We start from the raw sequence: 230,686 nt of genomic DNA on the forward strand, positions 1-230,686 counted from the left end.
ATAACGACAGCATAGCCGCACCGACGAATTTTTTCATTTTGTTAAGCCTTAATGAGATCTATTATCATACGCGTTCGCAATATAACGCTACTCTTTAATGCATTCAACAAAATTTAAGGTACTTTACATTAGTTACGTTTACTCAAGACTTAGATATATCAAAGACTTATAAAACTCATCAATTTCAATACCTGGGCGTATCATTCATGCGCTTCAATAAACGCTTTGAGTGCCAGCTCATCAATAATCTCCAAACCGTTGTCCGTTTTGGTAATCAATCCCTTTTCAATCAAGTCCTTAACTGCACGTCGATAGACTCGGCCTGAGGTACCAAACCGCTCAGCCTCTTGGTTCACTTTATCAAAGCCACCAAGCAGCTTATCCGTCTGATTACGGACGAGAAGATCATAGGCAATGTTGTAAGTAATGGGATGCAACAAACGATTAGTGTAGATATCCATGGAGTCTTGATAATCCTCAGCCAATGCTGAAGCGAAGAACACCATCATTTGGGGATGATTTTGCAGTGCTTCGGTTAGTTTTTGGATACAGATAACATCAACCTGCATATGTTCATCTGCTATCACATTCCATTGACAAGGAGTCTGAGTGAAGAACTCCATTTCACCATAAATATGATAGTCGCAGTTAGCTTCCCCTAATTGAAAACGTCGTCCATTTGCGGCCAATATGTTCATCGAGACTCGACCTACTGGCACAACATACAAGTACTGAAGTTGCTCACCTTGGCGGAGAATTGCTTCCCCAGCATCAAAGTAACGCGAATTTATTTGGCATTGATAAATCAAATCGCGAAAGGTGGCATTCTTTTCTTCAAGGTATGTTTTGAAGCGACCAGTCGGATAAGGGCTGATTTTCATTTTCTGCTCTCTCAGAAAAAGTTACGGACAACTATTTAAGGTGGATTGTACCCCGTAACTCCAAGTAAATTACCACCTTCTAAAGAAGGTGGCTTTGTGTGAGCCCCCTAAAAGGGGGCCTTTGTTTAGTCCAGCGCCAATTGCTGCTGCTCTACTCGCTCTTGCTTCTCTTGATGTCTTACATATCGGCGTATTATTTCTTCATTGATTCCAACACTATCGACAAAATAGCCTCTTTGCCAAAAGTGATTACCCCAAAGCCTGTTCTTCCTAAGGTGAGGAAACTTGCTAAATAGCTTTAAGGCTATTTTGCCTTTCAATACCCCCATCAACTTGGATATCGAAAGCTTTGGTGGGACCTTTACAACTAAATGTACGTGGTCAACTTGTACGTTTAGCTCTACGACTTCACATCCAAGTTGATTACAGTAAACATAAATACATCGATAAACTTCTTTACCTATATTGTTCTTCAAGATCCTAAATCGATACTTTGGCGTCCACACTATATGGTATTGACAACGCCAAAATACGTGGGAAGCTTGATTGTATCTACTCATGTTATTTGTCCTCTTTGACTTCTGGAAAAATCAAAGACGCATTTAGCATGAGTAGTTTTACAGGCAAAGCCGAAACGGATGATAACCACCTACTGAAGTAGGTGGTTTAGGGCTGAAAATAAAAAAGCGACAGTGACCTGTCGCTTTACATCTATTCTGTTTATGTGACTTACTGAGATAGAGACTGGCTAACGCTGAGCAACCAAGGCTTCTAATGCCGTAATCGCGGCACTCTTCTCACCTTGCATCATTACTTTGGCTTCATCAACGTACTGACCAACACCTTCTTTCACATCTTGTTGATACAGCACCACGTTGTTTAATATCGAAGCCACATGAAGGCCTCGTAGTCGACCGACCGTAAACAGCGCAGAGGTTTCCATATCGGCACCTAAGATGCCTTTCTTGTTCCAATGTTGGCATATTGCATCTTCGTCATCGGTATAGAAACTGTCGTGAGAACGCACCACACCAAAATGATAATGCACTTTTTGCATCGACAAGTAACGCTCAACTTCCTTTAACAGTGAAAAGCTTGCGTAGGCTGGATAAGACGAATCGACATACGCTTTAGAGCCGCCTTCATCTCTTACCGCGCCTTCGGCAATGATCAACTCGCCAAGGTGAATGCCTGATTGCATTGCCCCCGCCGATCCAACACGTACCACATGAGTCACACCGCACTGTTTTAGCTCTTCCACTGCGATGATCATCGATGGCGCACCTATACCTGTACTACACACTGAAACAGGCTTGCCTTTGTAGTTGCCGGTAAACACACGGTACTCGCGGTTTTCCGACACCATTTCTGCATCATCAAATAATGCCGCGATACGATTCGCTCGATCTGGCTCGCCGCATACAATAACGAGGGGAGCGATTTGTGTTTCATCCACTCCGATATGAGGTTGTTTGGCCATTTTTCGTTCCTTACGCAGCAGCGTGCGCTAAGGTTTTATCGCCATTGCGCTTAGCGCTACGAGCCCACTCACGCGTGCCATTGGCAGCGATGAACATAAGAATCGCGTACTGAACAGACATTGCGTAAACACCTTGCGTCGCGTAGATACCCACACTGATAATGTTAATCACGACCCATAGAATCCAGTTTTCGACGTATTTACGTGTCATCAGAATTTGTGCAACAACAGAAAGTACTGTCATGGTTGCATCCCAGAACGGAAACGCGTCAGGTTCAAGCACCGGTTCAGCCAAGCCTGCACCAAAGAGATTCAAGCTATCAACAGCAATGTTTGCTAGCGCAAAGAAAAATGGGTCGATATAGATCGTTAATAATGCGATACATGCAACGCTAATAGAGGCAGTAGTAACAAGTTTCTGTTTATTTAACCAGCGAACTTCCAGCGTTTCACCTTGTGCGTTTGGACGGGTCCACGCATACCAGCCGTAAATGTTCGCACAGAAGAAAAACAATTGAAGAAGCAATAATCCGTATAACTGAATTTGAAAAAAGATAACGGCAAAAAGCGTGACATTCAGCAAACCGAATAAGTAGTTGATGGTTTTTTCTTGGCTGGCAAACCAAATGCAAAGCAGTCCAAAAACGGTACCGAAAGCTTCGATCCAACTCATTGCGTAGCCGTCGCCGATCGGAATGTTAAAGAGAGTATTATTAATATCGAGTAAGGCAAAGAGGTCCATAACATGTCCTTTATTATTTTGTTTGGAATACGCCTATATTAGAACGTGATATCCAACAAAAAGGAGGACATTTGTCCTCCTCTTGATGCACTCGATCATAAATCAGATTCATTACTTACTTGAAAGTACCTATTTATCTCAATTATTCATTCCAAATGAACTAGGACTCGTGTCCTAGGTAGCGCTTTTTGAACGTCGATGCTGACGCGAACAGTAAAGTCGAAGCAAATGTAAACACCACGCCAGCCAAGTATACATACTCTTCATTCGCAAGTAGTTCATAAACACTCACGACAAACACCGTTAATACTAGTGAAATATTGAAACGGTGAAACCACGGCCTCTTTACTGAATACTGTGCATATCTCTTAACTAACATAAAGATTTTCCATTCATCTCAATAATTTATAAATCTAATTATAGGCTTTATTAATAATAAGCTTTTTAAGCACTATCGACACGAAATCTTTCGAGTTACTCGCAAAAAATCACACTTTTCAAATGTTGAGTTAATAAATTCGAACATCTGTTTTGCATGCTTATTTATTTTTTAGCCCATTTTTTTATAAATTATATGCACTAAATTTGTTAACCATGCGTTTGTTTTTAATTAAGAGAAATTCGTCACACTGTTGCGTACAACCAATGTTGGTTCCAGTTGAACGACTTGAGCGTCGTTAGATTTGTCGTCCAGTCTTCGGACAAGAGTCTCAACGGCAGCCTGCCCCAAACGGTACTTAGGCTGATGAATGGTAGTTAGCGATGGCGACATAAATTTCGCGATATGGATGTCATCGTAACCAATAATGGACAGGTCGTCCGGCACTTTAATATCGAGCTCATTTGCGGCGTTAATCACCCCCATCGCCATCATATCGTTAGAGACGAAAATCGAGCTAGGTAATGCGCCACGCTGAGCCATTTTTTTGAACGCTTGATACCCACCCTCACACTCGAAGTCCGATTCAATGATCCAATTGGCATTAAATTCCAAGCCAGCTTCGTTCATTGCTCGCTTATAACCTTCGTATCGCATTTGCGCTTGGTGTTTAATCAAAGGGCCAGTGATGCACCCAATTTCGGTATGGCCGCAATCAATTAAGTATTTCGCCGCTAAGTAACCGCCACGAAGTGAGTTGTCTTGGATTTTATCGCTTGTAAATAGCATCGGCCCCCAGTCCATTACCACAACTGGGATATCTGGGTAACGCTCAAATACATCGATACGCTCTCCTTCTAGCGACGAGCACATCAAGATCAAACCATCGACACGCTTTTGCAATAGCGTATTAATGGATTGACGCATACGTTCGTTATCACCCTCGGTGTTACATAAAATGAGGCTGTAGCCTTTTTGGTAACAGCTGCGTTCGACACCTTTTACGACTTCGCCAAAGAATGGGTTGGTTGAGGTTGTCACGAGCATACCAATGGTTTTGGTACGATTGACTTTGAGGCTACGCGCCAACGCAGAGGGCGCGTAGTAGTTAAGCTCTTTTGCGGCATTGTTAACGCGTTCAGAGATCTCTTCGCTCACAAAACGCGTCTTGTTAATAACATGGCTCACTGTTGAAGTGGAAACCCCTGCCAGTTTTGCGATGTCTTTCATCGTCGCCATGTTACTACTCCTATTTTAATGAGGCGTTGTGCGCCTTATTGTTCAGCGAGAAACGTGTCCACCTCTTCGCGGGTTGGAATCGACGTTTGCGCGCCAAAGCGGGTCACAGAAATTGCAGCCGCCGCATGTGCAAACTTAATCGCTGATTCTAAAGGTAAATCTTCTAGGAGACCAGTGACGAATGCCCCATTAAATGTATCGCCCGCAGCGGTAGTATCCGTCGCTTCAACGCGGAAACCCGAGATGATTTCGCCTCGACCGTTTTGGCTTAGCCAAACGCCTTTTGCACCGAGTGTGATCATGACAATTTCTATACCTTTACCATGTAGCACATTCGCCGCTTCTTGCGCGCTTTCGTTGTCTGTTACAGTAATACCTGTCAGAACTTCAGCTTCCGTTTCATTTGGCGTAATCACGTCAATGTAAGACAGTAATTCATCTGACAATTCACGAGCTGGCGCAGGATTCAAAATGACATTGGTTTTGGCATCTTTCGCTACACGCGCAGCTTTCTCAATGCCGCACATCGGCGTTTCCAATTGCATTAGCAAGTAATCTGCTTGGCGAATACGCTCTAAATCTGGCTCAATCGCTTCTGCTGTCAGTTTGGCGTTCGCTTCAGCTGAAATGCAAATGCTGTTCTCACCACTGTCCGACACTTGAATCATCGCGATACCTGTCGGGCAATTTGGCTGCATCTTCACACCAGTGATATCGATGCCGTCCATTTTGAAGTTTTCGCGAATGTTAATGCCGAATGAGTCGTCGCCCACACAAGCGATAAAACCGATGTCTGCATTTAATCGCGCCGCCGCGACGGCTTGGTTGGCACCTTTGCCACCTGGGATAACTTGATAGTTGCGACCATGCAGCGTCTCGCCTGGGCGAGGGAAAGAAGGCACTTGAAGAACATGGTCAGCGTTTACACTACCTAACACCACTAACTTATTCATACGGTTATCCTCGGTTCTGAATGAACCCTTTTTAAAAACTGTTTAGGAAAATACATTAGATGACTTTAACTTCTCTTCCTGACGAAGGAGTCTCGATAAAAAGCCAAAGGCATCTATACCCCACACTTTGCGGTATTTTGGGTAAATTTGCCCTCACCTCCTAAACGACAGATATAAACGGAGGAGAGAGCAAAAATTAGGATGATTTATTGGAACTTGAAACTTACTTAGTGACTACTTTTAGTGGTACTGGGATGTACTCTTCTACTTCTTCACCTTTCAAAACTTTGTCAGCCGTTTCAACACCTAAAGCACCGATAAGGTCTGGTTGCTGAGCAATAGTTGCCGCTAGTTTGCCACGGTTAACTGCTGCAATGCCGTCTTCCGTACCATCAAAACCAACGATAACGACATCTTTGCCAGAAGCTTGAACTGCGCGAAGTGCACCTAGCGCCATTTCATCATTCTGTGCAAATACCGCTTGTACATCCGGGTTAGCCGCTAGCAGGTTTTCCATTACGTTTAGACCTTTCGTGCGGTCAAAGTCAGCCGGTTGGCTAGCAAGAAGATCCATATCGCTGCCCTTCACGGCATTCATAAAGCCTTCACCGCGCTCACGCGCTGCCGATGTGCCCGCAATACCTTCAAGTTGAATGACTTTTGCTTTTTCGCCGACTTTTTCCATGATGTAGTGGCCTGCCATTTCACCACCAATTACGTTGTCCGACGCGATGTGACTCACGACTTCACCACGGCTTGCACCACGGTCTAATGTCAACACAGGGATCTTAGAACGGTTCGCCATACGAATTGCATTAGACACTGCATCAGAATCCGTTGGGTTGATAAGAATTGCTTTTACGCCGCGAATACTTAAATCCTCGATGTTCGACAGTTCTTTACTCGGGTCATTTTGCGAGTCCAGTACAATTAAGTCGTACCCCAATTCTTTCGCTTTTGCTTCCGCACCGTCTTTCATCGTTACGAAGAACGGGTTGTTTAGCGTCGAAACCACAATCGCCATGGTATCTTGAGCTTGCGCCGCTACCGATACGGTTGAAGAAAGAAGTGCAGCAGAGATAAGAGTTGCAAGTTTTTTCATCGTTCTAGTCCTTTGTGTAGGGTGAGCCAGTACACGTCCCCTGACTCGGTTTGTATTCACTGTTTTATATATACAGATTGTTATGAATTACTTGTTTTTGTTGTCTACCAATACCGCCAGCAAGATAACCACTGCTTTTGCAATCATTTGGTAGTAGGAAGAAACATCAAGTAGGTTAAGTGCATTGTTCAAGAAACCGATGATCAGCGCACCAATCAAGGTACCCATGATACGGCCTTTACCGCCCATCAAGCTGGTACCGCCAAGAACAACCGCTGCGATAGCGTCTAGCTCGTAGCCCATACCTGCTGTTGGCTGCGCCGAAGAAAGACGAGACGTTACGATAATACCTGCAAGCGCTGCTAGCATACCGCAGATGGCGTAGACACCAATCTTCACTCGGTCTACATTGATACCTGATAGGCGAGTCGCAGACTCGTTGCCGCCTAGTGCGTAAACATAGCGACCAAAGCGCGTGTGGTTAAGTAAATACCAAGCCGCTGCGAACACAACCACCATTAACCAAACAGGAACCGGAATGCCTAGCGCGTAGCCAGTACCAAACCATGCAAACGCATCTGCGGTGTCAGTAAAGCCTGTCGAGATTGGACGACCTTCGGTGTACACCATGGTCACACCACGTAGTAACGTCATGGTAACCAGCGTAGCGATAAATGCCTGCACCTTACCCTTCGCAATAATGATACCGCTGATCGCACCTAACGCTGCACCTGCGACTAAAGCAGTGGGAACCGCCACCAGCACCGGAACCTCAAGCGCGATCATGCTTGCCGCAAAGGCACCACACAACGCCAATACCGAACCAACACTTAAGTCGATACCTGCGGTTAAAATAACTAATGTCATACCCACTGCGATAATGGCATTCACGGAGGTTTGACGAAGAATGTTGAGAATGTTGTCGACCGTAAAGAAGTTCGGGTTCAAAAATGACACAACAACGATCAGAAAGATCAGAGCTATCAGTGATTTTTGTTCAATCAGCCACTCTTTTGTGAACAACTTCTTGTTGCTCGTTTCGGTTGGTTTGCTCATGGTATTCGTACTCATGCTGCTTCCTCATTGATCTCTTTGCCTACGGCACAGGCGAGTAATTTTTCTTGATCGGCGTCTTTCGCATCAAATTCGCCAGTGATACGACCTTCATGCATCACTAAAATACGGTCGCTCATGCCGAGCACTTCAGGCATCTCGGAAGAAACCAAGATGATGCTCATGCCTTCGGCCTTAAACTTGTTGATGAGCTGATAAATCTCTTTTTTTGCTCCGACATCAACACCACGTGTCGGCTCATCCAGAATCAGAACTTTAGGTTTCGTCATTAACCCTTTCGCTATCGCAACTTTTTGCTGGTTACCACCAGATAAGTTGCCGATGATTTGATCTCGCGTTGGGGTTTTAATGTTGAATAACTTAATAAAATCTTCCACAGCAATCACTTCGTCGCTGTGTTGAATCTGGAAGCCTTTGGTCAGCTGGTTTAGCGAACAAAGTGACATGTTCTCCTTAACCGAAAGACCTAAAACCAAACCATCGCCTTTGCGATCTTCAGAGATGTAAGCGATACCATTTGCCAAGCCATCTTGCGGGCTAACCGGGTTAATAGTTTTGTTATCAAGATTGATAACACCATGCTCACTAGGTAATGCGCCGTAAATGACTTTCATGAGTTCAGTGCGGCCTGCGCCCATCAAGCCAGAAATTCCAAGAATCTCACCACGCTTGAGAGTAAAGCTCACATCCTGAACGCCAGACCCAGTCAAACCAATGACTTCAAGACAAGTTTCGCCATGTTGGACATCAATACGTGGATATTGCTCTTCTAATTTTCGGCCAACCATCATTTCAATTAGGCCATCTTCATCAGTGTCGGACACCTTGCACTCACCGATAAACTTACCATCACGAAGCACGGTAATGCCGTCACAGATTTCAAAGATTTCTTTAAGACGATGCGAAATGTATACGATGCCGCATCCTTGCTCGCGAAGCTCATTAATCACTTTAAACAGTGATTCCGTTTCCGTATCGGTCAATGCGTCCGTTGGCTCATCCATAATGATGACTTTCGACTCAAACGAAAGTGCCTTTGCAATTTCCACCATTTGTTGTTCACCAAGGCTTAAATCGCCAAGCAATGTTTTTGATGAATGCTTTACATTGAGACGTTTTAAAAGCTTGTCAGCTTCGTCATACATTTTGCCCCACTGGATACTCCCTAAGGAGCCGGTGAACTCTCGTCCCAAGTAAATATTTTCGGCAATCGTCAGTTCAGGAATCAGGTTCAGCTCTTGGTGAATAATGCTAATACCAGCTTCCTGTGAATCGCGTGGACCTTTAAAGGCCGCCGGCTGACCTTGATATTGAATGCTCCCCGCATCCATGTGGTAAATGCCTGTCAACACCTTCATTAACGTTGACTTGCCTGCTCCATTTTCACCCATCAGCGCCATAACACGGCCTGGATAAACATTCAGGCTTGCTTTGTCGAGTGCTTTTACGCCCGGAAACGCCTTCTCAATTTCGCTTAGTTGTAGAATGGCTTGAGTCATAATCTGTCCTCAATATCTCTGGCTTAAAAAACCACGCCCGCTTGGAAAATAACGTTCGCATATGGCGAGCATTCGCCGGTTCTTACGATAGCGCGACTTTGGGCCGTGCGTGCTTTAAACGCTTCATGTGACACGTAGCTCACCTCAATAGATTTGCCCGTCTCTTCACTCTCTTTGCTCAGTTCGTTGAGCAACGCTTCATGCAAAACTGGGCTTGCATCAGAGAACTCTTCCGCAATGATGACCCCTTCGATTTGGGACTCAGATAGAATTACGCGAACAGTATCAAGAAAACTTGGTACCCCATGCGTTAGCGCCAAATCGATTCGCTGAACATGCTCTGGGATTGGTAGACCAGCATCACATATCGTGATCTCGTCGGTGTGGCCTAGCGTCGCCACCAAGTAAGAAATATCTGAGTTAATTAGGGTACTTTTTTTCATCTCATCGACCTTTCGGTTACACGTTCATACAACCATGAGCGCCTGTCTTAAAGTGTTTTCGTTATTAACAGAAAACTCATCGAAACGTTTCGATGAAATAATAATTCGTCATCGCAATTTGACCAGTGTGAGATCGATAAGGTGTGAGAATGATCTGTAATTCAATTGTCATTGAATAGGAAAAGTGCACTTGAGTCACACTTTACCATCGAAACGTTTCGATGATGGTATTTCCCTGTCATTACGGTTAGGTTTTATACAGGGAGGAAGGAAAAGAGACGTCCAACTACTGAGAAAACCTCTAGTTAATAAGCTCGAAACCTTTCACGTCATCACAATTCTTAGATAGCTGCCTGATTTTGGAGAACGCTCACCTTACAATCTGGTTACAATTTGCCAAAACACATCATCCGTTCAGTACCTTACCTGGTACGCGACGTTTGTAGGGACACAAACGGAAACTAAGAACCATAATGAAGTTAAGCAATAGAGTCATTTTGCTTGTCGCGCCAGTGATCTTATTAAGCGCGTTAGTATCTAGCTATATTATTTATAGCATTCAAAAAGTGACGCTCATCAAGCGGGAAGACAGCTATATTCAGTTGCAGATGGAAAAGCTGGCCGGGCAGTTTCGACAAGCGAATATTTTTCTTAATAGCTATGCCTATACGCTCAGTAAAAGTGATGTATTACAAGACTATTTGGTTAATCATAACAACCCCTATCGTGAGCGAGTCTTGTTTAATCGATTAGACGAGACCGCTGAAGTATTAAGCCATGGTTACAAAGGCGATGCGAGCATGGCGATCCTCGACGGCAAACAAAACCTTCTCTACTACACAGAAAACAAATATTACGAATCATCGGGCGTGGTCGACCCAAAGGTATTAGAGTACATATCACGAAGTTTCAATGAGAGAGAGGCTTTCAGTCACACTGGCTTTATTTATAACTCCAGTGGACAAAGCATTCTTCTTCAATATGAGGTCGTCGACAAAAGAACGGGGACTCACCCTTTGAGCTTTGACTCGAAAAATGTGTTTTTTGTGGTAGTTTCCGTATCACTTGAAGCCTTTAACGAGATTAAGCATGACATCGAGTTTGACACGCACAGCGTGATTACTTTCGCCGACAAACCCATTTATCTTGATATTCCTCTCGCTCAAACCATTGAGCTGCTGCCGCACTTTTATGCCGTGCTTTCTCCTGCCGAATATTTAATGTGGAATAAAGTCGATAAAGTGTGGCTAGAACTTGCTTTCTCCTTTGGCGTAGCGGCGTTTTTCACTATCACATTAATCATTTTGGTGTTGTACCGCTATGTGTTGCGCCCTGTTTCTCGCCTTGATAAGCAGCTGAACGAACTTGAATCTAATCAACGTGACAATATTGAAAAGCTAGAAACAAACGATGAAATAGGACGCCTCTCTGCACGCTTTTTTGATATGTATGAGGAACTTAATGTCATCTATAAAAAGACAAAACGCCTAGCTGAAACGGATCACCTGACGCAACTCGCCAATCGCCATCGTTTTCATGAGCTTGCCACTCGTGAACTTATCTCCCCTTCGCAGTTTCTGTGGGTTGTTTACGTCGATCTTGATAACTTTAAATACGTGAATGATAAATACGGGCATGAATTGGGAGATAACTTATTAAAAGTGTTCTCATCACACATCAAGAATGCCTGTCAAAAGTTCTCGCACGATTACAACAGCCCCTGCTTTGCCGCCAGGTTATCTGGTGACGAATTTGCAATTTTGCTGAGCTCAAATCAAGAGGTAAAACGCTTGCCTGATTTGCTTGCATCAGAGCTGCTAAAACCGATTAGTAATCTCAGTTCATCTTGGAGTAATTCATTTCCCGTTACGGCAAGCGTAGGTATTGCACAATATCCTCAAGACGGTACTGACATCGCGAAGTTACTCTCCAGTGCCGATGCGGCTATGTATCAAGCAAAACGGGCAGGGAAAAATCAATACGCCTATTATTCAGCCGCTCTCAATATTGAGTCTCAAAGACGAAGTCAACTTGAACGTGCGCTCCGAAAAAGCAATGTAGAGGAAGAATTCTACCTTGTTTTTCAACCCTATATGAACAATCGAAGCAACGAAATTGAGGGGTTAGAAGTCTTGTTGCGCTGGGAAGCCGAAGGTATCGGCCCTATCCCTCCAAAGGAGTTTATTCCAATTGCAGAGCAAGCCGGATTATTTGATAAAATTGACCGCTGGGTTTTCGCCAATGCAACGGCGGAATACCATCAATTAAGGAATATTTTCGGTAAGGACATTGTTCTTTCGGTCAATTTATCATCAGCGGAGCTAAACTCGATAGAAATGGCAAACTACATCCATGAACAAGCGACACTGCACCAGGTTAAACCAAAATGTATTGAGATAGAAATAACCGAAACCTTTGCCGCAGAACAACAAGGCACGGCCCTACTTGATGAGCTATCAAAACGTGGCTACCGTCTTGCAATTGATGACTTTGGTTCTGGTTACACATCGTTAACTCAGCTCGTTCAGTATCCGGTTCAAAAAATCAAATTTGATCGAGAGTTCCTCGTTACATTGATGAACACCAATAACGGCCATGTGATCAAACCTATTATTGAGCTATGCCATGCCCAAAATAAAACGGTTACAGCAGAAGGTATTGAACACAATATGATGCATGAATGGCTATCGGCATACCGCTGCGACTATATGCAAGGCTATTTATTTGGCAAACCAATGACTAAAGAACAATTGAGCTTGTGGTGGCAATCGGCAAATGACGACAGTCGATTTGATGCGTCCATGGTCAGCTCAATTAGGGTTTCAAGAACATAAGTTAAGGGGAGAAGTACAGCAGTCACAACTGTGGCGGCTGTATTTAGTTGTATATGAGCTTCATTGATAGATGCTCAGCTTTTGTTCCCCCATACCTATATCTATGACTTTAGTCGAGTAAATCACTATTTATTCGTTTTTAAACCAGCACTTCCTTGAAATCCAAACCGGTCAAATTCAGCGCTTTGACGCTATCGTACAAGCCACCTTTTTTGTCCGTGCAAAACGTTCTGAGCCCAGCACCTTTTACTCTGAACAAGTCAGATTCATTAACGGCTTCTCTATTCAAAACGAGTTTCTTAAACGGTCTAGCACGACTTAGCTTACCATGACGAAGATTATACTCGGTAGCAGAGGTATCAATGGCATCAATTTGAGTGACAATGTTTAATGCTCGCCAAGGCTTTCCTTGTAGATTTAATGGTAAAAATTCGACATTCTCGCTCAACACATCGAGCTTATCCGCAATAGAAGCGGATACAGCAAGAGTAAAAGATCCCCATGCTGCAATATCAGGCCTGGGTAATGGCTTTTCACCCTTAACGTCTAACCATTCAATATCAATACTTTTCCAACTGGCTTTAACAGACTCTCCATAGAGTTGGATAGGTTTGCTTGCCGTTACTTGAAGAGACATTTCCAATGGCGACTCTTGCAACATTGCAAAATCATTAACATTGGGAGTGACAATAAACACTTTATTAAATGCTGTCATAACCGTCCTTAAATAAATTTGAGCGCTTTTCTTAATGAGACGAGCGCTTTCACACCAAACCAAACCAAACCAAACATAATAGATAGAGTTTACTTTCATGTTCAAAAATTTAATGAATTAATATCTGGCGTTCTTATCTTTTAATTTCTAAGTTTTATTATTTATATATTTTAATCCACACGATAGAATTATTTTTTCAATTTTTACTATGTACCCTTCCTTATGTAATCGAATAAATTAGAGAATAAACAATAGCACGCATCACTTCACTTTTGTCGAGCTCATCACTCTCACTTAAACGATACATTCACAAGTTCAATTTTTGTACGACTTAGACTTAGCTTTGTCAATCGTGAATTAAAAACAACCGATTCACCGTTGTTTTACTGCCTTTTCTTACCACCCTGTTGTTTATTCATACATTATAAATGCATTTATACACATAACGATTCGGCGTTACGATTTGTTACGAGTTAAATCACAAACTTTTGAGGTATTGGATAAAGCGTAGAAAAAGAAAACACATTGAAATAAAAAGAGTTTCTAAAGTACGAAAAATAAAACGCCGTTTTTATAAATTAGCAACTTCACAAATATCCTTAAACACAGTTTTATTAATTACATATATCAGATATTATTTACGCCGAAGTTTATAGAAACCATCGTTAAACTTCATATTTTATATAAGTTTCAATTAGTTAGTTTTTAACTCGAAAACTTATCGTCAACCCAATATCAAGCACCTAAGCGTGCAATAAGAAACATTGGGAATAGAATTATATTGATGTGCATGTTGTTTTAACGAATGCATGAAGCAATCGGTAAATTTGTAACACCATAGAGTTTTATTTAGCCAAGATGAAAAAGTTAATTTTATTATTTACATGTGCGCTGTTGTCTGTCTCACCTTTTGCTTTTGCAAAACAATCAGATAACGAACCCAGGGATCATTTACGACCAAAGCAAGCTGAACATGTGTTTAAACAAGCCAAGCTAGATGGCATAGTAGACTTTAAGTTGTTCAGTGACGCTTACATCGCTTATCAGAAGACACCCGATAGAAAGAAGTCGGTACTAACGATCATCGACTATAGTAAACCATCAACTGAAAAGCGTTTTTATGTGGTTGATTTAGATAAAAAGAAGCTAATCTACAATACGTATGTTTCTCACGGCGTGAACAGCGGAAAGAAAACAGCGACACAGTTTTCAAATGTCGTGAACTCGCGAAAAACATCATTGGGCACTTTTTTGACTGATACCACTTACTACGGCTCAAATGGCTATTCACTTCGATTAGATGGGCTAAGCTCTGGATTAAACGACAAGGCTCGCGAGCGTTACATTGTCGTGCACGGCGCCGATTACGCAAACCCTTCCTTCATCAAGAAGAATGGATACCTCGGACGCAGTTGGGGTTGCCCTGCTTTGCCAGAGAAGTTGTCTCGCGAGATCATTGACACCATAAAAGGCGGCAGCGTTATTTACGCAAGCGCGTAATATCGATGCGACACATATGGGGAAGAAAAAGAAGATTCTATTTCTTCCCTAGTAATAATCCTGTTAGCTTAATCGTCCTGTGCAACGACTCTCTTTCCATTTTCGCTTACTCGAAAGCGAAAATTATTGTGTTATTCGCTGATATACCTAAGTGCGATCAGAAAACTCTGTTCATCCCCCTTCCATCTCGTTAGTATACGCTGAGTTGATCAGACACTGGCTTTCATCGTTATCATAGTGCCACTAAGATTCCTTAATCATGGTGGGTAACTGTGGCTTTATATGTTTAGGGTTACTTCTTGCGTTATCTACACCGTATATTATTGATGCTTTCTTTGTCCCTGCTCTCAGGGCTCATCACAGCTTCATATGCGCATGAGTGGCACCACACCAAACATTACACTTCCGAGCGCCTACTTAAACTCTCTCAACAAGACGATTTTGAGCTAGCACACACTGATTTTCATGCCTCAGCTTCTCTGAGCTCTTGGGGTTCAGAAAGTTACTACCTACATATAAAGCGCGAGTTGTTCGGGCTTGTCTCCTGTCGCCGAACATCAGCTACTGATGGCGTTTTATCATCAGATTTTACTCCTGATTATTTTTTACTTATTGCTTTCTCTTCTCCACCACTACTGGAGTTGGCAAAACAAGCATCTCGCTTACCTCTAGACAGTTATGGCGGACTCATGAGTCAACGCTCTCTTTATCGCCTCTCAGGAAGAAAGGAAGCGAACTTAATGTACGTCTTTACTCATGGTCGCAACGCCTTCTCTGTTGTTTAACTTTTTATGACATACAGAGAACACGAAAATGTAACGATAAGAGCCAATATGCTCATTGTTACTAGAACCAATTTGAGGTCCATATAATGACAAGAATCGCTACAACCATCGCACTAGCATTACTATTTTCAGCGGGCTCAACCTTTGCAAACACAGAAACTAAGCCAGAAGAAATGAGTAACGACACTCTGTTAGAGTGTGCCAACGTTTCTAACGCACGTATTGCAGTTCCGGAACACAGAGCGATGTTCAGACACTACTTAATGTCTGAGAGAGACTACAGCTTTGACCAGCTATCGTCTGCCGAACTTGAATTTAAAGCAGCAGATAAGAATGAGTCTGAAGTAGAGAACATCTACAAGTCTCAGTGCAAAGAAGTTGGCGAATACCTATATAGCATTGGCTATTAAATTCGAAACCCTAACGACACTCAAAAAGAAAGGCGCATACATTGCGCCTTTCTTTTTACTGACAAAAACCTGTCGATTAGATGTCTAATCTGCATACAAGCTTAAAAGTGCAAATCAAGTAAACTTACTGAGAAAACTCAGACACATCCTTGGGTTTACAGAACGCTCGACGTGCTTTAACAAACAAGAAACTAAGCACTCCAATCACAAGAGTAATTATTGGTGCCGCCATTAATAGCATTGTGATTGCTTTGCTCATATTTTCCGGTAGCAAAGGAAGTAATGAACCAAAACCGCATAATATCAGCGTCCATAAAATCGCACTCAGCCACGCAAAGTAATGGAATTTACTAATACGTTTCACTCGCAACCCCATCATTAATGGCAATAGGGAACGAACAACCGGAATAAACCGCGCGCACAAAAGCGCAATCAATCCATGTTTACTGAGTAACACGTCGACCTGTTCCAAACGCTTTTGAGGAACCGCACTCACCCAGCCTTGGACCTTAGGTAAGCGATTTAGCCACTTGCCTTGTAAATAAGCCGCCCAACTTCCCAACCCCGCACTAACAGCTATCACCAACATGATCATAATTGGGTCAAGGACGCCAACCGCCGCCAGCGTACCGGATAATACGACGACACTGTCGCATGGGAAAGGTGCAGCAGGAATAAAACCACTTTCCAAAAAGATAATCACTGCAACAACAAAATAAACCAAACCTGCACTGCCTGGCGCCATTAACGCCGTGAAATCTTGATGCCAAAAAGCACTCAAGACCTGAATGATCGAATCAAACATAAACCGCTCCTAAGCATAATTAACCAAAAAGTTGCAAAAACATGGAATGTGTTAGCGAGCATGTATAAAGCGGTATATGAAATTCGATTCTTTTCTCACGCCGATTCTGTATTTAGAGTGAGTAAAAATACTTTCAATACAACAACCTAAAGTCTCAATGCCGATGCGTTTTAGCCACTTCATCGAGTAAATTGCCGAACGATGTGCCCACCATGCTACATCAAGCATTTCAAACCATTCGGGTTCTACATCGTCGTTCGAGCTCATTTCCTTAGCATGGATAACCCTCAATATATTCCGGCTGTTTAAACTCGGATAGTCTTGTTGTATTGGATAGATAGGATGTTCTGAAAAGTGCTTCGACTTAGCGTCAACAGCGATATTCTGGTTATGAAAGGAAAGAAAATTTGGGTGTGAGTGCGCCAGGCTCATGCTCGGAGCCAACAAGCAGAAAAGTAGTCCGAGTAAAGCAATCAGAATCGTACGCACAAAGGTAACCAAAACCAAAATAATAAGTTCTTTTAACCCTGTGCGTAACTATTGGCAATTAGTATTCTTAATCGTTAAGAATACTAATTATTTTTCACCGTAAGGGTAGCTTTCAAACATCTTCGCGATTTCTTCTTGGATGAGAGATTCTCGTTTCTCAGAGCTCATTGACTCAGACAGTTTACGACTTGAAACGCCTTTCCAAACGACTTGATTAGCCTTTGCATCAACCAGTTCAACCACCAACTTCCCATACTTACGTTCTTTATATCTTTCTGGGCTTGAAGTGATCACACCAAAGCTATTCCAGCCATAGCCAAAGCTCACCGACGATCCTGAAGAAACAAGCTCGGATTCTTCTACGATATCATGATGTACGTAAAGGTCACCGCCACTATTTACCTTAATTAAACCCTTACCCTCAAGCTGTTCAGCAAGCCCTTGCTCAATACGTCGACCATCAATACTGGTAGGAGCTTCCGCCTGAGCACCGAAGTCAAACGTTCTGTAAGCTGAAAAGTCGGCTTGTTTATCTACATCGGTTGTAACGGTAGTACAAGCAGATACCAGCATCACCACCAGCCCTAATATCAAACCTTTCATCATGTTAAATCTCCTTTGGTTAAGCTGACTGTTTCAGCAGAATTACCCTGTGTTATACATACGCATCAACAGTAAAAAGTAATCATTTCAATATCTAGTCTTGACCATGAAACGTGACTGTTCAATAAACGAGATTAACCTTTACACAGAAAATCTTGAATATCATCAACATCTAAACACCTAAGAATTCGGTGTTTACGACCTAATTGGAAGCCCCTAGGCTTAGTAGCGGAATCGCGAGTGCCACAAAAAACCAGAGACAATGAACACTTTAACATCAGTCCGCTACTTTTTTAGGCAACTGACAAACATTTGATGAGAAAAGACTTTTCTTTTTCGTCCAGTGTGGCATATTAACTGAGTCCTATCGATGCGCGGGCATCGTATAATGGCTATTACCTCAGCCTTCCAAGCTGATGATGCGGGTTCGATTCCCGCTGCCCGCTCCAATCTCTTTATCTCAATTTACTCATAAAAATCCGATGGCGGAGCGAACAAACGGCGGCAGCGTTGTTTCCATGATAAGTTTGGTCGAGTTACGTCATAAAACATGTCTTTCCATTCTGCAAACGTCACGCGGATGGGATTAAAGCTGTTTACAGGTTTAGAAACCCCATACCGAACCGTTTCCACCTCTGGTTCAAACGTTCCGAACATTCGATCCCAAATAATTAATACACCCGCATAATTTTTGTCGATGTACTGACGGTTCACACCATGATGAACGCGATGATGAGACGGCGTGTTAAATACCCACTCTAGTGGCCCGAGCGAACGAATTGATTGGGTGTGAACAAAAAACTGTAAGCCCAGATTAAACAACACAACGAAGACAACCCATTTTGGCTCAAAACCAATAATCACCAAGGGCAACCAAAAAATCCACATCCCCGCTAGCGGATACATTAAACTTTGACGAAAGGCGGTACTGAAGTTCATTCTTTCCGAACTGTGATGAACAACGTGCGCGGCCCACATCCAACGAATACGATGGCTAGCCCGATGAAACCAGTAATAGAAAAAATCTTGCAGGACAACAAGTAAAAGAAAAGCTGAGACGCTCATTTCGATATCAAACAAACGCCAATCGAACCACCACAAATACAACTGAGCAATCAGTAAACCCGTGAGTATGTCTGTCGCTTGGTGTAAGCCCGCAAGAACAAAATTACACGCTACTTCAGGGAAGTAATACGTCGCGCTTTCAGGCAAGCGTCCCCTTCTTTGTCCGAACCAATATTCGGCAAGCATGCAGAAAAAGAAAACTGGAGCCAGAATCATCAGAAGTAATTCTGGGCGGTCCATCAACTGCGTCCAATCCATTGTGTTTCTACCATTTTGCATAGTGATCTTCAGTAAGACCCATAACTTCTTCTAACTGATGTTTGATGCCATTTCCATCGATAAGATAGCCAGAGAAATAACCGATATACTGACGAAAGTTACTTTTGAGAAGCCAAAAATTTTTCTTCTCTGAGCGTCGATTCAAAGGCGTGAACTGTAAGTTAACTCGTTTATCTTCAGACGTAATATGCCACTTTTGCCCTTCATCACTTCGTGAAAACTGAAACTGCACAGGTTGCAAAAAGTGACGCTGACCATTAATCCACAATACATTTTCGCAATAGCCAGTTTCATTAACGCCAGCTGCCAAGTTCAACCCCAGACGCCTGTCATCCTCAAAGCAATTGATACTCGCCCAGCGCCAACTTGTTTCTCGCCGCATGTACCCAGCGGAAAAATCGTAACCAGCAGCCACCTCTGAAAGATCTTGCTCTTTTCCTAATATGAACAAGTTACCGTCTACTGCTAACGCATTGTGCTTCTGAGTATATGTCCAACCCGCATAACCTGTTGGCGTACACAACATTAATGGCAAACTCATGTTTTCTGGACGTAAATAGAGATCCGCATTGACTGACTCTGTCACAAAGTGGACGTGCCAAATACCATCCTTAATAGAAAACTGAATTCTTTTGTTAGCAAGATGGGCAAGACTGCACCAACTGGAAGGCTGAGTTTGATAACCTATATTAAAAGGTTTCAACCATTGTTGCTCAATCAACTTATTCTTTTTAATATCAAACAGGTAGCAAAAGCCGGATGCTAAATACCGTATATCAGCAATCGCTACTCCAATGACGTAATCAGGTGTGACCAAATTGACGAACTGAAACTGCTTATAATCGCGGTAACGGCGCCACTTAGACACTGGCTTATCCATCTCATCGAGGTAAGTAAATTTATCTAGCTGTAACGATGTTGGAATTCTATCAAGGTGGCCAAACGCTGGTAGACCATTCTGCTGAATAAACGAGTTCAGAACCTTAAGCTCATCCATATAGTTGTCTTTTCACAAGTTATCACACACCAAAACTTTAACATGACGTTAACATAAACAATTTGCGTAACTGCACAACAACATCGACTAAAGTGATTTCTGCTTGTTATATGTGAAACTGATCACTCAACCACCCGCTTACTTAGCTCGCCCTACCTATCTCAACCAACACTGCCTGGGTTAGAAGCTGCACATTCTCATCCGCAGGAAAGACCACTACAACCATTGAATCTTGGTCAAAATCACTATTTAATGGAAATAAATTCATATAAACTGATTGCTTATTCACATCAAGGAAGAAATCTATGTCATACATACACGATACTATTGTTGCGTTGCAACACAGTAGCCCTGCGCAAAAAGAATTTTACCAAGCGGTAGAAGAAGTATTAACTTCTCTCGCGCCGGTAATAGAAGGCAATAATAAATATAAGGAACAAGCGATTATCCAGAGGATCGTCGAGCCAGAACGTCAAATCATGTTTCGAGTTCCTTGGGTTGATGATGCTGGAAATGTACAAGTAAACAAAGGTTATCGAGTTGAATTCAACTCTGCTTTGGGGCCGTACAAAGGAGGATTGAGATTCCATCACTCAGTCAATGCGAGCATCATAAAATTTCTCGGCTTTGAGCAAATCTTTAAAAACGCACTGACTGGCCTTCCTATCGGTGGCGGCAAAGGCGGTTCAAACTTCGATCCTAAAGGAAAATCCGACGGCGAGATCATGCGATTTTGCCAATCATTTATGAACGAGTTGTACCGTCACATCGGTCCTACCACCGATGTTCCCGCAGGCGATATCGGCGTCGGGGCGCGCGAAATTGGCTATATGTTTGGTCAATACAAACGATTGACGGGGCGCTACGAAGGTGTGCTTACAGGCAAGAGTCTTCTTTGGGGTGGATCACTCGCCAGAAAAGAAGCGACAGGATATGGCGCCGTCTATTTTGCAGAATGCATGCTCAACGACCGCAACGATTCATTGAAAGGGAAAACTTGCCTCGTTTCTGGTGCTGGCAACGTGGCTATCTACGCCATTAAAAAACTGTACCATATGGGAGCAACGCCGGTTACATGCAGCGACTCTCGAGGTACGATCTATCATGAGCACGGTATTGATCTTAAGCTCCTAAAACAACTGAAAGAAGTGAAAAGAGCAAGCTTAGAAGAATATTTAGAAACTTACCCTGAAGCAGAATACACACCAGAGGGCGACTATCCTAATGAAGGACATGCTGTTTGGCGATATCAGGCTGATGCTGCCTTCCCTTGTGCGACTCAAAATGAATTAACGTCAGACGACGCACTGGCTCTTATCGAAAACGGATGTATTTTGATTAGTGAAGGGGCGAACATGCCAACCACCCGTGATGCTGCCAATATTATCGTGGACTCGGACATAGCTTATGGGCCTGCCAAAGCAGCCAATGCAGGCGGCGTTGCAACCAGTCAACTTGAAATGGCGCAAAACGCCAGCATGCAAAACTGGACGTTTGAACAAGTGGATAGTCAGTTGCAAACCATCATGAAAAATATTTTCATCAATGCAAACGAAACCAGTAAAGAGTTTGGCCAACCTGGAAATTTAGTTTTAGGCGCCAACATTGCAGGCTTTAGAAAAGTCGCTGATGCAATGATTGAGCAAGGTGTCGTCTAGATGAACGAGCCAGCAGGATGACTGCTGGCTTAATATAACTCCGCAATAGGCCGCGCTTTTTGATAAAGAGCTCCACTTAATTCGCAATAAGCGTTGTCACTTCTGTTTTAACGGAGTTGGCGATAAAGCAATTCTCATGGGCCATGTGGTGCAGTTTTTCTAATTGAGATGGTGTCGGTTGTTTTTCACCTGAAAATGTTATCTTAGGGTTTAACGTTACCTTTGATACCCACTCTTTTCCGTTTTCGCCTTTTTCAAGCTCCCCTACCGCTTCATCTAAGTAACTGTCCACAACGTAACGCCGCTTTGCTGCAATAGACAAGAAAACGAGCATATGACAACTAGAAAGTGCCGCGACAAACGCTTCTTCTGGATCAACATTTTCTTCTACGGATAGTGGTAATGGTACTACGTGGGGAGATGGAGATGCTGGGACTTGCAACCCTCCATCAAATTGCCAAATGTGTGCCCTACTATACTTATTATCACTAAACTCTTCGCCAGCTTTACGATGCCATTTGATTAAAGCGGAATGCTTACTCATTCTAACTCCCTGATTTTCCGACGACGAATCAACACTATCCGTCCTTGCCACAGTAAACCACAACAAAATGAGTTAAGGAAAGCATCGCACTCACAGGGACTATAAAATCTGTTGAGGATCGGCATTGTTCTTCTGGATATCATCCAAAAGTCTATGAGACTGATGGATGTTGACCTGTAACCGATTGATCAGCATCTGCAACTGCTCAATCTCGGGACTTTGGTTGGCTTTAAGTTGAGTTTCCAGGGCCTCCGTTTGGCTCGCCAAAATAGGTAAACTTAGGTTCAGTGCCATCCCTTTCGTTTTGTGCAACGTCAGCTCTAATGAAGCAAAGTCTTCAGCCATAAAGTATTCAATAAGTTCATCAACAGAAGTCTCAAAATCGACAATAATGCTTTTTAGCAACTCGTCGAGCGCTGCTGGCTCATCTCGTAAAGAAGTAAACATGCCTGAACGGGAGAGTTCTTCCTCTGTTAACCTTAAGTTCTCGATTGGCTTACGTTGCAATTGAAGCACATTGCTGTCACTCGTTAGTGGCGGATTCTGTTTCGGTTCGAGTCTGGCGGCAAACTGTTTGAGAGCGTCTGAAAAGCTCTCATGCTGTAGCGGTTTCGTAAGCACATGGTCTGCTCCTGCTTCGATAAAGCTATCGTGAGCTTCACGAAATACGTCTGCCGTGTACGCAAAGAGTAATGTCTTGATACCTAACTCTTGTCGGATAACGCGTGTCGCCTCAACGCCATTCATCTCGGGCATATGGTTGTCCATCAAGATCAGGTCGTACTCGTTCTCTTTCGCCTTTTTAACCGCGATTAATCCATTTTCTGCAACATCCACTTCATGCCCAAGCTTTTCGCAAAACCCTTTTGCCACAATGGCATTCACACGGTTATCATCAGCAAGTAGTATCTTGAAATGGTGTGATTTTGCGCGAGGTTTCGGTGCTTCTTGCTGCTTTTTCGGAGCAGATTCTACCCAAGGAATCGGCAACTCAACGATAAATTGACTTCCAACGCCTTCTATACTCTTCAGAGTAATATGGCCACCCATCAAATCGGTTAGTTTTTTGACGATGGCTAACCCAAGCCCTGTTCCGCCGAACCTTCGAGTCGTTGATGAGTCTGCTTGCTCAAACGAGTTAAAAATATGCTCGTGCTTGTCTGGCGCAATACCAATACCGGTGTCGCTCACGCGCATGACCAACAACTGATTCGATTCATCTAACTCAGTTCTAACCAGCACATGCCCTTCATTGGTAAACTTCACCGCGTTACCGGCGAGATTAAACAAGATCTGTCGTAAACGCGCACAATCTCCAGTAAATTCAGTATATTCAGAAACCTCGTTTTCCAAGATTAACTCGATATTTTTTTCATCAACAAGTGGTTTTATTGCGCTACACACCGGAGAAAGCACTTGATCGAGCTTAAACTTAGCTTGCTCAAATTCCAGTTTGTTTTCTTCAACTTTAGAAAAATCCAAAATATCGTTGAGGATAGTCATCAGATGCTGGCCAGAATCAAGAATAACCCTAATATGCTCTTTCGTCGTCGGCTCTTTGGTCTCTTCTGCAATCATTTGAGAAAGCCCTAGTACACCATTCATCGGCGTCCTTAGTTCGTGACTCATTGCAGCGAGAAAATTTGATTTCGCTTTTGCCGCTCGCTCGGCTTTGTTTCTCGCCTCTTCAATTTCAAGATTCAACTGTTTTAAGTTATGCATTCGGTGATGTGACTGATAAACAAACGCGCTAACTAGAAACATCACCGCGATAAATACAAACAACCACGTAAAACGCGCCTCACTTTGAGCAATATTGAGTAACCGATGCTCTGAGCTTTCGACAAACTCAATATAAGTGTGATCAAGCAGTTCATTCGTCAGCAATTCAATTCTTTTATCACTCGTTTGAAGCCGTTTAAGGAAGTTCGCTTCTTTTTCACTCTCAACTTCAGTTTGTGTTAGAAGCAACTGGTTGAGAAATTCAAAATAACGACTGCCACCCAATGATTGACCGCTCTCGGTAGAAACCTCTTGCTGATATAAATTGAACAACATGAGTAATGCATACCGATTTTCTACCTGAACACCAATTAACATATCAAGCTTCAACGTTGTTTGAAGCACTCGCTCCTTAAACTGTTCAAGCGTATCCCTAACTTTTATACGATTGGGTGTCACGGGAAACCAAACTGATGCCTTTGATGATTCCAACAGTGCCTGTGCTGCGATTTCTATCTCTACTAAAGATGTTGTTAACTCATAGTTTTTCCTATCTTCAACGGCATATCGGTTCACGATAACATCACGCTCTTCAATCAACTCATGTCCGATATTCATTAGCCCTGCATGAAATTCTTGAGCGTTTTTTGAATTCATATACGACATATACGCCAGTGTGCAGCACGTCAGTATCCCAATAAAAAAGCAAAAGTTGATCAGTTTGAATTTATTCATTTTCCAACACCTCTAAAATTATGGGTCTAGGTGCTGTCAACGACTGCAAGAATGCTTCAATGTCCGCGACATTCTCATCGTTCATCGTTATACCGAGCTGGGTTTTAGCCATGATTTGTATCGCGTCGGATAACTTATCGACTTGCCCATTATGAAAATAAGGACTCGTTAGCGCGACATTGCGTAAACTGGCTACTCTAAAATAGAATCGCTCTTCATCTTCTATCGTAACGAGTTGCCGGCCCGAGTCCTCTACTACTGGCTTATCCTTGAAATAGGCGAACCTTTGGATCATCGCTCCGCCGATATTTTTGCCCTGATGACACTGCACACAACCTGAAGTCTGAAATGTTTTCCAACCTCTGATTTGCTGTTCACTCAGTACATGCGTGTAACCCAATAAGTAAGCATCGAATGGTGCGCCAGGCGTCTGCAGCCCTTCAACAAACTCCACAATAGCGGACTTGATATTATGAACGTTAATCGGCAATTCATCGTCACGACTAAATAGCGCTTGATAATGTTCACTCTCTTTTACATATTGCTCTATTGTTTGCCAGTTTGAGTCCATTTCCATTGGATTATGGATTGGACCATCAATCTGAGCCATCAAGGTGTTTTCCGTTCCATCCCATAAAAAACGATAATTTAACGCCGCATTAAACACTGTTATAGAATTTCTAATTCCATCACCTTTCACCCCCGTAGAGACTGGTGTATTTTCAGCGCCATTGGTTTGCAGATTGTGGCATGTCGCGCAGCTGACATTACCATTTGACGATAATTGAGGATCGCGGAAGAGATGCCAGCCAATTCTCGCTAGCTTAATATCCACATTAGGATCACCCTGTATGGGCTGAACTAGGGAGATATCACCTAACATCTTCGCGTTTCTTGCGGTTGTTGTTTGGCTCAAAATGAGTGTTACAACAGCTAGTGCGATTGCGCTGAATTGCCTCATCAACTACATACCTTAAACTTGTCATTGATATGAATTTAGTTGCATTTTGGCGTTTTTTCCACCGACAGGAAGTTGAAAAAACGAGTTAAGTATTGCTTTGTTTAAGGCTTTGGTTGAAGAGGGAGTAATAAGGCGAATAGGAAGAAATCGATCGCCTTATGAGTAGCTAACGTATTGAAATCTGAGTTTAGTGTAGAAAAGCCAAAAACCGTTGAAACCAAGTCACCTCTCCATACGAGATCAGATCGAAAATAGTAAAGAATACGGCACAGATAACGGCCAACTTAATCAAACGCTGAACAATAAACATAAACATCACAATTACCAATAATTTGCTTTAGTTTACTATCTCACACAGCGTTTATATATAAAAAAGTAGTCTCCTAATTAGCCTCGGCAACTTATTCATTAGAACCTATACTCAAGCATCTCTAAGTTATTTGGATATACTTGAATTAGGATTTCAAAAAGTCCCTGTGACCACACAAGGAGGACTGCATGAAACGACTATGGATATGGTTCTTACCTTTACTCTTGATGGCCAGTCAAGCACTGGCGAATACTGTTTGGATTGTTCCTGTCAAAGGCGCTATAGGGCCTGCTACTAGCGACTATTTATCTCGTGAAATAGAAGAAGCTCAACTAAACGGTGTCAGTTTAGTGATCTTAGAGATGGACACACCAGGCGGCTTAGATAGCGCAATGCGAGATATTATTCACGCGATTACCACCTCCTCCACTCCAATTGCGACTTGGGTTGGCCCGTCAGGATCTAGAGCGGCTAGCGCAGGGACATACATTTTACTCGCCAGCCACGTTGCCGCCATGGCTGAAGCCACCAACCTTGGCGCGGCAACGCCCGTCGCGTTAGGTGGTGCCCCTCAGCCCCCTTCATCGGATGATGGCAAAGATCAAAACGCGGAAGAAACGTCAGAAGGAACCAACGAAGGTTCAGAGAAAGTTCCCGCGAAAACCGCAATGGAGAAAAAGGTGATTAATGATGCTAGAGCCTATATTAAAGGCTTAGCAAAGCTTCATGGCCGAAATGCAGAGTGGGCAGAGAAAGCAGTGAGCGAAGCAGCGAGTTTGGACGCCACAGAGGCATTGGAATTAAACGTTATTGATTATATAGCCAACTCACCAGAGGATTTAGTCAAAGCCATTGATGGACAAACTGTTAAAGTTAACAATCGTGATGTGACATTGTCACTGGAAAATCCAGCATGGGTTGAAAGAACGCCAGATTGGCGAGCAGAAATGTTAGCCGTTATCACCAATCCAAACGTTGCCTACATTCTAATGCTCATCGGCATCTACGGTTTACTTCTTGAATTTTACAACCCAGGAATTGGCTTACCCGGTGTGCTAGGTGGGATTTGTCTGCTTCTTGCCATGTACGCACTACAAATGATGCCCGTCAACTACGCAGGTCTTGGTCTGCTGTTACTCGGTATTGCACTAATGATAGCGGAAGCATTCAGCCCGAGCTTTGGTATTTTGGGCTTAGGCGGCGTTGTCGCCTTTGTACTCGGTTCGATATTTCTCATGGACAGTGAGTTACCAGGATTCCAGATCGCCCTTCCTTTGATTTTTGGTATTGCCATATTTTCCGTGGCTCTAATCGTGCTGACCGTCGGCCTGCTGCTCAAAATTCGTCGCCGGCGTGTAACGACGGGTTTAGAGACTTACCCTGGGAAGGTCGCCGTGGTAAGCGATGACTTTATCGATGGCGAAGGACGCGTTCAACTCAACGGTGCGTTATGGCGAGCTAAAGCCAAAGACCATCAACAATTCAAACAAGGTGATCACGTCACCATTGTTAATGTTAAAGGGCTGACCTTAACTGTGATGCCTGATGACCGCCAAAATAAATAGGAGGCGCTTTATGATGCTCTATACCGTTGCGGTGATCGTGGTGCTGCTGTTCGCACTAGCGACCCAAATGTTCAAGGTTTTGAGAGAATACGAACGTGGGGTTGTGTTCTTTCTTGGTCGATTTCAAGAAGTCAAAGGACCTGGTTTGATCATCCTTATCCCATTTATTCAGCAAATGGTGAGGGTTGATTTACGTACTGTCGTTTTGGATGTGCCGACACAAGATTTAATTACCAAAGATAACGTTTCTGTGCGCGTCAACGCGGTCGTTTATTTTCGCGTAGTCGATCCTCAAATGGCGATTAACAATATTGAAAGCTACAGCGATGCCACCAGTCAGTTAGCACAAACCACGCTGCGCTCGGTATTGGGTCAGCATGAACTCGATGAATTGCTATCAGAGCGAGAACGCCTCAATAAGGATTTACAATCCATTCTCGATCAACAAACTGATGACTGGGGAATCAAGATTGCTACGGTTGAAGTCAAACATGTTGATTTAAATGACAGCATGGTCAGAGCCCTAGCCCGTCAGGCAGAAGCAGAACGTAACCGTAGGGCGAAGATCATTCACGCTACTGGTGAGTTAGAGGCTTCAAATAAATTAAAAGAAGCAGCGCAAATGCTCAACGAAGCACCGAATGCACTGCAATTACGTTACATGCAGACACTCACTGAAATCACTACAGACAAAACATCCACTATTATTTTTCCAATGCCGATCAATCTTGTCGAAGCTGTCAGTGATATCGCCGAAGCGGTGAAAAAGAATAAAGAGACACAAGATAAGTAAGGTTCTGACCCTAGGAAGTAACGACCACTCACGTTACTTCCTTATTTGGAACTCGCTTTAAGGATGTGCCCATCTTCTTTATCACACTCTTGTTTCATTACTTCTAAGCCCGTTTTAAAGCATGTTCGCCAAGCGGTTTCAACATCGGTATCGTACCCGGAATCACACTGTCGAACCGTTTCTAACAAACTCTCAAGCCAAACATCAAAATCCTGCGGCTCTATACCAATTTCGGCACTTGCATGCTTTTTCCCATACTTTTCCACCATTTTGTGCGCTTCGGTCGAGGTATCTGCCATCATAAAAAATACGATAGACCCTCTAAGCATTCTCACTTGTTGGTGCATGTCTATACCGTCAAACTTCTGTCTAAAGTTGGCGCTTTTCGACCATAAATTTTTGTAGAACAAGTCGAAAAACTCCTGATCTGAAGTACAACGTTCATAGCTATCATTAAAAACTTCAATCACGTTCATGTTGCTTTCCCCTACGCCTCAATATGAGTTTAATTTAATATCAAATAAAAGCTTCCAAATAAGGACTTTTAAGTTTCAAATCGATCAACTCACATCGATTTTCAACAAAAAGTAAAAAGTGATTTAAATAAACACCCTCTTATCAATGAAAAAATATCCATTATCATGAACCCATATTCGAGGTACGCATGGTTGTCGATGCTAGTGCATCCTCATCTGTCATCACATAAAGAGGATATAAACGTGTCCCATCAAATCATTACCGATCTAAATAACCGTTACACTGCAAAAAAATATGATGAAACCAAGCGCGTTTCTCAAGAAGACATGGCGATAATCAAAGAAGCACTGCGTTTGTCGGCGTCTTCTATCAACTCACAACCATGGAAATTCATCGTTATTGAAAGTGATGAAGCGAAGCAACGTTTCCACAATACGTTTGCAAATATGCACCAGTTTAACCAACCACACGCGAAAGCCGCATCACATACGATTCTATTTGCTTACGATCCTAAATTTACTAAAGAGAAATTTGCGAAACGTGTGGATGCAGAAGTAACATCTGGCCACTTGCCAGCGGAGATGTACAACAACTTTATGGGTGCTTACGCTTTTGCCGATGCAAATACGGACGAAAATGGCTTCAACGGAAACTGGACAAAAGCACAAGTCTATTTGGCACTAGGCAACCTACTACACACATTGGCACGACTAGGCATTGATTCAACACCGATGGAAGGTGTCGATCCGGCTCTGATTGGAGAAGAGTTTAAAGAAGAGCTCGAGGGCCATATTTGTGAAGTTGCGCTGGCGATTGGCTACCATAAAGATGGGGAAGATTACAATCATGGTCTTCCAAAAGCGCGCCTTGCAATGGATGACGTAATTACGACTCTATAATCGACCATTGTCTTAGCTTAGCGACTTAAATCATTGTTTAAACTAAAAAGAGCCGCACATTAATGCGGCTCTTTTTTACTTGGTTCTGCGTCAACTTTACGCAACTTGCTCTGACTTAAAATTACCAAGCAATGCATCGTAAAGCTCATTGTCGCTTAACACACCAACCAGCTTATTATCTTCAACCATAAGCAGAGGCTGATTGCTACGCTGTTTAAGTTCAATCGCTTCTCGCATACTGATTTCTGGACTAACCTGAACCAGAGAGTTTTCATTAACTTCGTCAAGGTTCGAAGAATCGCTCTTCCATTGAATCAACGATTTATCTTTATCCGCTAAACTTAACCCCTTGCTCTCTTGTATCACCCAAATATCTTTATCAGGGCAAATCAGAACACGCGTATCTTCGCGAACCAAATCGTCACGCATTAAGGAACGTCCCTTCAGCACATTTAATGGATTAGTGTGAGCAACAAAGTCCGCCACATAATCGTTTTCTGGAGCAAGAATGATCTGTTCTGGCTTGCCATGTTGAATCAGCTTTCCTGATTCCATAATGGCGATGTTGTTACCGATTTTAAGTGCTTCATCCAAGTCGTGACTCACAAAAAGAATGGTTTTGTTTAGCTTTTCCTGAAGCAGAATCAATTCATCTTGAAGCTGAGCACGAATCAATGGATCAAGTGCTGAAAACGGTTCATCCATTAACAAGATATCAGTGTCCATCGCGAACGCTCGCGCTAGGCCAACACGCTGCTGCATACCACCAGAAAGCTCGTGCGGGAATTTGGTTTCCCACTCAGATAAACCGACCATTTCGAGCTGTTCACGCGCCTTTTTACGACGCTCTGCTTTACCAATGCCTTGCATCTCTAGACCAAACGCTACATTGTCTAACACCGTTAACCAAGGCATCAATGCAAACTTCTGAAACACCATGGACACGCGGTGCGTACGAAGGTGGCGCAGTTTCTGTTCGTCACAGTTAGAGAGCTCAACCATATCGTCGCCATCTTTAATTTTCAGAGAGCCACGAGAAATATCGTTCAATCCGTTAACCGTTCGCAGCAAACTTGATTTACCCGAGCCTGAAAGCCCCATCAAGACACAGATCTCACCCTGTTTCACGTTCAGCGAAACATTATCAACCCCAACCACTTGGCCAGTTTCATCAATGATTTCTTGTCGAGATTTCCCTTGATCTAGTAGTGCTAGCGCCTGTGCTTGTTGCTGACCAAAAACGACATCAAGATTTTTAATAGTAATAGCGTCCATGATTATGCCTCCTTCTGGTTTGGTGCTTTACACAAGCGGTCAAGAATGATGGCAACGAGTACAATCGCTAAACCAGCTTCAAAACCTTGTGAAATGTTTACCGTATTCAGTGCACGTACGACTGGCTTACCAAGCCCATCAGCACCAACAAGCGCCGCAATGACCACCATAGAAAGAGACAACATAATGCACTGCGTAACGCCAGCCATAATACTTGGCAATGCCGCAGGTAACTCCACCTTAAACAGTAGCTTCATGCGGCTGGCACCAAATGCTTTACCCGCTTCAAGTAGCTCCTCCGGCACTTTAATAATGCCGAGGTACGTCAATCGAATTGGCGCAGCGATAGCGAAAATGATGGTCGAGATTAGACCAGGGACAATACCCAATCCAAACAGAACCAAGGTTGGAATTAGGTAAACGAATGTCGGGACGGTCTGCATTAAATCGAGTATTGGCCGCAACAAGGTGTATAACCAAGGACGGTGCGCCGCCATAATGCCCAACGGCACGCCAATTAATACGGAAATCGTTGTCGCTGCAAACACAAGGACAAAGGTTTCCAGCATTTCTTGCCAGTAACCAAGGTTGAGAATTGCGAGTAAGGCCAACACGATAAATACGACAAGAGGAATGCTGCGATGTAAGAACCAAGCAATTGCCGCCGTCATAATGATTGGCGCTGCAGGTGGCATCCATTTAAAAATGTCCACCACGAAAAGAATGATCGTTTCAAGTGTAATAGAGATTGCATCGAAAAAACCCGATGCATTGATGGTTAACCAATCGACGCCAGTTTCCATCCATTGGCCCAACGGTAGTTTGTTGTCCGTAATAAAATTCAAAATAAAACCTTTGTGTTAATGAAGCGGGCAAAACTGCCCACTTTCTTTTAAAAAAACGAGCTCAAATACTGCTTATTAAGCGTTTGTTTTTAAGTAGTTTGTAATAGCTGTTAGCGCATCTTGGCCATCCACCGTTTTCACGCCCTCTAGCCACGCTTCAATTTGCTCTTGGTTTGCATTCAACCATGCTTGCGCTGCTTTTGATGGCTTCTGTTTCTGGTTAAGAATCGCTTCCATCAGTTCATTTTCCATTTCTAGGTTAAACTCTAGATTTTTCACTAGCTGACCTACATTTGGACACTCAGCGAGGTAATTTTTACGTACGTTTGTGTAGACGTTCGCGCCGCCGTAGTTAGGACCGAAGAAGTCATCACCACCCGCTAGATATTCCATTTCAACGTTACTATTCATTGGGTGCGGCGCCCAACCTAGGTACACAATCCATTGATTGCGGCGTGCGGCACGTGATACTTGAGACACCATGCCAGCTTCACTGGACTCAACTAGGCTGAAATCTTTTAGGCCGAATGCGTTGCTATCAATCATTGACTGAATTAAGCGGTTGCCATCGTTTCCTGGTTCAATGCCGTAAATGCGGTCTTTAAATTTGTCGGCATGTTTTACTAGGTCAGCGAAATTGGTTACGCCTGCGTCATAAACGTATTTTGGAACCGCTAGCGTGTACTTTGCGCCAACGAGGTTCGCGCGTACGGTTTCAACAGTACCTGCATCACGGTATTTCGCGATATCACCTTCCATCGTTGGCATCCAGTTACCTAGGAAAATGTCGATATCGCCATTAGCCATAGAGGAGTAAGTTACAGGCACAGACAGAAGATCGGTCTTCGTTTTGTACCCCAACCCTTTAAGTAACTCTGATGTAACGGCAGTGGTCGCTGTGATGTCAGTCCAACCTACATCTGCGAAACGAACCGTTTCACATTGGTTGGCGTAAGCGCCTGTTGCTAAAGTACTTAGTGCAATTGTTGAGAAGATTTTTGTCATCTTAGACATGTTGAATTCCTTGTAATGATTACTGACTTTTTCATTTTATGAGATCGAATCGAGATCTCTTTTTGGCGGATGCATTCGTTGCATCTCTTGCCAGTCCGGTGCAATCCAAACTGGTACGTTGTTCGACGTTTCTAGGGCGTTATCCAAAATCATATCCGCGGCGCGTTCTGCCACCATAATCGTTGGCGCATTTAAATTACCGTTCGGAATGGTTGGGAAAATAGAAGAGTCCACCACACGCAAGCCTTGAATACCGCGTACTTGGCATCGCTCATTTAAGACGGCTAATGGGTCATTATCTGCGCCCATTTTGCAGGTACAAGATGGATGGTAAGCACTCTCGACGTTTTGCTTCACCCATTCATCAATCTGTTCATCCGTTGTGATGTTCAGACCGGGTTGGATCTCATCCCCACGAAACTCATCCATGGCTGGCTGATTGAGGATCTCGCGAGTAAGGCGAATACAATCACGCCAATCCTGCTTATCTTGTTCAGTGGAAATGTAGTTAAACTCAATCTTCGGCTTATCATTCGGATTCGCAGAGACAACTTCGACCGACCCGCGACTTTCTGGCTTGTTAGGTCCAACGTGCACTTGGAAACCATGACCATCAAAAGCAGCTTGCCCGTCATAGCGCATTGCCGCTGGCAAGAAGTGATATTGAATATTTGGCCACTTTAGTCCTTCACGAGAGCGGATAAACGCACACGATTCAAAGTGGTTAGTAGCCCCTAGGCCTTTGCGAGTTAATATCCACTCAGTGCCAATCAAGCCCTTGCTCACCAAGCCTAATTTGCTGTTGAGCGTGATAGGTTGTTTACAGTGATATTGGAAGTACACTTCTAAGTGATCTTGCAGGTTTTTACCTACTCCCTCCAACGAGTGTTTCACCTCAATGCCCGCTTTTTCTAATACTGCCTTAGGGCCAATGCCTGAAAGCTGCAACAGCTGAACGGAGCCAACCGAACCCGCACTCGAAATCACTTCATTATTCGCAAAACATTGCTGAATTGAACCTGACTTTTCAAATTCAACGCCTACCGCTTTCTTGCCTTCTGAATCAGTTTCTTCTAATAAAACTCGATGAACCGTCACCCTCTTCATTAGGGTGAAGTTTTTGCGTTTTTTAGCACGGCTTAAGTATGCATTAGAGGTTGAAGCGCGTACGCCTTTGTCGACGGTCATATGCATTGGGCCAAAGCCCTCTTGTTGATAACCGTTGTAATCTTTTGTTTCTGGGTAGCCCGCTTCTTTGCCTGCATCAATAAAAGCTTGGTACAGCGGGTTGAGCTTCATATCGTTGCCGTTACATGTGCCGACTGGACCGTGATCGCCCCGATATTCATCAGCACCACCAATCCAAGACTCTGCTTTACGGAAATAAGGCAAACACGACTGATAGTTCCAGCCTTTCGCGCCTTCCTCTTCCCACTGGTCAAAGTCACAAGCGTGTCCGCGAACGTAAACCATGCCGTTGATAGATGAGCTACCGCCCAGAACTTTTCCGCGAGGACAATGAAGTTGGCGACCATCCAACCCTTGCTCTTCAACCGTCTCAAACTGCCACGCGTATTTTTCAGTGTTCATCGGGTAAGAAAGCGCTGTTGGCATTTGGATAAAAATACTTTTATCCGACCCACCCGCTTCGAGTAATAGGACCGAATTTTGACCACTTTCACTTAAGCGATCCGCTAACACACAGCCGGCCGAACCCGCACCGACGATGATGTAATCGTAGTGTTGTTGCATTTTTATTCTCCTAGGAGTTAATACTCATCACCGTAGATAAGTGAGCGAAATTAGCGTAGGAAAAATGCTTGAGAACAAGGCGGAAATTTTGATAAGTAGTTAACCTACAATCAAAATTGACAACGTAGTTATCGAGCATTTTAACAAGCTAAAGTGGTCAGTTATCTACTATGAGTAGTATCATTTGTAAGGGCTTTCGAAGTCGCTTAGCTGAACCAGAACACTCTTCGTTTGTGTGTAATGTTTAAGGGTTTCGACTCCGTTTTCACGGCCAACACCTGATTGCTTGTAGCCGCCAACTGGCATTTCCGCAGGTGAGTCACCCCATGTGTTCACCCAACAAATACCCGCTTGAATTTGATGGATCACACGGTGCGCACGAGATAGGTTTTGAGTAAAGACACCTGCCGCTAAGCCATAATCGGTGCCATTTGCGCGCGCAATCACTTCCGACTCATCGCGGAATTTCAGAACTGACATTACCGGGCCAAAGATTTCTTGTTGAACGTGGCTCATGTCATCATCGCAATCAACAAATACGGTTGGAGCAACAAAGTTACCATTAGCTAGGCCATTGTCTGTTACTTTGTAGCCGCCAGTCAGTAACGTCGCGCCACTCGCTTTCGCGGCTTCAATCGCTCCTAAAACTTTCGATTCATGATCTTTAGAGATTAGCGCGCCAATCTGCGTGTTCTCATCAAGCGGATCGCCGACGACTAACAGCTCGGTTCGGGCTTTAAGTTGTGTGATAAAGTCGTCATAAATACCTTCATGGACAAATACGCGTGTACCGTGCGTACAAACTTCACCTTGGGTGTAGAAGTTCGCCACCATGGCCGCAGAAACGGCATCGTTTAACTTCGCATCATCAAAAATAATCAGTGGAGACTTACCACCAAGCTCCATCGTTACTTGTTTTAGTGTCTTAGCGCTGTCACTCATTACGACTTTACCGGTGCCTGACTCACCCGTGAATGACACTTTTGCGATATCAGGATGCGCCGTTAGCATCTGTCCTACTCGGTAATCCCCTTGCACGACATTAAATACGCCATCTGGCATGCCCGCTTCTGAATAAATTTCGGCGAGCTTAAGCGCCGTTAATGGTGTTTCTTCTGATGGCTTGAAGATCATTGCGTTGCCCGCAGCCAGTGCTGGCGCCGATTTCCACATCGCAATTTGAATTGGATAATTCCAAGCGCCAATACCCGCGCAAATGCCCAATGGCTCACGACGTGTATAGAAAAACTGATCGTCGCTGAGTGGCTGCTGTTCACCTTGTAGACTTGGAGCAAGGCCAGCGTAGTACTCAAGAACATCGGCACCTGTTGTGACATCAACCGCGATAGCTTCTTGAATGGGCTTACCAGTATCTGCCACTTCCAATGCAGCCAGCTCGTCATTACGCTCACGTAAAATGGCAACGGCTTTGTGTAAAATACGGCTGCGCTCAATCGCAGTCATCGCCGACCATGCAGCAAAACCTTTTTTTGCCGATTCAATCGCTGCTTGAAGATCGTCTTGGTTCGCTTGTTTAATGTTGGCCAATGGCTCACCATTCGCCGGATTGTAAGTGGTGAAGTGTTCATCTGAACACCCGTCGTACATCGCACCATTGATATAGTGTGCTTTCATTTCCATTTTGAAGACCTGTAACTTTTATATTTTTTCAGAATAAAACGTAAGTTGTTTTTCGAGATAATCGTTGATGATGATTCTCGCTCTTTCTGCATCAATGCCTTGCGGGTTGAGCGTTCCGCGCAGCCAAATTCCATCAATAAGTGATGCAATACCATGAGCAACCAATTCAGCCTGCTCTGCATTTAATAATGCTTTGAGTTCTTTTCTTAGGTGGGACAATAGACGTCGTTCGTTGACACGCTGTAAACGCTTGAGCTGCTCGTCATGCATTGAGTACGACCAAAACGCCAGCCAAGTCTTAGCAACTTGGTTTTCTGCCTGATAGCCGACAAAGTTACCGTCAATGATTGCATTAATTCTTTGGTGATGAGCATCACTTGGCAGCTCACGTAACTTCTGTGTGATAGTGGACGAAAGCTGACGCAAGATTTCTCGCATCGTTTCCTCCAGCAATCCGTGCTTACCACCGAAATAGTGGTTGATAATCCCCGTTGATACACCGGCTTCTTTGCTGATTAACGAAATACTCGCCGCGTGTAAACCGACTCTATCAATCACTGACATTGTCGCTTTCACAAGCTGCGGTTTTCTGATTTCAGGCATCCCCACCTTTGGCATTTTGCGTCCCTGTTATTTTTAATTGAACGGTTAGTTAAATATAAAATGCCTGAAAATTAATTCGAACTCAAATTATTTTTAAAGAAAAATGTTAGTAAAAAAGGATGAAAAGTTGAGGGTGTACGAAAAATCGCTCGGTAAGAACTTGTCGGGATAACTAGATTTTAGTTTAAGAACAAACAAACAAGAAAAACAAAATCAAATACTTAACTCTTACTCTATTTTTAAAACGATTATGAACGAGTTGATTTTTGAACAACAAAAATCTGTGCCACAAAAAATTTATATCGACCACTAATCATTTCACCTGTACACGGTTTATTTGTACAAAGAATAGACACACTAGTTTGTTATAGTTTTGTAGACACAAGTGGCATTCGCACTTTGAAGGTGAAGAAGGCAAAGAGAGAGGTTATATTGAACGCCATGAATATGCGATTCGATATCCTTAAGCCATTTTTAAGTAATATCGCCAAGTGACTTTAAGATGTTAGATTCAGCGTTTTATATTCGAAGCAAGGATCTCAAAGTCACTTGGCTATCAAAGTAAATGGGAGGGATAAGTTCAGATTCATCGTGCGATGAGCCTGAACTTTTGATTTCTGTTACGCTAGCGAGCGACCTTCCACACAGTTGCGTCCGTTCGCTTTCGCTTGATAAAGCAATTTATCGGCCTGATCGCAAAGTGATTTAAAACTCATCTCATTATCTTCAGTGGTAACGACTCCAAAACTACAGGTCACTCTCACTTCTTCTTTCTGTTCCGTAACAAAGCCATGTAGGGATAAAGCGCTACGTAAACGTTCTGCAGTAATAAGGGCGTTTTTATGGTCTGTATTGGGCATAACAACAACAAACTCTTCACCACCAAAGCGAGCAACAATGTCGTTCTCACGTACAGTTTCCTCCAACACTTTGGCAACGCCCGTTAGTACGGTATCTCCAAACACATGCCCATAGGTATCATTTACCTGCTTGAAATAATCCACATCGATTAACGCTAAAGTTACTGGCCCCGATTGTGGTTTATTTGGCACCATTTTCTGTTTATCGAGTTTGCTATCTACCCATTTATTTAAAGCTAGATAACCGTACTTAACTTGCTCGACTTGCTCAAAAACAAATTGTTGTATCTTTTCTTGCTTAGATTGAGGTACCGGTTTCTCTTTTCGCTCACGCCTCACTTCTACTGGCTTAGTGAACCAGTCCTCTAAAAAACGGCGATTGAACAACCCTGTCAATGTGTCTGTCTTTGCGAGGCGACGCATTCTCAAACGCGAGCGATTGACGACGAGAAATACTACCGCCATCAAAAATAGAACACCGATGAGCGCAAGTAGCGCTTCACCCAATAAGTAAAAAGTACGACGGTTATTTTCTAGCTCCATACGCTGCAACACATTGTTCCAGTTGAGATCTTCGTTCTCATATTCAAGTCGTTCCAACTCAAATAACGTCTGCTGGCGCTCAAGATTTTCAACTTCTCTTTGATTGCTAAATTGGATAAATTTATCGTGATAGTTACCGTAAGTTTCGAATGCTAGTTTAAAGTCATTGCTTCCCGCATAGGCCATAGCGGCGACTTTTAGTAGCTCCATTTGCTGTTGCTTGACGTATCGACTCTCTATAATCTCCGGCAGCATTGGTGCGATCATCGCTAAAAGTATTTCAAATTGCTGCTGCTCTAACATATATTCGGCTTGTAACAACTTAAATGTTGCCAAATACGCGCTAGACGTTTCTCTGTACTGTAAATTCTCCGCCAGCTTCAAGTGGTTAACCATCTTCTTTTCTTGATTCGTCTCGCGATATAAAGCTGCAAGTTCAAGGTTAACTCGAAATCTAAAGCGTCCATCACCGATAATTTGAGCCAGCTTTAACGCTCGCTGATATGACGCTATCGCCTCTTCGTATTGGAACTGTGCTTTATGAAGTTTCGCTATCGTCAAAACGCTCAACAACTCATTGAACGACATACGCCTATCCCTAAAATAGCGATATGCTTGTTCCAAAAGCGCCTCAGATCGGTCGTAACCCTGAATTTTGACAAGTACGTCACCTAGCTCTAGTGCTGCACGTTCTACCAGCCCGTGAACACCTGAAGATTCAGCCGCATCCATGGACGACATAAGTGCAGCATAGGATTTTTTAAACTCACCTTGCTCATCGTAATAGCGTCCTTTTAGCAACAGGATTTCTGATTCAAGTTGCTTATCACCATTCTCACGCGATGTTTCCAACAAGCTATCCAACGCAGAAAGCGCGGTATCGATATCGCTCTTTCCAACCATAGTTCGCATCTGAATCAACTTAAACAGGAGATACTCATGGCTCTGTGGACGCACAAGCTCCAATCCTTTTTGAACGACACTCTGACTCTCTTCTACGCGCCCTAGCAGCTCTAAAACCGTGGCCTTGGCAAGCCAGTAACGCACCAACAGCGCTGTTGGTTGGTTTTGTAGCAAAGACTCTTCTTCTAACGCTTCAATCAAAGCTAAAGAACTCTGAGGTAATGCGTAAATTTGATTTTCGATGCCTTCTAACGACTGTAAAAACTTACCTTCCTGTTCCACCTTTTCTGTGGAGGCCTGAACAGAAAAACACAGACACCCCAATAATAGCGGCATCGTCCTAATCGAATGAAATAGTGACATTATTGCTCTTCCCTAATGGGTAGTTACTTCAGTGTAATTGAGAATTCTGATTATTTATTATTAAGACAACTGAAGGTTATTCAGTCAGCCTCATATTCCCATGTATTTTGCGCTGAATAATAAATCACCATCTTTAGATGCCGAAATAGTTTTCGGTTGCAATATGACCAATAAGAGTATTTTTTACACACCAAGAATAATGATCTCGTTAGTGAGACAAAAGATCGTCTTAGTTGTGAGTTAATACATTTACATGACAAGCAATATAGAACTAGCCATTCACATTAGAAATAGAATAAATTTTTATACCGTTCGATGAGATAGCAGTCGACCATGCATCCAATACATTTTTCAGATAGAAGCAATAAAAGAAAGGAGAAAGTGGAAGGAAGCGGACAATCAAACTCGCTCCCCTTTTTTATGTTGCAGAGGGGGTTACATTCGCATTCCGCCATCGACTTCGAACACTCGTCCGGTCACGAATTCGTTGGTTAACACGTATTTTATGGTCGATGAAATTTCATCCGCCAAACCTAAACGTCCAACCGGAATCATTCCGATTAAACGTTCCATCGCTTCAGGTTTTATTTGGTCTGTCATGGCAGTTTTGATGACACCCGGAGCAATCGCCACTGAGCGAATTCCGAAACGCCCTAACTCTTTCGCCCACACCGTTGCCATGGTGGCTACCGCCGCTTTAGATGCTGAATAGTTGGTTTGACCAATATTCCCGGCACGCGCAACGCTGGATATGTTGATCAGAACCCCTTTGCTATCGGTGTTCAGCATTACCTTGCTCGCTTCACGGCCACACAGGAAAGTGCCTGTTACATTCACATCTAGAACAGACTGAAATTGTTCCAGCGACATCGTGTTAACCTGACCATCTTTGACTTTAATGAACATACCATCACGCATAATACCTGCGTTATTGATAACGCCATTGAGCTGCTTGAAATCTACCTCAATTTGCTCAAAAGCAGTGCATACCTGCTGTTCGTCAGTCACGTTCGTCACATAAAAACGAGCGGTAACGCCGAGAGATTCACATTCCGCTTTCGTTTCAGCCAGTTGCTCTGAATTGAGGTCGATAAGCGCAAGATGAACGCCATTTTCCGCCAGTGACAGTGCCATTTGTTTACCCAGCCCCTGCCCTGCCCCCGTGATCGCAATGACCTTATTTGCTAACTCCATAAGTGCTCCTTAGGCCTGATTTTGCTTTTGGTAGAACTCAAACAAGCTTGAGAAATCTTTTTGCCCGTTGCCCTGACCGTTGTGAAAATTAAACAGGTTACGAGCCAAGCTGCCCATTGGCGTTGATGTTTGACTGGCAACCGCCGCTTCCATCGCAAGACCCAGATCTTTAGCCATTAACTGGCTCATAAAGCCGCCTTGATAACCATTGCTTGCAGGCGTATTTTCCATCACACCTGGACAAGGGTTATAAAGCTCTAGCGCCCAGTTACGCCCTGAACTTTGCAACATGATGTCGGAAAGCACTTTGGGATCGAGTCCGTTTTCCATCCCTAAATTGAGTGCTTCACAGGTGCCGCTCATCAAAATGCCCAACATCATGTTATTGCAGATCTTCGCGACCTGACCAGCTCCAACATCGCCCGCATGGAAGATGTTTTTACCCATGTGGCTAAGCACCGCTTTGGCTTGAACAAAGTTCTCTTGTGAGCCGCCAACAATGAAAGTTAACGTACCTGCTGCTGCGCCCGCAACGCCACCAGATACTGGTGCATCAACAAAACTGATACCAAGTTGCGATGCTTTTTCGCCAACCAAACGAGCAGTCGCCGGATCGATGGTGGATGAATCAATCAGCAAGGTGCCTGATTCGACGCTATCTAAGATGCCATCTTGACCAAGATAAACGCTTTGAACGTGTTGGCTCGCTGGCAGCATAGTGACAACCACCTCCACACCTTGTACTGCCTGCTGAACGGAATCGGCACTTGAAGCGCCCAATGCGGTCAACTCCTCAACTGCGCTTGGGTTCAAATCAAATACTTCGACATTCAAGCCCGCTTTGAGTAGATTCTTAGCCATAGGCGCACCCATGTTACCAAGGCCAATAAATGCAATTTTGTCCATATCGTATTTCTTCCTTGTACTAAAGTGCCACTATAGCTACCGACGATGCGGTCAGTGGGTATTCTGCTGAGTCAATTGGCGAGAAGAAGCGCTCCAAAACTTGTGGCGTTACGTCAGAAACCGTGCGATGTTGCCAAGTCGGTTGATTGGTTTTATCAATAATCAGCGCACGAACCCCTTCTCTAAAATCACCTTCTAAGCCACAACGTAGTGTTAGGTTAAATTCCATATCAAAACACGCTTTCAAAGAGAGGTTTTGATACTGCGTTAACTGCTGATAAGTGATACTGAGCGACAACGGACTGCCATAGTTCAGTGACTTCTGCGCATTGACGAACCACTTGTTATCAACGTTAGCACGGCTGATTGCATCAACAATTGACGCTAAGTCACCCGAACATAACTGCTCAATCAATTCCGCATAGGGCATCAACATCCCTTCGGTTGGCTCGTCCACGTGTACCGAACGCAGCGTAGTGGCGATTTTTTCGTTGATGTTCGCTTCACCTTTCCAACTTACCGATGCAAGCAGATCCAGCAGCACTTGTTTGTTTTCTGGCTGTGCAATCCATTGGCTTAACCCCAACGCTTTCATATCTGTTGCGTTAATTTGACAAGCAGTCAAACTTAAGAACAGTGCCAAATGTTTTGGCAACTGGTTTAGGAAGTACGTCGCACCTACATCTGGGTAAAGGCCAATTTTAATCTCTGGCATTGCAAAGCGTGTGGTCGTTTCTGCAACGCGATGGCTAGCACCCATAAATAATCCCACACCGCCGCCCATCAAATAACCATGTCCCCACGCGATGATCGGTTTTGGATAAGTATGAATAAGATGATCACAGCGATATTCGAGGTCAAAGAAGGTTTCCATCGCTGAAAACGCAGAATCAAAATCTTGCTCTTTGTTTTCAAGTGCACGGTAGATCGCTTGAATATCGCCACCAGCACAAAACGCTTTTTCACCTTGAGCATGCAAGAATACCGCGACGACGCTGTCGTCCGTTTGCCATTCACTAAGCTGTTTGTACAACTTCTCAATCATCACGTAACTCAACGCGTTGAGAGCAGCTGGATTATCAAGCTCCAGCACACCAATAACAGAGCCATCAGCGCACTTAAGCTTTGAAACATTTACTGTACCTGTCATTTGGCCTCCGCTAGCTGTTTGTCCATTGTGGCTTGCGCTTTTGCAAAAACGCATTCACACCCTCAGTCTGATCGTGTGTATTGAACAGCTGTAAAAACAGTTCACGCTCTAAAACCAATCCAGCCGCGTGAGTTTGGCTGCGTCGACCTTGAATGAGCGTTTTGCACGCAGAAATGGATTTCGGTGATTGGCCCGCAACACGCTGTGCTAGCTCCATAGCCGCTTCGAGTGCTTGACCTTTCGCCACCACCTCTTCGACTAACCCAATTTTTTCCGCTCGCTCGGCCGTCACACGCTCGCCACACAGGATCATACGCTTCGCCCAACCTTCACCTACCAACGCGGTCAGGTTTTGCGTCCCTCCCGCACACGGCAACAAACCTACCGATGCTTCAGGAAGTGCCATTTGTACTTGTTCTTCTGCGATACGAATGTCACACGCCATCGCCACTTCCAGACCGCCGCCCATCGCATAGCCATTAATCGCTGCGATAGAAACCCCATCGAATGCAGAAAGCGCTTCAAACGCTTCACCAAATGCGAACGCCATGTCCGCTGCTTGTGATTTATCACCCGATGCAAAGTTATTAAGATCTGCTCCAGCAGAGAAGAACTTCTCGCCTTCGCCTGTTAAAACCAACGCATAAATAGAGCAATCATTGCTAAGTTCAATCGCCAACTCTTTTAGCTGATTCAAAGACTCAAGCGTCCAAGTGTTCGCTGGCGGATTACTAATCGTGAGCTTGGCAATATGCGCTTCGCGCTCTAATTTGATTTGTGCCGTCATAATCTTTCAGTCCTTTTTAATTTCTTTAGGTAAGGCTGTGTCTCGCTGACTAAAGCAGCTCAACGCCTTCCGTTAGTAATCGTCTTGCGACGATCAGACGCATGATTTCGTTGGTACCTTCAAGGATTTGGTGAACACGAACGTCTCGGAAATGGCGCTCGACTGGGTATTCTTTGATGTAGCCATAGCCACCGTGAATTTGCAGCGCCTGATCGCAGACTTTAAAGCCCACATCAGTAGCAAAGCGTTTTGCCATGGCACAGTACGCGCTTTTTTCTGCGTGCTGAGCATCGAGTTTAGCGGCAGCGAGTCGCACCATTTGACGCGCAGCGACCAGCTCAGTCGCCATATCAGCAAGCTTGAACTGCAACGCTTGAAATTGCGCCAGTGAACGGCCGAACTGTTTGCGTTCGTTCATGTATTGCTTGGCTTCGTTCAGTGCTTGTTGCGCAGTACCGACGGAACAAGTAGCGATATTGATTCGACCACCATCAAGGCCAAGCATGGCGAACTTAAAGCCTTCTCCCTCTTCACCCAACAGATAGTCAGCCGGAATGCGGACATTTTCGAAGGTAATCATGCGAGTTGGCTGGCAGTTCCAACCCATTTTGGCTTCTTTTTTACCGTAGCTAATGCCTTCGCAATCAGCAGGAACAACGAATGCAGAAACGCCACCCGCTCCTTCACCACACGAACGCGCCATCACGACCAATACATCTGTATCACCCGCGCCAGAGATAAACACTTTTGCGCCATTGAGGACAAACTCATCGCCATCACGCACTGCGCTAGTCGTTAGAGAAGCGGCGTCAGAGCCGGCATTAGGTTCGGTTAAACAGTAGGAAGCGAGCTTTTCACCCGAAATTAGATCCGCGCTAAATTGCTGCGCCACTTCGGCTTTGGCAAAACTGGTGATCATCCACGTCGCCATGTTGTGAATGGTCATAAACGCAGTAGTCGCGGTACAACCCATAGCCAACTGCTCGAAAATGATCGCCGCATCCAAACGAGATAACCCCAAGCCACCGTGCTCTGGTGGCGTGTAGATACTCAAAAAGCCCAGCTCACCCGCCTGACGCAGTACATCTTTAGGGAAGTGATGGTTTTCATCCCACTCGGCCGCGTGCGGCGCTAACATTTGGTCTGCAAACTGCTTTGCTACTTCGGCAAACGCGAGTTGATCTTCGTTTAATTCAAAATCCATCTTGAAGTCCTAAGGTCTAATTCGTTGCATTTGTATCCGAGCCAAGCCCTCTAAAAGGATGAAGGGCTTGGCTAGAGGTGTCGCTAATCCAGTAATTAGCTAAGTTGAATAGTCATGTTTGGACCGCTTGGAATGTCATCTTCAAACCAACGCGCGGTGACAGTTTTCGTCTCGGTGTAGAAGCGAACCGCTTGTTTACCGTAAGCATGCAGGTCGCCGTAGAAGCTGCCTTTCCACCCAGTAAACGAAAAGAACGGCAATGGCACCGGAATCGGTACGTTGATTCCTACGTTACCTACTTCGATATTGTGTTGATACTTTCTCGCGGCAGCGCCGTTCGCCGTGAAAATAGACGTACCATTACCAAAGCGGTTTGCATTGATCAGTTCAATCGCTTCATCTAGGTCATCCACTTCCATAGTTAACAGTACAGGCCCGAAAATTTCTTCCTGATAAATCGACATGTCTGTGGTCACGTTGGTAAACAATGTTGGCCCCACCCAGTTACCGTTCGGGAAGCCAGGTACTTGGCAATCTGTCCCGTCCAGAACACAATTCGCGCCTGACGCTTTGCCTTCATTAATCAGATTCACCACTCGCTGCTTCGCTTGAGGGCTAATCAGTGGACCATAACCGGCGGTTTCATCATCCCACGCGCCAGGCTGAACCTGAGCTAACGCCTCTTTAAGCTCAGGAATCCATTCTTTGGTTTCGCCGACAAATACGGCAACCGAAATCGCCATACAGCGTTGGCCTGCAGCACCAACTGACGCGCCAACTAGGTTATTGATGACTTGCTGTTTGTTTGCATCCGGCATGATGACCATGTGGTTCTTAGCACCTGCAAATGACTGCACGCGTTTCAGGTTGTCTGTACCTGTTTTGTAGATGTACTCACCAACGGGCACTGAGCCGACAAAAGAGATCGCACGAACGACGGGATCAGTCAGAATGCGATCGACTTGCTCTTTGGTGCCGTGAACAATTTGCAAAACACCTTTTGGTGCACCTGCTTGTTCAAACAGCTCCGCCAGTTTCATTGCCGTTAGTGGCACTTGCTCTGACGGCTTCAAAATAAAGGTGTTGCCACAAGCGATCGCCATTGGGAACATCCACAATGGAATCATCGCAGGAAAGTTAAACGGTGTGATGCCAGCACAAACACCGAGCGGTTGAATGTAAGAGTAACCATCAATATTGGTTGCGACATTCTCAACCGTTTCACCCATCATTGAGCTACAAATGTTCGCCGCTTGTTCTACGACTTCAATCCCGCGCCAAATGTCACCCTTTGCATCCGCAAGAGTTTTGCCTGTCTCACTTGAAAGCAGTATCGCCAACTCATCGTGTTGCTCTTTTAGCAAGTGTTGGTAGCGCAACATCAATCTAGCACGCTCCGGAGCGGCAACTTCTTTCCAACGCTTGAACGTTTCCGTTGCGCTAGCAATCGCCGCATTCATTTCCGATTCCGTGGCACAAGGTACTTGTGCAATCACTTCGTTGGTTGCCGGGTTGGTTACATCTAGCCATTGTTTTGAATCGGAGATGGCAAATTCACCACCGATATACTGCTTTACTTGTTCTGTCATGATGACATCCTTGTATTTTTCTGCTTGTTACTGACTACTGTTATGTAAGTGAAACTTTGTTGAGAGTGATTTAGCAGATTTCAATCGCGATAGCGGTAGCTTCGCCGCCGCCAATACAAAGCGATGCAACGCCACGCTTACCACCAGTTTGTTTTAGCGCATGAATCAAAGTGACAAGGATTCGATTGCCACTTGCGCCTATTGGATGCCCTAGCGCACAAGCGCCGCCACGTGGATTCACTTTGCTTGCATCCAACTCAAGCGCTTTCACTGCGTACTGCGTTACAACTGCAAACGCTTCATTGATTTCCCAAAGGTCCACGTCTGATTTGTCCCAGCCCGTTTTTTCCAGCAGCGATTCAATCGCGAAGACTGGTGCGATGGTGAACTCATCAGGCTGTCTTGCATGCGTGCTGTACGCGACAATTTTGGCTAGAGGCTGAAGGTTTTCCTGACGACCAAACTCACTATCGACTAAGATCATTGCCGACGCACCATCCGAAATGGAACTAGAGTTTGCTGCGGTTACGCCGCCATCTTTGGCAAACGCAGGGCGTAAGGTAGGAATTTTAGTGACGTCGAGTTTGCTCGGTTGCTCATCATCTACAACCAGGGTTTCGCCGCGTCGACTTTTTACGTTAACAGGCACGATCTCTTCTTTGAACAAACCTTGTTCGATTGCTTGCTGCGCACGAGTCACCGACTGTTGCGCCCAGGCATCCATACTTTCACGGCTGAACTGATACTTTTGCGCCGTCTGTTCTGCAAAGACACCCATCAGCTCGCCTTGGTAGGCATCCTGCAACCCGTCATAAAACATGTGATCAAGCACTTGCTCGTGACCTAAACGGAAACCATCACGCGCTTTCTTTAATAGATAAGGAGAAGACGACATGTTTTCCATGCCACCAGCGATGACAGCATGCGCATTACCAGATTGAATAAGGTCATATGCCAGCATGACGGTTTTCATACCCGATCCACAAACTTTGTTCAGTGTCGTACAACCAATCGATTGTGGCATTTCAGCTTTAAGACTTGCTTGTCTTGCAGGCGCTTGCCCCACACCGGCGGGTAAAACGCATCCCATCAACACTTCGTCTATTTTGTGCACATCGAGTTGGCTTTCGGCTAGCGCCCCTTGAATGGCTTTCGCACCGAGTTCCGTGACATCTGTTGAAGCTAATGCACCTTGAAAAGAGCCGATAGGCGTTCGCTTAGCGGCAACAATCCATGTTTCATTTTTCATTCCATTAACCTTTTATTGACGTTTACGTCATAACTATACTAACATTTACGTTAACGTCAAGTTTGAGGTTATTGTTTGTTCGAGTGATTCTTTGATTTCGAGTAAATGCGAGTGATATCAAGGCTCAAGAGTGGATGTTGTTTGTTTACTTTAACGTTAACGAATTGTATATTCATGTAAATGTTATACGAAAGTCGTAAGGTTAAGGAATGAACACATTTAAGATCAGCGAGCTCGCGAAAGAGTTCGACATTACTACTCGAAGCATTCGCTTCTACGAAGATTTAGGTCTCCTAACTCCGGAACGTAAAGGCAACACACGAATCTACAATGGTCGCGATCGAATTCGACTAAAACTGATTTTGCGAGGTAAGCGATTGGGCTTTTCTCTTGCAGATATCAAAGAGTTATTTGAACTCTACGATACCGATCAAAGTACTGAGCAGTTGAACTATATGATTCGGTTGATCGAAGAGAAGAAGGCAGCATTGCAACAGCAAGCAAACGACATTCAAGCGGTAATGATGGAGTTAAATGCTGCGCAGTTGCGATGCCAAAACACACTGAGATCCATGAAAGGCGAAAAAGTCACCTAACACCTCAACTCTGGGATGTAGGTGACGTAAAGGCAAGGACACGCAATGAAATCTACCTACTCTTCCCTGAACTTTGTTTATGACGAAAATACCGATTTGCTTCGCGAGCAAATCAATAGTTTTGCTGCAAGAGAAATTGCGCCGCTAGCGCAATCTATCGACCAAACTAACGACTTTCCAAACCATCTTTGGTCCAAATTAGGTGACATGGGTCTTTTAGGTGTAACCACCAGCGAAGAGTTTGGTGGTGCAGGCATGGGCTATCTCGCCCACGTTATCGCTATGGAAGAAATCAGCCGAGCATCCGCTTCGGTTGCGTTAAGTTACGGCGCTCACTCCAACCTTTGCGTCAACCAAATCCACCGTAACGGCACACAAGCGCAAAAAGAGAAATACCTACCTAAGCTCATCTCCGGTGAACATATCGGCGCCCTTGCTATGAGTGAACCCGGCGCCGGCTCTGATGTGGTCTCTATGCAGCTTAAAGCCGAACGTAAAGGCGATATTTTCCTATTAAATGGCAACAAAATGTGGATCACCAACGGCCCTGATGCACACACCTATGTTGTCTACGCAAAAACCGACCCAAGCCAGCACTCCAAAGGCATCACGGCGTTTATTGTGGAACGCGGATTCCCTGGATTTACTCAAGCACAAAAACTCGACAAGTTGGGCATGCGCGGCTCGAATACGTGTGAGCTGGTCTTCCAAAACTGCGAAGTCCCTGCGGAGAATATTCTCGGCGAAGAAAACCAAGGCGTGAAAGTATTGATGAGCGGCCTCGACTACGAACGTGTGGTGCTTGCAGGCGGCCCACTTGGCATCATGCAGGCGTGTATGGATATCGTTGTGCCTTACATTCACGACCGTAAACAGTTCGGTAAATCCATCGGTGAATTCCAGCTAGTTCAAGCAAAAATCGCGGATATGTACACACAAATGAATGCCGCTAAAGCGTATGTTTACGCCGTCGCTGCCGCTTGTGATCGCGGTGAAACCACACGTAAAGATTCTGCTGGCGCGATCCTCTACAGCGCAGAGCTGGCAACCAAGATGGCACTGGATGCGATTCAACTACTTGGCGGTAACGGCTACATCAACGAGTTTGATACGGGCCGTTTGTTGCGAGATGCCAAGCTGTATGAAATCGGTGCGGGCACTTCAGAAATTCGCCGCATGCTTATTGGTCGCGAATTGTTTAACGAAAGCGCCTAATCATCATACCTAGGCGGTTCGAACTCGAAACAACTTCCTTATTCAATCTAAATCTTATTCAACCTAAATAAAGACGGGTGGTGACACCCGTCTACCGAATGGAGATCGGCTATTTATGGCTTGTTTGACGACCAATATTAATACCCATTCAGAGCAGTATCAGGAAAACTACCGCTCTATGGCGTCACTTGTAGATCAACTTTATACCGTGACTGCCCAAATAGAAGATGGTGGCGGTGAGAAAGCCCGCGAGCATCAGCAGAAGAAAGGCAAACTTCCGGTACGTGAGCGCATTCTTGCCCTACTCGACCCTGGTTCGTCCTTTCTAGAAATTGGTCAATTTGCTGGCTGGGATGTGTATCCAGATTACGTTCCATGTGCTGGAGTGGTTGCCGGTGTGGGTGTAATTGACGGCACCGAGTGTATGATCGTTGCCAACGACGTGACGGTAAAAGGCGGCAGTTACTACCCACTCACCGTGAAAAAGCACTTAAGAGCACAAGAAATTGCAGAAAAATGCCAACTGCCGTGTGTTTACTTAGTCGACTCTGGCGGCGCTAACCTACCCCGCCAAGATGAGGTATTCCCAGATAAAGACCATTTTGGCCGTATTTTCTACAACCAAGCCCGTATGTCGGCCAAAGGCATTCCACAAATTGCGGTGGTCATGGGGCTATGTACCGCTGGCGGCGCTTATGTTCCTGCCATGTGCGACGTATCCATCATAGTCAAAGAACAAGGCACGATTTTTTTGGCAGGTCCACCTCTTGTAAAAGCAGCGACAGGTGAAGAAGTCAGCGCGGAAGATCTTGGTGGCGCAGACGTTCATTGTCGCACCTCTGGTGTGGCGGACTATTACGCAGAAAATGATCACCACGCGTTAGAGTTGGCAAGACAAGCCGTTTCTCAAATTAACCACTTGAAACCCGTTCAACTCAAGCAAAAAGCACCACAGGAACCACGTTTTCCTGCCCAAGAGCTGTACGGCATCGTCGGAACCGATCTCAAAAAGCCGTTTGATGTTAAAGAGGTCATTGCCCGAATTGTTGATGATTCCCAGTTCGATGAATTTAAAGCCCTGTTCGGCGAAACCTTGGTCTGTGGCTTTGCCCATATTCACGGTATGCCGATTGGCATTGTCGCTAACAACGGCATTCTATTTTCAGAATCAGCACAAAAAGGCGCGCATTTTATTGAGCTGTGCGCACAACGCAAAATTCCTCTGCTTTTCTTGCAGAATATAACGGGCTTTATGGTCGGTCAGAAGTACGAAGCCGAAGGCATCGCCAAACATGGTGCGAAAATGGTAACTGCTGTTGCGTGTGCAGACGTGCCGAAGTTTACCGTGGTTATTGGTGGATCGTATGGCGCAGGAAACTACGGCATGTGTGGCCGCGCTTATGATCCAACCATGATGTGGATGTGGCCAAACGCGCGCATCTCCGTCATGGGTGGAGAGCAAGCGGCTGGCGTGATGGCGCAAGTGACCCGCGATATCAAAACTCGCAAAGGTGAAAGCTGGAGCGCGGAGGAAGAAGAAGCGTTCAAACGTCCAATTGCGGAGCAATATCAGACTCAAAGTCACGCTTATTACGCCAGTGCTCGTTTGTGGGACGACGGCATTATTGACCCTGCGAAAACCCGTGATGTTGTCGGCATTGCTCTGTCTGCTGCGCTTAATGCGCCAATACCAGACAGCAAATTTGGCATCTTCCGTATGTAGCCGGATGCAAGGCAAACCTTAACTCCTCGCGAATACCGATGTTTATACAAGTAACGGTTAGCGAGCATTGGAATAGAGACTGAAATGTCAGACAAAGGAAGTCACATGACCGGACTACTGCTTGAAAAAGACAGCAATGGCGTTGCTTGGTTGAGCCTCAATCGACCAGAGAAACACAACGCGTTTAATGATGAATTAATTGCTTCACTTATCGAAACCTTGGAAAAACTTGAGAGAGACGACTCTCTACGTGCATTGGTACTAACGGCGCAAGGGAAACACTTTTCTGCGGGTGCGGATCTTGGCTGGATGCAGTCAATGGCCACCAAAACCGAGAGTGAAAACCTGCAAGATGCACAGCAACTAGCAAAACTTTTGCATACGCTGGATACCTTTAGCAAACCGACTATTGCTATGGTGCATGGCGCTGCATTTGGCGGCGCACTTGGGCTTATCTGCTGCTGCGATATCGCTATTGGTACACCTGAAAGCCGCTTCTGTTTGAGTGAAGTGAAGCTCGGTTTGTTACCCGCCACCATCGGACCTTACGTAATCCGAGCGATTGGACAACGACAAAGCCGACGCTACTTTTTAACCGCGGAACTGATTGATGCCGAAACCGCGCTATCGATGAGTATTCTTCATCAGATAGACGCTCAACCACGTGAAGCCGTCAATCGCACCATTGATCACCTGCTCAACAACGGTCCACAAGCCATGCAGGCTGCAAAAGCACTTTGTTTACGCTGTGATAACCAACCTATCGATCATTCATTAATTGAATACACCAGCCAAGCTATTGCAACCGCTCGCGTGTCCAGTGAAGGACAAGAAGGACTAGCTGCATTTTTTGAAAAGCGCGCCGCCAATTGGAGGAATCATGTTTAAAAGAATACTGATCGCAAACCGCGGTGAAATTGCCTGCCGAATCATTAAAACCGCAAAAAGCATGGCTATCGAGACGGTAGCCGTCTATTCCGAAGCGGATCGCAGCAGCTTACATGTTAAACAAGCGGATTTCGCTGAATTCATTGGCCCCGCTCCTGCGAGTGAATCGTATCTCGATATCGATGCGATTATCGGCGCTGCGAAAAAATGGCAAGCCGATGCTATCCACCCTGGGTATGGCTTTCTTTCCGAGAACCCGAAACTGGCGAAAGCGTGCAGCGAAAATGGCATTGTTTTTATTGGCCCTTCCACCAGCGCAATTGAAGCAATGGGTTCGAAGTCGCAAGCCAAAGCCATCATGTCAGAGGCGAACGTACCATTGGTTCCGGGCTATCACGGCACAGACAACAGCGTAGAGCATTTATTAGCAGAAGCTGAAAAAATCGGTTACCCAGTGATGCTTAAAGCAACCCAAGGGGGTGGCGGTAAAGGCATGCGAGTAGTCAATAGCGCAGCCGAAATGCCGCTGGCCATCGACGGTGCGCAGCGTGAAGCACTTTCAAGCTTTGGCGACAAGCAGCTTCTAATCGAAAAATGCATATTGCAGCCTCGCCACGTTGAAGTTCAGGTATTTGCTGACCAACATGGCAACTGTGTCTATCTTTCTGATCGCGATTGCTCCATTCAACGCCGTCACCAAAAAGTTGTGGAAGAAGCACCAGCTCCCGGTCTTAGTGATGAACTGCGTAAACAAATGGGTGAAGCTGCGGTTCAGGCCGCTCAAGCGATCGACTATGTTGGCGCGGGCACGGTGGAGTTCTTACTCGATAGCCGAGGTCAATTCTACTTCATGGAGATGAATACCCGTCTGCAAGTTGAACACCCTGTCACTGAATTGATCACCAGCGTTGATTTGGTGGAGTGGCAATTCAAAGTTGCAGCTGGCGAGCATTTACCTATTTCGCAATCTGAAATCACCCACAACGGCCATTCAATTGAGCTGCGAATTTACGCAGAAGATACAGACAATGACTTTATGCCGTCGACTGGCCGCATTGACTACTTAAAAGAACCCGTATCAGACAGTAATGTGCGCCTAGCGTGCGTACGCGTTGATAGTGGTGTTACCCAAGGCGATAGCATCAGCGAATATTACGATCCAATGATCAGCAAACTGATCGTCTGGGGGCAAACTCGTGATATCGCGCTCAAGCAGCTTAAGCAGGCGTTAAGTCAATATCACGTACGTGGCGTAACGACAAACATTGGTTATCTGCACAGCATTATTTCTCAGCCAGCCTTTGCCGAGGTTGAGCTTGATACAGGTTTCCTCGTCACACATCAACAAGGCATAAATGAGCAGCAAGACGTGCCGGATTCTATTTGGCTAACGTTGGCGGCTGTTGCTCACTGGAATGATCTCATTTCAAAATCAGTCAACTCAACGTTACCCGCGCCAACCAAACGAGGTTTTAGACTGTCAGTTGACAACGTATATCGATTTAACTTCACGGATGCCAATGCCAACCATCAGATACGTTTGCAACAATCATCGCAAGATACAGGTTCTCACGTCACTGTCCGATGCGGCGAGGAATTGCATCAAGTCATCCTGCTTGAAAGTGGCAACCAGTTTATCGTCGATATTGATAATGTGCGTTACACCTTTAATGCACTTAGCGATGAGCAACAGACAACACTGTTTTATCTTGGCCAGCAACGCACGTTTGCTCATCAACCTAACTTTGACTCTGCAAAAGATATTGACGATGAACTAAGTCCAACCGCACCACTCAACGGCATAATTTCAGCAGTTATGGTGGCTAAAGGTGACGAAGTGGCGGCGGGCGATCCGCTTTTGGTACTCGAAGCAATGAAAATGGAATACACCATCACGGCTCCGGTAGCAGCAAAAGTCGACGAATTGTTTTATCAGCACGGGGACCAAGTACAGCACGGTTCCATCCTGCTGAATTTGGCTTTGATATCGGATAACGTCAGTGAAGATAAGGAGCGCGAATATGCTACCAGCGAAGGTTAATATCGTCGAAGTCGGCGCTCGTGATGGTCTGCAAAATGAAACGTCAGTGACGCTGGTTGATAAAATCCGTTTGATTAACCAACTAAGCAGCAGTGGCTTAAAGCATATTGAGGCGGGATCTTTCGTCTCTCCAAGGTGGGTGCCTCAAATGGCCGATTCCGATCAGGTGTTTGCTGGTATCTCAAAAAAGCCTGACGTGGTTTATAGCGCTCTCACACCAAATCTCGCAGGGTTAGAACGTGCGCTGGAAAGCGGTGTAAAGCAAATTGCGGTATTTGGCTCCGCTTCAGAAACGTTCAGCCAGAAGAACATCAACTGCAGCATTACCGAAAGTCTCGCTCGATTTGAGCCCGTTATCGAATTGGCGAACCAACATAACATTCCTGTACGCGGGTACTTGTCTTGTACCATGGTGTGCCCATATGAGGGAGTAATCAAGCCAGAGCAAACTACCAAGGTCGCCAATACGTTGTTTGATATGGGATGTTATGAGATTTCGCTCGGTGATACTGTCGGTAAAGCAACGCCTAATCGCGTTATCGCCATGCTGGATTCGTTGTTAACGCTACTGCCAAAAGACGCGCTCGCAGTACATTTTCATGACACTTATGGGCAAGCATTAGCCAATATCTATCAAGCCTTGTTAATGGGCATCAACACCATTGATAGCGCAGTAGCGGGGCTCGGCGGCTGCCCTTACGCGAAAGGAGCTAGTGGCAATGTTGCAACGGAAGATGTACTTTATCTGTGTGAGCAACTTGGGATTGAAACAGGCGTTGACCTTAGCGTCATCAATGAAGCGGGTTGGCAAATTTGCCGTGCGTTAGGAAAGTCTCCTGCTTCTAGGGTCGCATTAGCTCTGGGCGATCCGTATAGCTTGTAAATCATCAACAACCAATCAGGTAATGTATTTCAACGGGCATGCAGACGTACGTGCCCGTTTTTTGTTGTTACTCATAAAAACCTTAACGCTCAACGGTCTTCATCACATTAATTAGTGTCTGATTTCAGCTACAATTTAGTTTCAAAGCGAACATATAAAACAGGATCAGGTAAATGCTCATAACATTTCGTTGTCGAAGCCACTCAAACGTCACAATGTTTGGTGATATTGCATTAGATATGCTCAAAATGATGGGGCACAGCGGCACTGTGCCGGGATCAATTTCCGCTCAAGATGTTCCTGACGCGCTATCAAAATTAACTTCTGCTCTATCTGCGAAAAATGCAGCTGAAGAAAACCTCCCTACTGATGTAGACGAAGAGGAAGAACAAGCAGAGCCCGCGGTAAGCCTAGGACGCAGAGCGTTTCCACTGATTGAGTTGCTAAAATCAGCAATCAAAGAAGAATGCGAAGTCATGTGGGACAACCAATAACGCCTTCAAACTGGTTTCTAGCGAGGTGAATCCGTGTTGTGACCGCCTCGCTATGGTTACTCGACACCAAGATAAGAACACCAATACCGCTTATCGCCCTATCCGTTTCTCTCCCTAGACAACTTGATTTGCCCATCAATGTGCACATCTCGTTGTGGAAACGCGATTTCAATGCCGTGCTTTTCGAAAGCTTCGTAGATTTCAAAACGCATGGCACTTGCGACCGAGCGAATACCGCCCTCAACCGTTGAGTTAATCCAAAAATAAGATTCGAAGATCAAAGCATTGTCACCAAAGTCTTGAAAAAACACATCTGGCGCTGGCGAACTCAGAACTTGCGCTTGCTGCGAAGTCACTTCCGCCATTAAGGCAGCAACCTGTTTGACATCGCTCCCATACGCGACACCGACGACGACAGAGCCACGAACTAATCTGTCGCATAACGTCCAGTTGATCACCACGTTCTCAATCAACTGACTGTTGGGTATGAGCATATGAACACCATCGGTTCGCCTGATTCTCGTTGAGCGTGTATTTATTTGCTCGACAATGCCTTTGGCGCCCTCAACCTCTAAAAAGTCCCCAATTCGGATTGGCTTTTCACCAATCAAAATCCAGCCACTTATGAAGTTGTTAATGATGTTTTGCGCACCAAAACCGAAGCCGATAGCGATGGCACCAGACAGAAAGGCGAACGCGGTGATTGGCACATTGATCATCGAAAGTGTGGTCATAAAAATAATGGCTAGAGCGATGACAAATAATATCCGTTTAACCAAATGAATAACGTTTGGATCTTTCCCCGATGAGGACATTCTTGACGTAACGGTTTTGATTAAAATTTTGGACAACCATAAAGCGACAATCACCCATGTCGGCACCATCAATATCGCCCACAACGTGATAGGTTGTTCGTTAAAGGTAAACAGTGTTGTTTCTAAAAATGAAATGACCCGTTCGAACATAAAGTGCTCACTCTTGATTCATCGTTGCCAGCAAGCCAGAGCGCATAAGTCATAAATTTTTGGATCAATCGATAGCGCAGCGGCTCAATTAAGTTCTTCTTATTAACTATATTGTAATCTACGTAAAACGCTTCGAGTGGTTTCCCACTTTGGCTTCAACCGATTAAGCCATTTAGGGAATACGTCTTTGTGAACTAAACGAGCCAATCAACCAACTGGATACGCAAGGCAAATCAGTGATAACTTTCTGATTTTTAAGCATCAAATTTTCACTTCGAATCACTCTCACCTATTATGCACCTTATTGCAAATAACATTGATGGAATGATTGTTATGTCAGAACTGACTCGGATGCGCTCTGGAGAAACCTATAATTGTCTGGATGAAGAACTAAAGCTAATGCGCGCCAAAACTGCGCAGCTTGTCTTCCAATTTAACCACGAGCCAAACCCAGATATCCGTAGACAACTATTGGCGGAAATGGGCGTCCAATTAAAAAATAGCGCCTGTATAGAGCCACCGCTACAACTTACCTACGGTTGTCACTTGTCCATCGGAGAAAACACCTACATCAACTGGGATGCCATTATTCTGGACAATGGGCAGGTTGAGGTTGGCGCGAACGTCATGATTGGGCCTAGAGTGCAAATTTACACAGCCGCTCATTCACTCGATACACAAAGACGCTTAGCCGGAGATGAGATCGCCAAACCGGTAACAATTGGCAATAACGTTTGGATTGGTGGGGGCGCAATCATACTGCCGGGCGTGACCATTGGCGATGAGGCCGTCGTCGGCGCTGGCTCTGTCGTAACCAAAGACGTTGCGCCGGGCGATCGAGTTGTTGGAAATCCGGCGCGCTCCATTAAACCAAAAAACTGAAGAAAGTCGCTATTTCGCCAAATGCTCGCGAATAATATTAGCGAGCAGATTGAGAGCATGAACATATTTGTCATTGAGCTCAAAAGAAGCGTTAAGACGAATACAGTGATCGTATTGTTCTGTCAGGCTGAACATCTTTCCCGGTGCGATGCTGATATTACCTTTTAGCGCTTCTCGATATATCTGCAAGGCATCAATATGCTTGGGAAGCTCTAACCAAATAAAGTACCCACCGCTTTGGCTTAACACTTTGACTGCTTCAGGTAACAGCTCACTAAGCAGAACCGTCATCTTACTTTTACGTTCAAACAGCTTTTTCTGTAACTGCTTCAAATGAGATTCATAATTGCGGCTTGTTAAATAGTGTACCAATGTCATTTGCACTGGTGCACTCGTCGCTAATGTACTCATTAACTGTAACTTTTGTACCTCTAGCGCCCGCTTTCCCGCCGCAACCCAACCAATACGTAGCCCTGCGATTAATGATTTTGAAAACGAGGAGCACAACATGGTATTGCCCGTGTCATCAAACATTCTTAGTGGATAAACCGAGTCATTCCCTGCATGCAGTTCGCTGTACACGTCATCTTCAATCACTGGCACGTTATATCGCTGTGTCAGTTCAATCAGCTTTTGTTTTTTCTCGTTGGAAAGCGTAAAACCCAGAGGATTCTGGAAGTTCGACATCAGCCAGCACGCTTTCACATCGTGTGTTTGCAGCGCTCGTTCCAATGAGTCTAGGTCAATGCCCGTGACTGGGTCTGTTCTTACTGAGAGCGCTTTCAAACCTAACCGCTCTAAGGATTGCAATGCACCATAAAATGCAGGCGACTCCACAACCACCCAATCTCCCGGTCTTGTGCTGGCTTGCAAACTGAGCGTTAACGCCTCCAGCGCGCCTGCCGTAATGACAATTTCATCGGGTGAAATTTCAATGCCTTTCGCAGCATAACGCTTCGCGATGATGGTGCGTAATTGTTCGTTTCCCGGCGGTAAGTTATCAAAGGTGGTGGAAATCGGCATATTGCGAGCGGCTGCGCTCATCGCCCGATTCACGTGATAGCGTGGATACAAACTTGGGTCTGGATAGGCAAAGCCAAAATTGATCATGGATGGATTTTTACTCGCCTGCAGAACATCAAAGATAAACTCATTGATGTCTACCTGCTCTGTCCACGAAACCGCGGCTGGCGCTTGGGGTTCATTTGAACTCTTAATATTGGGAGCGACTCGATAACCAGAGCGCGGCTGTGACGTTACCCAGCCTTGAGATTCCAGAATTTGATAGGCATGCAACACCGTCATCAAGCTTAAACCCGAGTGTTCAGATTGGCGACGCAGAGAAGGCAGCTTGTCACCCGGATGCCATATCCCCGATTTTATCTGCCTTTTAAGCTGTTCCACTAACTCTTGATACTTCGCCAAACGCAAATCCCCTTCCCTAAAGCCGAATTCAAAATAATAACACTTCAATATTTAATCTGTTATAGGTTTATAGTCACTGTCTGTACCTACTTCCCTCATTCCGCTCCTCTTAAAATAGCTCTCTCATAAAACTTAAAAGATCAAAGGAAGTTTAATGTTTGGCCTCGACGCATTTATGCTTGCACGGATACAGTTCGCCTTTACGGTATCCTTTCATATTATTTTCCCCGCTATCACCATAGGTTTGGCCACCTATCTCGCCGTGCTGGAAGGCTTATGGCTAAAAACACGCAATCCCGATTACCAAAAGCTCTATCATTTCTGGTCGAAAATTTTTGCGGTTAACTTTGGGATGGGCGTTGTATCTGGCCTTGTCATGGCCTATCAATTCGGCACCAACTGGAGTGGTTTCTCCGACTTCGCTGGTTCTATCACTGGCCCATTACTGACTTATGAAGTGTTAACGGCATTCTTTCTCGAAGCCGGATTTCTTGGCGTAATGCTGTTTGGTTGGCGTCGCGTCGGCGAAAAGCTGCACTTTTTTGCAACCTCGATGGTGGCGTTAGGAACGATCATTTCGACGTTCTGGATTCTCGCCTCCAACAGTTGGATGCAAACGCCACAAGGCTATGAAATTGTCGACGGACGTGTGGTGCCAACCGACTGGTTTGCTATCGTTTTCAATCCTTCATTTCCTTATCGTTTGGCGCACATGAGCGTCGCGGCTTTCGTCAGTTCAGCACTCTTTGTAGGCGCGTCAGCCGCTTGGCATTTATTGAGAGGCAATCAATCGACTGCGGTAAAAACCATGTTTTCGATGTCGCTCGGGATCTTAGTGTTCCTTGCGCCACTCCAAACCGTGATTGGCGATGTGCACGGGCTAAACACTCTGGAACACCAGCCCGCCAAAATCGCTGCCATCGAAGGACATTGGGATAACAGTGATGGCAAACCAACCCCATTGATATTGTTCGGCATGCCAAACATGGAACAAGAACGCACAGACTATGCCTTAGAAATTCCTGTTTTAGGAAGTTTGATCCTACGCCACAGTTTAACTGAGCCAATCCCGGCACTGAAAGACTTCCCGAAAGAGGAACGACCGAACTCACCTATCGTCTTTTGGTCATTTCGAATCATGGTCGGGCTAGGACTTCTGATGATTTTTCAGAGCTTCTACAGCATATGGTTACGAAAAAAGAACACGCTTTATACCTCGCGTTGGTTCCTCAAGTTTTCATTGTTTATGGGGCCATCTGGTCTTATCGCAATACTCGCTGGCTGGTTTACGACAGAGGTTGGTCGGCAACCTTGGGTCGTGTATGGCGTACAAAAAACGCGTGATGCGGTTTCTGCACACGGAGACCTACAAATGAGCATCAGCCTGCTGTGTTTCCTTGTTGTATACAGCTTGGTATTTGGTTTTGGTTATTACTACATGATCCACCAAATCAAGAAAGGCCCCGATGCAATCGAACACGATGAGCACGACATGACGACCGTTTCAGGTCGCATTTAGAATTTGTCACAAAGTGAAGGTAGAAAATATGCATTTTGATTTATCCGTGATTTGGTTCACGATCATCGTTTTTGCCACTTTGATGTACATCATCATGGACGGCTTCGATTTGGGTATTGGAGTACTGATGCCCTTCATCAAGGATGAAAAGCAAAAAGACGTCATGGTCAACAGTGTCGCACCTGTTTGGGACGGTAACGAAACTTGGATTGTACTTGGAGGCGCATCTCTATTTGGCGCTTTTCCGATGGCTTACGCGGTGATTATTGAAGCGCTAACCATCCCTTTAACGTTGATGTTGATTGCTTTGATCTTTCGTGGCGTCGCGTTTGAGTTTCGCTTTAAAGCATTGGAAAGCCACTTAAAGTTCTGGGATCGCTCTTTTATGGTCGGCTCGATTTTAACCACGTTTTTCCAAGGCATCGTTGTTGGCGCGGTAATTCAAGGCTTTGCGGTGGAAAACCGCGTCTTCGTAGGTAGCCAACTCGACTGGCTCAGCCCTTTTCCCATCTTTTGTGGTTTGGGTTTAGTCGCAACGTACGCGCTGCTTGGTAGCACATGGCTCATCATGAAGACGGAAGGTGAACTGCAAAACACGATGTACCGCTTCACTAACAAAACACTACTGGCGATGATCTCCGCATTAGTCATTGTGAGCGCTTGGACTCCACTTGCTTACCCTACCATTGCGGAAAGATGGTTTTCTCTGCCGAATTTGTTCTACTTACTGCCCGTACCAGTCATTACTGGACTGGTATGTTTGAAGATTGCTGACTCCGTTAAAAAGCGTAAAGAGCGCAGCCCTTTCGTGATGGCGCTAGTGATCGTGATTCTCGGGTTCGCTGGGCTTGGCATCAGTATCTGGCCAAATATCATTCCTCCTAGCATATCAATATGGGAAGCAGCGGCTCCTGCAAGCAGTCAGCGCTTTATGCTCGTTGGAGCAGTGATCATCATCCCGATCATTCTGGCTTACACCTTTTGGAGTTATTACGTCTTCTCTGGAAAAGTGAAAGAAGACGAAGCGTACCATTAACGAGTTGATAAGGAGTGAGTATGAAAATCAAAAATTGGTGCCGACAATGGGCTTGGATGGTTGGAATTTGGGTCGTTAGCGTCGCTGCATTAGGGTTAGTGTCTATGTTATTTCGCGTCATGATGACCGCTGCAGGGTTAAAATCTTAGCGCGGCATTTTTAAGTCAATAAAAAATGGATGCCTCTAGATCTTGTGTAAGAGCTAGAGGCGTTGAACCTAATACTCAATCTTAATGAAAAAGCCAAGCGTTAAGAATCTACTCAAAACATTCTTTCATAAGTCTACATTGCCTGAAGTCGTTCATGCATGCTTACGAGATCAAAAGGTTCAAGCTTTTTCGCAATGCTCAGTAATGCTTCCTTTTTATCTTGCGGTAAACTTTGAAACTTCGACTCTAAACGTAAATCCACTTTGCTAAAAAGTAGCTTTCTAATTTGACTAGCTTTTGCCTTTGATAATTGCAATCCATCATTATCGGAGGTTTCAATTATCATGATAATTCTTGCTAAATCACTGAATTCATCATCAGAGCATAAATAAAGTGATTGTTTGTATAAATAGCCAACCGAAATTTCAAAATCAATATTAAGCGCTTGAATCTGACTGACAATGTTTTAACTCATATCACTTTGAGAAGCAGAGTTGATACAATCATCAAATCGCCTTTCAAATGTAACAAATCGATTATTGAGCTCGTCCAACATAGTCGTATCTTTTGCGAATGATTCTATAGGTAAAACCAATAAGAACATTGGCAGTAGGTATTTTTTCAGCGACCGGCTATTCACAATCAAGTCCTTCTTCTAAAAAACTTTCATGCGGTGTTGGTGCAATTGTTTCTTTCAAATTCAAGTCCATTAAACTCGCCAAATGGCTTTCATTAAACTCTGATAGCTTTTGCAGCTTTAGACTGGCTTCATTAAACTCTTGGTAGAACTTATCAGGTTGAGGTATCACGACTGTTTTTATGTTTGCTCGTGTTGCCGCAAGCATACCCGAATAAGAGTCTTCAAAGGCAATACAGTTACTTGAATCTACACCTAGTTTATTGATTGTTAAAAGGTAGACATCTGGCTCTGGCTTACCCTGCTCTACATCGTCTGACGATGATATCGCGTCAAAGTAACTGGCAATACCGAGTTTGTTCAAAATGATGGGAATGAGTTGATAAGGTGAATTAGTAGACAACCCTATCTTAAACCCTTTTTCCTTAAGCAATTTGAGTGTTTCTGTAACACCCTCTAATTCGCATCCTTTTTCAATTATTAATGCCTCCACTTTATCCACAACAGCATTCTCTACTTCCTCTAGGCTCTTTTCTTGTCAAGGATTACGTTCATACCAAAACCTTGTTACTTCACCTGTCGTCATAGTTGCAGTCTGCTTTGACAGCACTTCGGTCACTTGGACACCAACTGATGAAAACACCTGCTTTTCCGCTTCCTTCCACAAAGGTTCTGAATCAATCAGCAACCCGTCCATATCAAAGACCGCAGCGTATATCATTGGTACATCCTCAGTAAGTTCTATTCGTTGAGTAAGATTTGTCTATTCAACCAAAGCATAGCTTTGCATATAACGAGTGAGAGTATCACATTTGCCTGTGGCTATCAGAGCCAGTTCGATGACTCATCTTTAAGCCTCTACATGACCGATGTGCATGGCTACTTTTAACGCTTGTTTATTGAGATTAGATGCCTCCCAAGCAACAACAACACGACTAGTGAGAGGGATATCATCAATCTCGGCGACTGTCGCGGAATCATCGAGATGTTCAGCCAGTGAGCGCGGTACGAGAGCGATACCTAACCCGGCCTGCGCCATGGCAATCGTCGTACGAAGTTGCGGTGCTGCGAACTGTGGTTCGAGCCTTACTCCTGCGTCGGCAAAAAGTGTGCTCATGCCATCAAACAATGCGGGTCCAGTCTCTCGTGGAAACAGTAAAATTTTATGGCCTCTCAACTGTTTCATCTGGATACAGGGATATTTTGCCAGTTCGTGGCCCGCCGGAATCACTGCGACAAACGGGTCGTTAAACAACACCTTATGCTCAAAAGGCTCACTGGCGTAACAGGGTAGCCGCATGATTGCGAGATCAAGTTGTTTGCTTTTTAACTGAGTGGCAAGCTCTGGCATTGACAGTTCCGCCGTCTGTAAATGAACCCCATTCTCTTGAATACGCCCAATCCTCTCCAATACCTTAATGCAGGTTGATGTTGACGTCGCGAACCCAATTTTAACCTGCGTATTTTCACCACGGGCAATCTGTCGGGCTTTTGCTTTAGCGCGTTCCACATCAGCAAGAATATTTACCGCATCCGTATAAAAGACTTGCCCTGCATGGGTCAGTTCTACTCCTCTAGACAAGCGCTTAAATAAGTCCACGCCAAGCTCGTGCTCTAGCTTTTTGATTTGTTGACTCAAAGGAGGTTGCGCAATCCCTAACTGTTCAGCTGCTCGGGTAAAGTGACGAGTCTCGGCGACCGCGACAAAATACTTCAGGTAGCGAAATTCCATATATTTTCCATATCAAAATAAATCTTTTTTATATTGGATTTAGCACCGTGTAGAAGTCAATCTAAATATACTCTTCATTGCATAACTGGTCTTACTCATGCGTGGATTTTATAACCCTCTATGTGCTTGTTCGCTTGAAGTAGCGAAAGAATTTTCTGAATACCATCACGTTACCGGAGATGGTGAGATTTATCAGACTTCGTTAATGAGTGCTTTGATCGCTGGTGTTTACGAAGGCTCAACAACCATAGAAGAACTACTGAAACATGGGGATTTTGGTTTAGGTACGTTCAATGAATTGGATGGTGAGTTGATTGCGTTTGATAAGGAAGTTTTTCAACTCAAGTCGGATGGCTCCGCAAACCCGGCAGACCTGGCGCAAAAAACGCCCTTTGCTGTCATGACTTTTTTTAAGCCTGATATCGAGCTGCCACTGACATCGCGCATGTCACGTCATGAAGTCCATAGCCTCATAGACGACATGGTTCCAAGCGATAACCTATTTTGCGCAGTGCGCATTGATGGCGTTTTCGATTCAGTTCGTACTCGCACCGTACCTAAACAAACACGCCCTTATCGGCCAATGCTTGAAGTGGTCAAAGAACAACCAACGTTCCGCTTCACGCATAAGCAAGGCGTGGTCGCCGGCTTTCGCAGTCCTAAATATACGACTGGCATCAATGTGCCCGGCTATCACGAACACTTTATTACCGATGACCGCCAAGGAGGTGGTCATATTCAGGATTACAGCATTTCGTCAGGGTTCCTCCAGATTGGCAAAGTCTCTCGGCTAGTGATTGATACCCCGGTATCGACAGACTTCCTCAACGCCAATTTGGCTCCGGAAGATATAAATACCGCCATAGAAAAGGCGGAAAAGTAACAAAGTCAGGCAAATAATAAGGACAACAAATGCAATCCAAACCTTCAAATAAAAATGGAGCTCAGTTGATCGCTCAACAGCTAGAGTCTCTCGGCATTAAGTACATTTTCGGTATTCCCGGTGCAAAAATCGATCGACTGTTCGATGCGATTGAAGACACTAACATCCAAATGATTCCGGTACGCCACGAAGCTAACGGCGCATTTATGGCGGGCGTTATGGGAAGACTAACCGGCAAAGCAGGCGTCACCATGGTTACGTCAGGCCCTGGCTGTGGAAATCTAGTTACGGGGGTGGCAACAGCAAACTCCGAAGGCGATCCGCTGATTGCTATCGGTGGTGCGGTGAAACGAACTGACCAGCAAAAACAAACACACCAGAGCATGGATACCGTCAGTATTTTTCGCTCTATTACTAAGTTCAGTGCTGAAGTGCAGCATGTGGACGCCGCAAGCGAGATCATGGCGAACGCATTTCGTATCGCAGAGTCAGGTCGTCCTGGGGCTTGCTTTTTGAGTCTCCCCCAAGATGTTTTATCCGAGCAAACCCAAACGGACATTATTGTCCCCTCGCCTTACACACAGCCTGGTTGCGCTGACATCGCAGCAATCGAAGATGCGGTCAGTCGAATCAGTAAAGCAAAGCGCTGTGTGGTTTTACTTGGCCTTCACGCGAGCCGCAGTCAAAACGCTGCTGCTATCGCCCGATTTCTTCAAAATACGCAGCTACCCGTTGTCGGCACTTACCAGGCCGCCGGCACGGTAGATATCAATTACTATCATCACTTTGCTGGGCGTGTCGGTTTATTTAACAACCAACCCGGCGATGTTTTACTGCGTGATGCCGATTTAATTCTCACCATCGGCTTTAGCCCAATAGAGTATGACCCTGAGCTTTGGAACAGCCACCGCAACCCAGTGATTCACCTCGATATTGAACCGGCAGAATACCAACTTAATTATCAACCTTGTGTTGAAATCGTCGGAAACATTGCGCAGTCATTAGACAAGATGGGCAGCTATATCTCTGAATATGCTCGCCTTTCCCCAACGGCACTTTCAGTACTGGAAGAGGTAGCACTGCAACGGCAAGTGATCAAGACCTATCCCAATGTCTATCACAAGCAAGGGTTTCATCCACTGGCGCTAATTAAAGCCATGCAATCTATCATCACACCAGATACCACGCTATGCCTTGATATGGGGAGCTTCCACATCTGGATCGCTCGTTACTTAAGCTGTTTTCGAGCTCGCCAAATGCTGGTGTCTAACGGCCAACAAACGATGGGCGTTGCACTGCCATGGGCCATTGGTGCCAGCCTACTAAAACCTGGTAGCAAAGTGGTATCGATATCAGGAGACGGCGGTTTTATGCAATCGAGCATGGAGTTAGAAACCGCGGTTAGACTGAACTGCAATATCGTCCATATTGTGTGGGTTGATAACGCCTACAACATGGTAGAAATGCAAGAGATCAACAAATATCAGCGCTGCTCTGGTGTGAAATTTGGACCAATTGATTTCAAGGCGTACGCCGAATCATTTGGCGCGAAAGGCTTCGCAGTGACTAGTCAACACGAATTGCTACCGACATTGAATAAAGCCATGGACGTTGAAGGACCAGCAGTGGTGGCTATCCCCGTAGATTACAGCGACAACGACAAACTGATGTTGCCGCGCACAGAGAAAAATCAAGATCCCGTTTTTGTAAGTTTCGAAGGAGAAATCGCATGAGAGGATTAAAAAATAAAGTCGCACTCGTCACTGGTTCTGCCAATGGTATTGGTTTGGCCATCGCAAAACGTTTGTATGAAGAAGGCGCAAACGTCGCTCTTGCCGATTGGAATGAAGAGCAATTGGCAAACGCCGTTGAGGGCTTTGATAAACAGCGTGTGTCTGCGCATTCTATTGATGTTTCTGACCCAGAAAAAGTCGCAGCACTGATTTCTGATGTTGTTACCCGTTTCGGTAAACTGGATATTTTAGTAAACAATGCTGGCGTACATGTCCCTGGTTCCGTGATTGAAGGTAGTGTGGAAGACTGGAAGAAGATCTCTGGTGTAAACATTGATGGTGTTGTTTATTGCGCGAAGTTTGCTTTGCCTGAACTCTTAAAAACGAAAGGTTGTATGGTAAATACCGCGTCCGTTTCCGGTTTGGGTGGTGACTGGGGTGCCGCATTCTATTGCGCGAGTAAAGGCGCAGTGGTGAACCTTACCCGAGCGATGGCATTGGACCATGGTGCGGATGGGGTAAGAATTAACGCCGTATGCCCAAGTTTAGTAAAAACCAACATGACAAACGGCTGGCCGCAGGACATCCGCGATAAATTCAATGAGCGCATTGCGCTTGGCCGAGCAGCCGAACCTGAAGAAATTGCGTCTGTCGTGACTTTCTTGGCAAGTGATGACGCATCTTTCATTAATGGCGTAAACCTACCTGTAGACGGCGGTGCCACCGCATCAGATGGTCAACCTAAAATAGTATAAGCATGAAATAGACAGATCAGTGAGAGACGTTCTACTACCTTTCGGATCGATGCTGATCTGTCGCTTTACGCTCTGAGCACACAACCCGTGCCGGCAATAAACTCAACCACTCGACCGCTGTTAGAGATATCTCAACAACTTAAACCAGCAACGAGAAATTAATGTTTCACACAAACCGACAAACTATGTGAGCATTCCATCAGGCATAGAGTGAAGACTTATGTATCAGCGATTCACAAAGAACCAGACAGTTTCCGCGAATACTTTCTAAAGAAGTCTCAGTGACGACTAACGTTTCTGCCACACCATCCATTGCTCTCTGCCTTTAAAAACCTCAACACTGTTTGCCACCACTGAGGACTTCACAAGTTCAAACGTGGGCTCTAGAAAAGATGCCAACTCCCCACTTCGCAAACAAAATGGAGGAAAGCGTGATAGGTAATTATCATCAATGACGAAAAAACCAATTAGAAAACCTCCGCTTGGCAACAATTTATCCACCATAGAGAAATATTCTGACCACATGTCTCTCGGTAGTGCTGCGAGAAAGGCCCGCTCGTAAATGACATCAAACGAGTGAGAAAAATCGGCATTAAATACATCGCCCAATACGACTTTATCTTTGTAGTTACCTAACGCTGATTGCGCCATTTTTACCGCTTCTTGGCTGTAATCCATCGCGATCACGTCATGCCCATATTGAATAAAAGTGCTCAGTTCATAAGCGGCACCACACCCAGGAATAAACACTGACTGGCCTACATGAAGTGAATTGTCGAGATAGTCCTTGAGTTCTTGAGGTGTCGATTGGGCATCCCAAGGCATAGTGCCTCGGATAAACAAATCATCCCAGAATTGTGTGTTAATCATTGGTGCCTGTTTCATTTACCCGCTCCCTGATTGCGGTAGTAAAAAATAAAGGGATACGCAGCGCAATGTGGTATCCCTTTTCTAGCCTTTTGTCTGACGTTGTTAGTTTTTTATGACAACCACTTTCTACTGCACTTATGCCACCAATGAGTTAACTGCGAAGATCATTGATTAACGGCTGCTCCGCTTGGTTCGGTACAAACTGGACATTGCCTTTCAGTTTAGTGACAGACTGGAGTGTTGCTTGAATGTCCTCTGCTGATACATGCACATCATGACAACAGAAAGTAATGGCATCGTTGAAGCCATCGCGCTCAATTTTCAAGGAGCCTTTAATATCGTGGCGACGACAGACTTCTTGGATTTGATGCGGATAAACAAACAGCCCTTTTACTTTCACCGCGGAGTCTGCTCGTCCCATCCAGCCCTTAATTCGTGCATTCGTGCGTAGCGAATCCGAGCCCGTTTCTAGGTATGCCGATAAATCTCCCGTTGCGTAGCGAATCAGCGGGAACTTCTCATCGAGCGACGTTACAACGACTTCACCGACTTCTCCCGGTTGTACAGGAACACCATCAGGATCAACGATTTCAACAATAATATCTTCGGCAATCACTAATCCTTGTTCACCAGACACTTGATAAGCAATCAAACCAAGCTCTGCACTTGCGTAGGCTTGAAAGACTGCAATGCCTTTTTCCTCAAACATCTGTTCCATGTCTGCTGTAACCGCTTCACCAGAGACCAGAGCTTTCTCAAAGCTAGGCAGCTCATTGTATTTCTCTTGATACTTTTGTAGCAACGTCAGCAAATACGAAGGTGTACCAGTGTAACCATTAGGTTGAAGCTGTTTAATTGCCTCTATTTGCGCTTCGGTATTGCCTACTCCAGCCGGAAATACCGTACAGCCACAAGCCCTTGCGCCACCATCCATAATAAATCCGCCAGGAGAGAAATGGTAAGAGAGCGTGTTATGCACTAAATCACCCGCACAGAACCCAGCAGCGTGAAACGCGCGCCCCATACGCCAGAAATCGGCCTCATCCGTTTGAGCCTCATACAACGGCCCAGGAGATTGGAATACGCGCGCCATTTGACCAATGGCAACGCTATTTAAGCCACCAAACGGCGGTTTAAGTTGCTGCTGATTAGGTACATTGAACTTACGTGTAATCGGGAGCTGAGCAAGCCCTTCACGATTGTTTGCCAATATAGGATCAAACTCAGAAAAATGCGCTGCGTAATGTTCGCTATTGGCTTTCGAATTTTCAATCAGCGCTGGCAGACGTTGAAACAGCGACTCTTCTCGCGCCTGTAGAGACAACGATTCTTTCGCATCAAATAGTTCGTTCATCCTTGCTCCTTACAACCAACGCTTACGACGTTTGTAAGATTTCAGATTCTTAAAGCTCTTGCGATCTTCATCGCCGCCGCCAAGGTAGAATTCTTTTACGTCTTCATTGTTTAGCAATTCGTGCTTGCTGCCATCTAGTACGATTTTGCCTGATTCCATGATGTAACCGTAATCGGCCGCTTGAAGAGCGAAGTTGGCATTCTGTTCAACCAAAAGCATGGTAATACCTTGCTCTTTGTTGATCTTGTTAATAATGCTGAATACTTCTTTAACTAGCAGTGGAGAAAGCCCCATAGACGGTTCGTCCAACAAAATCATCTTCGGTCGAGCCATTAACGCTCGGCCAATCGCTAACATTTGTTGCTCACCGCCAGACAAATAGCCCGCCAGGCCAGTGCGCTCTTTGAGTCGCGGGAAATAGTCAAACACCATTTCGATGTCTTGTTCAACTTCGTTGTCAGTGCGTGTATAAGCGCCTAAGCGAAGATTTTCTATCACCGTCATATCTTCAACAATTCGGCGCCCTTCCATAACTTGGAAGATGCCCGAACGGACGATCTCTTCCGGGCTTTTGTTGTCTATACGCTCGCCCATGAAGTTGATTTCGCCGCGCGTCACTTCACCATCTTCGGTTTTCAATAAACCAGAAATGGCTTTCAACGTTGTGGATTTACCCGCACCGTTGGCGCCCAGTAAGGTCACAATCTGCCCTTTTGGAACTTCTAAACTCACACCGCGAAGTACTAGTATTACTTCGTCGTAGACGACTTCAACGTTGTTCACTGAAAGCAGTATTTCTGCCGGTTCGATATTCGTTGCTAATTCAGCCATCAAGCTACTCCTTGCTAGGGTGAGAGTGTTCTCTCACCCATCCTTATTTTCAGTAAGCTTTGTTATTAATAAGTCGTAGATTAGTAACCTAGCCAATCGTCACGACGTGACAATGTCACCTGAGATACTTTCTTAATATCAACTGCGCCGCCATCGTTGTTGCCCATAAAGACGTTCACGGTTGTTGTGCCTCGGTGATCTTCCGGTTTCCAGTTCGCAGGGACACAAACACCTTCTAAGCCTTGTGGTACCCAGTTGTCATGGACATACATGCCCTTCTTGATGTTTTCACCTGTGATGCCACCGTTGTCTTTCGCCCACTCCATTGCTTCTTTCATATAGAACGCAGAACAAATACCGCGAATGTAATGGTGAGTTCTGAATTCGCCCGGCTCTGATTCAGACTGCTTAGAAATCTCACGGACCAGTTTCATGCCTTCATTATCATCTCCCCAAAACGCAGTCATACCTGGGAAAACGTAATCTTTAAGGCCATCGCCTGCTGCTTCAAGCACTGGCTTATCGCCGCCCCAAATGTTTGCCATGTACTGGAACTCTGTCCCAACCGTGTTACAAGACTTCACTAGTGAGATAACCGAGCTACCGATATTAGCAATGTAACCGTAGTTGGTGCCTGACTCTTTCAGCGACAAACATTGCGCTTTGAAGTCCCCTGGTTTTAGTGACACAACGACTGGGTTTTGCACATCAAAACCAAGTTCTTTGGCGTACTCTGCACACGCTTCTTTTGGCGCATTCGGGAATGGATGGTTATCGCCAATGTGCGTAAATTTCGGCGCACCTTGATTGCCCTTAGATTCCCAATCTTCTTTCGCCCACTTAACTAGCGCACGGCACGCATCTGAGTACGACGCACCATAAAAGAAGTTATAAGGCGCTGGTTTCGCGGTTTTTGGGTTTTTACCGGTTGGGTCAGTTAAGTGACCAGAGTAAGAAGCAGAGAACACCGGCACTTTGTCTTTGGTAACAAACGAAATAAGTGCTTCGGTATCCGCCGTACCCCAACCTTGCAGCGCAACCATGTCTTTACGCGCCACCCAACGTTTATAGTTGGAAATCGCCACTGGTACTTTGTACGCCATGTCTACTGTTTCAAATTCGAGCTCGGTACCGTTAATGCCACCGTTTTGGTTAATCCAACGCAATGCGTCTCGCACGCCAGAACCATAGGGCTTGCTCACATAGGCAGTTGGTCCAGAAAAGTCGACTAATTGCCCGACAAACACAGAATCTTTTGCCCAAGTTGTGGTAGTAAACAGTGCAGATGACAGCACCAACGTTGTCGCTAAATGTCCTTTGTTCATAACTCGTTGTCCTTGTTATTGAGGTATATTCCACTTAATTCCACGTTAATATGAGAACGGATAGTGTTTCCAATATGCTCGAATCTGTTGCCAGCGATGCGATAATCCTTGAGGTTCGAAAATAAGGAACAGCATGATGACTAAACCAATCGCCATCTCTTTGAAGTAAGCCAGACCATCAGTGAAAGCGGTGGTATCACCAAACGCTGAAAGCCCCGTTACGCCAAACTCTAAAACTTCAGGCAGCAGTACGATAAATATCGTCCCCATCAGCGTACCTTTAACTGAGCCTAAGCCACCAATGATGATCATGGCCAAAAACTGGATAGACATCATGATGGTGAAGCCTTCTGCTGATACAAACCCTAGATAATGTCCGTAGAGTGCGCCCCCGATGCCCGCATAGAATGCACACACTCCAAATGAGAGCAGACGATACTTGGTTAGGTTGATTCCCATGATCTCTGCTGACAGATAGTGATCTCGTACTGAGACAAACGCGCGACCGTCACGAGAACGGATTAAGTTTGATGCCCACATATACATGAAGATCAGCGCAAACAGGGCGATGTAGAAGAAGCTTTCGTCAGTCGTAAACTCAAAGCCAAACAAATTAATTGGGTTCGCGCTTGCACCGTATGAGCCGCCACTGAACCAATCTGCGCGAGCAAAGAAGTCCTCTAAAATAAACTGCGCCGCCAACGTTGCGATAGCTAGATATAAACCTTTAATTCGAGCCGCTGGCAGACCAAACAGCATCCCTACAATCATGGTTAAGTAACCCGCAAGCGGAATCGCAAACACAACTGGAATATTAAACTGGTTATTTAGCCAAGCCGATGCAAAGGCGCCAAAGCCAAAGAACGCACCGTGACCTAGAGAGATTTGTCCGGTAAAACCAACCAGAATGTTTAAGCCCAATGCCGCGATACCAAGGTATGCAATCTGAATAAACAGGTTTAGGAAGTAAATATCCAAGACCAGCGGTGCTGCCAGCATGGCGATGACACCTGCAATCGCAAGGCTTCTGATGATTTTGGTTTCAAAAATTGGCGTATCGCTTTTGTATGTGGTTCGAAAATCCCCACATGGGCGCATGCTAAGTTGAGCCATGTTATTTCTCCTTAAATACGCTCAATATCTTTGGTACCAAACAGGCCATATGGCTTGAAGGCAAGAATGATTAACAGCACATAGAATGGTGCGATGTTGTACAGGTTACCCACTTGCAGGTATTGGCTATCAAAAAACTCAGCCAAGTTTTCTAGCACCCCGATGGTGATACCACCGACAATTGCGCCGACTACCGAATCTAAGCCACCTAAAATAACGGCTGGGAAAACTTTGATACCAATAATGGATAGCGCGTCAGATACGCCGTTAACGATACCGATAACAATCCCTGCTGTTGCAGATACCATTGCCGAAATGGCCCAACTGATGGCGAACACTTTCTTGATGGAAATGCCAAGACTCTGGGCTACTTGCTGGTTAAATGCCGTTGCGCGCATTGCCAGACCCATTTTGCTGAATTTGAAGAACCAATAGAACGCGCCCATGATGAGCATTGAGAAGATCAAGCTCAGAATGTAAGCAAACTCAACATTCAAACCTCCGATATTCACCACGTTGGTTTCGAACACTTGCGGGTACGACACAGCAGAGACGCCGAATATCCACTTCATCAGTGCTTGGAAAAACATCGATAGACCGATGGTCACCATGATCACAGAGATAATCGGTTCACCAATCAACGGTCTGAGCACAATGGTTTGCACGGCGATACCAAAAATCATCATGAACGCAAGCGTGAGTAAAAAGCCAATAAAAAACGGTAACTGTAGGTGCACCAATGCCGCCCAACATACCCACGCGCCAATCAACAAGAACTCACCCTGAGCAAAATTGACCACCTGGGTCGATTTGTAAATCAATACAAAGCACATGGCGACAACACCATACAACATGCCAACGATCACGCCATTAATGACGAGTTGCAGTAATAAATCCGTATTCACTATGCGATCCTCCGTTGTTCGCTATCCACTAGTGTTGGCTCATGCTCAATAAGCGTTTCAATAACTAGCGACGTTTGAATGCGTGTTTTAGTGCCATCTTGATAAGTAATCACTGTATCGACATCGACTTTTGGATCGTCGCTGTAGATGGTTTCGATGATGTCTCCGTATTTCTCTGCAACCACACCACGACGCACTTTACGCGTACGAGTTAACTCGCCATCGTCGGCATCCAGCTCTTTGTAAAGTAGAATGAATTTGCTGATCTTCTGTGCATCCGGTAGGGATTCGTTCACTTTTTGAACTTCTTCACGAATCGCTTGGTACACTTCTGGTTGAGCAGATAAGTTGGTGTAGTTGGTAAATGCCAAGCCGCGTTGCTCTGCCCACTTCGCGACGATCGCATAGCGAATACAGATGATGGCAGACAGCCAAGGTCGACCTTTACCTACCACCACGGCTTCTGCAATAAACGGCGAGAACTTGAGTTTGTTTTCAATGAACTGCGGAGAGTAGCGGTCGCCGTGGCTGGTTTCCGACATATCTTTCAGACGATCAATCACCACCAAGTGACCGGAATCTTTAAAATAGCCCGCATCGCCTGTGTGCATCCAACCATCTTGAACATCTTCATCATATGCTGCTTGGTTGTTTAAGTAGCCAGTAAACATGCCTGTACTTTTCGCGATGATTTCACCAACGCCATTGCTGTCTGGGTTGATGACTTTCACTTCTGCATTATCAAACGCAACGCCAACCGAATCATAGTCCACGTCATCGGCTTGGTGGACGGTGTACGCACCACACATTTCGGTTTGACCGTAAAGCTGCTTGAGTGGTACACCGATCGCTTGCAAGTAACGGAAAGTGTCAGGCCCCATCGCCGCGCCGCCCGTTGCAGCAGATGTTAGGTTCGAAAAGCCTAAACGGTCTCGCAAAGCACGCAAAAGAATCCATTCGGCGAGTTTAGAACGTTTGCCCTGCTCTAACGCTTTGTTGGCTAAGCTCATGCCCAGTTTGTACATCTTTTGCTTAAACGGTGTCGAATCCATCATTCGTGCAGACACGTCTGCCACAATGTTTTCCCACACTCGCGGCGCTAACAGCACAAAGTTTGGACCGATTTCACGCAAGTCGGACATCATGGTTTCTTGTTCTTCCACAAAGTTAACGATTTGACGAGAAATCAACGCCTGACCAACCACGTAAACCTGCTCCATAATCCAAGGCAAAGGCAGAACAGAAACGTAGTTGTCGCCTGGGGAACGAGGGTCTGCACGCAAGTAAGCCGCACAGTGATCCAAGAACGTGCCACTGTGTAGCTGAGCCAATTTTGGTTTAGAAGTCGTACCCGACGTTGTACAAAGAATTGAAAGATCGCTGCCTTTGGTTTCAACAACCATATTGAGATATTTGTCTGGGTCCGCTTTATCAATCAGCTGACCTTTTTTGTAGACCTGTTCAACATCAATCAATCTTGGATCATCGTATTTACGCATTCCACGAGGATCGCAGTAAATAATGTATTCAACGCTAGGAATTTCATCACCAAGCTCAAGCAGCTTGTCGCATTGCTCTTCATCTTCGGCAATCACGACTTTTGCTTTGGCATAGTTGATAAGGTACGCCACCTCTTCGTGCATAGAATCTTGATAGATGCCCAGCGAGAAACCTTTGATCGCATGTGCCGCTAACTCGCCCCATACCCATTCCGGGCGGTTATCACCTAGCAAACCAACGACATCTTGCTCACCAATACCCAAATCTCGTAGTGCCAGTGCCATCCACTTGACGCGGTTTTCATAATCTTTCCAAGTGAACTCTCGCCATATACCAAACTCCTTTTCACGCATTGCGACTTGTTCGGGCCAGTTCTTGGCATTGTGTTGCAACACTTTTGGAAAGGTATCTAAGCGGGTTATATCTGCCCAATCATTATGTTGCTGTGCCATTATGCACTCTCCTCTAATGTCGGTAACTCTTCGCCTAAGTACGCTTGTTTCACATGTGGGTTGGCCATCACTTCTTCAGGCTCACCCGTAGCAATGTGTTTACCGAAATCCAAAACCAAAACGCGATTAGAGATGTCCATGACCACGCCCATGTCGTGCTCAATCATGATGATCGTGATATCTAATTCTTCATTCAGATCCATGATGTAACGTGCCATGTCTTCCTTTTCTTCCAAGTTCATACCTGCCATTGGTTCATCAAGCAGCAGTAACTTAGGTTTTAAGGCAATGGCACGAGCAAGCTCTACACGCTTACGTAAGCCGTAAGATAGCGTGCCTGCAGTCGCTTTTCGGATGTGCTGGATTTCTAGAAAATCGATCACGTCTTCCACATATTTGCGGTGCGCCATCTCTTCTTTCTGCGCATTGGAGAACCAATAGAGTGGCCCCGTGACGAAGTTATTTTTCAGTAGGTGGTGTCGGCCAACCATGATGTTGTCCAGTACCGACATATGAGAAAAGAGCGCTAAGTTTTGGAAGGTTCTTCCCAGCCCTAACTCAGCTCGTTGGCTTGGTGTACGTTTAGTTACGTCATCTCCAGCGAAGATTACAGAGCCTTTGTTTGGTGTGTATCGACCAGAGATGCAATTGAGCATTGAGGTTTTACCTGCACCGTTTGGACCAATGATTGAAAAAATTTCCTTTTCATTCACATGGAAGCTCACGTCAGTTAAAGCTTTCACCCCACCAAAAGCCAATGAAATATCGTTTACCTGCAACAGAGGCGATTCCGATACCATAGTTGATCTCCCTTTCGTTATTTAAGTGCGTTCCATTGAGCACTATTTGATCAAACCTAACTTTGATACTGGTAACCGCTTTTACACCTATGCATCAACTTTATATTCAGTTTACGTAAACGTCAATTTAAAATCAGAATAGTGCCTGAAAGATTAAGTTGCAATCGAGTTCATCGAGAAAGATTTGAACTAACGCAAACTTTAAGTAAATAAATTGTTAATAAAAATTATTCTCAAACGCTTACATATTTGGATAGTTAGGACCACCACCACCTTCTGGCGGAGTCCAGGTAATATTTTGACTTGGATCTTTGATGTCGCACGTCTTACAGTGGATACAGTTGGCCGCATTTATTTGCAGCTCTGGCTGCTGCTCCCCCTGTACGATTTCATACACGCCAGCCGGACAATAGCGCTGTGCTGGCTCTGCATATAATTCAAGGTTCTGCTCAATAGGGATCCGCTGGTTCTCCAGTCGTAAGTGGCATGGTTGATCTTCCTCATGGAAGATATTGGATAGATAAACGGAAGAGAGGCGATCGAAACTTAACACGTCATCAGGCTTCGGATAGACAATTTCATTGCTGTTTTCCGCCAATAACAGAGACTGATGATCAGGCTTATCACAGCGGATATGCCACTTAGCTTTACCTTTTAACACGTTATGTTCCAGCAGCGCTAAACCACCGCCCAGCCACGATCCAAAGCGGTGGATTCCACTTGAGAAGTTACGTGCTTGATAAAGCTCTTCATACAGCCAAGACTGTTTGAAATGCTTTTGATAATCAGCAGTAACTGACTGACTCTCAAGGGCTTCACATACTGCTTCAGCGGCAAGCATTCCAGATTTTATTGCGGTGTGTGTGCCTTTGATTTTAGCGCCGTTAAGTGTTCCTGCATCACAGCCAATTAACAAGCCACCAGCAAACTGCTGCGTGGGAAGCGAATGAAAGCCGCCCTTGGTAATCGCTCTCGCGCCATAGCTAATACGCTTCCCATTTTTGAGGTATTGCTCAATCAACGGGTGGTGTTTAAAACGTTGAAACTCATCAAATGGACTCAAGTGCGGATTCTTATAATTCAAGTCAACAATCAACCCGACGGCAACTTGGTTTCCCTCTAAATGGTAGAGATAACTGCCACCTGTAGCTTCATTTGATAACGGCCAACCTAATCCGTGCACTACTAAACCTTGCTGATGCTGCTCTGATGGGATTTCCCACAGCTCTTTAAAACCGATAGCGTAGTGTTGAGGCGTTTTCTCTTCAGCAAGATTAAATCGGTTAATCAACTGCTTACCAATATGCCCCCGTGCGCCTTCAGCAAATAAAGTAAACTTCGCTCGCAGTTCAATACCAGGTTCGAAATTTTCTTTTTGTTCACCATTTTTATCTAATCCCATATCGCCCGTGATCACGCCACAAACACGACTATCTTCATCGATGATCGCTTGACTGGCGGTAAAACCTGGGTAGACCTCCACCCCCAAGTTCTCAGCCTGCAACGCCATCCATCGGCATAGACTGCCCAAACTTATGATGTAATTACCTTTGTTATGTAACGTATTAGGCACCGCCCAAGAAGGCAGTTCATGACCATTGATGTCATTGCCTAGATAGTAGGTTTTATCTTGGTTTACTTTGGTATTGAGCGGAGCGCCTTTCTCTTCCCAGTCGGGAAAAAGCTCATCCAAACTCCGCGTTTCAAACACCGCACCCGATAAAATATGCGCTCCAACTTCAGAACCTTTTTCTACCACGCAAACAGAGAGGTCTTGTTTTTTTTCTGCTGCTAATTGTTTGATTCGGCATGCCGCAGACAAACCTGCGGGACCAGCGCCTACAATCAGAACATCAAATTCCATGCAGTCTCTTTCCATGATTGCATTCCTTTTTCTTTGCATGTTGCCAACTTGTTAATCAACAATATATTTAAAGTTGACGCAAACGTAAAGGTAAATTAACATCATTTTAAAGACGTCATCACATCGTCTTCACTGTAAACACATAGTCTTCACTGTAAAAGGAATCTAACGTGAAAATACTAGTGCCAATCAAAAGGGTCATTGATCCCTACGTTAAAGTTCGCGTGAAAGCGGACCATAGCGATGTTGAAACCAATAACGTCAAGATGACGATTAATCCATTTTGCGAAATAGCCGTTGAAGAAGCCGTACGACTAAAGGAGCAAGGTATTGCAGATGAAGTCATCGTTGTCAGTGCTGGCGGTAGCCAGTGTCAGGAGCAACTACGTACCGCGCTTGCATTAGGCGCCGATCGCGCTATTCATGTCGATACTGAAGACAAAATAGAGCCATTAGTTGTTGCTAAGCTGCTCAAAGCTCTAGTTGAGCAAGAACAAGCACAGCTTGTGATTACGGGTAAACAATCCATTGATACGGACAACAACCAAGTGGCTCAGATGCTGGCCGCCCTACTTGACTGGCCTCAAGCAACTTTCGCTTCCGACGTGAAGATTGAAGATCAAAAAGTTCAGGTCGTGAGAGAAGTGGACGGCGGCTTGATGACGGTCGCGATGAACTTACCTGCGGTGATCAGTACTGACTTACGCCTGAATGAACCGCGTTTTGCCTCTTTGCCTAATATCATGAAAGCTAAGCGCAAGCCGTTAGATACCATCACACCTGACAGTCTGGGTGTTGAAGTGGTATTTAGCCAAACCATTCAAGAAATCACACCGCCAGCGCAAAGAAAAGGTGGCATCAAGGTTGAATCTGTCTCAGAGCTTCTCGATAAGCTGCGTAACGAAGCGAAGGTGATTTCATGAAGAACTTAATCATAGCAGAGCATGACAATAACCAATTGCATGCGGACACACTCAAAGTGGTTAATGCAGCAAAACAAGTCAGCCAAGACAATGTTTTGATCGTAGTGGGCCACCAGTGTGAAGAAGTCGCTCAGCAAGCTTGTCGCGTTGATGGTATATCAAACGTAATTTGTGTCGATGATGAGCAACTTAAGCATCAATTTGCCGAGAGTATCGCACCTATTGTAGTGAGTATTGCTGAAGGTTTTGACGCAATCTGGGCTAGCTCATCATCAAAAGGGAAAGACCTTGCACCTCGAGTAGCAGCGAAGTTCGGCGTTGGGCAAATTTCCGATATTGTCCAAGTTATCGATGAAAACACTTTTATCCGCCCTATTTACGCAGGAAACGCATTTGCCAAAGTGACCACCAGCGACAAGGTTCGCGTCATCACCGTGCGCGCGTCTGCGTTTGAGCCGGTTACTTGTCGCAACCAAGCTGATATTAAGCATCAGCAGGTCACTATCTCAGCTCCAATGGTTGAATTGGTTTCTGTCGATAAAACCGTGTCAGAACGTCCTGAATTAAGCGCGGCAGAGGTGGTTGTGTCAGGTGGACGCGGGGTCGGTAGCAAAGAGAACTTCGCGTTGATCGAACAAGTGGCCGATAAACTAGGTGCTGCCATTGGCGCTTCTCGCGCGGCGGTTGATGCCGGGTTTGTTGCCAACGACTTACAAGTGGGTCAAACCGGTAAAATCGTTGCACCTAAGCTTTATATAGCGGTTGGGATTTCCGGTGCCATCCAGCATCTTGCAGGAATGAAGGAATCCAAAGTGATTGTCGCGATCAACAAAGATCCAGAATCTCCTATCTTTGAAGTTGCCGACTATGGATTGGTTGGTGATTTATTTGAGGTACTACCTCAGCTTGCCGAACAACTTTAAACGATCAGATAAGGGGCGAACACTGCTATGTTCGCCCCTTTATTTTGTTTTTGGTCATATTCAAAAGAATTGAAATTAGAGGGACCTATGCCAAATTCTGCACCTATTTGGTCACCATCTGCTGAGCGCGTCAGCAATAGCAACTTATTACGGTTCATCGAAAAGGTTAATAAAGACAAAGCCGAAGGTACCGTAATCAACAATTACACGTCTCTACACCAGTGGTCCATTGAGCACAATGATGAATTTTGGCGACATACTTGGCAGTTTTGCAACGTAATCGGAGATATAGGTTCGCAAGTCAAGAGCCTTGGCAGTCCCAAATGGACACCAACAGGTTCTAATCATCATCATGTAAATAGAGACACAGTATGGTTTGCTGACGCCACGCTGAACTACGCAGAGAACCTCCTATCTCAGGCTGAACAATCACCAGAGCGTGAGTTTATTGTTTTTAGCAATGAAAGCGGTGAACACCGACAACTCACCGGTAAACAGTTGCTTGAACAAGTTTCTGCCATTCAACAATGGCTACTCAATTGTGGTGTCGGTAAAGGCGATGTCGTTGCGGGTTATTTGCCCTACCTTCCTGAAACCGTTATTGCCATGCTGGCCACCACCAGTCTTGGTGCCATTTGGACTTCAACCTCTCCTGATTTTGGTATCGATAGCGTCGTAGAGCGTTTTGGTCAGGTCAAACCGAAAGTTCTTTTTTGCTGTGATGGCTACCAGTTCGGAGGCAAAGCTTTCGATATGACGAACAAGAACACCACTCTTAGTAGTAAGTTAAGCAGTGCCTCCGAAGAGACTACTATTAGCGTATGCCAAATCGAATATTTACAAAACGCTGAGAGTGCTAGCACTTCTGAGTTTGTTTCTTGGTCCGATATTACTCACCACTTTTCTCCACAATCAATTCAATATCAACCAACGCTGTTTAATGACCCGTTATTCATTTTGTATTCTTCTGGTACAACAGGTCAACCTAAGTGTATTGTCCATTCCGCAGGCGGTACCTTGCTCAATCACCTCAAAGAACATCAACTGCATTGCGACATCAAATCGCAAGACAAGGTTTTCTACTACACAACATGTGGTTGGATGATGTGGAACTGGCATGTTTCCGCTCTTGCGAGTGGTGCTGCCTTAGTGATTTACGACGGTAGTCCGGTTTACCCTGATCACTCCGTCTTATGGCAATTAGCAGAAGAACATAGCGTGTCGCTGTTTGGTACTTCAGCGAAATACTTAGAGGCACTGGAGCAGGCGAACTGCTCTCCAAAACTAGAACATAACCTGAAGTCACTCAAAACTCTGTGCTCAACTGGTTCGGTGCTTTACCCAGAACAATTTAATTATGTCTATCAGCACATCAAGCAGGACTTGCATCTCGCTTCTATCGCTGGCGGCACGGATATTTGCGGATGCTTTGTACTTGGAAACCCTATTTCACCAGTTTACAAAGGTGAATGCCAAGGCGCAGGGCTGGGAATCGACGCACGTGTTCTAGAGGATGGTGGACATACTATTACGCAAAAACGCGGCGAACTGACTTGCAATAACTCGCTACCTAACTTCCCTATTGGCTTCTGGAACGACAACGGCGAACGTTATCACAACGCTTATTGGAGCAAGTTTACCGATATCTGGCACCATGGCGACGATGTGATGCAAACCGAACATGGCGGCTTTATTTTTTATGGCCGTAGTGACGCAACCTTAAATCCAGGCGGCGTACGAATCGGTACCGCTGAAATCTACCAACAAGTGAACGTGCTACCCGAGGTTGAAGACTCCATCGCTGTCGGCAAGTTAAACCAGCAGTCTGAAGAAATCTGGTTACTAGTAAAACTCGCTCACAACGTCGAGTTAACCCAACAACTCACCGATTCAATTCGCCAAACATTGAAAACAAAATGTTCACCACGCCATGTCCCACGACAAATTTTTGCTATCAGTGATATTCCTAAAACGCGCTCAGGCAAATTGGTTGAGCTAGCAGTGAAACAATTGGTAAACGGACAAGCTGTAAAAAACATTGGTGCTATTGCTAACCCAGAAGTGCTGGAAGAAATTAAAACGCTTTTCAACATAGAAGGCGCCACCGTCACTTAGAGACCCAACAAGTCTTCCCACAATACAGACGGGTATAACCTAACTATATTTTAGCTCGCTCGATAACTCCTCCCCACTTTCGTGGAAACTGAGCGAAATATGCTTCATGTACACAAAAAAGGTGAGATAATTCTATCTCACCTTTGAGCCATATGAGCTGGAGCATTAGTTTGGGGGTTAAGCTTTTATCAGTTGGCTCATATCTTCGCGAACTTGTGGCACCGTTAAACCAACGATGATTTGAAGGCTCTCTTGATTTCTAACAATATTCACCGCTCCGTGCTGTGTGAAAAATGCGTTCTCCTTTACTAGAGAGACATCTTTAACTTTAACACGCAGACGCGTCGCGCAATTAGTTAACAAGTCAATGTTTTCTTTTCCACCCAAACCTTCAATAAAGGCACTAGCTTGTGACGGACTTGCGCTACTGTTATGGACCTCTTTCGCTTCTTTGTAGTCAGCTTTGGAATACAACTTACTATCTGCACCTTCACGTCCCGGAGTAAGTATGTTGTATTTTAAAATAAGCGCGCGAAACGTAACAAAGTAAACACCAGTAAACATGAGACCAATAATAATCTGAATCACGTATGTTCCTGCATGGTTACCAGCCAAAGGCAACCAGTTTTGGAAAATGAAGTCTATCAAGCCAGTCTGAAAGTTACCGGAAACACCAAACATAAAGGCGATCGTTGCCATTGTCGCAGATAACAACGCATGCAAAGCAAACAGCGCAGGTGCGATAAATAAGAATGTAAACTCTATTGGTTCGGTGATCCCTGTAAGAATTGCTGTGATTGCGGCTCCGAGCACTAACCCCATCACCATCTTTTTATTTTCTTTTTTCGCAACTGAATAGAGTGCTAGTGCGATACCCGTACAACCAAACACTTTACCCATTCCCGTCAACATCAAACCACCCTGAGGAAATTGTGTCGTTAAACTTTCCGAGCTCTGGGCGAATGTCTGTATATTTTGAATCCAATAGGCAACCGTCCCGCCATCGACTGCAACTGGCCCATAAAAAACGGGACCATATACGAAATGATGCAATCCCGTTGGTATCATGATTCGCTCTAAAAACGTAAATAGCCATACCCCTAACGATCCAGCAGAAACCAAAAATGATTGCAGATTGTTAATACCATGCTGAATACTTGGCCAAGTCAAACAAGTTAGAATTGCCATCACGACCATAATGGGGAAACTAATGAGCACAACCAATGGCGTTCCGCCAAATACAGCCGCCCAATCCGGTAGCTTTTTATCAAAGAATCGGTTGTGAACCCAAACAGAGAGACTTGCAATTAAAATGGCACCTAGCAAGTTGGTATCAAGCGTTAGAATGCCACCAACTTCAGTCAAACCTCGCTCACCTTCCGTATAGTTAACGCCCAGTTCTGGCCCCCAAAATTGAAGGATTCCACCAATAACGTAGTTATACGTAATGTAGGAAACAAGTGTTGCAAGTACAGCGCGACCAGATGCTTTTTTAGCTAAAGCGATAGGTAACCCAACGGCAAAAATAAGTGCCATATTTTTAAATACAGCGAGAGATGCCTGTAACATGATCGTCGAGACTTTAACCCAAGCACTCCCCTCTAGTGCCCAAGGGAACACTTCTTGATTTAACAGCACAACAGAGAAACCCAATAACATGCCCGCTGCTGGAAATAATAGAACGGGTACAAACATCGCGGCCCCGAACCTTTGAATAATGTCTTTCATATAAACCTCTTGTTTCATTCACGGAGCCTACAAGTAGGCCCCGAACGTCCAGTTGTTATTGAAAAAATTGAGGAAGGTAGGCTTTATTTTCTTCTAGTAATTGTTTTGTTATTTCTTTAGCTTTTGGCACATTAACCACGGTACGGTTAAGTGTGAGTGCATTAATCAGCTTTTGCTGACTTCCTTCGTACCAAGCATCCACGACTAATTTCTCGTAACCAAGTTGGCTCTCAATCATGGCTTTTTGGAAGGTTGGGATTTTTCCTACAGTAAAAGCTTTCGGTCCATCACTAGTTAGCGCAGCTGGAACTTCTACCATGGCGTCATTTTGTAAATTTGTAATAGCACCATTATTCGGTACGATGACGAGATACACATCGCTCAAGTTGTAGGCTAGCGAAGCCGCGACTCTCACCATGTATCGACCATGGATATCGGCATGCAGTGTTTCGTGCTTCGTGGTGCCCGCTTCAATTATTCTTGCGTTCAATTCAAACACTCGTTTCTCACGGCCGTTAATTACCTGCCTTGCGCGAGTATTATTGATATCCTCTTTCGCTACCATTTTTTCAGGGTACAAATAGTATTGAAGATACGTATTCGGCAAAAACTCTGGATTATCAGCAAGCATTGTTCTCATGTTTTTGAATGTGGCTTGCCACGATGGGTCATCCGCTATTTCCGCATCAACCGCACTGATCCCTTCTTTTAGGATGATATTTTTAATTTTATCCGTTAAGTCTTCACCCTGTTTATTACGAATTTTGGTAAACCAGCCATAGTGATTAAGCCCAAAATATTCAGGAACAAAGTCCCAAATTTCACACCCTAACAATTGCGCATAGCTGACCATAATCGCTGCTGGCATATCACAAATATTTAGAATTCGCTTATCATGCGGAAATTCACGATTTAAAGCTTCAGCGACAATTGCCGCCGGGTTGGTGTAATTAAGAATCCACGCATCTGGACACGTTTGTCGGATCTCGTTCACTAGCTGGATCATATCGCCGATAGAGCGAAGTCCATATGCCATTCCTCCCGCGCCACATGTCTCTTGCCCAACACAAGAGTTGGATAGCGGGATTTGTTCATCGCGCTCGCGCATGGCCAACCCACCAGTGCGGATCTGGATAAAGAAAAAGTCCGAATCTGCGAATGCGACAGATTTATCCGTTGTATAAACAAACTCTTCAACTTCTGGATAGTGTTCTCGCAATAGAATTTCAGTAGCTAATGCATTCGATTCTTGGCGTTTCTCATCTATGTCGTAAAACACGACTTTTGCGAGTGGAAAGTTATCTTTTTCGGCAATAAGGCTGTTCATCATACCAAGTGTGTATGTACTGCCAGCACCAACAATCGTTAATTTTTGACGTTTCATTTCGCTACCTCAAATGTTTATCCTGAAAATGTATAAAATAAGTATTAATACTTTTATGATACATTTAAAGTATAAGCACATAGATACGAGATAAAAATCACACAAAGATCCTAAGGAAAAGTATTAACTACATCTCAGATCACATTCTTGCTATCATGATCCAAGACTTAGCGAGGTATTATGAAACCCAAATACATAGACATTGCGGAACGATTAGAAAAAAAGATCAAAGATGGGGAACTACAACCTAAATCGATGCTTCCAAAAGAGAGTGATTTGCAAGAAGAGTTTTCCGTAAGCCGCGTAACCATCAGAAAAAGCTTACAAATTCTGGTCGACAATAATTTAATTAGCCGGACAAGAGGTAGTGGAACTTATGTAAACGATCTAAAAGCCCAACATGATGCCTTACATTTGCTGGGTTTTATCGAGGAAGTCAGTAAACAAGGGAAAACACCTAGCTCTCAAGTCATAAAGTTCGAACTTAAAAAGCCGAATGAGCAGGTTGCTAAGCAGTTAAATCTCTCGCCCAATGATGATACATATGAAATACATAGACTCAGATGTATTAATGATGAGCCTGAAATTTACGAAGTCACTCATATGCCAGCAATGTTATTTCCAGACTTGAGCATAGCCATAATGAATGGTTCTAAATATGAGTACATTGAAAATAGCAAAGGATTGAAAATTGCGAAAAGCTGTCAGTCTGTCAAACCGTATTTGTTAGATGCAGAGACGGCCTCATACCTGAATGAATCAGAAGCTTCCCCTATTCTAAAAGTTGAGTCCACTGGTTACCTAGAAGATGGTCGTGCATTTGAATATACCGTCAATTACTTCCGACTTCATCAATACAGCTTCGAGTTTATTTCGACTAGGGCGTAGTACTATTCGACGCTAATGGTTAATCATTGCGCCAAATCTTATATCCGACCTCTCGCATTGCTCTGCCGAGCAGGTGGGAGGCGACTGGCGCAGTGAGAACGATAAACAACATCGTACCGATAACCCGAGAGATCACGGTAACTTCAGGGAGTGAGAAAGCGACCGCTAATAACAAGCAGCTCACTCCGACAGTTCCAGCTTTGGTAGCTGCATGCATTCGGGTATACAAATCAGGAAGCCTCAGGACACCTAGACTTGCAACCAAGGTCAACAATGTTCCTAAGCATAAAAATAGTCCAATCAACACGTCCATTATTCTTTCTCCTTTCTTTTAACGATCAAACGTGCAAATGCGATCGTGCCGAGAAATGCAACCAAACCTAATGTAATGGCGATATCTAACAGAGCGTCCTCACCGCTGTCTAAGGTGTAAACCGTAATAAATCCGATAGTGATAAATGAAATCAGATCTAACGCCACCACTCGATCAGCTAGCGTTGGTCCTAGAATTAAACGAGCAAAAGCCATAACAAAGCTGAGTAGTAGCCCAGAATAGGCAAAAGTGACCGTTATTTGCAGCCAACTATCCACGCGTCACCTCCAAAATTCGATGCTCTAACCCATCTTTAATTCCGCGAATAACCTCTTCATGTTCAGGTGCAAACATGGCATGAACGATAAGATACTTTTTATCAGCCGTAACATCCAAACTAAGCGTGCCCGGTGTTAAAGAAACCATGTTCGCCAGTAATGTGATTTCTAGATCAGAATCGACCTCCAGAGGGACATAAACGATATCAGGCTGACTCAAATGAGTAGGTGTCACGACGTCCCACACCACTTTCGCAACCGATATAACCATTTCATAAGCGAAGTACACCAATAACTTCAATGCAGATGCAAAACGTTGAAAATAGCTCGTTTTCAATCCAAATGGTTGACTCAACCTTAAAGCAAAAAAGCCGACCGTAAATCCGACAACAAAATTCAGACTCGAATAGCTGCCATTAAGCATCATCCACGCTAACGCTAAGAAAAAATTGAGGAATAGATAGATCATGCATTTCCTCCTAACACCACTCTGATGTATTCAGTCGGATTTAACAGTTGTTCTGCAGCTTGAACGGAAAATTGATAAAAAGGCTCCGCCACTAAGCCAATGATTAGCGTCAACGTTGTCAATACAATAATTGGAACGCAGTACAACCAATGTACTTTGGCCTGCAGAGTCTGTTCTGGCTTCTCTCTAAATGGCTTTTTCCAAAATGCCTCACTCCAAATTTTCGTCATCGAGTAGACAGTAAGCAACCCCACCAATAACGCGGTACCTGCTAACCAGTAATACTCAGCCTGTATGCTCGACTTGATGACCAATAGCTTTCCCCAGAAACCCGATAGCGGTGGGAAACCGGCCAGAGAAAACGCAGGGACAAGAAACAAGAACGCTAACCAAGGCATAGCTTTGTATACCCCACCCAAATGTTCAAGTTGACTAGAGCCATATTTGCGCTCGATGAATCCACCTATTAAGAACAAATTCGCTTTTACAATGATGTGATGAACAATGTAGAAAATGGCACCGGCTAAAGCTAAGGGAGTGTAAATAGCCAACCCCATGATCATATAGCCTATTTGGCTAATAATATGAAAAGAAAGAATTTTCTTAATGTCGAATTGGCTAGCCGCTCCTAAAACGCCCGTTAACATGGTTAGCCCTGCGACCCAAATTAACGTCGGTTGCCAACCACTCTCGGCGAGCGGAAATACCAAGGTAAAGACTCTTATCAACGCGTATACACCGACTTTAGTAAGCAACGCGGCAAACAGTGCCACCACACCGCTTGGTAACGTGTGATAAGAAGCTGGCAACCAAGCAAATAAAGGAAAGAGTGCCGCTTTAATAGAAAAGGCAAACAAAAATAGCGCGGACAGCATCATGTTGATGCTCAATTCATTTTCCCCTACTTTGGTGTAGAGATCGGCCAAGTTCAAGGTGCCCGTTGCGCCATACAATAAACCGATAGCAAGCAAAAATACCAGCGTCGAAATCAGGTTCAACATCACGTACTTTACTGCACCATCAACTTGAGTTTTCGTTGCATCTAACACCATTAAACCAAATGATGAAATGAGCATGACCTCAAACCAAACATACAGATTAAAAATATCTCCAGTCAGGAAAGCACCATAAACGCCAGCAAGCAACACGTGCATTAACGCATGGTAATTGCTATAGGAGGGCTTTCGGTGAAGGTCCGCCATCGCGTAGAAAACACATATCGCACCAATCACCGCCGTTATCATCACCATAGCAACGCTGAGGTAATCTGCGACAAACACGATACCAAATGGCGCACTCCACTGACCAAAAGCAACGGCTTGAATACCATTACTTATGATGTTTTCTGTGAGAAAGCCCGCAACGAAAAGGTTCGAAATCGCACTTACACCGCTCAACCACTCAACACTTTTTGTTGAGCGACGGACGAAGAAGATAGTCAACGCCGTACTCAGCGAGAGAACAACCGGTAACGTAAGCAAAATCGAACTCATTGACCCTCCTCAGAACGTTGCATTTCATCGACGTTTGCAGTTCCAGTGTCTTTATAAGCTCGATAGAACAGCATTAAAGCAAAAATAAGTAGTCCAAAACCGATGACTATCGCAGTTAAGATAAGCGCTTGAGGTAAAGGATTTGCCGCGCTATCTGGTGGTAAAAGAGCATTATCGCCAATCAATGGCGGCTCTCCGGGCGTCAGCCTTCCAGCGGTAAAAATAGCAAGGTTAACCGCACTACTGAGTAACATGATGCCGAACAAAAGGCGCAAGATATGCTTTTCAAGCATTAAATAAACACCTGCTGCGACAAATACTCCAACGACAACACTCCAGACTATTTCCATCACTCTAGCTCCTCATTAATACGAAGCAGCATACCCATCACGCCACCTATAACGGCAAGGTAAACACCAACATCAAAAACCAATGGCGTCCCTAGTGGTATCACGTCTTTCCACCACAGTCCGGTCAAAAACGGTTTATCAAACGCAAAGCTCAAAGCACCAGAAACTAAGCTCAATGCGATGCCAGATAACGCAATGAGAAACGGTTTGAAATACAACCTAGAACGAACGTATTTCGGTGATTCCGCGAACATGAGAAGTGATAAACCAATAACGGCAATCAACGCACCAATAAAGCCACCACCCGGTTCGTTATGACCACGTAACAACAGATACACTGAAAATACGAGCATGAGTGCCGAAACAATGTGTGCCGTGGTTGCAAAAATTAATGATTGGATACGATTTTGCTTTTTCGCTCTTGTCTTAAGCAAACTCACTGCAGCAATCCCTGCAATAACAACGACAACAACTTCTCCCAATGTATCAAATGCGCGAAAGTCGACCAGAATAACGTTAACAATGTTTCGCCCATGTCCACCCGGGACACTGTTTTCTGCAAAGAAATCTGACACCGAAGAGTCCATCGGCTGAGACGTGATTCCTAACAAAAGTAAAGTAACCGAAACACCTATCACACCTGCTATGCAAATATTCGCTACTTTACGTTTTATTGAATGCTTAGGCACGGTGGTTAGACGTGGCATATGACGCATTAACAATGCAAGAAAGACCACCATTAATGTTTCCACTAACAGTAAAGTCTTCGCAACGTCCGGGGCGCTATAAATCATAAAAACAAGCGTGGTCATGAAGCCAATCATACCAAGCGCAGAAATCGCAAGAAGTCTTGCGTGGGACAACGTACATACGAGCGCAGCACCAATCAACAATAAGGCAATACCAATCTCATAGAAAGTGACACTTGAAAGTTCGCCAACCAAAGGCAGAGGAATAAGCGCTACCTGACTCAGTAACGCAACGGCAAGTACCGTGAAAAATAATAGGACATAGCGACTCAATTTCTTTTGCTGTAACCGCGCCGTTTGCCACTTCGCCACTGTCATCATGCCATCTAATAGTCGTTCAAAAATATTCTCCGCTTTGGGGACGAATAGATGTAGCCGCTGAAAAAATGCAGACACAGTAGGATAAACACGGTACACCACATACCCCAACGCTAGCGTAATAACGCTTAACACTAACGGTACATTCACGCCATGCCATAGTGATGTCTCTTTAAGAGTTGCTGTGGGCAGAATGTCAGCAGAGCCCGGAAAAATAATATTGCGATCTAACCAATTCAAACCGAATAACGGAACTAGGAGGCTGCCAACTGCCAAGAGCAAAGGCGAGATCCACATGGCTTTTTTTGTCTCAACTGGCTTAGTTTCAATCGGCGCGAGATCACGGCGAGCAAAGAATGGTCTCGCAATAAGCATAATGGTTAGCGCGACCATCAGTATATTCACGATTAAAAGTACAAAGGCGATCCAGTTATTGAGCTCTACTGCGGACTTGTACATGTATTCTTTGCTCAAAAAGCCTAACAACGGCGGGAACCCCGCTTTAGACAATGCAGCCAAACTCCCCGCAACCATGCTGATGACGAGAACTGACTTCAGGCCGTACAATTGATCAATATCTCGTGTTCCTGTCGCTTTGTCGATATTACCCACCACCATAAACAGCGCAGCTTTATAGAAAGAGTGAGCGAGAATAAACATCAATACTGCACTAACGGCCAAATCTGTGCCCATACCTAGTAATAATGTTAATTTACCCAAAGCAACATTCGTGCTGTAGGCTAGCATCAGCTTCAAGTCAGTTTGTTTTAATGCGACAAATGTGCACCAAATGGCCGTGATACTCCCAGTGATGACTAAAGCATAAAACCAGATCTCGCTGTGGGCATAAACTGGCGATAAACGTGCTAATAGGTAAATGCCTGCCTTTACCATTGTTGCCGAGTGTAAATACGCACTGACCGGAGTGGGAGCTGCCATCGCGTTAGGTAGCCAAAAATGAAACGGGAATTGCGCAGATTTAGTAAATGCACCGAGTAGTATGAGCACTAGAGATGGGATAAACCATTCATGCTGCGCAATAGTGTCTGCCTGCTCGATAATGGTATTTAGCTCATAACTCCCTGCCATTGCTCCCAGCAAGATAAGACCAGCTAGCAACGCTAGTCCACCAGCACCAGTAACAATCAGCGACTGCAAGGCGTTTTTCCGAGACGTTTTATTTTCGTGATTAAACCCGATCAGTAAATAAGAAGTGATGGTGGTGAGTTCCCAGAAAACAAATAACAACAGAATGTTATCGCTCATCACAATCCCTAGCATGGCAAGCATGAATAGGGTTAGATACAAATGAAAGGAAAACCGGCTATCACTTTCTCGTAAATAAGCCAAAGCGTAGATTTGAATCAGTGCGCCAATCCCACTGATCAGTCCCGCAAAAAGAAATGAAAGACCATCTAATCTAAAGCTAAGGTTGATATCGAGGCTTGGTATCCATTCCGCATTCCAGCTCACGCCTGCAGGAGTATAGATATAGAAGAGAAAAGAGAAGATTAAAACTGGCAGCGCAGGGAAAATCAGTAAGACCAACTGATTATCTAGGTTTTTCGGCAGGTTTTCTTTACCCGTTATGTTATTCAACATCGCAGCCCATTCGTTATTATAAGAAGGTACGCGCTATTCGGCGCAAATGACAAACTCCACTGTATTGTTTTAGCCCAAGCGCTTCAAAAACGATCATGAAACCAAGGGAAAAGTAGCAAACAGTAATCACTGAGTGCTACTTAGAGGAACGCCGATACAAACCGCTATTTGCTGTCTGCTACGGCATAAGAACGTAGGTCACTACTTACGTGTTCTTGGCTGAATGTATATGGATTATCGTCATCAGCTAACTCGAATGCATCGTAGGTGCAGTCACCGATATCATTTCTCGGACAAACATAAACATTCGAACGTTCTATCATTTCTGTGTGGCATTTCGGGCATAGGTTTTTCATGTCACTCTCCTCTGATAACTTATTGATACATTGATAATTCCATGTTCTAGAGATCCATCTCCCTCCTTTACCTAAAACATCACTTAAACCCAACTTTGTTACACCCCAATTACTGAATCGGTGAGACAAAACCATCGGGCTTAAGAGCGACCAAACTACAGTTAATCGATTGCAAAATATTTTCAGCCGTATTACCAATGACATAACCAGATATACCAGTCCTCGCTAAGGTACCCATGACCAACACGTCTACCTCAATACTTTCTACGTAATCTGGAATCTTTTCGTCGGGTTTTCCATGAAGGTGGTGAATCACAATTTCACCTGTAATCCCAGACTCCTCCAACAGCTGTTGCAGAGCTTGTTTATGATCGGCTTTTGCCTTATCGAGTTCATGTTTCAACTCAGCATCATCGACTTGAATCCAAGCGTTACCATTAAGGTAGTTTTCTAAGTAATACTCCCAGCAAGAAATCACGTGTAAACGACTATCGCAGGTGTCGGCTATCGAACGCGATAATTCGAGTAAGCGCACGGCTAATGAGTGCTGTTCATCGCTTGCCGTTAATGGGTCGATAGCCACAGCAACACGGCGTTTATCTCTTGGCTTATCAATTGGTCGGTGCAACCAAAGCGGACAAGGGCATTTTCGTAACAGAGTCATATCAATAGCTTTGAAACCCTCAGCACCTTCACCGAGCGGTTCAGCTTCTTTGATGATGAGATCTTTGTTATCAGCTAATGCTTCTTGAATAATACAGACAGCGGGCTTTTCACTGCTTTTCACAGTAAGAGGAAATGCGAGATCCTCTTCAGAGAGTCCCAGCTTCTGTCTATATTCGTGAATACTTTGTTTGAGGGAGTCTTGCAGCGATTGCTCATAACTTTGCTGATACTGGATCATGTCTGTTGGGAAATCAGGACACGCTATTAGCCCTGAGACAGGCACTTTGTTGCTAGATGCAATCCTCATCGCTTGTTCGAGGGCGTCACTATGGCCTGGCAATCCTTGTGTTGCAAAAAGTATGTTTGCGAATCGTTTCATACACACCTCCTTGTTTGGTTAAATATTAACCACCCACAAAGTATAATACCTAACGGATAATTGTAACGGCTTGTGACGTTGATGAAATCAATTCTCATTAAGAGACGGATATTGCTTCATTTTGTTTTACGTCACACTCTCCTTTCTTCACAACTATCGCCTTCGACCTAAATAAATTCCGCTACCTAAAGTTGAGACCAAATAAAAACCCAAATTACTCAAAGTTTTTTCTCACCTTGAGTAACTTGGGTATAAGCAATAACACACTTAGTGTCCGGATTTAAATGGATGACCTAAATTTTCACGCAACTTAGTTTAAAGATGCCATCTCAATCACGAATCGATATGCAAAGTTTTACGGCTTTAGTGACCTAAAATCGCCGTAACTCAATGTTAAGGTTGTTGTTTTGTCGGTGCCAAAGCAATTTCACGAACACATACACCTTGCGGTTGCTGATAAGCAAACAGCACTGCGCGTGCGATGTCATCTGCGGCCAACACACCGCCCATATCCACCTTCCAGGCGTCATAACCATCTTTAATATCTTGAGACGTTGTATGTGAAAGTAATTCCGTTTCCACTGCACCAGGTGCAATCGTGGTAACGCGAACATTTGATGACGCAACTTCTTCACGTACGTTTTCAGAAATAGCATGAACCGCAAATTTGGTACCGCAATAAGCAGCATGATCAGGGAATGTTTTCTTGCCCGCAATAGAGCTGATGTTAATGATCGTACCACTGTTACGTGCTTTCATCGGTGCTAGGACGGACTGCATGCCATTGAGCAAGCCAATTACGTTCACATCAAACATGCGCTTCCACTCCGATGCTTCCTGAGTATCTATCTGACCGAGAAGCATAACGCCTGCGTTATTTACAAGTGCATCTACCGGACCATACAACGCTTCAGCTTTCTCTATTGCAGCCTCGAAAGAAGCTTTGTCGGTCACATCTACCTTTTCACAAAGCGTATTTGGTAAGTTTAATGCTTCCAAACGTTCTACACGTCTTGCTAACAAAAGAAGAGCATGGCCCTGGTCACTGAAGTGACGTGCAATCGCTTCACCAATGCCTGAACTAGCGCCTGTAATAACAATTAACTTTTTCATTTTGAATCCTTAATCGAACGGTTTACATCAGTGGCGGTAAGTTTAAGAAAACTTTGTTTGTTGATATATGCCGCCCTAGTTGAAACACTGTTGTTATACTGCAACAATACTTTTTTGAATTATGAAGAAGTCATCATGCAAACACACATCAACCTTGCGGATATTCGCTCTTTCGTCCTAATCGCTCAACTAGGAAACTTCACGAAAGCAGCAGAGCAACTTGGCGTTTCTCGCTCACACGTTTCACGTCAAATAACAAATCTGGAACAACAGATTGGTGTCACTTTGCTACAAAGGACCACTCGAACACTGAACCTCACCGAAGCAGGCAAGGTTCTGTATAAACAGTGTGAAACTGCCCTTCACAATATTGATCAAGCTGTTATGGCAGTGGTTGATGATGTAGAAGACTTAAGAGGTGACATTCGTATCAACTGTGTGGGGGGCTATTTAGGAGAAGACGTTGTCGCAGATATCGTTGCTCAGTTTCTAATCCAACACCCACAAGTGAGCATTAACTTAGATTTTAGCAGCCATCGTGTCGATTTAATCGCGGATGAATTCGATATCGCTTTTCGAATGGGAAAGTTAGACGACTCCAACTTTATCGCTCGCAAACTGATCGATGTGGAAATGGGGACATACGCAAGCCCAAACTATTTAGAAACATATGGCTATCCTTCACATCCAAAGGACTTAGAAAAACACGTTTGTTTGACAGGTAGTGTGACACGGTGGGCATTTGAGAACACGAATACGAAGCAGTCAACGGAACACCAGATACGTGGACAGTTACGATGTAAGAGTGGCAGAGTAATGATAAAAGCAGCCTTGGCGGGAAATGGCATCATCCGTGTGCCAGCACTTTATTGTCAACAAGAACTCCAGACAGGCAAGCTAAAAGAAGTGTTTACCAATTGGAGCATTCCGAGTGTGGAATTTTCACTCCTTTATCATCACGACCGACATCAACCAAAACGCATCCGAGCCTTTGTTGATTTTACTACGCAATACTTTCGCAAACTGCAGAGTAAAGACAAGTAACCTGCACGTTGGTACCTGTCTATGTATGCTTTATAGGCTGAGCCTGTGAACCTGGGGTTTGTTCTAGAAAGAGTGTGAGCATTTTGACGCTTAAGGCTTGGTTTTCATAAACGTCAGAGGTGTTTGTCCAGTTTGCTTTTTGAAAAATGCAATAAAAGCACTGTCTGACGAAAACTCCAGCCAATCGGCAACTGCGCTGACTGGCATGCCCGTTGATAACAATTCAACTGCTTTTAAAAGCCTCCACTGTTGCCGCCAATCTTGATAGTTCATTCCCGTTTCCGACTTAAATAATCGTGTTACCGTCTTGGTGCTTGCCCCAACTTTGCTTGCAAGAGTAGTAAGCGAAGGAGCTAGAAATGAAGGTTCAACCAACTCTCGACGAAACGTTGTTAAGCGCCGATGTGATGGCAAAGGCAACTGAAACGAATAACGTTTCGCAGCATAAAACTCCTCCCAAAAAAGCGCCGTCGTATTTACCATCTCGCTGCTAGGCTTATCCCACTCCCAAAATGACATTTTATCAATAAGAGCTTGGAGTAAATTATTCACTTCTATCATCGTGATCTTACTCGGACAGGCAAACTCCTCACAATCAAAATACAAAGATCGATACGCCACCACATTCGTCAGTAGTGCGCGATGCGGCGTATTAGGTGGGATCCAAACCGCCTTTGTCGGTGGCAAAATACAAATCGAGTCTTCCAGAGCAAAACTCATACAACCTTGAGGTGCGTACAATAACTGCCCTTTCTTGTGCATATGTATACCTGAGTCGTGCTTGCCAATATCCGCAGCAATTCCCACTACACAATTAGAAATTTTGTCTGCATCAAATTGTGTTTTTTCGTTAATAAGCGCCATTTTGTCCGAATGTTGATGTATTTGGTTTTTATGTTGTTATTAGATCAATCATAGCCTCATTTATACTGCCCGCCAACTTCATTAACGATGGGTAACAATATGAATACTAAGCCCTCCTTATGGCTCATGCTGGTTATGTTGATGTTTCCGCAAATTGTAGAAACTATTTATAGCCCAGCGCTGAGCTCAATCGCTCTTTCATTTGATGTAAACCACGCACAAGCAGCCCAAACATTGTCGATTTACTTCCTAGCTTTTGCCATTGGCGTTGTAGTTTGGGGAGTTCTCGCAGATAAACTGGGAAGAAGGCCCACCATGCTTATTGGGCTCTTTATCTATGGTTGCGCATCTTTACTCGCAACTCAAACCGAAAGCTTTGCTGTTGTCATGACCGCGCGAGCCCTAAGCGCATTTGGTATCGCGGTAGGATCCGTTGTCACACAGACCATGCTTCGTGACGCGTTTGACGGTCAAGAACTGAGTAAAGTCTTTAGCTTAATGGGGATGGGTATATCAATCAGCCCGGTAGTTGGCATGCTATTAGGCGGGCAGCTTACAGCGCTTGGTGGATACCGTTATGTGTTTTTTGCCTTGTTTTTAATCGCGTTAGTATTGCTCTCTTTTAACGTTATTAAGCTTCCTGAAACACAGAAGGAACAGACACCAGTACGGTTGCATCAACTTAGCTGGAAAATGGTAAGAGACGCGCGAATTTGGCGCTCAGGATTACTGGTTGCTTTGTATAACATTGCTCTATTTTCTTATTACCAGCTTGGCGCATTTACTTTCTCAGCACTTGGGTATAACTCCGAACAATTTGGATACAGTGGCATGGTACTGGGGTTAGGCACTCTGCTTGGAAGTTATTTAAACAAATCCCTAGTGTCCAAAAATGTTCGAAAAAGCCAGCTACTTTGGTTCTCAGCAATATTGATTAGCGTTGGATCAGTCGGTGTGTTGATTCTGAACCAATCAATCTGGTTTGTTGCTCCAATGGTGTTAGTCGTCATGTCTTATGGGATTGCGATACCCAACATACTCAGTGATGCACTCGTTAATTATAAACAACAGGTTGGCAGCGCAGGCGCTTTATTTGGGCTCATGTACTACATCATGATCGGGACGGGATTAGCGATGGCTGGAACAGTACAAAACTTAGGTGTCGTTCTATTATCATGTAGCTGTTTAGCGATTTTATTAGCGTTTTCTAAAAGGCAAGTTCATACCAACTTGTGACCAGATACTACGCATTGCTTGCCTAATCTTCCGAAGATTGGTCTACATCTTTTCTAACGGTTAACTAAAACGTAAGTAAATTACCACCTTCTAAAGAAGGTGGCTTTGTGTGAGCCCCCTAAAAGGGGGCCTTTGTTTAGTCCAGCGCCAATTGCTGCTGCTCTACTCGCTCTTGCTTCTCTTGATGTCTTACATATCGGCGTATTATTTCTTCATTGATTCCAACACTATCGACAAAATAGCCTCTTTGCCAAAAGTGATTACCCCAAAGCCTGTTCTTCCTAAGGTGAGGAAACTTGCTAAATAGCTTTAAGGCTATTTTGCCTTTCAATACCCCCATCAACTTGGATATCGAAAGCTTTGGTGGGACCTTTACAACTAAATGTACGTGGTCAACTTGTACGTTTAGCTCTACGACTTCACATCCAAGTTGATTACAGTAAACATAAATACATCGATAAACTTCTTTACCTATATTGTTCTTCAAGATCCTAAATCGATACTTTGGCGTCCACACTATATGGTATTGACAACGCCAAAATACGTGGGAAGCTTGATTGTATCTACTCATGTTATTTGTCCTCTTTGACTTCTGGAAAAATCAAAGACGCATTTAGCATGAGTAGTTTTACAGGCAAAGCCGAAACGGATGATAACCACCTACTGAAGTAGGTGGTTTAGGGCTGAAAATAAAAAGCGCCTGTCGGCGCTTTAATTATCCATAGATCTTATTGCCATGTTGGCTCGCCAAACTCTTCACAACGTTGCTTGTCGTAATTTTCAATGCGCCCGCGTTTACCTACAAACTGAACCTGAACAACCATTCCAGCTTCAACATATTCACTGAAATAATCGCAAGAAACACGAAAACTAGTATCGCGTATCACAATTGGTACCCATTCATAGCCGCCGCTGCGTGGTAAGTAAGACTTGAAGGTAATGACCCCGTCATCTGAAACGTTGATTTCTTCATCATATTCATTCAACTTATAAAAACGTTGTCCATCAAACTCTGCCTTTGCTTTTTCAATTATTTCCTTCGTTGCTGTCGATTGCATCGGCGTATTTGACACCAGTTGACACCCAACAATAGATGTCAATACGGACAAAGCCAAAGCGAGTTTAGTTATTTTATTCATTTACCTAACCACTGTTGAATTATTCAACACTTACCATTTTAAAAGGAGGGAGACCATACTTTATTTTAAAGAAAATAAAAAGCGCCTTTCGGCGCTTTTTATCTGAACATTTCTTATCCAAACGTCTCGAGTAGATTTTCTAGAAAAGCTAACTTTTTATTACAATGAATTTTATTTAGGCTCTCACCGGAATCTATTGCTATTTAACCCCAAGCTTCAAACTCATTAGGCTTTACGTGTTTTATTTTTAATCTAACGTTGGGATCCAGAGCTGTTTCAGTTCCCAATTCACAGTAGTACTCAACAGCATTTTCATCTTCAATCATGTCAACGAAGCTAGCAACGACACTCAACCGTCCACCACCTCTAGTCAATGAAAAGTACGCATTCTTGTTTTCATTTACTTCAAATTTCAAAGGAATGAATTCAGGTTCTTCAAGAGAAATATCTATCCATTTATAGTTATCTAAACTCTTCCCCTTTCGTGGGGCATAAACTGTTTTCAACCCATTTTCGTCAACAACGAAGTACATCGAATTCTCAGCTTGATTAAAGCAAGCTTTCAAACTGCCACCTTTATTTTCTAAATCACACGTAAATATGACAGAATTTTGGTTGCAGCTTGCACTTACAAAATTTGAAAACGACACAATAAATGAAAACCCGACCATCACAATTGATTTATAAATTTCATTGAATTTAAGCATTTCAACTACATTAAAAATAAAAACAATATATTCACTTTATATTAAAATAGTCTTCATCAGGGAATTTTTCGTTGGTTTTGTTAGTACTATACTTTCCATTATATGGATTAATCGTCAGTTCTTCACCATTATTATCAAACTTAAACTGCCTTCCATCAAACTCTCCCTTTATCCTTAAACTTACTCTACCTTCAATAATCTCAACATATTCATATCTTGATGAAAAACTATTCCAGCAAACATCTCGCCTATGTTCGTCATAATTAGCAGAAAAAACTATTGTAGAAGAACAATAATTCTCTTCTCCATTTCTATTCCAATACAAAATCCTATCTTTAGGTATGTTCATATTAAAATTATCTCTCTGGAAAATGTAAGACAACACGCCAGTATAATTATTATTAGCGTTTTTTATTATTTTACCATTATCTCTGTCCAATAATGTATGATCGATAATATCAAAACCATAATCGTAAATGTCATAACTAAGGTTCAAACTACCAATCTCTTTTGGAACTTCTTTTTTTTCTGTGTCAAAAATAAAGTATGCTTCGCTATTTATATTACCATTAGTCAAGTCAACCAAATAAAGCTCTTCATTCAATTTAATTAAATCGCTTGTGCCACATGAGTCAAAAAAGCTAAAATCATATGAAGTTCCATTTGCTTTTAGAGAATATTGACAAAAAGGCCCCTCAGCCTCTGTGAATTTTTGCTCTTGCGTAATACTGCTTTCCGCAAAAGAATATGTTGATAAAAAGATTAAACTAAATGTAATCATTTTATTCATTTATCATTAACTCCAGCTTGTGATGTACACTCTTACTTCTTTTATAGTAATTTTTATTGATCATTGAACTATCCTTAAGATAAAACTTACTAAAGTCATAGTTATCGGATATTGAATTACAATTAATCAACTTTGAAAGTTTTAATAAGTTATTTTTTCTCTCTAACAAATGATTGTAACCACCATTTACTGAGATCGTTACACGAAATAGATCATTCTTGGTAGCGAATGGACGAATATCTCCCCAAGCACTACCTTTTACCCAAAACCACCCTGAAGAATCTACTGCCGTGTGTAAATCTTTAGCAACGCTTTCTATCATTTCTTTTGTAAGATCTTTAGTATTCACACCAAAGTATTTAGCATAGTTTTCTATATGTGTTATCTGTAATAAACCACGTCCATGATAGAATGCACCACCTCTGTACTTATTCCATTTCTCTGGATATTTCCCGTTATAATAGTACTCTTCCGTCGTTTTGAAAAAATCACTTTCTTGAAATGCTTGAGACAGAAAGTGGATTTTATTCAAACAATCATCGATTTCATACGTCCTAAACATGTCATTCAAGCTATTTAATAACTCATCTAAAGAAACATTTCTCATACTGTCATAATGAGAGTTCTCAAAAATAGTTTCTTTTCCACCTAAGACTTCAAGTAAAAAACTCTTGGAAATATCACGATTACAGAAACATTTACTTTGGGTGTGATTTCCTACAAAAGGCCAATAATGCCAAAGGCTCTTATCATCGCTTAGTTGCAAATCACCTTGTAAATCTTGCATCCATGAGAACTTATCTGCTCTTTCCAGTTCGAATTGCGAGAAAAGATCAAAGCTATCCATCACTTGATCGCGCCATGGGGAGTTACGGTAGTCCTCTATAGTCACAAAACCAGCGGAGCACTTAATATCTAGAGCTTCCTTTGCGGTCTGATGGATTGATTCATAAAGACTTTGTGACGACTCTGTATGCCAATCTGTAGGATGTTTCACAATAAATCGCTCAAAGTGTTTACGCTTACCGTCTAAGTATACTTTGGCATCGCGAGCAGTGAACGAGGAGAAGTCCGTTACTTGATCTTCTGTCACAGATTCAAGTAATTGCTGAATAAACGAATTACTCATATCAACGGCACCGCTACTATCGGCCCCATCGAGAACAACAAGTGGATTTTCTTCCGCATTTTTGGGAGAAATCTGTTTTTTGAAAAATTCGGGCGGCTCCTCAAAAGAGAACATCTCGATATGCACACGATTATCTTCTTTCTTAGTTCCAATTGCATCGTTACTGTACTCATGCAGTCCCATGTAACCGATATCTTCCCCAGCTGAAACCTTTATCCCCTCTCTAAATAGGAGTGGGAGTAAAGAAACCACACTACCGTCCCTAATCATTGCCGCCTTGTCCGACATCCATTTAGGTTCTGAAACTGGTTCTGATAGGACAGCAGAGGAATCTTCTAAAATGTCAAAGTCACTATTGAGACCCGAAGCAAACCAAACAATCTTGTTTAACAGTGCTTTTTCGCTACCACTTGCCGATTTACCATTCTCTACCACACGGCACTTTATCATTTTGTAGGTATTTTTGTCGATCTGGTATGGATGGGTCTCCTTCTCTTCTGCATACAGGTATTCAAGTAATGTTCCTTTAGACATCGACTGTTTTTTTTCACCAGAATTAGTAGGCACATCACTATGTTTGAAAGTGCGTACATTTCTCGCTTCTTGTAAACGGTAACGCGTGGTTATAGATGAATTGGCGCCAATATCTGAAGGTGGCGCAAGGTGCATATAAAGTGTATAGAACTTAAATACATCTTCATTATCTTCGGGGTTTACAGCCTCATGCTCGATAAGCACAAAGTTATTACTATACTTAAACTCTTGCTCTTGGTACGTTGATGTTAGGTAATCAGGATTTATGCGAAATGCCACTATTTTTCCATCAAGCATCGCTTGAATAGGTCTGAGCCCTTTCCCCCACGGTAACATTTTTGATGTTAAGTGAATGCCACTATGCCAACCGTACCCTTGTCCTATTAAATAACGACCGCTCTTAGCTTGATCAAACAATTTCGTAAAATCACTGAGCGTGTAGTAAGCGTCACCTTCTCGTTGCGCTATCGGAAAAACTGCATCCATGATTTAAATGTCCTAGTCAGAAAAGTTATCGTCAAAAGTGACAAATGATGGGCGGTTCAAGTTGTTTGACTTCGTGTACACCACCGCATTAACCCTACCTAAATTAGTAGCAAAGCTAGATTGGCTCGCTATGTTAACGGTACTCCCAAGGGCCATTGCCGATATAGAAATTAGGGTGTCATTTTTGGTTTCGAAAATTTGGCTAATGACGTCAGGAAGTGCTTGTTTGAAGTGGTTAAGTGCTTTTTTATAACCGTTTATACCCTCTTCAACAGAACTCAACGATCTTGCAGAAGCTTGGCTTTGTATGAAATCTAAACGACCGATGATTTCACTGTTTAGCTCATCGATGTATGAACAGATTTGATTGTTTATCAACGTCCATAAAACAAACTGCAAATACTTCACAGTATTCCCAGTCCCTAAAAAGCGAAGCTTCGCTAATAATTCATAGGGAGGCTCAAACACATCAGCTTGATATAAGACTCTCAATATATCGCCATTTTCGTGCACTTGCTCCAAGAGCAGTTCAACTAAAGGTTCATATTTCTCTAGCGCAGTAGTATCAGTTTGGATGTGATAAAGTGCCGAAACATAAGCATCAGAAAAGTCTTTAGAGTGATTTTGACTAATCGCATAAGGAGACGATATACGGCTTTGCTCTAACACAATGTCTTTAAAGTCATCATCACTGAAGGATGGGGACATCAATATCCCCCAGTCATTAGCAACCCCAACACGATCTTCCCAAAATGGTGAGCGGCGACCTGCGACAAACGTACAAAAATCATTCGGATCAGGGTAAGTTTCCGTCACAATATTTTCAGCTAAAGATTGGTTCGGGGTGTAAGAGTCTTGAGTTTCACTGAGCACTAACTTGCATTCTTTTAGAGCGAGACCATTAACAGATGCTTTTCCGCTAGAATCCAGCACTCCACTCCCAATGACAGCACCTGAAGGTTCGACTAAAGAAAATTGTGCATTAGAGTAAGGGAGCCCATTTGGATATTTGCATTCTATATCCAGCGTATACGTCCCTTCCTGCTCTTCAGTCACAGAAACCGATGGGTTTTGTGCGCCACCCAAACACATAGTGTTAGCTTTGTTCATGGTCATTTGATCGGACAGACGACATACGCCCTTACCTTCAAATTTAACCGTTGGTGAGGCTGAAATGAATTTTGCTTCGGCTTCTATCGTGCCTGAGGAAACGCCTTTTCTATCACCGCCCGCATCGCCGGTACTTTTTGAGAACGTACTGCCCTTGATAGCGACACTGTTACCGCCATCCATAGAGACTGTCGTAGTCCCACCAGCAAGGTCTGCTGATTTAGCATTGTTGCCATAAGGGATAGGGACGACTGGCTTGCCGACCTTAGTTAAACAAACATCTGGGAGCGTTGCATTCGCTTCACCACCTGAGCCTTTATGAACTATCGAAAGTCCATTCGCACCAACTGTTACGCCCATAACCAATCCATTTGAATTTTATTGATTGAATGATAAAAGAGATCGCAAACTGCAATCTCTCTAAATAACTAGTGAATTTCACTAAAAGACCAGTGATATTCACAATAAACCCTAAAACTGGCAGAAGATCTCATTTTAGATCTCTGGTTATCTATACATTTCAAGCAGTTGCTGAAATTTTAAGTCTATGACGATGTAGGTTGCCGCATACATAAGCGCAAACGTCATCGCACTAAGACTTAAGATCAGCTTGGGTGAAATTACCCTTTTTAACGGCTTCTTTAGATATTTAGCTTTAAGGTTGATTAAAGAAACTTTTTCTTGTTCTGCTAGGCGGTCATCTCGCACTAATCGATAAATGGTGCTGCCAATTTCCGCTAGCTTTTCGTTGCCACGCTCTTCACGGCCGTACTTGCCTTGGAAACCAAGTTGAAGCAATAAATAGAGAAACTCTATAACGTGACGGTATTTGCGAGGGTCGGCTTTTAAGCGGTCGAGAATAACGAAAAACTTGTCACCACCAGATGTCTCGTTGTGGAATTCAGACAGTAAGCTGTTCTGGCTCCAGTGACTATTTGCCCCCCACTCTTGTCGACAAACAGATTCATCAATCGCCGCACACAAGCAGTAACGAATAACAAGAACCGAAGCACGATCGAGCTCCATTTCATTAAGTTTTCGTTCACCTTTTCGAATCTCACGTGCCACTTGTTCACGAAATGGCATCGGGTCATCAAGCCAAGGGATCGAAGACATACAAGACAGACTGGCGATCAACCATGAGAACTGGTCCACTAGCGGGTTAATACCCATGTTGTCGATAGATAGATCTTGTACTGCGATGTTTCTCGACAAGTCAGGCGCTGGCATTACCTCCATTGGTTTGCCAGGCTCTGGTTGGAATAAGACTACGGTGACGTCGGTTTCTGCGTAACTCATAGACGAACGGCCCAAAGTTGCAATGATAAGTTAGCGAAATCGCCCGCAACGTGAATCGCAATCGCAGCAGTGTTCTTCAACGCCATCCACTCTTCGCCCGTTTTATCGAGCTCGAAATAGGTGTAGCCAGCATGATACGGCAGCGCGCGTGGCACAACTGGCATTGGTTTGATCTCAATCCCAGGCAGTTGAAGGTTAATCAAGTCACGTATGTTATCGATAGAACCGATCTTCGTTTGGCTGACAAACTGGGTATGCAGAACATCCAAGGTCACGTCGGCTTTAACTGCGAGGATAAAGGTTGTCGTATCAATGATCTTATTGTCAGGGATTGCTGCCGTTCTGATGCCATAGTTCTGATCTTTTAAGGTCAGTGGAATTGCTCTTTGCTCAGACATCACGCTCAATGTCATTTTCGCACTGTCTAGGACGCGAGAAAGACAGCTAGTAAGATCACCATGATTGTACTTCGTAAACTCAATAGGTCGGCGTGTCGTTGAGCACAGCGTCGAAAGCTCACCTTCTGCCTGAAGAAGAATTCGATACAAAGACTCAGGATGCACAGCTTCTGTGCTTGCGAAATGCCAAAACAAGGGTTCGTATCGGTTGAGCGCTTGCAATAGCATAAAGTCAGAAACCGATGATACGCCTTGTTGATCCACCACCCCTAATCGCTGGACTATCGATTCCGCGCGATGCTTCAACATAGAAGCAAACTCGGTCGCAAATTTACTCAGTACTGTCGACGCATGAATATCGATACAGGTAGGAATGAAACTATCATCTAAGATCACGCTGCCATCAGGCTTCACTTCTGAGATCTTTAAGATCGGAATAGACGTGTAAGCACTCTTATCTTCATGATCGTACATTAAGCAAAAGTTAAGCTTACCGACGACGATATTTGCCATGTCTTCCGAATCATAACAAGCGTCAACCGCTTCTTGAGATTCCATCGTATAGCGCGCACCGTCTTTTTTGGTACCAAATAACTCAGAACGTTCCGATGGTAACGGACAGCACAAATAAACGACTTTATCGGCAATCGAAGGATCTACATCTTTCACTTCAGGCAGCTCAGCAAGCAACGGAAGCTCAAATGGTGTCCGGTCTTGTAAAATACCTTCAGCACGAGTAATACCGATTTTACCCAGTGCTAGTAACTGAGAGTTGATTTCTAAACGTTTAATTCCCCAATGCAAAGGCGATGCATTGGCACTCAGTAGGCTCGATAGTTTACTTTGCGAACGATCGAGTTGTTGAAAATGCTGCGGCTTCATGAACATTCCATCTTGCCAAACAACTGGATTGTATAAAGACATGTTTCTATCCCTTAAAAGTAAACCTGTTCAATGCCGCGAGTGTTATCAGAAATTAACTCACTGCCCTCTAACTTGAGCTTGATGTAGTACTCGCTCTTCTCTTCAATAACTTCCACTTTTCGCCATGACGAACCATCAATATCACGAAAAGCCACTGAAAAACCGACGGCACGAGTGTCAGGGTCTAGCGTTAGCATTTCATGAACTTTTCCACCTGGCTGTATTTGATATTCGTAACGTTTGATGTACTCATCACCCAACGACGCTTTATCGCTCTCAAACAAGGCAAAGAAATCTAAGCTTCGGAACAATACTGGCGAACTTAATTCGTGAAGACGGAGAATAACTGGAGATGACTGGCCCCCATTTCTCACATTGAGTACAGGTGATGCCTCAATAACCAATTCAATCGACGAAGTTTCTGGTGTGATACCCGTGGACTCTTTAAATTGATCCCACATGGAACAACCGGACAACATGGCAAATCCGAGTAATACGGCGATACTACGCATGGTTTCCCTTAATCACTTTGTTATAGTTTTTCTTAATCAGCCCTTTTAAGGATGTTTCATTAAGCAGGCGACGATTATTAGTGTAGAAATCTAGGTATTCGGCCCACAGCTTTGACTTAGTTGAGAACAAAGACTGGCTAGCGACCCTGTTAGCAAATGCTACGGGATCGTTCGTTTCTGACTGTTCTAAAACGAGCTCATTCAGTGCTTTGTTAAACATAACTTGGTGATCGTTCAGCTCATCGAGCATTTGTTCAACCAGTTCATTTGGAGCCAGTAATTGCTGACTATTCAAAGTGAGCATTAGCTCTGCAATGTTCGAGTTAGCCTCACTCGCACTCTGCTCATCTTTTAACGATTCCACTTCGTGCAACTCTTTCTGTAGGTTATCAATACATAAACGCAAGCAAGTGCCCATTTGCTTGAATAACTGCGCCTCGTTTGTCATCAACTCTGGATTTCGAATACCCAAACCATCAAAAAACGCTTGCGCTATATCTTGAGAGCAAACGGCCGCATCAGTATCGACTTGTGCTTTCGTCGTACTGTTTATCGCGTGCTCTGCCGTAGGTATTTGAAGTTGCTGATTAGTGTTAGGAGAAGGCGTAAAAGATTGGGTCATCTCTTCCCATTTTGACCCTGTGTTAGCCTGCTCTACGACCATCTCAGTAACATTAGGCGTACGATGTTGTCTTTGAATCGTGCTATCTGGGGCTACCGTGCCAGGTTGCATCACCTCAGCTGAGGCAATATCGGCTCTATGTGCCTTACCGCTTTCTGGCGCTAATGCATCATTGACCGATGCGTTACTCTTGGTTTCCGCAGCCATCCAGTCTTCAGGGATTAGGCTTGGCTGATCGAATTCGGAATATATACTGAAACTGTCATCGACCACCTGACGCGTGCTTTCCACGGTTCTAGGTTGTTCAGATTCTGTACGCTCATTATCACGAATTAAGTAATCGTCATCTCGCTGCATCGAAAAGTTAAGGTGAGCAACAGGATCATGACAATCAATGTCATCCTGTTTAGTCTCCATAAACAAATCTTCTAAGGCACCGACTTTTTCTTCCTCTTCGACAACCGCATCTCCTAGACTAACCAGAGGATCGCTAGATACTCGCTCAGGAGCAATATCAGCGGCGATGTCTAGTGTTGAGGTAACGTGCTCAAGAGAAACACCAATCTCATATTGCCCTAAAGAAATGATGTCGCCATCAACTATCGCAACGGGTTGATTTTTTAGTATTTTATTCCCATTTACCATTGTGCCATTAGTTGATACGTCACTTATATAGTAGGTATCTCCATACACGCTGAGCAAACAATGAGTGCCCGATATAAAGCGGTTGTGATCGGCTAAAGACACGCTACAGCTTGGGGAACGACCTATCGAACCACCACTTTCAGGCATTTCAATATGCTTTGCACCGGTGTATTCCTCTGGACACTTTGAGATAAATAAAACTAGCTGATTTGAGTACATTTACGAACCTCAAAAGAGCAAAGAAACTGATAGTTCAAGCCCACCAATTCCATCATTTACAACCGGAAGGATATAAGAGGCCTGCGGGATAATTTGTATATGGGCGTCAGGATTACTGCCTAACTTTATAGCAGTACCAAGGGTCACAACCGCACCTAACTCAAACTGGTCGATGTCTTCAACACTCTCATAACGATAGCCCTCTTGGTCTACTTGCCAGCGATTAGAATATTGCGAGTAACCGACAGACAAGCCCGCACCAACGTATGGCGTGAAAACACTCCAAGAAGTCAACGCATATTGAGGAACAACACGAAGTTCATAGTTCGTCGCTTCTTCATATAAGCCGTTTGCTGGCGCTTCAATATCTTCTGCTAGATAGTTTAGCCCTAACCACCAACGCCAACGGTTATTGTTTTCATCAATAGGACGAGTATGAACCAAGCCGAACCTAAGCGTATCCTGCTCACCACTTTTACCTTCATCGTATTTAATGCTATCGATAGTCAACATACTGGTAGAGAGTCCATATCGCTCCCCTTTTGCCATTGCAACAGAAGAAAATAGACACATGGCTGAAATCAGCCCAACTTGACTTGGTTTTAGCATTTCGTCCCTCTAGGAAAACCGATATTCTACTTAGAGGCGAAAGATATCAATTATATTCTCTTTTTCAATAAGCCTAAAAAAACACCTATAATTTAATACATTTCAACTATCAGGTTGGTTGTTTTACCTACAAACAAAAACTAAAGAACCGACTACAGATTAAGTGACGAGACAGTAAATCTTTCTATTTAAATAGAAGTAACAGAATTTGATTGCTAATTGAACAAAGCGTAATCTTCGATAACAATTTAGTTACTTTTTAATCAACGTTCTCATCTTCATATATAAGTTTCTTCTTATAAATAGACTTAACTATTGATATTAATATTATGAACAAAGATCACACTAAAAGTAATTTAATTTCTTTTAATGAATTTTTATTATCTAATCCGCTTATTTTGTCTATAGAATTGCGACAGATGTGCACTGCTTATAATTTAATATAACAGTAGTGAAATCCTATATAACTTAATACTTCTATATGATCAGTTGGAACTTTCCTTATGTTTTTTACCGACTTCGCTCGAAGACCAATCGATGAAAATAACCCAAGCGGCTCTAATCCTAATGGTTCTGAGGATTTTGACGAAATTAAACGTCAAATAAACAACCTGAATAAAGTCACAGGGAGAGTCTCGTGGAAAACGGTTCAAACACTCTCAAAAAAGATCTTGAGTACCCAAGCGAAAGACCTACGTTGTTGCTGTTACTTTACCGTTGCGTCAACCTATAACGACGGCTTAAGAGGCCTTGTTGAAGGGTTAAACTCAATACTTGATGTGTGTGTCGTATATTGGTTCAACGCGTATCCAGAGCATTCAAAGTCAAAGGCACGAATGAGCGCTATTGAATGGATGGTAGAGCATACTGAAAAACGAATTAATAAGCATCGGGCGTTACCAGAAGAGCTTCCATTGATAGAGGCAGCACATCAATTATGCTTGAGGATTGAGGAAGAGCTTCGTCTTCATTACGGTATTGAAGCGCCGTCATTAGGTCGCATTCGCCGTATTTTGAATCAATGGATTGAGCAGATAAAAGAACAACAAATTGCGGCTGAGTTACGCGAGAAAAAACAAGCCAACACTAGCGCTCCTGCAGCAACGCAGAAGGCACCTGAAATTAAAGTGAATGTGTCTCCCTCTCCAGCACCGGTGTCATCACCCAACCTAAATAGCCAAGAGAAAGCATCACCGGCAAAGTCTGGTCGATTTATGATCTACTTCGTTATTGGTTTGATTGTTACTGCGATATGTTCACATTTCATGTACGAGCAACAACGTTATCGAACATTGGAACAAAAAATTAATCAAGCTTCACTTAATGAACTTGTAAATTTGGTCGCCTCGTTAGATTACGAAAATAAAAAATATGCTCAGTCATTGAAAACGCAGGCCATTAATCGTGTCGATATTATGATGAATAACTGGTTTTTAGACTCGGCAAAAGTAAGTAACGTCAGCGAGCTCGATAGCTTGACCAATGAATTAATCGCGATCTATCCGGATTCGTCTTCTGCACAGCAGCTACGTCAAAACTTTTTGACACAGAGCGCCCATTTAGAAGACCAGTTTATGGATGTTTATAAGCGATTCTCAGACGCAAGAACGGTGTTTGCCAACGTAGCTAGACAGAATGTAGATAAGAACTCTGAAAAGGCGTACGAATACAGTAACTCATTATTCCCGCTTTTAGGTCGTATTGAATACGCTGAAAAGTATTCACAGCAAAAGGAAATTGACCGCGCAACCCTTTTACTGAACATCTACCTATATAAATTGAGTCAGCTACAAGCTGAAAAAACTGACAATAAATAACAATACAATTAAAGAAGTTTTAGGCTTATGTTCAAACAAAAACTGTTTAGAAATCCAGTGGTGATTTCTACTATATTGATGTTTTTAGTGGCTGCAATTATCACCACTATTTATCTGCTTTTTCTTGACGAAATCGATCAACTTTATCTTTGGCTGACCCTTGGTGCTATCGCCATTGTTTACGTCACTTTTCAATTCACATTATGGTTGAAGAAAAAGAACAACGCTAAAGCTCAACATTTGGAAACCGAGGAAGAAGCACTTTCTATGGTTATCCAGCCTCTTCTTGCTAACTCAGGCAAGAAACCAATTTACCTGATGCTTGGTAATAAAGGGTCAGGGCGACGTCAATTTTTATTTAATTCTAGTGCAATCAAACCGATGGATCGCACTAGAACCGCTAAGAATGACTTTTTTGAATGGTACGAATCTGACAGCGCTGTATACATCAAACCAGACCAACGCTTAGTGTTCCAGGAAGTATCAAGCAGTGATGCTTCTTTATGGAATACGTTCATTGAAGAAGTTATTCATCATCGACCTCGAAAGCCATTTTCTGGGTGTCTATTCTTCACCGATTTCGAGTTCATGATCGTCTCTGAGCCAGAGCAAAAAGAGTACACCATTTCGTCGTTATTGGCGCGCTTGAGTACCATCAACTCTAAAACGTCTTCAGCATTGCCAATCTATTTGATTATGTCAAAGCTAGACAAGTTAGATGGCTTTAAAGAATACATGCACTTTAGCTCTCTCAAGACACGTGTTGAGTTCCTCTCTATCCCACTAAAAGAAGCCAAAGGTGTATTTGCAGAGTACTACCGCGATAGCTATCGAAATCTAGTGAGAGTGCTTGAAAGTAATGCGCTAGATGCATCCGCTAATTCAACGGACATTGATGAGAAACAAGCAATACTCGCTTTCCCTAAGCAGTTTGAGCTATGTCAGTCTGAAGTCAGCTATGTGCTTGAGCGTCTATGTGATGTTAACAACGGTGTCTATTCACTAGACATCCGTGAGATTTTCTTTAGTTCGAGTCTGCAAGGCGGTCGCAAGTACAATTTACTTGCAAAAAGTTGTAGTAATTACTTCAACTTACCTATTATCGCGTCAGAGCATACTCAGTTAACAGAAACGCCTTATTTCTCTCGCTTTCTGATTGATTCACAAATATTGCCGGAAAGCGACTTTGCGGGCGAAAACAAGACGTATCTTCGTCTAATTCAGAGACAAAGCCGTTTGGCAATACTCGGCTCTATTATCCTGCTTACTGGGGGCAGTTACTTCTTTTTCACGACATTAGACAGTAACTTACACGTGATGAATCAACTCTTGAGTATCGATGACAAATCACAAGTGGAGCAAGATGCAAGATTCAATGAGCTTTTAGCGAAGGCGACGAAAGCAATAGAGCCTTCTTATGGGGCGTGGCTTAAAGGTTCTAAGGCTTTGGATGAAGAGATATTACCACTCAACATTAGCCGTTTGGATCAAAGCACTCGCATCGCTTACGAAGCATTACTTAAGGACGTTGCTCAACAGTTGATACCTCTCATTGAGAAAGGTTACCGTCTACAACTGACACAAAATCAAAACACTTTTACACGCGCTTTACCTCTATTGAAGGGGTATCTAATGCTAAACGATCCAACAAAGCGTGATATCCGTTTTTTGCGTCATCAAACTCTCCAAATGATGAACGATTTGAGCAACCAAAGTGACGTCGTCAATCAGGCGATGCGTTATTTGGACGCTTACTTTCGCACACAGTTTGATCCAATTGATATCAATATGGATCTTGTTCGTGCAACACGTCGCTCATTGCTAGCAAATTCGAATGTTGATCTCGTTTATGCAGGCATTTTAAACGAAGCAAATTCGATTGATTTAGGAACCCTAGATCTGCAACGAGCTGTGGGTTTTGAGTTTAGCAATGTATTCAACACACCAATCGATAGTGAACGCTTGATCGTAGATAAGATCTATACCTCCACTGGTTTTAGCACTTTTTATCGACCACGCGTGGACCTAATGTCACAACAAGTCATCAGTGACAACTGGGTTTTAGGTCTGTCACAACACGTTATTCCTACTAGTGAAGAACAAGAAGCCTTCAAAGAGGAAGTACGTAAAAAATATACTGACGACTACATCAGTAATTGGCGCAATGCGCTGAGTGAACTAAAAGTCCAGAACTATGACAATGTCGGCGATCTAACGAACGCGATAGACTTAATCTCGGGCCCTTCTTCACCAATGACAACCGTACTGAAGCAGGTCTATGCCAACACACAATTTTCACCCGTTGGTGAAAAAAATGCTCTGATTTCAAAGCTAGACCCGAAACTCGTGGCAGCGGCAGACTCCGCATCAGACGCAGTAGAGGAAGTAGTTAAGCCTGATTACTTGTTAATGAAACGTGTTGAACAAGCTTTTCACTTATTAAACCAACTTCAGGTCAGTGAAACACCAAACTCCCCTACTCCTTGGGATGAGACCGTAGCAGCGTTAAGCCGTGTTCGCACGTATATGAAAGATATTGCTGATGCACCTGACCCGCAAATGGCGGCGCTAGCGGCAGCTCAGCATCGAATGAACAGCAGTGAAGCTGACCCATTAATAAAACTTAAACAGATTGCCCAAAAATCACCGGAACCCGTTCGTAGCTGGTTGTTAGATGTGGTTCAACAAAGCTGGTCAGTCATGATTAAAGAGTCCGCTAAAGGCATTCAAACCCAATGGTACAGCGAGATTTACACCAAGTTTAAAGAGATAGGGCTAGGACGATACCCATTTGATCTAACAGCGACCGAGGAAATCTCAATTGAAGATTTTGAATTGCTGTTTGCTTCCGGTGGTTTGTTAGACACATTTATTCAGAAAAATTTTGCACCGTTCTACGATACCAATTTGTGGACGCCAAAACAGGTGGATGGCGAGACGATGCCAATCTCTCCGGCTCTGTTAGTGCAACTGCGTAACTATAACGTTATTCGAGACACATTAATTAATAAAAGCACTAACCGCGTTCATATTCCGTTTAGTGCAAGAGTACTCGATCTTGATTCTAGTGCGATTAGAGCGAGCTTAAAAATTGCAGATACCAATATAAGTTACTACCACGGTCCAAGCCGCATTCGTGAAATGGCATGGCCACCGCAAAATGGTGACTTCAATATTAGTATCACACTCCAGGATGTAACCGATGAAGGCAGACAGCACGTTTTAAATAAGAGTGGTCAATGGGCGATATACAGATTGCTAGGTGACTCGACCTTGACAAACACTCATAACGGCAGCTTTGTCAGTGACATAAAAGTGTCAGGGAGGGACTTGAGCTTACGCATCACTCCGTTGACACAGAAAAACCCATTCACTCTTGCTGAGCTGTATAACTTTACGCTCCCAGAGTCGATTTAATAACAATATAAAAACAAAATAGGCAGAACACATGATTTCAAACATGACTTTACAAGGTTTAGATAAATTAGATCGAAAAATACTTTCAAGTCTATTGTCGAATGGGCGAGAGTCGATTGCGAATCTATCCCGAAACATTGGTTTGTCTCGAACAGCAGTAGCAGAAAGAATTAATCGTTTAGAAAAGACCGGTATTATCAAAGGCTATACCGCACAGATTCGCGTAGAAAATGAAGGGCGAAAAGCCGCTAGTTATCTACTGATCTCTTGTGAAAAGGGTAAGAAGAATGATGTAACGAATGCACTTAAAGAAATCCCTGAGGTTCGCTTAACGAGCGTTGTTGGTGGCAACTTTGATATTATTGCCCTAATTGAAGCGCCCGACCTGCAGTCTATTCATCATCTTTGTAATGAAATTGAATCATTTAACGGCATTCAAAGGCTTGATACTACCGTTGTACTGCACCAGCCGATCAGTCGTTAAGCTTTTCTGACCTCTTTGAGGAAAACATAAAGGGCCGCTCGTTGAGCGGCTTTCTTATATGCTTCCGATAAGTCGAATTTTGGCGTCTTTATCACCTGGGTTGCCAAGCCAGAACGTTTGACCTAGTTGGTTCCCTTCTCCATTACCCAGTTTGTTTTCTGGAATACTGCCTAGGTTAACTGTCAACTTTAGGTCCCACGACATTGGGTCACGCAGAATAAAGCGCATCAAGCCCACCAGCGTCTTATGTAACTCACCATCGTAGGAAAACTGCTTAAACGTTTCAAAATCAATGTTGTCGATACACAAGTTAAACTTGCCGTTCAAATCCGCAATGCTTTGTCCCAAGTGTAAGCTTTGCCCCAATACACAATTGGAACGATTGAGTTTGTTACGCTGGCTTTCAGCGATTTCTACGCGTCTATAAACCCATTCTTCGATTCGCACATTCGGCAGTGAAAAGTAGTGCGAAACAATACCGGAAATAAGCTTGGGTGAGCGTGTACGCGTAGATAACTGGTTCACGTAAGACAGAACTTTCGCTCGATCTAACTCCGCTACTTCACAATCTTGCATAACGCTAGAAAGACCAGCCAAATGCAGTATGCGCCCAGAAAAAGCATCGCTTGCCCCGCTTTTGTACTGCACGTGATATCGGTATTTCTTCCAAACACGATACAGTAAGCTTGTATAGCGGTTGTGGAAAAAGTCGAAGAAATCCTTCACTGGGTTATCATCGGGATCACGACCGACGAGTTTCTCAGTGTAAGACGCAGGCAGGGGCGAGCTTGAACCATGCAAGCCAAGAAAGTTCGTCTCAATACGTGAATATTGCTGTCCGTTTCTTTCCATATGAGTAATAAAGTCCATATCACTCTTTGGAAAGCACAGGTTTGGCGACACGCTGAACTCAATTCGCTCTTGGTGAAAGTATTTGTTCTCGCCCACGGCAACAAAATTTGAGTTTGGCTCCAGCTGGTAGTGTTTCTCTAACAGCAACACCGCTTGGTAGAAACTAAACTCATTCGACTTATCAGAAAGTGTGTTAATCATAGTATCGTCTGCTGCCCGATTAGGCTTGCCCAGTTGTAAACCTCGCCCGTCGCTTCATCGAACACCTCTAGTTCGGTAAAGGAGTTCACACTCGAATACAAACGGATAAATTCATTCAATACCGTGGCCATAAGGAACATATCGCCTTCATTTACGAAGAACTTAGAGTCCGTCACGAGCTTGAATTGGTTACCACGCACAGATACACCACGAAATACGCGATCGATTGGTTTCATCTCTGAAGAAATAATGCCATCAAGTCGATGAATCGACGCGCGGTGGGCTTGTCTATCGACTCGAGAGTGGAAATCATAAGTCGAGAGCAACACTTTCAACACATCGATATTGGCCAAAGACAAGTAGTTGAGCGACATGTTGGCAATCAACTGCCATTGAAGCTCACCATTAACCTGAGGACTTACTGACTGTGTTGGCTTAGTAATGTTTTTAAACGTCGCATACGTTGGCGATTTGTGCGTCGCGTACGTGATGTCTCCTACTGACAGGCGCTCCGCTAAGTCCGCGTTACTGCATTGCAGTTTCATCAATACTGTTTCAGTCCCTAAATCCGCGATGTCGCCATTGTGAGTATGGAATGAGATATAGCGCTCTAACCCTCTTCCGCTTACTCGCTCGCCCACTTTGGATTTGTAGAACTCTCGCTTATCACGCTGGTTGATTTGGTGCTCAAACGATTCAAATTCAATCAGTGGTTTTCGGCGACGCTCGTCTTTACTCCAGCTCTCCACTTGCTCAATGGAATAAACCTCGTAATGCTCCTGAGTGTTACTTTGTGGACGCACCTTGTACTCGTTTCGTCGATGCTCTAAACGGATTGGATCGCCGTCTTTTTCAAACAAGTTGACGGCAGGTGTGCAGTGCAACCTTAAGTGTTTATCTTTAAGCACCACTTCTGAAGGCAAAGCACGCTTAAAGTGGAATTTGATTTTGACCGTACTGCGTTGGGGAATGCCTTTTAACCACTCTAAACCCTTGATGTCGAAGAACATGAACTTATCTGGCAAAGAGAAGAATTCTTGCAGCAAGCGGTAACCTGCGAAGGAGTTTTTACTGTAAGGCAGCAGCGCTTCGTCTTCTTCATGCCCCACTGGCTTAACGTATTCTGGCCCTAGGCGGTGTTTGTAGCCACCACCAACATCTAGCTCGACGTAATCTAGATAACGGAACAGCCATAAGAAGACAGTGCGAGTAATATGAATCTCACCATGCAGGTGCAATCGCAGCGTGTCTAAACCTATCCGAGACAGCTCAAGGCCATGCTCCGTCGATAACGTCACATCAATCATCGAACTGGTGCGGCTGTTAGTTTGTTCAATGTTAGTAATCGTAATTGGGTATAGATTGACGTCATAACAAGTACGGAACAAACACTGCGTGCCTTCTACCTGCTCGCTGGCCATTTCCGCACCACGTTTCACCACGGTTTTCTCAGTAACACTTCCGGTATGCGGTTTTAGTTCGCTAATGCACAAAGACGGGATCGAACGCATGTAATGTGGCCACAGCAAAGTCATCAGAGATTGCGTTAGCTCAGGAAGTTCATCGTCAATCTTTTCGCGGATGCGTCCGGTCAAAAAAGCAAAACCTTCCAGCAATCGTTCGACATCTGGATCAAAAGTTCCTTCAGAGAGAAAGTGAGTTAACTTCGGATGATATTTGGCAAACTCACTACCCGACTCGCGTAAATACGTGAGTTCATCTTGAAAGTATTTACTGTTACTCAAGTGGCACCTACTAAACGTTAAATTGGCCGTCGGTTCCCATGTAGACATCGATCGACATTGGGACTTTACCGCCGTTATGGGAAACTTCGCCGCGAATACCAAAGCCGAGTTGTAATGGATTATGGTGGTCTTCACGGTAATGAACCTCGACATTAAGCAGTCGGGGCTCAAAGCGCTCTATGGTTGACGTGATGTTTTTTTGAATATGGCGAACGAGGTTTGTGTTGTTAGAAAGTACGTCGTTAAAATCTGGCAGACCATACTCATTGTCGATCATTGCGTTGCCGGAGTGCGTATTCAACAAGTCAGCGAGATGCGAGTGAATGGATTCAATCAAATGCTTATGAGACACCACTTTCTCGTAGCAGTTTTTTGGTTCTCCTAGCTCGATCCGCTCTAAAAGACGGTAACCTTTTTCCATATGCGGTCCTACGAAAAAAGCAGCCAGTCTTCACTGGCTGCTTGATGGTTTCAGTAATGGGTTATTGGTCTAGCTTACCAACTAGAGACAAGTCGAAGCTGGCGCCCATGTACTTGAAGTGAGGACGTACAGACATCGATACTTTGTACCAGCCTGGATCGCCTTCTACGTCTGATACTTCAACCTTCGCAGCGCGAAGTGGGCGGCGACCACGAACTTCCGCTGGCGGGTTCTCCTGGTCAGAAACGTATTGACGAATCCACTTGTTCAATTCGATTTCTAGGTCAGAACGCTCTTTCCAAGAACCAATTTGCTCACGCTGTAGCACTTTTATGTAGTGCGCTAAACGGTTGATAATGAACATGTAAGGAAGCTGAGTACCTAGCTTGTAGTTCATCTCGGCTTGTTTGCCTTCCGGCGTGTTCGCAAACACTTTTGGTTTTTGAACAGAGTTTGCAGAGAAGAACGCCGCATTGTCAGAACCTTTACGCATGGTTAGCGCAATGAAACCTTCTTCTGCTAGCTCATACTCACGACGGTCAGAAACCAGGATCTCGGTTGGGATCTTAGTCTCGATTTGACCCATAGCTTCAAAGTTGTAAACCGGTAGATCTTGTACAGTACCACCGCTTTGAGGACCAATAATATTCGGACACCAACGGTACTTAGCAAATGATTCACTGATCTTAGACGCCATCGCGTACGCTGAGTTGCCCCATAGGTAGTTATCATGGCTGTCTGTTACTTGCTCATCGTAGTCAAACGCCTTGATTGGGTTATCTTCAACAGAGTAAGGTGTACGTAGCATAAAGCGAGACGTACATAGACCTAGGTAGCGCGCATCTTCGTGCTCACGCAGACCACGCCATTTCGCGTACTGTGGACCTTCGAATACAGACTTCAGATCTTTTAGGTTTGGCAGCTCTTCGTAGCTGTCTAGACCAAAGAATTTAGCCGATGCCGACGTGATGAATGGTGCGTGAGACATTGCACCTACGTTAGCCATGTATTCCATCAATTTGATGTCAGGCGACGAAGCTGACATAGCGTAATCACAAATGACGGCGCCAACAGGTTTACCACCGAACTGGCCGTATTCACGTGTGTAGATTTGCTTGTACAGGCCAGACTTCACCACCTCTGGAGCGTCTTCGAAGTCATCAAGAACTTCGTCTTTCTTCGCAGAGATCAGTTCAATTTGAATGTTCTCGCGGAAGTCAGTGTGATCAACCAGGTACTTAAGGCCACGCCACGTTGATTCAATCGCTTGAACTTCTTCGTTGTGAAGAATTGCATCAACTTGCTTAGACAATTTTTGGTCGATTTCAGAGATCATCAGATCAACCAGAGATTGGTCGACTTTCTCTGTGTTCGAACTGCTTAGTAGCTCACTGATGAATGCTTCTACGCCGCGTTTTGCAACGTCAAAACCTTCATCACTTGGCTTTAAACGTGTTTCGTTAAGAATGCTATCCAGAAGTGAGCCTGATTCAACTAAGGCTGCTTCTTGTTCTGGCGCTTGTGCTTCTGCAGACATGATATCCCTTACTCTTCTTTCGCGTCTTGGTCGTTGCCAATGCTTAGTTCATCCAACAGTTTCTTTCTCGCTTCTTCATCTTGAAGAACCGATGCGATCTTCTTACGGAACGCAGGCACGTTTCCTAGAGGACCTTTAAGTGCAACCAAGGCTTCGCGAAGCTCAAGTAGGCTGTTTAGTTCAGGTACACTTTTCGCGATCGCTTCAGGAGAGAAGTCCTTCATGTTTTGGAAGGTCAGATCAACACCAATCTGGCCGCCTTCTTCATCAGAAAGACGGTTTTCAACGTTGACTTTAACGTTTGGAGACATGCCCTCTAGCACTTCGTTAAAGTTGTCTTTGTCGATGTTAATTGGAGTACGTTCTTCAATTGGTGTCTCATCTGCACGCGCAGTAAAGTCGCCAACTACCATCATGCTTAGCGGCAGCTCTACGTCTTCTTGCGTATCGCCAGTTGCTGGAACATAACGGATATTAATTCGCTCTTTAGGAGCCACCGAGCCGTCACGTGACATAATTCGTTCCTTATCTAACTCTTTAATTAGTCGTAAATTGCTTTCCACTCTTCATACTTCTCAGGTAGAAGATCCTTGCTTCCAAATAACCGATGGAGTGTTTTTCGAATTAGGTCTTCTAACTGTGACGATAAGTGGGGTTCCCAGCTCGCGAGATTAAACGCTTTTTGTACTTCCCACCCCTTCTCAAGATACGGCAAACACAACGGGTATAATCCAACAGACTGGTAAGCTGCTATCAATTGTAAATACAGCATGAACTGCCCACGTCCCGAGCTATCCAGCTCAAGTTTGTGGGCAAGCTCTGCGGCACATTCCCCTAGATTTTCTAGAGTGATATCCTCCATTGGCAGCGAGTCTTCCTGCGAAATCACAACCGTTTGAACAACGGGTTGAGAAGTCGAAGAAGTAGTATCTTGAGTCGATAACCAGCTCAAGGTCGCTTCATCTGCAAATGGTATAGAATTCTTAAATGAGAGGTGCTCGATGCCCTCTAGCGATTCAACAAAACGCGTCACTTCTTGTTTCACAGCAAGCGCTGCATCATCAAAGCCCAAGTTATTAAGCATCGAATACACGAAGTAATGGCCCGTCAGCCAAAACGGCGCATCCGTTAATGTGCGCTCCAAACGCTTAATGGTGTCGATGTCGCTTTCTTGGTCAGCTTTATCTCGGTATTCCGCTTGTTGATCGGACGACACTGCCAAGCTCAAAGGCGTTTGATTATTTTGGTGGTCGGGTAGACCATCAATGTCATCCCAAGTCAGATGACGATAAATCCGGTAAGCCAGCGGATCACTTGGGTTCGCATGAAGCATGACTTCCGCAACCTTCTTCAAGGTGCGCTTAGAAGCCGTCGGCGAAGAGAAGTCCGTATCGACATCCACTTCTTTTGCCACCGCTTTCTTAACTGGCGCAGGTTTAGGGGCCGGCGGAACCGCCTTCACCGGTGCGGTTTGCACTTCACTCTGCGCTGGCGTTTCTTCGGCAGCAGACTGCGTAGCTGGTGCAGGCGCCGCTTGTTCGACGTTAACGACTGCATCATCGCTCTGCTCATCAGCCGCAGCTTGTTGAGATAAGACGTTGAGCTGAGTGCGAATCTCAAAGAAATCCGCTTCTGAGTCTTGGTAAACCTCGTCGTACTGGCGCTGCACTTCTTCAATAGTCGAAATGCAGTTTGATACCAACTCCCATGACTGAGCACTTTCCGCTAACTTGCTGCTGACCAGTTTAAACTGATGGTTCAACCATTCGACCGCGCCATCTCGACCCCGCTTTCGGGAAGGATACAATTCAACGCCAAAGCGACTTAACGCCTCACTAAGCAGCTTTAGACCTTGTTCAAAGCCTTGCAGACCAAACTCTTCTGTTAGCGCGCGAACGAGGTAACAAATGGCTTTTAAGTCTTTACTGTGGTGCTCTAGAACTTCAGTCGCGTGCGTTTTTACCACGCTCCAATCTACTGTTTCGCCAAACAAGGAACCGAATTTCTTCACTTCGGACTCCATCATTTCGTAGCAAAACTCGTAACGGGCATCGTTTCCCACTGGAGATTCATCAGAAATAGGATTAAGCAGACGATCGATATCAATGTTGGACAAAATTCACGTCTCCTTCAGTCAAGTAATCTCTCAACGCACGCGCTACCGCAATTGCGCCATTTGCTGGCTTAGATAATCGATGGCTCTGCTCAATCGCATCCGACGCCATGCTATCTAGAATTTTCGTGATTTCTGTAAATTTACTTGGTGCATTCCGTTCTAAATCGGCAAGGGATTCATGTAGCTTTTGTTTGTCGTAAACGGATTGCTCCATCACGGTGCTAAACAAAATAAATTCGCTTCTTGCGACGATTAAATCCTTTATTTTTTTGTCTAGTTCTGGCGTATTACCGAAGTAGGCTTTGGCTAATTCGGCTTCTTCAATTGCTTTGGTGTAAAAGTGCGCCTCTGCATGTTTATCGATGGAGTCATTAATATTTTCCATCACAGCCTTTGGTAAGATTTGGTTGTAGAAATAGGCTTGTGACTGGTTTAACAACCATGCCTCTTTCATTTCATTTTCTGCGAGCTTAGCTTCACCATCTAAAATTAAGCGAGCAATCTGCTTATCTCGACTGCCAGCTATGGCAGATACTTTCATGGAATCGATAGACGCGACATTTAACCCAGACATCACTTTAGTCAACGCCTCATCCGCATATGGAAACAGAGCACCGTCACGAACAAGGGTTTCTCGCAAGGTGACAAGCTCCTTACGTAATTCGACTAATGCCATTGGTAAGCCATCCGCTAACGATTGATACGACGTTAACTGAGCCTGTTTTTCTTCATATAAATTCGAGAGGCTTAACTGCTGAGCTTGATATGCTGTTCGATAAGCTTCTGTCATATCAATACTCTGAGTAGCTTGAAACAATTCTTCTTTGATTTTCCATGGAGGCTGAGCTAAAAAAGAAGCCGTTTCAGAGGGCGTAATAACGTGAGTTACAGTAGTGACACCTCGGGAAAAAATGGCATCCAATTGATCTTTATTCTGTTGATATAAATAACTTCCTGCTGTTGCCAGCACACTCAACACTAAGCTCGCCTCTAATATTTTAAAGCGACCATACGCCGTTTTATCATTTGGCTTACAGTGTGTAAGCAGCAAGTCCGCGTTACGCAAGCTACTGAAAATTGGTGCGTTAGAATTTGAGCTAATTGATTGCGTATCGATTCGCGCTAACTGTTGAGCAAAAGAAATAGCGGTATAGCCATGCCCTCTTGGTTTGTTGATGACTTCTTTCAGCAATTTCCAAATATGAGCCGGGATCAAAGCCGGACGCTTTCGGTCTTTTAACTGCTTATTCCAAGCATCACCAAATATTGAGCCTAAAAATAAATGTCCAGCGAGCAAAGCGAGAGAGTAAACATCATCTTGCGGTTCCGCGATGCCAGTTTCTATATAAAGAGGGGAAGCGTAGCTCAAGCTTGCTTCTGCGTAAGGTTCTGTCTCTCCAATGTAACGAGCAGCGCCGAAATCAATGAGCTTAACGTAATCGCCTTCACTCACTAATACGTTAGATGGTTTAATATCAAGATGGCAGATACCTCTTGTATGCATAAACTCTAGAGCGCCAGCGAGTTGATACACCAACCAAGCGATGTGGTCGTGGCGGAAGCCTTTAGAAGAATGACGCTCCATTTTTTCTGCCAGTGATTCACCTTGGATCCACTCGTACATCAAATATGGGCGTTCGAATTCGTTGCCGATTTTTACAAAGTTAGCAACGCTAGGGTGTTGAGAAAGCTCCAGCCTGCTCGCTTCGTTAATCAACATTTTGCTCGCAAATTCTGGCGAGTCATCATTGATAACTTTGCAACAGATTTGCTTCTCTGGCTGCCCTTTTTTTGCAAGATGGTAAACCGTTGTCTTACCATTTTTAGAAGGAAGCTTGTCTAATACATCAAACTGTGAAAAAAGCACGTACTCAAGCTTCGGCTTATTTTTTTCTGCTAGCCTTTGCTCATTCTGTTTCTTTTTCTCAATAGCTTTAACAACCAACTGATCGATATATCCTTTGGCTGTACTCTGATTATTAGACACTTAGTACTCTTTCATAGAATAAATATTATTAGAGTTGAATAATATTTTCTTGAACGTACTTGTATCAAGGTTGGTATTTAAAACAAACAGTAAGCCTATTATTTTAGTTATTATTACTAACTTATTAGACCTTTTTACTTACGCTTTCACTGCATGAGTTATACGCTTTTTCGTGTTACAAACTTCAACCTAATAATATGAGTATATTTTCATTGCTATTTGATCGATGAGTACCCACTAACATTGCAGTAATTGGAGAACTCCTTTGTCACCATGAAAGTCGAACATTAACAACGTAGTTGGTTGCTTAAAGTGGTGCTCTCTGACCGCAAAGGCAATTAAAGCGAGAGAAGAACAACTGCCCATCGTGCCCCACAACTCATTGATAAGCTGCGGTTGTTCTGAGTTCGTGAATCGTTCTGCTTTCGCCCCCAGAGCAAAACCGTAATCTTCCGAGTGCATACGAAGGTTCGTCATATCGGAATACACTTCACCAAATGAATCGAGCTTTTTACTCGCACGTTGAACAAGTCGAAACATGCCTCTTCGGTCTGAAGTGTTTAATTCCGTATCAATGTAGCCAAGCTGCGCTTGAGGCTTAAGTTTCAATGTTTCTACGGTATTTCTTCGACAAAGAATTAAACCCGCCCCACCCTCACTCGGAATAACACCCCATGGATTATTGGTACTCATTACCATCGCATCGTCGATGAGTGTTTGCATCGAACTCACCAAGGAATCGACACTGATACACATCATAGCATCATATTTATCCAATGATTTCATGGCCTGGAGAACGAAACTGGGCCCACTGGCATGAACAGCATTCACCACAGAGAGAAATTCAGCATAGTTACTTTCACCAAGCCATTCTTGCACCTTTACTAGTGAAACAGACGCAGGCACCGCTATAAGCAAAGGTATTGGTCTCAATGAACGTGGTAACTGTGCTAACAATGAATCAAGCAAGTGGGTGATTAACTCACACGTTTTCTCAAACTGCTCACTTTCTTTGGTGTATTCGATTTTGGCGTAAGTAAAACGCTCGATACCATCATCCCCTAAACATTGGTCGAATCTTCCTAAATCAGCATACGAAACTGCACTAGCAATATCTAAATTCATACCGGTTGGCGTCATCACTTCCATCCCTAGCACGTAACGGCCTGTTGAATTATGCATGCTCGCTTACCTCTTCCAACTTAGTGATCGATGTCGACACCAACAAATGCTCCTTGCCCTGACAAGGAAACGCAGCGGTGTAACTGATTGATATAGTTTTCTTTTCCGCATCAACGAATAAGGTGTACATCGCCATATCAGCTTGATAACTTTGATCTTTGAACGTCGCGATCGCACGGTATTTTTCTTTAGGAATTCGAAATGAAAGCGTGTCATCATGACAAAAGCCACTCATCATCAAACGCTCCCCCCCACGAAGGAAGCCTTTGCACTGTTGATCAATAGGCGCGCTTTGGAAGAACCGCTTATCAAAATCGAGTGGCAACATTGGCTTGCGGTTCTCAATCCAATCGTCATCGAACGTGCCGGCCAGCTTCTGGCGCGACTCAAAGAACGGAGGCACTGGCCCGAACCCCGCAACGCGTAGTTTTTTCGCGGCGGCACTCCAGTCCTCTCGGGGATAAAAAATCGAGGGCACTTTCTGTTCAAGCAATTCTTTGTTGGAGTCGGCAACCCCACCACCTATTCGGTTACGTAAATCACCGCCTACCGCGCAAGTGTAATCAATGTCTTTTTCAATAAATGGGACTGGATTGCTCAGCGTGATACTGCCAGCATGCTCAACCCATACGCGTTCCCCGTGAATAGCGAGAGTCTTATCGATATGACCATCAATCAGCACACGACACTCTTGGTATGTCACTGGCTTTTTCGCGTAGCTGCGCGCTTTGCCGTAAACAAGTACATCTGTGTTTTCTTTGGTATACGCGAACTCGTGGTCAACTTTCATCGCAGAGAAGCCTTCTTCGCCCAAATATTGGGGATCATCGAAGATTTCACTTTCACCTAATTCGTGCCAAACCACACCATCGAATTGCCATGTGCGTTTGGCGACTACAACCCAGACTTCATCGCCGTTTTCGTCACGTTGAAAACGACCTTTGAGTGATAGCTCAGGGTGCGCCTCAATATCCCATAACTGCATTGCTATTCCTTAAGTTGAATCGTTCGCTCGCAGAAGGTGCGGCCTTTAAATTGTTAAAGTTCCAGTCTTGTTGATGAATCGGCATTGCCATATCCCAAGGCACGTAGGCTCTGGATTGAATACAGAGTTGACGCCATAGCCAATCGCGGAACAGCACATCAACGTTAGAATCTTGCATCGCAGCTAACGTAGACTCGAAGCTCAATGCGTAACCCAAGCGGCTTGGTAGATTTTGGATATATTTTTCATCTTCCACCCACTCATTGAGCAGATCGACAATCTCTTCCCATTCATACTCGACACCAACATCTTGCGGATTCAGAGGAAGAAGCTTTCCGTAGACGACATACAAGGCTTGAAGCCAAATTTCACCTTCAGCTTCCTCCAGACTTTCCAAGTGCTCGATGATTTGGGGCACCAGTTTCCAATTACCACCCAGCGCAAAATCAACAGGTGCTAATGAAGAAGAGATATCAAACGCCTCAAACTCTTTTAACTCAAGTAACTTGGCATAAGTGAGCACTTGCGCTGATGGTAATCCATTTGGTTCGATGCCAAAGCACTGACGGAACCAAGTGCCTCTGTCACGTTTGGTAATCAAACGTTCAAATAGATATTGTTCGCTGCCTGCATTGTCATTGAGCCAATCAATCCCCTCTTTCACGTCTTGTAAAGCGAGCAGTGGCAAAGCAACATGAGAGCTAATGATGCTGGCTTTGTGCCAGCGCTTGATGAGAGAAACACTTAATGTTTGACGTACACGTAAGCATTCAAAGTAAAACGCACTGGATGTCGCATTACCCTCAATAAGCTCCGAAAGCGTGCTATCCATAGATTCAACCGGAGATTGTACGGCAATGACCATTGCGGTTTTAGCGTCAATATCTTCGAGTAAACTCAATCCGCACAAAAGGTTATCCAACTCTGAGCCCAACTCGCCCTGTAGCATCAGCCAGCTGTAGATTTCTGGCTCCTGGCCTCTTAACTGATGAATCAACCCCGGTGCTAGCCGATAAAACGACAAGTACACCTGCTTCAGTTCTTCAATTTGGCGTTCGATCAGCTTGAGATACGCCAACTCACGACTTGGATAACCCCTTTTGTGAATTTGAACTCGCTGCCTGATTAAAAACCCGATACTTTCAGAAGCAATGGACAGCTTTTCATTACAGAAATCCAGCCATGTTACTGGCAACTGGGAAAGGTCATTCACAGCGCGATCAGCTTTTGCTAACGCGCCTTCGACTTCTTGATTGGTTATGGGTGCCTTTAGGTGCTCGACACCGATTCTTTGTCGCATCTAGTTATCCGTTATTAGCGTGCCATAACGCGATTGCAATTAGTTAATACAAAGTAATTAGCTAACTCGACGTAAATTAGCTAATGCTAGGTAATTAGTTAATTGCGATCGTTCCGCCTTGAATTTTTTGTGCTTTTTCTGCTTGAGAAGTGACGTACTTTGCTTTAGTGGTAATTCGTCCATCGCGCCCGCTATAGCGAGTTTCTGTCTCACCACTTTTGACTACCAACTCTTGTTCTGTCTCGATAACCATCTTCTTCGCTCGCAATACAAACTCGTCAGAGTCATCCAGAATGGAGAAGAAAATGTCCGTCACAAGAGGCAAGCTTAAGTCGTCGTTCAAAAACTCAACTCGACAACTTAATCGATTATCGATAGCCATTTGCAGTTCAGAACGACGAAAGCCACGTCCTAGTCTCGCAGTGAGTGGCTGCTTAAATGGGTTACCATCAAAATCAACTCGCACACTGCCCGTAGACTCACTGATAGCCACTATTATTCCAAAACGCGAAAAGCAAGCCGTTGATTCGGCTTGCTGCTCTGATATTACTTCTGTTGTAAGAGGTTGTTTTTCCATTGTTAGTTAACCACTACGTTGCCACCTTTCACGACGACTTTGTCACTGCCTTCGATCGTAATAGCCGAGCCTGATAACTTTATTGAACCATCACTGTTCATCACTAAAGAGGAACCACCCGTTTTCAATACAATCTTGTCGCCACTGATAATTTGCGTTGCACCATCAGCTTTATAAGCGGTGTTCCCTTTCACTGATACCGTTAAGTTGCCACCAACCGTCTGGTTATCATCCGCACCAATATCTGAACTCTTAGACGCACCGATAGTAAGGTTACTGTTTTCGCCAATATCTAAGTCATCATTTTTACCGATCTTAGTCGTACGGTTATCACCAATTTCTAAGTCAGAATTGTTTTTCACATACTGGGCTTCGTTCGCGTTGTATGTAACGGTAACGTCTTGCTCGACTGTCTCGGTAAACGTACTGTTTACTTGTGTCGTTTTATGCCCATGAATGGTTTCTTTATGGTCACCATGAACTTCATTCGTTTGGTGACGTGCAACCTTCAAGAATTCATCTTGACCGATATCACGGTAACGGTTGTTGAGCACCTTGGTCGACATGTCTTTTTGAGCGTGAATATAGACTTCTTCTTGGTTCGCTTCGTCTTCAAAACTCAACTCGTTGTAACCTGTTCCTTTGTGCGTTTGCGTGCGGAACGTGGTACGAGTTTTGTTTTCTGGCAAAGAGTACGGTGGGAAATGCAAACCGTTGTAAACTGCGCCCGTAACTAACGGACGATCTGGGTCCCCCTCAAGGAAAGTCACTACGACTTCATGGCCAATACGCGGCAAATAAACTGCGCCCCATGTTGGCGCCGCCATGGATTGGCTTACACGAATCCAACAGCTTGAATGTTCGTTGTTATCACCGTAGCGATCCCAATGGAACTGTACTTTCACTCGACCAAGCTTGTCGGTGTAAATCTCTTCACCTTCTGGTCCTACAACGACCGCCGTTTGAGGGCCATCCACTACTGGTGCCGCTAGTTTAGGCGCTTTAAACACCACATCACGTGGAATACACGAGAACTGGTTGTAGTAAGTGGTTGGCATACCACTCGCTTCATCTTCATGCACTTGCGGATCTTGACCTGTGTGCATTACAGACAACATGAGGTAATCGCGGTTAATCTCAGAACGCGGGTGGTCACTGACGTTAAAGCTGTAACCAGATGCTAAGCGCATTACGTCACTCGTTGCTTCCACTTGTTGATTATCGACTATGTGTTCCGACATCCACTCCGTGGTTCTCACCTGACCCATCAGCGGGTCAACGTATCGTCCAGGATAATCAAACTGCTTGAGATCTTGGTCTAGCTCGCCAGCCTGTGTCATCTCTTGTGGAATTTTAGGGTGTTCGTAGTTGTAATCTGTGTACGTAACCTGTCCCGTTCTAACGCGGTTAACTAACTCGAGATCAGAGATATGTTCGCGATCGGCAACACCGCCACCATCGGCATGATAAACAATCGGCCCAATGTAAGAAGCATTTAGTGGCGAGCTTATCAAAGGTGCAATCGCGTCATTACTGTCGACAATGACCATCGTATGATTTGAATCGCTATGGTCAAAGTAATACCACATACCGTGTTCAGCCATCATACGCTGCACGAAGTGCAAGTCAGACTCACGGTATTGCAGAACGTATTCTTTTGGAGGATAAGTACCCGACACTTCAAATCGGTAATCGGTGACTGCCCCATCATCGAGTACTTCTGTGATGATGTCTTGCGCTGACTTTTGCTGGAAAATACGACAATCTTGGCGCTGAGATAAGAACCAAGCTTGAGGAACCAAGACTAATTGATAACGAGAAAAACGACGTCCAGTCCCTAAGTAACGAACTTCATTCACCACGCCGTTGAACACGCGCGCAGCCCCAACACCTTGTCCGTAAAGTGTCAACGTTCCTGCTTTACGTATTAACTCATCGAACGAGATATCTGGATCAAGTGAAAGTAATGAGAGATTGATGTGGAAAGGCTTAGATAACTCTTCATGAACATGAAAGCTCTCAACCCGAAATTCATGCCCACATCCAGGTACTTCAAATTTAAATTCTACGTCATTCACCATATCTTTTACCTGATACAAATAATCGAATTAGGGCCAACAATCGTTGGCCCTGAATCTTTACGCGACGAGCAATTAAGCTTCGCGTGGAGCACGCCAGTCGTCGTTACCCGCAGTACCACAGTTTTCGTGAGTTACTTCGATCGCACGGTAAGTGAACTTAAGCACTTCTTCTGTCACGCGGTCAGCTGTTGCTGCGTCTTGACAGTGGTTCATACGAGTTTGGATATCGACAAGTAGCGCATCAATCAATTTGATTGAGTAGTAGTGCTCTTGTTTACCTTGAACTGAAGTACGGTAGAAGCGGATCACACACTCAGGAAGTTTTTCGCCAGATACTAGTGCGTTGAATAGTAGTGGAGATGAGCGATCTTGAACTTTAGTTACAACAAGTGGACGGTGTACACGTTGACCCGTTGGCTGACCACTTTGTGGATCACGTGGAACTGTTAGCACGTGATCAAGCTCTTGTACTAGGAACTCATCAACGTGAGCTTCTTGCCATGTGTTACCTACTGAATCTGCAGAGTAAGTATCTTTAGTAATATGGCCTTGAGTCTCACCTTGGATAGACATATATGCTGGAGTTGGCATCGCTATTTCCTTTTCTAAAATCTGTTTTGTTTAAATCACCAAATCGCTTATCACCGCGACTACTTGGTATAATCAAAGTCCGTGCCAACTTTAAAAACACAGCAAAAACAACGACTTAACCAAATTAAGACATTATTCACTAATATCTTGAGTACAATTTATTGGATAAAAAACCAAAAAGTTGGATTAAGATAATAATAAATTGTTCTAACTTTAAAAAGTGAAAATAACCATATAAAACCGTGTAAATAAAGTCATTAAAACTAATAAATCCGACACTTTTACTATCAATTAATTTAGAATAACAACGCCATTAAAATAACCACAAACATTAATGTCACAATAATCATTAAAAATAACCAACAAACGATAGTCAAAATATCTTGATAAAAAAAGAACGCAATTACTTTTAGTATAATAGCCGCTACCTCTTTTCCTCTAAAGAATAAAATGGCTATGATAAATATAAACCTTTCTTCATTAATTCAGCGTCTACACCCGATTGCAAAAGTAGCATTAGAAGACGCCGCTGCACTTGCAGTCTCTGAAAAAGCAAACGAAGTTCAAATTGAGCATTATTTACTGAGTCTATTAGAAAGGCCAAATAGTGATTTTGACGTATTATTAAGTCATTTTGATTGTTCTGAGAACTTATTAAGACAATCGGTTCGATCCACACTCGACACCAACGCCAAAGGAAATGGCAGCAAACCTGTTTTTTCTGCTTTATTAATCGAATGGTTGCAAGAAAGCTGGCTGGTTTCTTCTTTAGATCTATCCGAAACGCAAATCCGCTCTGGTGCCTTACTCCTTACTCTTGTTAGCAACCCTCTCCGTTACGGCCAACATGGTTACGCCTCTATCCTTGAAGCGGTAAACCCTGACAGCCTTAAGCGTAACTTTGCAGAGCTAACAAGCCACTCTATTGAGGCGCAAGTTGCTACTTCAGAGAAAACACAAGCTCGTGAGGATGGCTCAGCACTGAGCAAGTTCACAACCGACTTCACTGGTAAAGCACGCAAAGGCGAAATCGACCCTGTTTTCTGCCGCGACCAAGAAATCCGCCAAATCGTGGACATTCTTGCTCGTCGCCGTAAAAACAACCCTATTGCTGTTGGTGAACCGGGCGTTGGTAAAACCGCAGTAGTAGAAGGTTTGGCACTTAAGATTGTACAAGGTGACGTACCAGACAACCTCAAAGGTGTTGAGCTTTACGGCCTGGACATGGGTCTTCTGCAAGCTGGTGCAAGCGTAAAAGGCGAATTCGAAAAACGCCTAAACGCAGTATTGGATGAAGTGAAAAACTCGCCAACTCCAATCATTCTATTCATCGATGAAGCACACACCCTTGTTGGCGGTGGTAACCAAGCAGGCGGCAGCGACGCGGCAAACTTGCTAAAACCAGCCCTAGCGCGTGGTGAAGTGAAAACCATCGCTGCGACAACATGGTCGGAATACAAGAAGTACTTCGAGAAAGATCCTGCCCTTGCACGTCGTTTCCAATTGGTGAAACTCGACGAACCATCTCCTGAACAAGCAGCATTGATCATTCGTGGTCTGCGCCCTGCTTATGAAAAATCACATAATGTTTACGTGCGTGATGACGCGATCACTGCTGCAGCAGCACTTTCTGCTCGTTACATCTCTGGCCGTCAACTGCCAGACAAAGCGATCGATGTACTAGATACAGCATGCGCGCGAGTGAACATCAGCCTTAATGCCATTCCTGCTTCTGTTGAGACTCTGCAGCAAGAACTTGCAGCTCAACAGCGCGAGCTAGAAGCTCTTGAGCGTGATGCTCTGCAGCAAACTGGCGACAAGCACAGCCTTGCTAACATTCCAGACCTAAAACTGGCAATGGAAACAACGAAAGAAGAGCTAGCAGAACAAGAAGCGCAATGGCACAAAGAAAAAGAGCAGATCCAAGAGATGATTGCTCTACGCTCTCGCTTACATGAACTGGTCTTTGGCGAAACAAATGAAGAAGAGCTTGTTGCAGACGAAGATTCAGAACAAGAGCAAGACGTTTCTCCATATGCAGAAATGGATGAAGAAGCCGTTCGCATTGCAATTTCGGCCTGCCAAGAACAGCTAGATGTAATCCGCAATGGCAACCCACTGGTTCACTTTGAAGTGGGCCCAGATGAAGTCAGCCATGTGATCTCGGACTGGACTGGTATTCCAATGGGTAAGATGCTTCAAGACGAAGCAGAAACCACGCTAAAACTGAAAGAAAGCCTAACACAAAGCATCAAAGGCCAAGAATACGCTATCGATGCACTGTCTGAAGGCATTCAAACCGCAAAAGCAGGCTTAGGCAACCCAGACGCACCAACAGGCGTATTCCTGCTGGTTGGCCCAAGTGGCGTGGGTAAAACCGAAACTGCTCGTGCAATTGCTGATCAAATGTTTGGTGGTGAGCGCTTTATGACGACCATTAACATGTCTGAGTTCCAAGAGAAGCACACGGTATCTCGCCTAATTGGTTCACCTCCGGGTTACGTAGGTTACGGCGAAGGCGGCATGCTGACAGAAGCGGTTCGTCAACGTCCATATTCTGTTGTTCTTCTTGATGAAGTGGAAAAAGCCGACCCTGAAGTGTTGAACCTGTTCTACCAAGTGTTCGACAAAGGCACGCTGAACGACGGCGAAGGCCGAACCATCGACTTCAAGAACACGCTGATCATCATGACCAGTAACCTTGCAACGCACGAGATTGAATCTTTGGTTCATCAATCAAAAGACATCGATGCGAACATCATCGCAGAAGCTATTCGTCCTACATTGAACCAACATTTCAAACCAGCGCTGTTGGCACGTATGTCAGTACTACCATTTGTTCCGCTGTCTGATGAAGCAATGACAGAAATTATTCACCACAAGCTGAATAAAGTTTCTCAGCGTCTACAGAGCCATCACAAGTTGTCGCTAAGCTACGAAGAAAGCTTGGTTGAGTTCGTACTAGGTAACTGCCGCCTTGCTGAAACAGGCGCGCGTAACATCGACGCGGTCATCAACCGTCAGTTACTGCCTCAGCTCTCGACTCAGCTATTAGTGCATGACAAGGATGATTCACATACGCAAATCGAAGTGTCTGTCGATGAGCAAGGAACACTAACCTATGCGTTCAGCTAACCATAGCGAACTTAGCAACGCCCTACTTGCGATCAGCCAGTCTTTGGCTGATCGCAGCCAGCTTACTCAAACATTGGACGCTGTGTTGACCGCTGCGAGACAAATGACCCTCGCAAAGCACGGCATCATTTATGTTTTGGACCAGACTGGTCAGGCGTTGATTCCAAGTACCGCTCACCATAACGATAAAACTATCGTTTCCCACCCTTGGGAAGCATTACAGTTAGACTCAGCCAGTGAGAACGATCCATTCAACTTTGCCATTCGTAATGGTGAAGTGGTGTTGATTAACGAGTTGTATAAGTACAACGGCTATGACTGCGAAAGCATCTATCAAACTGAGCAGACGCTAGGGCTAAAAAGCGAGAACTTGCTGGCGTGGCCTTTGATTGATAGCGAAAGTAAGACCATTGGACTCTTGGTCTTGCTCGATTTAAGTGTTATCGACAATGAAGCTGCATTGACTGAGTTTTGTCGTATGGCCGCGAGTAATATTCGCCAAGCTGTGTGGTTAGAGCAATACGGGCAAGTGATTAAAAGCCTCAGTGCCGATAATCAAGCCCTAGTGCGCGAGAACACTCAGCTCAAAAAGCGCACTCAAAAAACCTATCAGGGCCCAATTGCTGAGAGCGAAGAAATGCTCAATGTCTTGAATCGTCTTGATAAAGTGCTATCTCTTCCTGTCGACGTTCTGTTGCGTGGTGAAACTGGTGCCGGTAAAGAAGTGATCGCGAAATACATTCACGAAAACTCTAACCGAGCAGAACAACCTTTGATCGTTCAAAACTGTGCGGCTATTCCAGAGCAGTTATTGGAGTCTGAGCTTTTTGGGCATAAGAAAGGTTCATTTACAGGCGCAGACAAAGACAAAGTCGGCCTGTTTGAAGCAGCCAACGGCGGCACACTTTTCTTGGATGAGATTGGTGATATGCCAATGCTACTGCAGGCAAAATTGCTGCGTGTACTACAAGAGCGTAAAGTTCGCCCAATCGGCACCAGCAAAGAGATTGAAGTGGACGTGCGCGTTATCGCCGCTACTCACTGTAATCTTATGCAGCAAATCAAAGATGGCGGATTCCGTGCCGATTTGTTCTATCGTTTGAATGTCTTCCCTATTACATTACCACCACTGAGAGCACGCAAATCGGATATTATTCCCCTTGCCGAACATTTCGTGCAACACACCACCAACACGCTAGGTTTGCCGCAAGCGCCAGGGTTAAGTGCCAACGTACGTAAACAGCTGCTTGCCTACCAATACCCAGGGAACGTGCGTGAGCTTAAGAACATCATCGAGCGCTCGGTGCTACTGTCCGATTTTGAAACCATTACTCACATTGAGTTTGGCGAACAAATCCCAGAAGATGTACCAAGTATCGACATGAAAGCAGCTTCACCTACCCCAGAGCAACCTGCTTACGAGCAGCAAGCACAAGCGGATTTAGAAGACGTTTCAAAGAGCCTTAAGGACGTTGTCAGCCAATACGAGCGTACAGTGATCATCGATTGCTTAAATGCTTGCAATTGGCACACCAAGAAGGCCGCTGAGCAATTGGCGCTTCCAATGAGCACTCTCAACCATAAGATGAAGAAATACGATATTTCTGCAGCGGGTTGATGGGGGTTAAAAAGAAACTTCTAAATTCAGTATGAAGTCATAAGAAAAGAAAAACCGCCCGAAGGCGGTTTTTTTGTATGTTACTTTGCCTGTAAAAGAGCTATTTCCGGAGCATTGAGCGAAGACGCTTGTTTCGTTATCCAATTCTCAACATATCCTTTCTGCTCGTTCTGTACCCCTAGGTTTTTCCAGTGTAAGTGATTCGCCTCACTTGTCGCATTTTCCTTTTCAACCGTTTCTATCCATGGCTTACCCGTCATGAAGTCTTTCACCGCAGGAACTTGAAGCTCAAACTTCGGTAGTTCATAACCTTCACTTACATCCATTTGTTCAAATGAAGCCAGCTCAAGTTTGATAGGTTTTAGATCATTACCATCTAAAACATCACCAAAAGGTCTTAAACCATTAACTAGTTTGCCTGTAGGCGACACATAAGAGTACTCAAAGCGAATGATATAAAGGTACTTTTTCTCGCTTGAAGTTAATAAACGGGAGAAATTCGCGTCATTCTGATCAATAAATTGAACGGCGCTTTGCTCCAGACCTGTACGCTTAGTCGCGCCGCTATCGTCAAGCTCTAGATCAAAAACGGTTCTTGTTTCTATTCCATTATACCCAGTATTTGACTTCTCGGTAACAAGACGAGAATGAATGTTGACTACCCCGGCATAATACATCACGTCATTTTTAACTGGACCATCTTTGATCTGCAGTTTCACCCCACACTCAATGGCGTTGAGTAACATTGTATCGTAGTCGTCACTCGCACGTTCATCCCCCAACACCGCAAAACAAAGTGAAAACCTTTGCTCTTTCGACCAATCAAAATTTTGGTTTATCAGCTTATTTGCGTTGCCTTCACCCCAAGCAAGGTCACCGTCAATTTCAACACCAGGCAAAATAATAAGGTTGCCATCGATCACCTTCGGTGTACTGTCTCGAGATGATGCAGACTCACTCATGACAAACTCTTCGATCAAAAAGTCAGTGTCTGTGAGTTTCGTCTTTTCCAATGTTCGACCGTTAAAGTTTTTCGCTTCTTGTGCAGGGCTTTGACCATCGATACCAAAGTTAACTTCAGTAATATCTAGAGTGTAATTTTTATATGTACCCAAGCCCTCTAACTTACCCGCTAGCAAATCATGTCCTCCTAGTGAGAAGACATATCTCATCTGCTCAAAAGCACCGGTGTCTCGAACATATTCAAACACGCTTTGACCTGTAAAGAAGGCTTTCACCTCATCTATGACTTTAACATTTGGGCATAACGGCTTGATGCCATGGATTAAAAACTCACCAAATCCATATGTTGGCTCAAATTCAAGACCATGCAATTCCTTATCCTTAGCACCTTTACTATCAAAGTGTTTTTTAATCGCTCCATCAGGATCTTCGAATTGAGAGGCATCCATTTTGGTGAACAATACATCAAAGGTTGGCCCGTGAGAATCCAAGCCAACAACGGCTGCGCGATAAGCGACCTCCTGTAAAAACAGTGTTTTAGATGAGACATTGTCTTTTAAAACTACCTGTAGTTTCACGCGAGTTTGTGGGCGTAGCTTTCGTCCATTCTGCGCAAATGCCCACTCTACATATGGCGTCCATTTAGCACCGTCTTGAACCAGCAAGCGGCTGAACTCTATATCATCATGCCCAAGTTCTACTGTAGCTAAGTTGAAGTCGTGACAAAATGCCTTTAGGCCTTCTCGGATAGAAGCTCTTTCTTGCAAGGACTCATCTGATTTTCGGTCCAAGAATAGACGTGTTTGTACAGGGAATCCCGTATTAAATGCCCCCCCTATTTTTTCACCGTAACTCCATTGTAACGAGCTATTGGCATCTGATTTAGAGAACAAACCAGATTTTTTAAAGCGGTTTACCCAGTTCAGGGCCAGTGTATTACCATCATTGACTGGAATTTCCCAGTTATCACTCATGACATACAGCTGAATAAACTCGTCAACTCGATAATCCTCAATGAAATCATCAAAGTCCCCCGTCAGGCTCCACTTAGCGCGGAGAAGCGTTAGTAACTCAATCAAAGAATTCAAAGCATAGGAGCGCAACAAAAAGCGCTTCAACAACTCATCATGATTCGCCTGTTTTTTGAGAAAGTCAGCTAAGCCAACAGCATCAATGACCTGAGGTTGAAGATCTTGACTGATCCCCTTATACAGTGAGATAAGCTCTTTATTGATACAGCTGAGCGTTTTTAGCATACTTTTGTTATTGTACTGAGCTTTGATCTCCTTAAACGTCGCATCACCAAAAAGGTCGCCATAAAAATCAGTTGCAGCGCCCAAAAGATCTGCTCCCACTTTACCGGCAAAATAATAGGCAGCCACTGGTGCGGCAGGCGTCCAGATTGCGACGCTTGCCATTGCATCAACGGCAGCAATAATCAACTTATCTTGAGCTTCCTTTGCCGCAAGCTGATGCCCTTCCCAAATTTGATGCGCGCGATTTAATGCCATCGTTCCAGATCGGCTCGGTGGTAGGGAAACCGCAAAGTCAGGGATGATCAACCTAACCTCTACACGTCGGTTCACAGCGATATCCGCAGTATCTGATCTGTCGTTTACATCGGCATAACCGTCGATATCATCAATCAGTTGTGACTTACCCTTAAACTCAATCAACAACCTTGATTCTAGGTTCGCTCGTTCTTCTCTGCTTGTTTTGGCGAGGATGGCCTCTTTAACTACATCCGCACGCATTTTAGATATCTTTAAGTTATTTTCATGCGTTCCTATTGGCCCTGCATGGCCAATAATGGCGACTTGGTAATCAGAATTGTCAGATAAAAGTTGACGCAATCTATCGCAGACGATTTTATAGTCGATGTGTAGCGCTTGAACTTCGTTCTCAAACTCAGCAGAGTTAAACTTGAAGTTCATTCGAACAACGACCCCTTGACCATCAGCAAAGATCTGAGCATTCCCTTCTTTACCAAGTGCTTCCTGCACCGTTTCTACCTTTTTTTGCCAATGTTCTGGATTATCAAAGCGACGAACAAACGTTAAAGAAGAAAGATAGTTTTCAGCGTATTTGCTTAAAGTTTCTTGCGCTTCTTTCGCATTTTTAATTTGTTCAGAGAACGCCGAATATTGGTCGAACGCTTCCTTGCCACTTGCGATAACTCCAATTGCTGGTAGCGCGCGATTTGTTCCGCTCAAAAAATCACTGCTTAAACGTCCAACGCCACGCATGATTTTTGACTCTGGGCCTGCCGTTTTAAAAGCACGTTTGATATAAGGAATATCGATGACATGCTTTCTAAACACTAACGCTTGTGCTTGTTTCAGCGTTAGCTCTTTACGCGCAAAAATCTTTGCAAGGCTGACGCTCTTTTTAACACCACTGGTTGCGGCAAGTGCCGAATGTAACGCGATACCACTCATCAGAAATGGAGGTAAGGCCCCCGATTCACTGTTTTCCCATAGCGCCTGCCCGATGGTTTTCGCCATTTCTGCAGGTGGACCATAAAGCTTGGCGCCCTCAATAGAGAGAAAGTCACTGCTCAACGATTCGTAGGTTTTGTTGATCGCAGCATGCAAAGATAACGGTGCGACACCCGGCTTTTGCGTAGTTTGATAGGTTAACCCCTTCGTCGCGTAGTCTGAATAAGATGGCAGCTGATTAGGAAATTGTTGGATGAGCGCTTCCTCTAAGGTGATCATGTCACCACACACGCACGCCATTTTGCCAATGCCCGCTGTATCGATAAACGTCAGTTTTTCATGCAGTTCATAAGTATATACATTCTGCTCCACATCAGTTTGAGGGTGTTTCATGAACTGCTTTGTGACATTGGCCTTCAGTACACTTTCGGGTAACACCTTACGTGTTTCATCGAATGCTAACCATTCATCTTCCCAAAATTGGATACGCAACAAATAAAAACCATCTTCAACTTGGCTTGGATCGAGGTTAAACAATGCACTTGGTAAAACTGTATTACCTTCCCTTTTTGTCACCCACAAAGGTTCTTTTACCGAGACCGTCGCTTCAGCGATAACTTCTTCAGTTGCATTTTCTATATCACCCGCTTTAATACTTTGAACTGGGCGAATCAACGAGACCTCTGCGCCACCATAAAGCTTGTCTGTGAACAGTACAGCACAGCTGTGCATCCTTGGCACAACAAAACCTTTCAGGGGTTTGTTTCTTTTTTTCTGACGCTGCAACCAATCGTTGTAGCGTTGTTGCTCTGCTGTGAGATCGCCACCAATATACGCAGGAGCAAGTTGACTAAGGGCAATTTCTGTAAGTTGGAACTGCACACCCGTTTGGTTTGTTTCGTTAGTCCCATCATCAATGTACTGAGCAAAATGCTTAATGTTTTCAGCAAGGCTTGCCAGATCTTTAGCGCCCCCCGTACTTTCTGGATCATTCTGCGACGCAATCATCTGCGCCAACAAACGTAATGGTGGAAAACTTAATTCATAGTTTTTCCCTTTGCTGAGGCCTTCCGGTCGGTTGCCCAACTTGAGCACTTCGTAATTGTCGACATCTCTCGGCACTGAACTTTCAGAATCGACTTTTTCTCCCGATAAAGGCTGCTTACCCCCTGTTTGCGGTGGCTCACCTAAACCTAACTCGACCAATTTTCCCTCTTTGGTGGTGCCCCACAGTGCGGGTTCGCCTCCCGACAAGGCATTGACAATCACCGGGGTCAAAGGAATGGGACGAATCTTACCCGCTAGCTCATTTACTTCGGTTAGATCTGGTTGGGTATGCCAGTCAGGGAATGCCCTACTTAACCCAACTTGCTTTCCTTCAAAAAAAGCACCAAACAGATAGACTTCATTATCAAATGTGAAAGCCATCAGTTCTCCTCCTTAAACCAATTACCTTGGTTTGCGGAGAGGTTATACACAATGGCAGGATCTATTGTGCGGCTGTAACCCAACGGAGACCAACTCCACGCTTGTTTTGTCTGGTTGTTCTGTACTGACATCAGCATCGCGTTATAATTCGTCAAAGAAAAACGATTTTTTAGACCGATGGCATATTGCATTGCCCCATCACGCTCAATCTGTTGACCATTTGCTAGATCAACAACAAACACATTGTGATAGTTGCGATTAGCCGCCCAAACGATGTCCCCTTCTGGACTGATCGCCGTATAATGCGCTTTTGCTTTATTAACAGGTAACTTTTTCCCCCATTGAACCAATTTTACAAGCTCATGAGTCTTTTCATCAATGATTCCAGCTCCAACATCTCCCACCTCATAAATCAACCCGCCTTTTATAAATCCTGTACCGAATATTTGTAAATCCGTTTTTTCCGCCTCACCTTTAGCAATATCCCACTTATACACCACACGCCCCACCTTACCCGTGCGGTAATAAACGTAGCTGCTATCTTCCGCCCACAGGAAACCCGGAATACCAGCTAAACGATGCGGCAAGTCAATTAATTTTTGCTCTTTTAAATCAAAAAGATGTATGTCAGGTCCGGAGTTCAGTGCAACGTAACGATTATTTGGTGAGCGACTGGTTTTGTATCGAGTGCTGGATGCCTTTCCAAGATAGGGTAAATCTGTCACCAAACGCAGGTCCGTACCATCGGTCTTCATACTCCAAACTTTTACACGCCCTTCGTACTCATCGTACATTGGGTCTGGTCCATATCCTTGATCGTCTGATAAGTTTGCCCAAGTAAACTGAACGCGTGGCAAATCGTAAGAACTCGCGTCGTTTAAATCTTCCCTTGGCCATTCTTTGGCACGATGGATAAAGTAACGAGGAAAGTCACGTTGTTGATAAGTCGCAGAGCCAGATTTACGGACCTTGCTCTGCTCCATGGTGTAGTAGTTATGTTCACCCACGTAAGTGCGGCCGTCATCTTTACAACCCGCTATCGATAAAGCAGTAAGTAACAGTAATAGTATTTTTTTCATGGTTTAACCTAGCAATTCTGAAATGGGTACATTTTCTTCTACAACAACAAGACGTTGGCTACCGGTGGAGAGGCTCGAATGAACACCTCGAACAATATCGACGTTCTTGACCTCTGCCGGCGGGAATGCAAAACGCAGCGTCATATAACCATCGTCGTCTTTCATCGCTGAACGAAAGTACGATTTGTGAATCCAATCGTGTTCTATGTTACGAAGCCCAAAGAAATCGTCCGGTTGATCTGTCAAAGGCTCGTGAAGGTAACGTATAGAAGGCAAAGCGCCTCTTGGAGCCAACTTAAGCCCCGCGATATTGCTTTCTTTATGTTCGTTGATGATTCCACTGCCAGTCCCTGTCGATGCGGTACCGGAAACTGGAATAATATTCTCACCCGCATTATCAAAGCTTTGGGATGAGGAGTATATTTGCAACTCTGAAAGAGACTTAGCAATTGAAGCAGGATCACTCTCTAGCTCAGACAGTTCCGTGTTTGTCAAAGCCAACTCGGAATAATGGATATAACATTCTTGTACTTCTCCCGCGACTTTATATGGCACCCAAATATGCGGTAGAGGAACACCTTGTGCAATACGCAAACCATCTTTGCCAGCTTTATAAGGGCTTAGCGCCGTTTTAACAGTGATAGGATCAATATCTAATTCTGGAAAAACAACATCTACTTCCTCATCTACAAGGCGGAATACCCTAGCACCTTGATCAAGGCTTAGATGTCCCGAATACACTTTCTGACCGGATTGATAAATCTCAAATGGTTCTTCGCCAATATAGTAGTCTGGTACAAGGTTTGCCCCATCAATGTTGACATGTCGTGTTTTCATCGAGGATTCAGGATCATTATTTCTGTAGTACTCTAAATCGACATCAGCAAAGTAGCCTTTTGTTGTAACTTCAACCTCTCGCCAAACTTTGTTATTCCAGATTACATAGAAATAACCTTCTGCAATCAACTCATGTCCATTTGTGCCCTCTAGCATAGGTAGCACAGGCACTAACACGTTATCCCACTCATCCATCTGAGTTTCTTTATCAACGGGTTGCAGGTCTTCGGCGAGTTTAAGCAGGATTGGCTGAGGCTGGTCAGTGCAAGGGATTTTGATATAGAGCGTTTTGCCCTCAGCTTCGAGATCTTTAAATGTCGCGAGGCTGCGGTGTTTGTTTTCTGTATCAGCCTTGCCTACAGTCACTTTTTCTTTTTGAGCGTCCGTTTTTCCCAACATCAAACATGCCGCGTTGCTAGACCACTGCCCTGCAAACTCGACAACGATTTTTTGATCTGGACTTGGCTCAGAGGGGACATGCGTGTAACTACGAACTAAAGCAACATCGTCGGTAACCTGCTTGTATCCTGCTTTAAAAGCTTTGCTTTCATTCGAAGCTGATACAGAGTCAACGAGTGATTTAAGTCTAGGGAAGCTTTGCAGCTGAGAGTCCGTCAATGGCGACCGACGTGCAACGGTAGATAATGACACCCAATTGCCTTTTCCCAATTCGATTCTTATAGCAGCTAGTAATGCGCTGGTCGTTTTTTTGGCAGAGATGGAAATCTTTTGCGCCAATTCTTTAGGGAGGTTTCTAAGGATGTCATCTGAATTTCGCAAACGCGAAAGCTGTCCTATACACTCGTCCGGTGTAAGAACATAAGATAGCTCGTTGGAGGATAGCTTCGAGCTAGGTATAAATTTGCAAACTAAATGCATTTGAATTCTCCACAACCAACATCGTAAATATGGCTGCGGTGACAATTAAGCTGATAAGGCTTACAAGTACGATTTGGTCTGCGTATCCTACTTACTTAGCCATTTATTTTCAACGAGATAGAAAAATCGCCCGAAATCAAAAACACCAAAAAAATGGTGATTTTTACTATTAAAACATGCGATTTGACCACAATAAAAGCCAGTAACATCACCCACTCTGTCAAAATGGTAAAATCTTACTATCTAAAAAAATTTAATTTATGGACTGAAGTTAACAAAAATCGTAGTAACGTGTGCTTCAGGTAAGCACGAGGAAATTCAGAAGTTTATGAGGTGCCCTCCTCAGCAACAAACAACAAATTGACTGTTACTGAGGAAGTTTAAATAAAAAGGTGAGCGCATTACGCACTCACAAAAGTAACTGCTCTGAAGCTTGCTAGGATTAAATTTGCTTCATCGCGAGTTAAAGAGGTGAGGTATTACCCATCGACCTCATGCAGAACACTATACTCAGAGTATAGAAACGAGCGTAAATATATAATATTTAAAAAGATTTTCAACGCGACACATTCACCACAGCTCCTGCCGAGCGACCATCACAATCACGTCATACACACCTAAAAGCAACATTGGCCTAGTTATTATAGTTATTCAGCCTTGTATTAAGACGATTCATTAATTCGAGTAACTTATCAATAAAGGCAATTATTTTGATAAATATCACAAAAAGTCCCAAAGAAATAAAGCGAGCTAAACGCTCGCTTTATTTATGCCGCATTTTTTAAAGTTTTGTTATCACTAAAATATCGGTTGTAAACAGCACCTAAGGAGGCTGTACTTGCGAAACGATCATAGTTAAATGTTGCTTGAGCCTCTTCGGCAGAGGCGGAAAGCTTGTTGGTACCATTTACATAAATCGTCACTACCCCCTCCTTCAGTCCTGAAAGATCTAAATCAGTTGTCCATGAGTCTGAAAGCACGGTAGCCATGCCTGTGGCTTCTGTACCATCAGCGTCGACTGCTTTGATATCTATGAACTCACCATCTTCAAATCGTTCACTGCTACCACTTACTGTCACGCTTTCCACTCCAGTAACATCGTTGATAACGTCTAGGTGTATTGTCGGTGTAATTGGCATGGAGTAAGCCGTGTTCTGACTACCGGTATTTCCTGATAAGTCTTGGTAGTCACGAACAAGCAACCCCACATTGAGCTCCGACGTGCTTGGTACCACCACATCACCAGTCCAAACACTTGGGTCCGCGGTTGCCACTAATGAAGTGATCGTCGTGCCACCTAACTCCGCCGCAGCACCTTGCAATGCTTTATCGAATTCCAACGTTACCGTCACGCTTTGGCCGATGGCTTGGTGCTCAGGCGTAAACGTCACGTTAGTCAAGGTTGGCAGAGACTGCGCGAGTGTAAAGCTCTGGCTTTCACTCACTTCAATGCCGGCTGAGTTCGTCCCTGTCACAATCACGGTATAAGTGCCATTGGTTTGGTGACTCATATCCATTGCGTCACTGATCCAAGTGCCACCGGCTTGTACTGTCGCGCTGCCGCTTTTTAGTACCGTCTCGCTGCCTTGGGCTTTCACTTCAAGACGCAGGGACTGACCGTCAAAACGTGTCGACGTACCTTCGAATTGTAGCGTGGCGGCATGCGTTTCATCCACATCGCCCACTGGCGTGATGGCTAAGGTCGGCGTGATCGGCATGGAGTAAGCCGTGTTCTGGCTACCGGTATTCCCTGACAAGTCTTGGTAGTCACGAACAAGCAACCCCACATTCAGCTCTGACGTGCTTGGTACCACCACATCACCAGTCCAAACACTCGGATCCGATGTTGCCACTAATGAGGTGATCGTCGTACCGCCTAACTCCGCCGCGGCGGATTGCAGATCTTTATCGAATTCCAGCGTTACCGTCACGCTTTGACCGATGGCTTGGTGCTCAGGCGTAAACGTCACGTTAGTCAGCGTTGGCAGAGACTGCGCCAGTGTAAAGCTCTGGCTTTCACTCACTTCAATGCCCGCAGAGTTCGTCCCCGTCACCATCACAGTATAAGTGCCATTGGTTTGGTGACTCATATCCATTGCGTCACTGGTCCAAGAGCCACCAGCTTGTACCGTTGCACTGCCGCTTTTTAGTACCGTCGCGCTGCCTTGGGCTTTCACTTCAAGACGCAGGGACTGACCGTCAAAGCGTGTCGACGTACCTTCAAATTGTAGCGTGGCGGCAAGCGTTTCATCCACACTGCCCACTGGCTTAATAGCTAAGGTTGGCGTGATCGGCATGGAGTAAGCCGTGTTCTGGCTACCGGTGTTTCCTGATAAGTCTTGGTAGTCACGAACAAGCAACGCCACATTCAGCTCTGACGTGCTTGGTACCACCACATCACCAGTCCAAACACTTGGGTTCGCGGTTGCCACTAAGGAGGTGATCGTCGTGCCACCTAGTTCCGCCGCGGCGGATTGCAGATCTTTATCGAACTCTAGCGTTACCGTCACGCTTTGACCGATGGCTTGGTGCTCAGGCGTAAACGTCACGTTAGTCAAGGTTGGCAGAGACTGCGCCAGTGTAAAGCTCTGGCTTTCACTCACTTCAATGCCCGCAGAGTTCGTCCCCGTCACCATCACAGTATAAGTGCCATTGGTTTGGTGACTCATATCCATTGCGTCACTGGTCCAAGAGCCACCAGCTTGTACCGTTGCACTGCCGCTTTTTAGTACCGTCGCGCTGCCTTGGGCTTTCACTTCAAGACGCAGGGACTGACCGTCAAAGCGTGTCGACGTACCTTCAAATTGTAGCGTGGCGGCAAGCGTTTCATCCACACTGCCCACTGGCTTAATAGCTAAGGTTGGCGTGATCGGCATGGAGTAAGCCGTGTTCTGGCTACCGGTATTCCCTGATAAGTCTTGGTAGTCACGAACTAGTAACGCCACATTGAGCTCTGACGTGCTTGGTACCACCACATCACCAGTCCAAACACTTGGGTCCGCGGTTGCCACTAACGAGGTGATCGTCGTGCCACCTAACTCCGCTGCGGCGGATTGCAGATCTTTATCGAATTCCAGCGTTACCGTCACGCTTTGGCCGATGGCTTGGTGCTCAGGCGTAAACGTCACGTTAGTCAGCGTTGGCAGAGACTGCGCGAGTGTAAAGCTCTGGCTTTCACTCACTTCAATGCCGGCTGAGTTCGTCCCCGTCACCATCACGATGTAAGTGCCATTGGTTTGATGACTCATATCAATCGCGTTACTGGTCCAAGTGCCACCGGCTTGTACTGTCGCGCTGCTGCTTTTCAATACCGTCGCGCTGCCTTGGGCTTTCACTTCAAGACGCAGGGACTGGCCGTCAAAACGTGTCGACGTACCTTCGAATTGTAGCGTGGCGGCATGCGTTTCATCCACACTGCCCACTGGCGTAATAGCTAAGGTTGGCGTGATTGGCAATTCGTGAGCGGTGTTATCCTCACCTATGTTGCCAGTCAAATCTTTAAACTGACTAACAACCAAGTCGACACTTAACAGCGCGGTGCTCGGAACTTGTACATCACCAACCCAGACCTTTTTATCTGCCGTTGCTGACAGAGAACTAATGCGATTGCCGCCAAGCGTAGCGGTCGCCTCTTGGATCTCTTTGTCAAACTCAAGCGATACATTCACGCTTTGACCCACACTCTGATGCTCGGGGCTAAATGTCACATTGGTTAGTTTTGGTAAGGTTCCTTCAACCGCGATACTTAAGCTGCTTCCTTTTCCAGGAATGGTGTTGGTACTTTGGTAGCTATCGTCCTCTACCTGTATTGTTATGTTTTTATCTTGCTTTTCTGGACTGATGTAATTAACCGTCCACGTAACGTTGTCTGAAGTGGACCACGTATCTTGCTTTAACGTTCCTGTTGCGCCGTTATCACTAGCGACAAGATGGACATCTGAGATATCAAAGTTCGTAACTTCTTCTGTAAAGTTAAACGCGAGCGTAATCTCTTCGCCTCCAAAAAGAGGGGCGCTTGAAGCAGCAGATATACTTAGCCCGGGAACGGTTGCAGCTTCCACATGTGCGTCAATAGAACTCTCGTTCTTATTATCCACTTTGTCTGTTGCTGCCACCGTGATCGTATGATCGCCTTTCGGTAACAAATAGCTTATAACATAAGGCCCCGCTTCAGTTGTCGGCTCAGTAATCGCTTGAGGAGCCACAGTGCTGCCACCACTCACCGCTTTTGACGTGACGAGGTTTAAATTTTTATCTGTAATGTATGCGCTAATTTCTAGCTGATACTTATCGTTTGTCGGCACCTTAGAGGTTTGATTAGCACTTAAGCCCGAAATACTTGGAGCGTCATAATCAACAATAGATTCGATAACCTTTCCATCATAACTTTTGCCTAGTAATTCAAAGCTTGTATTCTCTCTTCCAACTGAGTCCGTCACCGTCACCTTAAGGGTATATGACCCTTGGTTATCGACGGCAAAGTTCATCATTCCATTACCACTAGATGAGATAACATCACCTGAGTAACGCAAGGAATCACCGAGGCTTGGAATAAGCTCCACAGAATATTGTGAAGCTTTCACTCTTTCTCCTTCCACCGTAGATACCGTAAACGGCTGGCTTGCCTTGGTTAAAAACAGTTTCCCACCCTGCAAACTCGTAATTCCATCGAAATCAACTGTGACTTTAGGAACACTAATATCAATGACTTTTCTGATGTCTGAATATAGCCCAACACTATCTGTTGCTTTGATGTCTACTGTGATTGAACCACGCCCCTCTAACTGAGATTTTGATAGTTCAAAGTACGTAGATGAACCGTTCCCATCCTCTACTCTTTCTTCTTGATAGCTTGGGTTTAAAACCGAATAGTTTACTTTTGCCAGGCTGCTACCAGTGTCCGTTATGTCGAAACGAAAACGAACATTATCTGGATTTGTTGGCGATTCAGTTACGATAATCTCATCGCCAACACTTGGAGATGTATTGTCAACTTTAATATCAACGGTCGCTTCACCGACTCTCGACCAAACATCCGTTGCTGTAATCGTTGTCCTGATCGTTTTACCATCCGCATCGCTAGGAAGTTCACTTGTAAATGTTGAACACTTGTAGGTTGGATCATCTGCACACACCTCTAATTGTGCAAACTTCTCCGGATTATCTTTATAGTTGTAGGATTCCGTTCCAAACCTGGCCATCACATTGTCTAGTCTAGAGTTTTCATACAGCTTAATTCTGAATTTGGCGACAAGCTGCTGACCATTAATGGTTGTGTTTCCAACCGGATCAGTAATTTCAACGACTACCGAACCTTTAGGTAATTCAAGCAGTAGATCGTGCTCTGGCGTCAAGTTTCCTGCTAAATCAGATAAGTTCTTGATTTTGTATTCTTGAGTTGTACTCAGGCCATCAATAATATCGGCATAGGATGCAGAATACGTACACTTGATATTTCCAACACCTTTGGCACAAGTCGTTGGTGTATAAGCTTTGTTGCCAAGATTACGAACCAACTTTGGATATTCATCTGAACTTTCGGTATTCACGCCTGATAAAGCATCATTAAAAGAGAGCTCAAATGTGAGCATCTTCTTCTTCAAAGCTTCATCAAACCAAACATCACTTCCTTTAAAACTGTATGAGTTACCATCCACGACTGTCGGTGCATCAATATCCACCATCGAGAAATTGAACTTGTTGATCGTTTCACGCCCATTTGTACCCAAGGTTTTAGTGATCAAAGTAACAGGTGCTTTGGTCATGTTTTGCCCAACATTGACACTACAACTGTAAGGTTCTTGCGATACGTTGATAACACCAGAAGTTGGTTGCTCATTAGTTGGTGGCGCATCTAGAGAGTTGTATTCTTCACGAACCCAACACTCTAACGTTTTGGCTTTGACCGCACTCAATGTAGTAAAGGTGACATCAAGAACACCATCAGATAAGTAATTTTGGAAGTCCAGCGGGCTTTCAACTGTTAGAACCACGCCTTCACGCTGTACGCTAAAGGTTTGGTTTACTTTTCCAACCTTTCGGTCTTTTTCATCAAGGTAACGAACTTTGTTATAAACCTTGATATCAAGTTCATAATTACCATCTTTGGCAATTTGTGTAGAAAGCAACGTTGCCGTCCAAGTGCCATCTGCAGTTTCTGAGAACGTAAAGTTAGTCCCGTTTTGCTCTCCAGAGAATCTATACGTTGAGTCAATTCGATCAACGCCACTATCATCAACAATATCAAGCGTAAGTACGATATTCCCATCTTGATAGATGGTGTTGTTTGTAATTGGCGTTCCATCCGTGTAACTCATCGCCAGCGTCACCTGCGGGATTGAGTTGTACACTTTGACGGTAAAATCTTGCTCATCACTGGTTAAGGTTGTGTTGCCACGAACATCAGACCCTTTTAAACGAATCTTGTGTGTACCCGAACCTAAATCACCAAGACTCACTTTGAGATCCTCATTGATTTTTGTACCAGGAGAGCCAGGTAATGGTTCCAGATCGCTAAACGTCCAATACTCTAGGCTTTCTCTATTTACGCCATTAATTGAAACATCACCGTTTGCATTTAGGTCTAGCGCCGTTAGGTCAAAGACATAGTTACCTAAGTAGTAGTCATTCGCATTGAAACCACTTAATCCTAATGTTGGTCCATCACGATCAAGAATAACCTTGTGCGCGTTAGAACTAGACTCAAAACCATAAATATCGGTTGCTTTTACATACAATGACGTTGTTTTTTCATCTTCAGAAATGTCTATTTTATCTGTGTCACTCTTGATAAGAGACATGACAAACTCTTTAGATGAATCCGTTGGCACAATTGTCTTAATTGGCGAATCTTTACCACTTTGATACAGCGAGACTTGCTCAAGGTCTGAATCGTCTATTACGGATTTAAATCGCACGTTGAACTCACGCCCTATAACATAGTTCTCTTTGGACAATGTGTCTTCAACCCAAGGCGTATTTAGGATGATTTCAGGGCCTTTGTTATCGGCTTGGAAGGTAAATTTCCCTGTTGTACTAACATTGGCAGGGTAAGCGTTGTCCGTCGCAGTGACGTAAAATTCATTCCATTCATCGTAATCAAATGCTTTTGAAACCAGTTGGACTTTGACGTCAGGCTGTTCACCAACTAGGTATGGTACGTCACACGCCTCTGTTAGAGGGTCACAGCTTTCTAATGTCAGAGCCTGACCAGATCCGCGGCGCAAATCTATTTTTACGTTATTGCCAGAGCTTAACGTCCCCCAATCAATGACAGGTGTCCATTGGTTATTACCACCTAAACGGCTTTGAACCTGCTCACTTTTTACAATAGGGGCTTCAGAGTCGATACGAATATTGAATCTCGGAGCGGTGCTAGTTAACTCTGAAACGGAGTTACCTAAGTTGTCCTCTGCTGCTGCAACAACTAACCAATCTCCATCACCAGGATAAATCGTAGAGCCTTGATTTGAACAAATCTCGCCCGTACATAGTTTGACTTTAAACGCGTCTTTCGAGTTACTTGCAAAGTTTTCTGGTGTATATGTTACTTTTTCACCGGTTTGCTGGTAGAAAACAAGGCCCCTCGAGGCAAGCTTATCACCAACAATATCCTCAACCTTGAAGGTTAATTCATGAGTATTGTTCGCATTTAAATAAATACCGTTTTCTACAGGTTTACCATCGACATCATTCGGTGGAAGGTAACTGGCCTTAGGGAAGTCGTTATCAATAAACACCGATTCTATAAACGGAGATTTACCATTGTAACCATACGCATTGCCATGTGGGTCCATAGCACTGGTCTCCACGGCAAACTCTATAATATCTTTTAGTTCACTAGACTGGGAGTTAAGGGTGAAGAAGTACTCTTTTCGATAAGCATTGCTGCTGTCTGAGTTTTCTACGATGTTGATGTCCAGTGGTATTTCAATATTTGGCTCATTAGCTTGATACCACATCGTGCTAAACTTCGGACCGTAAGCGTCGGTTCCTACAATACCAGAAGGATCGTCTAGGACAATTTTAGAAACAACCTCGCCAGCGATATAAAGCCTATTACCAACCATCGTCTCTCTACCGCTTTCAATGGTTAATTTTGGCTGCGGCGGCAAGGTATCGATACTGCTACCCTCTGTATCAAAAATGTTCTTACCATTTAAGTCAGGATTAGCCATCGAAATATCATCAGCATAGAGCTGCGCGATATTGGTCTCAATACCGTATTTGCTCGCCATGATTTCATAATAGGATTGCGCCAGATCTTTTCGGTAAGTTTCAGCGCCAAACGTGTAAGAATCGAGCGTAACTTGACTTCCTCCGGCCCCTATACCATTTGCTTTTCCATCGTAGCTAAAATCATCGTAAATAGCAGATGCAAAATCTAATGAGTTATTTCTTGGCATTCTCTCGGCAATACTATCAATTGCTTCAACAAGGAATCGGTGTAGATAGTCATTTGATGGCTTGTCTGGAATCGCTTTAGTCGTAAGCATTTCATTGGTTGCATAAGACACAACCGTTGGATCAAACCCAAAGAATGAGTTGTTATTCGTACCTGATAACGCGTAGCGCACCTCATCAAGAATTTGAATCGCACGTTCTGAAGTTTTCTCTCCCGCTGTCACTTGATCCCACTGGAAATCAAACAAACCAGTCTGATATGTCGATAGTTCAGTAATATAGTAAGTTTGAGAACCTTTGAGCTTAAAATACACACCAATATTGGCCTTGTTTAAGTCAACCGTTACTTTCTTGGTCCCTGGATCTCTTTTCCATTGGTAATAGTATGGCTCACTACCTTCGATACCAATTAAACGAACACGCATGAAATCATAATTCACTACGTCAGTTGTGGTTTCACAGCTCGCTACGTCAAGAGCCATAGACTGGTCACTTTCCAGTTGCTGGATAGTGGTACAACTTGCAAGTGAAGTGAATTCACCACTTGGGCTCAACCCTTCAAGTTGAGCTCGCGCACCAATAAATGGTGTCACCACTTTTATGGTTGGTAGGTCAAAGCTACTTCTAAAATATACTTCTCTTGGAGTGCTTTCGTTATCAGACTCATCGACGGTTTGAATGACTAACTTTTGACTACTGTTTTCTGATACCGATTTAAAGCTGTCACCCAAAATATCTCTTACAAAAGGAATGTAATAGATGACATCCTCTACTCGCCCATTGCTATCTAATAGCGTTTCGTGCGGAATTTTTGCGATGTAATCGTCATCGGATGCGGTTGTGTCAATAACTTGCTGAAGTGAGTAGTTGTTATCGTTGTTTTGGCTTACGAAGTACTTGACGACGAGCTTAAGCTTATTAGCGTTGGAGCCTAAAACCGTATCGGTGTTTACGTCTGAAACTTTCACACGAACATAAGGGATTTTATTCTCTTTCAATAAATTAGCGTTGAAGTTACTAAAATCTATCCCTTTTAATGAGTTCTGAATCCCTAAACTTGCGTACGCATAATCAATCTTCAGGAAATCGCGGCTTGCTTGAACATTGTCTGGGGTGTACGTATCTTGAGAGTAGATACCATCGTAAGTGGTTCGTTCACCATCTAAACCCACATTTACGTACGTCATTGACGTACCTTCAGGATAGGTTATCGTCTGTGCTGGCGCTTGATCGTCACGACTTACTGCATGCTGCGCAGAGCCCGTATTGCCTTTGCTATCCCTCGCTCGAACCTCAAAGACCGTCGTAGATAGGAATTCATCAGTTGGGTAAGCCTTACTAAACTCACAAGCATTTCCAGACTCTACAGTGACAGGAGAACATGTGACGCCCTCATGTAAGCCATCTTTAAATGAAATACTGACCGAACTAATCTCTTGCGAGCTTTCTTTTACAACCCCTTTCAGAACGTATTCTTTAAGTTGGTTATTAATTGCACTCGCCGATGTAATATCGATAACAGGCGCATCGTTATCCCATTCAAAGTTGATATGAAGACCCGAATGGCTGCCTGGAATTAACTCATTACCCAGTACATCCGCTGTATATAAGACTAACCGTGCTGCTGTTACGTTTGAGAGCCCTGTGGCAGGGTTCATATCTACACTATCGATCTCTTTGGTATTAATGTTAACTTTAACGTTGGTCTCTCGAAGGCCAACTTCAAAATCATCAAATTCAACCGAACAGAATGTGCTTCCAAAATCTTGTATGTCGTTACATTGAAATTCACCAGACCAAGAGCCATTAATCTGATACTGAATAAAGGCGGATACGTCTTCTACACCGATATCATCAACAATTTTTAGATCAACTTTATCGGTGCCAGCAAGTACATCACGGTCAATGCGTGTCACGATAGGCGCTGTGGTATCGATCTCCGTCCCATCTCGCGGTGGAATGACGCCATCTGTACTGCCATATGTACCTAAGTCATTAAGCTTCTTACTAAAGTCGACATAGTCGGCAGCATCAGTACCAGAAATATTGATACTTGGGTCGTTTACCACGATCAAAACGTGCTGAGATAAGTCACGTGTGTAAACGTCGCTGTTTATCTTTTTCTGTCCAAAGCTGAGGGGAGTCACTGCTCCTGAAGTCTTGCTCACTTCAAGACCATCAAGAACACCATCTGCAATAACATCCCGATATTGGATGTCAGCGAAGTGCATCGAAGTGTAGACGTTATCGCTGTTGCCGTATTTTTTTATAAGATCGTAAGAGTAAGACGAGTATGCTGTTAATAAAGCGCCGTATTGATGCCCAGTACTAGCAAAACTGCTTTGCCCACCTTTGGTAATATCAATAGGTTTGGTCTCATTTACGTCAAAACCATACATGCTATTGATACTATCCAAAGCAGTTGAAAAGGCACTCTCATCTGTGGCCCCCTGGGAAATTTTGTACTTTGCCAAGCCTGCTGCCAAGTTCGACAGCGGAGTAAGCATTAACTTTTGCTCACTCCCCTCTTTAAAGTTCACAACACCTTCAAATTTAAGTGTCTTCGCATTACTCACAGATACCGTTTCATTTGTAAACGGATCGGTATAACTCCCCTCTTTTGCAACAACAAAAAGAGGCATTGACGAAGATTCAAACTCTAGCAGATAGTTTCCGAAGGCATCAGACGTTGTGTTAGCCAACTTCCGACCTAAGTTTCCATTTTTGAACTCGAAAACCTCAATCTTGGCGCCATTGACTGGGGCGTCAAACACCATACCGGAAATGCTTCCTTTGCTTCTAGCTGGCGGTGTGTTGTCTCCTCCATCACCACCACCACATGCACTCAATAAAAGAGATGTAAGCGTAAGACCTAATGTTAATTTCAGCGTATTTTTAGCGAACATAGTAATTTGGCAAAATATATTTTCCCGAGATTATATTATTGAAAAATATTTTCTCAACGTGACATTAACACCAACAAAATAGGCATAAACACCAAGCCAACCGTCACTTTGACTGAATTATTAAAATTATTCTTACATCCTATAATTATTAACTTAGTTAAAACAGAGGAATTACTCATGCTTTAATGCTAGTTTTTATTTAAAATATTATACTCTACGCACAACTGTCAGTATTGATAAATCAACAAAACTAATGACTATTTTAATAATAAAAAGGAGTGTGCAAGCTCCTACCGTAGCCCTTATCACTACTGCGTTAATCATATTGATTAGCGTATCGCTTTCTCACTACTTCCTCACTCCTGTGGATAGGCTACCTACCATCAAGCCTTTAGAATTCGAAAGTAAGAATGTGCAGCCACCAATTAATAAGAATACTCGTAGGCAAAAAATCACTATCGGTGTTGTTGAATACTCTTTTGTCGCTTCATTATTAAAATCAGGAGTGAGTCAAAAAGAGATCAACTTGCTATTAGCACTTATCAAAAGCAAGTTTAATATTATTGACTCTATTAAAAGAGGTGATAACTTTATCTTAAGAACTAAATTAAATAGTAAAAATGAAACTTACATTAGTTCTTTTTACTATTTAGGCAGTAAAACTGATTTATTTATTATCAATGATGGTCACGGTAACGTATTTGATGAGCATGGTGTGTCGATAAATAATCAGTTCATGTTTTCTTCACCCTTTGATAAAAACTACAGAGTGAGCTCTGACTATGACTTAAAGCGAACACATCCAGTGACCAATATAACGACTCCGCACTTAGGCACTGATTATGCCACACCTGTAGGTACACCGATTCGTAGTATTGCTGATGGCATCGTTTTAAAGTCCCGCTACAACCGTTTTGCCGGCAACTACATTAATATCCGCCACACAAATGGCTCTGTATCACGCTACCTACACTTATCTCAGCGCAACGTCCATGTTGGTGAGAAGATCAGCCGAGGACAAGTGATAGGGAAAACGGGTAACACAGGAAGAACAACAGGGCCGCATTTACATCTTGAACTGCACATCAATGGTGTTCCGGTTGATTACGAGCGATACATTCAAAGGCACCCAAACACTGACGTAAATATAGAAATGCTGATTGCAGCGAGAAAAGAAAAAGCAGAGTTAACAGCGGAATGGCAACGGTATGAGCAGTCAAATAGGTAACAACAGCCACTTCGATTCGCTCTTTCTTCATTTATCTGAAGCGAGTCCTCGTAACCTTCTGAGCGCTTCGTAGTCTGTCGCCACTAACCAATTTCAGGATCAAAAAGAGCCGCTACATGCGGCTCTTAATGATTCTAATCTTTATTTACATACCCATGAATTGATACTTTGTGACATCACGTTTCAAACTCAGAAATTCAACAATAAACGTTATTACATAAAAGAAACTCATAACTAGTATTACTAAGTAGTCACAGAAAAAATCAATTGGTAACTACGAGACAATAAAAATGAAACGGCTTACTAGTATACTAGTAGTCGAACACATCTAGTAGATCGAGATCGAATTCGACACCACGCAGGTCATGTTCATTACACAAGTTCTTTAGCTTATCATCGCAATACAGCAAGTTACACCCTTGCATCAACGACTTAAAAACATACTTATCTGCAACGCTCAACTCGATGAACTTAAGCGACGTCAAGCCAACCGGATGCTCATCAATATATTCGTGTTTCGTATTTTCCTGGTCTTCTTCTCCAAAGCTCATGACATTGAAAACCTGAAACTTCTCACCATCAATCACTATAGGTAAAAACTCACCATCTGTTTCAATGTATGGTTTAAGCACTTCAGCCGCTCGCAGCGTCAGCACTAAACACGTTCCCCAAACAGATATGTCAGGGGTTTTTACCGATGTCTTGTAGTGAGCCGTAAATTGAACACTCTCTTCTACCCAAACATCAGACAAGCCCTCTGCTCTTACTGGCTCATTGAAAAGCCTATTCAACAGATCATCATCGCCCGCATCTATGGCCCTCTGATACGGATCATGCTCAAGAACTTTAAAGTAACGATTGAGGTTTCTTACCTGATATATACTCATTAAGCTGGTTTCCAAACTGGTTCTTTCTTCACAAGAATTTGAAGATAATGACAAATATTATCTTCATGATACTTAATTCTAGTCCCAAAAACGCGTTTACAGTTTCAAATTTCGACTAATATTCCAACCTATCTCTAAAAACCGTTGCATGTATACACGAATACATCGCCGCTAAGAAAACTGAGACAAAAAGAGCGCTACTTACGGCTCATAATGATTCGAACCTCCTATCGAAACAACCATAAAGTGATATCTACGATTTCTTTCACTTCAATAGCTTACTCAAAAAGCAACCATTTGTTGATATCACTTAAAGGAACCATAAGTTGATATTTTTGTGAACCCGACAGTTTACTAAAAAACCATAGGTAAGAAAGTTACCTTCAGTATTACTGTACAACCACTTCATGTAAAGATTTCTCTGCGGGAAAAGGAATATAGCTAACCCAGCCGTATTGATATTTAGCTTCACTTGCTTCTGCACCGACCAATAGGTTTCTCAGTATTTATCCGTTGGACGTCAGACGCAAAGCTGGAGGCCAATCTAACTATCAGCCAGCATGCGAACAATTACTTGAGACTCAGGATCTTTAAGAATATGCGCTTGGGATAACGCCAGTTCTTTAAGTACGTTCAACCCGACCTCGACTAAATATTGGTAAGAGATACCAACCATGATATACATACGACGTTTGTTGCTATGACTAAAATTACAAACAGTTGAGCTCCAAATAACACTGTTCTAACTAGAAATGTAAAGGCCATCTGCCGTCTAAAACACGGGAGTGAATAAACCAATATCAACCAAGCTACCTGAGCAGCTTCCGAATTCAACAAACCCACCTTTTTTGTTCGGCTTCAGAAATAAAATCATGATACCTGCGGCAGTGTTGCTCAGGGTGCCTTTCAGAGCTAAACCAATCGCTAAACCCGCTGCACCCACTAAAGCTATCAAACTGGCAACATCTACAAGTGCGACTAAACAAACCGCATAAGAAGCCACTTGAGACAGCGAGCGATAATTTCATCTCCACCACTGACTTTGTCTGTCTTTTTGAATATCCCGAGGTTGACGAGCTTGGATACCACATAAGCCAAGATAAAATTGTCAAGAGCGTATTTTGCAAGATCAGCACAACGAGTGCCTAACGCGTATCATAAAAAACCGTAATGTGTTCCATCTTACTGCGTGACTCAATAAGTTCACTGTTCAATATTTATGTATTAAAGCGCTCCATAGATTAGAGAACTGTTGTATCCCAAATAACACACCAACAGAACAACGCCTTCACTGCGAGAAATCGTCTGTGATTTGCCAAAACGAGCGGCGGTCAACCGCAGTAATCCCGTGACAAAAAGCATCGATGTCCAGTCACGCCAGAAGACTTCAGCACCAATATTGGCAATAGGTGCAATGGTGCCCGCAATACCGATGACTGCTAAGGAGTTAAACATATTTGAGCCTACCACATTACCCACAGCTATATCATGCTCGCCTTTACGAGCCGCCACTATAGATGCCGCTAATTCGGGTAATGACGTTCCTAAAGCCACAATAGTTAGGCCAATCAATAAATCGCTGACACCGAGTTGTTGTGCGATTTCCACAGCTCCCCACACCAAAATGCGCGAGCTGATAATCAGTAACACTAACCCTGTAAACAGCCAGAAAATGGAAGACTTCTGTGACATACGTTGGCTAGACAGTTCGTAGCCCGTCTCTTGCTCTAAGTAGTCTCCCTTTGAGCGTAGTGCGCTCCAGATTGACCAACCAATCAAAAGCATGAATCCACCAATCAAAGTCCAGGCTTCTAACGTGCTGATATGGTGATTCCATAGCATTGCACCAACGTCAAGCGTAATGACTAAAAGTATGGAAAAAGTCCCTTACGAGAGTATTCAGTATCAATGGATCAGAACAAATTCATTGCACCGTAAACACTAAACTCAATTTGAACTGGTAATACCACGTGTTTCGAATCAATCTTAAATACTTTGTTAAATAGCTAGGCGAAACCTATAAACCTATATCTCGATTCATTTTCTCTCCTCTGCCAAATTTATTTGATTCTGTTTTAGCTAACTCTTCATATTCTTCACATCGGTAGTCCAGACGAGTGCTTTTAGAACCAAACGGGTCTTTGTTTCGTAATTCGGTCAGAGCACCAAACAGCCTGAAGTTGAGCAATTCTCATACTGCACACTGAGTTTCAGACATACCAAACCCTGTAAGTTTGTTCAACTCTTTAATCATGGCGTAAGTTTCATCAACCTGAACATTGTAGTTTCTCAGGCTTAACCGCTCAACTAACAACTTCTTCACTCGATACATTGCTGTCTCTGATAGTGAGCGTTTATGGTAGCCGTATCGTTTTTTTCCACTTACACTTGGATACGTATGACATCGTGACAATCCCCTGTGTCATAAGCGCCATCACCTAATATCGCTATGATTTTACGACTTGTTTGCTTGAGCAAGTAAGGGAGGACTTCTGCATAGGTAACATTAGATAAAATCAGTTCTGCCGCAACGATTTCGTAAGTGCTGGTATCGATAGCTCAATGCCATTTTCTCCAGACTCTACACTTCCCGCCAGTTACATGCTTCTTGACCTTCCGTTTACCTTCACCATAGACCTTGAGACCTGCCGCATCGAGGGCTAGATGATATATTACACCTCTAGTCTTTGGTTTAAATAAAACCTCGACTTGCTTAGCTCTTCGACTGATACAACTGTAATGTGGACAGGCTATAGGGACGTTAGCCAATGAAAAAAACAGAATCGATAAACCCTTGCAATGTTCTCAACGGTATTGAGAAAACTCGTTTCACTATAAGCACAGTGATAATGGCTAAGCCGCTGATCTAAAAAGGTTTACCACGTTTACCTTGCTTATTCTGCTTCCACTTGCGAATGGCTTCTTCATCAATCCAGAAAGTGAGAGAACCACGGTTGATTAGAGATGTCATCCATGGCCAAACTGGTTTCAAGATCGTACTACTCTGAGGTAGTGCTCGATAGTCCAAATTGGAGCCAGTTTACCGACTTAGTCGACCAAATATATAGTAAATTTAACGAAGAAAGTGCTAACTAAAAGATAGCTATTCATTCTTGTTTTGCAATAAAGCAATTGGATGAAGCAAGGCATCCTTAGTACTGACATCCAACACTTTTACTTTTCGAAAACGTTCCGGTTCTTTGATCGCGACATCATGAGCAAATATCACAAACTTCGCTTTCTCGATGTCTTTCTCGGTAATTCGATTGATGACGCCATTCGCCCCTTGAGTTTCGACTTTAATCTTAATGCCGAGTGCACAAGCCGCTTTTTCCAATGACTTCGCCGCTAAGAACGTATGTGCCACACCTGATGGACAAGATGTAACCGCCAAAACATCTGCCTCACCTTCGCCTTGAACGGAACCATATACTTGAGAATGACCAGTGTAGCTTTCATCTTCGGTGACGGTTTTCTTTAGTGCAATCACGATCAATGCAGTGGTAACTGAGCCCGTAATCGTGCCGATGATGTAACCAATTTTTCCATCCACGACAGGGAGAACAATCCAACCGCCCCAAGGGGCATGGTTCATTACGTGGAACATAAAGCCAATCACGTTACCAACAATGCCACCAGCAACAATCGCAGGCAGGACGCGAGCTGGGTCGCCCGCCGCAAACGGAATCGCTCCTTCGCTGATACCAATTATGCCCATGATGCCCGCTGCTTTACCAGCTTCACGTTCATCACGTTTAAATTTACTTGGCGATAGGAAAGTCGCTAACGCCATGCCCAGCGGCGGAGTACAGATCGCAATACCGACACCACCCATTAGCCACGGTTGAGTATTTACTTGTGTCTGAGCAAACAAAGTCGCCACTTTGTTGATAGGACCGCCCATATCAAACGCGGTCATTGCCCCAAGCACAGTTCCGAGCATTACTTTGCCTGAGCCCGCCATGCCCGTCAGCACTTCGTTCATGGTGGTCATTGCGCTGGCAATCGGAGCACCTATCACCCACATCACCGCGCCACAAGTAACAAACGTCCCCACTAGCGGATAAATAAAAATCGAGCCAAGCGAACTCATGCTGTCTGGTAGCTGAATTTTCTTTAATAGCCAAACGACAAAGCCAGCAAAAAAGCCGACCACAATTGCACCTAAAAAACCCGTATTGTAATGACTGACCGCAATCCAAGACCCTATCATACCCGGTGCAAGGCCCGGCTTGTCGGCAATGGAATAAGCAATGTAACCGCCAAGAACGGCAGTAAACAATGTCAGGCCAGCAATCCCCATTTGGGCAATATCGGCCAGAATGCCCTCCTGTGGTACACCACCGTGTCCAGAGATCATCACCGACAACGACAACAACACACCACCCGCAACAATAAACGGGATCATGTGGGATGTGCCAAACAGCAGGTGCTCTTTAATGCGGCCAAGTTTTTGCGCCCAAGGGCTCAGGGGTTCTGATGCAAATTCTAAAGAAGTCGGGAGAAATTCATTGGATTGGGTTTGAATATCAGTCAGCATCTCAAGCGCTTCTTCTCGCGATTGAGCCAACTTGAGCTTTTCAACAAAGCCGTCTTCGATAATTTTGGTGGAAATTTGTGCCAATACTTCAATGTGATGATGATCATCACCATCTGGAGACGCCAGCATGAAAAACACATCGGACAGCTCGCCATCTTCGGCGCCATAATCAATCCCATTACGGCTGATCCCGACCGCGACAGCTGGTTGCGCTACAGCATCACTTTTGGCATGAGGGATCGCAATACCATCATCAAATCCTGTGTTACCGATCTCTTCTCGTTTCCAGATATCTGCCAAGAACTGGCTTTGACTGTTGAGCTTGCCAGCGGCCTCTAGCATATCGACCAGCTCTTTGAGCGCTTCATCTTTGGTTTGAGCTTTTAGATCTAAACATATCGTTTCCAGCTCAATTAGGTTTGTGATGTCCATTGCTTTACCTTCCAATATTCACGCTCGAATATATACCCAAGTGAGTTTGAGATACAGGATCCCCTGGCTCGTATGCGTTCCTACTCATTTTATTTGGGCATAGATTAACCAGTGCCTACCCTTTGATATATAGGACTAAAAGTGCATTAACTGGATTAATGTAACATGAGATTCAAACTGTGATAGAGCTCTTGCGTTAATCCAGCTCAAATCAATTCAATCTGCGGTGGCTGTGTTAATATCCACAAAAAATAAAATGGATAGAACATGAAAATCGTAGCGGTGACAGCATGCCCTACAGGCATCGCTCATACCTATATGGCGGCAGATGCACTCATGAAAGCTGCGCCAAAACATAACGTGCAAATTAAAGTAGAAACGCAAGGTGCGATGGGGATAGAGAATCAGCTCACTCCTCACGATATTGCTCAAGCGGATCGGGTTTTGATCGTGTCGGATATTGAGATAGAACAACCAGGCCGATTCGAAGGGACGCGCAAAATTCAAATCCCCATTGAAGAGGTTTTGCTGAACGTCGACAAAGTATTCCTCGTCCACTGCCGCGACTAAATTTGCAGATGAACGAATACCAAATCACCTTTTTCGTCGATAATGCAAATGCCAGTGCGCACCTTGCTCAGCCACTCAATCGAGTGGCAAAGAAGTTCAAAAGTACCTTACATATCATTAATGTAACGCAAAATCGTGTTGCGGAACTCACCAAGTCCGTGGCCATTTTGCAAGCAGGTCTACAACAAGGTGATTTGTGTCAAATCACAGCGATTGGCATTGACGCAGAGCTGGCCTGCTTCGTCATCAAAGACATGATTGCTGAACACTTTACGGTGGTGGGATCTCATATCAACTATGAGTTTTCTAGCCAACTGGCCGAGCGTTTACCGCAAATTTGCCCACCTTGTGAAATCAAATGGCACTACGCCAAAGCGCATACCGAGCTCACCAAGTTTGAATGTCTTAAAGGATTAGCTCAGCTGATCCACCCCATTCATCCCGACGAACTGATTCTTGCTTTTATTAAACGCGAAGAACGTTCATCAACTTGCGTGACTCCGGGGATCGCTCTACCGCATGTGATGTTTTCAGGTGTTGACCACATTTCCATTGCCGTTATTGCAAATGAAAAGTCGATGGATTGGGCTTCAAAGATGGGTGATGTTCATCTGACTATAGCACTGGTGATGCCAGAAAGGCCGACCCGAGATCAGATCATTGCGGCTACTAACCTCACACGAAATCTGCTTACCGATCAAATGGCGGAACGCCTACTACTAACAAAAAGCAGCGTCGACTTACAAGCGCTGCTGATGTACGCCATGTCGAGGCTGCTCGCCTAAACTTCTCTATAATTTACGCACTCTGACTGAAGGCTTAAATCGAACCACGATATTCCGTCGGCGTTCTGCCTGTACGGTTCTTAAATACTCGGCAGAAATAGTTCACGTCTTTAAATCCACAGCGCACTGACACGTCATTGAGTTTGAAGTTGTATTTCTTGAGCATAAACTTCGCACGATCCACGCGTACCCAAGTAATGTAGTCTGCCAAGGTCATGTGCCCCTGCTGACGGAACAAGCGCGACAAATGGTTCGAGGAAATACTGAATCTCAACGCAATGCTGTCACGTGTGATTGGGCGATGGAAGTTCTCTTGAATGTAGATACAAATCCCTTGATAGAGATCTTGCACACGGCTATGTGACTGCTGCTCGACTGGTGCATCCAACATCGTCTTCGCGTATTGCAGTAATGCTTGCAGTAAAAGCTCATCCATTGGTTTTTTAGTATTCTCACGAGCCAGTGAGCTCAACGCTTCTAAGATGTTATCTATCGCAAATCCTGAGCGTGTTTGGATGCTATGCTTTTGAATATCGTAAAAGTTTGCCTCACCTTTGCGTTTGCTCACCAAACTTAACCCAAGTTGTCGACGCCCAAACAAAATACTTAACACTGAGCAATCGGTATCCCAGTCTGGTTTATTCCAACAGTTAGGTGGAATAAATATCGCGTCGCCTTTTTTAGCAACGATGTGCGTTACTTTTCGATCATGACTTTCCATTTCATTAATATATTCCCCATCCAGAACTAACTCTAGGCGAGGGAAATTAACTTGATAGCTAAATTCAGGCGGCGTATGAAAATCTCCTGCAAACCAAATATTATGAAATGGCTCTCTTTCATTTAATACCGCTGAAATTAAATCATGAAAAATCATTGTCTCACACTCTATATATGCATCAATGATGCTATTTACTATAGATATACACCGGACTGGATTTTTGTGCTATTGAGCAAAATCACACTTCCATTTTAATGTTACAAAAATCCAGTTAACGCATCAATTTTCCAGTAACAAAAACTCTATCAAAAACACTCAATCCCTTTTTAAATGGGAGCAAAGCCACATTTCACTTATCGTTTAGCTTCTTATCCATCATGTCACAGATATGCAGCTAGATTTGTCCAGTGAACGATCTAAATCACACTATAGTTAGTCGGTTACAATCCTCCAGTAAATGCATTTTTTATTCACTACAGTCTTTTTCTCAGTAATTTAAAAATACCTCTGAAATAAAAATTATATTTATAGGGGTTCGATAATGATCACCAAACTAATAAATGAATACTTAATTAAGCTTGATCTTAAAGCGTCTTCAAAAGAAGACGTATTTAAAGAACTGGTTGCAGTTCTACACGCCCAAGGTCGTATTTCAGACCAAGAGCAATTTCTAACAGATATAAAAGCACGTGAAGAATTAGGTAATACCGGATTTGAGGATGGCGTTGCTATCCCACACGCAAAAAGTGCAGCAGTCATTGAACCAGCGGTTGTGATCGGCGTAAGCAAATCAGGTATCGAGTACGGCGCGGAAGACGGTTTACCTTCAAAGCTGTTCTTCATGATCGCTTCTCCAGACGGTGGCGATAACCACCACATCGAAGTACTTGCAGAACTGTCTTCAAAACTGATTGAAGATGGTTTCATCGATGCGTTTTTAGGTGCAGCAAACAGCCAAGACGCACTGGCACTTCTACTTGCTAAAGAAGAGCCTCAAGCAGTGACAGACGCACCAGCAAACCAAGGCTTCATCATTGGTGTTACTGGTTGTCCTGCGGGCGTAGCGCACACTTACCTAGCGGCAGAAGCGCTAGAGAAAGGTGCAGCGGCGATGGGTTACGAAATCAAGGTTGAAACGAACGGTTCAATCGGTGTGAAAAACAGCCCAACCGCAGAAGAAATCGAGTGCAGACGCAATCATCGTAGCGTGTGACAAAAAAGTCGACATAAACCGCTTTGCGGGCAAACGCGTGGTTAAAACTAACGTAAAAGCCCCTATCCGCGATGCTCAAGGTCTGATTAACGAAGCGTTAAGCGCTCCAGAATACCAAGCAGAAGCAAGCAGCAATGCACAAGCGTCTGTTGCAAACAAAGCCTCTCAGGCTCGCTCTGATCTGTACCGCTACTTGATGAACGGCGTATCACACATGATCCCATTCGTTGTAACAGGTGGTCTGTTGATTGCACTTGCTCTTGCAGTCGGTGGTCAACCAAGTGAAGCGGGCATGGCAATTCCTGAAGGCAGCATGTGGAACCAAATCCTCAACGTAGGTGTGGTTGCCTTTACGCTGATGATCCCAATCCTTGCCGGTTACATTGCTTACGCGATTGCTGACCGCCCAGCTCTAGCTCCTGGCTTGATCGGTGGTTGGATTGCAAACAACGGTTCTTTCTACGGCGCAGACGCTGGTACAGGCTTTATCGGTGCCATCATCGCAGGTCTGCTTGTGGGTTACTTCGTGAAGTGGATTACGTCGATTAACTACCACAAATTCATCCAACCTTTGGTGCCAATCATGATCGCACCAATCACAGGTTCGCTATTCATCGCAGGTCTATTCATCTTCGTTATCGGCGCGCCAATCGCAAGCCTAATGGACGGTCTGACTGCGCTACTAACTAGCATGAGTACAGGTAACGTCGTTCTACTGGGTATCGTACTTGGTGGTATGGCTGGCTTCGATATGGGTGGTCCATTCAACAAGGTCGCATTCCTATTCTCTGTGGGCATGATTGCGAGCGGTCAAACTCAATTTATGGGTGCGATGGCGTGTGCAATCCCTGTTGCTCCTCTAGGCATGGCACTGGCAACGGCGCTTGGTCGTAAGTTCGACCTGTTCGAAGAATCAGAAACCGAAGCAGGTAAAGCAGCAGGTGCAATGGGTCTGGTTGGTATCTCTGAGGGTGCTATTCCGTTCGCAGCGCAAGATCCAATGTCAGTGATTCCTGCAAACGTACTTGGCTCAATGGTGGCGGCAGTAATGGCGTTCTCATTCGGCATCACCAACAGCGTTGCTCACGGCGGTCCAGTTGTCGCTCTACTTGGCGCGATGAACCACCCAGTCCTTGCTCTGATTTGTATGGCAGCTGGCGCAACGGTTACCGCAGTAACGTGTGTAACGTTGAAGAAAGTACGTAAAGCAAAAATGATGCAAGCAGCCGCTTAATCACCCCTACCCCCAAATGGCTCCTATGGCTTGGGCAATGTCGCCCAAGCCATGATTTTCTCTCATGGTGACACTCTATGTCTGATTTAACGATGTCCGATACACAAACGATTCAAACTCAAGCTGCGCATCCGACGTTTTTCCTGATGAACAACGTGATTCAAAACTACGCTTGGGGCAGTACTACTTCTGTTAACCAACTGTTTGGCATTGAAAACCCAACGGGCGAACCACAAGCAGAAGTATGGATGGGCGCGCATCCAAACGGTTGCTCAGTGGTGATGGTGAACGGCAAGGAGACCAAACTCTCTTCACTGATTGCTCAAGACATGAATGCTTTTCTGAGTGAAGAAGTCGCAAACCGTTTTGGTGAACTTCCATACCTGTTTAAAGTGCTTGCCGCTGAGAAAGCGCTGTCGATTCAGGTGCACCCAAACAAGCAACAAGCAGAACTAGGTTTTGCACTGGAAGAAAAACAAGGCATTCCCCTAACCGCTGCAAACCGTAACTACAAAGATCCAAACCACAAACCAGAATTGGTTTACGCGCTAACCGAATACCAAGCGATGAATGGATTCCGCCCAACAAGTGAAATCATCAGCTTCTTCTCTGAGCTGGCGATTCCTGAGCTACAAGGTTTGGTAGATGATCTAATCGCAAACCAAACGCCAACGGGCTTGGCGACCTTCTTCTCGGGTCTACTGTCACTAGAGGGCGAACAGAAAGAGATGGCGTTGACGGTGCTATTGGCTCAAGCTCGCATCACCGACTTACCTCTGTTCAACCTTATTCTTGAGCTAGAGAAGCAATACCCTGGCGATATTGGTTTGTTTGCACCACTGATGCTTAATGTGATTACCCTACAACCGGGTGATGCTATGTTCTTGGATGCAGAAACGCCACACGCTTACTTAAAAGGTACAGGTCTTGAGATCATGGCAAACTCAGACAACGTACTGCGCGCAGGTCTGACACCAAAATACATGGACGTGAAAGAGCTTGTTGCATGTACACGCTTCAATGAGAAGCCATTCGACAGCCTATTGCTTGCACCGACTGAAATCGACGATATGTTGGAATACCCAATTCCTGTGGACGATTTCAAATTCGCCATCGTTAAACAAGCTCACCAGCGTACTCTAGAAGTTCAAACCGCTGAGATCCTTATGCCTCTGGATACCAAACTTGTGCTAACTCACGCAAACGGTGAAACATGCGTGGTTGAAAAAGGACAATCAGTTTTCATTCCGGCTTACGCAAAACAGGTCACTTTGGATTGTGAAGGTCGTGTTGCGCGCGCTCACAGTTAGTGAACGCTAATTAAGCTTCCTTCATACTGTTACATTTTATAGTTCAGCCAATAACCGCCGTTATTGGCTTTTGATATTCATTCATCCTAGTTTTATATTGATATATTGGAGAGCTAAATCACACTTAAGCTTGTGTGATACAAAAATATAGTTATTGGTTTTTTTTTACTATTTCAGAAAACCGTAACATTAATTAAATTTGCCTCATTACTTCAGTACCAATGAGTCAAAAAATGATTACAGAACTAACAAACGTCAATTTAATTAAAGGCAACCTTCAAGCAAATAATAAAAAAGAAGTCTTTGAAGAGCTAGCGCAAATGCTATTCGAAAATAATCGAATCAGCAGCAAAGAGGCTTTTTTAACCGACATCGAAGCGCGCGAAGCATTAAGCGTAACTTCAATGGACGGCATCGCTTACCCACACGCAAAAAGCAAAGCGGTTACAGAGCCTGCAATCGCTGTTGGCGTAAAGCGCGAAGGCATCGAGTATGGCGACGAAGAGGGAGTCAAACCGACCGTATTCTTCATGATTGCCTCACCAGATAACGGTGCCGACCACCATATTTATGTTCTTCAAGAATTATTCGGTAAATTTAGCGAAGAGTTTATTGAAGATATTCATAACGCAAAAGACGAAAACCAAATACTAAATATTTTAATTAATTCATAAGGCGTGAAATTATGAGTACAATCACAGCTCAAGCTAGTAATAATAGCGATTTCAAAAAAATCCTAAGTACCATGAAAGGTCACCTTTTATTCGGTACTTCTCACATGCTTCCATTTATCGTTGCGGGTGGTGTACTACTGGCGCTAGCGGTAATGGCATCAGGTAAAGGTGCGGTTCCTGCGGACGGTTTATTGGCTGATATTTCTAATATCGGTATTAAAGGTCTGGTGCTGTTCCCAATTATTCTTGGTGGCTTCATTGGTTACTCAATTGCAGACAAACCAGCACTAGCACCAGCGATGATCTCTTCTGGCATCATGGCTGACATGGGCGGCGGCTTCCTTGGTTGTATCGTAGCGGGTTTCATCGCAGGTGGTGTAGTATTCCAACTTAAGAAGATCCCTCTTTCTGCTAACATGACTGCGTTGGGCGCTTACTTCATCTACCCTCTACTAGGTACGCTTATCTCTGCAGGTATCGTTCTATGGGGTATCGGCGAGCCAATCAAGATCTTCATGGCGTCTATGAACGAATTCCTAGCTTCTATGGCTGGCGCTTCTAAAGTGGTTCTAGGTACGATTCTTGGTGGTATGACTGCATTCGATATGGGCGGTCCAATCAACAAAGTAGCAACGCTATTCGCTCAAACTCAAGTTGATACTCAACCATGGCTAATGGGTGGTGTTGGTATCGCAATCTGTACGCCTCCTCTAGGTATGGCACTAGCAACATTCCTATTCAAGAAGAAGTTCACTAAGCAAGAGCAAGAAGCAGGTAAAGCAGCAGCAATCATGGGTTCTATCGGTATCTCTGAAGGTGCTATCCCATTCGCAGCAAACGACCCTGTACGCGTTCTTCCTTCAATCGTTGCTGGTGGTATCGTTGGCTGTGTGTTCGGCTTCCTAACAGACGTACTGCTACACGCACCATGGGGCGGTCTAATCACAGCTCCTGTATCAAGCAACATCCCAATGTACGTTGTGGGTATCGCACTAGGCTCACTAACAACAGCAGTTATCGTTGGCTTCTGGAAACCAGTTGCTGAAGAAGAAGCAGAAGACGAGATCGTTGAAGCAGCACCTGCACAAGCTCAAGCGGCTCCAGCAGCAGGCGAAGGCGAGTACGACATCGTAGCAGTAACATGTTGCCCATCTGGCGTAGCACACACATTCATGGCAGCGAAAGCACTAGAGAAAGCAGGTGCAGCAGCAGGTCTGAAAATCAAAGTAGAAACTCAAGGTCAAAACGGTATCCAGAACCGCATCACTGACCTAGATGTAGCAAACGCGAAGCTGGTTATTCTAGCTCACGATATCCAAGTAAAAGACGCTCACCGCTTTGCAAAAGCAAACGTTGTTGAGTGTTCAACGAAAGAAGCGATGCGTAACGCAGCGACTCTTGTGAAAGCTTAAACCTTAAGCTCCTCCCCCTAAGAGCCCTTTCCCCCAAAGGGCTCTATTTCAAGTTTTTAAGTTTTTAAGTTTTAGTAATACCCCTGATTTTTTTAATTACATAACCCTACAATTTACAAGGCTTTAAAAATGAAATTCAAACCTTCCCTACTCGCTTGCGCAGTTCTCAGTGGTCTAGTCGGTCTGACTGGCTGTAACGATGACACAACCAACATTTATGAAGGCGGTGACACCAACCCTGCACTGCCGGATATTCCTGACGGCGGCAAGCCAGTATGTCCTCCAGTTGGCGATGGCGACTGCGATGACAAGCCAAACCCAGAAACACCTGAAATCGACATGGGCGTTCACATTCCGGTAGATTTCGCCGATATGGACGTAACACGCTACGTCAACCCATTCATCGGCACAGGTAACCTAGGCAACACCTACCCTGGTGCAACCACACCACACGGCATGGTGCAGCTTTCTCCAAACAACGGTTCTAACGGCTGGGAATACATTTCAGGCTACTACTACCACGACGCACGTACTTCCGGTTTCTCTCATACCCACCTTTCCGGAGCAGGTGCTGGCGACTTGAACGACATTCTCGTCATGCCAATCAACTCGCGTTCGGATTACATGATTGATGAAGGTTCGGCAACGCTAAACCTAGAAGCGTCTCGCTTCCAACATCGTGACGAGCAAGCGACGGCAGGCTACTACAAAGTCGATCTATTGGATTACGACATCAAAGCTGAGTTGACGGCGTCAGATCGCGTTGGTGTACACCGTTACACCTTCCCTCGTGATGAGAAGTCAGAAATCATCGTGAACACTGGCTTCAAAATTAACTGGGACTACACCTCTGATTCTTACTTGAAATGGGACAAAGACAATAACCGTCTTGAAGGTCACCGTTTCTCTGACGGCTGGGCACCAAGCCAAAAAGAATTCTTCGTGATGGAATTCGACCAACCAATCAAAAACGTTCGCTTTGCTTACTACGATAAAGAGCAAGGTCGTTACATGGACGTGCCAGAAGGCATTACGGAAATCGGTAACGAAACACGTGGCAAGTATCAATACGCACGCGCTTACGTTGAGTTCGACACATCCAAAGACGGCTTAACGGTTGAAGCGAAATTGGCGCTATCAAACGTTGAAATCGGCGAGAATGGCAAGTCTGGTGCTTCTCTTAACATGACAGAAGTTGCGGGCATGAACTTCGACCAAGTACGCGAAGCGGCAACGAAGAAATGGGAAGACGAACTCGGCAAGATCCAAGTCTCTGGCGACGAAGATTACAAACAGACCTTCTACACCGCGATGTACCACTCGTACCTAGGTCAAACCATTCACTCTGACTTAGATGGTCGCTACCGCCAAGTTCACCAAGGTCGTAACGCTTACCCAGATGGCAACACACCTTGGGGCGATAAGATTGATACGCTGAAAGAGTCGATCCGCACTGCCGATGCTAACAAAGATGGCAAAGCAGACTTCACGCGCTACGACACTTTCTCGTTATGGGATACCTACCGCGCAGTTCAACCGCTGTCTTCGATTCTTGAGCCAGACCGCTTAGCAGACGTCGTGCTGTCTATGCTGTCTTACGCCGAAGAAGAATGGGTAGATGACAAAGGCAACGTGCGCAAAGGTCGCCTGCCTGAGTGGACATTCAAAGGCAACGAAACTGGCATGATGATGGGCATGCACTCAACGCCTGTGATTCATGATGTGTTGTCGAAAGGCTCACTAGAAAAACGCATGATCGATCTTGGCTTCACAGAAGCGGAGCGCAAAGACGTTAAAGAACGTTTAGTTGAAGCGATGATCACTGACGCGCGCGCCGCAACGAGCCAAGGCGTAGCATGGATCAAAGAGTACGAGGAACAAGGTTACGTACCAGCGCAATTGCACGACACTCCACCAGATTCTTACGGCGGTCACTCACCATTTAAAGATTCTTGGACAGCATCTTACTCGCTTGAATACTCAATGAACGACTGGGCAATCGCACAATCGATCAAGGAAGTCTTCGGTGAAGAAGATCCACGCTACAACGAGTTCGCTAACCGTTCTAAAAACTGGCAAGCGCAATTCGACTTCGGCGGTAAGCAATACCAAGGTTGGTTCAAAGCCCGTGACTACGATGGCGAGTTTATCGACGCAGGTTGGGTAGACCCAATCACCGGTCGCGCGGTTGGTAAAGACTGGCGTCCAGACATGTTCAACTGGGCATTCTCTGAGTCGAACAGCTGGCAATACTCGTTCAGTGTTCAGCACGACATTCATGGCTTGATTGACCTGATGACACGCTTCGACAAGACACAAAATCCTGAAGCAGAACGCGGTGACTTGTTCGCAGCTCGCTTGGATGAGTACTGGTCAACCTACCCAGACCGCAACGCAGGCGACAACCAATTCCCAGTGTTCAACACAGGTAACGTTGGTCAGCACGTACAAGGTAACGAACCAGATATCCACGTGCCGTACTTGTACAACTACGTCGGTCAACCTTGGAAAGGTCAGGCAGCCATCGCCGCAGCAACCAACATTTGCTACAAGAACACCGCTGACGGCATTTGTGGTAACGACGACTTCGGTACGCTCTCTGCGTGGTTCGTGTTCCGTGCACTTGGCTTCTACCCAGTAAATGCTTCTTCTGGCATCTACGAAATCGGTACTCCGCTGTTTGAAAGCGCGTCTATCGATGTCGGCAACAACCAGAAGTTCACGGTGACCGCGAAGAACGTTAGCCGCGAAAACATCTTCATTCAATCGGCTCGCTACAACGGCAAAGACTTCAACCGCACTTACCTGACTCATGACGAAATCATGTACGGCGGTGAGTTGGAGTTCGTGATGGGCGACAAACCAAATCAACGTTGGGGCTCTCTAGAGCAAGATCTTCCACCAGCACAAGGCATCGGTGAGTTCTTGCATGAAGACGAGATGCCAGCGGGTTCTCGTTAATCCCAATAGTGACAACTCAGCCGGGAGAGCGCATCTCCCGGCTATCCCTACAAGCAAATTTTATAAGCAGTTCTTTATAAACAGTCTCTTATAAACACTTTTTATATACGAATAACGACAAAACGGTATGCACATGTTTAAACGTAATCTTATCTCTTTGGCTATCCTGGTTGGTCTGACGGGTGGCTTGGCTGGCTGTAACAGCGACAACGATTCTTCCTCTTCACTGCCTGGCGATCCAATTGTTGATCTCGCGGTGTTGAAATACGTCGATCCTATGATCGGCACAGTAGCTTCTGGTCATACATTCCCGGGCGCGACGGTACCGGCAGGTATGGTTCAACTGTCTCCAGATACTTTCATCGGTTCTAACACAGACCATGAATCAGGACTTAACCCTTGGCACTCGGCTTCTGGCTACTGGGATTCATCCAACTACGAAACTGGCGAAGTAGTTAACACTGACGTTCCGCTGTACGGCTTCTCCCATACTCACCTTTCAGGTACAGGCGCAACGGACTTAGGCGACATCTTGGTTCTGCCATACGCAGACATGGCGAACACACAACTGAACTCTTTCGACAAAGCCAATGAAGAAGCAAGCGCAGGCTACTACAAAACCAAGCTAAACCAAGGTCAAATCGAAGTAGAACTGAGCGCAACCAAACGCGTTGGTTTACACAAATACACCTTTGCTGATGGCGCGGATCGCAACGTGAAGTTCGATTTGGGTCATACCCTAATGAACAACAACGGCAAGTCTTTGAAGAACAAAGTAGAAGTGGTGGACGAATACACCATTCGCGGTCGTAAAACCTCAACAGGCTGGTTCCAAGGGCAAGATCATCAAGGTCAGGACATCTTCTTCTACGCGAAATTCAACCAACCAATCACCAAAGCACTATTGGGTGAACAAGACAAAGAACCAACTCGCGAAATGCGCAATGGTGCGGTTTACTCAGGCGATGATCTGACCGCTTACCTAAACTTCGGCACAGGCGAAGAGCCAATTGAAATCCGCGTCGGTATCTCTCCAGTTAACTGGCAAGGCGCACAGAAAAACTTAGAAGCAGAAGCACCAAGTTTCGACCTAGCAAAAGTGAAAGAAGACGCAGAATACGCGTGGGCTGAGAAGCTAGCGAAAATCAAAGTAGAAGGCGGCACTGACGCAGAGAAAACCAACTTCTACACTGGCATGTACCACATGATGATCGCACCAATCGAGTTTTACGATGTGGATGGTCAATACGTGGATATGCTTGGCACGGTGCGCACACTGAAAGATGGCGACACACCAAACTACTCGATTTACTCAACGTGGGATACGTTCCGCGCGGTTCACCCAATGTGGACCATCATCGACCCAGACCAAGCAACGCTATACGTGAAAGACTTGATTCGTAAATCCAACGACGAGTTTGGTCTATTGCCGAAATGGGAAGGTCACGGCTCAGAGACCGGCACCATGATCGGCTACCCATCAGCAGCGATTCTGGGCGATGCGGTGACCAAAGGCTTGATTGATGCAGAGCAGGCTTACACCGCATCAGTGAAATCAGCTCGCTACACACCGCATGAGTACCCACAGATTCATGACGACATCCTAAGCTCACTTATGGCTGGCCAGTTGAACTACCACGAGAAAGAACAGTGTGTTCGCTACCCGAACTGGAACTCAGTGTCGTACTCGTTGGAATTCTCATTCTACGATTGGACGATCGCAGAAATGGCGAAAGCCGCTGGCGATATGGACGCGTATGAAGAGTTCAAAGCTCGTTCTTACAACTCTTTGAAACACTGGGATGCGAAAGCAGGTAACGCAGACGGCACGGGCTTCTTCGTACCGACAGAACTGAAAGAAGGCGACCCATGTGCGCTGAAATACGCTTCTACTGATTTCGACCCTTACAAGTCTGACGCGTTCTACTACACAGAAGGCAACGCGTGGCAGTGGCAATGGGCGTTCATGCAAGACTTGGACAAGCTGACTGAAATCATGGGCGGCACACAAGGTCTGAACGACAAGCTGAACAACCTATTTACTGCCGATCCAAATGGCGGCGAAGCGCACCAAGACATGACAGGCTACATCGGTCAGTACATTCACGGTAACGAGCCTTCGCACCACGTCATCTACTTGTACAACCGTACTGAAGAGTCTTACAAGGCGCAGGAATACCTAGACCAAGTTTACGACCAGTTCTACAAACCGACACCAGACGGCATCATCGGTAACGAAGACGTAGGTCAAATGTCGGCGTGGTACTTGATGTCGGCACTGGGCTTCTACCAAATCTCGCCAACCGATCCAACCTACAGCATCGGTCGTCCAATCTTCGACAAAGCGACGGTAGACATTGGCTCTGGCACCTTCACGGTAACGGCTGAGAACAACGGTCCAGACAACATGTACATCAAAGAAGTGACCATCAACGGTAAGCCTCTGGATGTGTACAACACCTTCCAGCACAGCGAATTCAAAGCAGGCGGCGAACTGCACTTCGTGATGACAGCAGACAAGTCTGAAGCAATGCAAGCCAACCTAGGCGAATAATGATTTTGAGGGGACCTCGTGTCCCCTTTTCTCGTGGAATAAAAACAATGAAACTAAAAAGAACCCTACTCTCTACCGCAGTGTTAACCGCCATGCTTGGTCTTGCTGGTTGTGGCAGCGACTCTGATCCGGAAACTCCAGTTATCTCTACCCCTACTTTGGAATTCGTTGATACCTTGATCGGCACTAAAGGTCTTGGCAACGTTAACCCGTCTCCAGTTATGCCAGAAGGTATGATTCAACCTTCACCAGATAACTTCGATCCAAACGGTTGGAATGGCAAAGGCTCGCCTGTTGAATACGATCCTGTGCACAGCTTGCTTTCTGGCTTCTCAATGACTCACATTTCTGGCGCAGGTAAAGGCGACCTAAATGACTTCGCCTTCTTGCCATACACAGGCTTCAATACCGATGCCGTGACCATGGATAAAAGCTCGGAAGTGGCAGAAGTTGGTTACTACTCGGTTGACCTTGTAGAAACTGGCGTAAAAGCTGAACTGTCGGCAACCGACCGCGTGGCGTTCCAGCGTTACACCTTCAAACCGGGTGAAGATCGCAAAGTACGTATCGACCTGCAACACGAACTGTTGGAACAATACGGCAACCACTCTCGCAGTATCTACTACAAACGCGTTAACGACACCACAGTCGTAGGCGCGCGTACCTCAAACGAATGGGGTCAATGGCAAACTGTGTTCTTCGCGGCAGAATTCTCTGATCCAATCATTGAAGAGAATCTGTACACCAAGCTGGCTTCTGAGAGCAAACTGACTCCAACTGACGCTACTGAAGTCGGCTTGGAAGATTACCGCGGCTACGCAGAGCACAAACCAATGCCGGGCGAACCGGAACCTGACCCTGAACGTTTGGCAAAACGCGCAAACGATGTCCTGACTCATTTGAACTTTGGCAAGAGCGATGAGCCATTGGTCGTCAAAGTAGCGATTTCTGGCACTGGCGTTGACGGCGCCCTGAAAAACCTAGAAGCAGACACCAACGGTTGGGATTTCGACAACGTCGTACAACAAAACCGCGTGGCTTGGGAAAACATCCTTGGCGAGTTTGAACTGGAAGGCGGCAACAAAGCTGACAAGACCATGTTCTACACCTCGCTCTACCGTACGTTTGTTGCTCCATTCCTATACCAAGACGTGGATGGCAAATACCGTGGCATGGATGGCAAAGTGCACCAAGCAGAAGATGGCTTAGTGAACTACTCAGTGTACTCAATGTGGGATACCTTCCGCGCCGCACACCCACTGAAAACCATCATCGATAAAGACCGCGCGATTGAACACGCACGCGATCTATTGAACAAATACCAAACGGGTGGTGTGCTGCCAAAATGGGAACTGCACTCGGATTACACTGGTGAAATGGTCGGTCATCCTGCGGTTTCGGTTATTGCCGATATCATGGTCAAACACCCAGAAGCCGTTACCGCAGCTGAGTTTGATTTGGCGTTGAAAGCCGCTGACGAAACTGTCAACTTCAATCTTGATAAAACTGAAAGCTGGGTGCCTTACCAAGACGCTTGGAACGGTGACAAACGCTTTACGGTCATGACGCGTCATAACGACTACCAAGAAGACGTCGGCTTTATTCCAGCTAACACCAAATGGGCGCCGGATTCTGGTGACAAACCGGGTTACGTAGAAGGCTTAAAAGTCGATAAGTACGACGAGCTTGTGAACGAATCGGTGTCTTACGGTCTTGAGAACGCTTACTACGACTGGTGTATCGCTCAGATCGCTAAACTTGCGGGCAACGACCAGCAGTACGACCGCTACATGGCACGCTCTGAATCGTTCAAGAACTACTTCGATTACAACCCAGAACAATACGGCAAGTTGCAAGACACCAAAGGCAACGCATTGGGTGCGACGGGCTTTATGCGTCCGGCTTACATGAACAGTGGCAGCAAGGTTTGGGCAAACAACCTGAAAGCCGAATGTTTGGACGAGAACATGGCGCTGTCTATCCCAGACGGTATGGACTACAACGCCTGTAAAGACCGCAAAGCACTCAACGAAAGCGATGTGTTCTGGCCTTACCGTGCTGAGCACCGTGGTGAAGACTTTACCGAAGGCAACACATGGCAATGGACATGGTTTGCACCGCACAACTTGAACGGTCTGGCCAACGTGATGGGCGGCGAGCACATCGACCGCACTGACTTCTCTCTTCCTGAAGACGTAACCGAACAAGGCAAAGCGGCATTCTTAGCCAACTTGAATGCGCTGTTTAATGCGGACTCCAACGCCGATACAAGCCAGTCACACGACATGTCAGGCTATATCGGTCAGTTCGTGATGGGGAACGAGCCAGATCACCACGTACCTTACCTATACAACTGGACAGCAGAGCCATGGAAGACACAAGAAATTGTCGACCAAGCGATGAACGAGTTCTACCACCCAACGCATGAAGGTCTGATTGGTAACGAAGACGTCGGTCAGATGTCGGCGTGGTATGTGATGTCTGCATTGGGCTTCTATCAAGTCACTCCGGGAGAAGCAAGCTACACCATCGGTCGTCCTCTGTTCGACAAAGCCGTGATTCCAGTCGCGGACGGTAAATTCACCATCACCTCAGAATATAACAGCCAAGAGAGCATCTACGTGAAGTCGGTGACCATCAACGGCAAACAATTGAGTGACAACTTCAGCTTCGCGCACAGCGATTTGAAAGACGGTGGTGAACTGCATTTCGTTATGACTTCAGACAAATCTGAAGCGATGAAAGCGCAATAACCGATACCTATCCAAATAACGAAAGGGGGCATCTAGCCCCCTAAAAAACTTCACTTCAGTGGAACCATAAAAATGAAACTAAAAAGAACTCTTATCTCTACCGCTATACTCGCTGCCATGTTTGGTCTTGCTGGTTGTAACAGTGATGACGACAACAGCAAATCTGGTACTCCATCCCTCGACACCACACTAACTCAATACGTCAATCCATTGATTGGTACAGGCGCAGATGGTCACACCTTCCCAGGGGCGGTTGTGCCTTATGGTTTGGTACAACTATCTCCTGATACCGAAATGGAAGGTTGGGGCTCTGCCGCAGGTTACTTCGACCACGGCAAACTGACTGAAATCCCAGTGTATGGTTTTTCCCACACTCACCTTTCTGGCACAGGCATTACCGACCTTGGTGACATCTTAGTTCTGCCTTTCACCAAGAAAGAAAACGCCGTTTTCAACACCTTCGATAAAGACAACGAAACCGCAGAAGCGGGCTACTACGCGGTTGAACTGAACAAAGGCGAGATCAAAGCTGAGCTAACTACCACGCAACGTGTTGGCTTCCACCGCTACACCTTCAAAGAAGGCACCACGCCACACATCAAGTTCGATTTAGACCACACTCTCAACAAAGGTCACTTCAACAACCGCACCATGAAGGGTGATTTAGAGTTCATCGACGCTTACACCATTCGCGGTTTACGTAGCTCGAACGGTTGGGCGAACAACCAACACGTCTACTTCTACGCCACCTTCAACCAACCTATCGTCAAAGCCATTGCTCTAGTTGACGGCGCAGAAACGGAAATCGATGTAAACAACGACAACATCGACGCAGTGAAAACCATCGCTTACCTAGAATTCGCACCATCATCAACACCGCTAGAAATCCAAGTAGGCTTGTCACCAACAGGCACAGAAGGTGCAGAGAAGAACCTAGAAGCAGAAGCGAAAGACGTGTCATTTGATACTGCGCGCGCTCAAGCCAACGATGCATGGCACCAAGAGCTCAGCCGCATGATGGTATCTGGCGGCACGGAAGATCAGAAAGAGATCTTCTATACTGCGCTTTACCACGCCTCTATCGCGCCAATGATTTTCCAAGATGTCGACGGTCAATACCCTGCGATGCGTACTCGCATTCAAAAAGACGCGGGCGATACGCCAAACTACTCCGTGTACTCCATGTGGGATACTTTCCGCGCAGCGCATCCACTGAAAACCATTATCGACTCAGAACGTGCCGAAGAGTTTGCCAACGACCTGATTCGTAAATACGAAGACGGTGGCATTCTGCCGAAATGGGAACTGCACAGCCATTATACGGGCACTATGATCGGCTTCCCTGCGGTTTCTATCATTGCTGACGCGATGGCGAAAGGCTTAGACATCGACCCACAACTTGCCAAAGAAGCGGCTGAGTTTACGGTGCGTTACCACGAGGCATCTGAATTCCCAGATTGGACAGAAGACAACAACATCGGCGCAGCAAACGTTGTGCAAGTGAAGGTGTACGAAGAAAACGGCTTTGTTCATCACGGTTACTGGAACAGTGCGTCTTACACGCTTGAGTTTGCATATGGCGACTGGGCAATGGCAGAAATCGCGCGCATGGCTGGCGATGTAAAACTGCAAGAAGAGTTTATGACTCGTGCCGACAACTGGCTTAACCATTGGGATGCAGAGACGGGCTTCTTACGTCCGAAAAACCACCCGCTAAGCTCATCACCAAACAAACCGCCTTTGGAGTTCAACCAACCGATTGATGAAGATCGTTTGGATGAGTGTGAAATGGTTGAATGGCCTGAAGGCTCAGGTGTGATGAAAGAGAAATGCCCACTGCTACCATTTGACCCTTACTACGTGGACGAGTTTGCCTACACCGAAGGGAACGCGTGGCAATGGAAGTTCCAACCAATGCACGATTTCAACCGTCTGAAACAAGAAATCTACCAAGCAGACTTGGCGCAAGGCAAAGACACCACGCCAGAGAAAGCCTTCCGTGAAGACTTGGACGAGCTATTCAACGCGCGTTCTTCAAACACAGGCGAAGAGCTACCAGACCTAACGGGTTACATCGGTCAGTACATGCACGGTAACGAGCCATCACATCACATTCCTTACCTATACGCGCTAACGGATGAGCCATGGAAAGCGCAAGAGTACCTAGACCGCATCATGTCAGAGATGTACACCAGCGAGCCAACTGGCTTGATTGGTAACGAAGACGTGGGTCAGATGAGCTCTTGGTACTTGATGTCGGCAATGGGCTTCTACCAAGTGACGCCTGCGGATCCGGTGTACACCATCGGTCGTCCTATGTTTGATGAAATCACCATTCCAGTGGAAGGCGGCAAGTTCACAGTCATCGCAGACAATAACAGCCCACACAACAAGTACGTGAAGTCTGTAACCATCAACGGCAAACCGCTGGATGCCAACTTCACCTTCAAGCACAGCGAAATCAAAGCGGGCGGCGAGCTTCACTTCGTCATGACGGGTGACAAGCAAGAAGCGCTTCAAGCTCAGTAACGTTTTATGTAATTCGTATTTAAAGAATAAGCAGATAGATTAACTCAGTGGCAGGAAGTGACGCGCTTCCTGCCTAAGGAATCAAGATTATGAACTTTACGAAAACCGCTATCGCCACCGCTGTGATTGCAAGTGTTATTGGTTTGGCTGCAACGATGACGACGATAACACCTCACCAAGCGTCGATACTTCCAACCTAAAATACGTCGACCCATTCATTGGTACCGGTTTTAACGGACACACCTTCCCGGGTCCTGTTGTGCCAGAAGGCATGGTGCAACTTTCTCCAGATACCGAGCTGATCGGCTGGCACTCTTCATCAGGTTACCACTTCGATAAAAAGACTCTATTTGGCTTCTCCCACACTCACCTTTCTGGCACGGGCATGGGCGGTTTAGGTGACATTCTTTTCCTGCCGTTTACCGAAGATAAAACCAAGTACATCGAAGACAGCGACGACTACCGCGAAGCGATTTCAGTCAAGATGGACAAAACCTCAGAAGTGGCAGAAGCAGGTTACTACTCGGTGAAGATTGCAGAGAACGGTATCAAAGCTGAGCTTACAGCTTCTGAACGTGTCGGCTTCCACCGCTACACCTACCCACAAAGTCAACCACAACGTCTGAAGATTGACCTCAACTCCATCCTTAACAGTGACTGGGGCTCGACCTCTCTGCGCAACAAACTGACGGTGAGCGAAGACGGTCATACCATCACGGGCGAGCGCGACGCAGCGCACTTCTCTGGTTGGGCGAAAAACCAAAAAATCTTCTTCTATGCGACTTTCGATAAGAAGATCAAAGACGTTTACATCCTTGCCAACGGCGAACCTGTTGACGGCCTAACGGCAGAGCACGTTTCCGAATTTATTTACGATGACCAAGGTAATCCAGTTAAGCGTGTCAAAGCGGACGTCACTGCCTACATCGAATTTGAAGATGAAGGCTCACAAGAGTTGAATGCGCAAGTGGCGTTATCTGCGGTTGACCCACAAGGCGCAGAAAATAACTACGATGCTGAAGCAAATGTCTCTTTCGATACTGCGCGTAACAACGCACGCGAGAAATGGGCAAAAGCACTCAACTTCTCTATCGAAGGGGGCACGGAAGATCAAAAAGAGATCTTCTACACCGCGCTTTACCACACCAAGATTGCGCCGATGGTGCATCAAGATGTAGATGGTCGATTCCGTGGCATGGGCAAAGGCTCGATTCGTGAAGGTGAAGGGGAATACTCCATCGCTTATGGTCAAGCGACAGAAGAGCAGCCAAACTTCTCGGTTTACTCTCTATGGGATACCCAACGTGCGTTGCATCCACTAAAAACCATCACAGAGCCAACCCGCGCGGTGCAATACGCGAAGAACCTAGTTCAGAAGTACACTGAAAGCGGCTTGCTGCCAAAGTGGGAACACTTAGGTGACGAGACAGGCACCATGGTCGGCTACCCAGCGGTAGCAGTGATTGCGGATGCGATCACCAAATTCCCAGAAGAGTTTACTCAACAAGAGAAAGACCTGGCGCTGAAAGCCGCGATCGACTCTTCGACTTACAACAACTACCCTGCACTGCAAGCCGATTGGGATCAGGGCGTATTGGATCGCACTTTAACCAAGCACATCGACTACATTGAGAAAAACGGCTTCACGCCAGCTATCCAACGTATCGATGGTGAGCCAGTATTTGAAGACTACACGGTTGAGTCTGTTTCTTACGGTCTGGAAAACGCATTCTACGATTGGGCTATCGCACAAATCGCCAAAGCGGCCGGTGATACTCAACAAGCAGAAGAGCAATACCTTGAACGCTCAAAAGGCTACAAGAAGTACTTCGATTACAACCCAACGGAATACGCAGAGCATGGCGTAACGGGCTTTATGCGCCCAGTGATGATTGATGAAACCTTCATGACGCCATTCGACCCATACGGCACAGAACACGAGACAGGCAACTACACCGAAGGTAACGCATGGCAGTGGACTTGGTTTGTACCGCATGACATCGCAGGCTTAAAAACCATCATGGGTGGCGATGCTGAGTTCCAGAAGAACCTAGAAGCAACCTTCACCGCAGAAAGCCAAGGCACAGAAACACCGGATATGTCTGGTTTGATTGGTCAAGTTGCGTTTGGTAACGAGCCTTCGCACCACATTCCTTACCTATTCAACTGGACCGCAGAACCATGGAAGACACAACAAGTCGTCGACCACATTCTTGATGACATGTACTTTGCAGCGCCAGAAGGCGTCATTGGTAACGAAGACGTAGGCGCAATGTCCGCTTGGTATGTGATGTCTGCATTAGGCTTCTACCAAGTGAACGCGGCAGAACCTATTTACACTGTGGGTCGTCCGCTATTCGACAAAGCAGTGATTCCGGTGAAAGGCGGCACGTTCACTATCACCACAGAGAACAACGCCGATGACAACATGTACATCAAGTCTGTCACCATCAATGGCAAAGCTTTGGATAACGGTTTCTTCTTCGACCATTCCGAGTTCAAACCGGGTGGTGAGTTGCACTTCGTGATGACGGGCGAGCAATCTGAAGCGATGAAAGCGCCTCAATAAGCTTCACTTGAAATGTATTCCTCAGGCTAAAATAGCTTGAAGAATACAGGGGGATTTGATGTGATGAACGTATCTCCTATCTAGCTTCGTTGCGCCAAACTAATGGCGCACTTAGTATGAGTAGAAGTAACGGACAGCGTGTTGACAAAATCGGTCGAACCTTTCCAATGCTGAATTCTGCGATTTTATCTCATATGTAGATAGTTCAAGTCTCAACTCTATCTTAATGCACTTAGTAGCTTTGATGTGATCTTCGCACCTCCCTTCTAGCACCGTTGTACCAAACTAATGGTGCAACCAGTAAGAACAGGAGTAATCATCATGTCTATTAACGTTGTCGCATCGATATAACCAAAAACCTCTTTCAAGTATGCGTGTTGAGTGCTTTGATAATGGCGTATGCCTCCCCAACTTGTGCGTTGTAATTTCGAAGCGTGAGTGAAGCGCCTAGTAGTTGTTTTACGCGATACATAGCGGTCTCCGACGATGAAGGCCTGTGGTAACCATACTTTCGTTCCCACTTTTTTCGAACCATAGAGCTTTTGGTAAGAAAACAACTTCTCAATGTTTCACCTGAGCATAATCGCACCGTCAGCAATATTAATTATGTGTTAGTTAAATTGGTCAAGAGCGGTTCAACTTCAGTTGCAGTCGAAATATTGGAATCAATCTTAACTGTAGGTATGGAAGTCACGGACTTAGGTTATTTATCTAATGAGTTACTGAGCAAACATCGAGATTTACTTAACCACCTAATTACAAGGTGGTTCAAACCCTAGGTAAAAACCAATAACAACTTTGCTGTAACAATCAACTAATTGAGTAAGCCAAGGCCGGCCCAATGACTTGCAATGCTCTTCATGTACAACAAAGCGTTCCACCACCGTATGATCTATTTCTACCCTCTCAAAGACGTAAAAACTCAACATCTTTTTCCCCATCCGACGAAACTCTATTTTCACGACTCGCTCCCCCTTCTCCGCGGTCAGTAATTCGAAAGGGGCCTTCTTTTTAACCCGTTTCCGAAGGGATTCATAAGTTGGGTATTTGTACTTCGTTCCATTGTTCAGATTATGCTGACGTAATTGCCTTCGCACGCGCTTGTAGGCCCTTCTGATACGCGCTTTTCGCCCAAAGATAACTTTTTCTACAGCTTGTTTCATCAAAGCATCAACGAATGTTAGTTCTAGACTTTACTATTACCCTTATCTTTATTCCTTGGATCTATATAATCAGATACTCTGAAAACCAACCACCGGTGTATTGATATTGCACTTGGAATAATCCTGTCATATAACCGTTGTAGTACAACACGATGTGGTTCAATAGTCTTTGGAATGATTTTTCGCACTTACAGTGCTAAATAACGAAGAATGCTTAGACGAAAAGTAATTTGAGTGGCTATATTGTCAGGAAATGCAGATATATCTCGATATGTTTCTTCATCAACATCGCTGGTATCGACACCCTCTCATTTGGCTCAGGCTTTTCTTGCTGAAGTGCCGACTTCCGATGAAAACTCGAGAACGATTTCTTAGGCATAACAACCCAATTCAGATTCGAGAGGAGGTGAGGTCTCTAAGCTTGTTTTCAGTAGGCTTCGAGAGAGCAAATCACACAGGAATGGAAATATTTTTCTTCCATTTAGACAGAGGTGATGTCCTAAACTTTTCGCTGTTTGGGTACCATTCAGTTTTAACATCGTAAGGAGAGTTTGATGAAAGTGGTTCGGTTATCTCTTGAGGAATATCGATGCAAAAGTTTAAGGTTGCTAGAGATAACCTCATCCAGTATTTCTTCCTCTGTAACCAGTTCTAGCTCCAAACCTAACGCAAACGCGCCTTGTACTTTTGCTTCCCATTCACATTGAAATGCCGATTTTGAACTCTCCATATCGGATTTTACTTTATACAGCGTATATTCACCGGTATCAAACTGATACTAGAAAGTCTGGAACATAGGTATGGGTTTTGCTATTGAAGCAGTATGAAAGCCGTATCGGCTAGGAGCAAAAACGAACGATGCTAAGCTCGAAATCAAAATGATAACAAGCGGCACATTCTAAAATGATTCTACCGTGACTCTTTTTCCCATCTTAGCACTGACGTAACGGTGTATGTTTTTCACGTGATTTAGTTTAGTTTCGAGCAGGAGTGTCAAACGCAGTTTCAAGTTAAAGCAGGCTGGCTGTAGAAGGGGAAGGTAAAGCAGACATAAAACTGCCTCTTCAAAAATGTCATAAACATAAAAAGCAATAGACTTATGAAGAGGCAATATCAAATTATGGTTGCACCAAGTATCAATATATGGTTGCTTTTACACTTGTTACATTCAGTCGATTTACTCTTTACCGAACACGTTGTTCTCTTGTTCTTGAACGCGGATGAATGTAGTACGCTTGGTTAGCTCTTTAAGCTTTGCTGCACCCACGTATGTACAAGTTGAGCGAACGCCGCCAAGGATGTCTTGAATAGTGCCGTGAACGCTACCACGGTATGGCAATAATACGGTTTTACCTTCAGCCGCACGGTAGCCAGCGACACCACCTGAGTGCTTATCCATCGCGCTCTTCGACGACATGCCATAGAATTTCATGAACTTCTCGCCGTCTTTCTCGATCACTTCGCCGCCTGACTCTTCGTGACCCGCTAGCATCCCGCCTAGCATTACGAAATCCGCGCCACCGCCGAACGCTTTCGCTACGTCACCCGCACAAGAACAGCCACCGTCACCGACGATCATGCCACCAAGGCCGTGCGCTGCATCACCACACTCGATGATTGCAGAAAGCTGCGGGTAACCAACACCCGTTTTTACACGAGTTGTACATACAGAACCTGGGCCGATACCCACTTTAACGATGTCTGCACCAGCTAGGATTAGCTCTTCACACATATCACCAGTAACCACGTTGCCTGCAGAAATGACCTTGTCTGGGAACTCTGCTCGCACGCGTTCAACATACTCGACCAAATGCTCTGAGTAACCATTTGCAATGTCGATACAAATGAAAATAAATTCATCTGAAAGTGCCATGATGTCTTTGGTTTTTTGGAAGTCTGCGTCAGATGTCCCAGTAGACACCATAACGTTATTCATGGTTACTTTATCTGCTGATTTAGCAAACTCAGCCCAATCTTCTACCGTGTAATGTTTGTGAACAGCGGTCATTACACCATGCTCAGCCAGGGCTTTAGCCATTGCAAAGCTACCAACCGAATCCATGTTTGCTGCGATTACTGGCACACCAGACCATTGACGACCACTATGCTTGAATGTAAAATCGCGGGTTAAATTTACTTGAGAACGGCTCTTAAGGGTAGAACGTTTCGGGCGAAACAGTACATCTTTAAAACCTAACTTAAGTTCTTGTTCGATACGCATTGTGTAATTCCTTGATTCATATGTATATGTGTCATCTCAGAGTGCGTAGTGATTTCGTTGGCAGACGAGTTCACTGTTCTTCGGACACAAAAAAACCGGAGCGTTGGCAGACGCTCCGGTTTTCAGCATTATAGGCTGTGATTTATTTCCTACAAGTCTGATATTTGAATTTTTTTTGTGATACCATCTTGATAATCGCATATCAAAAACACTCCTCAAGTCGTTATTTTTTCTCATTATTTATAATTATCAACAACTTAAGAAAACGTTTAAGTTAACCTCTTGCGCAAACCTTTGCGTCATATCTTAAAAATTAAAACGCATCACCTCTCAAATCTGCCTAAAACTCAATCACCTAATACTAAGATGCCCTGCTAATTCGTAAAAAGTACTCAAAAAAATCGACCAATTTTCTCAGCAATGCATGAAATCTAATTAATTTCGATAGAGCTCTTGGGTGATAGCGGTACGAAGAGTGCTAACGACATCACTTGCCAAAAGACCAATTTGACCATTCTGACTCACGTTTATATCAGCAGCATGACTGTGAAGTACCACACCTAAACGTGCGGCAACAGAAATTGGTAAACCTTTGGCTAGTAATGCACCAATGACTCCAGATAACACATCTCCCATTCCCCCCGTCGCCATTCCGGCGTTACCCGCTAGACAGACGTACATTCTCGTTCCATCGTAAATAAGCGTCCCCGCGCCTTTTAAAACCACTACACCGCCATAACGCTCTTGCAGTTGTCTTGCAGCAGAGTATCGGTCACTTTCTATTTGTTGAATGGTTACATTTAGTAGTCGAGCTGCCTCTCCAGGATGCGGCGTGATCACTCGATGGTTGTCGCACACTAGAGTGCCATCGCATCGCTGGCTCAGCATCGCTAGAATATTGAGGCCATCAGCATCAACAACTTTAGGTTTCTGCTCTTGAGCCAGATATTGATAGGCTTGATAAGCCCACTCATCATCTCCAAAGCCAGGACCAAACACTAATACGTCAGCCCAGCGTATGCGTTTAGTTAAGTCGCTCTCAGTATCCCTGAGCAAGTCAGTGGTGATGCTCTGGCTCATTACTTCTGGGCAACCAACCTGCAGTGGAATAAGGCTACTCGTGTGAGTAATTGCGGCAGTTAAACCCGCTCCGGTTCTAATCGCTGCGGAGGAACATAAACGAATCGCCCCAGACATCCCTTGGTTGCCACCAACACAAAGCAACTTCCCGTTGTCACCTTTATGGACCGTTGGATTTGGCTTGGGCATTAATCTTGAAACAACCTGATGATCAATACCTAATGCACTTTCTACTTCGATAGTATCAAACTTAGTATTGACGCCTAAACCACAAAAGTAGAGCTCGCCAACGCGATCTCTCGCTTGCCCAGTGCATAAGCCTTGCTTAACCCCAATGAAGGTTACTGTATGCTCGGCACGAATAGCATCACCTAAAACTGCACCTGTATTAGCACACAGACCAGAAGGAACGTCGACTGCAATCACAGGGCTATGAATTTGATTAATTTGGTCAATATAGCGACGATACTCCGAACGAACCTCACCGCTTAAACCAGTACCTAACATGGCATCAATGATCACATCTGCCTCTAACAATGCGGTATTCCATTCATCCCAATCATTGTTAACACCGTCGATTGACTGCCAATCTTGGTATGCGCGCAAAGCATCACCTTTTAGCGCAGATACATCACCAATTTGGAAAACATGTACATTGAGTTGAGCTTGTTTCGCAAGAGATGCAAATACGTAACCATCGCCACCGTTATTCCCTTTACCGCAAATCACTAAGATATTTTTTGATTTAGGATACAGATGTAAAAAGCGCTCATACACGGCCATACCAGCGCGTTGCATTAAGCTATACATAGAAACACCAGCCATTTGCGCAGCCAGCGTTTCACCGTTTTTTACTTGCTCTGCGGTGTAGAGTTTTAGGGCGAGATTAAAGTCCATGTTCACGTTCTACGCATTGGGAAACACAATTATAAGTATACAAAAAAGCCAAGGCGGACCTTGGCTTTTGAGAAAGTTTTTTATCGCTATTGATTCTGAGACATCAGAGCTTCAGCCGTCGCATCTTGTATAGACAAAAACAACGAGTTGATTTTTCCAGTCGGTGTGCGCATTGGGTTCAACGTAACATTCTGGTACATAAACTCCGCTTGCTGCGTGACTGGTCGAACATTGCGACAGCAAAATAAGTAAGGTCGTTGTCGCCATGTGATGAAGCTGCGGCAGCCTAGGTCATACACTGGTTTTGTTTTTAATTTAAACCACTCCTGTGGGATTTCAGGGAAGATATCAAATATAGAACGACCTATCGCATCATGAGACTGCAAACCACTGTGATGAGTCATAAACCCATTCCAGACCTGTACATTGTAATCTCGATCAATGACCACTAAGCCCATGTCGACGTTTTGTACCATATCCACCATCCAATGGAATTGTTCAAACTCTGCTGGCATATTCAACATTAGAACTCCTCCATTAGATAAGACAGTTTGTTATCAAGCAGCGGCAAGGATTCATCCACAAACATAAACAACAAGTCACAACGAATCGACGTTCCTTCAATGTTGTAGCTCACTTCGAATGTCATCGTGCGGCTGAATGCTCCAGTTGTAGATTCAATGATCGAGTCAATTGAGATATGCTGACCAAGGAGTACTGGTGGACTTTGGAAGAATCGGACTTCAGACTGCTCGCCTAAACCATTTAAGAACGACCCCACCAAAATATTAGAAATATCCATTAGCAACTCAAGCTCTTCTAACTCTTCGCTGTCTGCTGGTACTTTCATCAACTTTTTGAGATCAGATACGCTTGAATCACTCAAAATCACTAGCGCTTCGCCAGCAATACCTTCGCCACAAAATCCCTGACAAACACCCGATACGTTGTCATGCGACGCCAAGTCGCGTAGGGCCATGTGAAGTTCGCTCACTTCAAAGATATTGACGTTCGGCAGAGGTAGTTGCACAAACACATCAAAGTGACGCGCCAATGCATCGGCTGCTCGACCAATTGAAACGTTAGCCACTTCCATGTAAATATCGCGACGACGTAAAATCGGTAACTCAATAGAGACAGGCGTGATAATTTGAGGACGAGGTTCTGGCTCGACCAACTCTTTAAGCGCCTTCTTGAGTTCATCTTTGGCGATCGGTTTTTGAATAAACGCTTTTGCACCCAGTGCGAACACGCGCTCTTTCGCTTTAGGTTGGATATCCCCCGACACAACAACCACCGGAGTTTTATCCCCCAACCGTTGCATGTGCTCTAGTGTTTCAAAGCCATCCATTTCTGGCATGGTCAAATCAAGAAACATCAATTTAAACTCGTTTTTTTCGAGTTCTTCTAGCGCGTTTTTTCCGTGGATAGCAAACGTAATATCGGCATTCAATGTGGCTGGTAGTGATCTCGCCATCTGTTTGCGTGCTAACGCTGAATCATCACAGATGAGTACGGGAAAAGACATTCAATCACCTTTTTATATTCCACAATCTGCGCCGGAGTCTAACAGATTGTTACAGCATGTAATACGAGAAAACTGACGAGTTTTTTATTTCTTTATTATTCAGTAAGCATACGCAATATGAATGAATGAGTGAACAAAATGACTAAAAAGCAAGCATCACATTCGCTGTTTAGTGACATAAAACAAACATGGGTAAAACTCCTCCACCCAAAGTAAGCAAAAAGTTGCAGCTAACATCCAAAGCCCATTTTTGCACGAATTTCATTCTTTCTATTTCCATAATGGGTAAACAGTAACGCGCTAAAACTAAAAAGGCACCCTGCTAGAGGATGCCTTTAATAATAATTTCATCGATAAGATATCAATTCTATGGCACACCATGACCTTTAGAAGCCACCCATACGCGATACCATTGCTCTCGAGTAAGTTCGATATTCAATGCATTGACTGCAGTTTGCACACGCTCGATTTTACCAGAACCAATGATTGGAATAGGGTTAGATGGCAAACGACGTACCCAGGCATAAATTACTTGGTCAATACTCGCTGCGCCCACTTCTTCACGAATTGCTTCTAATTCGTTACGGACACGAACAGCTTGCTCACTGTCACCACTAAAAATTGAACCACCACCGAGGCAAGACCAAGCCATTGGTCGCGTGCGCAACATTTGCATTTGATCAAGCGTTCCATCGTGTGCAACCTCAAAGTTAAGTGGGTTGATTTCCACTTGGTTAGTAACCAACGGCTTACCTAAGCGAGATTGCAGCAGTTCAAACTGGCGTGGAGTGAAGTTAGACACGCCAAAGTGCTTCACTTTGCCGACTTTATGAAGCTCAGAAAATGCTTCTGCAACCTCGTCTGCATCCATTAACACGTCAGGACGATGAATTAAAAGTACGTCGATTTCATCCACATTCAAACGTTCTAGCGAGTTATTCACCGATTGGTAGATATGTGCTGAGCTCGTGTCGTAGTGATTGATCTTACGCTCTGGCGTTTTATCGCCACACAAATTGATGTCGCATTTCGTCACGATCTGAATTTGCTCACGAACACTCTTGTCTAAAGCTAACGCTTCACCAAACAACGCCTCACACTCGTAATTGCCGTAGATGTCGGCGTGATCGACCGTCGTAATGCCTAACTCAATGTGTTGCTTAAGAAATGACAAACGCTCTTGAGCCGTCATTCCCCACTCAACTGCACGCCAATATCCTTGAACCAGCTCTGAGAACTCTGGGCCTTTTGGTGCAGTTACTACTTTTGCAACCATGGGTTTTCTCCTTCAATTGATCTGCATTCATCGTAGTCTTGTTTTCGTACCGGCTCAACGGGTAAACTTTCGCAATTCGAACTGGAGTACGAAATATGTCTTTTGCCCAACGCCTAGCCACCCTGATCGGAGAAGAAAGCATCAGCGGGTTCGCTCGACGCGTCGATGTGTCTGAAGCTTTAATACGCAAATACCTTAAAGGCAGTGAACCTAGCCTAACCAAAGCAAATCAAATTGCAATGCGCGCCAATTGCTCTCTCGAATGGTTAGCAACGGGATGTGGTTATTTATATCGCCGTGCTGAAGTCGTGGATATGGATGCGTACAAACTTGCCTTTCAACACGTTATGAATCAGCCGGTGTCAGACGATGCAGAAGAGCTACACCGCAAGCTAATCGCAGGCTATCAATACCTGCGCGCTCACAAAAAATCGGATGGTTTTTTGGATGAATCAGCAATGGCGACCTTCCTATCTCTCCATAAAGAATCTAAAAACGAGTCACTTTGACCTCGATAATTTCGCCATCACTGCGCAAGTGCACATTTAAGGACGGTGATGGCGTCAGAAACTCGTCCGGTTTTACCCAAAGCAAACTTCGAATCGTTTCTTGTGGATAGCGGTTCATCAACAAAATAACTTCTTTATCGACAAGCTCGGAAGATTTCTTTTCCAGAGCTTCAACGACATCATAGTGTTCTTGTCCGATAGTAACTCTGCGTAAAACTAACCCATCCTTTCTTAAGTTGAGAAGTAAGTCATTCAGACGCTGCCACTCGTATTCAGTGAGAAACGAGAACTGAGCACTTTCTCTTCTCAAAATCACTTCACCATACAAGTGCTGCTGGTAGTACGAAAAATCATCCAAACAAAATGCGCTGATAAACGTTGAGTTGTCTCGCAACTGCACTTCGCAACCATACCAGCTTCCACTTTTTTCTATACGTTCTTTTAGATTGGAATATGGCATTGCTGACAACGTGTCTTGCCACCAGCTCGGCGTTGAAAGTGCCGGAAACGTTACCGAACAACAACATAAAGAAAGTAAGAGTCGAAGATAAAAGCGCATGCACTGCTCTAGTTGGTTGACATCGAACCAAGACATTACTAACTGCAAGAAAATGTTCAAGAGAAAAATAGTGGCAGGTGGTGATGAAAGTTATAACGCAGAAATTAAGAAGGCGCACATGTGCGTGCGCCTCTACCTCGTTACTCAATCGTGAGTGTGCGAATCGGCGATGTCTATTGATGCATCCCGAACATAAAACGAGGACTTACCGTAGGGTTTGAATCCATCCAAATTGTGTGTAAAACCTCACATCCCTCCTTCTGAAGCAGTCATGTTGCTTTACATTTAAAGCATGGTTCATTTTTTTCAAAAAACAAGTTTTTTATCCTAAATTATGAGAGCAATAGCACAATCTGAGTGAATGAATAATATCGTGACACTTCGAACACTCAATAGTGAAAAGCTAAATTGCATCTTTATTGATTAGGTCTAGACTCTGCGAAGCGTATACTTTCTTTCGTCCCTTCCCCCCCAGGCAACAGGAGAGCTTGTTAATGACCAAACGCGAGAGAATTGTGAAATCTGTGTTGGCGCACGTACCGAAAGATGCGATTAACCAGTTTGTCTCTCGAGGGTCAACACCATTTTCTGTTCTCATTATGGCCGCCATTGTGGGTACGTTGGCTGGTTTTGTCGGTACGTATTTCGAGCTTGCCGTTCATTTCGTTTCTGAAACACGAACAGAATGGTTAAGAAGCGAAATTGGTAATGTTCTACCGTTGTGGCTGGCAGCGGTTCTCATTAGCGCATTTTTAGCTTTTATTGGCTATTTTCTTGTGCACCGCTTTGCGCCAGAAGCGGCAGGTTCTGGTATTCCTGAAATCGAAGGGGCAATGGATAATATTCGTCCAGTGCGCTGGTGGCGAGTTCTACCAGTAAAATTCTTCGGCGGCATGGGCGCACTTGGCTCAGGTATGGTGCTGGGTCGTGAAGGCCCAACCGTTCAAATGGGGGGCGCTGTTGGTCGAATGGTGACCGATATATTCCGCGTAAAGGATGACGATACCCGCCACTCCCTGCTCGCTTCTGGTGCTGCTGGCGGTTTGGCTGCGGCTTTTAATGCCCCACTCGCAGGCATTATGTTCGTTGTGGAGGAAATGCGACCTCAGTTTCGCTACTCTTTGATCTCAATTCGCGCAGTGATCATTTCTGCCATTATGGCGAACATAGTGTTTCGCGCCATCAACGGGCAAGACGCCGTTATCACTATGCCGCAATACCAGTCGCCAGAGCTTCAAACCCTATGGCTGTTTTTATTGCTTGGCGCATTGTTTGGCGTGTTTGGCGTGATCTTCAATAAACTGATTACCGTGGCACAAGACAGTTTTGTCGCAATTCACAAAAACGATCGTAAGCGCTACTTGATTGTGGGTTCGCTACTGGGAGGCGTGTTTGGTTTGCTTCTTTTGTACGTACCTCAACTAACTGGTGGTGGTATCGGCCTTATTCCTGACATTACTAACGGTAACTACTCGGTATCTATTTTAGTTTTGCTTTTCTTTGGTCGCGTAATTACAACCCTGCTCTGTTTTGGTTCTGGTGCGCCGGGAGGCATCTTTGCACCTATGCTTGCTCTGGGAACCTTATTTGGCTATGCGTTCGGAGCAAGTGCTGATGTCTTGCTCCCTGCGCTTGATATCGAGCCTGGTGTATTTGCGATTGCGGGCATGGGTGCCCTGTTTGCTGCAACGGTACGTGCACCGATTACTGGTATTCTGTTAGTGATTGAAATGACCAATAACTACTACTTAATCCTGCCATTGATCATTACTTGTTTGGGCGCTGTGATTATTGCTCAATTGTTGGGTGGACAACCTATTTACAGCCAGCTGCTGCATCGTACAATCAAAAACGAAAAGTTACGCCAGCAGGATCTACCGGAGAATCAATCAACATAACATTCTCTTTGTTATCACTTCGCTCCAGACTATCGAAGGGTTTGGAGCGATAAACTCTGCATTTTTACATCTTTTCCCAAATATTCGATACCAAACTCACAAAATTATCATTCTCTGATATTTGCTCACCACCTTTCATGAGAAACCCCTCTCCATACTTGTTAGTATTCGCTACTTAAATAGAGCATTTCATCCAAATCGTCATGTTTCGTTTCATTCAGGCAAAAATCAAATGGAGTAGATTTGAACTGGAGAAGACTTGTGCAGTTTTATAGTGTCCCGCCGTCTCAAGCCGCGTTGGCACTAGGTATGATAGGTTTAGGGCAAGCTTGGGCACTCTATGTTCCTGAGATTGGTGAACCGATACGCCCATTTTTGGCGTCACTCGGCGCACTTTTACTCGCCCCTGTACTCATAAAATATGCCGCGAATCCACGATTATTCATGGTCGACATTCGTCACCCGCTGAGTGGTAGTTTAATGGCACCAATGAGTATGGCGTTACTGATCCTTGCAGATTATCTTGCCGCTGTAGCGCCTATCATCGCTTATCCACTTTGGTTTATGGCGCTTTTGCTGCATTTTACTATGATGGTGCTGTTTTTTAGCTTTCAGCTAATGAACTTCAAAATGTCCAATATCGTACCGAGTTGGTTTCTTTATCCGGTGGGGCTGATCAGTAGTTCACTAGCCGGTTCTCAACTAGGTCACAACTTATTCTCCGAAACGCTAGCGATGATGTGCATCGGCATTTATTTCTTCATGCTGCCACTCGTGTTGTATCGTTTGGTGTTTTTCGGCTCTCTACCAAGGCGAGCAAGACCGACCCTCGCGATTATGGCCGCGCCGGTAAACTTGTCATTAGCAGCATACTTGGTGAACTTTCCCTTGCCTGATCCGATACTGACAGGCGCATTGGCCGGGATCGCCATCACTATGACGTTATTGATCTACTTATGTTACTTCCGCTTACTTCGCTTGAAGTTTCAACCTTCTATCGCGGCAGTAACCTTTCCTTCCGTGATCAGCGCCATCGCAATGCATCGCTTGACCTCTTTTTTCGCCGAATCGCACCCTCACTGGCACTGGCTACACGACTTTGGTTTTCTAGAGCTCAGTATCGCGACTGTATTGGTTGTTTGGGTATCGGCAGGTTACGTCAAAATGTATTGGCCAGAAATCATGAAGTCATTTTCTAAACAAGTATAAAAAAAGGATGGCGTTTGCCATCCTCTTAGAAACTTGCTTAGTTACCTAGCGTAAACCGTGCAGAAATTCGGCACGCGTTGCTGGGTTGCTCTTGAAGATGCCACCCAATGCAGTTGTTGTCGTTTCGCTAGTTGCATCCATCACACCGCGAGATTTCACGCAGTAGTGTGTTGCGTCAATCGTCACTGCCACATCATCGGACTCAAGCAGCGTTTGAAGTGCAACAAGAATTTGCTGAGTCATACGCTCTTGAACTTGTGGACGCTGGGCAAAGAAGCGAACGATACGGTTGATCTTTGACAGGCCAATGATCTTGCCACGTGGAATGTAAGCCACAGCAGCCTTGCCATCGATGGTCACAAGGTGGTGTTCACAAGTACTGGTCACGGTGATGTCCTTCACGCGAACCATCTCGCTCACGTTCATCTTGTTCTCAATCACCGTGATTTTAGGAAAGTTGGAGTAATCCAGACCAGAGAAGATTTCGTCAACGTACATCTTAGCAATGCGGTGAGGGGTTTCTTCTAGGCTATCGTCAGTGAGGTCAAGTTGAAGTAGACCTAAGATCTCACGCATGTGGTGTTCGATCTTCTCTTTCTTCTCTTCACGACTTACGTTGTTTGGACGCATTGGCGTTTCCAAACCGCGTTGCTCTAGCGCTTCTTTTACTAACTTCGCTGACTCGCTAAGACCTGACATTCCACTTCCTCTTTTGTTTTACTTCAGCCTTCGTACAAACCCAATCAAAATTGCATTCATACTTTTCGCTTTGAGTTGCTCAGTTCGTGTCTTTACACCAAGTCACATCAGATGAAGGTACTGAGCTGATTTTCTTGAGCTCCGCAGGTTTTTTACCCCTTTTGGATGGCTGACAAGGATACTCGGATTTTTGAATAATTACACCCATATTTTATAGGTGGACATTCTTACTCAGTCCCCTTTTATGGTAAAGTTGCCACAAAACAAAAGAACACAGGATTTTCTCAATGGGCTGCTGCGACGCACCTGGCTTGATGCCAATTGAAGAAGCGATGGACAAAATGCTATCGCGAATCAAACCTATCCAAACAACGCTTTCTCTTCCACTTGCTGAAGCACTCGGTTTTGTACTGGCAGAAGATATCTTGTCTCCTATCCACGTACCGCCATTCGACAACTCAGCAATGGATGGCTACGCTATTCGCATTCAAGATCTTGAGTCATCTTCTGTATTGCCTCTGGCAGGTAAATCATTTGCAGGACAACCTTTTGAAGGTGAATGGCCTCAAGGTACCTGTGTTCGCATCATGACTGGCGCAAAAATCCCACAGGGTTGTGATGCCGTTATCATGCAAGAAAACACTGAAGTAACAGATGCTGGCATTCAGTTCAACCAAACCGACGTGAAGCCACAAAACAACATCCGCCCAACAGGTGACGACATCAAACAAGGCGACATCGTACTGGCAAAAGGTGCACGTTTGACACCTCGCGATATTCCGATGATTGCGTCGCTTGGTGTTAGCCATGTGACAGTAGTACGTAAGCCAAAAGTTGCTTTCTTCTCTACTGGTGATGAACTTAAACCACTGGGCGAACCGCTAGACGAAGGTCAGATCTACGACAGCAACCGTTACGGTATTAAACCACTTATCGAGAACTTCGGTTGTGAAGCCGTTGATCTTGGTATCATTCCAGATTGCCCAGAGACTCTGAAAGCAACCTTTGAACAAGCACAAACATTGGCAGATGTGGTTGTGACCTCAGGCGGTGTTAGTGTGGGCGAAGCGGATTACACCAAAGACATTCTTGAAGAGCTTGGTGAAATCGGTTTCTGGAAGTTAGCAATCAAGCCGGGTAAACCTTTCGCATTTGGTAAGCTAAGTACAGCTTGGTTCTGTGGGCTGCCGGGTAACCCTGTTTCTGCAGTTCTTACTATGTACGTGCTTGTTCAACCAATGCTGGCAAAACTTGCAGGCCATACAGAATGGAAAGCACCCGAATCTATTCCAGCAACAACCAAAACCGCCTTTAAGAAAGCGCCAGGTCGTACCGATTACCAACGTGGTATCTATACATTGGAAGATGGCAAGTTTGTCGTTGAAACAACCGGTAACCAAAGCTCTGGTGCATTCCGCTCAATGAGCCTAGCGAACTGTTTTGTTGTATTGGAACGTGAACGCGGCCGAGTTGAAGTGGGCGAAACGGTTCAGATTCAACTATTCAACTCAACCCTTTACTAGGAAGACGTTGTGGATATTCTTTCCGATCAGGAAATGTTGCGTTACAACCGCCAAATCATTCTTCGTCAGTTTGACTTTGAAGGACAAGAAGCACTCAAACAAGCATCGGTATTGATGCTTGGTGCTGGCGGTTTAGGCTGCGCATCAAGCCAATATTTGGCGACTGCTGGTGTCGGTAAAATCACGCTGATTGATGATGATATCGTCGAGTTGTCTAACCTTCAGCGCCAAGTGCTGCACCACGATGCGGATATTGGTCGTAAGAAGGTAGACTCGGCGGCCAATGCACTACGTGAACTTAATCCGCACATTGTCGTAGATACCATCGCAAAACGTCTTGATGATACCGCGTTAGAGAGCCTGATTAAGCAACACACTATTGTTGTCGATGCATCAGATAACGTCGATACGCGCAATCAACTTAACCGCCTATGTTTTGCGACTAAAACACCGCTAATTTCAGGCGCGGCTATTCGTATGGAAGGCCAAGTGAGTGTGTTTACTTACGACGACCCAACTCAACCATGTTACCAGTGCTTAAGTGCCCTCTTCGGCAGCGGTGCGTTAAGTTGTGTCGAAGCCGGAGTCATGGCTCCTGTTGTGGGTATTGTTGGCGCAGTACAAGCGATGGAGACGATTAAAGTGATTGCTGATTACGGCCAACCAAAGAAAGGCAAAATTCTGATTTTGGACGCGCTCAGCATGTCTTGGCGAGAAATGAATCTGATGAAAATGCCAACCTGTCCGGTTTGTAGTTAGTTCTAAACCTCTAATCATTCCCAAAAAGCCCAACTCGATGTTGGGCTTTTTTCTCATTTTGACAATCAGATTTAAAACCCTTCTTCTTACAAATTTTAACTTCATAAAATTCAACAATTTAAAAGTTGGCACATTCCTTTCATTGCATATATCACGAACCAATGAGAGGGCGAATTATGAAAAGGACATCACTACTACTTGGGTCTCTAATAGTGAGCGCTTATGCACAAGCGGCGCCATTTGATACGTGCCCAAGCCAAGCATACCTATTCCAATCAACCCCGGTTCAAATCTATGGCGTCAATTTGGTTACAGGCTCTACGACTCTTTTAGAGGACGACACAGGTTTGGCTTCGGGCATCAACGGTGTAGGCTTTAACTTCACTGACCGTTATATCTACGGCTACGACACCACAAACAAAAAGATTGTTCGTCTTGGTAAAGACTTCCAAGCAGAGACACTTAATGTTTCGGGCCTTCCTACCGACCACACGTTTTACGTTGGCGACGTTTACAACCACGTCTACTACTTGTACCGCAAAGGCAAAGGACTTTTCTCCATTGACCTTTCTCCGCTCGATTCTGATCCAAATGCGACATTGAGCATCGTGAAAATTAGCTCAACAGCGACAGTGAACCTAACCGACTTTGCATTCCATCCAGGTGATGGCTCCCTTTACGGCATCGACAACAACTCTGGTGTGCTATATCAGTTCAACCCATCAAACGGTAGCGCAACTGCGATAGGTGACACAGGTGAGAAAGGCACATTTGGTGCTGGCTACTTCGATGTAAACGGCAACTACTACGTGTCACGTAACCAAGATGGCAAAATCTATCGCGTTGACCTTTCGGAAGGTAACGCAGCCAATATCGCAGCAGGTATCGTTCCTGCGGTTGAGTTTGTATCCAACGGTCCAAGCTCAAGCCAAAATGACGGTGCACGTTGTGCAAATGCTCCGGTGATTAACGAAGACGAGCCAATTGATTTCGGTGATGCTCCAGACAGCTACCACACAACACTTGCGTCAAACGGTCCTCGTCACGAAGTGGACGGTGTAACTTGGCTTGGTTCCGTCGCTCCAGATGGTGATGCCGACGGACAGGCAAACGATAACTCTGTGGGCACAGCCGATGAAGATGGTGTTGGTTTTGTATCCGCACTTGATCCAGGCTTAAGCTCAATTGTGAATGTGACAGCTTCTACTTCTGGCTACCTATCAGCATGGTTTGACTGGAACCGCGATGGTGACTTTGATGATGAAGGTGAGCAAGTCTTTACCGACCAATTACTGTCTGCGGGTAATAATCCCCTACCGTTTGTAGTTTCAACCGCTGCAACGGAAGGGTCTAGCTGGAGCCGATTCCGCTTTAGCCAACAAACCGGATTAAACTACGATGGTGGTTCGACGTCTGGTGAGGTGGAAGATTACCCAATTACCATCACTGGTAATGGTTACTCAGTGGAGTATTTCCCGAGTGCAGAAGATTACGCCACCGTGGCTTATGAAGATAATTGGCCATACACCGCAGACTACGACATGAACGATGTGGTCGTGAAATTCCGCATCACTGAAACCAGTCTTGCTGGTCATGTTGAGAATATTCAGATTACAGGTGACCTAGCGGCTTACGGCGCAAGCTACAAAAATGGCTTCGCAATCCGACTACCGGGTGTATTGAGAAGCTCGATTGAAAATGGATTAACGACGCTATCCTTCAATGGTGTAGAGCAAGCATCTAATGGCTTGGAAAGTATTTCTGATGAAGCAATTTTCATCATCAGTGAAGACTTAAGCACACACGCGGCGAGCAGCTGTAGCTACTTCCGCACAGAGTCTGGCTGTGATGATAACGTTTCACTCACCTTTACCTTGAATGTGTACTTCACTGAAGGATCTGACCGTTCAGCCATTCAAGCCATGCCATACGACCCGTTCATCTTTGCAACACCGGACACTTACCATGGCGATGGTATTACCTTCCAACCAGGTCGTAAATGGGAAGTTCACTTAGCAGACCAAGCACCAACAGAACAGTTTGATGACCAAAACCTCTTCGGTGTCGGCGTCGATGCAAGTGACCCAGCACAAGGTGTGTACTTCAAAACAGCAAACAACTTACCTTGGGCACTGTTGATAGTAGAAGATTGGGATTGGCCGCTAGAGCGTGTAGACATGGTCGATGCATACCCTCAATTCCAAACTTGGGCTGAGTCTGGTGGCGAACTAAGCACAGATTGGCACACCGCTCCAACACCTAACAAATGCTACATTCCATAGGGAGATAACATTATGAAAGCACTTATCACAATCATCATGGGATTAGCACTAACGGCTTGTGGCGGAGGCGGTGGCGGCGGAGGTGGTAACAGTACACCACCTCCACCAACCCAAACCACGGTGCCAGAGGAAGATACTACCCAGCAGGAAGAAACTACTGAAGAAGAGACAACGGTAACAGTGGAAGATGCAACCATGCAGGATCTAGTAGTACCAGATGGCTTTAGCTACAACCCAGTGACGGAAGGTACGCTCAATGTAGACATCAGTGGTTTTTCTTCACAACGAGCACACCTAAGCGTGTACAAAGAGTTTGTTGAGCACAGTTCAGGTAACTACGATGCAAGATACCCAAGTAAAGTCGCATCGGTTCCACTCAACAACGGTACAGCAAACGTCGACTTTAATGTTTCTGATAGCCAAGGTAGCCTACTTGTTGAAATTTGGTTCTATGACGGCAGTGACCCAATTCAGAAAGTGATTACTTCAGGAGACAACACTTGGACCATGTAACTAGATAGATTGAAGGCATAGCGAAAGCGCCCCTTCATCATAAATCTTCAATCTCAAGCTTAAAAATCGCATCGTTCTTTTGAACATGCGATTTTTTTGTTGTAAAACAGTAAGATTATCCACCTAGCAAACTAAAGACAATGCAAGCACTGATTAGTACTGATGAACTCAATAGCCTTCTCGGCCAACCTAACGTCAAACTCCTCGACGCTAGTATTGCGTTTCAAATCCCTTCTGAAGGCAAAAAGATTCAAGATAAGTGGATTCCAAATACTTTACGCTTTGATTACGACAATGACTTTTGCTTACCCGGTTCTTCCCTGCCGCATATGATGCCAACAGAAGAAGGCTTCAACCAAAGTGCGCAACAACTCGGTTTGAACAACGAAGATTTGATTGTGGTTTACGACAACTCTGGCACTTTAGCCGCGCCAAGAGCTTGGTGGATGTTCAAAGCTATGGGACATGATAATGTTCGAGTCTTAAATGGCGGTCTTCCTGCTTGGATTGAAGCCGGATTCCCTGTTGAAAGTACCCTATCGCAACCAAGCGAAAGAGGTAACTTTGCGGGTAAGCTCAACCAAAATGCCTTTTTGAGTGCACAAGATGTTCTTGCTCATTCAACCAATAAAAGTGCCAACATCATCGATGCCAGAGCCAAAGCACGATTCCTTGGTGAAGTGCCTGAGCCACGAGAAGGTCTACGTAGTGGGCACATTCCAAATTCGGTTTGCTTACCGTTTCAAGAACTCTTGACCAACGGTCACATTAAACCAAACTCAGAGTTGCAACAGATATTTAGCGCACTAACGATAGATAGTGACAATTCGATTATTTTTAGTTGCGGTTCCGGTGTAACCGCATGCATTTTATTACTCGCGGCGTATCAAATTGGTCTAGACAATCTGTCGGTGTACGACGGTTCTTGGACCGAATGGGGTGCTGACCACTCTCTACCTATCGAGCGTTAAGACAAGTGTCTGTTTAACAAAGTATCTTACGTTTATCTAAAGATGGTGTGTTCCAATAAACTAAACGCAGCTTCTAAACCAAACTTGTCATTTCGAAATAGAAACTGGCTATGAGTGATTTGTCACCCCTCATAGCCTGACTACATCAAAAGCCGACTATTTCCGTTAGCGTTCAGATGTCGCGTTGCCGTGCATTTGCTCATCTAAGTTGAGCACGGTTAATGCGTTGCTAACGCTCGTGGCGATCACGTCTATCGCTCCAGTTCTTAATGCTCCGAGTAGAGCGAGTGGCTTGCTGTTCTCAGCTGCGATCGCAATGACTTCCGAGATCGGCCGAAACTCTTCAATACCAAGTCCAATTACTCGGTCACTCATTACCGTGTTCGCTACATTACCGTGAATATCAAAGAAGTCATAACCTGCAAAATCCCCTACCACACCTTGTTGAAGTCTCGACTGAACCACTTCATCAGGCGTAAACCAACCTAAGTCGACCATGTAACTGTTTTCGCTCATATCACCAATACCAACCAAAGCGACATCGGCTTTACGTGCTAGGTCGAGCGTTTGTTTCACGGTTGCATTTTGCATGAAGGCCAACTTCTGTTCTCTATTTTCTGCGTATGCCGGCGCATAAAGGGTTTCAGAGGTTCCCCCATATTTCTTCGCCAACTGACGACAAATATGGTCGGCGTTATACATACCGCCACGCGGGTGAATACCACCAATGCCACACACAAATTTACAGTCACGCGGCGTAATAACACCAATATGGTGAGCGACAGACGACACGTTGCGCCCTTGTCCGACCGTCACCACCATGCCGTTTTTGAGCGTGCTAGTGAGATAATTGGACACCAATCCCGATACCTGTAGTCGTTGCGCTTCTTCATTCGGTTGATCAAGAGCAACAAGCGCGCGCTTAACGCCGAATCGTTCGATCAAACGTTGTTCGATCTTGGCGCTGAACACCGGATGATATTTAACGGTAATTTCAACAATGCCTTCATCACGCGCTTGCTTGAGCATTCGCCCGACCTTTGCGCGTGATATGGCAAATTTTCTCGATATCTCTTCCTGAGTCGCACCGTCTTGATAATACGCGACGGAAATCTCTGTCAACAAATCCGTGTTTTCAATGGAAATATCTTGATTAGAACTGCTCATGGTTTCTCTCGCCCTTTAAGAGGATCGATATTGTATGCAATAAGTGAACATATGCTCATTGACTTAGCATATGTTCTTTATCAATTTAAACGCTACATTTGCTCATCGCAATAACATTTTCTCACTACAATTTTTTACCCTCTTGGACAACGCTCAAGCTTTGAACAATAAGGGCAAACGTTTATTTGGGTTAACCACTAAACACACAGTAAAAAAACGTTGATGAAGTTCACTATAAGTCCATTTCAGCGATTGACTTTCAGCATAGATAGGATAAATATGGACACATCATTTACTCAGCTATCGATCAAATGTTCATAGCATTTGTTCGGTAACGAAATTTTCCGTAGTTGGCTGAGCAGATGTCTCATTAAATGCGATGAGACGGTTAGCTAACTCGCTTGCAAATGCACAAGCTGTGATAACAAAAATCACGCTTAAGCCCATTTAAATAGGATGATCGATTATGAGCAACAAGTTAGAGCAACTTCGTAAACTAACGACTGTAGTAGCAGACACTGGCGAAATTGATGCAATTAAAAAGTATCAGCCAGAAGACGCAACAACTAACCCTTCTCTTATCCTTAAAGCCGCTCAAATCGCAGAGTACGCACCTCTAATCGATGCTTCAATCGAATACGCTAAAGCACAGAGCAACGACAAAGCTCAACAAGTTCAAGACACTTGTGACATGCTTGCAGTAAACATCGGTAAAGAAATCCTAAAAACTATCCCAGGTCGTATCTCTACAGAAGTAGACGCTCGTCTATCTTACGATATGGAAGGCAGCGTAGCGAAAGCTCGTCAACTAGTGAAAATGTACAACGATGCTGGCATCACTAACGACCGTATCCTTATCAAACTGGCTTCAACTTGGGAAGGCATTCGCGCAGCTGAGATCCTAGAAAAAGAAGGCATCAACTGTAACCTAACGCTTCTATTCTCGTTCGCTCAAGCACGTGCTTGTGCAGAAGCGGGTGTATTCCTAATCTCGCCATTCGTTGGTCGTATCATGGACTGGTACAAAGCGAAAGAAGGCCGTGACTTCGAAGCTCAAGAAGATCCAGGCGTACTATCTGTAACTAAGATCTACAACTACTACAAAGAATACGGCTACAAAACTGTAGTTATGGGCGCAAGCTTCCGTAACATCGGTGAGATCTTAGAACTAGCTGGTTGTGACCGTCTAACTATCGCTCCTGCTCTACTTGCAGAACTAGAAGCAGCTGAGGGTGAAGTAGTTGAGAAACTAGTTGATTCTAAAGGCGCAGCTGAGCGTCCAGCACCAATGACTCACGCAGAGTTCCTATGGGAACATAACCAAGACCCAATGGCTGTTGAGAAGCTGGCTGAAGGTATCCGCAACTTCGCCGTTGACCAAGGCAAACTAGAAGCGATGATCGAAGCTAAGCTTTAATTGCTTACCAAAAGCGAGTAGCCCGTCTACTCGCTTTTACCATCAGCACTATTTTCAAAAAATTCTATTTGAACTTGTTTCGGCGAGTTCCCTCTATTTAAATCAAATATCGAGAAGTAATCACTATGGATCGTAAACATCTAGCAAATGCAATCCGTGCGCTAAGCATGGATGGTGTTCAACAAGCTAACTCTGGTCACCCAGGTGCACCTATGGGTATGGCTGACATCGCTGAAGTTCTTTGGCGCTCTCATCTAAACCACAACCCATCAAACCCTGAGTGGGCAGACCGCGACCGTTTCGTACTGTCTAACGGCCACGGCTCAATGCTGATTTACTCTCTACTGCACCTTGCAGGTTACGAGTTGTCTATCGACGATCTGAAAAACTTCCGTCAGCTTCACTCTAAAACTCCTGGTCACCCAGAGTACGGTTACGCGCCAGGAATCGAGACCACAACGGGTCCGCTAGGTCAAGGCATCACTAACGCGGTTGGTATGGCTCTAGCTGAAAAAGCGCTAGCAGCACAGTTCAACAAAGAAGGCCACGACATCGTTGACCACTTCACTTACGTGTTCATGGGCGACGGCTGTCTGATGGAAGGTATTTCGCACGAGGCATGTTCTCTTGCAGGTACTCTAGGTCTAGGCAAGCTGATCGCGTTCTGGGATGACAACGGCATCTCTATCGACGGTCACGTTGAAGGTTGGTTCTCTGACGACACACCTAAGCGTTTCGAAGCTTACGGTTGGCACGTAATCCCTGCAGTAGACGGTCACGATGCTGACGCAATCAACGCAGCAATTGAAGCAGCGAAAGCGGATCCACGTCCTACACTTATCTGTACTAAGACTATCATCGGTTTTGGTTCACCAAACAAATCTGGTTCACACGATTGTCACGGTGCGCCACTAGGTGCAGAAGAAATCGCAGCAACACGCAAAGAACTAGGTTGGGAGCACGGTCCTTTTGAAATTCCGCAAGAAGTCTACGCAGAATGGTCAGCGAAAGAAACAGGCGCAGCTAAGGAAGCAGCGTGGAACGAGAAATTTGCAGCTTATGAAGCAGCGTACCCTGAGCTGGCAGCTGAATTTAAACGCCGCGTAAACGGCGAGCTTCCTGCACAGTGGGAAGAAAAAGCAAGCCAAATCATTGCTGATCTTCAAGCTAACCCAGCAAACATTGCATCACGTAAAGCGTCTCAAAATGCTCTAGAAGCATTTGGTGCTCTACTACCAGAGTTCATGGGTGGCTCTGCTGACCTAGCACCTTCTAACCTAACCATGTGGTCTGGTTCTAAGTCTCTAGAAGCAAGCGACTTCTCTGGTAACTACATCCACTACGGCGTACGTGAATTCGGTATGACAGCGATCATGAACGGTATCGCGCTACACGGTGGTTTCGTTCCTTACGGCGCAACATTCCTAATGTTCATGGAGTACGCACGTAACGCAATGCGTATGGCTGCACTGATGAAAATTCAGAACATCCAAGTGTACACGCATGACTCTATCGGTCTTGGCGAAGATGGTCCAACTCACCAACCAGTTGAGCAAATGGCATCGCTACGCCTAACACCAAACATGAGCACATGGCGTCCATGTGACCAAGTTGAGTCCGCTGTAGCTTGGAAACTAGCGATTGAACGTAAAGATGCACCGACAGCACTTATCTTCTCTCGTCAAAACCTTGCGCAACAAGAGCGCACAGTAGAACAAGTAGCAGACATCGCGAAAGGTGCTTACATTCTGAAAGATTGCGAAGGCAAGCCAGAGCTAATCCTTATCGCAACAGGTTCTGAAGTTGAACTAGCAGTAGAAGCAGCAGCACAGCTAACTGCTGAAGGTAAGAAAGTACGCGTTGTTTCAATGCCATCAACAGACGCATTCGACAAACAAGACGCCGCTTACCGTGAAGCTGTACTGCCATCAGATGTAACAGCACGTATCGCAATTGAAGCAGGTATTGCTGACTTCTGGTACAAGTACGTAGGCTTCGACGGTCGCATCATCGGTATGACTTCATTCGGTGAATCTGCACCAGCTGGCGAACTATTCAAAATGTTTGGTTTCACAACTGAAAACGTAGTGAACACAGCAAAAGAGCTACTCGCGTAATTGCAGTAAAAAGATAGTCAGTTTTCTCTATTGCGAATGTGAAAACTGAAAAGCCCCACCAGCAATGGCGGGGCTTTCTTTTATCTGGCTCCTATTCGCATAAACGCAGCCAGGACATAAACATCACAACTTTCGTCACGACTATTTGTCTTCAAATCGAAGTGCGAGCTGATAGAAATCTTGTACTTGGTCTTTCAACTGTCGGCTATTTTGCTCAACTGAATGTGTTGCTGCCAAGTTTTGTTCTGCGGTCGAAGCAATAGAATGAATGTGCTGGTTTACATCACTAGATAGCTTTAACTGGTTATTCGCCGCTTCTGCTACATCAACCATCAGCCCACTCATGGTTTGCATCATCTGTTCAACTTCAGACAAACGCAACGCGCTTTGTTCTGCTACTTGAGAACAGGCATCGGTTTGCTCTTTGTTTGCCAGAATATCTTTCTGCCAACTTTGAATCGTTGCCAACATAGTGGAGATAGAGGCTTGGATTTGTTCAGTTGCATTGGATGTTCGCCCAGAAAGCGCGCGGACCTCATCAGCTACAACAGCAAAACCACGACCTTGCTCCCCTGCTCTTGCCGCTTCAATCGCCGCGTTGAGTGCCAGTAAATTGGTTTGCTCTGCGATCCCACCAATCTCTTCCATCAAATGGTTCACCTTCTGCGCCTGATCACTCAGTTGATGCGTCGTTTCCGTCGCTTTTTCAGCTTGAAGGCTTAACTTCGCTAGATTGGTGTGCGTTTGATCGATGGTCTCCTTCGCCATCAAGCATGACTTCAATGTATCATCAATCAACATATGGGCATCATTGGTACTCGAAGAAACCGAATTTGCCGACGACTCCACCTCTTGGGTAGCATCTCGCACACGATGAATATCGGTATTTTGCTGATTTAATGCAGCCGAGACATCTGCCGTTGTTTGACTAAGCTCTTCGGCGCAATGCTGCAAAGGCAATGCGGAGTCAGTCATCCTTCCTAACACGGTTCGAATTCTTGCGGATAGCATTTTGATATGGAAATCGGCAATCGAAAATGCCGTGTTACCAGAATAGATCAAGCGACTTACGCTGTCATATTGCTTTTGTAACTTTTTAAGTTGCTGAGGTGTATCAATTAACTCTTGGCGGAATAACAGAGCTAGAACACTTGCAGGTAACGCACTTGCAAGCCAAGCCAACGGCCCTTCAACAGACAACGCATATGCGGTTGCAGGTGCGGTTAGTGCACCAAGTAGAATCGCATAGCGAATGGTTTCATTGATTTTCAACGACCAAGTTCTGCCAGACTTCTCTGCAGCACGCATGCTTTTGTAGGCTTTTGTCGCAATATCAACCCACTCTCGCTTTGGTTTCACGCGCACTGATTGATACCCAACAACATGGTTGTCTTCGTAGATAGGGGTGACATAAGCATCAACCCAATAGTAACCGCCAGACTTAGTGGCATTCTTAACCATTCCACGCCAGGCTTTACCTTGTTTAAGGCGTGCCCACATATCACCGAAAGCGGCTTTAGGCATATCTTTATGACGAACTATATTATGGTTCTGACCGACAAGTTCTTCGTGAGTGTATTCAGCAACGCGGCAAAAGGCTTCATTACAATATGTAATAACACCTTGTAAGTTCGTTGTTGAGACGAGTTCCTCAGACTCCCTCACGAGAGTTTCTTGAGCTTTATGAGAAATATTGGCTGACATAGACGAAACTTCTTTAGTTTTTATTGATTTTCGGCAAGATATATACAGGATTTTTATTTTTATTACAAAAAGTTAGATAAAAAGTCTTATCAAATCTACATTTTTATTGTGGGAATTCACATTATCGATAAAAACATAAAGAGGAGATTGTTGATTTGAGCTAATAAACAAACCCGACACGATAGGCCGGGTTATATATTAAGACTTAATTAAGCGGTTTGTGATTCTGGCTTTTTATTCGTTTTTAACGCAAACATCGCGATAACGAGTAACACAAATGGAAGAACATACAAATTAAGATTCTGCCAACCTACGGTAGACTCAAGCCAACCAGATAGTAATGCGGTGATGGTGACACAACTGAACACGAAGAATTCATTAAACGCTTGAGCCTTGCTTCTGTTTTTCGCTTCATAGCTTTGACTAAACAGCCCAGTTGCTGCGATAAACATAAAGTTCCACCCTATTCCTAACAGGATTAAAGCAAGACTAAAATGCCAGATAGACACTCCATGTATATTAATTCCAATACAAGCAACAAATAGCAATCCACCCGCTAAAATCATATTCTTAGCGCCAAACCGCTCTATCAGACGGCCCGTGACAAACGCAGGTGCAAACATACCCAACACGTGCCATTCGATCACTCCCGCCGCTTTATCAAAATCAAAGCCACAACCAATCATCGCTAAAGGAGTTGCTGTCATTAAAATGTTCATCACCGCGTACGCAACCATTGCCGCGATAACGGCCAGCATGAAATTAGGTCGACGAATAATCAGTCTCAGCTTATCCGCCTTAGCGTGTAGCGCCTGCGTGTGTGCAGGTGGAAAACGAATGGTTTGTAGCACAACCAACGCGGTTATATAAAGCACGACAAGCACAGCAAATGCACTAATGTATAAGCCATCACCTGACCACTGCTGTGAGTACACCGCCAAATTAGGTCCAAGGATCGCCGCTAACACCCCACCCGCCATAGATATCGAAATCGCCCTATGCCTTGCCGACTCTTCACACACTTCAATGGCAGCAAACCTGTATAGAGTACCGAAACCTATACCAACACCAAGCAAAAACGTAGACATGCAGAACAGATAGAAGTTTTGTTGACTTAATGCATACGTCGCTAGACTAGCACCCAAAATGCCAATGACATTACCAAGGCTAAAACCAAGGCGACGCCCTAACTTGCCCATAATTAGCGACGCAGGAATTGTCGCGGCCATCAGTCCCAAAAACTGCAGTGCAACTGGTAATGTGATAAAACTTGATGACGGCGCAAGTGTTTTGCCAATAAGGGCAATAACAGATATGAGTAAAATATTCCCTGTCATTAATAAGGCTTGGCAGAGGGATAGAAGCCATACATTACGATTCAATTCCAAATTCCTTTTGGTTACAACGTATACAGATAACATATAGGAAAGCAGAAACAATAGAAAGATATGAGAGTAATTCTCAACAAAAAGAGCCAGAGGCATAGTACCTCTGGCTCTTCACTATTCACTTTTCGCTTTTAAAAAGTTTTTCTGTTGAGCTTACTTGTTGCGGCGCGCTTTTACTGCATCAGAAAGCTGACGAAGTACCGTTTCCGTATCTTCCCAACCAATACATGCATCAGTAATCGACTGACCATAAGTGGCTGCTTTGCCATCCACTAAGTCTTGGCGACCTTCAACTAAATGAGACTCGATCATCACACCAAAAATGGCTTCTTCGCCAGCAGAGATTTGTTCGGATACATCATCAGACACCAGCATTTGACGCTTGAACTGCTTCGAGCTGTTAGCATGGCTAAAATCAATCATCACTTTTTTCGGCAGACCTGCGGTGTCCAGCTCATCTTTAATTTGAGCTACATGTGCTGCACTGTAGTTTGGTTCTTTACCGCCACGTAGAATAATATGGCAGTCTGGATTACCAGCGGTTTCTACGATCGCGGAATGACCGTATTTTGTTACTGAAAGGAAGTGATGGGAAGCGCTTGCAGAACGAATCGCGTCGCTCGCTATTTTAATATTCCCGTCTGTACCGTTTTTGAAACCTACAGGACAAGAAAGACCAGAAGCTAGCTCGCGGTGAACCTGAGATTCTGTCGTACGAGCACCGATAGCGCCCCAACTGATCAAATCCGCCACGTACTGAGGTGTGATCATATCTAAGAATTCACTTGCCGTTGGCAAGCCCATATCGGTTAGATCAAGAAGAAGTTTACGTCCGATACGTAGACCATCATTTAGCTTATAGGTGTCATTTAAGTAAGGGTCATTGATAAGGCCTTTCCAACCAACGGTCGTACGCGGCTTTTCAAAATAAACTCGCATAACAACCTCAAGCTGCTCGCCCAGTTCATCACGTAATACTTTTAGCTTTTTACCGTACTCAACCGCGGCAGCCGGATCGTGAATAGAACACGGGCCAACGATCACGAGTAATCGATCGTCTTTTCCTTCAAGAATATTGTGAATGGCGTTACGGCAATCAAAAGTGGTCGAAGAAGCGGTTTCAGTCGCTGGGAACTTCTCTAATACTGCAACAGGTGGCAATAACTCTTTTACTCTATTTATTCTTACATCATCAGTTTGAAACATTACTTCTACTTCCTGGTTTTATTTCCGACCTCATTTTTACCAACTGAACTCATTGCAACATTGTTCACAAAGCGAGCAGCATCAAGGGCTGTGGTCATTTTCTGTCTAGCGTTTAAGTAACTTATCGGCTTAGGCGTAGACTTGCAATCAGTTTTTGCAAATAAATGCAAATAAAAACCACCTGTTAACCACCGCGCACAATGTAAAGTAAAGTTTACGAAAAAAAGTTCAAAATAATCATCAATTTTCTTATGCACCAAAAAATCTTTACTACAATGTAAGAAATATCAGAAGTTTGTGAGGTATTTTTGGGTAGTAAATGTTGATCAAGTTCAAATATATTGTTGCTTGATATGAAATGATTAGAATATTAAACTAATTTCTTATAAACGCTGGTTTTTTCTAATTTTTTGATAAAACGAAGTAGAAGTTAATATGCAATCAATACAAGGAAACATTATGAACAAAGTAGCAATTGCAGTAGCAGCAGTGGTAGCTGGTAGTAGCGCGCTTTTAAACTCTGCTCAAGCTGAAATGTACATCGGGGGCAAAGTGGGCATGACTACACTTGACGACGCTTGCTATCTAAATAGCCCTTGTGATGATGAAGCGTTCGGTGCAGGACTACATATCGGTTATGACTTTACCGATATCATTGGGCTAGAGTACGGCGTAGACTTCTTAGGCGACTACAAAGCTAACTCGATGTCAGGGGCTAACACGGTTAATACGATTGACGGCAATCTAACGGCTTTAACACTTGCACCTAAATTCAACTGGCACTTAAACGACTCTTGGAATCTGTTTGCTAAGATCGGTGGTGCTTACATGATGTCTGATGACGAAACAGACTTTGTCCCAACAGGTTCTTTGGGGGCTGAATACTCGATCGATAGAAACTGGAGTGTTCGCGCTGAATACCAACGCTACCAAGACATGTCTGACGACGTGTGGGACGACATGGATGCTAACTTCTTTGGTATCGGTGTTAACTACAAATTCGCAGCAGCTCCAGTTGTTGCAGCAGTTGTAACGGAAGAAGTGATCGAGCCAGATCCAGAACCAGTGATGATGAGCAAGGTGCACAAAGAAGAGTACGGTACAGGTACGTTTGAATTCGATAGTGCTAAGTTAACAGATTCCGTTTCTGAACGTCTGGACAACTTTGTTTCATTCTTGAACGAATATCCTCAAGCTCAAGTAGAGATTACTGGTTACACGGATAGCTCAGGCCCTGCGGCATACAACCAAAAACTGTCTGAGCGTCGTGCTCAATCTGTTGCTGATTACCTAACCGCAGCTGGCATTGGTTCAGATCGTTTGACAGTTAAAGGTATGGGTGAAGAAAACCCAGTTGCTGACAACAGCACTCGCGAAGGTCGTGAGAAAAACCGTCGCGTAGAAGTTGTGGTACCTTCATTTGAATACCAAGAGCTAGTTCAGCCTGAATAAGCATCTATGATTCATGATCGATGATGTGGTAAAAATTAATGGGGTGCATTTGCACCCCGTTTTGATCTCATATTAAGGGATATTGCCACTATGGTTTTGGGAAAAAGATCAACTCATTATCTTGCACCATAACGCAATCCATACCCGCTGCATGCGCCGCTCGCTTCCCCAGCTCAGTATCCTCGAACACAAGACACTGTGACGCCTCCAAGTCGAGTTGTTCCGCGGCCACCAAAAAGGTATCTGGAAAGGGTTTATGGTTCTCTACATCACTCGCGGTTACTACAACATCCAACTTGTCTAATAAACCTGCATGACTTAATAAGCGCATGGCACTTTCTCGTTGGCTGCCAGTCCCGACTGCAATTTTCTTATGGCCTAAATATTCCTCTAACACGATGTTCGTGCAAGGAATAACGTCACCATGAAGCTCCATAGCAGCGAATGTTTCCATTTTAAATGTCGCGACAGTTTTAGGATCTAACGAAAGCTCATGCACACGATTTAGTTCCTCAACAATTTTAAAGCTCGGCATCCCTCCCAAACTGTGAAACCATTCCTGGCAAAACGGAAAATCAAAACGCTCAGCAGTTGCTTGCCAAGCTGCCAAGTGGGCTGGCATGGTATCGATTAGAGTACCATCCATATCAAATATGAATCCCTCATAGGGTCTAAAATCAATCGTGCTCATGTCTTTTCTTCTATTTGTGCATCTGTAATGTTAATTTATCAGCTCTTTCAATCGTCCTTACCGGCATTTACTTATCATGCTCAAAATTTCGAACTCCGTCACAATTCAAGAGTGGGAAATTCAATTATCCCCAATTAGAGCTCAAGGAAATGGTGGCCAGAACGTTAACAAGGTAGCGTCCGCTATACACCTGCGCTTTGATATCCGGCATTCAAGCTTACCTGACTTTTACAAAGAGCGATTACTTGCACTTTCTGATAGTCGTATAAGTAAAGATGGCGTGATCATCATCAAAGCGCAACAATTTCGGACACAAGAACAAAATAAGGAAGACGCCCTAAATCGGCTTCAAGCATTGATAAAAGCTGCCGCTTTACAGGAGAAGAAGCGTATTAAAACGAAACCAACCCGCGCTTCTCAACGCCGACGACTTGATACAAAAAACAAGCACGGAGCGAAAAAACAGCAACGTAAAAAAGTGCTGTATTAGTGCATGTCGTTTTCTCGACATGTTAGTTGAACAACGTTTGCTAGCCCTTGGAAATCTCATTGGATTTCTCTTTTTAGTTACTTATTCAGGAAACAACAATATGACTATTAGGCAAAAACTCTACTTCCTCGGAGTTATCGCCATTTTAGGCATCGTGGCCCTTTTGGGTACGTCATCCCATTTTGAAAATAAGAGCAATGACCTTAATCACGCCATCAAACTCGTTGGTGATCTAGAAATACGCTTACTCAACTTACGCAGAAATGAAAAAGATTTCCTACTACGTAGTAATGACAAATATCTAAATAAGTTTGACGCCAATGTTGACAAGTTTATAGACACAGAAAAAGAGCTTGCGAATATACTCAAGAGTAATGAATTACCTTCCAGTCAACAATTTAAGCAAGACTTGCTCGCATACCAAAGGGGCTTTCAGAATCTGGTCAGCGCTTACCAACGATACGGGCTTGATTCAAAGAGTGGGCTTCTCGCTGGTTACGAACAAGCACTATTAGAAGCAAAACAACGTTCAGACCACCAGCAGTTATTGGCATTAGTCCGTTTTGACTCTGCGGTAAAAGCAGGACTATTCAATAGTGACTTGCTTGAGGGGCAATATGCTCCTGAGCTTATCAAAACAGGTAAGCAATTGGCGGCCCAAAAGCAAGTTGTTGGGGTTGCTTATGACAAAGGCCTACTCGGTGAAACTCGCGCATTATCTCATGCCGTAGAAGAGCAATTTGAAACCTTTTCCACAGCCCTTAGCTCTGCTGCCGCACAACGTGATGAACAAATGTCGACCATCAAGCAGGTCATTACAGCTCTGATCTTAGTCGTTATTTTCGCATTGATTTGGCAAATTTCACGTTCAATCAATACGCGAGTGAATAGCTTACTTGGCACCATTCGAAGTATCAGCGAAACGAACAACATGGGACTTCGATCTGATTTGAAAGGTCAAGACGAGCTATTTGATATCAGTCATCACCTCAATGACCTATTGGATAAGCTTGAGCATCTAATTAGTAGTACCCAAGAAAAATCGGCGCAACTCACTGCAAGTACCGATAATATGCATCGTGAGTTAGAAGGCGTTATGGAGCAATTCCACACTCAAACTGACCACACTGCATCAATGGCGACGGCAGTTCAGCAAATGGTTGCCACAATAGGTGAAATCTCTGAAAGCACATCAGTTGCGGTAGAAGGCGTTCATCAGGCAGCGAATAATGCCGAACAAGGTCGAGGAGTTGTTGAGGCGACGGTAACCAACATCGGTCAACTAACCACGATTTTATCAAACAGCCAGCAGTCGATTGGCTCGCTGAATCAGCATGTAGATAAAATTGGTGGTGCCGTGAACATCATCCAAGAGATTGCAGAGCAAACCAACCTACTAGCTCTCAACGCAGCAATTGAAGCCGCGCGAGCAGGCGAACAAGGCCGCGGGTTTGCAGTTGTTGCCGATGAAGTACGCGCCCTAGCTAGCCGAACTCATCAATCCACAGAGGAAATCACGCGGGTAGTTGCAGATATTCAAACTCAAATGTCTACAGTTGTTGCTGATATTGATCAATGTAACGATCAAGGGCAACAAACACTTAATGCTTCTGAAAAACTGGATTCTAGCCTACAGCAGATCATCACTGACATGCATTCAATTCAAGGTAATTCGGAGCGCATAGCTTCAGCAATTGAAGAACAAGGTATCGTTATGAACCAAGTTAGCGGTTCAATCACCGAGCTAAACGCAATATCTGAGAATAACATGCAATCCGCTCAGGAATGCTTGCATGAAGTGAACTCTGTCTCTGCTCAAGCTCATGATATGGATGAAGCCGTTGCACAATTCAAAACTGCGCTAAAATAACCCTTTTCAAAATAGAAAGCCCGAGGCAATCATTGCTTCGGGCTTTTTTCAATTGTCACTTCGTGCTTACTGCGCACTTCGGATGTGATTACTCATCATCAAGAGGAACCAGCTTGGTGTTGCCGCCATGAACTTTCTCACGCTGTCTTTGCACCAGAGCGTAGAAGCCTGGGATCAAGAATGTACCTGCTAGAAGCACACACAATAGACCACCAATCAGCGACACGCCGAGTGAGTTTTGACTCACGTGCCCCGCGCCAGCGGCAAAGATAAGCGGGAAGATACCTAGGATAAATGACCAAGATGTCATATTCACAGCGCGGAAACGTAACGTGCCTCCTTTAACCGCTGCACTATCGATATCAGCATCTTTTTCTTCACGCTCTTGCTTGGCGAACTCCACAATCAAAATTGCGTTTTTCGCCGCCAAGGCTATGAGCAAGACAAGACCAATTTGGGCATACAAGTTAAGCGGCGTGCCAGTTAGATTTAACGCAAGGAAGGAACCTAACGTGGCTACTGGGACCACCAAAATAATAGCCAGTGGAATACTCCAACTTTCATACTGAGCCACCATAAACAAGTAAATGAAGATCAAAGCCAGCGCAAACGCATAAATGGCTTGGTTGCCCGCAAGCACTTCCTGATAAGCCATACCTGTCCATTCATACGTGTATCCTTGTGGAAGAACTTCAGCAGCAACGCGTTCCATTGCGGCAATCGCATCACCACTAGAGTAACCCGGAGCTGGTTGGCCTTGAATGATAGCACTGCGGTACATGTTGTAACGCCATGCCACATCAGGCTCAAACACTTGCTCGTAGCTCACTAGCGTACTTAACGGGACCATATCACCGTTCGAAGAACGAACATGGAAACGCTCTAGATCTTCCATGCTGCTACGGTGCTGGCTATCAGCTTGCATGGTTACGCGGAAGTTCTTACCAAACATGGTGAAGTCATTCACATAAAGCGAACCTAAGTTGCCTTGCAAGGTTTGAAAAATAGACGACAGCGAAATACCTAATTGCTGCGCTTTCTCACGATCGATATCAACGTAGTAGTGCGGAACATTCGCGCGGAACGTGCTAAACGTGTAGGCAATTTCAGGCGCTTGGTTGGCCGCTTGGATCATTTCTCCCATGACCATCGACAAATCGGTACGACTTCGCCCTAGCGTGTCTTCAAGCACAAACTCAAAACCAGACGCAGCGCCCATACCAGGAACCGCTGGTGGTCCCATCGCAAAAACAACCGCTTGAGGTAACTCTGTCGCCGCTCGACCGTTAATACGTGCCGCGATAGCATTAGCAGAGTGCTCTCCTTGCAGCGAGTTACGAGTATCCCAATCATGCAATTTGATAAATACAGAAGCACCGTTTGATGCTGCTGCGCCTGTCATAAACGAGTAACCGTTCGCAACCGTCACACCATCCACACCAGGTTCTTCACCGATCATTTTCATTAAATCATTGGTGACTTCTTCAGTGCGTGATAAAGAGGCTGAATCTGGTAGCTGTACGTTAACCAGCAAAATGCCTTTATCTTCTTGAGGAACAAACGCTGTAGAGGTGGTTTTCGCAAAGAAAGTGACCGCTGCGATAGCAACTATAAAGAACGTCACGAGCAGTAAAGACTTCTTCACCAAGAAACCAGCGATCTGGCCATAACGCGTAGTGATGCGCTCTAAGCCTCGGTTGAAAGCCTGGAACCAGTTAGCGGTATTGCCCCCACCCTGCTTCAATACCAGAGAACAAAGTGCTGGAGACAGCGTCAATGCATTGATGGATGAAATCACAACCGAAATACAGATGGTCAAAGCGAACTGGCGATACATGATACCGGTGATACCTGGCAGCATGGCGACGGGTATGAATACCGCAAGTAGAACCAAGGTCGACGTGATGATTGGTCCCGTTACTTCTTTCATCGCTAGCAACGTCGCTTTACGCGGTGAAATGCTTGGGTCTTTCGCCATGGTAGTATCGACGTTTTCGATAACCAGAATCGCATCGTCCACCACGATACCAATCGCAAGGATCAAGCCAAACAAAGTAACCGTATTAATGGTGAAGCCCGTTGCCTGCATGATGGCAAACGTACCAATCAGAGAAACGGGGATCGCGACAACAGGAATCAACGTTGCACGCGCACTACCCAAGAACAAGTAAGTTACAGCAATCACCAATAGAATCGCTTCAATCAGTGTTTTTACTACCCCTTTGATCGATTCAGATACGAACACGGTTGTATCGTAGCTGGTCTCGTATTCCATTCCCTCTGGGAAGTTTTTGCTCAAGCCTTCAAGGAGCTCCATGACGGCCTGACCACTTTCTAACGCATTCGCATCCGATTGAAGAGACAACGCAACGATTGACGCGTCCTGGCCACGGAACTTACCGTTACCATCGTAGAACTTTTTGCCTAGTTCAACGCGAGCAACATCTTTCAGATAAACCGTAGAGCCATTGGGATTAGCTCGAAGGACTACGTTCTCAAACTCACTCACGCTTTCCAAGCGACCTTTGGTCACAAGGTTAAACTGAACTTCTTGCGGATTGTTGTATGGTGCTGCACCTACACGCCCTGCCGCAACTTGAACGTTCTGTTCAGCCAAAGCGGCGTATACGTCTGACGTGGTTAGCTTAAGGTTGGCCATTTTTTCAGGATCTAACCAAACACGCATTGCGTATTCGCCACCACCAATCACGTTAACTTCACTGATACCTTTCGCACGAGCCAACTGATCTTTTACATTCAAGTTAATGTAGTTAATCAAGAACTGATCATCGTATTTGCCATCAGGTGAATAGAAGTTAAGTACCATCAGCAAGTCAGGTGAACGCTTTTTCACCGTCACACCAACCATGCGAACTTCTTGAGGCAGTTTTGACTCAATCTGTGACACGCGGTTTTGCACGTTAACTTGCGCCATATCTGGATCGGTGCCAACATCGAACGTGACGTTTAGGCTGTAAGAGCCATCGTTCGCGCTCTTTGAAGACATGTATATCATATCCTCAACGCCGTTGACTGAGGTCTCTATGGGGTCCGCAATGGCCTGCTCGACAACTTCCGCACTCGCGCCAGTGTAGTAAGCCGAAACGCTTACTGATGGCGGGCTTATCTGTGGGTACTCAGCCACTGGCAAAATCGCCAGTGAGATCGCGCCGGCTAGCGTTAATATGATCGAAATAACCAGCGCGAATTTAGGTCTCTGAATAAAGAAACGACTTAACATAGTGCCCCCCTACTGCTTATCTTCAGCAGGTGCTTGAAGGCGCACTTCTACACCATTACGCACACGTTGTAGGCCTTGTGTAATAACCGTATCTTCCTGATCGAGCCCTTCTCGAATGATAATGCCTTGTTCAACCTGAGGGCCAAGCTCGACGTTACGACGCACTGCCACACTTCCCTCAGCCATCACCATCACAAAGTCACCTTCTAAGTCAGTCTGTACGGCACGTCGTGGGATAACAATAACGTCTTTCGTGTTCTTATCTCTCAAGTTCACTTTGATGTGTTGACCCGGAAGTAACTTCTGCTCTGGGTTTGGCACTAGCGCGCGCATAGCAATCGTACCCGTTTTGGTGTCAATACGATTACCTAAGAAATCAAGCTTACCAAGATGCTCAAAAAACTGTCCATTTTCCAGTTCAAGCTGAACTTCAACGCGGTTTGATTCAGCCGAGCCATCACCTTTTACTTGATCCATACCCATAGCTAAACGCTCACGCTCACTCACACTAAATGAGGTATGAACTGGATCTAAACTCACCAGAGTTGTCAGCACGCCAGATGATGGAGAAACCAGATCACCCGTACTCACTTTGGTATCACTAATACGTCCGCTAAAAGGTGCTCGGATTTGAGTATAGGAAAGGTTAACTTCAGCAAGTTTAAGTTGAGCATTTGCCGCTTCTAGCTCTGCTCTCGCACCAAGAAGTGCCGCAGTTAAAGCATCAAACTCAGATTGAGAGATACTACCGCGAGGCAACAAGTTTTTACCTCGAGTATGATCTAATTCGGCTTTTTTTAGCGCCGCTTTAGCTTGTGCAAGTGCGGCTTTAGCACTCGCGACTTGGGCTTCAAAAGAAGATGGCTCGATAGAGTAAAGGAGCTGCCCTTTTTCTACCATTTGCCCCTCTTCAAAGTGACGAGCTTTTAAGTAGCCAGAAATCTGCGCGGTAATATTGGTATCTTCTACTGCTTCAATGCGACCGATATAAGACTTGCTCGGTTGGTAGTCGATAACCGTGACATCCTGAGTCACTACGAGAGGCGCTTGACCTTTCGTTTGGGCATTATTAGCTTCCCCGCATCCAGCGAGGATTGCTGTAGCCGCCATTAGTGCGACAAGTGGTTTCTTTTGCATGTATTTACCGTCTTTATAGAACAGGATATTGTTGAATTCCTATCAACCTTACTCCTTGCTGCCACTGAAAACTTCACTGAAAAGCGCCCAAGGTGTTTCTAAATGTAAACATGAGAAACAAAAGGAAAATAAAGTAATTTAGTTAACAGTGGTATTCAATGAGCAATATACATACAACTCAATCATAACTATTTAATATACGCCTTAGGAGATCGCGAATTTTAGCGTGTGCTTGGAAACACTAACGGGAGTATTGTATTCGGGCGTAAAGTGAGATTCAGTGCTCAAGATAAGAACGTTTTGTGGCTAAAAAGGTAAAAAGTGACGCCTTCATACTCAAGACCCCGATTTTGACTATTTTTTTAATGTAAATGGGTTATCATTCAATTAATTCAACGCCTTCGACAGAGAGGATGACTATGATTTCTAAATGGGCGAAACGCTTTTACCAGATGGCAGAACTAGTGGCGTCTTGGAGTAAGGACCCATCAACACAAGTCGGTGCCGTTATTACTAAACAGAATCGCATTGTATCTGTTGGATTTAATGGCTATCCACATGGTGTTTCTGACAGTGTCGACACCGATGAGCGCGAGTTGAAATACCTTAAAACACTGCACGCGGAAGAGAACGCAATTTTGTTCTCAAAACGTGACTTAGACGGATGTGATATTTGGGTAACGCATTTTCCTTGCCCTAACTGCGCGGCAAAGATCATTCAAACAGGGATCTCACACGTACACTGCCCTGAGCAGTCTGAAGACTTTTTATCTCGCTGGGGAGATAAAATCCAAGTCAGTCAAGATATGTTCGATCAAGCGGGTGTGAAAGTCGACTGGTTACCACTAGAAGACATTGAAATTGAAGACAAAGACGTGCGCTAGTATTCCATCTTAATATTTAAATAGCCCAGGAAGATCTGGGCTATTTTGTTATTAAATCTGCAAGAGGTCTCGACGTAGTCTTTTAACTGTGTTTTTTCGCTGTGAGCTCAGCAATTTTGACAATAACGAGTACTGATTTTTCCATCATTTCAACAGAAATAAACTCATGAATTCCGTGGAAGTTAAAACCACCGGTGAAGATATTCGGGCACGGCAAACCCATAAAAGATAAACGAGCACCATCTGTACCACCACGAATAGGTTTTATAATCGGTTCCACATCACACGCTTCCATCGCTTGCTTTGCCAGCTCAATGATATGAGGGTAAGGCTCAACCATTTCTCTCATATTGTAATAGCTGTCTTTTATTTTTAGCTCTACAGAACCATGGCGTAAACCCGTGTTCATTTCATCGACGAGTTTCTGCATAAAGGCTTTTCGATCCTCAAGTCTTTGACGGTCAAAGTCTCTAATAATGTAACCTAGCTCGCTTCGTGCAACGCCCATTTCTGCCGATTTTAGATGGAAGAACCCTTCGTAACCTTCGGTTGTTTCCGGAGTTTGATCTTGGGGCATTTGAACTTGAAATTTCGCAGCCAAGTTCATCGCATTGACCATTTTGCCTTTTGCAGTACCTGGATGAACGCTAACACCATGAAAAATTACATCAGCGTTTGCTGCATTAAAGTTTTCGTATTCCAATTCACCTTGCGGGCCACCATCTATAGTGTATGCCCATTTCGCGCCAAATTTCTTAACATCAAACAAATCTGCACCACGACCGATTTCTTCATCCGGAGTAAAGCCGATACAAATGTCGCCGTGTGGAATGTCTGGGTTTTCCAGTAGCAGAGCTACCGCGGAAAGAATCTCTGCGATACCGGCTTTGTTATCCGCGCCAAGTAATGTAGTGCCATCGGTAGTAATAAGATTGTGGCCATGTAGGTGATGTAAATCTGGGTATTGCACGGGAGATAACACTTCATCCCCCAACCCTAATGCAATATCGCCACCCTGGTAATCTTCGATGAATTGCGGCTTTACGTTTTTGCCAGATGCATCCGGCGCGGTATCCATATGGGCAATGAAGCCGATAGGAGGAACCTCATAATCAACATTGGCTGGCAGTTTAGCCATCAAGTAGCCATTTTTATCCAAAGTCACGTCACTTAAACCAAGCTCGATCATCTCATTTTTAAGTAACTCAGCAAACACAAGCTGACCAGGTGAACTTGGGCAAAGCGTCACATGTGGATTGGATTGGGTATCAAACGTGACGTATCGAAGAAATCTTTCAACTAAATGTTTCATATTTATTCTCATTGTTTTGTACGATGAGGCCTTATCACGCATTGATAAGCTGACGTTGCCTCATCAAACCTCACGCTATGTTACGCTCTTAGCTCAATAAGAATTTGCTTTGAATCATTTTTTGATAAGAAAGGCTTTTGCGCTTTGCTTTCGCTCATTGAAGCATGAATTTAATCTAAAAGTTCCTCAGCCAGTACTCGCCACTCTTTAACCTTTTCACGAAAATGACGCCATTGCTTATCGGTCATCGAACGAGAAACATCTAATGTCAGTTGATCAACCAATGCAAAGTTAGAATCAATATTCAGAGAAAGCTGCTCACTATAATAACTCTCTGGCTCGAACAAGAGTCGCATAAATATATCTTGATAAGTCACAACATTAGATTTGTTGTCGAACAAGTATTCGAGCTCTTGATATACCGTGGCTCGATAATCTCTCCATAAAGGGCTGTTTAAAATAACTTGCTGAGAAAATGTTTGAGCTAATTGACGCTGATTTCCTGATAGATTCCCCAGCCATTCTTCCATCCACTCTTCAGTGTTATCCAGAATAATTTCACGCACTTCGTCTTCTGTCTTATCGGCATATTTTGTGTTTCGCTCTTGATAATGTTCTTGTACATTACTCAAAAACTCGCGTTCTTGCTCTTTCGTTAATTGCAAACTTAACGCAAAAAGATCTGGTGCTGCTTTGCTGACCACTCTATCGTAATGCGCTCGCATTCTATCTCGATTTTGTTGTAAGTAATTTAAGGTGATATCGCTCGCTTTTAATCTCTCAAGGTCTTTTAAATGTTCGATATATATTGGTAACTCCTCTTTCTTGTGCCAGTCTGCCAACAATAATAAGCGCTCTTCCACCAGGACTTCTTGTTCCCCTTGCAACGAGACATAGTCCTCTAAGTAATCGAGCACGAACCAATCGATATTGCTGTATAAAAACTTTTTCGCACAACCGGCAAGCAGAAATACGAAGCAAAATAGAAGGCCATAACGAAGCGCCTTATTAGATACATCCTTTAATTTAGTCACTTATTCGTATTCCCTTTTCTGTTGATTAAGTTCTATACTCAACCTGTATCACTTAGTATTGCGGCAAACTTACACCAGTGTGACAAATATTGATTGCCACCTTAATAATATATAGAGTTTGAAATTAACTTTTTGATCACAGCTATCCGCAAAAAAGTGAGTTAGAGCGCAATTATCGGCTAAAAAACGTACCGAACGACGCTCCCTATAACGGCATATAATTTGCATGGATGTTTTTTGGATGGTTTATGGAGGCGAAGTATGGCAGCCGCTGAGCAACTTGATACCAGTGTAGAATATGAGATTCGATATTTTGAACAGGGGAAAATGCACTGCATGAGAGTCATTGCTGAAAGCAAAAAAGTGGCTTATCAGTACTATTTGGAGTGTGGTAAGCACAACAGTGACTTGTACTCTATTCGCCCAGACAAGTAAAAAAACCGCCTAACAGGCGGTTTTTTTACTTGTCAGAATCCATATAACTGTTTGATTTTATTTATTATTACAGATTAAAATCCAACAATGTTATTTGATGTCGCCAAAGCGCTCAAGATAAAGGACGGTTGCTGCAGTACGAGAAGGAACTTGAAGCTTTTTAAGTAAACTCTTCATATGTACTTTAACCGTAGACTCAGAGATAAAAAGACGATCGGCAATTTGCTTGTTGCGGAAACCTCTTGCCACCTCTCTTAAGATCTGCGATTCACGATCGGTCAGTGTATCAAACACGTCCTCTTGCTCTGAACGTTCACTCAAATACTTAGAAACTTCTTGGCTGTATGCCTTGTCCCCTTGATGCGCTTGTTTTAGCAACTCAACCAACTCATCAGGCTCAGTGTCTTTCAATAAATAGCCATCGGCACCACTTCGAACTATTGCTTCTATATCTGCTGGGCTATCCGAAACGGTTAGAATGACAATTCTGGCTTCACAGCCATCTGCACGCAGTGCTTGCAAAGTATCAAGGCCAGACATGCCTTTCATATTAAGATCAAGAAGTACAAGATCCAGTTCCAGCTCATGCGCTTTCGCTACTGCATCCGCGCCATTACTTGCTTCTGCAATGACCTCAAACTCAGGCTCAAAGCTTAAAAGCTGGTGGATACCTCTTCGCATGAGTGGATGATCATCCACCAGCATTACTTTACACACTGTCACTGTTTACTTCCTTACTATGTTGGAATTCTAATTTTACGGTACAACCTTTGTTTATCGATGCTTCGATGTGCAGATCGGCATGCAGTCTAGCGGCCCGCTCTTGCATGATACTCATACCGTAATGATTTAATTTTTCGTCTTGATGTTCAAAGCCTATTCCATCGTCGCTAACGGTTACTGTGACTTTTCCATCATTATCGAGACATTGAATGTGAATATTATCTGCTTGCGCATGTTTGATAGCATTAATTGCCGCTTCTCTTATCAACTGTAGTAAATGAACCTGCTGATGTGCATCCAGTTCAGTTGATGAAAGTCTATTTTTTAGCGTAATGTCCGCAGTAGTTTGTTCACTGAGCGTTTCAACCATGTCTTGCAATGCTTGGCCAAAACTGCCCTCTTTAATCGTAAGACGAAACGTCGTCAGTAACTCGCGTAACTGCGTATAAGCCGCAGATAAGCCCGTATCTAGCTCAGCAATAACTTGATTAGCCTGCGCGATCGCCTTTTCGTCAGGCAAGTTCTTTACGCTTCTCTTTAACAAAGCGACCTGAATTTTTAAGTAAGAGAGTGCTTGAGCCAATGAATCATGCAACTCCCGAGCAATAGTGGCTCGCTCTTCCATCAGCAGAATTTGTTCTGCTTGGCGCTGCGCCCGATTGTAATACACGGCGCGTGATAAAATCTGCACGAAGTTGTCAATAAGAGCCTCGTTCGGACAAGGTAACCCTGCTTTCCAATATAAATAACCCAAGTGCTCACCATCTAGCATCAGGGCTTTACCGTGGCAATCTTCATCACAATCTTGGCAGCATTCTTCTCCTTCCATCAATATCCAGCTCGGTTCTCCCAGCTGCTCGATTTCAAGTTTGACCGCTTTAATGCCCTCAAGACTGACGATATGCTGCAAAATCGCCTGGAAATTGTCTTGATTAATACGCGACGCCGTGAGTTCTTTTGACGAGTCATACAGCACTTCTAAAGACTGGTTGGCATGCTGCAATTTACGTGTTTTCTCATCAACCGCTTGTTCTAATCCTCGGTACAACTTACCAAGGTCTGTCGCCATCCGGTTAAAGGTTCGAGTCAGTATTCCCATTTCATTATCGCTAGATACATTGAGCGATATATTGAATGAGCGATTTTTAATTTGCTCGCTAGCAAAAACTAAGGCACGCAGAGGTCGAACAACTTCGAGGCGCACAAAATGAACGACAAACATACTGACACAAAGGATGCCACCCAACCCTAACCCGCCGATCCAGGCTAAGTTAATCAGTTTTTGCTCCGAAAAGCTTTGCAGCTTAAATACAAACTCATCGATTTGTTCAACAAAACCGGCCACTAGGAGTTGATATTCTGCCGGGTTGTCTCCTCTAAGCACCGCCTTGAGTTCATGCCATCTGATAATAAGACGGTAGTAATCGTGAGTGATGTCTTCTGGCACAGACCAATGCTGAAGCGCTTTCATTGAAGGTGAATATATCGAATGTTCAAATGCGTCAATATGTGAAGAATAGTCAACAGATTTAACCTGAATATCATTCGCCAGACGGTAGCTTTGCATTCGCATCGAGCCAGCAACATTGACGGCTTCAGCATCGTTCAAACTGGACGCTAACGTAAAAATTGCAAAACCAGTCGTAGCGACTGAGAGCAGCAAAATAAGAAGCATCGCGGACGCAATCGTGCGCGTCACCGACTTTTTCACATTTTTAAACAATCTGAGTTCCTCGCCCATTAACAATCCTATTTGTACGTGCAATGAACCCATTACCTTTCAACTTTATCAATATGTGATCACCTGCGACGGAATTTATTGATCCAAAACAATATTGCATACCATTTACCTCCTAAGAGGTATTTATACAAATATGTCAAAAACTACAATTTCGTTAGTTTAAATGACAGTTTATTAATGAAAATTGTGGACTATGCTTAGTTTGGGTTCCAAGTTTCGAGGTGACTAAGTGGTAGACCTTTCCAGAAGAAGACTCTTTGCAAGAAAAGCGCACCCCGACAACGCCGTACGTTTGCCTTGGTTAACTAAACCGCAACAGTTTACGGACGATTGCACTCGCTGCGGTAAATGCATTGAGGCCTGTGAAACAAAGATTATAACCAAAAGTGATGGCGGATTCCCCTCGGTCGATTTTTCCATCGATGAATGCACATTTTGCTATCAATGTGCAAACGCCTGTCCTGAGCCCCTTTTCTTGCCAGAAACAGAACAACCTTGGCAAGCAAAAGCAAGTATCAACGATAACTGCTTAGCAAAACAAAATGTCGAATGCCGAAGCTGTGGGGATATGTGCGACCCGATGGCAATTCAGTTCAAATTAGAACTGGGGAAAGTAGCACAACCCAATTTAGACCTTGATGAGTGTAACGGCTGCGGCGCCTGTGTTTCAGTGTGCCCGACTTCATCCATCAATGTGAGCAATACAACAGCCTAAGCCGAATGTCGTCGGCCAAAGGCAATAAAAATAAATGAGAGAGCTATATGTCACTAAATGAAGTGCATATTTCAAGTTTGGTAGTACATGTGCTGCCGGAACATTTGGACGAAATCAAACAAAAGATAGAAGCACACGAAAATGCGGAAATCTATGGTGACAGTCCTGAAGGCAAGATTATCGTCGTACTTGAAACTGAGAACCAAGGTTTCATCACAGACACTATCGATGCCATTAACAATTTACCGAACGTCTTAAGCACGGTATTGGTTTATCACCAAATCGAAACTGGGCTTGAAGAAACGGATGAAGAAGACACTGGAACACAACATTCCCAAATCGAGGGTGAAGTATGAAAATGACAAGACGTGCGTTTGTGAAAGCAAACGCGGCTGCATCAGCTGCTGCTGTCGCAGGTGTGACACTACCAGCATCTGCAGCCAACCTGATTGCAAGCTCTGATCAAACCAAAATCACATGGGACAAAGCACCTTGTCGTTTCTGTGGTACAGGCTGTTCTGTTCTTGTTGGCACTCAAAACGGCAAAGTGGTAGCAACACAGGGTGACCCAGAAGCACCAGTAAACAAAGGTCTGAACTGTATCAAAGGTTACTTCCTTTCTAAGATCATGTACGGTCAAGACCGTCTAACTCAACCGATGCTACGAATGAAAGATGGCAAATTCCACAAAGATGGTGAATTTACACCTATCTCTTGGGATGACGCTTTCGACATCATGGCTGAGAAATGGAAAGCTTCCCTCGAGAAAAAAGGCCCAACAAGCGTAGGTATGTTTGGCTCAGGCCAATGGACAGTAATGGAAGGCTACGCTGCATCAAAGTTAATGAAAGCAGGCTTCCGATCAAACAACATTGATCCAAACGCTCGTCACTGTATGGCTTCTGCCGTTGTAGGTTTCATGCGCGCATTCGGTATCGATGAGCCAATGGGTTGTTACGATGACTTCGAGAACGCAGACGCTTTCGTTCTTTGGGGCTCAAACATGGCAGAAATGCACCCGGTTCTATGGACTCGCATTACTGACCGCCGTCTAAGCCACCCTCACGTTAAAGTGAACGTGCTTTCTACTTACTACCATCGTTCATTTGAGTTGGCAGACCACGGCTACATTTTCAATCCTCAGTCTGACCTTGCAATTGCTAACTTCATCGCAAACTACATCATCGAAAACGATGCAGTAAACTGGGACTTCGTGAACAAACACACGAACTTCACTCAAGCAGACACTGACATCGGCTACGGTCTACGTGACGATGATCCGCTACAAAAAGCAGCGAAGAACCCGAACTCTGGCAAACTCACTTCTATCTCATTCGAAGAGTACAAGAAATCAGTAGCGCCATACACAGTAGAGAAAGCATCTGAAATCTCTGGTGTTGAGAAAGAGAAGCTTATCGAGCTTGCGAAGCAATACGCGGATCCAAACACGAAAGTGATGTCTCTATGGACGATGGGTATGAACCAGCATACTCGTGGTGTATGGATGAATAACTTGGTTTACAACATCCACCTACTAACCGGTAAGATCTCGACTCCGGGGAACAGCCCATTCTCACTAACGGGCCAACCATCAGCATGTGGTACCGCTCGTGAGGTTGGTACGTTTGCTCACCGCCTACCAGCGGACATGGTGGTTGCTAACCCTAAACACCGTAAGATTGCAGAAGACATCTGGAAACTGCCAGAAGGTACGATTCCACCAAAGCCTGGCTTCCACGCCGTATTGCAAGACCGTATGCTGAATGACGGCGTTCTGAACTGTTACTGGGTTCAATGTAACAACAACATGCAAGCCGGTCCAAACATCAACACAGAACGTCTTCCAGGTTACCGCAACCCAGAAAACTTCATCGTTGTGTCTGACCCATACCCGACAGCAACAGCACAAGCAGCAGACCTTATTCTTCCTACCGCAATGTGGATTGAAAAAGAAGGTGCTTACGGTAACGCAGAGCGTCGTACCCAAGCTTGGTACCAACAAGTGGGCACAGTCGGTCAAGCAAAATCCGACCTGTGGCAGCTAATGGAGTTCTCGAAACGCTTCAAAATGGAAGAAGTGTGGCCTGAAGAGCTTCTAGCGAAAGCGCCTCAATACCGTGGTAAAACAATGTACGACGTACTTTACCGCAATGGTAACGTCGACAAATTCCCTATCGAAGAAGCTCGTGAACTGAATGACGATGCTCACCACTTCGGTTTCTATGTCCAAAAAGGTCTGTTTGAGGAATACGCAACATTTGGCCGTGGTCACGGGCATGATTTGGCTCCATACGACCGTTACCATGAAGTACGTGGTCTACGTTGGCCTGTTGTTGATGGTAAAGAAACACAGTGGCGCTTTAAAGAAGGTTCAGACCCATACGCGAAAGAAGGTTCTGGTTGGGACTTCTACGGCAATGCTGATGGCAAAGCGAAGATCATTTCCGCGCCATACGAAGCGCCACCAGAAGTACCGAACGATGAATTTGATATGTGGTTATGTACTGGTCGTGTTCTTGAACATTGGCACACAGGCACCATGACTCGTCGTGTACCTGAATTATACAAAGCAGTACCAGACGCAGTGTGTTACATGCACCCAGAAGACGCAAAAGCACGCAATGTTCGCCGTGGTGAAGAAGTACTCATGGCAAACAAACGCGGTGAAGTACGCGTTCGTGTTGAAACTCGCGGTCGTAACCGTCCGCCAAAAGGCTTGGTATTCGTACCGTTCTTTGATGCACGTATTTTGATTAACAAGCTTATCCTAGATGCGACTGATCCACTGTCTAAACAGACAGACTTTAAGAAGTGCCCAGTCAAAATTACTAAGATTGCTTAACCTTCAGATACTGAATGCTACGGCCGTCATTATGGCGGCCTAATAAAGAATTTAAGCCATAAAGGCGGAGATGAAATGATGAAAAAATTACTTGTCGCAGTTTTATCTGTAGGTGCGTTAGTGACAGGCATTGCGCAAGCTGAGTTGGATAATCCAGGTGGTATTGGTGGTCTAGAATCTTTACGTGGAATGTCTCAATTGGAAGATACGCGTCCAGCAGACGAGTTCAAAGACTTCCCTAAAGATCAAATTGTTGAAGACAGCTATGTTTATCAACCACCGTTGATCCCACACAGCATTCGTCACTACGAAATTTCGTTAAATGCTAACAAGTGTCTTGCATGCCATAGCTGGAAAAATGCAAAAGAGTCAGGTGCGACTAAAATTAGCGTAACGCACTATGTAAACAGAGAAGATGCGGTACTGGCAGATATGTCTCCTCGTCGTTACTTCTGTTTGCAATGTCACGTTCCACAAACGGATGCAAAACCACTAGTGGAAAACGAGTTTAAGGCAGTCGATTCGCTTCAGTAATTGAAACGCGAGTACTAAGAGGTTACTTATGAAAATACTTAAAGCGTTTTGGAAGAGACTGTCGAGCCCGAGTAAAGCTGCCGCTGGTGTGGTTTTATTTCTAGGCTTCGCTGGTGGCCTTCTATTTTGGGGCGCATTCAACACAGGTATGGAAGCAACCAACACAGAAGAATTCTGTTCTGGCTGTCACGCGCCGATCGTTGCTGAAATTCAAGAAACAATTCACTACTCCAACCGATCTGGTGTTCGTGCGATTTGTTCAGACTGTCACGTTCCTCATGAATGGACGGATAAGATCGTTCGTAAAGTACAGGCATCTAAAGAGCTATTTGCACACTTCGTAACGAAGACGATCGATACGCCAGAGAAGTTCCAAGAGCGTCGTGGACACCTCGCAGAGCGAGAGTGGGCACGTATGAAAAAGAATGACTCTCTTGAATGTCGTAACTGTCATGAGTTTGATTTCATGGATTACTCTCAGCAAGGATCACGTGCGGCAGAACAACACTCCACCGCTCTAGCTTCAGGCGAGAAAACATGTGTAGACTGTCACAAAGGTATTGCGCACAAACTACCAGACATGAGCGGCGTTGAAGGCTGGCACTAAGGAGACTTACCATGAGTACATTAGAATCTGTAATTTGGCATATCCTTGGCTACAGTGCTATGCCAGTGATTATTCTTTCCGGCTTTGTGGCGGTAGCAGCAATCTCTCTCTGGCTGCTGTCATTTGGTAAGGATAAAGAGGTGTAACGTAACGCATCTCTACTCGTCAACTAGCCTATTTGTTGACACTGAGCGCCGAGCAAATGCTCGGCGCTTTTTATTTATTAATCAATGGTACTTGCCAACAACAAACAAGCAATCATACATAAAAAAAGCGACCATAAAGGCCGCTAAGATTTACTGCTATAGGGAGTCGTTTAAGATTCTTTTACTGGCAGAACCTGTTTGACGTATTGTCCTGGCGCCTCATCAATAACCGGATGGTTTTCTGAGCCAATAGGGAAAGGCTCAACTTGCTCTTTAGGGTTGAATTGGAGTAACCACTCGTTCCAGTGTGTCCACCACGATCCCTCTTTGTGTTCCGCGTTATTCAACCACTCATCAGCAGAGTCATCCAAATTATCGTTCAACCAATAACCATACTTATTTTTAGCTGGAGGGTTCACGATGCCCGCAATATGACCAGATTCACCGAGGACAAACGTTTTGTTACCACCCGTGTTCAGCGCACCACGGTAAGTTCCCTGCCATAACGCAATGTGGTCTTCTTTCGTTGACACAAAATAGCTAGGAATTTTGATCTTATTTAGATCAATCCATACTCCACCAATTTTGACGCCTTTATCTTGCACCAGCTTGTTCTCTAAATAGAGCTCGCGAAGCAAGAAATTGTGAGATGCAGCGCTGACGTTGGTGCTATCGCTATTCCAGTACAACAAGTC

General features: G+C 44.6%; 178 protein-coding genes, 1 tRNA gene and 7 pseudogenes (2 of these 186 running past the window's edge). 67 read left to right on the forward strand and 119 right to left on the reverse strand.

The genetic code is table 11. The features are described 5' to 3' along the window. From J4N43_RS20690 to rbsD, 12 genes are all read right to left on the reverse strand, one after another. Positions 1-37, reverse strand: the beginning of a protein-coding gene (locus tag J4N43_RS20690; RefSeq protein ID WP_005376635.1) for a siderophore ABC transporter substrate-binding protein. 872 nt of this gene lie to the left of the window's left edge; 37 of the gene's 909 nt are visible here — the first part of the coding sequence; its start codon is at positions 35-37; its stop codon lies beyond the left edge, outside the window. A 163-nt stretch (positions 38-200) separates the two neighbouring features. Next, the gene (locus J4N43_RS20695; RefSeq protein WP_033906468.1) at positions 201-881 is read right to left on the reverse strand and encodes a Crp/Fnr family transcriptional regulator; all 681 of its coding nucleotides are present in this window, start codon (positions 879-881) and stop codon (positions 201-203) included. 125 nt (positions 882-1,006) lie between these two features. After that, positions 1,007-1,441: an IS200/IS605 family transposase gene (gene tnpA, locus J4N43_RS20700; RefSeq protein ID WP_017633711.1), complete on the reverse strand. Its 435-nt coding sequence runs from the start codon at positions 1,439-1,441 to the stop codon at positions 1,007-1,009. 188 nt (positions 1,442-1,629) lie between these two features. After that, a complete protein-coding gene (locus tag J4N43_RS20705; RefSeq protein WP_017635382.1) occupies positions 1,630-2,361 on the reverse strand; it encodes a nucleoside phosphorylase in 732 nt (243 codons plus the stop codon). Positions 2,362-2,371: 10 nt separating this feature from the next. Next, positions 2,372-3,103 (reverse strand): nicotinamide riboside transporter PnuC, encoded by a 732-nt coding sequence (gene pnuC / locus J4N43_RS20710; RefSeq protein WP_053349184.1) that lies wholly within the window; start codon positions 3,101-3,103, stop codon positions 2,372-2,374. A gap of 160 nt (positions 3,104-3,263) precedes the next feature. After that, a complete protein-coding gene (locus J4N43_RS20715) occupies positions 3,264-3,482 on the reverse strand; it encodes a hypothetical protein (protein WP_005499106.1) in 219 nt (72 codons plus the stop codon). Positions 3,483-3,713: 231 nt separating this feature from the next. Beyond that, positions 3,714-4,721, reverse strand: coding sequence for a substrate-binding domain-containing protein (locus tag J4N43_RS20720; RefSeq protein WP_033906467.1), 1,008 nt, complete (start codon positions 4,719-4,721; stop codon positions 3,714-3,716). Positions 4,722-4,756: 35 nt separating this feature from the next. Beyond that, complete coding sequence (gene rbsK / locus J4N43_RS20725; RefSeq protein ID WP_053349186.1) at positions 4,757-5,674, reverse strand: ribokinase; 918 nt, start codon at positions 5,672-5,674, stop codon at positions 4,757-4,759. A gap of 223 nt (positions 5,675-5,897) precedes the next feature. Next, entirely contained in the window at positions 5,898-6,776 is an 879-nt protein-coding gene (gene rbsB / locus J4N43_RS20730; protein WP_005373143.1) for a ribose ABC transporter substrate-binding protein RbsB, read from the reverse strand. 87 nt (positions 6,777-6,863) lie between these two features. Further along, entirely contained in the window at positions 6,864-7,847 is a 984-nt protein-coding gene (gene rbsC / locus J4N43_RS20735; protein WP_005373145.1) for a ribose ABC transporter permease, read from the reverse strand. Then, on the reverse strand, positions 7,844-9,349 hold the full coding sequence (gene rbsA, locus J4N43_RS20740) for a ribose ABC transporter ATP-binding protein RbsA (RefSeq protein WP_053349187.1): 1,506 nt from the start codon (positions 9,347-9,349) through the stop codon (positions 7,844-7,846). Before rbsA ends, rbsC begins: the two co-directional genes overlap by 4 nt. A gap of 23 nt (positions 9,350-9,372) precedes the next feature. Next, a complete protein-coding gene (gene rbsD / locus J4N43_RS20745; RefSeq protein ID WP_005382620.1) occupies positions 9,373-9,792 on the reverse strand; it encodes a D-ribose pyranase in 420 nt (139 codons plus the stop codon). 473 nt (positions 9,793-10,265) lie between these two features. Here rbsD and J4N43_RS20750 point away from each other — a divergent pair, with 473 nt between their 5' ends. After that, on the forward strand, positions 10,266-12,626 hold the full coding sequence (locus J4N43_RS20750; protein WP_053349188.1) for an EAL domain-containing protein: 2,361 nt from the start codon (positions 10,266-10,268) through the stop codon (positions 12,624-12,626). A 139-nt stretch (positions 12,627-12,765) separates the two neighbouring features. Here J4N43_RS20750 and J4N43_RS20755 read toward each other — a convergent pair whose 3' ends face one another. Then, the gene (locus tag J4N43_RS20755) at positions 12,766-13,341 is read right to left on the reverse strand and encodes an imm11 family protein (protein ID WP_053349404.1); all 576 of its coding nucleotides are present in this window, start codon (positions 13,339-13,341) and stop codon (positions 12,766-12,768) included. Positions 13,342-14,199: 858 nt separating this feature from the next. Here J4N43_RS20755 and J4N43_RS20760 point away from each other — a divergent pair. From J4N43_RS20760 to J4N43_RS20770, 3 genes are all read left to right on the forward strand, one after another. Continuing rightward, positions 14,200-14,841 carry a murein L,D-transpeptidase catalytic domain family protein gene (locus J4N43_RS20760; RefSeq protein ID WP_033906463.1) on the forward strand — a complete coding sequence of 214 codons (642 nt, stop codon included), beginning with the start codon at positions 14,200-14,202 and terminating at the stop codon, positions 14,839-14,841. Between the two features lie 326 nt (positions 14,842-15,167). Further along, entirely contained in the window at positions 15,168-15,626 is a 459-nt protein-coding gene (locus J4N43_RS20765; RefSeq protein WP_017633653.1) for a hypothetical protein, read from the forward strand. Between the two features lie 86 nt (positions 15,627-15,712). Further along, positions 15,713-16,036: a hypothetical protein gene (locus J4N43_RS20770; protein WP_042522561.1), complete on the forward strand. Its 324-nt coding sequence runs from the start codon at positions 15,713-15,715 to the stop codon at positions 16,034-16,036. A 124-nt stretch (positions 16,037-16,160) separates the two neighbouring features. Here the strand turns inward: J4N43_RS20770 and J4N43_RS20775 are convergent, their stop codons facing one another. From J4N43_RS20775 to J4N43_RS20785, 3 genes are all read right to left on the reverse strand, one after another. Continuing rightward, positions 16,161-16,841, reverse strand: a complete 681-nt coding sequence (locus J4N43_RS20775; protein ID WP_017820317.1) for a DedA family protein — start codon at positions 16,839-16,841, stop codon at positions 16,161-16,163. Positions 16,842-16,892: 51 nt separating this feature from the next. Then, positions 16,893-17,330 (reverse strand): hypothetical protein, encoded by a 438-nt coding sequence (locus J4N43_RS20780; protein WP_231970757.1) that lies wholly within the window; start codon positions 17,328-17,330, stop codon positions 16,893-16,895. Positions 17,331-17,417: 87 nt separating this feature from the next. Further along, positions 17,418-17,936 (reverse strand): DUF4136 domain-containing protein, encoded by a 519-nt coding sequence (locus tag J4N43_RS20785; protein WP_053349190.1) that lies wholly within the window; start codon positions 17,934-17,936, stop codon positions 17,418-17,420. Positions 17,937-18,307: 371 nt separating this feature from the next. On the opposite strand from J4N43_RS20785, the gene J4N43_RS20790 reads away from it, so the two are divergent. Beyond that, a tRNA-Gly gene (locus J4N43_RS20790) sits at positions 18,308-18,382 on the forward strand. Positions 18,383-18,398: 16 nt separating this feature from the next. Here J4N43_RS20790 and J4N43_RS20795 read toward each other — a convergent pair. Together J4N43_RS20795 and J4N43_RS20800 are read right to left on the reverse strand one after the other, a co-directional pair. Next, on the reverse strand, positions 18,399-19,256 hold the full coding sequence (locus J4N43_RS20795; protein WP_005373167.1) for a sterol desaturase family protein: 858 nt from the start codon (positions 19,254-19,256) through the stop codon (positions 18,399-18,401). A 7-nt stretch (positions 19,257-19,263) separates the two neighbouring features. Beyond that, complete coding sequence (locus tag J4N43_RS20800; RefSeq protein WP_005382632.1) at positions 19,264-20,274, reverse strand: DUF2804 domain-containing protein; 1,011 nt, start codon at positions 20,272-20,274, stop codon at positions 19,264-19,266. A gap of 305 nt (positions 20,275-20,579) precedes the next feature. Between J4N43_RS20800 and gdhA the strand changes: the two genes are divergently transcribed. Next, positions 20,580-21,932 carry an NADP-specific glutamate dehydrogenase gene (gene gdhA, locus J4N43_RS20805; RefSeq protein WP_158159496.1) on the forward strand — a complete coding sequence of 451 codons (1,353 nt, stop codon included), beginning with the start codon at positions 20,580-20,582 and terminating at the stop codon, positions 21,930-21,932. 76 nt (positions 21,933-22,008) lie between these two features. Here gdhA and J4N43_RS20810 read toward each other — a convergent pair whose 3' ends face one another. From J4N43_RS20810 to J4N43_RS20820, 3 genes are all read right to left on the reverse strand, one after another. Then, positions 22,009-22,476 (reverse strand): OsmC family protein, encoded by a 468-nt coding sequence (locus tag J4N43_RS20810; RefSeq protein ID WP_005373176.1) that lies wholly within the window; start codon positions 22,474-22,476, stop codon positions 22,009-22,011. 99 nt (positions 22,477-22,575) lie between these two features. Continuing rightward, on the reverse strand, positions 22,576-24,933 hold the full coding sequence (locus J4N43_RS20815; RefSeq protein WP_053349191.1) for an ATP-binding protein: 2,358 nt from the start codon (positions 24,931-24,933) through the stop codon (positions 22,576-22,578). Continuing rightward, a complete protein-coding gene (locus J4N43_RS20820) occupies positions 24,926-25,894 on the reverse strand; it encodes a cytochrome-c peroxidase (protein ID WP_005373180.1) in 969 nt (322 codons plus the stop codon). Before J4N43_RS20820 ends, J4N43_RS20815 begins: the two co-directional genes overlap by 8 nt. Before the next feature lie 498 nt (positions 25,895-26,392). Here J4N43_RS20820 and J4N43_RS20825 point away from each other — a divergent pair, with 498 nt between their 5' ends. Together J4N43_RS20825 and J4N43_RS20830 are read left to right on the forward strand one after the other, a co-directional pair. Beyond that, positions 26,393-27,769 carry an NfeD family protein gene (locus tag J4N43_RS20825; protein ID WP_053349192.1) on the forward strand — a complete coding sequence of 459 codons (1,377 nt, stop codon included), beginning with the start codon at positions 26,393-26,395 and terminating at the stop codon, positions 27,767-27,769. A 10-nt stretch (positions 27,770-27,779) separates the two neighbouring features. Then, positions 27,780-28,562: a slipin family protein gene (locus tag J4N43_RS20830; RefSeq protein WP_005373196.1), complete on the forward strand. Its 783-nt coding sequence runs from the start codon at positions 27,780-27,782 to the stop codon at positions 28,560-28,562. Positions 28,563-28,603: 41 nt separating this feature from the next. Here the strand turns inward: J4N43_RS20830 and J4N43_RS20835 are convergent, their stop codons facing one another. Next, positions 28,604-29,038 carry a globin gene (locus J4N43_RS20835; RefSeq protein ID WP_053349193.1) on the reverse strand — a complete coding sequence of 145 codons (435 nt, stop codon included), beginning with the start codon at positions 29,036-29,038 and terminating at the stop codon, positions 28,604-28,606. 243 nt (positions 29,039-29,281) lie between these two features. On the opposite strand from J4N43_RS20835, the gene J4N43_RS20840 reads away from it, so the two are divergent. After that, positions 29,282-29,938 carry an NAD(P)H-dependent oxidoreductase gene (locus J4N43_RS20840; RefSeq protein ID WP_042523604.1) on the forward strand — a complete coding sequence of 219 codons (657 nt, stop codon included), beginning with the start codon at positions 29,282-29,284 and terminating at the stop codon, positions 29,936-29,938. A gap of 96 nt (positions 29,939-30,034) precedes the next feature. On the opposite strand, the gene choV is transcribed toward J4N43_RS20840, so the two are convergent. The 14 genes from choV to J4N43_RS20910 all read right to left on the reverse strand — a co-directional run bounded on the left by choV (position 30,035) and on the right by J4N43_RS20910 (position 47,816). Continuing rightward, the gene (choV, locus tag J4N43_RS20845) at positions 30,035-31,213 is read right to left on the reverse strand and encodes a choline ABC transporter ATP-binding protein (RefSeq protein WP_042523602.1); all 1,179 of its coding nucleotides are present in this window, start codon (positions 31,211-31,213) and stop codon (positions 30,035-30,037) included. A 2-nt stretch (positions 31,214-31,215) separates the two neighbouring features. Then, entirely contained in the window at positions 31,216-32,058 is an 843-nt protein-coding gene (gene choW / locus J4N43_RS20850; protein WP_005392552.1) for a choline ABC transporter permease subunit, read from the reverse strand. Between the two features lie 75 nt (positions 32,059-32,133). Continuing rightward, positions 32,134-33,072, reverse strand: coding sequence for a choline ABC transporter substrate-binding protein (locus tag J4N43_RS20855; RefSeq protein ID WP_005382646.1), 939 nt, complete (start codon positions 33,070-33,072; stop codon positions 32,134-32,136). 36 nt (positions 33,073-33,108) lie between these two features. Beyond that, positions 33,109-34,824, reverse strand: coding sequence for a choline dehydrogenase (gene betA, locus J4N43_RS20860; RefSeq protein ID WP_053349194.1), 1,716 nt, complete (start codon positions 34,822-34,824; stop codon positions 33,109-33,111). Positions 34,825-35,004: 180 nt separating this feature from the next. Then, positions 35,005-36,465, reverse strand: coding sequence for a betaine-aldehyde dehydrogenase (betB, locus tag J4N43_RS20865; protein ID WP_053349195.1), 1,461 nt, complete (start codon positions 36,463-36,465; stop codon positions 35,005-35,007). A gap of 18 nt (positions 36,466-36,483) precedes the next feature. Next, entirely contained in the window at positions 36,484-37,083 is a 600-nt protein-coding gene (gene betI / locus J4N43_RS20870) for a transcriptional regulator BetI (protein ID WP_017820329.1), read from the reverse strand. Between the two features lie 605 nt (positions 37,084-37,688). After that, the gene (locus J4N43_RS20875) at positions 37,689-39,710 is read right to left on the reverse strand and encodes a tetratricopeptide repeat-containing diguanylate cyclase (RefSeq protein ID WP_081051365.1); all 2,022 of its coding nucleotides are present in this window, start codon (positions 39,708-39,710) and stop codon (positions 37,689-37,691) included. A gap of 462 nt (positions 39,711-40,172) precedes the next feature. Continuing rightward, on the reverse strand, positions 40,173-40,931 hold the full coding sequence (locus J4N43_RS20880; RefSeq protein ID WP_053349197.1) for an SDR family oxidoreductase: 759 nt from the start codon (positions 40,929-40,931) through the stop codon (positions 40,173-40,175). A 9-nt stretch (positions 40,932-40,940) separates the two neighbouring features. After that, positions 40,941-41,837: a 3-hydroxyisobutyrate dehydrogenase gene (mmsB, locus tag J4N43_RS20885; protein ID WP_053349198.1), complete on the reverse strand. Its 897-nt coding sequence runs from the start codon at positions 41,835-41,837 to the stop codon at positions 40,941-40,943. A gap of 19 nt (positions 41,838-41,856) precedes the next feature. Next, positions 41,857-42,987 carry an enoyl-CoA hydratase/isomerase family protein gene (locus J4N43_RS20890; RefSeq protein ID WP_053349199.1) on the reverse strand — a complete coding sequence of 377 codons (1,131 nt, stop codon included), beginning with the start codon at positions 42,985-42,987 and terminating at the stop codon, positions 41,857-41,859. A 10-nt stretch (positions 42,988-42,997) separates the two neighbouring features. Next, entirely contained in the window at positions 42,998-43,774 is a 777-nt protein-coding gene (locus tag J4N43_RS20895; RefSeq protein ID WP_053349200.1) for an enoyl-CoA hydratase, read from the reverse strand. A gap of 49 nt (positions 43,775-43,823) precedes the next feature. Beyond that, on the reverse strand, positions 43,824-44,978 hold the full coding sequence (locus J4N43_RS20900) for an acyl-CoA dehydrogenase family protein (RefSeq protein WP_005373226.1): 1,155 nt from the start codon (positions 44,976-44,978) through the stop codon (positions 43,824-43,826). A gap of 95 nt (positions 44,979-45,073) precedes the next feature. Continuing rightward, positions 45,074-46,567, reverse strand: coding sequence for a CoA-acylating methylmalonate-semialdehyde dehydrogenase (locus tag J4N43_RS20905; protein WP_029798081.1), 1,494 nt, complete (start codon positions 46,565-46,567; stop codon positions 45,074-45,076). Positions 46,568-46,637: 70 nt separating this feature from the next. Then, positions 46,638-47,816, reverse strand: coding sequence for a thiolase family protein (locus J4N43_RS20910; protein ID WP_053349202.1), 1,179 nt, complete (start codon positions 47,814-47,816; stop codon positions 46,638-46,640). Between the two features lie 209 nt (positions 47,817-48,025). On the opposite strand from J4N43_RS20910, the gene J4N43_RS20915 reads away from it, so the two are divergent. The 7 genes from J4N43_RS20915 to J4N43_RS20945 all read left to right on the forward strand — a co-directional run bounded on the left by J4N43_RS20915 (position 48,026) and on the right by J4N43_RS20945 (position 55,656). Beyond that, positions 48,026-48,412, forward strand: a complete 387-nt coding sequence (locus tag J4N43_RS20915) for a MerR family transcriptional regulator (RefSeq protein ID WP_005373242.1) — start codon at positions 48,026-48,028, stop codon at positions 48,410-48,412. 45 nt (positions 48,413-48,457) lie between these two features. Further along, positions 48,458-49,627, forward strand: coding sequence for an isovaleryl-CoA dehydrogenase (locus J4N43_RS20920; protein WP_005373245.1), 1,170 nt, complete (start codon positions 48,458-48,460; stop codon positions 49,625-49,627). Between the two features lie 115 nt (positions 49,628-49,742). Beyond that, complete coding sequence (locus J4N43_RS20925; protein WP_053349203.1) at positions 49,743-51,350, forward strand: carboxyl transferase domain-containing protein; 1,608 nt, start codon at positions 49,743-49,745, stop codon at positions 51,348-51,350. A gap of 105 nt (positions 51,351-51,455) precedes the next feature. Beyond that, on the forward strand, positions 51,456-52,238 hold the full coding sequence (locus J4N43_RS20930; RefSeq protein WP_017633676.1) for an enoyl-CoA hydratase-related protein: 783 nt from the start codon (positions 51,456-51,458) through the stop codon (positions 52,236-52,238). Then, complete coding sequence (locus tag J4N43_RS20935; protein WP_053349204.1) at positions 52,231-54,279, forward strand: acetyl/propionyl/methylcrotonyl-CoA carboxylase subunit alpha; 2,049 nt, start codon at positions 52,231-52,233, stop codon at positions 54,277-54,279. Before J4N43_RS20930 ends, J4N43_RS20935 begins: the two co-directional genes overlap by 8 nt. Next, entirely contained in the window at positions 54,260-55,162 is a 903-nt protein-coding gene (locus tag J4N43_RS20940; RefSeq protein WP_053349205.1) for a hydroxymethylglutaryl-CoA lyase, read from the forward strand. Before J4N43_RS20935 ends, J4N43_RS20940 begins: the two co-directional genes overlap by 20 nt. A gap of 173 nt (positions 55,163-55,335) precedes the next feature. Continuing rightward, positions 55,336-55,656, forward strand: a complete 321-nt coding sequence (locus J4N43_RS20945; RefSeq protein WP_053349206.1) for a DUF1840 domain-containing protein — start codon at positions 55,336-55,338, stop codon at positions 55,654-55,656. Positions 55,657-55,754: 98 nt separating this feature from the next. On the opposite strand, the gene J4N43_RS20950 is transcribed toward J4N43_RS20945, so the two are convergent. Further along, complete coding sequence (locus tag J4N43_RS20950; protein ID WP_053349207.1) at positions 55,755-56,621, reverse strand: mechanosensitive ion channel family protein; 867 nt, start codon at positions 56,619-56,621, stop codon at positions 55,755-55,757. 333 nt (positions 56,622-56,954) lie between these two features. Between J4N43_RS20950 and J4N43_RS20955 the strand changes: the two genes are divergently transcribed. Next, a complete protein-coding gene (locus tag J4N43_RS20955; RefSeq protein ID WP_025767897.1) occupies positions 56,955-57,503 on the forward strand; it encodes a sugar O-acetyltransferase in 549 nt (182 codons plus the stop codon). Positions 57,504-57,512: 9 nt separating this feature from the next. Here J4N43_RS20955 and J4N43_RS20960 read toward each other — a convergent pair whose 3' ends face one another. Beyond that, on the reverse strand, positions 57,513-58,928 hold the full coding sequence (locus tag J4N43_RS20960; RefSeq protein ID WP_053349405.1) for an aminotransferase-like domain-containing protein: 1,416 nt from the start codon (positions 58,926-58,928) through the stop codon (positions 57,513-57,515). Between the two features lie 154 nt (positions 58,929-59,082). On the opposite strand from J4N43_RS20960, the gene J4N43_RS20965 reads away from it, so the two are divergent. Genes J4N43_RS20965 through J4N43_RS20975 form a run of 3 tightly spaced genes read left to right on the forward strand, consistent with a single transcriptional unit; the run spans position 59,083 to position 61,632 of the window. Then, the gene (locus J4N43_RS20965) at positions 59,083-60,447 is read left to right on the forward strand and encodes a cytochrome ubiquinol oxidase subunit I (RefSeq protein WP_053349208.1); all 1,365 of its coding nucleotides are present in this window, start codon (positions 59,083-59,085) and stop codon (positions 60,445-60,447) included. 28 nt (positions 60,448-60,475) lie between these two features. Then, complete coding sequence (gene cydB / locus J4N43_RS20970; protein ID WP_053349209.1) at positions 60,476-61,483, forward strand: cytochrome d ubiquinol oxidase subunit II; 1,008 nt, start codon at positions 60,476-60,478, stop codon at positions 61,481-61,483. Positions 61,484-61,503: 20 nt separating this feature from the next. Then, positions 61,504-61,632, forward strand: coding sequence for a DUF2474 domain-containing protein (locus J4N43_RS20975; protein ID WP_005373267.1), 129 nt, complete (start codon positions 61,504-61,506; stop codon positions 61,630-61,632). A 133-nt stretch (positions 61,633-61,765) separates the two neighbouring features. On the opposite strand, the gene J4N43_RS20980 is transcribed toward J4N43_RS20975, so the two are convergent. The 4 genes and pseudogenes from J4N43_RS20980 to J4N43_RS20995 form a co-directional block, all read right to left on the reverse strand. Then, positions 61,766-61,978 carry a hypothetical protein gene (locus tag J4N43_RS20980; protein ID WP_242013634.1) on the reverse strand — a complete coding sequence of 71 codons (213 nt, stop codon included), beginning with the start codon at positions 61,976-61,978 and terminating at the stop codon, positions 61,766-61,768. A 286-nt stretch (positions 61,979-62,264) separates the two neighbouring features. Then, positions 62,265-62,777, reverse strand: a pseudogene (locus J4N43_RS20985) (HAD-IA family hydrolase); the annotation flags it as partial. 30 nt (positions 62,778-62,807) lie between these two features. Further along, a complete protein-coding gene (locus J4N43_RS20990) occupies positions 62,808-62,990 on the reverse strand; it encodes an HAD family hydrolase (protein ID WP_252094176.1) in 183 nt (60 codons plus the stop codon). A 129-nt stretch (positions 62,991-63,119) separates the two neighbouring features. Further along, a complete protein-coding gene (locus J4N43_RS20995) occupies positions 63,120-64,001 on the reverse strand; it encodes a LysR family transcriptional regulator (RefSeq protein WP_047101317.1) in 882 nt (293 codons plus the stop codon). A 97-nt stretch (positions 64,002-64,098) separates the two neighbouring features. Between J4N43_RS20995 and budA the strand changes: the two genes are divergently transcribed. Genes budA through budC form a run of 3 tightly spaced genes read left to right on the forward strand, consistent with a single transcriptional unit; the run spans position 64,099 to position 67,372 of the window. Further along, positions 64,099-64,884: an acetolactate decarboxylase gene (gene budA / locus J4N43_RS21000; protein ID WP_005373273.1), complete on the forward strand. Its 786-nt coding sequence runs from the start codon at positions 64,099-64,101 to the stop codon at positions 64,882-64,884. 29 nt (positions 64,885-64,913) lie between these two features. Beyond that, the gene (gene alsS / locus J4N43_RS21005) at positions 64,914-66,617 is read left to right on the forward strand and encodes an acetolactate synthase AlsS (RefSeq protein WP_053349211.1); all 1,704 of its coding nucleotides are present in this window, start codon (positions 64,914-64,916) and stop codon (positions 66,615-66,617) included. Then, positions 66,614-67,372, forward strand: coding sequence for a meso-2,3-butanediol dehydrogenase (gene budC, locus J4N43_RS21010; RefSeq protein WP_017820351.1), 759 nt, complete (start codon positions 66,614-66,616; stop codon positions 67,370-67,372). Before alsS ends, budC begins: the two co-directional genes overlap by 4 nt. 288 nt (positions 67,373-67,660) lie before the next feature. Here the strand turns inward: budC and J4N43_RS21015 are convergent, their stop codons facing one another. From J4N43_RS21015 to J4N43_RS21055, 9 genes are all read right to left on the reverse strand, one after another. After that, positions 67,661-68,257: a methyltransferase domain-containing protein gene (locus tag J4N43_RS21015; protein ID WP_053349212.1), complete on the reverse strand. Its 597-nt coding sequence runs from the start codon at positions 68,255-68,257 to the stop codon at positions 67,661-67,663. A gap of 136 nt (positions 68,258-68,393) precedes the next feature. Then, positions 68,394-69,596, reverse strand: a complete 1,203-nt coding sequence (locus J4N43_RS21020; RefSeq protein ID WP_053349213.1) for a phenylacetate--CoA ligase family protein — start codon at positions 69,594-69,596, stop codon at positions 68,394-68,396. 9 nt (positions 69,597-69,605) lie between these two features. Beyond that, positions 69,606-70,427, reverse strand: a complete 822-nt coding sequence (locus J4N43_RS21025; protein WP_053349214.1) for an ABC transporter ATP-binding protein — start codon at positions 70,425-70,427, stop codon at positions 69,606-69,608. An 80-nt stretch (positions 70,428-70,507) separates the two neighbouring features. After that, a complete protein-coding gene (locus tag J4N43_RS21030; protein ID WP_033906430.1) occupies positions 70,508-71,752 on the reverse strand; it encodes an ABC transporter substrate-binding protein in 1,245 nt (414 codons plus the stop codon). 45 nt (positions 71,753-71,797) lie between these two features. Continuing rightward, on the reverse strand, positions 71,798-72,865 hold the full coding sequence (locus J4N43_RS21035) for a branched-chain amino acid ABC transporter permease (protein ID WP_053349215.1): 1,068 nt from the start codon (positions 72,863-72,865) through the stop codon (positions 71,798-71,800). Between the two features lie 11 nt (positions 72,866-72,876). Next, a complete protein-coding gene (locus J4N43_RS21040; protein WP_005373295.1) occupies positions 72,877-73,770 on the reverse strand; it encodes a branched-chain amino acid ABC transporter permease in 894 nt (297 codons plus the stop codon). Next, a complete protein-coding gene (locus J4N43_RS21045; RefSeq protein WP_005373296.1) occupies positions 73,770-75,722 on the reverse strand; it encodes a long-chain fatty acid--CoA ligase in 1,953 nt (650 codons plus the stop codon). The genes J4N43_RS21040 and J4N43_RS21045 overlap by 1 nt, the downstream gene beginning before the upstream one ends. Continuing rightward, the gene (locus J4N43_RS21050; protein ID WP_005373297.1) at positions 75,722-76,522 is read right to left on the reverse strand and encodes an ABC transporter ATP-binding protein; all 801 of its coding nucleotides are present in this window, start codon (positions 76,520-76,522) and stop codon (positions 75,722-75,724) included. Before J4N43_RS21050 ends, J4N43_RS21045 begins: the two co-directional genes overlap by 1 nt. Positions 76,523-76,763: 241 nt before the next feature. Then, positions 76,764-78,401, reverse strand: a complete 1,638-nt coding sequence (locus J4N43_RS21055; protein ID WP_053349216.1) for an electron transfer flavoprotein-ubiquinone oxidoreductase — start codon at positions 78,399-78,401, stop codon at positions 76,764-76,766. A gap of 155 nt (positions 78,402-78,556) precedes the next feature. Here J4N43_RS21055 and J4N43_RS21060 point away from each other — a divergent pair, with 155 nt between their 5' ends. From J4N43_RS21060 to J4N43_RS21070, 3 genes are all read left to right on the forward strand, one after another. Beyond that, positions 78,557-79,309: an electron transfer flavoprotein subunit beta/FixA family protein gene (locus J4N43_RS21060; protein WP_042523555.1), complete on the forward strand. Its 753-nt coding sequence runs from the start codon at positions 78,557-78,559 to the stop codon at positions 79,307-79,309. Beyond that, positions 79,306-80,232 carry an electron transfer flavoprotein subunit alpha/FixB family protein gene (locus J4N43_RS21065; RefSeq protein WP_053349217.1) on the forward strand — a complete coding sequence of 309 codons (927 nt, stop codon included), beginning with the start codon at positions 79,306-79,308 and terminating at the stop codon, positions 80,230-80,232. The genes J4N43_RS21060 and J4N43_RS21065 overlap by 4 nt, the downstream gene beginning before the upstream one ends. Positions 80,233-80,319: 87 nt before the next feature. Continuing rightward, positions 80,320-82,347 (forward strand): acetoacetate--CoA ligase, encoded by a 2,028-nt coding sequence (locus tag J4N43_RS21070; RefSeq protein ID WP_155487265.1) that lies wholly within the window; start codon positions 80,320-80,322, stop codon positions 82,345-82,347. 177 nt (positions 82,348-82,524) lie between these two features. Here J4N43_RS21070 and J4N43_RS21075 read toward each other — a convergent pair whose 3' ends face one another. Both J4N43_RS21075 and J4N43_RS21080 read right to left on the reverse strand, forming a co-directional pair. Further along, positions 82,525-84,075 carry an alpha-glucoside-specific PTS transporter subunit IIBC gene (locus tag J4N43_RS21075; RefSeq protein ID WP_053349406.1) on the reverse strand — a complete coding sequence of 517 codons (1,551 nt, stop codon included), beginning with the start codon at positions 84,073-84,075 and terminating at the stop codon, positions 82,525-82,527. Between the two features lie 55 nt (positions 84,076-84,130). Beyond that, positions 84,131-85,459, reverse strand: a complete 1,329-nt coding sequence (locus tag J4N43_RS21080) for a 6-phospho-alpha-glucosidase (protein ID WP_005373308.1) — start codon at positions 85,457-85,459, stop codon at positions 84,131-84,133. Positions 85,460-85,639: 180 nt separating this feature from the next. Here J4N43_RS21080 and J4N43_RS21085 point away from each other — a divergent pair, with 180 nt between their 5' ends. Continuing rightward, positions 85,640-86,347 carry a GntR family transcriptional regulator gene (locus J4N43_RS21085; protein ID WP_053349219.1) on the forward strand — a complete coding sequence of 236 codons (708 nt, stop codon included), beginning with the start codon at positions 85,640-85,642 and terminating at the stop codon, positions 86,345-86,347. Between the two features lie 19 nt (positions 86,348-86,366). On the opposite strand, the gene mnhG is transcribed toward J4N43_RS21085, so the two are convergent. The 9 genes from mnhG to J4N43_RS21130 form a co-directional block, all read right to left on the reverse strand. Then, entirely contained in the window at positions 86,367-86,660 is a 294-nt protein-coding gene (gene mnhG, locus J4N43_RS21090) for a monovalent cation/H(+) antiporter subunit G (protein WP_005373314.1), read from the reverse strand. Then, positions 86,660-86,938 (reverse strand): cation:proton antiporter, encoded by a 279-nt coding sequence (locus J4N43_RS21095; RefSeq protein WP_005373317.1) that lies wholly within the window; start codon positions 86,936-86,938, stop codon positions 86,660-86,662. Before J4N43_RS21095 ends, mnhG begins: the two co-directional genes overlap by 1 nt. Further along, a complete protein-coding gene (locus J4N43_RS21100) occupies positions 86,931-87,407 on the reverse strand; it encodes a Na+/H+ antiporter subunit E (protein WP_005373320.1) in 477 nt (158 codons plus the stop codon). The genes J4N43_RS21095 and J4N43_RS21100 overlap by 8 nt, the downstream gene beginning before the upstream one ends. Then, a complete protein-coding gene (locus J4N43_RS21105) occupies positions 87,404-88,900 on the reverse strand; it encodes a Na+/H+ antiporter subunit D (protein ID WP_053349220.1) in 1,497 nt (498 codons plus the stop codon). Before J4N43_RS21105 ends, J4N43_RS21100 begins: the two co-directional genes overlap by 4 nt. Further along, entirely contained in the window at positions 88,897-89,250 is a 354-nt protein-coding gene (locus J4N43_RS21110; RefSeq protein ID WP_017633704.1) for a Na+/H+ antiporter subunit C, read from the reverse strand. The genes J4N43_RS21105 and J4N43_RS21110 overlap by 4 nt, the downstream gene beginning before the upstream one ends. Beyond that, positions 89,250-91,919 carry a hydrogen gas-evolving membrane-bound hydrogenase subunit E gene (mbhE, locus tag J4N43_RS21115; RefSeq protein WP_141135669.1) on the reverse strand — a complete coding sequence of 890 codons (2,670 nt, stop codon included), beginning with the start codon at positions 91,917-91,919 and terminating at the stop codon, positions 89,250-89,252. Before mbhE ends, J4N43_RS21110 begins: the two co-directional genes overlap by 1 nt. 164 nt (positions 91,920-92,083) lie before the next feature. Continuing rightward, positions 92,084-92,275 (reverse strand): hypothetical protein, encoded by a 192-nt coding sequence (locus tag J4N43_RS21120; protein ID WP_005373328.1) that lies wholly within the window; start codon positions 92,273-92,275, stop codon positions 92,084-92,086. Positions 92,276-92,384: 109 nt separating this feature from the next. Then, positions 92,385-93,320 (reverse strand): universal stress protein, encoded by a 936-nt coding sequence (locus tag J4N43_RS21125; protein ID WP_005373330.1) that lies wholly within the window; start codon positions 93,318-93,320, stop codon positions 92,385-92,387. A gap of 393 nt (positions 93,321-93,713) precedes the next feature. Beyond that, positions 93,714-94,433 carry an SDR family oxidoreductase gene (locus J4N43_RS21130; RefSeq protein WP_053307575.1) on the reverse strand — a complete coding sequence of 240 codons (720 nt, stop codon included), beginning with the start codon at positions 94,431-94,433 and terminating at the stop codon, positions 93,714-93,716. 135 nt (positions 94,434-94,568) lie between these two features. Between J4N43_RS21130 and J4N43_RS21135 the strand changes: the two genes are divergently transcribed. Further along, complete coding sequence (locus J4N43_RS21135; RefSeq protein ID WP_005373334.1) at positions 94,569-95,477, forward strand: LysR family transcriptional regulator; 909 nt, start codon at positions 94,569-94,571, stop codon at positions 95,475-95,477. A gap of 90 nt (positions 95,478-95,567) precedes the next feature. Here the strand turns inward: J4N43_RS21135 and J4N43_RS21140 are convergent, their stop codons facing one another. Beyond that, positions 95,568-96,341 carry an AraC family transcriptional regulator gene (locus J4N43_RS21140; protein WP_053349222.1) on the reverse strand — a complete coding sequence of 258 codons (774 nt, stop codon included), beginning with the start codon at positions 96,339-96,341 and terminating at the stop codon, positions 95,568-95,570. A 99-nt stretch (positions 96,342-96,440) separates the two neighbouring features. Here J4N43_RS21140 and J4N43_RS21145 point away from each other — a divergent pair, with 99 nt between their 5' ends. Beyond that, positions 96,441-97,577, forward strand: coding sequence for a multidrug effflux MFS transporter (locus J4N43_RS21145; RefSeq protein ID WP_053349223.1), 1,137 nt, complete (start codon positions 96,441-96,443; stop codon positions 97,575-97,577). 136 nt (positions 97,578-97,713) lie between these two features. Here the strand turns inward: J4N43_RS21145 and tnpA (J4N43_RS21150) are convergent, their stop codons facing one another. The 11 genes and pseudogenes from tnpA (J4N43_RS21150) to J4N43_RS21200 all read right to left on the reverse strand — a co-directional run bounded on the left by tnpA (J4N43_RS21150) (position 97,714) and on the right by J4N43_RS21200 (position 108,700). Then, positions 97,714-98,148: an IS200/IS605 family transposase gene (tnpA, locus tag J4N43_RS21150; protein ID WP_017633711.1), complete on the reverse strand. Its 435-nt coding sequence runs from the start codon at positions 98,146-98,148 to the stop codon at positions 97,714-97,716. 157 nt (positions 98,149-98,305) lie between these two features. Continuing rightward, complete coding sequence (locus J4N43_RS21155) at positions 98,306-98,716, reverse strand: hypothetical protein (protein ID WP_033906420.1); 411 nt, start codon at positions 98,714-98,716, stop codon at positions 98,306-98,308. Between the two features lie 203 nt (positions 98,717-98,919). Further along, entirely contained in the window at positions 98,920-99,423 is a 504-nt protein-coding gene (locus J4N43_RS21160; protein WP_005373343.1) for a hypothetical protein, read from the reverse strand. Positions 99,424-99,454: 31 nt separating this feature from the next. After that, complete coding sequence (locus J4N43_RS21165) at positions 99,455-100,213, reverse strand: hypothetical protein (RefSeq protein ID WP_005373345.1); 759 nt, start codon at positions 100,211-100,213, stop codon at positions 99,455-99,457. Then, entirely contained in the window at positions 100,206-102,362 is a 2,157-nt protein-coding gene (locus J4N43_RS21170) for a hypothetical protein (RefSeq protein ID WP_005386124.1), read from the reverse strand. The genes J4N43_RS21165 and J4N43_RS21170 overlap by 8 nt, the downstream gene beginning before the upstream one ends. A 902-nt stretch (positions 102,363-103,264) precedes the next feature. After that, a pseudogene (locus tag J4N43_RS24685) lies at positions 103,265-103,832 on the reverse strand (DUF4150 domain-containing protein); the annotation flags it as partial. 147 nt (positions 103,833-103,979) lie between these two features. Then, entirely contained in the window at positions 103,980-104,771 is a 792-nt protein-coding gene (gene icmH, locus J4N43_RS21180; RefSeq protein ID WP_005373354.1) for a type IVB secretion system protein IcmH/DotU, read from the reverse strand. After that, complete coding sequence (gene tssK, locus J4N43_RS21185) at positions 104,768-106,093, reverse strand: type VI secretion system baseplate subunit TssK (RefSeq protein ID WP_005373357.1); 1,326 nt, start codon at positions 106,091-106,093, stop codon at positions 104,768-104,770. Before tssK ends, icmH begins: the two co-directional genes overlap by 4 nt. A gap of 11 nt (positions 106,094-106,104) precedes the next feature. Next, entirely contained in the window at positions 106,105-106,605 is a 501-nt protein-coding gene (tssJ, locus tag J4N43_RS21190) for a type VI secretion system lipoprotein TssJ (protein ID WP_005386118.1), read from the reverse strand. After that, positions 106,598-108,091: a type VI secretion system-associated FHA domain protein gene (locus J4N43_RS21195; protein WP_047101282.1), complete on the reverse strand. Its 1,494-nt coding sequence runs from the start codon at positions 108,089-108,091 to the stop codon at positions 106,598-106,600. The genes tssJ and J4N43_RS21195 overlap by 8 nt, the downstream gene beginning before the upstream one ends. 9 nt (positions 108,092-108,100) lie before the next feature. After that, positions 108,101-108,700, reverse strand: a complete 600-nt coding sequence (locus tag J4N43_RS21200; protein ID WP_158159489.1) for a hypothetical protein — start codon at positions 108,698-108,700, stop codon at positions 108,101-108,103. A gap of 503 nt (positions 108,701-109,203) precedes the next feature. Here J4N43_RS21200 and J4N43_RS21205 point away from each other — a divergent pair. The 3 genes from J4N43_RS21205 to J4N43_RS21215 are packed head-to-tail and all read left to right on the forward strand — an operon-like array spanning position 109,204 to position 114,418. Next, positions 109,204-110,517, forward strand: a complete 1,314-nt coding sequence (locus tag J4N43_RS21205) for a type VI secretion system ImpA family N-terminal domain-containing protein (protein WP_005386112.1) — start codon at positions 109,204-109,206, stop codon at positions 110,515-110,517. A 27-nt stretch (positions 110,518-110,544) separates the two neighbouring features. Continuing rightward, positions 110,545-113,934: a type VI secretion system membrane subunit TssM gene (gene tssM / locus J4N43_RS21210; protein WP_158159488.1), complete on the forward strand. Its 3,390-nt coding sequence runs from the start codon at positions 110,545-110,547 to the stop codon at positions 113,932-113,934. A gap of 31 nt (positions 113,935-113,965) precedes the next feature. Continuing rightward, a complete protein-coding gene (locus J4N43_RS21215; RefSeq protein WP_005373369.1) occupies positions 113,966-114,418 on the forward strand; it encodes an Lrp/AsnC family transcriptional regulator in 453 nt (150 codons plus the stop codon). A 54-nt stretch (positions 114,419-114,472) separates the two neighbouring features. Here the strand turns inward: J4N43_RS21215 and tssG are convergent, their stop codons facing one another. The 13 genes from tssG to J4N43_RS21280 form a co-directional block, all read right to left on the reverse strand. Next, a complete protein-coding gene (tssG, locus tag J4N43_RS21220; protein WP_199266784.1) occupies positions 114,473-115,471 on the reverse strand; it encodes a type VI secretion system baseplate subunit TssG in 999 nt (332 codons plus the stop codon). Then, complete coding sequence (gene tssF / locus J4N43_RS21225) at positions 115,468-117,216, reverse strand: type VI secretion system baseplate subunit TssF (RefSeq protein ID WP_017633756.1); 1,749 nt, start codon at positions 117,214-117,216, stop codon at positions 115,468-115,470. Before tssF ends, tssG begins: the two co-directional genes overlap by 4 nt. Positions 117,217-117,226: 10 nt before the next feature. Continuing rightward, complete coding sequence (gene tssE / locus J4N43_RS21230) at positions 117,227-117,637, reverse strand: type VI secretion system baseplate subunit TssE (protein ID WP_005373376.1); 411 nt, start codon at positions 117,635-117,637, stop codon at positions 117,227-117,229. A 61-nt stretch (positions 117,638-117,698) separates the two neighbouring features. Next, positions 117,699-119,174 carry a type VI secretion system contractile sheath large subunit gene (gene tssC, locus J4N43_RS21235; protein WP_005373378.1) on the reverse strand — a complete coding sequence of 492 codons (1,476 nt, stop codon included), beginning with the start codon at positions 119,172-119,174 and terminating at the stop codon, positions 117,699-117,701. A gap of 8 nt (positions 119,175-119,182) precedes the next feature. Beyond that, positions 119,183-119,689, reverse strand: coding sequence for a type VI secretion system contractile sheath small subunit (tssB, locus tag J4N43_RS21240; protein ID WP_005373381.1), 507 nt, complete (start codon positions 119,687-119,689; stop codon positions 119,183-119,185). A 26-nt stretch (positions 119,690-119,715) separates the two neighbouring features. Continuing rightward, positions 119,716-121,290 (reverse strand): type VI secretion system protein TssA, encoded by a 1,575-nt coding sequence (tssA, locus tag J4N43_RS21245; RefSeq protein ID WP_158159487.1) that lies wholly within the window; start codon positions 121,288-121,290, stop codon positions 119,716-119,718. Further along, complete coding sequence (locus tag J4N43_RS21250) at positions 121,277-123,277, reverse strand: serine/threonine protein kinase (protein WP_158159486.1); 2,001 nt, start codon at positions 123,275-123,277, stop codon at positions 121,277-121,279. Before J4N43_RS21250 ends, tssA begins: the two co-directional genes overlap by 14 nt. 237 nt (positions 123,278-123,514) lie before the next feature. Continuing rightward, complete coding sequence (locus J4N43_RS21255) at positions 123,515-124,459, reverse strand: hypothetical protein (RefSeq protein ID WP_158159485.1); 945 nt, start codon at positions 124,457-124,459, stop codon at positions 123,515-123,517. Continuing rightward, positions 124,452-125,444: a DUF2169 family type VI secretion system accessory protein gene (locus J4N43_RS21260; RefSeq protein ID WP_151515692.1), complete on the reverse strand. Its 993-nt coding sequence runs from the start codon at positions 125,442-125,444 to the stop codon at positions 124,452-124,454. Before J4N43_RS21260 ends, J4N43_RS21255 begins: the two co-directional genes overlap by 8 nt. After that, complete coding sequence (locus J4N43_RS21265; RefSeq protein WP_158159484.1) at positions 125,425-126,744, reverse strand: hypothetical protein; 1,320 nt, start codon at positions 126,742-126,744, stop codon at positions 125,425-125,427. The genes J4N43_RS21260 and J4N43_RS21265 overlap by 20 nt, the downstream gene beginning before the upstream one ends. Positions 126,745-126,838: 94 nt before the next feature. Then, positions 126,839-127,321, reverse strand: coding sequence for a hypothetical protein (locus tag J4N43_RS21270; protein WP_158159483.1), 483 nt, complete (start codon positions 127,319-127,321; stop codon positions 126,839-126,841). A gap of 2 nt (positions 127,322-127,323) precedes the next feature. Beyond that, entirely contained in the window at positions 127,324-129,402 is a 2,079-nt protein-coding gene (locus J4N43_RS21275) for a type VI secretion system Vgr family protein (RefSeq protein WP_005373412.1), read from the reverse strand. 72 nt (positions 129,403-129,474) lie between these two features. Beyond that, on the reverse strand, positions 129,475-129,993 hold the full coding sequence (locus tag J4N43_RS21280) for an Hcp family type VI secretion system effector (RefSeq protein WP_005373415.1): 519 nt from the start codon (positions 129,991-129,993) through the stop codon (positions 129,475-129,477). A gap of 456 nt (positions 129,994-130,449) precedes the next feature. Here J4N43_RS21280 and tssH point away from each other — a divergent pair, with 456 nt between their 5' ends. Together tssH and J4N43_RS21290 are read left to right on the forward strand one after the other, a co-directional pair. Beyond that, complete coding sequence (tssH, locus tag J4N43_RS21285; RefSeq protein WP_158159506.1) at positions 130,450-133,128, forward strand: type VI secretion system ATPase TssH; 2,679 nt, start codon at positions 130,450-130,452, stop codon at positions 133,126-133,128. Further along, on the forward strand, positions 133,115-134,746 hold the full coding sequence (locus tag J4N43_RS21290) for a sigma-54-dependent Fis family transcriptional regulator (protein ID WP_158159482.1): 1,632 nt from the start codon (positions 133,115-133,117) through the stop codon (positions 134,744-134,746). Before tssH ends, J4N43_RS21290 begins: the two co-directional genes overlap by 14 nt. An 80-nt stretch (positions 134,747-134,826) precedes the next feature. Here J4N43_RS21290 and J4N43_RS21295 read toward each other — a convergent pair whose 3' ends face one another. From J4N43_RS21295 to J4N43_RS21310, 4 genes are all read right to left on the reverse strand, one after another. Next, a complete protein-coding gene (locus J4N43_RS21295) occupies positions 134,827-139,575 on the reverse strand; it encodes an OmpA family protein (RefSeq protein ID WP_053349231.1) in 4,749 nt (1,582 codons plus the stop codon). After that, positions 139,575-140,654: a YncE family protein gene (locus tag J4N43_RS21300; protein ID WP_053349232.1), complete on the reverse strand. Its 1,080-nt coding sequence runs from the start codon at positions 140,652-140,654 to the stop codon at positions 139,575-139,577. The genes J4N43_RS21295 and J4N43_RS21300 overlap by 1 nt, the downstream gene beginning before the upstream one ends. A 3-nt stretch (positions 140,655-140,657) precedes the next feature. Then, a complete protein-coding gene (locus J4N43_RS21305; protein WP_053349233.1) occupies positions 140,658-142,370 on the reverse strand; it encodes a hypothetical protein in 1,713 nt (570 codons plus the stop codon). Positions 142,371-143,137: 767 nt separating this feature from the next. Then, entirely contained in the window at positions 143,138-153,679 is a 10,542-nt protein-coding gene (locus J4N43_RS21310) for a tandem large repeat (protein ID WP_242013633.1), read from the reverse strand. Positions 153,680-153,932: 253 nt separating this feature from the next. Here J4N43_RS21310 and J4N43_RS21315 point away from each other — a divergent pair, with 253 nt between their 5' ends. Beyond that, positions 153,933-154,907: a M23 family metallopeptidase gene (locus J4N43_RS21315; RefSeq protein ID WP_053349235.1), complete on the forward strand. Its 975-nt coding sequence runs from the start codon at positions 153,933-153,935 to the stop codon at positions 154,905-154,907. Between the two features lie 311 nt (positions 154,908-155,218). Here the strand turns inward: J4N43_RS21315 and J4N43_RS21320 are convergent, their stop codons facing one another. From J4N43_RS21320 to J4N43_RS21340, 6 genes and pseudogenes are all read right to left on the reverse strand, one after another. Beyond that, positions 155,219-155,794 (reverse strand): hypothetical protein, encoded by a 576-nt coding sequence (locus J4N43_RS21320; RefSeq protein WP_033906398.1) that lies wholly within the window; start codon positions 155,792-155,794, stop codon positions 155,219-155,221. Positions 155,795-156,338: 544 nt separating this feature from the next. Further along, complete coding sequence (locus J4N43_RS24690) at positions 156,339-156,479, reverse strand: hypothetical protein (protein ID WP_372061284.1); 141 nt, start codon at positions 156,477-156,479, stop codon at positions 156,339-156,341. Positions 156,480-156,566: 87 nt separating this feature from the next. Next, positions 156,567-156,797 (reverse strand): mechanosensitive ion channel domain-containing protein, encoded by a 231-nt coding sequence (locus tag J4N43_RS24695; protein WP_373924676.1) that lies wholly within the window; start codon positions 156,795-156,797, stop codon positions 156,567-156,569. 221 nt (positions 156,798-157,018) lie between these two features. After that, positions 157,019-157,669 (reverse strand): annotated as a pseudogene (locus tag J4N43_RS21330) (sodium:calcium antiporter); the annotation flags it as partial. 316 nt (positions 157,670-157,985) lie between these two features. Continuing rightward, positions 157,986-158,765: pseudogene (locus J4N43_RS21335) on the reverse strand (IS5 family transposase). 132 nt (positions 158,766-158,897) lie between these two features. Next, positions 158,898-160,766: a PTS fructose transporter subunit IIBC gene (locus tag J4N43_RS21340; RefSeq protein WP_053349238.1), complete on the reverse strand. Its 1,869-nt coding sequence runs from the start codon at positions 160,764-160,766 to the stop codon at positions 158,898-158,900. Between the two features lie 267 nt (positions 160,767-161,033). Here J4N43_RS21340 and J4N43_RS21345 point away from each other — a divergent pair, with 267 nt between their 5' ends. Both J4N43_RS21345 and J4N43_RS21350 read left to right on the forward strand, forming a co-directional pair. Beyond that, positions 161,034-161,336, forward strand: a complete 303-nt coding sequence (locus tag J4N43_RS21345; protein ID WP_005463048.1) for a PTS fructose transporter subunit IIB — start codon at positions 161,034-161,036, stop codon at positions 161,334-161,336. 8 nt (positions 161,337-161,344) lie between these two features. Then, complete coding sequence (locus tag J4N43_RS21350; RefSeq protein WP_053349239.1) at positions 161,345-162,121, forward strand: PTS sugar transporter subunit IIA; 777 nt, start codon at positions 161,345-161,347, stop codon at positions 162,119-162,121. Positions 162,122-162,155: 34 nt separating this feature from the next. On the opposite strand, the gene J4N43_RS21355 is transcribed toward J4N43_RS21350, so the two are convergent. Beyond that, complete coding sequence (locus J4N43_RS21355) at positions 162,156-162,998, reverse strand: helix-turn-helix transcriptional regulator (RefSeq protein WP_029802624.1); 843 nt, start codon at positions 162,996-162,998, stop codon at positions 162,156-162,158. Positions 162,999-163,383: 385 nt separating this feature from the next. On the opposite strand from J4N43_RS21355, the pseudogene J4N43_RS21360 reads away from it, so the two are divergent. The 9 genes and pseudogenes from J4N43_RS21360 to J4N43_RS21400 all read left to right on the forward strand — a co-directional run bounded on the left by J4N43_RS21360 (position 163,384) and on the right by J4N43_RS21400 (position 182,051). Further along, positions 163,384-165,289 (forward strand): annotated as a pseudogene (locus J4N43_RS21360) (PTS fructose transporter subunit IIABC). Between the two features lie 92 nt (positions 165,290-165,381). After that, positions 165,382-166,599 carry a mannose-6-phosphate isomerase, class I gene (gene manA, locus J4N43_RS21365; RefSeq protein ID WP_373924679.1) on the forward strand — a complete coding sequence of 406 codons (1,218 nt, stop codon included), beginning with the start codon at positions 165,382-165,384 and terminating at the stop codon, positions 166,597-166,599. Positions 166,600-166,832: 233 nt separating this feature from the next. Further along, positions 166,833-167,273, forward strand: coding sequence for a PTS sugar transporter subunit IIA (locus tag J4N43_RS21370; protein ID WP_005436338.1), 441 nt, complete (start codon positions 166,833-166,835; stop codon positions 167,271-167,273). An 11-nt stretch (positions 167,274-167,284) separates the two neighbouring features. Further along, positions 167,285-168,685, forward strand: a complete 1,401-nt coding sequence (locus J4N43_RS21375) for a PTS fructose transporter subunit IIBC (protein ID WP_005453038.1) — start codon at positions 167,285-167,287, stop codon at positions 168,683-168,685. A 129-nt stretch (positions 168,686-168,814) separates the two neighbouring features. Further along, entirely contained in the window at positions 168,815-171,646 is a 2,832-nt protein-coding gene (locus J4N43_RS21380) for a GH92 family glycosyl hydrolase (protein ID WP_053349242.1), read from the forward strand. Between the two features lie 133 nt (positions 171,647-171,779). Beyond that, a complete protein-coding gene (locus J4N43_RS21385) occupies positions 171,780-174,200 on the forward strand; it encodes a GH92 family glycosyl hydrolase (protein ID WP_252094177.1) in 2,421 nt (806 codons plus the stop codon). Positions 174,201-174,247: 47 nt separating this feature from the next. After that, the gene (locus J4N43_RS21390) at positions 174,248-176,953 is read left to right on the forward strand and encodes a GH92 family glycosyl hydrolase (RefSeq protein ID WP_062731045.1); all 2,706 of its coding nucleotides are present in this window, start codon (positions 174,248-174,250) and stop codon (positions 176,951-176,953) included. Between the two features lie 72 nt (positions 176,954-177,025). Beyond that, positions 177,026-179,482: a GH92 family glycosyl hydrolase gene (locus J4N43_RS21395; RefSeq protein ID WP_053349245.1), complete on the forward strand. Its 2,457-nt coding sequence runs from the start codon at positions 177,026-177,028 to the stop codon at positions 179,480-179,482. An 89-nt stretch (positions 179,483-179,571) separates the two neighbouring features. Next, a pseudogene (locus J4N43_RS21400) lies at positions 179,572-182,051 on the forward strand (GH92 family glycosyl hydrolase). A 364-nt stretch (positions 182,052-182,415) separates the two neighbouring features. On the opposite strand, the pseudogene J4N43_RS21405 reads toward J4N43_RS21400, so the two are convergent. The 7 genes and pseudogenes from J4N43_RS21405 to J4N43_RS21435 form a co-directional block, all read right to left on the reverse strand. After that, positions 182,416-182,596 (reverse strand): annotated as a pseudogene (locus J4N43_RS21405) (IS5/IS1182 family transposase); the annotation flags it as partial. A gap of 207 nt (positions 182,597-182,803) precedes the next feature. Further along, entirely contained in the window at positions 182,804-183,214 is a 411-nt protein-coding gene (locus tag J4N43_RS21410; RefSeq protein ID WP_225452424.1) for a TnsB C-terminal domain-containing protein, read from the reverse strand. A gap of 1,177 nt (positions 183,215-184,391) precedes the next feature. Continuing rightward, on the reverse strand, positions 184,392-185,435 hold the full coding sequence (locus J4N43_RS21415; protein WP_005373458.1) for a GMP reductase: 1,044 nt from the start codon (positions 185,433-185,435) through the stop codon (positions 184,392-184,394). Between the two features lie 435 nt (positions 185,436-185,870). Beyond that, entirely contained in the window at positions 185,871-187,412 is a 1,542-nt protein-coding gene (locus J4N43_RS21420; protein ID WP_053349246.1) for a bifunctional ADP-dependent NAD(P)H-hydrate dehydratase/NAD(P)H-hydrate epimerase, read from the reverse strand. 86 nt (positions 187,413-187,498) lie between these two features. After that, positions 187,499-187,936, reverse strand: a complete 438-nt coding sequence (locus J4N43_RS21425) for a PAS domain-containing protein (RefSeq protein ID WP_005373463.1) — start codon at positions 187,934-187,936, stop codon at positions 187,499-187,501. Then, a complete protein-coding gene (locus J4N43_RS21430; protein ID WP_005373466.1) occupies positions 187,936-188,940 on the reverse strand; it encodes a response regulator in 1,005 nt (334 codons plus the stop codon). Before J4N43_RS21430 ends, J4N43_RS21425 begins: the two co-directional genes overlap by 1 nt. A gap of 367 nt (positions 188,941-189,307) precedes the next feature. Next, on the reverse strand, positions 189,308-190,216 hold the full coding sequence (locus J4N43_RS21435; RefSeq protein WP_005387688.1) for an aldo/keto reductase: 909 nt from the start codon (positions 190,214-190,216) through the stop codon (positions 189,308-189,310). A 95-nt stretch (positions 190,217-190,311) separates the two neighbouring features. On the opposite strand from J4N43_RS21435, the gene J4N43_RS21440 reads away from it, so the two are divergent. Continuing rightward, complete coding sequence (locus J4N43_RS21440; RefSeq protein WP_053349247.1) at positions 190,312-190,725, forward strand: helix-turn-helix domain-containing protein; 414 nt, start codon at positions 190,312-190,314, stop codon at positions 190,723-190,725. Here the strand turns inward: J4N43_RS21440 and J4N43_RS21445 are convergent. Beyond that, complete coding sequence (locus tag J4N43_RS21445; protein ID WP_080996808.1) at positions 190,706-191,320, reverse strand: hypothetical protein; 615 nt, start codon at positions 191,318-191,320, stop codon at positions 190,706-190,708. The two genes, J4N43_RS21440 and J4N43_RS21445, sit on opposite strands and share 20 nt — an antisense overlap. Before the next feature lie 458 nt (positions 191,321-191,778). Here J4N43_RS21445 and clcA point away from each other — a divergent pair, with 458 nt between their 5' ends. Both clcA and J4N43_RS21455 read left to right on the forward strand, forming a co-directional pair. Continuing rightward, positions 191,779-193,182 (forward strand): H(+)/Cl(-) exchange transporter ClcA, encoded by a 1,404-nt coding sequence (gene clcA, locus J4N43_RS21450; protein WP_053349249.1) that lies wholly within the window; start codon positions 191,779-191,781, stop codon positions 193,180-193,182. A 243-nt stretch (positions 193,183-193,425) separates the two neighbouring features. Beyond that, a complete protein-coding gene (locus J4N43_RS21455; protein WP_086047496.1) occupies positions 193,426-194,391 on the forward strand; it encodes a TDT family transporter in 966 nt (321 codons plus the stop codon). Positions 194,392-194,436: 45 nt separating this feature from the next. Here the strand turns inward: J4N43_RS21455 and folE are convergent, their stop codons facing one another. Further along, positions 194,437-195,090, reverse strand: a complete 654-nt coding sequence (gene folE, locus J4N43_RS21460; RefSeq protein ID WP_005373478.1) for a GTP cyclohydrolase I FolE — start codon at positions 195,088-195,090, stop codon at positions 194,437-194,439. A 287-nt stretch (positions 195,091-195,377) separates the two neighbouring features. Between folE and moeA the strand changes: the two genes are divergently transcribed. The 5 genes from moeA (at position 195,378) to J4N43_RS21485 (ending at position 201,138) form a co-directional block, all read left to right on the forward strand. Then, positions 195,378-196,613 (forward strand): molybdopterin molybdotransferase MoeA, encoded by a 1,236-nt coding sequence (gene moeA, locus J4N43_RS21465; RefSeq protein WP_017635208.1) that lies wholly within the window; start codon positions 195,378-195,380, stop codon positions 196,611-196,613. Positions 196,614-196,622: 9 nt separating this feature from the next. Continuing rightward, a complete protein-coding gene (gene moeB, locus J4N43_RS21470; RefSeq protein ID WP_053349250.1) occupies positions 196,623-197,372 on the forward strand; it encodes a molybdopterin-synthase adenylyltransferase MoeB in 750 nt (249 codons plus the stop codon). Positions 197,373-197,548: 176 nt separating this feature from the next. Further along, on the forward strand, positions 197,549-199,654 hold the full coding sequence (locus J4N43_RS21475) for an LruC domain-containing protein (protein WP_053349251.1): 2,106 nt from the start codon (positions 197,549-197,551) through the stop codon (positions 199,652-199,654). Positions 199,655-199,666: 12 nt separating this feature from the next. After that, complete coding sequence (locus J4N43_RS21480) at positions 199,667-200,167, forward strand: hypothetical protein (RefSeq protein ID WP_053349252.1); 501 nt, start codon at positions 199,667-199,669, stop codon at positions 200,165-200,167. Positions 200,168-200,307: 140 nt separating this feature from the next. Beyond that, the gene (locus J4N43_RS21485) at positions 200,308-201,138 is read left to right on the forward strand and encodes a sulfurtransferase (protein WP_053349253.1); all 831 of its coding nucleotides are present in this window, start codon (positions 200,308-200,310) and stop codon (positions 201,136-201,138) included. 165 nt (positions 201,139-201,303) lie between these two features. Here J4N43_RS21485 and J4N43_RS21490 read toward each other — a convergent pair whose 3' ends face one another. After that, positions 201,304-202,305 carry a sugar-binding transcriptional regulator gene (locus J4N43_RS21490; protein ID WP_005387670.1) on the reverse strand — a complete coding sequence of 334 codons (1,002 nt, stop codon included), beginning with the start codon at positions 202,303-202,305 and terminating at the stop codon, positions 201,304-201,306. 466 nt (positions 202,306-202,771) lie between these two features. Between J4N43_RS21490 and tal the strand changes: the two genes are divergently transcribed. Together tal and tkt are read left to right on the forward strand one after the other, a co-directional pair. Further along, positions 202,772-203,722, forward strand: a complete 951-nt coding sequence (tal, locus tag J4N43_RS21495) for a transaldolase (protein WP_005373488.1) — start codon at positions 202,772-202,774, stop codon at positions 203,720-203,722. Positions 203,723-203,847: 125 nt separating this feature from the next. Next, positions 203,848-205,839: a transketolase gene (tkt, locus tag J4N43_RS21500; RefSeq protein ID WP_053349254.1), complete on the forward strand. Its 1,992-nt coding sequence runs from the start codon at positions 203,848-203,850 to the stop codon at positions 205,837-205,839. Positions 205,840-205,980: 141 nt separating this feature from the next. On the opposite strand, the gene J4N43_RS21505 is transcribed toward tkt, so the two are convergent. The 3 genes from J4N43_RS21505 to aroG all read right to left on the reverse strand — a co-directional run bounded on the left by J4N43_RS21505 (position 205,981) and on the right by aroG (position 210,137). Then, on the reverse strand, positions 205,981-207,543 hold the full coding sequence (locus J4N43_RS21505; RefSeq protein ID WP_053349255.1) for a methyl-accepting chemotaxis protein: 1,563 nt from the start codon (positions 207,541-207,543) through the stop codon (positions 205,981-205,983). 209 nt (positions 207,544-207,752) lie between these two features. Further along, complete coding sequence (locus J4N43_RS21510; RefSeq protein ID WP_025767923.1) at positions 207,753-208,925, reverse strand: MFS transporter; 1,173 nt, start codon at positions 208,923-208,925, stop codon at positions 207,753-207,755. A 159-nt stretch (positions 208,926-209,084) separates the two neighbouring features. Beyond that, entirely contained in the window at positions 209,085-210,137 is a 1,053-nt protein-coding gene (aroG, locus tag J4N43_RS21515; protein ID WP_017635200.1) for a 3-deoxy-7-phosphoheptulonate synthase AroG, read from the reverse strand. A gap of 459 nt (positions 210,138-210,596) precedes the next feature. Here aroG and J4N43_RS21520 point away from each other — a divergent pair, with 459 nt between their 5' ends. Beyond that, on the forward strand, positions 210,597-211,589 hold the full coding sequence (locus tag J4N43_RS21520; RefSeq protein ID WP_017635198.1) for an OmpA family protein: 993 nt from the start codon (positions 210,597-210,599) through the stop codon (positions 211,587-211,589). 88 nt (positions 211,590-211,677) lie between these two features. Here the strand turns inward: J4N43_RS21520 and J4N43_RS21525 are convergent, their stop codons facing one another. Next, the gene (locus J4N43_RS21525; RefSeq protein ID WP_017819896.1) at positions 211,678-212,280 is read right to left on the reverse strand and encodes a beta-phosphoglucomutase family hydrolase; all 603 of its coding nucleotides are present in this window, start codon (positions 212,278-212,280) and stop codon (positions 211,678-211,680) included. A gap of 76 nt (positions 212,281-212,356) precedes the next feature. Here J4N43_RS21525 and arfB point away from each other — a divergent pair, with 76 nt between their 5' ends. After that, positions 212,357-212,770 carry an alternative ribosome rescue aminoacyl-tRNA hydrolase ArfB gene (gene arfB / locus J4N43_RS21530; protein WP_017635196.1) on the forward strand — a complete coding sequence of 138 codons (414 nt, stop codon included), beginning with the start codon at positions 212,357-212,359 and terminating at the stop codon, positions 212,768-212,770. A 100-nt stretch (positions 212,771-212,870) separates the two neighbouring features. After that, entirely contained in the window at positions 212,871-214,640 is a 1,770-nt protein-coding gene (locus J4N43_RS21535; RefSeq protein ID WP_025767924.1) for a methyl-accepting chemotaxis protein, read from the forward strand. An 88-nt stretch (positions 214,641-214,728) separates the two neighbouring features. Here the strand turns inward: J4N43_RS21535 and vmeZ are convergent, their stop codons facing one another. After that, on the reverse strand, positions 214,729-217,881 hold the full coding sequence (vmeZ, locus tag J4N43_RS21540) for a multidrug efflux RND transporter permease subunit VmeZ (protein WP_005373507.1): 3,153 nt from the start codon (positions 217,879-217,881) through the stop codon (positions 214,729-214,731). A gap of 9 nt (positions 217,882-217,890) precedes the next feature. Next, positions 217,891-219,018: a multidrug efflux RND transporter periplasmic adaptor subunit VmeY gene (vmeY, locus tag J4N43_RS21545; RefSeq protein WP_005389044.1), complete on the reverse strand. Its 1,128-nt coding sequence runs from the start codon at positions 219,016-219,018 to the stop codon at positions 217,891-217,893. A 419-nt stretch (positions 219,019-219,437) separates the two neighbouring features. Between vmeY and J4N43_RS21550 the strand changes: the two genes are divergently transcribed. Further along, entirely contained in the window at positions 219,438-219,902 is a 465-nt protein-coding gene (locus J4N43_RS21550; RefSeq protein ID WP_005373515.1) for a dCMP deaminase family protein, read from the forward strand. A gap of 82 nt (positions 219,903-219,984) precedes the next feature. Here J4N43_RS21550 and pepT read toward each other — a convergent pair whose 3' ends face one another. Together pepT and J4N43_RS21560 are read right to left on the reverse strand one after the other, a co-directional pair. After that, a complete protein-coding gene (pepT, locus tag J4N43_RS21555) occupies positions 219,985-221,214 on the reverse strand; it encodes a peptidase T (protein ID WP_053349258.1) in 1,230 nt (409 codons plus the stop codon). Positions 221,215-221,384: 170 nt separating this feature from the next. After that, positions 221,385-222,248 (reverse strand): DUF6279 family lipoprotein, encoded by an 864-nt coding sequence (locus tag J4N43_RS21560; RefSeq protein ID WP_053349259.1) that lies wholly within the window; start codon positions 222,246-222,248, stop codon positions 221,385-221,387. A 261-nt stretch (positions 222,249-222,509) separates the two neighbouring features. On the opposite strand from J4N43_RS21560, the gene J4N43_RS21565 reads away from it, so the two are divergent. Continuing rightward, positions 222,510-222,683, forward strand: coding sequence for a hypothetical protein (locus tag J4N43_RS21565; RefSeq protein ID WP_005373524.1), 174 nt, complete (start codon positions 222,510-222,512; stop codon positions 222,681-222,683). Positions 222,684-222,773: 90 nt separating this feature from the next. Here the strand turns inward: J4N43_RS21565 and J4N43_RS21570 are convergent, their stop codons facing one another. Together J4N43_RS21570 and narQ are read right to left on the reverse strand one after the other, a co-directional pair. Further along, positions 222,774-223,388, reverse strand: coding sequence for a response regulator (locus J4N43_RS21570; protein ID WP_031777156.1), 615 nt, complete (start codon positions 223,386-223,388; stop codon positions 222,774-222,776). Positions 223,389-223,392: 4 nt separating this feature from the next. Then, positions 223,393-225,129: a nitrate/nitrite two-component system sensor histidine kinase NarQ gene (gene narQ, locus J4N43_RS21575; RefSeq protein WP_053349410.1), complete on the reverse strand. Its 1,737-nt coding sequence runs from the start codon at positions 225,127-225,129 to the stop codon at positions 223,393-223,395. Between the two features lie 247 nt (positions 225,130-225,376). Here narQ and napF point away from each other — a divergent pair, with 247 nt between their 5' ends. The 6 genes from napF to J4N43_RS21605 all read left to right on the forward strand — a co-directional run bounded on the left by napF (position 225,377) and on the right by J4N43_RS21605 (position 229,991). Continuing rightward, on the forward strand, positions 225,377-225,862 hold the full coding sequence (gene napF / locus J4N43_RS21580; RefSeq protein WP_005373529.1) for a ferredoxin-type protein NapF: 486 nt from the start codon (positions 225,377-225,379) through the stop codon (positions 225,860-225,862). Between the two features lie 47 nt (positions 225,863-225,909). After that, the gene (locus J4N43_RS21585; RefSeq protein WP_005373535.1) at positions 225,910-226,218 is read left to right on the forward strand and encodes a chaperone NapD; all 309 of its coding nucleotides are present in this window, start codon (positions 225,910-225,912) and stop codon (positions 226,216-226,218) included. After that, positions 226,215-228,704 carry a periplasmic nitrate reductase subunit alpha gene (gene napA, locus J4N43_RS21590; protein WP_005373537.1) on the forward strand — a complete coding sequence of 830 codons (2,490 nt, stop codon included), beginning with the start codon at positions 226,215-226,217 and terminating at the stop codon, positions 228,702-228,704. The genes J4N43_RS21585 and napA overlap by 4 nt, the downstream gene beginning before the upstream one ends. A gap of 78 nt (positions 228,705-228,782) precedes the next feature. Beyond that, positions 228,783-229,238, forward strand: coding sequence for a nitrate reductase cytochrome c-type subunit (locus tag J4N43_RS21595; RefSeq protein ID WP_005389061.1), 456 nt, complete (start codon positions 228,783-228,785; stop codon positions 229,236-229,238). Positions 229,239-229,266: 28 nt separating this feature from the next. Continuing rightward, on the forward strand, positions 229,267-229,845 hold the full coding sequence (locus J4N43_RS21600) for a NapC/NirT family cytochrome c (RefSeq protein ID WP_005373542.1): 579 nt from the start codon (positions 229,267-229,269) through the stop codon (positions 229,843-229,845). A gap of 11 nt (positions 229,846-229,856) precedes the next feature. After that, positions 229,857-229,991 carry a TIGR02808 family protein gene (locus tag J4N43_RS21605; RefSeq protein ID WP_005373546.1) on the forward strand — a complete coding sequence of 45 codons (135 nt, stop codon included), beginning with the start codon at positions 229,857-229,859 and terminating at the stop codon, positions 229,989-229,991. Between the two features lie 170 nt (positions 229,992-230,161). Here the strand turns inward: J4N43_RS21605 and phaC are convergent, their stop codons facing one another. Next, positions 230,162-230,686, reverse strand: the end of a protein-coding gene (gene phaC, locus J4N43_RS21610) for a class I poly(R)-hydroxyalkanoic acid synthase (RefSeq protein ID WP_017819891.1). 1,251 nt of this gene lie beyond the right edge of the window; only the last 525 of its 1,776 coding nucleotides appear in the window; the start codon falls outside the window, past its right edge; its stop codon occupies positions 230,162-230,164.

It is taken from the genome of Vibrio sp. SCSIO 43009 (assembly GCF_023716525.1).
In the GTDB taxonomy this organism is placed as follows: Bacteria; Pseudomonadota; Gammaproteobacteria; order Enterobacterales; family Vibrionaceae; genus Vibrio; species Vibrio alginolyticus.

Bases quoted from the DNA above. Each gene is read 5' to 3' on its own strand.
- pnuC (WP_053349184.1), bottom strand. From the start codon at position 3,103: ATGGACCTCTTTGCCTTACTCGATATTAATAATACTCTCTTTAACATT.
- J4N43_RS21430 (WP_005373466.1), bottom strand. From the start codon at position 188,940: ATGTCTTTTCCCGTACTCATCTGTGATGATTCAGCGTTAGCACGCAAA.
- tssE (WP_005373376.1), bottom strand. From the start codon at position 117,637: ATGGAAAAAGGTTACCGTCTTTTAGAGCGGATCGAGCTAGGAGAACCA.
- J4N43_RS21570 (WP_031777156.1), bottom strand. From the start codon at position 223,388: ATGCTGGTGGATGATCATCCACTCATGCGAAGAGGTATCCACCAGCTT.
- J4N43_RS21160 (WP_005373343.1), bottom strand. From the start codon at position 99,423: ATGCTTAAATTCAATGAAATTTATAAATCAATTGTGATGGTCGGGTTT.
- J4N43_RS21355 (WP_029802624.1), bottom strand. From the start codon at position 162,998: ATGATTTTTCATGATTTAATTTCAGCGGTATTAAATGAAAGAGAGCCA.
- J4N43_RS20760 (WP_033906463.1), top strand. From the start codon at position 14,200: ATGAAAAAGTTAATTTTATTATTTACATGTGCGCTGTTGTCTGTCTCA.
- J4N43_RS21425 (WP_005373463.1), bottom strand. From the start codon at position 187,936: ATGTTGAATATGCCAGCAGAGTTTGAACAATTCCATTGGATGGTGGAT.
- J4N43_RS20775 (WP_017820317.1), bottom strand. From the start codon at position 16,841: ATGTTTGATTCGATCATTCAGGTCTTGAGTGCTTTTTGGCATCAAGAT.
- J4N43_RS21370 (WP_005436338.1), top strand. From the start codon at position 166,833: ATGATTACAGAACTAACAAACGTCAATTTAATTAAAGGCAACCTTCAA.
- J4N43_RS21440 (WP_053349247.1), top strand. From the start codon at position 190,312: ATGTCTTTTGCCCAACGCCTAGCCACCCTGATCGGAGAAGAAAGCATC.
- moeA (WP_017635208.1), top strand. From the start codon at position 195,378: ATGGGCTGCTGCGACGCACCTGGCTTGATGCCAATTGAAGAAGCGATG.
- tssC (WP_005373378.1), bottom strand. From the start codon at position 119,174: ATGTCTGCAGAAGCACAAGCGCCAGAACAAGAAGCAGCCTTAGTTGAA.
- J4N43_RS20950 (WP_053349207.1), bottom strand. From the start codon at position 56,621: ATGTTCGAACGGGTCATTTCATTTTTAGAAACAACACTGTTTACCTTT.
- J4N43_RS20820 (WP_005373180.1), bottom strand. From the start codon at position 25,894: ATGAGGCAATTCAGCGCAATCGCACTAGCTGTTGTAACACTCATTTTG.
- J4N43_RS21505 (WP_053349255.1), bottom strand. From the start codon at position 207,543: ATGTCAGCCAATATTTCTCATAAAGCTCAAGAAACTCTCGTGAGGGAG.
- folE (WP_005373478.1), bottom strand. From the start codon at position 195,090: ATGTCAGGTCTTAGCGAGTCAGCGAAGTTAGTAAAAGAAGCGCTAGAG.
- J4N43_RS21215 (WP_005373369.1), top strand. From the start codon at position 113,966: ATGATTTCAAACATGACTTTACAAGGTTTAGATAAATTAGATCGAAAA.
- J4N43_RS21155 (WP_033906420.1), bottom strand. From the start codon at position 98,716: ATGAATAAAATAACTAAACTCGCTTTGGCTTTGTCCGTATTGACATCT.
- J4N43_RS21205 (WP_005386112.1), top strand. From the start codon at position 109,204: ATGTTTTTTACCGACTTCGCTCGAAGACCAATCGATGAAAATAACCCA.
- tnpA (WP_017633711.1), bottom strand. From the start codon at position 1,441: ATGAGTAGATACAATCAAGCTTCCCACGTATTTTGGCGTTGTCAATAC.
- J4N43_RS21290 (WP_158159482.1), top strand. From the start codon at position 133,115: ATGCGTTCAGCTAACCATAGCGAACTTAGCAACGCCCTACTTGCGATC.
- J4N43_RS20965 (WP_053349208.1), top strand. From the start codon at position 59,083: ATGTTTGGCCTCGACGCATTTATGCTTGCACGGATACAGTTCGCCTTT.
- J4N43_RS21170 (WP_005386124.1), bottom strand. From the start codon at position 102,362: ATGGATGCAGTTTTTCCGATAGCGCAACGAGAAGGTGACGCTTACTAC.
- tnpA (WP_017633711.1), bottom strand. From the start codon at position 98,148: ATGAGTAGATACAATCAAGCTTCCCACGTATTTTGGCGTTGTCAATAC.
- betI (WP_017820329.1), bottom strand. From the start codon at position 37,083: ATGCCAAAGGTGGGGATGCCTGAAATCAGAAAACCGCAGCTTGTGAAA.
- J4N43_RS21030 (WP_033906430.1), bottom strand. From the start codon at position 71,752: ATGAACAAAGGACATTTAGCGACAACGTTGGTGCTGTCATCTGCACTG.
- alsS (WP_053349211.1), top strand. From the start codon at position 64,914: ATGCAATCCAAACCTTCAAATAAAAATGGAGCTCAGTTGATCGCTCAA.
- J4N43_RS20900 (WP_005373226.1), bottom strand. From the start codon at position 44,978: ATGGATTTTGAATTAAACGAAGATCAACTCGCGTTTGCCGAAGTAGCA.
- J4N43_RS20895 (WP_053349200.1), bottom strand. From the start codon at position 43,774: ATGACGGCACAAATCAAATTAGAGCGCGAAGCGCATATTGCCAAGCTC.
- J4N43_RS21295 (WP_053349231.1), bottom strand. From the start codon at position 139,575: ATGGCTTTCACATTTGATAATGAAGTCTATCTGTTTGGTGCTTTTTTT.
- J4N43_RS21135 (WP_005373334.1), top strand. From the start codon at position 94,569: ATGCAAACACACATCAACCTTGCGGATATTCGCTCTTTCGTCCTAATC.
- tssG (WP_199266784.1), bottom strand. From the start codon at position 115,471: ATGATTAACACACTTTCTGATAAGTCGAATGAGTTTAGTTTCTACCAA.
- tal (WP_005373488.1), top strand. From the start codon at position 202,772: ATGAGCAACAAGTTAGAGCAACTTCGTAAACTAACGACTGTAGTAGCA.
- budA (WP_005373273.1), top strand. From the start codon at position 64,099: ATGCGTGGATTTTATAACCCTCTATGTGCTTGTTCGCTTGAAGTAGCG.
- J4N43_RS21065 (WP_053349217.1), top strand. From the start codon at position 79,306: ATGAAGAACTTAATCATAGCAGAGCATGACAATAACCAATTGCATGCG.
- J4N43_RS20905 (WP_029798081.1), bottom strand. From the start codon at position 46,567: ATGACAGAACAAGTAAAGCAGTATATCGGTGGTGAATTTGCCATCTCC.
- budC (WP_017820351.1), top strand. From the start codon at position 66,614: ATGAGAGGATTAAAAAATAAAGTCGCACTCGTCACTGGTTCTGCCAAT.
- J4N43_RS21140 (WP_053349222.1), bottom strand. From the start codon at position 96,341: ATGGCGCTTATTAACGAAAAAACACAATTTGATGCAGACAAAATTTCT.
- J4N43_RS20975 (WP_005373267.1), top strand. From the start codon at position 61,504: ATGAAAATCAAAAATTGGTGCCGACAATGGGCTTGGATGGTTGGAATT.
- J4N43_RS21380 (WP_053349242.1), top strand. From the start codon at position 168,815: ATGAAATTCAAACCTTCCCTACTCGCTTGCGCAGTTCTCAGTGGTCTA.
- J4N43_RS20925 (WP_053349203.1), top strand. From the start codon at position 49,743: ATGGCTTGTTTGACGACCAATATTAATACCCATTCAGAGCAGTATCAG.
- rbsK (WP_053349186.1), bottom strand. From the start codon at position 5,674: ATGAATAAGTTAGTGGTGTTAGGTAGTGTAAACGCTGACCATGTTCTT.
- J4N43_RS21035 (WP_053349215.1), bottom strand. From the start codon at position 72,865: ATGGCTCAACTTAGCATGCGCCCATGTGGGGATTTTCGAACCACATAC.
- J4N43_RS20810 (WP_005373176.1), bottom strand. From the start codon at position 22,476: ATGAGTAAGCATTCCGCTTTAATCAAATGGCATCGTAAAGCTGGCGAA.
- J4N43_RS20835 (WP_053349193.1), bottom strand. From the start codon at position 29,038: ATGAACGTGATTGAAGTTTTTAATGATAGCTATGAACGTTGTACTTCA.
- J4N43_RS21100 (WP_005373320.1), bottom strand. From the start codon at position 87,407: ATGATCTATCTATTCCTCAATTTTTTCTTAGCGTTAGCGTGGATGATG.
- choV (WP_042523602.1), bottom strand. From the start codon at position 31,213: ATGGACGCTATTACTATTAAAAATCTTGATGTCGTTTTTGGTCAGCAA.
- J4N43_RS21490 (WP_005387670.1), bottom strand. From the start codon at position 202,305: ATGAGCAGTTCTAATCAAGATATTTCCATTGAAAACACGGATTTGTTG.
- J4N43_RS21565 (WP_005373524.1), top strand. From the start codon at position 222,510: ATGGCAGCCGCTGAGCAACTTGATACCAGTGTAGAATATGAGATTCGA.
- J4N43_RS21305 (WP_053349233.1), bottom strand. From the start codon at position 142,370: ATGCATTTAGTTTGCAAATTTATACCTAGCTCGAAGCTATCCTCCAAC.
- J4N43_RS21130 (WP_053307575.1), bottom strand. From the start codon at position 94,433: ATGAAAAAGTTAATTGTTATTACAGGCGCTAGTTCAGGCATTGGTGAA.
- J4N43_RS21300 (WP_053349232.1), bottom strand. From the start codon at position 140,654: ATGAAAAAAATACTATTACTGTTACTTACTGCTTTATCGATAGCGGGT.
- J4N43_RS20765 (WP_017633653.1), top strand. From the start codon at position 15,168: ATGCTTTCTTTGTCCCTGCTCTCAGGGCTCATCACAGCTTCATATGCG.
- mmsB (WP_053349198.1), bottom strand. From the start codon at position 41,837: ATGGACAAAATTGCATTTATTGGCCTTGGTAACATGGGTGCGCCTATG.
- J4N43_RS20695 (WP_033906468.1), bottom strand. From the start codon at position 881: ATGAAAATCAGCCCTTATCCGACTGGTCGCTTCAAAACATACCTTGAA.
- J4N43_RS21375 (WP_005453038.1), top strand. From the start codon at position 167,285: ATGAGTACAATCACAGCTCAAGCTAGTAATAATAGCGATTTCAAAAAA.
- J4N43_RS21080 (WP_005373308.1), bottom strand. From the start codon at position 85,459: ATGAAACGTCAAAAATTAACGATTGTTGGTGCTGGCAGTACATACACA.
- J4N43_RS20980 (WP_242013634.1), bottom strand. From the start codon at position 61,978: ATGATAATTGAAACCTCCGATAATGATGGATTGCAATTATCAAAGGCA.
- J4N43_RS21390 (WP_062731045.1), top strand. From the start codon at position 174,248: ATGAAACTAAAAAGAACCCTACTCTCTACCGCAGTGTTAACCGCCATG.
- J4N43_RS21025 (WP_053349214.1), bottom strand. From the start codon at position 70,427: ATGGCTGAATTAGCAACGAATATCGAACCGGCAGAAATACTGCTTTCA.
- aroG (WP_017635200.1), bottom strand. From the start codon at position 210,137: ATGTTTCAAACTGATGATGTAAGAATAAATAGAGTAAAAGAGTTATTG.
- J4N43_RS20940 (WP_053349205.1), top strand. From the start codon at position 54,260: ATGCTACCAGCGAAGGTTAATATCGTCGAAGTCGGCGCTCGTGATGGT.
- J4N43_RS21255 (WP_158159485.1), bottom strand. From the start codon at position 124,459: ATGCATAATTCAACAGGCCGTTACGTGCTAGGGATGGAAGTGATGACG.
- J4N43_RS21020 (WP_053349213.1), bottom strand. From the start codon at position 69,596: ATGAACGAACTATTTGATGCGAAAGAATCGTTGTCTCTACAGGCGCGA.
- J4N43_RS21075 (WP_053349406.1), bottom strand. From the start codon at position 84,075: ATGAAAGACATTATTCAAAGGTTCGGGGCCGCGATGTTTGTACCCGTT.
- napA (WP_005373537.1), top strand. From the start codon at position 226,215: ATGAAAATGACAAGACGTGCGTTTGTGAAAGCAAACGCGGCTGCATCA.
- J4N43_RS20720 (WP_033906467.1), bottom strand. From the start codon at position 4,721: ATGGCGACGATGAAAGACATCGCAAAACTGGCAGGGGTTTCCACTTCA.
- J4N43_RS21120 (WP_005373328.1), bottom strand. From the start codon at position 92,275: ATGAAAAACCTATGCCCGAAATGCCACACAGAAATGATAGAACGTTCG.
- rbsC (WP_005373145.1), bottom strand. From the start codon at position 7,847: ATGAGTACGAATACCATGAGCAAACCAACCGAAACGAGCAACAAGAAG.
- J4N43_RS21345 (WP_005463048.1), top strand. From the start codon at position 161,034: ATGAAAATCGTAGCGGTGACAGCATGCCCTACAGGCATCGCTCATACC.
- J4N43_RS20890 (WP_053349199.1), bottom strand. From the start codon at position 42,987: ATGACAGGTACAGTAAATGTTTCAAAGCTTAAGTGCGCTGATGGCTCT.
- rbsA (WP_053349187.1), bottom strand. From the start codon at position 9,349: ATGACTCAAGCCATTCTACAACTAAGCGAAATTGAGAAGGCGTTTCCG.
- J4N43_RS21085 (WP_053349219.1), top strand. From the start codon at position 85,640: ATGAAACCCAAATACATAGACATTGCGGAACGATTAGAAAAAAAGATC.
- J4N43_RS21275 (WP_005373412.1), bottom strand. From the start codon at position 129,402: ATGGTGAATGACGTAGAATTTAAATTTGAAGTACCTGGATGTGGGCAT.
- J4N43_RS21105 (WP_053349220.1), bottom strand. From the start codon at position 88,900: ATGAGTTCGATTTTGCTTACGTTACCGGTTGTTCTCTCGCTGAGTACG.
- J4N43_RS21260 (WP_151515692.1), bottom strand. From the start codon at position 125,444: ATGCAGTTATGGGATATTGAGGCGCACCCTGAGCTATCACTCAAAGGT.
- J4N43_RS21265 (WP_158159484.1), bottom strand. From the start codon at position 126,744: ATGCGACAAAGAATCGGTGTCGAGCACCTAAAGGCACCCATAACCAAT.
- cydB (WP_053349209.1), top strand. From the start codon at position 60,476: ATGCATTTTGATTTATCCGTGATTTGGTTCACGATCATCGTTTTTGCC.
- gdhA (WP_158159496.1), top strand. From the start codon at position 20,580: ATGTCATACATACACGATACTATTGTTGCGTTGCAACACAGTAGCCCT.
- vmeZ (WP_005373507.1), bottom strand. From the start codon at position 217,881: ATGTTAAGTCGTTTCTTTATTCAGAGACCTAAATTCGCGCTGGTTATT.
- J4N43_RS21445 (WP_080996808.1), bottom strand. From the start codon at position 191,320: ATGTCTTGGTTCGATGTCAACCAACTAGAGCAGTGCATGCGCTTTTAT.
- J4N43_RS21600 (WP_005373542.1), top strand. From the start codon at position 229,267: ATGAAAATACTTAAAGCGTTTTGGAAGAGACTGTCGAGCCCGAGTAAA.
- J4N43_RS20825 (WP_053349192.1), top strand. From the start codon at position 26,393: ATGAAACGACTATGGATATGGTTCTTACCTTTACTCTTGATGGCCAGT.
- J4N43_RS21320 (WP_033906398.1), bottom strand. From the start codon at position 155,794: ATGAGTATATATCAGGTAAGAAACCTCAATCGTTACTTTAAAGTTCTT.
- arfB (WP_017635196.1), top strand. From the start codon at position 212,357: ATGCTCAAAATTTCGAACTCCGTCACAATTCAAGAGTGGGAAATTCAA.
- J4N43_RS21270 (WP_158159483.1), bottom strand. From the start codon at position 127,321: ATGGAAAAACAACCTCTTACAACAGAAGTAATATCAGAGCAGCAAGCC.
- J4N43_RS20990 (WP_252094176.1), bottom strand. From the start codon at position 62,990: ATGATATACGCTGCGGTCTTTGATATGGACGGGTTGCTGATTGATTCA.
- J4N43_RS21195 (WP_047101282.1), bottom strand. From the start codon at position 108,091: ATGTACTCAAATCAGCTAGTTTTATTTATCTCAAAGTGTCCAGAGGAA.
- J4N43_RS21340 (WP_053349238.1), bottom strand. From the start codon at position 160,766: ATGGACATCACAAACCTAATTGAGCTGGAAACGATATGTTTAGATCTA.
- J4N43_RS24690 (WP_372061284.1), bottom strand. From the start codon at position 156,479: ATGTATATCATGGTTGGTATCTCTTACCAATATTTAGTCGAGGTCGGG.
- betA (WP_053349194.1), bottom strand. From the start codon at position 34,824: ATGCAACAACACTACGATTACATCATCGTCGGTGCGGGTTCGGCCGGC.
- tssB (WP_005373381.1), bottom strand. From the start codon at position 119,689: ATGTCACGTGACGGCTCGGTGGCTCCTAAAGAGCGAATTAATATCCGT.
- mnhG (WP_005373314.1), bottom strand. From the start codon at position 86,660: ATGGACGTGTTGATTGGACTATTTTTATGCTTAGGAACATTGTTGACC.
- J4N43_RS20715 (WP_005499106.1), bottom strand. From the start codon at position 3,482: ATGTTAGTTAAGAGATATGCACAGTATTCAGTAAAGAGGCCGTGGTTT.
- J4N43_RS21045 (WP_005373296.1), bottom strand. From the start codon at position 75,722: ATGGCACAGCAACATAATGATTGGGCAGATATAACCCGCTTAGATACC.
- J4N43_RS21070 (WP_155487265.1), top strand. From the start codon at position 80,320: ATGCCAAATTCTGCACCTATTTGGTCACCATCTGCTGAGCGCGTCAGC.
- J4N43_RS20855 (WP_005382646.1), bottom strand. From the start codon at position 33,072: ATGTCTAAGATGACAAAAATCTTCTCAACAATTGCACTAAGTACTTTA.
- tkt (WP_053349254.1), top strand. From the start codon at position 203,848: ATGGATCGTAAACATCTAGCAAATGCAATCCGTGCGCTAAGCATGGAT.
- J4N43_RS21585 (WP_005373535.1), top strand. From the start codon at position 225,910: ATGTCACTAAATGAAGTGCATATTTCAAGTTTGGTAGTACATGTGCTG.
- J4N43_RS20955 (WP_025767897.1), top strand. From the start codon at position 56,955: ATGTCAGAACTGACTCGGATGCGCTCTGGAGAAACCTATAATTGTCTG.
- J4N43_RS20830 (WP_005373196.1), top strand. From the start codon at position 27,780: ATGATGCTCTATACCGTTGCGGTGATCGTGGTGCTGCTGTTCGCACTA.
- J4N43_RS21535 (WP_025767924.1), top strand. From the start codon at position 212,871: ATGACTATTAGGCAAAAACTCTACTTCCTCGGAGTTATCGCCATTTTA.
- J4N43_RS21420 (WP_053349246.1), bottom strand. From the start codon at position 187,412: ATGGACTTTAATCTCGCCCTAAAACTCTACACCGCAGAGCAAGTAAAA.
- J4N43_RS20945 (WP_053349206.1), top strand. From the start codon at position 55,336: ATGCTCATAACATTTCGTTGTCGAAGCCACTCAAACGTCACAATGTTT.
- J4N43_RS21475 (WP_053349251.1), top strand. From the start codon at position 197,549: ATGAAAAGGACATCACTACTACTTGGGTCTCTAATAGTGAGCGCTTAT.
- J4N43_RS21605 (WP_005373546.1), top strand. From the start codon at position 229,857: ATGAGTACATTAGAATCTGTAATTTGGCATATCCTTGGCTACAGTGCT.
- J4N43_RS21015 (WP_053349212.1), bottom strand. From the start codon at position 68,257: ATGAAACAGGCACCAATGATTAACACACAATTCTGGGATGATTTGTTT.
- J4N43_RS21395 (WP_053349245.1), top strand. From the start codon at position 177,026: ATGAAACTAAAAAGAACTCTTATCTCTACCGCTATACTCGCTGCCATG.
- J4N43_RS21520 (WP_017635198.1), top strand. From the start codon at position 210,597: ATGAACAAAGTAGCAATTGCAGTAGCAGCAGTGGTAGCTGGTAGTAGC.
- rbsD (WP_005382620.1), bottom strand. From the start codon at position 9,792: ATGAAAAAAAGTACCCTAATTAACTCAGATATTTCTTACTTGGTGGCG.
- J4N43_RS21480 (WP_053349252.1), top strand. From the start codon at position 199,667: ATGAAAGCACTTATCACAATCATCATGGGATTAGCACTAACGGCTTGT.
- J4N43_RS21110 (WP_017633704.1), bottom strand. From the start codon at position 89,250: ATGGAAATAGTCTGGAGTGTTGTCGTTGGAGTATTTGTCGCAGCAGGT.
- J4N43_RS21200 (WP_158159489.1), bottom strand. From the start codon at position 108,700: ATGCTAAAACCAAGTCAAGTTGGGCTGATTTCAGCCATGTGTCTATTT.
- pepT (WP_053349258.1), bottom strand. From the start codon at position 221,214: ATGAAACATTTAGTTGAAAGATTTCTTCGATACGTCACGTTTGATACC.
- J4N43_RS20815 (WP_053349191.1), bottom strand. From the start codon at position 24,933: ATGAATAAATTCAAACTGATCAACTTTTGCTTTTTTATTGGGATACTG.
- J4N43_RS21165 (WP_005373345.1), bottom strand. From the start codon at position 100,213: ATGAATAAAATGATTACATTTAGTTTAATCTTTTTATCAACATATTCT.
- J4N43_RS21550 (WP_005373515.1), top strand. From the start codon at position 219,438: ATGATTTCTAAATGGGCGAAACGCTTTTACCAGATGGCAGAACTAGTG.
- J4N43_RS20875 (WP_081051365.1), bottom strand. From the start codon at position 39,710: ATGCCGCTATTATTGGGGTGTCTGTGTTTTTCTGTTCAGGCCTCCACA.
- J4N43_RS20930 (WP_017633676.1), top strand. From the start codon at position 51,456: ATGACCGGACTACTGCTTGAAAAAGACAGCAATGGCGTTGCTTGGTTG.
- J4N43_RS20995 (WP_047101317.1), bottom strand. From the start codon at position 64,001: ATGGAATTTCGCTACCTGAAGTATTTTGTCGCGGTCGCCGAGACTCGT.
- J4N43_RS21350 (WP_053349239.1), top strand. From the start codon at position 161,345: ATGAACGAATACCAAATCACCTTTTTCGTCGATAATGCAAATGCCAGT.
- J4N43_RS20750 (WP_053349188.1), top strand. From the start codon at position 10,266: ATGAAGTTAAGCAATAGAGTCATTTTGCTTGTCGCGCCAGTGATCTTA.
- J4N43_RS20755 (WP_053349404.1), bottom strand. From the start codon at position 13,341: ATGACAGCATTTAATAAAGTGTTTATTGTCACTCCCAATGTTAATGAT.
- J4N43_RS21415 (WP_005373458.1), bottom strand. From the start codon at position 185,435: ATGCGTATCGAACAAGAACTTAAGTTAGGTTTTAAAGATGTACTGTTT.
- J4N43_RS21315 (WP_053349235.1), top strand. From the start codon at position 153,933: ATGACTATTTTAATAATAAAAAGGAGTGTGCAAGCTCCTACCGTAGCC.
- J4N43_RS20880 (WP_053349197.1), bottom strand. From the start codon at position 40,931: ATGGAGTTAGCAAATAAGGTCATTGCGATCACGGGGGCAGGGCAGGGG.
- J4N43_RS21485 (WP_053349253.1), top strand. From the start codon at position 200,308: ATGCAAGCACTGATTAGTACTGATGAACTCAATAGCCTTCTCGGCCAA.
- J4N43_RS21385 (WP_252094177.1), top strand. From the start codon at position 171,780: ATGTTTAAACGTAATCTTATCTCTTTGGCTATCCTGGTTGGTCTGACG.
- tssH (WP_158159506.1), top strand. From the start codon at position 130,450: ATGATAAATATAAACCTTTCTTCATTAATTCAGCGTCTACACCCGATT.
- J4N43_RS21280 (WP_005373415.1), bottom strand. From the start codon at position 129,993: ATGCCAACTCCAGCATATATGTCTATCCAAGGTGAGACTCAAGGCCAT.
- J4N43_RS21310 (WP_242013633.1), bottom strand. From the start codon at position 153,679: ATGTTCGCTAAAAATACGCTGAAATTAACATTAGGTCTTACGCTTACA.
- J4N43_RS21410 (WP_225452424.1), bottom strand. From the start codon at position 183,214: ATGAAACAAGCTGTAGAAAAAGTTATCTTTGGGCGAAAAGCGCGTATC.
- J4N43_RS20800 (WP_005382632.1), bottom strand. From the start codon at position 20,274: ATGGATGAGCTTAAGGTTCTGAACTCGTTTATTCAGCAGAATGGTCTA.
- mbhE (WP_141135669.1), bottom strand. From the start codon at position 91,919: ATGTTGAATAACATAACGGGTAAAGAAAACCTGCCGAAAAACCTAGAT.
- manA (WP_373924679.1), top strand. From the start codon at position 165,382: ATGTCCGATACACAAACGATTCAAACTCAAGCTGCGCATCCGACGTTT.
- J4N43_RS21050 (WP_005373297.1), bottom strand. From the start codon at position 76,522: ATGGTATCGGAATCGCCTCTGTTGCAGGTAAACGATATTTCATTGGCT.
- J4N43_RS21125 (WP_005373330.1), bottom strand. From the start codon at position 93,320: ATGAAACGATTCGCAAACATACTTTTTGCAACACAAGGATTGCCAGGC.
- J4N43_RS20935 (WP_053349204.1), top strand. From the start codon at position 52,231: ATGTTTAAAAGAATACTGATCGCAAACCGCGGTGAAATTGCCTGCCGA.
- J4N43_RS20770 (WP_042522561.1), top strand. From the start codon at position 15,713: ATGACAAGAATCGCTACAACCATCGCACTAGCATTACTATTTTCAGCG.
- icmH (WP_005373354.1), bottom strand. From the start codon at position 104,771: ATGAGTTACGCAGAAACCGACGTCACCGTAGTCTTATTCCAACCAGAG.
- J4N43_RS21525 (WP_017819896.1), bottom strand. From the start codon at position 212,280: ATGAGCACGATTGATTTTAGACCCTATGAGGGATTCATATTTGATATG.
- J4N43_RS20795 (WP_005373167.1), bottom strand. From the start codon at position 19,256: ATGGATTGGACGCAGTTGATGGACCGCCCAGAATTACTTCTGATGATT.
- J4N43_RS21055 (WP_053349216.1), bottom strand. From the start codon at position 78,401: ATGGAAAGAGACTGCATGGAATTTGATGTTCTGATTGTAGGCGCTGGT.
- J4N43_RS21145 (WP_053349223.1), top strand. From the start codon at position 96,441: ATGAATACTAAGCCCTCCTTATGGCTCATGCTGGTTATGTTGATGTTT.
- betB (WP_053349195.1), bottom strand. From the start codon at position 36,465: ATGGAAATGAAAGCACACTATATCAATGGTGCGATGTACGACGGGTGT.
- vmeY (WP_005389044.1), bottom strand. From the start codon at position 219,018: ATGCAAAAGAAACCACTTGTCGCACTAATGGCGGCTACAGCAATCCTC.
- clcA (WP_053349249.1), top strand. From the start codon at position 191,779: ATGACCAAACGCGAGAGAATTGTGAAATCTGTGTTGGCGCACGTACCG.
- J4N43_RS20785 (WP_053349190.1), bottom strand. From the start codon at position 17,936: ATGATGAAAGGTTTGATATTAGGGCTGGTGGTGATGCTGGTATCTGCT.
- tssK (WP_005373357.1), bottom strand. From the start codon at position 106,093: ATGTCTTTATACAATCCAGTTGTTTGGCAAGATGGAATGTTCATGAAG.
- tssM (WP_158159488.1), top strand. From the start codon at position 110,545: ATGTTCAAACAAAAACTGTTTAGAAATCCAGTGGTGATTTCTACTATA.
- J4N43_RS20910 (WP_053349202.1), bottom strand. From the start codon at position 47,816: ATGAAAAATGAAACATGGATTGTTGCCGCTAAGCGAACGCCTATCGGC.
- J4N43_RS20915 (WP_005373242.1), top strand. From the start codon at position 48,026: ATGAACACATTTAAGATCAGCGAGCTCGCGAAAGAGTTCGACATTACT.
- J4N43_RS20705 (WP_017635382.1), bottom strand. From the start codon at position 2,361: ATGGCCAAACAACCTCATATCGGAGTGGATGAAACACAAATCGCTCCC.
- J4N43_RS20920 (WP_005373245.1), top strand. From the start codon at position 48,458: ATGAAATCTACCTACTCTTCCCTGAACTTTGTTTATGACGAAAATACC.
- rbsB (WP_005373143.1), bottom strand. From the start codon at position 6,776: ATGAAAAAACTTGCAACTCTTATCTCTGCTGCACTTCTTTCTTCAACC.
- tssJ (WP_005386118.1), bottom strand. From the start codon at position 106,605: ATGCGTAGTATCGCCGTATTACTCGGATTTGCCATGTTGTCCGGTTGT.
- J4N43_RS21435 (WP_005387688.1), bottom strand. From the start codon at position 190,216: ATGGTTGCAAAAGTAGTAACTGCACCAAAAGGCCCAGAGTTCTCAGAG.
- J4N43_RS21595 (WP_005389061.1), top strand. From the start codon at position 228,783: ATGAAAAAATTACTTGTCGCAGTTTTATCTGTAGGTGCGTTAGTGACA.